The organism is Paenibacillus sp. FW101-FHT12H11 (assembly GCF_058790355.1).
In genome coordinates this window covers 1-230,686 of sequence record NZ_JBYTCO010000006.1, presented here as the reverse complement: position 1 = coordinate 230,686, position 230,686 = coordinate 1, and the positions used below count along the sequence as shown (strand labels likewise).

The 230,686-nt window shown below is 46.3% G+C and carries 211 protein-coding genes, 2 rRNA genes and 1 pseudogene (1 of these 214 cut by a window edge); 44 read left to right on the top strand and 170 right to left on the bottom strand.

Annotated features, from left to right (window positions below; translation table 11 throughout):
- The 5 genes in view from AC3WTJ_RS20805 to AC3WTJ_RS20785 are tightly spaced (at most 29 nt apart) and all read left to right on the top strand, a layout consistent with a single transcriptional unit that may run on beyond the window.
- Positions 1–625, top strand: the final stretch of a protein-coding gene (locus AC3WTJ_RS20805; protein WP_492523461.1) for a YheC/YheD family endospore coat-associated protein. 752 nt of this gene lie to the left of the window's left edge; the window shows 625 of its 1,377 coding nt (coding positions 753–1,377); the start codon falls outside the window, past its left edge; its stop codon occupies positions 623–625.
- 9 nt (positions 626–634) lie between these two features.
- Positions 635–1,762 carry a YheC/YheD family endospore coat-associated protein gene (locus tag AC3WTJ_RS20800; protein WP_492523460.1) on the top strand — a complete coding sequence of 376 codons (1,128 nt, stop codon included), beginning with the start codon at positions 635–637 and terminating at the stop codon, positions 1,760–1,762.
- 29 nt (positions 1,763–1,791) lie between these two features.
- A complete protein-coding gene (locus AC3WTJ_RS20795) occupies positions 1,792–3,156 on the top strand; it encodes a YheC/YheD family endospore coat-associated protein (RefSeq protein ID WP_492523459.1) in 1,365 nt (454 codons plus the stop codon).
- Entirely contained in the window at positions 3,156–4,283 is a 1,128-nt protein-coding gene (locus AC3WTJ_RS20790) for a YheC/YheD family endospore coat-associated protein (protein WP_157322986.1), read from the top strand. The genes AC3WTJ_RS20795 and AC3WTJ_RS20790 overlap by 1 nt, the downstream gene beginning before the upstream one ends.
- Positions 4,284–4,289: 6 nt before the next feature.
- A complete protein-coding gene (locus AC3WTJ_RS20785) occupies positions 4,290–5,423 on the top strand; it encodes a YheC/YheD family endospore coat-associated protein (RefSeq protein ID WP_492523458.1) in 1,134 nt (377 codons plus the stop codon).
- Positions 5,424–5,883: 460 nt separating this feature from the next.
- Here AC3WTJ_RS20785 and AC3WTJ_RS20780 read toward each other — a convergent pair whose 3' ends face one another.
- Both AC3WTJ_RS20780 and AC3WTJ_RS20775 read right to left on the bottom strand, forming a co-directional pair.
- Positions 5,884–6,108: a spore germination protein gene (locus AC3WTJ_RS20780; protein WP_127458104.1), complete on the bottom strand. Its 225-nt coding sequence runs from the start codon at positions 6,106–6,108 to the stop codon at positions 5,884–5,886.
- Between the two features lie 72 nt (positions 6,109–6,180).
- The gene (locus tag AC3WTJ_RS20775) at positions 6,181–6,849 is read right to left on the bottom strand and encodes an HAD family hydrolase (RefSeq protein ID WP_492523457.1); all 669 of its coding nucleotides are present in this window, start codon (positions 6,847–6,849) and stop codon (positions 6,181–6,183) included.
- 243 nt (positions 6,850–7,092) lie between these two features.
- On the opposite strand from AC3WTJ_RS20775, the gene nagB reads away from it, so the two are divergent.
- From nagB to AC3WTJ_RS20760, 3 genes are all read left to right on the top strand, one after another.
- A complete protein-coding gene (nagB, locus tag AC3WTJ_RS20770) occupies positions 7,093–7,821 on the top strand; it encodes a glucosamine-6-phosphate deaminase (RefSeq protein ID WP_492523456.1) in 729 nt (242 codons plus the stop codon).
- Positions 7,818–8,990: an N-acetylglucosamine-6-phosphate deacetylase gene (nagA, locus tag AC3WTJ_RS20765; protein WP_492523455.1), complete on the top strand. Its 1,173-nt coding sequence runs from the start codon at positions 7,818–7,820 to the stop codon at positions 8,988–8,990. Before nagB ends, nagA begins: the two co-directional genes overlap by 4 nt.
- 212 nt (positions 8,991–9,202) lie before the next feature.
- On the top strand, positions 9,203–9,958 hold the full coding sequence (locus AC3WTJ_RS20760) for a YdcF family protein (RefSeq protein ID WP_492523454.1): 756 nt from the start codon (positions 9,203–9,205) through the stop codon (positions 9,956–9,958).
- Here AC3WTJ_RS20760 and AC3WTJ_RS20755 read toward each other — a convergent pair.
- The 7 genes from AC3WTJ_RS20755 to AC3WTJ_RS20725 form a co-directional block, all read right to left on the bottom strand.
- Positions 9,941–10,921 carry an SGNH/GDSL hydrolase family protein gene (locus tag AC3WTJ_RS20755; protein ID WP_492523453.1) on the bottom strand — a complete coding sequence of 327 codons (981 nt, stop codon included), beginning with the start codon at positions 10,919–10,921 and terminating at the stop codon, positions 9,941–9,943. The two genes, AC3WTJ_RS20760 and AC3WTJ_RS20755, sit on opposite strands and share 18 nt — an antisense overlap.
- A gap of 359 nt (positions 10,922–11,280) precedes the next feature.
- A complete protein-coding gene (locus AC3WTJ_RS20750; protein ID WP_492523452.1) occupies positions 11,281–12,747 on the bottom strand; it encodes a sulfatase family protein in 1,467 nt (488 codons plus the stop codon).
- 43 nt (positions 12,748–12,790) lie between these two features.
- The gene (locus tag AC3WTJ_RS20745) at positions 12,791–14,434 is read right to left on the bottom strand and encodes an ABC transporter substrate-binding protein (RefSeq protein ID WP_492523451.1); all 1,644 of its coding nucleotides are present in this window, start codon (positions 14,432–14,434) and stop codon (positions 12,791–12,793) included.
- A gap of 13 nt (positions 14,435–14,447) precedes the next feature.
- Entirely contained in the window at positions 14,448–15,341 is an 894-nt protein-coding gene (locus AC3WTJ_RS20740) for a carbohydrate ABC transporter permease (RefSeq protein ID WP_127458112.1), read from the bottom strand.
- Positions 15,342–15,356: 15 nt separating this feature from the next.
- Complete coding sequence (locus AC3WTJ_RS20735; RefSeq protein WP_127458113.1) at positions 15,357–16,331, bottom strand: ABC transporter permease; 975 nt, start codon at positions 16,329–16,331, stop codon at positions 15,357–15,359.
- Positions 16,332–16,426: 95 nt separating this feature from the next.
- Positions 16,427–18,232, bottom strand: a complete 1,806-nt coding sequence (locus AC3WTJ_RS20730; protein ID WP_492523450.1) for a cache domain-containing sensor histidine kinase — start codon at positions 18,230–18,232, stop codon at positions 16,427–16,429.
- Entirely contained in the window at positions 18,232–19,254 is a 1,023-nt protein-coding gene (locus AC3WTJ_RS20725) for a response regulator transcription factor (protein ID WP_407871298.1), read from the bottom strand. The genes AC3WTJ_RS20730 and AC3WTJ_RS20725 overlap by 1 nt, the downstream gene beginning before the upstream one ends.
- A gap of 723 nt (positions 19,255–19,977) precedes the next feature.
- Between AC3WTJ_RS20725 and AC3WTJ_RS20720 the strand changes: the two genes are divergently transcribed.
- Entirely contained in the window at positions 19,978–20,979 is a 1,002-nt protein-coding gene (locus AC3WTJ_RS20720; RefSeq protein ID WP_492523449.1) for a hypothetical protein, read from the top strand.
- A gap of 851 nt (positions 20,980–21,830) precedes the next feature.
- Here the strand turns inward: AC3WTJ_RS20720 and AC3WTJ_RS20715 are convergent.
- The 3 genes from AC3WTJ_RS20715 to AC3WTJ_RS20705 are packed head-to-tail and all read right to left on the bottom strand — an operon-like array spanning position 21,831 to position 22,904.
- The gene (locus AC3WTJ_RS20715; RefSeq protein ID WP_161409002.1) at positions 21,831–22,400 is read right to left on the bottom strand and encodes a manganese catalase family protein; all 570 of its coding nucleotides are present in this window, start codon (positions 22,398–22,400) and stop codon (positions 21,831–21,833) included.
- 16 nt (positions 22,401–22,416) lie between these two features.
- A complete protein-coding gene (locus tag AC3WTJ_RS20710) occupies positions 22,417–22,683 on the bottom strand; it encodes a spore coat protein CotJB (RefSeq protein ID WP_157323011.1) in 267 nt (88 codons plus the stop codon).
- Positions 22,680–22,904 (bottom strand): spore coat associated protein CotJA, encoded by a 225-nt coding sequence (locus tag AC3WTJ_RS20705; protein WP_127458118.1) that lies wholly within the window; start codon positions 22,902–22,904, stop codon positions 22,680–22,682. Before AC3WTJ_RS20705 ends, AC3WTJ_RS20710 begins: the two co-directional genes overlap by 4 nt.
- Positions 22,905–23,108: 204 nt before the next feature.
- On the opposite strand from AC3WTJ_RS20705, the gene AC3WTJ_RS20700 reads away from it, so the two are divergent.
- A complete protein-coding gene (locus AC3WTJ_RS20700; RefSeq protein ID WP_492523448.1) occupies positions 23,109–23,795 on the top strand; it encodes a C40 family peptidase in 687 nt (228 codons plus the stop codon).
- A gap of 139 nt (positions 23,796–23,934) precedes the next feature.
- Here AC3WTJ_RS20700 and ytvI read toward each other — a convergent pair whose 3' ends face one another.
- The 8 genes from ytvI to AC3WTJ_RS20660 all read right to left on the bottom strand — a co-directional run bounded on the left by ytvI (position 23,935) and on the right by AC3WTJ_RS20660 (position 33,987).
- Positions 23,935–24,981, bottom strand: coding sequence for a sporulation integral membrane protein YtvI (ytvI, locus tag AC3WTJ_RS20695; protein ID WP_407871295.1), 1,047 nt, complete (start codon positions 24,979–24,981; stop codon positions 23,935–23,937).
- Positions 24,982–24,995: 14 nt separating this feature from the next.
- Positions 24,996–26,333: a hemolysin family protein gene (locus tag AC3WTJ_RS20690; RefSeq protein ID WP_492523447.1), complete on the bottom strand. Its 1,338-nt coding sequence runs from the start codon at positions 26,331–26,333 to the stop codon at positions 24,996–24,998.
- Between the two features lie 29 nt (positions 26,334–26,362).
- Positions 26,363–27,490, bottom strand: a complete 1,128-nt coding sequence (gene yfkAB, locus AC3WTJ_RS20685) for a radical SAM/CxCxxxxC motif protein YfkAB (protein ID WP_127458408.1) — start codon at positions 27,488–27,490, stop codon at positions 26,363–26,365.
- 118 nt (positions 27,491–27,608) lie between these two features.
- Complete coding sequence (locus tag AC3WTJ_RS20680) at positions 27,609–29,837, bottom strand: MMPL family transporter (protein ID WP_492523446.1); 2,229 nt, start codon at positions 29,835–29,837, stop codon at positions 27,609–27,611.
- 65 nt (positions 29,838–29,902) lie between these two features.
- On the bottom strand, positions 29,903–31,036 hold the full coding sequence (locus AC3WTJ_RS20675) for an HD-GYP domain-containing protein (RefSeq protein WP_157323030.1): 1,134 nt from the start codon (positions 31,034–31,036) through the stop codon (positions 29,903–29,905).
- A gap of 116 nt (positions 31,037–31,152) precedes the next feature.
- Entirely contained in the window at positions 31,153–31,968 is an 816-nt protein-coding gene (locus tag AC3WTJ_RS20670) for an undecaprenyl-diphosphate phosphatase (RefSeq protein ID WP_492523445.1), read from the bottom strand.
- Between the two features lie 103 nt (positions 31,969–32,071).
- Positions 32,072–33,520 carry a bifunctional metallophosphatase/5'-nucleotidase gene (locus tag AC3WTJ_RS20665; RefSeq protein WP_492523444.1) on the bottom strand — a complete coding sequence of 483 codons (1,449 nt, stop codon included), beginning with the start codon at positions 33,518–33,520 and terminating at the stop codon, positions 32,072–32,074.
- On the bottom strand, positions 33,517–33,987 hold the full coding sequence (locus AC3WTJ_RS20660) for a molybdopterin-binding protein (RefSeq protein ID WP_492523443.1): 471 nt from the start codon (positions 33,985–33,987) through the stop codon (positions 33,517–33,519). The genes AC3WTJ_RS20665 and AC3WTJ_RS20660 overlap by 4 nt, the downstream gene beginning before the upstream one ends.
- 130 nt (positions 33,988–34,117) lie before the next feature.
- Here AC3WTJ_RS20660 and AC3WTJ_RS20655 point away from each other — a divergent pair, with 130 nt between their 5' ends.
- The 3 genes from AC3WTJ_RS20655 to AC3WTJ_RS20645 are packed head-to-tail and all read left to right on the top strand — an operon-like array spanning position 34,118 to position 36,995.
- Entirely contained in the window at positions 34,118–34,819 is a 702-nt protein-coding gene (locus tag AC3WTJ_RS20655; RefSeq protein WP_492523442.1) for a molybdenum cofactor biosynthesis protein, read from the top strand.
- Positions 34,820–34,831: 12 nt separating this feature from the next.
- Positions 34,832–35,905, top strand: coding sequence for a ThiF family adenylyltransferase (locus AC3WTJ_RS20650; protein WP_492523441.1), 1,074 nt, complete (start codon positions 34,832–34,834; stop codon positions 35,903–35,905).
- 46 nt (positions 35,906–35,951) lie between these two features.
- Positions 35,952–36,995, top strand: coding sequence for an HD-GYP domain-containing protein (locus tag AC3WTJ_RS20645; RefSeq protein WP_492523440.1), 1,044 nt, complete (start codon positions 35,952–35,954; stop codon positions 36,993–36,995).
- A gap of 7 nt (positions 36,996–37,002) precedes the next feature.
- On the opposite strand, the gene AC3WTJ_RS20640 is transcribed toward AC3WTJ_RS20645, so the two are convergent.
- The 14 genes from AC3WTJ_RS20640 to AC3WTJ_RS20575 all read right to left on the bottom strand — a co-directional run bounded on the left by AC3WTJ_RS20640 (position 37,003) and on the right by AC3WTJ_RS20575 (position 48,462).
- A complete protein-coding gene (locus AC3WTJ_RS20640) occupies positions 37,003–37,392 on the bottom strand; it encodes a DUF350 domain-containing protein (protein ID WP_492523439.1) in 390 nt (129 codons plus the stop codon).
- Complete coding sequence (locus AC3WTJ_RS20635) at positions 37,389–38,042, bottom strand: signal peptide protein (RefSeq protein ID WP_492523438.1); 654 nt, start codon at positions 38,040–38,042, stop codon at positions 37,389–37,391. Before AC3WTJ_RS20635 ends, AC3WTJ_RS20640 begins: the two co-directional genes overlap by 4 nt.
- The gene (locus AC3WTJ_RS20630) at positions 38,039–39,235 is read right to left on the bottom strand and encodes a glutathionylspermidine synthase family protein (RefSeq protein WP_492523437.1); all 1,197 of its coding nucleotides are present in this window, start codon (positions 39,233–39,235) and stop codon (positions 38,039–38,041) included. Before AC3WTJ_RS20630 ends, AC3WTJ_RS20635 begins: the two co-directional genes overlap by 4 nt.
- A gap of 4 nt (positions 39,236–39,239) precedes the next feature.
- Positions 39,240–39,977, bottom strand: a complete 738-nt coding sequence (locus AC3WTJ_RS20625) for a hypothetical protein (RefSeq protein ID WP_492523436.1) — start codon at positions 39,975–39,977, stop codon at positions 39,240–39,242.
- Positions 39,974–40,195, bottom strand: a complete 222-nt coding sequence (locus tag AC3WTJ_RS20620) for a hypothetical protein (RefSeq protein WP_492523435.1) — start codon at positions 40,193–40,195, stop codon at positions 39,974–39,976. The genes AC3WTJ_RS20625 and AC3WTJ_RS20620 overlap by 4 nt, the downstream gene beginning before the upstream one ends.
- 118 nt (positions 40,196–40,313) lie before the next feature.
- Positions 40,314–41,423 carry a C40 family peptidase gene (locus AC3WTJ_RS20615; protein WP_492523434.1) on the bottom strand — a complete coding sequence of 370 codons (1,110 nt, stop codon included), beginning with the start codon at positions 41,421–41,423 and terminating at the stop codon, positions 40,314–40,316.
- 160 nt (positions 41,424–41,583) lie between these two features.
- Positions 41,584–42,981 (bottom strand): Fe-S cluster assembly protein SufB, encoded by a 1,398-nt coding sequence (sufB, locus tag AC3WTJ_RS20610; protein WP_127458395.1) that lies wholly within the window; start codon positions 42,979–42,981, stop codon positions 41,584–41,586.
- A gap of 66 nt (positions 42,982–43,047) precedes the next feature.
- Positions 43,048–43,482 carry a Fe-S cluster assembly sulfur transfer protein SufU gene (gene sufU, locus AC3WTJ_RS20605; protein WP_127458394.1) on the bottom strand — a complete coding sequence of 145 codons (435 nt, stop codon included), beginning with the start codon at positions 43,480–43,482 and terminating at the stop codon, positions 43,048–43,050.
- Entirely contained in the window at positions 43,469–44,695 is a 1,227-nt protein-coding gene (locus tag AC3WTJ_RS20600) for a cysteine desulfurase (RefSeq protein ID WP_492523433.1), read from the bottom strand. The genes sufU and AC3WTJ_RS20600 overlap by 14 nt, the downstream gene beginning before the upstream one ends.
- Entirely contained in the window at positions 44,692–45,987 is a 1,296-nt protein-coding gene (gene sufD / locus AC3WTJ_RS20595; RefSeq protein WP_492523432.1) for a Fe-S cluster assembly protein SufD, read from the bottom strand. Before sufD ends, AC3WTJ_RS20600 begins: the two co-directional genes overlap by 4 nt.
- A gap of 57 nt (positions 45,988–46,044) precedes the next feature.
- Entirely contained in the window at positions 46,045–46,875 is an 831-nt protein-coding gene (gene sufC / locus AC3WTJ_RS20590) for a Fe-S cluster assembly ATPase SufC (RefSeq protein WP_127458391.1), read from the bottom strand.
- A 166-nt stretch (positions 46,876–47,041) separates the two neighbouring features.
- Positions 47,042–47,611, bottom strand: coding sequence for a DUF1802 family protein (locus AC3WTJ_RS20585; RefSeq protein ID WP_492523431.1), 570 nt, complete (start codon positions 47,609–47,611; stop codon positions 47,042–47,044).
- Between the two features lie 115 nt (positions 47,612–47,726).
- A complete protein-coding gene (locus AC3WTJ_RS20580) occupies positions 47,727–47,903 on the bottom strand; it encodes a hypothetical protein (protein ID WP_157323045.1) in 177 nt (58 codons plus the stop codon).
- Between the two features lie 100 nt (positions 47,904–48,003).
- The gene (locus AC3WTJ_RS20575) at positions 48,004–48,462 is read right to left on the bottom strand and encodes a Dps family protein (protein WP_127458389.1); all 459 of its coding nucleotides are present in this window, start codon (positions 48,460–48,462) and stop codon (positions 48,004–48,006) included.
- Positions 48,463–48,663: 201 nt separating this feature from the next.
- On the opposite strand from AC3WTJ_RS20575, the gene mtnK reads away from it, so the two are divergent.
- Positions 48,664–49,890, top strand: coding sequence for an S-methyl-5-thioribose kinase (gene mtnK / locus AC3WTJ_RS20570; RefSeq protein WP_492523430.1), 1,227 nt, complete (start codon positions 48,664–48,666; stop codon positions 49,888–49,890).
- Positions 49,887–50,963, top strand: coding sequence for an S-methyl-5-thioribose-1-phosphate isomerase (gene mtnA / locus AC3WTJ_RS20565; protein ID WP_492523429.1), 1,077 nt, complete (start codon positions 49,887–49,889; stop codon positions 50,961–50,963). The genes mtnK and mtnA overlap by 4 nt, the downstream gene beginning before the upstream one ends.
- A 375-nt stretch (positions 50,964–51,338) precedes the next feature.
- Here the strand turns inward: mtnA and AC3WTJ_RS20560 are convergent, their stop codons facing one another.
- The 13 genes from AC3WTJ_RS20560 to ybaK form a co-directional block, all read right to left on the bottom strand.
- Complete coding sequence (locus tag AC3WTJ_RS20560) at positions 51,339–52,289, bottom strand: cupin domain-containing protein (protein ID WP_492523428.1); 951 nt, start codon at positions 52,287–52,289, stop codon at positions 51,339–51,341.
- A gap of 34 nt (positions 52,290–52,323) precedes the next feature.
- Positions 52,324–53,337 (bottom strand): Gfo/Idh/MocA family protein, encoded by a 1,014-nt coding sequence (locus AC3WTJ_RS20555; RefSeq protein ID WP_492523427.1) that lies wholly within the window; start codon positions 53,335–53,337, stop codon positions 52,324–52,326.
- A 102-nt stretch (positions 53,338–53,439) separates the two neighbouring features.
- Complete coding sequence (locus tag AC3WTJ_RS20550) at positions 53,440–54,288, bottom strand: M15 family metallopeptidase (RefSeq protein WP_492523426.1); 849 nt, start codon at positions 54,286–54,288, stop codon at positions 53,440–53,442.
- A gap of 196 nt (positions 54,289–54,484) precedes the next feature.
- Complete coding sequence (locus AC3WTJ_RS20545) at positions 54,485–55,780, bottom strand: homocysteine synthase (protein WP_492523425.1); 1,296 nt, start codon at positions 55,778–55,780, stop codon at positions 54,485–54,487.
- A 170-nt stretch (positions 55,781–55,950) separates the two neighbouring features.
- Positions 55,951–56,835, bottom strand: a complete 885-nt coding sequence (locus AC3WTJ_RS20540) for an ABC transporter ATP-binding protein (protein ID WP_492523424.1) — start codon at positions 56,833–56,835, stop codon at positions 55,951–55,953.
- A 2-nt stretch (positions 56,836–56,837) separates the two neighbouring features.
- A complete protein-coding gene (locus AC3WTJ_RS20535; RefSeq protein WP_492523423.1) occupies positions 56,838–59,744 on the bottom strand; it encodes an ABC transporter permease in 2,907 nt (968 codons plus the stop codon).
- 20 nt (positions 59,745–59,764) lie between these two features.
- Positions 59,765–60,799 (bottom strand): efflux RND transporter periplasmic adaptor subunit, encoded by a 1,035-nt coding sequence (locus tag AC3WTJ_RS20530; RefSeq protein WP_492523672.1) that lies wholly within the window; start codon positions 60,797–60,799, stop codon positions 59,765–59,767.
- Positions 60,789–61,478 carry an ABC transporter ATP-binding protein gene (locus AC3WTJ_RS20525; RefSeq protein WP_492523671.1) on the bottom strand — a complete coding sequence of 230 codons (690 nt, stop codon included), beginning with the start codon at positions 61,476–61,478 and terminating at the stop codon, positions 60,789–60,791. The genes AC3WTJ_RS20530 and AC3WTJ_RS20525 overlap by 11 nt, the downstream gene beginning before the upstream one ends.
- Before the next feature lie 230 nt (positions 61,479–61,708).
- Positions 61,709–62,431, bottom strand: coding sequence for an amino acid ABC transporter ATP-binding protein (locus tag AC3WTJ_RS20520; RefSeq protein WP_407872994.1), 723 nt, complete (start codon positions 62,429–62,431; stop codon positions 61,709–61,711).
- A gap of 13 nt (positions 62,432–62,444) precedes the next feature.
- Positions 62,445–63,092 (bottom strand): amino acid ABC transporter permease, encoded by a 648-nt coding sequence (locus AC3WTJ_RS20515; RefSeq protein ID WP_492523422.1) that lies wholly within the window; start codon positions 63,090–63,092, stop codon positions 62,445–62,447.
- 84 nt (positions 63,093–63,176) lie between these two features.
- Positions 63,177–63,971, bottom strand: a complete 795-nt coding sequence (locus AC3WTJ_RS20510; protein WP_492523421.1) for a basic amino acid ABC transporter substrate-binding protein — start codon at positions 63,969–63,971, stop codon at positions 63,177–63,179.
- Positions 63,972–64,201: 230 nt separating this feature from the next.
- Positions 64,202–64,504, bottom strand: coding sequence for a YunC family protein (locus AC3WTJ_RS20505; protein ID WP_326062112.1), 303 nt, complete (start codon positions 64,502–64,504; stop codon positions 64,202–64,204).
- 604 nt (positions 64,505–65,108) lie between these two features.
- On the bottom strand, positions 65,109–65,582 hold the full coding sequence (gene ybaK, locus AC3WTJ_RS20500; RefSeq protein WP_492523420.1) for a Cys-tRNA(Pro) deacylase: 474 nt from the start codon (positions 65,580–65,582) through the stop codon (positions 65,109–65,111).
- A gap of 116 nt (positions 65,583–65,698) precedes the next feature.
- On the opposite strand from ybaK, the gene AC3WTJ_RS20495 reads away from it, so the two are divergent.
- Complete coding sequence (locus AC3WTJ_RS20495; protein WP_492523419.1) at positions 65,699–66,196, top strand: hypothetical protein; 498 nt, start codon at positions 65,699–65,701, stop codon at positions 66,194–66,196.
- Between the two features lie 44 nt (positions 66,197–66,240).
- Here AC3WTJ_RS20495 and AC3WTJ_RS20490 read toward each other — a convergent pair whose 3' ends face one another.
- The 6 genes from AC3WTJ_RS20490 to AC3WTJ_RS20465 all read right to left on the bottom strand — a co-directional run bounded on the left by AC3WTJ_RS20490 (position 66,241) and on the right by AC3WTJ_RS20465 (position 70,917).
- A complete protein-coding gene (locus AC3WTJ_RS20490) occupies positions 66,241–68,091 on the bottom strand; it encodes a putative bifunctional diguanylate cyclase/phosphodiesterase (RefSeq protein WP_492523418.1) in 1,851 nt (616 codons plus the stop codon).
- A 286-nt stretch (positions 68,092–68,377) separates the two neighbouring features.
- A complete protein-coding gene (locus AC3WTJ_RS20485) occupies positions 68,378–68,743 on the bottom strand; it encodes a DUF423 domain-containing protein (RefSeq protein WP_492523670.1) in 366 nt (121 codons plus the stop codon).
- A gap of 36 nt (positions 68,744–68,779) precedes the next feature.
- Positions 68,780–69,082: a hypothetical protein gene (locus AC3WTJ_RS20480; RefSeq protein ID WP_492523417.1), complete on the bottom strand. Its 303-nt coding sequence runs from the start codon at positions 69,080–69,082 to the stop codon at positions 68,780–68,782.
- A gap of 92 nt (positions 69,083–69,174) precedes the next feature.
- A complete protein-coding gene (locus AC3WTJ_RS20475) occupies positions 69,175–70,095 on the bottom strand; it encodes an AEC family transporter (protein ID WP_127456752.1) in 921 nt (306 codons plus the stop codon).
- 9 nt (positions 70,096–70,104) lie between these two features.
- On the bottom strand, positions 70,105–70,434 hold the full coding sequence (locus tag AC3WTJ_RS20470) for a DUF1904 family protein (RefSeq protein WP_492523416.1): 330 nt from the start codon (positions 70,432–70,434) through the stop codon (positions 70,105–70,107).
- Positions 70,435–70,470: 36 nt separating this feature from the next.
- Entirely contained in the window at positions 70,471–70,917 is a 447-nt protein-coding gene (locus AC3WTJ_RS20465) for a MarR family winged helix-turn-helix transcriptional regulator (protein ID WP_127456750.1), read from the bottom strand.
- 202 nt (positions 70,918–71,119) lie between these two features.
- Here AC3WTJ_RS20465 and AC3WTJ_RS20460 point away from each other — a divergent pair, with 202 nt between their 5' ends.
- On the top strand, positions 71,120–73,381 hold the full coding sequence (locus AC3WTJ_RS20460; protein WP_492523415.1) for an AraC family transcriptional regulator: 2,262 nt from the start codon (positions 71,120–71,122) through the stop codon (positions 73,379–73,381).
- Between the two features lie 49 nt (positions 73,382–73,430).
- On the opposite strand, the gene AC3WTJ_RS20455 is transcribed toward AC3WTJ_RS20460, so the two are convergent.
- From AC3WTJ_RS20455 to AC3WTJ_RS20445, 3 genes are all read right to left on the bottom strand, one after another.
- Complete coding sequence (locus tag AC3WTJ_RS20455) at positions 73,431–74,996, bottom strand: extracellular solute-binding protein (protein ID WP_492523669.1); 1,566 nt, start codon at positions 74,994–74,996, stop codon at positions 73,431–73,433.
- 80 nt (positions 74,997–75,076) lie between these two features.
- Entirely contained in the window at positions 75,077–75,970 is an 894-nt protein-coding gene (locus tag AC3WTJ_RS20450) for a carbohydrate ABC transporter permease (RefSeq protein WP_492523414.1), read from the bottom strand.
- Between the two features lie 20 nt (positions 75,971–75,990).
- A complete protein-coding gene (locus AC3WTJ_RS20445; RefSeq protein WP_492523413.1) occupies positions 75,991–76,914 on the bottom strand; it encodes an ABC transporter permease in 924 nt (307 codons plus the stop codon).
- 245 nt (positions 76,915–77,159) lie between these two features.
- On the opposite strand from AC3WTJ_RS20445, the gene AC3WTJ_RS20440 reads away from it, so the two are divergent.
- Positions 77,160–78,098, top strand: coding sequence for a hypothetical protein (locus AC3WTJ_RS20440; RefSeq protein WP_492523412.1), 939 nt, complete (start codon positions 77,160–77,162; stop codon positions 78,096–78,098).
- 284 nt (positions 78,099–78,382) lie between these two features.
- Positions 78,383–78,622, top strand: coding sequence for an NHLP leader peptide family RiPP precursor (locus AC3WTJ_RS20435; RefSeq protein ID WP_492523411.1), 240 nt, complete (start codon positions 78,383–78,385; stop codon positions 78,620–78,622).
- 46 nt (positions 78,623–78,668) lie between these two features.
- On the opposite strand, the gene AC3WTJ_RS20430 is transcribed toward AC3WTJ_RS20435, so the two are convergent.
- From AC3WTJ_RS20430 to AC3WTJ_RS20380, 11 genes are all read right to left on the bottom strand, one after another.
- Positions 78,669–80,561: an ATP-binding protein gene (locus tag AC3WTJ_RS20430; protein WP_492523410.1), complete on the bottom strand. Its 1,893-nt coding sequence runs from the start codon at positions 80,559–80,561 to the stop codon at positions 78,669–78,671.
- Between the two features lie 141 nt (positions 80,562–80,702).
- A complete protein-coding gene (locus AC3WTJ_RS20425; protein ID WP_492523409.1) occupies positions 80,703–81,950 on the bottom strand; it encodes an amidohydrolase family protein in 1,248 nt (415 codons plus the stop codon).
- Between the two features lie 21 nt (positions 81,951–81,971).
- Positions 81,972–82,751: an ABC transporter permease gene (locus tag AC3WTJ_RS20420; protein WP_246239471.1), complete on the bottom strand. Its 780-nt coding sequence runs from the start codon at positions 82,749–82,751 to the stop codon at positions 81,972–81,974.
- Positions 82,752–82,887: 136 nt separating this feature from the next.
- Positions 82,888–84,225, bottom strand: coding sequence for an FAD-binding oxidoreductase (locus tag AC3WTJ_RS20415; protein ID WP_492523408.1), 1,338 nt, complete (start codon positions 84,223–84,225; stop codon positions 82,888–82,890).
- Between the two features lie 18 nt (positions 84,226–84,243).
- Positions 84,244–85,047, bottom strand: a complete 804-nt coding sequence (locus AC3WTJ_RS20410) for an ABC transporter ATP-binding protein (RefSeq protein WP_492523407.1) — start codon at positions 85,045–85,047, stop codon at positions 84,244–84,246.
- Between the two features lie 39 nt (positions 85,048–85,086).
- On the bottom strand, positions 85,087–85,899 hold the full coding sequence (locus tag AC3WTJ_RS20405) for a creatininase family protein (protein ID WP_492523406.1): 813 nt from the start codon (positions 85,897–85,899) through the stop codon (positions 85,087–85,089).
- A gap of 104 nt (positions 85,900–86,003) precedes the next feature.
- The gene (locus tag AC3WTJ_RS20400) at positions 86,004–86,714 is read right to left on the bottom strand and encodes an NAD(P)H-dependent oxidoreductase (protein ID WP_492523405.1); all 711 of its coding nucleotides are present in this window, start codon (positions 86,712–86,714) and stop codon (positions 86,004–86,006) included.
- An 8-nt stretch (positions 86,715–86,722) separates the two neighbouring features.
- Complete coding sequence (locus AC3WTJ_RS20395; protein ID WP_492523404.1) at positions 86,723–88,102, bottom strand: amidohydrolase family protein; 1,380 nt, start codon at positions 88,100–88,102, stop codon at positions 86,723–86,725.
- 23 nt (positions 88,103–88,125) lie between these two features.
- Positions 88,126–89,220 carry an ABC transporter substrate-binding protein gene (locus AC3WTJ_RS20390; RefSeq protein ID WP_492523403.1) on the bottom strand — a complete coding sequence of 365 codons (1,095 nt, stop codon included), beginning with the start codon at positions 89,218–89,220 and terminating at the stop codon, positions 88,126–88,128.
- Between the two features lie 204 nt (positions 89,221–89,424).
- Positions 89,425–90,420 carry an aromatic ring-hydroxylating dioxygenase subunit alpha gene (locus tag AC3WTJ_RS20385; RefSeq protein ID WP_492523402.1) on the bottom strand — a complete coding sequence of 332 codons (996 nt, stop codon included), beginning with the start codon at positions 90,418–90,420 and terminating at the stop codon, positions 89,425–89,427.
- 61 nt (positions 90,421–90,481) lie between these two features.
- Positions 90,482–91,867, bottom strand: coding sequence for an amidohydrolase family protein (locus AC3WTJ_RS20380; RefSeq protein WP_492523401.1), 1,386 nt, complete (start codon positions 91,865–91,867; stop codon positions 90,482–90,484).
- Positions 91,868–92,139: 272 nt separating this feature from the next.
- Here AC3WTJ_RS20380 and AC3WTJ_RS20375 point away from each other — a divergent pair, with 272 nt between their 5' ends.
- A complete protein-coding gene (locus AC3WTJ_RS20375) occupies positions 92,140–92,601 on the top strand; it encodes an Lrp/AsnC family transcriptional regulator (protein WP_492523400.1) in 462 nt (153 codons plus the stop codon).
- 744 nt (positions 92,602–93,345) lie between these two features.
- On the opposite strand, the gene AC3WTJ_RS20370 is transcribed toward AC3WTJ_RS20375, so the two are convergent.
- The 12 genes and pseudogenes from AC3WTJ_RS20370 to AC3WTJ_RS20315 all read right to left on the bottom strand — a co-directional run bounded on the left by AC3WTJ_RS20370 (position 93,346) and on the right by AC3WTJ_RS20315 (position 109,381).
- Entirely contained in the window at positions 93,346–94,302 is a 957-nt protein-coding gene (locus AC3WTJ_RS20370) for a 3'-5' exoribonuclease YhaM family protein (RefSeq protein ID WP_127456736.1), read from the bottom strand.
- 123 nt (positions 94,303–94,425) lie between these two features.
- Positions 94,426–95,631 (bottom strand): VWA domain-containing protein, encoded by a 1,206-nt coding sequence (locus AC3WTJ_RS20365; RefSeq protein ID WP_492523399.1) that lies wholly within the window; start codon positions 95,629–95,631, stop codon positions 94,426–94,428.
- Between the two features lie 3 nt (positions 95,632–95,634).
- Positions 95,635–97,995, bottom strand: a complete 2,361-nt coding sequence (locus AC3WTJ_RS20360; RefSeq protein WP_492523398.1) for a DUF5682 family protein — start codon at positions 97,993–97,995, stop codon at positions 95,635–95,637.
- Positions 97,953–99,044: an ATP-binding protein gene (locus AC3WTJ_RS20355; RefSeq protein ID WP_492523397.1), complete on the bottom strand. Its 1,092-nt coding sequence runs from the start codon at positions 99,042–99,044 to the stop codon at positions 97,953–97,955. The genes AC3WTJ_RS20360 and AC3WTJ_RS20355 overlap by 43 nt, the downstream gene beginning before the upstream one ends.
- Positions 99,020–100,831 carry a HEAT repeat domain-containing protein gene (locus AC3WTJ_RS20350; RefSeq protein WP_492523396.1) on the bottom strand — a complete coding sequence of 604 codons (1,812 nt, stop codon included), beginning with the start codon at positions 100,829–100,831 and terminating at the stop codon, positions 99,020–99,022. The genes AC3WTJ_RS20355 and AC3WTJ_RS20350 overlap by 25 nt, the downstream gene beginning before the upstream one ends.
- Positions 100,832–100,855: 24 nt before the next feature.
- On the bottom strand, positions 100,856–102,292 hold the full coding sequence (locus AC3WTJ_RS20345) for an SWIM zinc finger family protein (RefSeq protein ID WP_492523395.1): 1,437 nt from the start codon (positions 102,290–102,292) through the stop codon (positions 100,856–100,858).
- A 718-nt stretch (positions 102,293–103,010) separates the two neighbouring features.
- Entirely contained in the window at positions 103,011–103,808 is a 798-nt protein-coding gene (locus tag AC3WTJ_RS20340) for a TatD family hydrolase (RefSeq protein WP_492523394.1), read from the bottom strand.
- Complete coding sequence (locus AC3WTJ_RS20335; protein ID WP_492523393.1) at positions 103,801–104,376, bottom strand: RNA 2'-phosphotransferase; 576 nt, start codon at positions 104,374–104,376, stop codon at positions 103,801–103,803. The genes AC3WTJ_RS20340 and AC3WTJ_RS20335 overlap by 8 nt, the downstream gene beginning before the upstream one ends.
- A gap of 31 nt (positions 104,377–104,407) precedes the next feature.
- Positions 104,408–105,703, bottom strand: a complete 1,296-nt coding sequence (locus AC3WTJ_RS20330) for an AAA family ATPase (RefSeq protein ID WP_492523392.1) — start codon at positions 105,701–105,703, stop codon at positions 104,408–104,410.
- A 14-nt stretch (positions 105,704–105,717) separates the two neighbouring features.
- Positions 105,718–107,139 (bottom strand): RtcB family protein, encoded by a 1,422-nt coding sequence (locus AC3WTJ_RS20325; protein ID WP_492523391.1) that lies wholly within the window; start codon positions 107,137–107,139, stop codon positions 105,718–105,720.
- A gap of 15 nt (positions 107,140–107,154) precedes the next feature.
- Positions 107,155–107,697: pseudogene (locus AC3WTJ_RS20320) on the bottom strand (nucleotidyltransferase domain-containing protein); the annotation flags it as partial.
- Between the two features lie 271 nt (positions 107,698–107,968).
- A complete protein-coding gene (locus AC3WTJ_RS20315; RefSeq protein ID WP_492523668.1) occupies positions 107,969–109,381 on the bottom strand; it encodes an RtcB family protein in 1,413 nt (470 codons plus the stop codon).
- Positions 109,382–109,544: 163 nt separating this feature from the next.
- Between AC3WTJ_RS20315 and AC3WTJ_RS20310 the strand changes: the two genes are divergently transcribed.
- Positions 109,545–110,870 carry a helix-turn-helix transcriptional regulator gene (locus AC3WTJ_RS20310; RefSeq protein WP_492523390.1) on the top strand — a complete coding sequence of 442 codons (1,326 nt, stop codon included), beginning with the start codon at positions 109,545–109,547 and terminating at the stop codon, positions 110,868–110,870.
- Positions 110,845–111,678 (top strand): WYL domain-containing protein, encoded by an 834-nt coding sequence (locus tag AC3WTJ_RS20305; RefSeq protein WP_492523389.1) that lies wholly within the window; start codon positions 110,845–110,847, stop codon positions 111,676–111,678. Before AC3WTJ_RS20310 ends, AC3WTJ_RS20305 begins: the two co-directional genes overlap by 26 nt.
- Before the next feature lie 89 nt (positions 111,679–111,767).
- On the opposite strand, the gene AC3WTJ_RS20300 is transcribed toward AC3WTJ_RS20305, so the two are convergent.
- From AC3WTJ_RS20300 to AC3WTJ_RS20255, 10 genes are all read right to left on the bottom strand, one after another.
- A complete protein-coding gene (locus AC3WTJ_RS20300; RefSeq protein WP_492523667.1) occupies positions 111,768–112,664 on the bottom strand; it encodes an aldo/keto reductase in 897 nt (298 codons plus the stop codon).
- 34 nt (positions 112,665–112,698) lie between these two features.
- Positions 112,699–113,640, bottom strand: a complete 942-nt coding sequence (locus tag AC3WTJ_RS20295; protein WP_492523388.1) for an aldo/keto reductase family protein — start codon at positions 113,638–113,640, stop codon at positions 112,699–112,701.
- Between the two features lie 349 nt (positions 113,641–113,989).
- Positions 113,990–116,371 (bottom strand): glycosyl hydrolase family 95 catalytic domain-containing protein, encoded by a 2,382-nt coding sequence (locus tag AC3WTJ_RS20290; protein WP_492523387.1) that lies wholly within the window; start codon positions 116,369–116,371, stop codon positions 113,990–113,992.
- A gap of 77 nt (positions 116,372–116,448) precedes the next feature.
- The gene (locus AC3WTJ_RS20285) at positions 116,449–118,110 is read right to left on the bottom strand and encodes a type 2 periplasmic-binding domain-containing protein (RefSeq protein ID WP_492523386.1); all 1,662 of its coding nucleotides are present in this window, start codon (positions 118,108–118,110) and stop codon (positions 116,449–116,451) included.
- A 114-nt stretch (positions 118,111–118,224) separates the two neighbouring features.
- Positions 118,225–119,124, bottom strand: a complete 900-nt coding sequence (locus tag AC3WTJ_RS20280; protein WP_492523385.1) for a carbohydrate ABC transporter permease — start codon at positions 119,122–119,124, stop codon at positions 118,225–118,227.
- 22 nt (positions 119,125–119,146) lie between these two features.
- Positions 119,147–120,001, bottom strand: a complete 855-nt coding sequence (locus AC3WTJ_RS20275) for an ABC transporter permease (protein WP_492523666.1) — start codon at positions 119,999–120,001, stop codon at positions 119,147–119,149.
- A gap of 309 nt (positions 120,002–120,310) precedes the next feature.
- On the bottom strand, positions 120,311–122,698 hold the full coding sequence (locus tag AC3WTJ_RS20270) for a glycoside hydrolase family 95 protein (RefSeq protein ID WP_492523384.1): 2,388 nt from the start codon (positions 122,696–122,698) through the stop codon (positions 120,311–120,313).
- A gap of 113 nt (positions 122,699–122,811) precedes the next feature.
- On the bottom strand, positions 122,812–125,142 hold the full coding sequence (locus tag AC3WTJ_RS20265; protein ID WP_492523665.1) for a helix-turn-helix domain-containing protein: 2,331 nt from the start codon (positions 125,140–125,142) through the stop codon (positions 122,812–122,814).
- Positions 125,143–125,380: 238 nt separating this feature from the next.
- Complete coding sequence (locus tag AC3WTJ_RS20260; protein WP_492523664.1) at positions 125,381–126,217, bottom strand: ABC transporter permease; 837 nt, start codon at positions 126,215–126,217, stop codon at positions 125,381–125,383.
- 69 nt (positions 126,218–126,286) lie between these two features.
- Positions 126,287–127,066: an ABC transporter ATP-binding protein gene (locus AC3WTJ_RS20255; protein ID WP_157323111.1), complete on the bottom strand. Its 780-nt coding sequence runs from the start codon at positions 127,064–127,066 to the stop codon at positions 126,287–126,289.
- A gap of 356 nt (positions 127,067–127,422) precedes the next feature.
- On the opposite strand from AC3WTJ_RS20255, the gene AC3WTJ_RS20250 reads away from it, so the two are divergent.
- Genes AC3WTJ_RS20250 through AC3WTJ_RS20240 form a run of 3 tightly spaced genes read left to right on the top strand, consistent with a single transcriptional unit; the run spans position 127,423 to position 131,310 of the window.
- Positions 127,423–128,787 (top strand): LLM class flavin-dependent oxidoreductase, encoded by a 1,365-nt coding sequence (locus AC3WTJ_RS20250; protein ID WP_492523383.1) that lies wholly within the window; start codon positions 127,423–127,425, stop codon positions 128,785–128,787.
- Positions 128,788–128,834: 47 nt separating this feature from the next.
- Complete coding sequence (locus AC3WTJ_RS20245; protein WP_492523382.1) at positions 128,835–130,199, top strand: LLM class flavin-dependent oxidoreductase; 1,365 nt, start codon at positions 128,835–128,837, stop codon at positions 130,197–130,199.
- A 34-nt stretch (positions 130,200–130,233) separates the two neighbouring features.
- Positions 130,234–131,310: an aliphatic sulfonate ABC transporter substrate-binding protein gene (locus tag AC3WTJ_RS20240; RefSeq protein WP_492523381.1), complete on the top strand. Its 1,077-nt coding sequence runs from the start codon at positions 130,234–130,236 to the stop codon at positions 131,308–131,310.
- A 640-nt stretch (positions 131,311–131,950) separates the two neighbouring features.
- Here the strand turns inward: AC3WTJ_RS20240 and AC3WTJ_RS20235 are convergent.
- The 5 genes from AC3WTJ_RS20235 to AC3WTJ_RS20215 form a co-directional block, all read right to left on the bottom strand.
- Positions 131,951–132,784, bottom strand: coding sequence for a hypothetical protein (locus tag AC3WTJ_RS20235; protein WP_492523380.1), 834 nt, complete (start codon positions 132,782–132,784; stop codon positions 131,951–131,953).
- A gap of 21 nt (positions 132,785–132,805) precedes the next feature.
- Complete coding sequence (locus AC3WTJ_RS20230) at positions 132,806–133,651, bottom strand: ABC transporter ATP-binding protein (protein WP_492523379.1); 846 nt, start codon at positions 133,649–133,651, stop codon at positions 132,806–132,808.
- Between the two features lie 29 nt (positions 133,652–133,680).
- Positions 133,681–134,712: a FecCD family ABC transporter permease gene (locus AC3WTJ_RS20225; protein ID WP_492523378.1), complete on the bottom strand. Its 1,032-nt coding sequence runs from the start codon at positions 134,710–134,712 to the stop codon at positions 133,681–133,683.
- Entirely contained in the window at positions 134,712–135,755 is a 1,044-nt protein-coding gene (locus AC3WTJ_RS20220) for a FecCD family ABC transporter permease (protein ID WP_492523377.1), read from the bottom strand. Before AC3WTJ_RS20220 ends, AC3WTJ_RS20225 begins: the two co-directional genes overlap by 1 nt.
- Before the next feature lie 283 nt (positions 135,756–136,038).
- Positions 136,039–136,296: a hypothetical protein gene (locus AC3WTJ_RS20215; RefSeq protein ID WP_492523376.1), complete on the bottom strand. Its 258-nt coding sequence runs from the start codon at positions 136,294–136,296 to the stop codon at positions 136,039–136,041.
- Positions 136,297–136,574: 278 nt separating this feature from the next.
- Between AC3WTJ_RS20215 and yhbH the strand changes: the two genes are divergently transcribed.
- Together yhbH and AC3WTJ_RS20205 are read left to right on the top strand one after the other, a co-directional pair.
- Positions 136,575–137,732 carry a sporulation protein YhbH gene (gene yhbH, locus AC3WTJ_RS20210; protein ID WP_127456711.1) on the top strand — a complete coding sequence of 386 codons (1,158 nt, stop codon included), beginning with the start codon at positions 136,575–136,577 and terminating at the stop codon, positions 137,730–137,732.
- Complete coding sequence (locus AC3WTJ_RS20205; RefSeq protein ID WP_492523375.1) at positions 137,729–139,162, top strand: SpoVR family protein; 1,434 nt, start codon at positions 137,729–137,731, stop codon at positions 139,160–139,162. Before yhbH ends, AC3WTJ_RS20205 begins: the two co-directional genes overlap by 4 nt.
- 279 nt (positions 139,163–139,441) lie before the next feature.
- On the opposite strand, the gene AC3WTJ_RS20200 is transcribed toward AC3WTJ_RS20205, so the two are convergent.
- From AC3WTJ_RS20200 to AC3WTJ_RS20190, 3 genes are all read right to left on the bottom strand, one after another.
- On the bottom strand, positions 139,442–139,597 hold the full coding sequence (locus AC3WTJ_RS20200) for a hypothetical protein (RefSeq protein ID WP_492523374.1): 156 nt from the start codon (positions 139,595–139,597) through the stop codon (positions 139,442–139,444).
- Positions 139,598–139,831 (bottom strand): hypothetical protein, encoded by a 234-nt coding sequence (locus AC3WTJ_RS20195; protein WP_492523373.1) that lies wholly within the window; start codon positions 139,829–139,831, stop codon positions 139,598–139,600.
- A 119-nt stretch (positions 139,832–139,950) separates the two neighbouring features.
- On the bottom strand, positions 139,951–140,517 hold the full coding sequence (locus tag AC3WTJ_RS20190) for a Uma2 family endonuclease (protein ID WP_492523372.1): 567 nt from the start codon (positions 140,515–140,517) through the stop codon (positions 139,951–139,953).
- A gap of 225 nt (positions 140,518–140,742) precedes the next feature.
- Between AC3WTJ_RS20190 and AC3WTJ_RS20185 the strand changes: the two genes are divergently transcribed.
- Positions 140,743–140,955 carry a hypothetical protein gene (locus AC3WTJ_RS20185; RefSeq protein ID WP_157323138.1) on the top strand — a complete coding sequence of 71 codons (213 nt, stop codon included), beginning with the start codon at positions 140,743–140,745 and terminating at the stop codon, positions 140,953–140,955.
- Positions 140,956–141,104: 149 nt separating this feature from the next.
- Positions 141,105–141,896, top strand: coding sequence for a hypothetical protein (locus AC3WTJ_RS20180; protein ID WP_492523371.1), 792 nt, complete (start codon positions 141,105–141,107; stop codon positions 141,894–141,896).
- A gap of 303 nt (positions 141,897–142,199) precedes the next feature.
- Here AC3WTJ_RS20180 and AC3WTJ_RS20175 read toward each other — a convergent pair whose 3' ends face one another.
- From AC3WTJ_RS20175 to AC3WTJ_RS20130, 10 genes are all read right to left on the bottom strand, one after another.
- On the bottom strand, positions 142,200–143,030 hold the full coding sequence (locus tag AC3WTJ_RS20175; protein WP_492523370.1) for an aldo/keto reductase: 831 nt from the start codon (positions 143,028–143,030) through the stop codon (positions 142,200–142,202).
- Between the two features lie 85 nt (positions 143,031–143,115).
- Positions 143,116–144,573: a nicotinate phosphoribosyltransferase gene (locus AC3WTJ_RS20170; RefSeq protein WP_492523369.1), complete on the bottom strand. Its 1,458-nt coding sequence runs from the start codon at positions 144,571–144,573 to the stop codon at positions 143,116–143,118.
- Between the two features lie 6 nt (positions 144,574–144,579).
- Entirely contained in the window at positions 144,580–145,413 is an 834-nt protein-coding gene (gene nadE, locus AC3WTJ_RS20165) for an NAD(+) synthase (protein WP_492523368.1), read from the bottom strand.
- 63 nt (positions 145,414–145,476) lie between these two features.
- On the bottom strand, positions 145,477–146,019 hold the full coding sequence (locus AC3WTJ_RS20160; protein WP_492523367.1) for a cysteine hydrolase family protein: 543 nt from the start codon (positions 146,017–146,019) through the stop codon (positions 145,477–145,479).
- A 70-nt stretch (positions 146,020–146,089) separates the two neighbouring features.
- On the bottom strand, positions 146,090–146,857 hold the full coding sequence (locus AC3WTJ_RS20155) for an NUDIX domain-containing protein (protein WP_492523366.1): 768 nt from the start codon (positions 146,855–146,857) through the stop codon (positions 146,090–146,092).
- Between the two features lie 113 nt (positions 146,858–146,970).
- On the bottom strand, positions 146,971–149,043 hold the full coding sequence (locus tag AC3WTJ_RS20150) for a class I SAM-dependent methyltransferase (protein WP_492523365.1): 2,073 nt from the start codon (positions 149,041–149,043) through the stop codon (positions 146,971–146,973).
- 52 nt (positions 149,044–149,095) lie between these two features.
- Complete coding sequence (locus AC3WTJ_RS20145; RefSeq protein ID WP_127456706.1) at positions 149,096–149,422, bottom strand: SPW repeat domain-containing protein; 327 nt, start codon at positions 149,420–149,422, stop codon at positions 149,096–149,098.
- Between the two features lie 158 nt (positions 149,423–149,580).
- Positions 149,581–150,708, bottom strand: a complete 1,128-nt coding sequence (locus AC3WTJ_RS20140; protein ID WP_492523364.1) for a stalk domain-containing protein — start codon at positions 150,706–150,708, stop codon at positions 149,581–149,583.
- 100 nt (positions 150,709–150,808) lie between these two features.
- Positions 150,809–151,165, bottom strand: a complete 357-nt coding sequence (locus AC3WTJ_RS20135; protein ID WP_492523363.1) for a hypothetical protein — start codon at positions 151,163–151,165, stop codon at positions 150,809–150,811.
- Positions 151,166–151,178: 13 nt separating this feature from the next.
- On the bottom strand, positions 151,179–151,580 hold the full coding sequence (locus AC3WTJ_RS20130) for a hypothetical protein (RefSeq protein WP_492523362.1): 402 nt from the start codon (positions 151,578–151,580) through the stop codon (positions 151,179–151,181).
- On the opposite strand from AC3WTJ_RS20130, the gene AC3WTJ_RS20125 reads away from it, so the two are divergent.
- Positions 151,568–151,864 carry a hypothetical protein gene (locus AC3WTJ_RS20125; RefSeq protein WP_492523361.1) on the top strand — a complete coding sequence of 99 codons (297 nt, stop codon included), beginning with the start codon at positions 151,568–151,570 and terminating at the stop codon, positions 151,862–151,864. The genes AC3WTJ_RS20130 and AC3WTJ_RS20125 overlap by 13 nt on opposite strands.
- A gap of 677 nt (positions 151,865–152,541) precedes the next feature.
- On the opposite strand, the gene AC3WTJ_RS20120 is transcribed toward AC3WTJ_RS20125, so the two are convergent.
- Positions 152,542–154,245 carry a methyl-accepting chemotaxis protein gene (locus AC3WTJ_RS20120; RefSeq protein WP_492523360.1) on the bottom strand — a complete coding sequence of 568 codons (1,704 nt, stop codon included), beginning with the start codon at positions 154,243–154,245 and terminating at the stop codon, positions 152,542–152,544.
- A 173-nt stretch (positions 154,246–154,418) separates the two neighbouring features.
- On the opposite strand from AC3WTJ_RS20120, the gene AC3WTJ_RS20115 reads away from it, so the two are divergent.
- Together AC3WTJ_RS20115 and trhO are read left to right on the top strand one after the other, a co-directional pair.
- The gene (locus AC3WTJ_RS20115; RefSeq protein ID WP_492523359.1) at positions 154,419–158,177 is read left to right on the top strand and encodes a response regulator; all 3,759 of its coding nucleotides are present in this window, start codon (positions 154,419–154,421) and stop codon (positions 158,175–158,177) included.
- An 84-nt stretch (positions 158,178–158,261) separates the two neighbouring features.
- Positions 158,262–159,167, top strand: a complete 906-nt coding sequence (gene trhO, locus AC3WTJ_RS20110; protein WP_492523358.1) for an oxygen-dependent tRNA uridine(34) hydroxylase TrhO — start codon at positions 158,262–158,264, stop codon at positions 159,165–159,167.
- 182 nt (positions 159,168–159,349) lie between these two features.
- On the opposite strand, the gene AC3WTJ_RS20105 is transcribed toward trhO, so the two are convergent.
- Positions 159,350–159,880: a hemerythrin domain-containing protein gene (locus tag AC3WTJ_RS20105; protein ID WP_492523357.1), complete on the bottom strand. Its 531-nt coding sequence runs from the start codon at positions 159,878–159,880 to the stop codon at positions 159,350–159,352.
- A gap of 137 nt (positions 159,881–160,017) precedes the next feature.
- Entirely contained in the window at positions 160,018–162,225 is a 2,208-nt protein-coding gene (locus tag AC3WTJ_RS20100) for a methyl-accepting chemotaxis protein (RefSeq protein ID WP_492523356.1), read from the bottom strand.
- A gap of 346 nt (positions 162,226–162,571) precedes the next feature.
- Here AC3WTJ_RS20100 and AC3WTJ_RS20095 point away from each other — a divergent pair, with 346 nt between their 5' ends.
- From AC3WTJ_RS20095 to AC3WTJ_RS20085, 3 genes are read left to right on the top strand one after another with little or no spacing between them, the layout of a single operon-like run.
- Positions 162,572–164,029: a circularly permuted type 2 ATP-grasp protein gene (locus AC3WTJ_RS20095; protein ID WP_492523355.1), complete on the top strand. Its 1,458-nt coding sequence runs from the start codon at positions 162,572–162,574 to the stop codon at positions 164,027–164,029.
- 31 nt (positions 164,030–164,060) lie between these two features.
- Positions 164,061–165,020: an alpha-E domain-containing protein gene (locus AC3WTJ_RS20090; RefSeq protein WP_492523354.1), complete on the top strand. Its 960-nt coding sequence runs from the start codon at positions 164,061–164,063 to the stop codon at positions 165,018–165,020.
- Entirely contained in the window at positions 165,017–165,880 is an 864-nt protein-coding gene (locus AC3WTJ_RS20085) for a transglutaminase family protein (RefSeq protein WP_492523353.1), read from the top strand. Before AC3WTJ_RS20090 ends, AC3WTJ_RS20085 begins: the two co-directional genes overlap by 4 nt.
- Before the next feature lie 46 nt (positions 165,881–165,926).
- Here AC3WTJ_RS20085 and AC3WTJ_RS20080 read toward each other — a convergent pair whose 3' ends face one another.
- The 9 genes from AC3WTJ_RS20080 to AC3WTJ_RS20040 all read right to left on the bottom strand — a co-directional run bounded on the left by AC3WTJ_RS20080 (position 165,927) and on the right by AC3WTJ_RS20040 (position 178,457).
- Positions 165,927–167,015 (bottom strand): Gfo/Idh/MocA family protein, encoded by a 1,089-nt coding sequence (locus tag AC3WTJ_RS20080; RefSeq protein WP_492523352.1) that lies wholly within the window; start codon positions 167,013–167,015, stop codon positions 165,927–165,929.
- 21 nt (positions 167,016–167,036) lie between these two features.
- Positions 167,037–168,104 (bottom strand): NAD(P)-dependent alcohol dehydrogenase, encoded by a 1,068-nt coding sequence (locus tag AC3WTJ_RS20075; protein WP_492523351.1) that lies wholly within the window; start codon positions 168,102–168,104, stop codon positions 167,037–167,039.
- Between the two features lie 21 nt (positions 168,105–168,125).
- A complete protein-coding gene (locus AC3WTJ_RS20070) occupies positions 168,126–169,745 on the bottom strand; it encodes a response regulator (RefSeq protein ID WP_492523350.1) in 1,620 nt (539 codons plus the stop codon).
- A 183-nt stretch (positions 169,746–169,928) separates the two neighbouring features.
- The gene (locus tag AC3WTJ_RS20065) at positions 169,929–171,686 is read right to left on the bottom strand and encodes a cache domain-containing sensor histidine kinase (RefSeq protein ID WP_492523349.1); all 1,758 of its coding nucleotides are present in this window, start codon (positions 171,684–171,686) and stop codon (positions 169,929–169,931) included.
- A 106-nt stretch (positions 171,687–171,792) separates the two neighbouring features.
- On the bottom strand, positions 171,793–172,635 hold the full coding sequence (locus AC3WTJ_RS20060) for a carbohydrate ABC transporter permease (protein WP_407871195.1): 843 nt from the start codon (positions 172,633–172,635) through the stop codon (positions 171,793–171,795).
- A complete protein-coding gene (locus AC3WTJ_RS20055; RefSeq protein ID WP_492523348.1) occupies positions 172,632–173,594 on the bottom strand; it encodes a carbohydrate ABC transporter permease in 963 nt (320 codons plus the stop codon). Before AC3WTJ_RS20055 ends, AC3WTJ_RS20060 begins: the two co-directional genes overlap by 4 nt.
- Positions 173,595–174,152: 558 nt before the next feature.
- Positions 174,153–176,219 carry an alpha-glucuronidase family glycosyl hydrolase gene (locus AC3WTJ_RS20050; protein ID WP_492523347.1) on the bottom strand — a complete coding sequence of 689 codons (2,067 nt, stop codon included), beginning with the start codon at positions 176,217–176,219 and terminating at the stop codon, positions 174,153–174,155.
- A 47-nt stretch (positions 176,220–176,266) separates the two neighbouring features.
- On the bottom strand, positions 176,267–177,058 hold the full coding sequence (locus AC3WTJ_RS20045; protein ID WP_492523346.1) for a Nif3-like dinuclear metal center hexameric protein: 792 nt from the start codon (positions 177,056–177,058) through the stop codon (positions 176,267–176,269).
- 82 nt (positions 177,059–177,140) lie between these two features.
- Positions 177,141–178,457, bottom strand: a complete 1,317-nt coding sequence (locus AC3WTJ_RS20040; RefSeq protein ID WP_492523345.1) for an ABC transporter substrate-binding protein — start codon at positions 178,455–178,457, stop codon at positions 177,141–177,143.
- A 265-nt stretch (positions 178,458–178,722) separates the two neighbouring features.
- Here AC3WTJ_RS20040 and AC3WTJ_RS20035 point away from each other — a divergent pair, with 265 nt between their 5' ends.
- Positions 178,723–178,959 (top strand): AbrB/MazE/SpoVT family DNA-binding domain-containing protein, encoded by a 237-nt coding sequence (locus AC3WTJ_RS20035; RefSeq protein WP_127457910.1) that lies wholly within the window; start codon positions 178,723–178,725, stop codon positions 178,957–178,959.
- A gap of 61 nt (positions 178,960–179,020) precedes the next feature.
- Here AC3WTJ_RS20035 and AC3WTJ_RS20030 read toward each other — a convergent pair whose 3' ends face one another.
- On the bottom strand, positions 179,021–182,152 hold the full coding sequence (locus AC3WTJ_RS20030) for a beta-galactosidase (RefSeq protein ID WP_492523344.1): 3,132 nt from the start codon (positions 182,150–182,152) through the stop codon (positions 179,021–179,023).
- 217 nt (positions 182,153–182,369) lie between these two features.
- Here AC3WTJ_RS20030 and AC3WTJ_RS20025 point away from each other — a divergent pair, with 217 nt between their 5' ends.
- Positions 182,370–183,416, top strand: a complete 1,047-nt coding sequence (locus AC3WTJ_RS20025; RefSeq protein ID WP_492523343.1) for a LacI family DNA-binding transcriptional regulator — start codon at positions 182,370–182,372, stop codon at positions 183,414–183,416.
- 65 nt (positions 183,417–183,481) lie between these two features.
- Here AC3WTJ_RS20025 and AC3WTJ_RS20020 read toward each other — a convergent pair whose 3' ends face one another.
- The 5 genes from AC3WTJ_RS20020 to AC3WTJ_RS20000 form a co-directional block, all read right to left on the bottom strand.
- A complete protein-coding gene (locus AC3WTJ_RS20020) occupies positions 183,482–183,748 on the bottom strand; it encodes a hypothetical protein (RefSeq protein ID WP_127457913.1) in 267 nt (88 codons plus the stop codon).
- Positions 183,749–183,870: 122 nt separating this feature from the next.
- Complete coding sequence (locus AC3WTJ_RS20015) at positions 183,871–184,437, bottom strand: peroxiredoxin (protein ID WP_407871187.1); 567 nt, start codon at positions 184,435–184,437, stop codon at positions 183,871–183,873.
- 44 nt (positions 184,438–184,481) lie between these two features.
- Positions 184,482–184,721, bottom strand: a complete 240-nt coding sequence (locus tag AC3WTJ_RS20010; protein ID WP_127457915.1) for a glutaredoxin family protein — start codon at positions 184,719–184,721, stop codon at positions 184,482–184,484.
- A gap of 29 nt (positions 184,722–184,750) precedes the next feature.
- The gene (locus AC3WTJ_RS20005; RefSeq protein WP_492523342.1) at positions 184,751–185,674 is read right to left on the bottom strand and encodes an NAD(P)/FAD-dependent oxidoreductase; all 924 of its coding nucleotides are present in this window, start codon (positions 185,672–185,674) and stop codon (positions 184,751–184,753) included.
- 425 nt (positions 185,675–186,099) lie between these two features.
- Entirely contained in the window at positions 186,100–186,801 is a 702-nt protein-coding gene (locus tag AC3WTJ_RS20000) for a Crp/Fnr family transcriptional regulator (protein WP_492523341.1), read from the bottom strand.
- 319 nt (positions 186,802–187,120) lie between these two features.
- Here AC3WTJ_RS20000 and pdxR point away from each other — a divergent pair, with 319 nt between their 5' ends.
- On the top strand, positions 187,121–188,536 hold the full coding sequence (gene pdxR, locus AC3WTJ_RS19995; RefSeq protein WP_492523340.1) for a MocR-like pyridoxine biosynthesis transcription factor PdxR: 1,416 nt from the start codon (positions 187,121–187,123) through the stop codon (positions 188,534–188,536).
- A 105-nt stretch (positions 188,537–188,641) separates the two neighbouring features.
- On the opposite strand, the gene AC3WTJ_RS19990 is transcribed toward pdxR, so the two are convergent.
- The 6 genes from AC3WTJ_RS19990 to AC3WTJ_RS19965 form a co-directional block, all read right to left on the bottom strand.
- The gene (locus AC3WTJ_RS19990; protein WP_492523339.1) at positions 188,642–189,331 is read right to left on the bottom strand and encodes a Crp/Fnr family transcriptional regulator; all 690 of its coding nucleotides are present in this window, start codon (positions 189,329–189,331) and stop codon (positions 188,642–188,644) included.
- Between the two features lie 281 nt (positions 189,332–189,612).
- Entirely contained in the window at positions 189,613–190,710 is a 1,098-nt protein-coding gene (locus AC3WTJ_RS19985) for a GerAB/ArcD/ProY family transporter (protein WP_492523338.1), read from the bottom strand.
- A gap of 38 nt (positions 190,711–190,748) precedes the next feature.
- On the bottom strand, positions 190,749–191,834 hold the full coding sequence (locus AC3WTJ_RS19980) for a Ger(x)C family spore germination protein (protein WP_492523337.1): 1,086 nt from the start codon (positions 191,832–191,834) through the stop codon (positions 190,749–190,751).
- 20 nt (positions 191,835–191,854) lie between these two features.
- Positions 191,855–193,339 carry a spore germination protein gene (locus tag AC3WTJ_RS19975; protein WP_492523336.1) on the bottom strand — a complete coding sequence of 495 codons (1,485 nt, stop codon included), beginning with the start codon at positions 193,337–193,339 and terminating at the stop codon, positions 191,855–191,857.
- Positions 193,340–193,528: 189 nt separating this feature from the next.
- A complete protein-coding gene (locus AC3WTJ_RS19970) occupies positions 193,529–194,458 on the bottom strand; it encodes a DMT family transporter (protein WP_492523335.1) in 930 nt (309 codons plus the stop codon).
- Positions 194,455–195,069, bottom strand: coding sequence for a thioredoxin family protein (locus AC3WTJ_RS19965; protein WP_492523334.1), 615 nt, complete (start codon positions 195,067–195,069; stop codon positions 194,455–194,457). The genes AC3WTJ_RS19970 and AC3WTJ_RS19965 overlap by 4 nt, the downstream gene beginning before the upstream one ends.
- 257 nt (positions 195,070–195,326) lie before the next feature.
- On the opposite strand from AC3WTJ_RS19965, the gene AC3WTJ_RS19960 reads away from it, so the two are divergent.
- On the top strand, positions 195,327–195,572 hold the full coding sequence (locus tag AC3WTJ_RS19960; RefSeq protein ID WP_492523333.1) for a hypothetical protein: 246 nt from the start codon (positions 195,327–195,329) through the stop codon (positions 195,570–195,572).
- 93 nt (positions 195,573–195,665) lie between these two features.
- Here AC3WTJ_RS19960 and AC3WTJ_RS19955 read toward each other — a convergent pair whose 3' ends face one another.
- A complete protein-coding gene (locus AC3WTJ_RS19955; RefSeq protein ID WP_492523663.1) occupies positions 195,666–196,265 on the bottom strand; it encodes a nitroreductase family protein in 600 nt (199 codons plus the stop codon).
- Between the two features lie 397 nt (positions 196,266–196,662).
- Here AC3WTJ_RS19955 and AC3WTJ_RS19950 point away from each other — a divergent pair, with 397 nt between their 5' ends.
- Entirely contained in the window at positions 196,663–197,001 is a 339-nt protein-coding gene (locus AC3WTJ_RS19950) for an MmcQ/YjbR family DNA-binding protein (protein ID WP_492523332.1), read from the top strand.
- Between the two features lie 315 nt (positions 197,002–197,316).
- On the opposite strand, the gene AC3WTJ_RS19945 is transcribed toward AC3WTJ_RS19950, so the two are convergent.
- The 29 genes from AC3WTJ_RS19945 to AC3WTJ_RS19805 form a co-directional block, all read right to left on the bottom strand.
- Positions 197,317–197,955 carry an FMN-dependent NADH-azoreductase gene (locus AC3WTJ_RS19945; RefSeq protein WP_492523331.1) on the bottom strand — a complete coding sequence of 213 codons (639 nt, stop codon included), beginning with the start codon at positions 197,953–197,955 and terminating at the stop codon, positions 197,317–197,319.
- Between the two features lie 188 nt (positions 197,956–198,143).
- Positions 198,144–199,382 carry an MFS transporter gene (locus AC3WTJ_RS19940; protein ID WP_492523330.1) on the bottom strand — a complete coding sequence of 413 codons (1,239 nt, stop codon included), beginning with the start codon at positions 199,380–199,382 and terminating at the stop codon, positions 198,144–198,146.
- A gap of 191 nt (positions 199,383–199,573) precedes the next feature.
- The gene (locus AC3WTJ_RS19935) at positions 199,574–200,224 is read right to left on the bottom strand and encodes a peroxiredoxin-like family protein (protein ID WP_492523329.1); all 651 of its coding nucleotides are present in this window, start codon (positions 200,222–200,224) and stop codon (positions 199,574–199,576) included.
- A gap of 398 nt (positions 200,225–200,622) precedes the next feature.
- A complete protein-coding gene (locus tag AC3WTJ_RS19930; protein WP_492523328.1) occupies positions 200,623–201,294 on the bottom strand; it encodes an NAD(P)H-dependent oxidoreductase in 672 nt (223 codons plus the stop codon).
- 73 nt (positions 201,295–201,367) lie between these two features.
- Positions 201,368–202,018, bottom strand: coding sequence for a peroxiredoxin-like family protein (locus AC3WTJ_RS19925; RefSeq protein WP_492523327.1), 651 nt, complete (start codon positions 202,016–202,018; stop codon positions 201,368–201,370).
- A 413-nt stretch (positions 202,019–202,431) separates the two neighbouring features.
- A complete protein-coding gene (locus AC3WTJ_RS19920) occupies positions 202,432–202,848 on the bottom strand; it encodes a hypothetical protein (RefSeq protein WP_492523326.1) in 417 nt (138 codons plus the stop codon).
- 138 nt (positions 202,849–202,986) lie between these two features.
- Positions 202,987–203,376 carry a hypothetical protein gene (locus AC3WTJ_RS19915; RefSeq protein WP_492523325.1) on the bottom strand — a complete coding sequence of 130 codons (390 nt, stop codon included), beginning with the start codon at positions 203,374–203,376 and terminating at the stop codon, positions 202,987–202,989.
- Positions 203,377–203,800: 424 nt separating this feature from the next.
- Entirely contained in the window at positions 203,801–205,264 is a 1,464-nt protein-coding gene (locus tag AC3WTJ_RS19910) for a sensor histidine kinase (RefSeq protein ID WP_492523324.1), read from the bottom strand.
- A gap of 200 nt (positions 205,265–205,464) precedes the next feature.
- Entirely contained in the window at positions 205,465–205,989 is a 525-nt protein-coding gene (locus AC3WTJ_RS19905) for a hypothetical protein (protein ID WP_492523323.1), read from the bottom strand.
- A 271-nt stretch (positions 205,990–206,260) separates the two neighbouring features.
- Entirely contained in the window at positions 206,261–206,539 is a 279-nt protein-coding gene (locus AC3WTJ_RS19900; protein ID WP_492523322.1) for a hypothetical protein, read from the bottom strand.
- A 265-nt stretch (positions 206,540–206,804) separates the two neighbouring features.
- Positions 206,805–207,158 carry a hypothetical protein gene (locus AC3WTJ_RS19895; RefSeq protein WP_492523321.1) on the bottom strand — a complete coding sequence of 118 codons (354 nt, stop codon included), beginning with the start codon at positions 207,156–207,158 and terminating at the stop codon, positions 206,805–206,807.
- Between the two features lie 116 nt (positions 207,159–207,274).
- Positions 207,275–207,679: a hypothetical protein gene (locus tag AC3WTJ_RS19890; RefSeq protein ID WP_492523320.1), complete on the bottom strand. Its 405-nt coding sequence runs from the start codon at positions 207,677–207,679 to the stop codon at positions 207,275–207,277.
- Between the two features lie 533 nt (positions 207,680–208,212).
- Positions 208,213–208,647 (bottom strand): hypothetical protein, encoded by a 435-nt coding sequence (locus tag AC3WTJ_RS19885; RefSeq protein WP_492523319.1) that lies wholly within the window; start codon positions 208,645–208,647, stop codon positions 208,213–208,215.
- Positions 208,648–208,799: 152 nt separating this feature from the next.
- A complete protein-coding gene (locus AC3WTJ_RS19880; protein WP_492523318.1) occupies positions 208,800–209,441 on the bottom strand; it encodes an immunity protein Imm33 domain-containing protein in 642 nt (213 codons plus the stop codon).
- A 180-nt stretch (positions 209,442–209,621) separates the two neighbouring features.
- Complete coding sequence (locus tag AC3WTJ_RS19875; RefSeq protein ID WP_492523317.1) at positions 209,622–210,197, bottom strand: hypothetical protein; 576 nt, start codon at positions 210,195–210,197, stop codon at positions 209,622–209,624.
- A gap of 28 nt (positions 210,198–210,225) precedes the next feature.
- Positions 210,226–210,696, bottom strand: a complete 471-nt coding sequence (locus AC3WTJ_RS19870) for a hypothetical protein (RefSeq protein ID WP_492523316.1) — start codon at positions 210,694–210,696, stop codon at positions 210,226–210,228.
- 176 nt (positions 210,697–210,872) lie between these two features.
- Positions 210,873–212,567, bottom strand: a complete 1,695-nt coding sequence (locus tag AC3WTJ_RS19865) for a DUF4179 domain-containing protein (RefSeq protein ID WP_492523315.1) — start codon at positions 212,565–212,567, stop codon at positions 210,873–210,875.
- Positions 212,545–213,135 carry an RNA polymerase sigma factor gene (locus tag AC3WTJ_RS19860; protein WP_492523314.1) on the bottom strand — a complete coding sequence of 197 codons (591 nt, stop codon included), beginning with the start codon at positions 213,133–213,135 and terminating at the stop codon, positions 212,545–212,547. The genes AC3WTJ_RS19865 and AC3WTJ_RS19860 overlap by 23 nt, the downstream gene beginning before the upstream one ends.
- A gap of 222 nt (positions 213,136–213,357) precedes the next feature.
- Positions 213,358–213,870, bottom strand: a complete 513-nt coding sequence (locus AC3WTJ_RS19855; RefSeq protein WP_492523313.1) for an AAA family ATPase — start codon at positions 213,868–213,870, stop codon at positions 213,358–213,360.
- 470 nt (positions 213,871–214,340) lie between these two features.
- Positions 214,341–216,023 (bottom strand): hypothetical protein, encoded by a 1,683-nt coding sequence (locus AC3WTJ_RS19850; RefSeq protein ID WP_492523312.1) that lies wholly within the window; start codon positions 216,021–216,023, stop codon positions 214,341–214,343.
- Positions 216,024–216,492: 469 nt separating this feature from the next.
- A complete protein-coding gene (locus AC3WTJ_RS19845) occupies positions 216,493–216,780 on the bottom strand; it encodes a hypothetical protein (RefSeq protein ID WP_492523311.1) in 288 nt (95 codons plus the stop codon).
- A gap of 134 nt (positions 216,781–216,914) precedes the next feature.
- Entirely contained in the window at positions 216,915–217,397 is a 483-nt protein-coding gene (locus tag AC3WTJ_RS19840) for a GyrI-like domain-containing protein (protein WP_492523310.1), read from the bottom strand.
- Between the two features lie 180 nt (positions 217,398–217,577).
- Positions 217,578–217,991, bottom strand: coding sequence for a DUF4304 domain-containing protein (locus tag AC3WTJ_RS19835; protein ID WP_492523309.1), 414 nt, complete (start codon positions 217,989–217,991; stop codon positions 217,578–217,580).
- A 172-nt stretch (positions 217,992–218,163) separates the two neighbouring features.
- Positions 218,164–218,409, bottom strand: a complete 246-nt coding sequence (locus AC3WTJ_RS19830) for a hypothetical protein (protein WP_326063143.1) — start codon at positions 218,407–218,409, stop codon at positions 218,164–218,166.
- A gap of 108 nt (positions 218,410–218,517) precedes the next feature.
- Positions 218,518–219,006, bottom strand: a complete 489-nt coding sequence (locus tag AC3WTJ_RS19825; protein ID WP_492523308.1) for a hypothetical protein — start codon at positions 219,004–219,006, stop codon at positions 218,518–218,520.
- Between the two features lie 648 nt (positions 219,007–219,654).
- On the bottom strand, positions 219,655–219,906 hold the full coding sequence (locus AC3WTJ_RS19820; protein ID WP_492523307.1) for a hypothetical protein: 252 nt from the start codon (positions 219,904–219,906) through the stop codon (positions 219,655–219,657).
- Positions 219,907–220,040: 134 nt separating this feature from the next.
- The gene (locus AC3WTJ_RS19815) at positions 220,041–220,502 is read right to left on the bottom strand and encodes a contact-dependent growth inhibition system immunity protein (protein WP_492523306.1); all 462 of its coding nucleotides are present in this window, start codon (positions 220,500–220,502) and stop codon (positions 220,041–220,043) included.
- A 141-nt stretch (positions 220,503–220,643) separates the two neighbouring features.
- Entirely contained in the window at positions 220,644–221,135 is a 492-nt protein-coding gene (locus tag AC3WTJ_RS19810) for a hypothetical protein (protein ID WP_492523305.1), read from the bottom strand.
- 637 nt (positions 221,136–221,772) lie between these two features.
- Complete coding sequence (locus AC3WTJ_RS19805) at positions 221,773–222,315, bottom strand: P-loop NTPase family protein (RefSeq protein ID WP_492523304.1); 543 nt, start codon at positions 222,313–222,315, stop codon at positions 221,773–221,775.
- Positions 222,316–222,634: 319 nt separating this feature from the next.
- On the opposite strand from AC3WTJ_RS19805, the gene AC3WTJ_RS19800 reads away from it, so the two are divergent.
- Positions 222,635–223,900, top strand: coding sequence for an IS110 family RNA-guided transposase (locus AC3WTJ_RS19800; protein ID WP_492523303.1), 1,266 nt, complete (start codon positions 222,635–222,637; stop codon positions 223,898–223,900).
- Between the two features lie 779 nt (positions 223,901–224,679).
- Here AC3WTJ_RS19800 and AC3WTJ_RS19795 read toward each other — a convergent pair.
- The 7 genes from AC3WTJ_RS19795 to AC3WTJ_RS19765 form a co-directional block, all read right to left on the bottom strand.
- Positions 224,680–224,760 carry a hypothetical protein gene (locus tag AC3WTJ_RS19795; RefSeq protein WP_492523662.1) on the bottom strand — a complete coding sequence of 27 codons (81 nt, stop codon included), beginning with the start codon at positions 224,758–224,760 and terminating at the stop codon, positions 224,680–224,682.
- A gap of 311 nt (positions 224,761–225,071) precedes the next feature.
- Positions 225,072–225,620, bottom strand: a complete 549-nt coding sequence (locus AC3WTJ_RS19790) for a sugar O-acetyltransferase (RefSeq protein WP_492523302.1) — start codon at positions 225,618–225,620, stop codon at positions 225,072–225,074.
- A 136-nt stretch (positions 225,621–225,756) separates the two neighbouring features.
- Positions 225,757–225,969 carry a hypothetical protein gene (locus AC3WTJ_RS19785; protein ID WP_492523301.1) on the bottom strand — a complete coding sequence of 71 codons (213 nt, stop codon included), beginning with the start codon at positions 225,967–225,969 and terminating at the stop codon, positions 225,757–225,759.
- Between the two features lie 10 nt (positions 225,970–225,979).
- Entirely contained in the window at positions 225,980–226,282 is a 303-nt protein-coding gene (locus AC3WTJ_RS19780; RefSeq protein ID WP_492523300.1) for an SAM-dependent methyltransferase, read from the bottom strand.
- A 33-nt stretch (positions 226,283–226,315) separates the two neighbouring features.
- Entirely contained in the window at positions 226,316–226,459 is a 144-nt protein-coding gene (locus AC3WTJ_RS19775) for a hypothetical protein (RefSeq protein WP_492523299.1), read from the bottom strand.
- A gap of 10 nt (positions 226,460–226,469) precedes the next feature.
- Positions 226,470–227,504, bottom strand: coding sequence for a sensor histidine kinase (locus AC3WTJ_RS19770; protein WP_492523298.1), 1,035 nt, complete (start codon positions 227,502–227,504; stop codon positions 226,470–226,472).
- Positions 227,501–228,214, bottom strand: coding sequence for a response regulator transcription factor (locus tag AC3WTJ_RS19765; protein ID WP_492523297.1), 714 nt, complete (start codon positions 228,212–228,214; stop codon positions 227,501–227,503). Before AC3WTJ_RS19765 ends, AC3WTJ_RS19770 begins: the two co-directional genes overlap by 4 nt.
- Before the next feature lie 193 nt (positions 228,215–228,407).
- Between AC3WTJ_RS19765 and AC3WTJ_RS19760 the strand changes: the two genes are divergently transcribed.
- The 3 genes from AC3WTJ_RS19760 (at position 228,408) to AC3WTJ_RS19750 (ending at position 230,115) form a co-directional block, all read left to right on the top strand.
- Positions 228,408–228,662, top strand: a complete 255-nt coding sequence (locus AC3WTJ_RS19760; RefSeq protein WP_492523296.1) for a hypothetical protein — start codon at positions 228,408–228,410, stop codon at positions 228,660–228,662.
- Positions 228,663–228,687: 25 nt separating this feature from the next.
- On the top strand, positions 228,688–229,386 hold the full coding sequence (locus AC3WTJ_RS19755) for a cytochrome c biogenesis CcdA family protein (protein WP_492523295.1): 699 nt from the start codon (positions 228,688–228,690) through the stop codon (positions 229,384–229,386).
- An 84-nt stretch (positions 229,387–229,470) separates the two neighbouring features.
- The gene (locus AC3WTJ_RS19750) at positions 229,471–230,115 is read left to right on the top strand and encodes a peroxiredoxin-like family protein (protein ID WP_492523294.1); all 645 of its coding nucleotides are present in this window, start codon (positions 229,471–229,473) and stop codon (positions 230,113–230,115) included.
- Between the two features lie 229 nt (positions 230,116–230,344).
- Here AC3WTJ_RS19750 and rrf read toward each other — a convergent pair.
- Together rrf and AC3WTJ_RS19740 are read right to left on the bottom strand one after the other, a co-directional pair.
- Positions 230,345–230,461: ribosomal RNA gene (gene rrf / locus AC3WTJ_RS19745) — 5S ribosomal RNA — on the bottom strand.
- A 146-nt stretch (positions 230,462–230,607) separates the two neighbouring features.
- Positions 230,608–230,686, bottom strand: a 23S ribosomal RNA gene (locus AC3WTJ_RS19740); the annotation flags it as partial.

The following is a 230,686-nucleotide window of genomic DNA, read 5'->3' as shown; positions in this document are numbered from 1 at the left end:
AATTACCGGCAGCTTGGGAAAAGGGATTATCCGCATTCGCCGAGAGCCCGGTGACGTCTATACGTGTCATTATACGAATCTAACCGGCGTTCGCAAACAAACGTTTCCTTCCCTTTCTGCTGTCTTTCAAGCGATATCCGGCAAACTCAAAACCCAGCGCTATCAGCTGCAGCAAGGACTTGATCTCATCACAACAGACGGCAGATCGATTGATTTTCGTTCGCTTGTCCAGCGTGGGGCCAAAGGTGAGTGGGCCATCACCTCCATTGTCGGCCGCATTGCCGGATCTCAGCATTTCGTCTCCAACCTTGCACGAGGCGGCAGTCTGACCAATGTGGTGGGCGCACTCGCCAAAACGCCGTTTTCTTCAGCCACTCGTGTCTCTGTAACGGCTCGTTTGCGCAAGGCCTCTATCGACATTGCCAAAGGGATTGAAGCCCAAATCCCGAGTCATTTTGGAGAGCTGGGGATCGACCTTGCTGTAGATAAAATGGGGAAGGTCTGGTTGCTTGAGGTAAACTCCAAACCTTCTAAAGATGATAATACGCCATTAAACACGGACAAGAAAATAAGACCTTCCGTGAAACAACTCGTGCAATACGCCAAATTTTTAGCAAAGATTTGAGGTGGAACTATGCGGTTAAGCACCAAACGTCCCTTGCTCGGGATTATGGTCACAGAATTGAAACGGGAACTGCCTTTTGCCAGCTCAGGCTTTTATAAGCATCTGACTTATTATGGCGCCCGTGAAGGTCTGGACGTCGTCGTGTTCTCACCGAATCGCATCGATTGGAAAGGGCATACGGTACGGGGTTACACCTACTTGACGGAAACGAAGGAATGGGTGGCCAAACTCGTTCCGCTGCCCTCACTGATTTATGATCGATGTTTCTTTAGCAATAAACGCAGCTATGAACAGTATCAGTACCATGTGAGAAAGCTGCGCGAATCACCCCTAATTCGCTTCCTAGGCTATGGATTGGGAGGAAAATGGGAAGTTGATCAAATTTTGCAGAAAGACGGCATAATCAGCCGTTACTTGCCAGAAACGAACTTACTCACAAGCGGCACCACTCTTAGAAATTGGCTTCAAACAAGGGAAGATGTGTTTCTTAAACCACAAGGCGGCAGTCAAGGAAAGGGTGCCTTGCATCTTCACAAAGTAAACACAATGAACGGAAAAAGCACCTACCATATCCAAGGTCGCAATGCTCAAAACGGGCTCGTCGATCATGAGTTTCATGATTTCTATTCCTGCTGGCAATGGCTGCGCAGCTGTATCGGCACCAGGCCATATCTGATGCAAGAATATCTGCACCTGCATTCTTCAGAAGCAATGGCTTATGACATTCGCTCTCTCGTCCAAAAGAACGGTTCCGGCATATGGGAAAGCACCGGCATGGCGGTTCGTGTCGGCAAACCGGGCAGTGTGACTTCCAATCTGCATGGCGGAGGAAGTGCTGAAGAGGTTTCCGCCTTTCTAACCAGGGAATTCGGCGATACCAAGGCTAGTGAGCTCATAGCCACACTAACCATGCTCTCGAATCGCATCCCCCCGCTTCTGGAAAATCATCAAGGACGATTAGCTGAGCTCGGTATCGATCTTGGGATCGATACGTGGGGGCGCGTCTGGATTCTCGAAGTGAATTCCAAGCCAGGCAGAACGATTTTCGCGCGCATGCGCGACGAGAAAGCACGGTTGAAATCCATAGCTAACCCTATTTATTATGCTGGATATTTGCTGCACAAAAAGCTGAGTTAAGCTTGGAACAAGTTTAGGAGGGTAACCTAATGAGTTTGACAACGTGTATGCTCCACGCCGTACAACGAACAGATAGATCGGTCTACTTAACAAGTGAAGTCGTCAAAGCTTTACGGTTAACCGGTACCAAATCGATTACTGTAAAGGTCGGCAGCAAAACAGCCACCCTACCGATCCGCCTGATTAAAAAAAGTGGCCAGCATATGTACATTCCGCTTTCTTTGATGGCTTCTCTGCGAGTTCCTCGCTCGGGGAGCGTAATGGTCGCGAGCGCGACAAATAAAGAACTGCGTATCGGACCGCTCATCGGCGTCTTAACGAATATTGTAGGCGGTTCATCTCCGTTTGGTACAAAAACCGGGTTCATCCGCCAAGTTCTAAATACAGGTTCGAACAAATCATTTATTTTCGCTTTCAGCCCGAAAGGGGTCAATTGGGTACAGGAAACCGTTACGGGGATCATTCCCAAAGAAGGCGGAGGCTGGATTCGCAAAACGTTCCCGCTGCCGGATGTCGTCTATAACCGCCTATCCAGCCGTATAGCAGAGAAGTCGGCCGGAATGGAGGGTTTTAAGGACCGTTTTGTACGCAGAGGCATCCCGCTGTTTAACTGGAGCTTTTTTGACAAATGGGATGTGTACAAAATGTTAGCTGGCGACGATGCTTACAAATTCGTTCCAGAGTCCAAAATTAATCCATCTGCGGATCAAATTAAAGAAATGCTCGACAAGCATAAATTCATTTATTTGAAACCAACGGCGGGCAGTTTGGGCATTGGTATTTTCCGGGTGACCTATAACCCGAAACGCGGTTATTTTGTTCGCTACCGCAAAGGCGGCAAAAACGTGCTCATCCGTTATGGAAAATTCGAAGGGCTTATGCAAATGCTCGGGACTGGACGGGGGCGTCTATCCAATTACGTGGCACAGCAAGGCATCCGCCTGATAGAGATTGACAACTGCCCTATTGATTTCCGTTTCCACATGACGAAAAACGGCAGCAACAACTGGGTTGTCGCCGCCATCGGGGCCAAGAAATCCGGCAAGGGCAGCGTAACCACCCATATCCGCAACGGCGGTCAATTAATGACGCCAGAACAGGTGCTTCGTCAAATCTACGGCAGCCGTGCAGAGTCCGTGCTTAGCAATGCCAAAGAAACGGCGATCAAGCTCGCCGAAGGCATCGAGAATAATTATGACCATTTGCTCGGAGAGCTCGGATTCGATATTGGTATCGATCAAAATGAGAAAATCTGGATGTTTGAAGCCAATGCCAAACCAGGCAGATCCATTTTCAAACACCCTTCATTGAAAGAAGGAGACCTCACTACTTTACAAAATATTTATGAGCACTGCCTGTATTTAAGCCGATTCCGTGCTAGGAGGGAAAACTAATGGCTTTCTTCCTGCACAACAAAGAGCAGAATCCGAGGCTGGCCATTCTCACCGTTAAGGACAGTAATCGCGTATTTCGAGGGAATTTGCACAATTTCCTTGATCTCATTCAGACAGGTGAAAGGCTTGGGGTTGATGTTTACGTCGTGACTACCAAGGATTTCAACCTATCAGGCAATGAAATTCACGGTTATCGCTACAATAACCAAACCAAAAAATGGAGCAGGGAACTCGTTCCCGCTCCTCAAGTCGTCTACAATCGCATTCCTTATCGCAAAATGGAAATGAAGCCCGAAGTTCAACAAACGATTCAAGCTTGCAATCGCAGCTCCAGCGTTCATTTATTCAATTCTTCCTTCTTTAACAAATGGACCTTATTCAGTTGGCTTAATGGAGCCAAAGACAGCAAGCCCTATATGCCCGATACCAAACAATTAAGTTCAGCTGACGACCTGACTTCCCTTTTGCGCAAACACGCCGTATTGTATTTGAAACCGGTGAAAGGCAAAGCGGGAAAAGGCATTATGCGGATTGACCGAATAACAACGAAAGGCAGTCAAACGCAATACCGGCTAAGCCGTCAGGTAGATAAGCAAATGACTTACAGTGTGCATCATTCCACTTCCGAACTTTGGAACGAATGGAATCGGCACCGCGGCTCCAACGAATACATTGTTCAGCAAGGCATTGCTTTAGCAAGGTACAAACAGCGGGCTTATGATTTGCGCGCTCTCATCCAGAAAACGTCCAAAGGGGAATGGAGCGTGTCAGGCGTCGGCGCACGTGTAGCGGGGAAAGCGAGCATCACCACGCACGTTCCACGAGGCGGTTCGATCGATGATCCGTTCAAGCTGCTCTCACAGGGTTTTGGGCCAAAAGAAGCAAAAAGCATACTAAAACGAGTTGAAACAGCTGCCGTCACACTCGCAACGCAGATTGAAAAATCATCCGGCAATCAACTTGGCGAAATGTCGATGGATATCGGCGTGGATGTTGGAGGCCATATCTGGTTCTTCGAAGCGAACTCCAAACCAATGAAATTCGACGAACCGAAAATCCGCAAAAAATCACTTGAACGTATTATTCGTTATAGCCTTTATTTAATTAATAATGGAAGAAGAAGGTGATTATGCTTGTCTTCACAACGACTGGGCGTACTCGCTATCTATTTAAGCAAAACTCGGCTCGAAGAACTCTCTTACTTTCAAAAGCTCAGTAAAGAAGGTAAAAAGATGGGGGTTCAAGTCGAAGTTTTCTCGCCGACCGATGTCGAAGCTGACAACTCGGTGCGCTCATTAACCTACGACGCTTCCTTACGCAAATGGGTTCGCCGCCGCACATCGATGCCGCCTGTCATTTATGACCGTTGCCGCTACAAAGCAGCTGCGAACTATCAAATGCTCAAAGCATTTCGCAATCGGCATGCAAAGCTGATCTTTCTGAGCAGACCGCTGGCCAATAAATGGTCAATGCATCAAATTTTATCTGAAAATGAAGGCATACGCCCTTTCCTGCCGGTTACCGTGCGGTACAGTACCGTGCAAGAGCTGCTGAAGTTTATAAAGAAACATTCGCTTGTCTATGTCAAACCGAAAAACGGTACAGGTGGAAGAGGCATCCTGCGTATTGAGCAGCTGGGTCCCGACCTGTTTTTATTGCAAGGAAGAAATCAGCAAAGAACCATCATCGCCCCTTACCGCGCAAGCGAAAAACAGCTGGCGATCAAGCTGCATACGCTAAAGCTGAGTCCGGACTATGTGGTTCAACAAGGCATACAGCTTACGCTGAAGGATGGACGCGTGCATGATTACCGTTTGCTGATTCAAAAAAACGGCAGCGGTGAATGGGAAGTTACGGGCTGTGCCGGCCGCATCGGTCCACACCGCAGCATCACCTCGAACCTGCACGGAGGCGGAAGCGCGGTTTCGCAAGATAAGCTGTTAGCGTACCGTTTCGCTTCACCTGAAAAAACAGAAAGCATTAAGAAAGAAATGAATAACTTCGCTTATAAGCTGGCAGATTTTCTAGAAACGAAATTCGGCAAGCTGTGTGAGTTGGGCATGGATATTGCCGTAGATCCGAAAGGAAATGTTTGGCTGCTGGAAGTCAATCCCAAGCCTTCCCGGGAAGTATTCCGAAAAATCGGCGAAATCGCCACATATCAGAAGGCGGTTTCACGCCCTCTCGAGTATGCCGTCTGGATGCTACGGCAAAACACTCGAAGAATAGATTCGCCTTCTGGCGATGCATCCAATGAAAGTGATTAAGCGCGCAATCGGAAGCAGCAGCACTAAGCTGTAAGGAGCTTCCGATTTACATATTGCCCCATCAAAAGAAGTGTCGAAAGATAATGGGACGCAAAGCTCCTACGCCCACCGCCACATCCTCCGTCATAGGCAGGTAATACCCTTCCCTCGGCAGCCCCCGTACCTGTACATGCCTCATCGCATGGGAATTTCACTCAGGCTTGCTGAGAGGAACTGGAGTCCCCTATTTGGAGGAAAACGAGCTGTTTTCCACTCTTAGGGAAACTACAGGGTCTTATTCTTCCTCCATGTCAGGTATTCAAGCCAAATTGGCTGAAATAGCGGAACGTAGTTCCCACTGCAGGTGGAACTATGCCTTTTCTACGAAATAGCGTACTGTAGTTCCCAGATAGTGTGCCCACACGCAAAAAAAGGCTCCAAGCCCGTCACCCGAGCTTGAAGCCAATCTTCTGCCATGCATTTACGTCCCAGTAGCTACCTTATTAGCACCCGCATCCACAACATCCGGGTCCAGCGATATCGTCGCGCTAAATAGAACATTCGAAACGGCGAAATCTCCTGTTATGCCGCCACCGCTGCCGGAGTACGTTTTGGCTGCGCTCGTCGGAGCAATCACTAACGTATCACCGTTCACCAGGCTTCCTTCGTTCCTTATAATGTTGAAAATCCCTACAAAAGAAGGCATTCTAATCAGCACCTTTATCTGTCAATGTGCTATAGTGTATGCCCAGACGACCGCGTTTGCGACAACTTCATCTTAAACGTATTCCAGCAGCTCAGCAAAGCTACGAATTCGAATGTGCGCGCCTTCGAGCTCCCCCGCTTCCCGGAAGCCGGCGTAATCGCAAGCAGCTACAGTCAGATTATTCTTAAGTCCTGCCTCCACATCGGAGGAACGATCTCCCACCATCCACGCGGAGCTGATTTGATGCGTGTCGAGCGCTATTTTAACCAAATCCACTTTGGATCTGGTTTGATATTTCCCCGCACTGTACAGGTCCTCAAATAAAGGGGACAAGCCCATCGCCTCGGTCACATGACCGACGTAGTCCTCTAATCCATTGCTCGCCACAAATAAGCGGACACCTTTGTCCCGCAAAGCCTGTAAGGTCTCTGCCACACCATCGTACAATTTCCCCTGTCCTTGCTTCAGCGCTTCCATTTGGAAACGAAGCAACAGCTCATCAGCGGCTTGACGCGCTTCTACAGAAGCGTCCGGCATAACCCGCTGCCAAATATGCTCAAGAAGCATGCCGAGCGCCCCCAGAATTCTTTCTTCCGGCGGCGTCTCTCCCGTGAAAAGGCCCTTCTCTCTGAGCACATCAAATGTCGCATGATAAGCGGGCAATAGAATCGTTTCGGTTTGAAATAACGTGCCATCCATGTCAAAAAACATAGCCTCAGGTAGGATTCTCTGTGTACTCATCATCAAGCTCCTTCATCATCATGAATTATATAAAACGTGTAATGATCTTAGTTAAGAATGGCAAACATACCCATGTAAGTCAATGTTCATATTTGGGAAAATGCCTGTTGCCGAGACTAATGAATTCAGTTATGATTGAAATGAGTAGAATTAATATAAAAAAATGATACTTTTATGCAAAATGATTTCATAAATCATGCATCTAATGCAAATAACTTGTCCATGAGAGTGAGGAAGCCCCCTATGAATCTTCATATTTTTCAAAATCAACAAGAACTTAATGAGGCCGGAGCCGGTATTATTACATCCCTTGTCCAAATGCAGCCAAAAGCTGTTCTAGGCTTAGCCACGGGCGGTACGCCTGTAAGTATTTATGAAGAGCTGGTGAAAGCCTATGAGAAGGGCCGCGTCAGCTTTAAAAACGTCACTTCCTTTAATCTGGACGAATATGTCGGCTTACCAGTGGATCATCCTGAGAGTTATCACGCTTATATGCAGCAGCATTTATTTGCTCATATTGACTTGCCTGCCTCTTCAGCTCACCTTCCTAACGGAAATGCGCCTGACCTGGAAGCGGAATGTGCCAGATTTAATGAACTTCTTGAAGACGCTAAGCAGATTGATTTGCAAATCCTTGGCCTTGGCCATAACGGACATATCGGCTTTAACGAGCCTGACGATTCACTGATCAGCGGGACGCATCTCGTCGAATTGAAGGAAGAAACTCGTGAAGCGAATGCGCGTTTTTTCAACTCGATCGAAGAAGTTCCGACTCACGCTCTAACGATGGGCGTAGGCACAATTCTCAAAGCCAAAACGATTCTGCTGATCGTTCGCGGTGCTGACAAAGCTGAAATCGTGCATCGCGCGCTTACAGGACCTATTACAACAGAAGTCCCGGCTACTCTGCTGCAAACTCACCCACACCTTGTCGTTCTGCTGGATGCTGAGGCAGGGAGGTTGTTCGAATGAGCGAACTTGTCATTACAGGTGCCAGGATCGTTACGGAACAAGGCGTCATCGAACAAGGTGTCGTTCATCTAAAAGATGGCGTTATCGCTTCCGTCCAAAACAGCTCAGCGTGGAATTCCAGCACGGCTGATCCGGCTGCTGAAACTGTCGATGCTCGCGGCAGCTGGTTATTGCCGGGCTTCATCGATGTTCACGTGCATGGCGGGCATGGCGCTGACTTCATGGAAGCCAGCCCCGAAACGCTTGATACCATTACACGGTTTCACGCGAAGAACGGAACTACCGCCATGCTGGCTACGACAATGACGCAAACGCATGAAGCGATTGACCGCGTCCTTGGCGAAGTCAACCGCTACATGCAAGAACCAATGCCCTACGCGCAGCTGCTTGGCGTGCATATGGAAGGCCCTTTCATCTCGCCGAAGTGGGCCGGCGCGCAAGATCCGAAGCTGATGCTGCCGCCGCAGCTTTCCTGGCTGCAAGACTGGCACGAGCGCTTTCCGCAGCTCGTGAAACAGCTTACCCTCGCCCCTGAGGTCGAGGGTGCTCATGAGACAATCGCGTGGCTGCGCGATCGTGGCATCGTTGCCGCGTGCGGCCACACCGACGCTTCCTACGCCGACATTCAGTCGGCGGTTGGCGCGGGGCTCTCGCACGCGGTGCACACCTTCAACGCGATGAAGCCGCTGCATCATCGCGAACCCGGAACCGTCGGTGCGGTCCTTACCGACGATCGCATCAGCGGCGAAGTCATCGCCGATGGGCACCATGTGCACCCGGCAGCGATTCGCCTGCTGGTGAAAGCTAAGCAGCCGGATGGCCTGCTGCTGATCACGGATGCCATGTCGGCCGCGGGGCTTGGCGACGGGCAGTACGATCTTGGCGGGCAAGCCGTTACCGTCCAATCGGGCGTGGCCCGGTTGACGGAAGGCGGCGCGCTCGCCGGCAGTACGCTGACTATGATCGATGCGCTCCGTTTTATGGTGCGCGAGGTTGGAGTCAGCGTGGAAGAAGCGAGCCGATTCGCGAGCGGCAACCCGGCGCGGTTGCTGCAGCTGCAGGCGTCGCACGGCTCGATTGCGCAAGGCAAGCAGGCTGACCTGCTCTTGGTCAGCCCTGAGCTGGAGCTCGAACGCGTGTGGATTCGCGGTAAGGAACTGCAAGAATAACGCAGCTTCCCAGCTTGGTGTTTCTGTTCTCTTAGTCGATTCAATGTTTCCCCTGCCGTTCCAAACATACAAAAGAGAGGCTCTCCCTCGGTCATTCGATGACTTACGAGACAGCCTCTCTTTATTTTTTTGCAGGATATTCCCTATGTTTGTCGAAAAAGATTAATAACGCAAATAGCTGCTTTTTCCAAAGAAAGGATTTAATCATCCCTATGCTCTATTTGATCAAAATCATCTATACGTTAGTGTTTCCCCCGGGGATTGTTATTCTGCTGCTCTTCTGCATTGCCTTATGGCTGCAGCAAAAAAAAGAGTACATAGGTACTCTCCTAATCGGGCTGTCCGCCCTTCTCTTGTACGTTTGCTCCATGCCCTATTTCAGTAACGAGCTCCTAAATTCAATCGAACGAAGATACACTCCACCGGCTCAGGTGAGCGGTGATGTGATTGTCATGTTAACAGGCGGCGCGACGCTTGACACACCAGACCCTTTAACCAAGGGCGAAGGATATTTGACAGGGAACACAGCTGCCCGTGTGCTGACCGTAGCGGAGCTGTATCGCAGCACGAAGCTGCCCATCCTCCTCTCGGGTGGACAAGTTTTCACGGACTCAGGCAATGAATCGCAAATTTCCAAACGTCATCTTATCGCACTCGGCGTTCCTGAAGCTTCCATTTTTCTGGACGATACAAGCCGCAACACGGAAGAAAATGCGCTGCATACCCAAGCTATGCTAACCACAAATGGCTGGCAGCATCCCATTCTCGTGACTTCTGCCTTCCATATGGCCCGCTCCGTCAAGCAGTTTCAAAAGCTCAAGGTGGATGTAACCCCTTATCCAACCGACTTTATTTCGCAGGGGCAGCAGACACTCAGTATAAGTAAATTTATTCCCTCTTCCAGCGGATTGTCCAATACTTCAATTGCGTTGAAGGAGTACTTAGGGTTATTAGCGGCTAAGAATTAGCTTTTCCTGTATATGACTAGCCATAATTTTATTTCCTTCAGCGTTTGGATGCAGGTGGTCTGGCAGGTGATTAACATAAGCTTCACCAAGGATTTCCAGACCATCTGCATAAACAAGATTTGTATCCCCGTAAAAAGTTAAAAGATTCACCGCTTCCTGAATTTCTTTCCTCATTGTAACCAGGTTCATTCCCACTAAGTTTTCACCTGTTTCCCTGTGCGGGCAATAAATAGGAGAAACTAAAAGCAGGGGCGTGCTCCGATGCTTTTCCCGAATAATCGATACCATGCCAATAATGGCGGACCGAAACGTTCGGATATTTAAAGTGTTACCTCCCATCACATTAATGCCAAGGCACATGGAAATAATGTCAGCGGGTAGGTCGCGGATGATGCGAGCGATCATCGGTTCCAAATGACATTGTCCCGCATATCCCATACAGGTTAAGTCCCATCCTTTGTTGCGCGCTACGATTGCCGGCCAAGTCAGAGCGGGGCTTTCTGCTGATCGGCATTGTGTGATCGAGCTTCCATAAGTAATCCAACGGGGTTGATTGCTGGGCAAGGGAGCCGCCGATGCCTCCTCATCGACTTTAAGTGCTTTCACAATAACAGCAGCTTCTTGTGACAAATAAACCTCGATCCTCTTCATGCTGCCTGTTAAGTTTGCAAATAGACAAACCTCCTCTCCTGCATGAAGAGTTTTGGTATCAACGAGTTCATCTTCAATCACAATGTCAAACCGTATCTCTTTATCCGTTCTTGCGACATGGAGCTCCACTGAAGTAGAGTCGCTTATAAAAGCAACTCTAACACCCGCGGTTTCCCCTGCTGTCTCCACTAATTTCGATGCGAATAATCCGAGCTGATCATATGGCAATCGCCATGGCCGGAGTCCAATATCCGTCGTTTCTATTGAAACGGCTCCCCGAAACCATTGTTTATTTAGTTCAATCGTTTGCATGCTTCCATTCACCTCTTTATAAATAGGCAAGACAGGAATTCCTACTCTGCCAATGTGGGGGGATCTCTATATATGGGAACTGTGGGACCTTATTACGGCTAAAAGATGAAATGCTAGAGAGCTAGCGGAACTACAGGGCCTTATTCCCACAAAAAATGCTGAATTTCCCAGCAAAAAGCAAAATAACGTCCTGTAGTTCCCTCGACCTCGCCATATTGACACTTTTGACTCGGATAGCGCCCTGTAGTTCCCACTGCGCGAGACAGTTGGGTAATTCCGCGCGAAACAGCCGGGAAACTCCACTCCAAATGCATGATTAAAACAAAAAGTCGCGATTTCCGCGACTTTTCGTGCAATCATCAAGCCAAGGACGCAACGGGATTTACCGGTTTATCCTGCAAAATATCACCGCTCTCTTGCATCCACGAAGCCATTTCGGAGGCAAGCCGTTCGATAACCCCCGCATTTGCAGGATCTGCCGACACGTCTTGCGTTTCCCAAGGATCGCTTAGTAGATCGAACAATTGGATGCGTTCCGTTCCTGTGTTTGTTTCAGGAGAACGATAATAACGAATCAGCTTCCATCTGCCATCTGTTACCATCCGCTGGACATCTCGATAAACAGCGCCCACGATATTGCGAATACTGTCACTTTCCCCTGCAAAGTTAGGACATAGACTAATACCTTCCGTCTCCTCCGGCAGCTCGACGCCGCATAGTCCGGCAACGGTAGGAAAAATATCGATATTGCTTGCCAACGCAAGCTCCTGCTTGCCCTCCGGCACCCCTGGCCCCCTGAATATAAGCGGGATTCGCACACTGTGATCGTATAGGTTCTGTTTGCCCATCAGCCCGTGTTGCCCAACCGCCAAGCCATGGTCGGCGGTATACACGAACAACGTATCGTCAAAGATGCCCTTAGCTTTCAGCGCTTCAACGACTCTGCCGATTTGTGCGTCCAAATGGCTAATCATGGCATAATAATCAGCGATATGCCCACGAATCTCGTTTTCGTCCCTCGGCCATTGGGCAAGCTTTTCGTCCCTAACCGTCATATCGCCGGTATCAAATGGATGCTCCCGCACAAAGTTGGGAGGCAGCTGAATATCGGATTTGTCGTACATGCTGGCATACGGCTCCGGCGCGGTTCGTGGATCATGCGGCGCTGTATAAGCCACATACAGGAAAAACGGCTGATCCGCCTGGTAATTCTCAATAAAGTTGACAGCAGCGTCCGTAAACAGTTCCGTTGAGAACGTATGTTCCATATATTCATTTTCCTTGGGATAAACCCCGGTCACGTCGTAGTCGTACACAGGAACACTCGTATGCTCGCTCATACCGTGAAACGCCAGCTTATCCCCTCCTCCGAAACTTCGGGCGAAGCTTGCTTTGTCGTTATGCCATTTGCCGATCGCATGTGTCAAGTAACCGGCACTTTGCATCGTTTGCGGCATGAGCCGAACATCCGGACGAATCACGCTCGAATGCTCCCGGTTCTTCATGTCTTTACCGATCATCGCCCGGAAGATAGGGATGCCCGTATGCACACACGCTCTGCTTGGCGCGCAAACCGCTCCACTAAGGCCGCCGAATATACGAGTGTTGCGGCATGATGTCCCGCCGGCGGCCAGCGAATCCAATACCGGCGTCTGCACCGTTTCATTACCGAACGCGCCAATTGCTTCGCCACGATGATCATCCGCTATGATAAACACAACATTAGGTTTACCTGGTGAAGGTTTACCGGGTATAGGTTTTTCGTATGAAGGTTTACCTAGTAAAGATCCTTCAGGTAAAAGCTCCTTCGTATTCTTTTCTTCCATCTTCTACCTCACTCTCACGGAACAGGATTGTTTCCGAGTTTGGCTACTTTTTCGATTTATACTGGCTATAGGCTTGTTGATAAATTTCCAAGTAGCGTTTAATGTTCATTTTGTCCAAAGTGCTCAAGTAGTTGTTCCACTCTTTATCAATGTCCAGCGATCCTGTAACCGTCTTCGCAAAAAATTCCGTTCTGTAGTCCGTAAGCGTCTTCTCAATCGTAGAAAGCTCTTCCGCTTGCTCGTTGGTGAAGAACAGTGGCGGTACAATTTTGCTCGGATCGGTGGCATATGGCTCGTATTTTTTCGTCTCATTATACAAAATAAGTTCAAGCGAATTTTTCGGATCCGCTACTACGCTTAATCGCAAATCGTTTGTTCGCAGCGACGGCCCCGCCTGTGCCCAGTGGATGTTTTGCAGTTTGCCGAACGTGGCAATAGGTTTCCATTTTGCCGGCTTCCCGTTAATGCCAAGTTCACCTTGCGCCGGACGCACCCACTCCTGATCAGGACGGCCCTGCGTACTGCGCAGTGTCGCTTCTTCTGAAAGCAGCAAGTCGGCCATACGGAATGCGGCAGCTGGGTTTTTCGCCTTATTGGTAACGACGTATTGACCAGTAGATACCGCATATGGATTGTACGCCGTTGAGCGTATACCTGACGGTCCTTTGAGTGGCGGTACGGAGACGTAGTCTTTGAATCTCGGGTTATCGACATCGACAAATACCGTTTGGTTTTGTGAGGCAATAGCTCCTGCGATTGGAATCTCCGGGTTCATCCCCATTTGTTTCAACTGGTTTCTATCCTGTGTAAACGTTTGCGGAGAAATTAAACCTTCAGCAAACAGCTTATGAAGATACGTCAGAGCTTCCTTCCATTCCGGTTGATTATAGGCAACTTGAACTTTGCCATCCTTAACAAAGCGCAGGTTGAAATCCTTCTCGATAAACGGACTGGTCAGAAAAAGGTCCAACGTCGAGGAGGGGCCATTCGTAGCGCCGACAAGCGGGATTTCATCTGCTTTACCGTTTCCATTAGGGTCTTTTTCTTTAAAAGCTTTAAGCACTTGATAAAACTCTTCCGTCGTTTCCGGCATTTTTAATCCGAGCTTATCTAGCCATGGTTGATAAATCCACATTTTTTGGCCAAGCGAGCAGTGGTAGCAATCATTAACTTGAGGAACCGAATAAATTTTGCCGTCCGGCATCGTAATCAAATCTTTGACATAGGACACCTGCTCGAACATCTTCTTCATTTCCACACCGTATTTATCAATATACGGATTGAGCGGGATGAACACGCCATCCTTACCGTAAATGGACTGCTGAATCGGCGATACGCTCATATTAAGCAGCACGTCCGGATAATCCCCGCTTGCGAGTGAAACGTTAAGCTTCTCTGCAAATGTTTTCTCAGGAGCGACTTCCCAATCGATATGAATGTTCGTTTTCTCTTCGAGCCACTTGGTGAACTCATTCGTGGCAAAGTTTTGGACAATGCTGGAACCTTTGACCATGACCTTAAGCGTCGTCTTTTCTTTCGTGATCGGGAATTCGCCTGCCGGCGTCACTTGATCGTCCATGCTTGCTTCCGTCTTCTGTGCCGTTTCCTTTGGCCCGCTGTTCGCACATGCGCTTAGAAGCGCTAGAGACGCCGTAATCGCTACTAAAGCCGTTAAACCTTTTTTCATGTAAAAGCCCCCTTTAGCCTTTAAGTGATCCAATCATCATGCCTTTGACAAAATGCTTTTGTATGAACGGATAGATGATCAGCACGGGCAGCGTAGACACGACAATAAGGGAAAACTTCAAAAGCTCCCGCAGACCGTCCCTTGCTGCTTGATCCGCAACGTCAGTGATCATCGACGCATCCACCTCGTTTTGCACCAAAATATCCCTTAATACCAATTGAATCGGGTACAACTCCTGATGTTTTAAATAAAGTAGCGCATTAAAATATTGGTTCCAATGTCCCACGGCATAAAACAAGGAAATGACAGCAATAATCGGACCTGACAAAGGAATCACGATTTTCCGCACAAACGTAAAATCACTGCATCCATCCATTTGAGCGGCTTCAAGCAATTCTTCCGGAATGGTCGTTTGGAAATACGTGCGGGCAATAATCATATTCATAACGGCAAGCGCTCCCGGAATAAGTAAAGACCACCTTGTGTCGATCATACCGAGCTCTTTCACAACCAGATAAGACGGTATCAATCCGCCTGAAAACATCATGGTGAATACAAACAAGGCCATTATGGCATTACGTGGCATAAAATCTTTTCTTGAAAGCGGATAAGCCGCAATAAGGGTAAAAAGCACATTAATCGTCGTTCCCACTACCGTATAAAAGACCGAATTCAAAAAGCTCGACATAATTAAACGATGCTTAAATACTGCCTCATAACCCGCTAGCGTTGGCTCTACCGGATACAACCAGACTCTGCCGGAAATAACCGCTGTGGATGAGCTGAAGGAAGCACTGACAATGTACACCAGAGGATAAAGAATCGTAATCGTAAAAATAAATAGGATGATGTAATTCAGAATTGTGAAAAGCCTGTCATCCGCAGTTTCTTGTATGCGTCCTGTCATCGATGCGCCTCCTTATTACCACAGACTCGTTTGTCCCAACTTTCTGGCTAGCCGATTGACGAGAACCAGTAGAAGCAAATTAATAACTGATTTAAACAATCCAATAGCAGATGAGTAGGAATAATTAATGGCTGTTGATGCCAAACCAACTTTATACACGAAGGTATCGATGACCTCGGATGAGCTCATATTGAGCGGATTCTGCATCAGCAATACTTTCTCGAAGCCTATGTCCAACACATGGCCGGTGTTCATAATCAGCAAAATAACGGCAACCGGCATAATACCCGGCAAGTCAACGTGCCACATTCGCTGCACTTTATTGGCTCCATCCACAACCGCTGCCTCGTGCAGCGAAGGATCTACAGCTGCAAGCGCTGCCAAATAGATGATGCAGGAAAAACCAACATTTTGCCAAATCCCCGACCAAACAAATACGTGTGAAAACCATTCAGGTATGCCCATGAAATTGATTGCCGGCAAACCGAAATATTTCATAATGGTTTGAACCAGGCCAACCCGTGGGTCCATCATTTGCAGAATGATACCCACCATGACAACTACGGAAATGAAATGCGGCGCGTAGGTAATCATCTGTACGGTTTTCTTAAAAAAACGAGCGTTTACGTAATTCAAGGAAAGCGCCAGAATGATGGGGAACGGGAACCCCGCAAGTAAACTATACAGGCTGAGAACGATTGTATTTTTCATAATCCGAACAAACTCATACGAATGGAAAAAACGATCGAAATGCTTCAGACCTACCCATTCGCTGCCCCATACCCCTTTAGTGGGGATATAATTTTTGAACGCAATCAAAGCCCCGTACATCGGCACATACTTGAATATGAGCAAATAAATAATCGGCAGCAGCATAAGCAGGTAGAGCTGCCAATGGCTGGATGCGTTCTTTTTCAGTCTAGACAAGTAATTTTCCTTTTTACCGACAGTTACAGACAATGTATGGCTCTTGCTAGCGGAAACCTCCATAAATCCCTCCCTCTCTCGATGTCCATGACTCGGTATGTTTCATGTCTTTCGATATGTAGCATACAGAAAAAAGGACGGCCGAGCATTGTGCTGTTTTATACTGGCATGACTTTTTTTGTGCTGGACGCCGGCATCCGAATCGTAACCTTTGTACCCACGTCTAGCTCACTTTGTATAGTAAGGCCGTACTGTTGTCCGAACACCATTTGAATCCGGTTATGCACATTAAGCAGCCCGATGCTGCCTTCGAATGTTGGTTGGGCATCCAGCAGCCTCTCCTCCTTGCTGTGCAGCAGTCGTGTGTTTAATTGCAAGAGGGAATCCGCATCAATACCGCAGCCATTATCTTCTACCGTGACGTAAAGATCATCGGCATCTTTCCAAGCGTCAATAATAATTGTGTGAGCATCCTCGATCCCTTCGGGAAATGCATGCTTGAATACGTTTTCGACCAAGGGCTGCAATGTCAAACGGACCATACTGTCCAGCAAATAATCTGCGCTTATGCGAACATCGATTTCAAACTCGCGTTGGTTGCGGTATTTCATAATGGACATAAAATACAGAATGTGTTTAAGCTCGTTGGCAACCGTAATTTTCTCCAAATCGGTGCGTATGGAATAACGCAGCATATAGGACAGAGAGCGAACGATGTCTTTAATCTCGTTTGATTTTTGGATAACGGCGTAACAAATAATAATTTCCAATGTGTTGTACAAGAAATGAGGATTAATCTGTAATTGCAGGGATTGGAATTCGGCCAGCTGCCGTTTCATTAAATTGTCCTGGTTGCGCAGCTCAGTCTCGTAAACCCGCTCGACCAGCTCTTCCAGTCGGGTAACCATCGTATTGTAGCTGGTAATCAGCTGATCCATCTCATCACGGCTTCCCGTCAGAGGTACTCGTGTCCAGTGGCCTTTGGCCGTCTGGCGCATCCCATTTTCCAGAAGCCGAACTGGACGAACAATCGATTGTCCGAACCGATAGGCTAGAAATAAGGCCAAAATCAAAGTAAAGATACCTACAAACAGCGTTGTTTGCCGCAGGTCTGAAATCGGTTTGCTCTGTTCAGCAACCGACATGCTGGCTACGAGCGTCCAGCCCGAGTAGTCGGACTTCCGACTAAAGAAAACCCGCCCCGGTTCACCGGGCAATTCGAATATTTGGTCTTTATTGGCCTCAACCGTATTGAAATGCATACCGTCAAGCTGTTTGCCGATCCGGCTCGGGTCCGGGTGGTATAAGATTCTCCCACGGTCGTTCACGATAAAAAAATAGCCGGATTGCCCAAGTTTTATGCCCTTCCAGAGTGTGTTCAACTCCCCTATCTTCAGTTCAAAGCCCATAATGCCTTTAAATGATTTCGATGAGGTACGGTCCGCCAATTTCCGAATGAGGGTGAGATGACCGTCCAGAAATCCGGATTCCTGAATCGTCAAATCCCCGTTGATATCATCGTCTTCCTTCATCTGTTCGATATATTCTTCAAATCCTTTGTAATTAAAAGGTACAATATGGACATTGAAATCCGTTGCCTGAAACCCGTTATAACCGACAATGTACGTCATGGATATTTGAGGGTTATTAATGAGAACGGGTTGAAATACCCCCTTCATAGCAATTTCGGATGTATAAAAGCCGGAGGTCGAATTGTACGGAAGATCCAGCGCCTCTTTCACAACAGGCGAGATTAGAATAGAAAGCGTTGCCCGCTCGTAGCTTTTCAGGAATAAATCGGTTTCATGCAATACATTATCAACAATTTGAGTCAACAGCCCTTCGTACTGATTCTCCAATTCATTGGACGACCGCCAATAACCGGTAACCCCCACCGTCACCAAGGTCAGGGCGATAATAATGACAAAGTACAGATAAACCTTGCGTACCAAACTGTTTTTCATTACTTAATGCCAAGCAGCGCGCGATATTCGGTAGGGGAATAGCCCGTTGCCTTCTTGAAGACTCTGGAGAAATGGGGGTAGCTTTCGTAACCGACTTCGGCTCCGATGTCAGTAATTCTGTAGTGCGGAACGGCAAGCAGTTGTTTGGCTTTGTCAATGCGTTTACGCATTCGGTATTGAACGAAGGTCTCATTCGTATTTTTCTTAAAATAATGGCTGAAATAGGTTGGTGTTATGCCTAACTTCCCAGCAACCCTATCCAGTGAAAGCTCCTCCTCGAAAAGATGCTCATCGATGTACTGGATAGCCGCCTCCAAGACATTAATTCTCTCATACCTGCGGTACTCGCTCAGTCGCTGCATCCATATACCGATTTCGGCCTGAAACCACTCGTACGTAATTGTGATGACCGTGTTCTCTTCGAAAAGCGGCTTTGCCTCAATCCGGTAAGTCCCTCTGGCATTCAATTTTTTGAGAAGCAGGCTGACTGCATCGTATACCCGCTGGTACTGTTGAACATCCGTTTCACCGGCGAACAACTCCCTCTTTCCCTCTTCGAGCAGTTCACTAACCCGGATCTTGTCCAACATCCAAACCGCTTCCTCCAATTGATCAACCCACTGTTCAAAAAGGGAGAAGGAAACAAGTGCCGCGTCTCGCGTAGCGAGCAGTTTATCCAGCACGGGATAAAGCTCAATTTCTGTAATAGGCTTCAGCAAATATTCCTGCACGCCGTAAGACATACATTTTTGCGCATACACAAAATCCCCGTATCCCGAAAGCACAACGACTTTGGTGAGCAGCTTTAGCTGTTGGATATTTCGGCATAACTCCAAACCGTCCATACGAGGCATCCGAATATCCGTCATCACAACGTCCGGTGGATTAGCCCTGATGCTCGATAACGCGGATACGCTGTTCGTAAACGTTTCGATCTCACTAAACCGTTTATATTCCCCAATCAGCGTTTTGAGGCCAACCCCGATAATAGGTTCATCGTCAACAATAAAGATTCTAGCCATTCGCTTACCCCCTATTGATCATTTCACGAATCAGCTCATGCCTTCATTATGTTACATATGTTTTTAGCCTGAATACCCCTTAAAATCTAAACATAATCATCAAAATCGAAAATTCCCTGCACTTTTCATCAATAAAAACCCCCCGCCAGCCATGACAGCCAGTGGGGGGGTATAACGAGCACAATATTCCCTTATACGAAGAAATTTCAGACTATCCTGGAGATCGACGTCATCGGAAGCAACCGACGAAATAAAAGCTAGCTCGGAGATACATCACTCGGACTTGCTTTTATTTTAAAAAGGATGGATGGTATAATGCTACACCTGTTCATAATTAGATTATCCTATAAATTCCATCATCAGTATCAGGACTTCTGTACCGTGTTTTATTTTGTGCAAAAAAAGATTCACTTTACTTCTGTCGTAATCCAATTGAGCATTATCAGAGAATTCCTAATACCTGCAATTACAGTATCATAGCGTCTCAACCGAATAAAATTAAAACTATTTTATTAATAACCTTGTAGGGCAATAATCCAACTTTGGAGACAGCCTCACCAGAAGAAAAAGGAAAAGCTAGCATATCAAATAGTTAATTTATTATATTTTTATTATTTTCGACAATTAAATACATAAAAAGCTATATACATAATTAGTTGTGTCTAATATATTTAAAATGTAATATATGGAAAAAATATAATTTAAAAGAAGAGGAGAGTAATAATGAAAATGAAGAAAATTTTAGTAATATCTGTACTAGCATGCTTTCTCGTAGTACCTCAACTTGCTTCGGCTTCAGTTCTTGTTAAACCTTCAGCTTCTGAAATAACGTTGTCTGACTGGTATTCCAATAACACAGTTGACATTGAGCAAGATGTAAATCCAATTGGTAAAGTAGTCAAGTTCAAAGAAGGGAAAAATATCAAACCATTAATTGCAGAAAAAGCAAATCAACATAACCAAAAACAAAAAGCTGATGCTGAAGTCAATCCTGACCGAATAAAGAAAATAGATAATTATTTTACTAAAATCGCAGCTGGAAAAGAACAAAAGTTTACAAAACATTTTTTTGACTTTTTAGAAGAAAATGGCCTGGTTTACTATGAGCTTGGTAAGCAAAAAGAAAAAGAAGTGGCCATTTCATCGACAACGGGAGCTGATGTTTCTGTAAATTCGCCTTGGGTATCCTACGATTCGGTTAATAACACTTGGGAAGTTTGGGGAGGCTACAGTTTTACAAATGACTGGTCTTGGTGGGGCGAGCGAAATATGAATGTAGCTACACAAATAGGAAATTTAGATACAGTCGGCATCCACTTAACAACAGCTAATAACGCTGCATTACTCTCAGGCTTTTTTGCTCAAGGTCTCTATCATGATGCCCCTTGTAGCGGATGCTCTGCTAGTAAGTCGGGTCAGAATTCTGAGACTATTACTAGTCGATGGGGAACTATTGATTCTAACAACGGAGCAATGTTTAAATTATCCGATAAGATTGATTCATGGGGCGGCGGTTACGCAATGAGGTGGGGAGCTGGGGCTGTAAAACTAAAGTATAACTCGACTTTCTCTTCTGCACATGGTTTAGCGACGGTTTATTTTGCTCATACATGGAACTCTGGTAGTATTGATAGTGTCACAGCAACAAATAGCAGCTTTACGATTGCTTATAGTACCAAAAGTCAAACAACAGATACTTTGATTGGTGGACAATATAGTTATTAGTTGATAAAAATAGAAACAGAAGGACAGGGGCCTATTTTGAAGGCTCCCTGTTTCCTTCTAGTCCGACATATTCTTTGAAATAGCTTGAATAGCGGCATAACCAAAAGTTAGCGTAATAAAAGTTACAATAATTACAAATATAGAGATATGGTACGTAACACCGTATCTTTCGAGATAGTTGTAAAGAACAATAAGTTCAATGATTAGAACTAATGCCCAAATACCAAAATATTTTCTCAACGCTTGATAACACCTCCTGAAAAATCTTCTTTAGTCTCGCATCATCTAGTCACACGCATTCATTTATTCTACTTTTAATATTTTATCTTATATGGAATATTTTGTATACTAGAAGATAATTTTCCGAATCCCGTTCGCGTCGAATAAGATATCGCTATACCAAAGAAACTGTTACTTGGTTTTTTCAATAACCAAAGTAACAGCTTTTTTAATGTTTCATCATCACTAACTGAAGGTAATGTCTACTCAGTTTCGTCACTTGGGGCAGAAAATTCATCGTGATTTACAATTTTCTTGTCGTAGTTTCTCAATAAACTGTGTTGCAATTTCGTCATTTCCACTTAATACAGCAGATTGAAACCATTACTTTTGTTCCCCCTTAATCATAATGCCTCCCATACCTCATTAGATCGGAAAGTTGGAATCCATAACGGTTCGATAATCATGGTTAATTCATAAACGGAAATTTAGTTTTGTCAGACATTGAAATCCTTTCCATCTTTATATAATTTCCCTCCCCTCACATTTATGCTGCCATCCCTTCGGCACTTTGCTTCCTTCACTCCCCTTCAAAAATTGTTTAATCTTAGGATACCATCACCGTCAAACCCTCAAAAAACCTTCTTCTGCATCCTGTCATCTTTCAAAATTTCAACAGCTTCTCGGAAACGAAGGGAATGCACAATTTCCCGCTCACGGAGAAACTTCAGACTATCCTGCAGATCGACGTCATCGGTCAAATCAATTAGCCATTGATAGGTCGTTCTAGCCTTCTCCTCGGCAGCTATATCCTCGTAGAGGTCTGCAATCGGATCACCCTTCGCTTGTATGTAAGCAGCCGTCCACGGCACGCCTGACGCGTTCTGATAGAATGGCGCTCTATCGTGAATCACGTACTGATCGTCCATACCAGCAGCTTTGAGTTGATCCAGCGTTGCATCTTTCATAAGCTTATAAACCATTGTTGCTATCATTTCGAGATGAGCAAACTCCTCTGTTCCAATATCCGTAAGCAGCCCCACGACTTTATCCGGAATCGCATAGCGCTGATTCAAATAACGCAATGCCGCTGCCAGCTCGCCATCAGCTCCCCCGTATTGCTCCAGTAGTAACTTCGCCATCCTTGGGTCGCATTTGCTGACTCTGACCGGATACTGAAGTTTCTTCTCATATATCCACATGCTTCTTCCTCCTTCTTCAGACCTGCCATGGCCATGGCGTATCCACCCATTGCCAAGGATTTTTGCTATAGGCATGGCCAAAAGGCATAAGTGGGCCGAACTCCAGCTCAAACTCCTGAACCATCGCCTTCCTTTTTTGTGCGAATTGATTGTATTGCTGGATGGCTGCGAGATCGTTCGGATGTGTATCCAAATACAGCGTTAGCTCGACCAATACGAAATCAACAGCCTGCAGGTCGTACATCATCTTGTAGTAAGATTCCGGTACTGCTGGTGGATTCATAACCATGGGCTCCCTTCTTCTATTTTGGATTCGTAAGGTCCATAGAGAGCGGGCCATAACGTCCCTTTTTTCAAAGCTTCATAAGGACTGAATTGCGGCAAACCGGGTGGTTGGAAGGCAATAAAGAGGTGCGGCGGTACATTATACAATTTCACTTGAATCGGTGGACAAGGATCAAATGGACTAATATAGGGATAGTACTTTCTGAATTGCGATTGCATACGTCTCCTCCTCTTCTCACTTTGGTGCGTGAGAAATAGTCATAGCGGCAGAGAGGCCTATAAGCACGTATATGCAGCACAACTTGGCCAAAATCACAGATATTCCAATATTTCCTCATGGTCAGGGGGCGCTTGAGCGCTTACAATAAGAACAATCCATGTGATACCATGACTTACACAATCTAACACCTTGGAGGAATCACAATGACACGATCTAAACAAATCATCGTTTCTGCAGCCATTCTTGTAAGCGTCACAATAAATAGCCTTATTCCCGCACCACCTGCATCTGCGGCGTCGGCTTCAACAAGCAGCATGACTTTAACGCAAGGAATGACAAGTTCATCCGTGTCTACTCTGCAATCAAATTTAAAAACACTTGGTTATTTTACATATCCAACCATCACCGGTTACTTCGGCACAATCACAGCTCAAGCTGTTAAAGATTATCAAAAGGCCTATCTGTTAGCTCCCACCGGCGTAGTGGATACCGCATCCCAAACCAGCATCTCCCACTCGATAAAAAAACGGCTGCTGCTGGACGATGCGATGAACTTTGTGCATGTCCCCTACCTATGGGGCGGAGCGACGCCACAAGGCTTTGACTGCTCCGGCTTTATTTATTACATGTTTCAAAAGCATGGGATTCCAGCTGTTCGAACAACCTCCCAGGAGCTTTATAACACAGGCTCATCCGTAAGTCAGGCTAATTTGCAGCCTGGTGACCTGGTGTTCTTCGCCATAGCCACTCCCGGCGTTATTGACCATGTAGGCTTCTATCTGGGGAACGGGCAATTTCTATCCGCTACACGATCAGCAGGCATTTACCCGCAAAGTCTGACAAGCTCATATTGGGGACCTAAGTATATGGGAGCTAAGCGCGTATATTAGTTCTTCGCTCACTGCTCTTTCACGCCGCTCTCCCTACGGAGACGGCTTTTTTTGACCTCTCATGCGGCGAGGGCATATTCTTGCCAATTAAAAAAAGTCCCTGCTCTGCCACAAACGGCAGCCAACAGGGACTTTCATTTTAATCCAACTTAATATTCAATTTCAAAAGTCCGGCCTTCCGCATCGCCTGATAGATAATGACGACCAATGGTCCCAAAAATAACCCGGCTACGCCTAGCAGCTCAAAGCCAATGTACAAGCTTATTAAAGCGGCAAGGGCATTAATCCCTACTGCTTCACTCAGCACCTTAGGCTCCACAATGCGGCGGAAGATTGTCAAGGCCAGGAACAGGACCAATAGTCCAATTCCCATCCCCGTATGCCCGACTAACAGCTGATAACCCAGCCATGGGATGAACACCAGCCCCGTACCGATGACAGGGACGAATTCCATAACCATTACGAGTAAAGAGATCGCTAACGGGTATTCCGCTCTAAGCACCAGTAAGCCTATGAAAGTGACCAAATACGTCAATATCGCCATGATGAGCTGAGCACGAATGAATCCGAAAATAGCTTCCCGTAAATACACAAGGACATTTTCCATTTTGGCTCTCGTCTGCTCCTCGAACATAGATAGGAACGCGACTCTCAATTTCGGTAAGCTGAACATGCACAGATATAAAGCGATGACGTAGACGATCATGACGATAAAGAAATTCGGAATTTTCCCTGCCATATTCAGGAAAAAACCTGAAATCCCGCTCAACATGTCCGTTAACGTCGCGGTTAGCGTTTCGGTGCTTCGCTCCACCCACGTTTGCACCTGAGCCGCCATTTCGGGCGACAAGGAATCATAGAACACCTGCGTTTGGCTAACGGCATGATCCACATATTTATTGACTTCGTCCATATAATTTGGGGCTTTCCGCCCCAGCTCAATGACTTCAGTCACGACATTAAATCCTATGAAATAGAACAAAGCTACCAATAGCAGCGTAAAAATGGTACTGATGATCGACGCGGCAACCAACCGATTAACCTTAATAGCTCGCATGAGCAGCAGCGTTAGAGGATCCAAAAAGATAGCTGTAACCAAAGCAAGCAGGAAAGGTAATCCTATCGTGAAAAATCCGTATAGGACCAGCAATCCAAGCACTATGATTAGTGTCGTCTTAAGCGACATAGGAATTCCTCCGATTATTCATTTCCAGGCATTATGACGTTGATTTTTGTAATATGTATACGCACAATACGCAATCGATCTACCTCAGAAACTTCAAAAACATGATTGCCTGAAGCCACTCTTTTACCTTTAACCGGGGCTCCTTCCAGCTTCTTAAATAACCATCCGCCTATAGAGTCTACATCCTCGTCTTCAATCTCCAAATCGAGCATATCATTCAAATCTTCAATGAGCACACGCCCGTCAACGGATGTATACTTATCTTTCACCTCAACTTCAGGCCGTTCGTCGATATCGAATTCGTCGTGCAGCTCGCCAACGATTTCCTCCATAATGTCCTCTAGAGTAAGAAGACCCGCGGTACCGCCGTATTCGTCCACAACAATCGCTAATTGCGAATGTTTTTTCTGCATGAGCTTCAAAACACGGCTTACTTCCATCGATTCCGGCACATTCAAAATAGGCCGAATGAATTCACTAATCTCGTGCTCCGCATCAGGATCAGCCGTAAACAAATCGGTAATATGTACGAATCCGACTATTCGATCCTTATCCTCGTCAGCGACGGGATACCGGGTATGCTTCGTTTCATGAACCATCCGCAGGTTCTCGATAAAGCTCATTTCCAGATACAAACAATCCATATCGGTCCGCGGCAGCATGACCTCCCTTGCAATGCGCTCTGAGAATTCAAAAATGTTATCAAAAAGCACCATTTCATCCTGATCGATATGCCCGCTCTTCACGCTCTCGTCCATCAGAATGCGGATTTCTTCCTCGGTATGCGCCGCTTCATGCTCACTTGCGGGTTCCACGCCAATCCAGGACAAGAACTTATTAGCCGCGCCATTAAGCACCCAGATAATTGGACGGAACAAGCGATAGAAGTACAGTAGCGGTGCCGAGAGCCACAGCGAGGTTAATTCCGCTTTCTGAATCGCGAAGGACTTAGGCGCCAGTTCCCCCAGCACGATATGAAGGAAAGTAATGAAACCAAAGGCGAAGATGAAAGATATCGCATGCGTGTACACAGATGCTTCTAGACCTAGCGTGTGGAAGAGCGGTTCCATGATTAACTCGGAAACAGCCGGCTCCCCTACCCAACCTAAGCCTAATGAGGCTAAAGTAATTCCGAGCTGTGTAGCTGACAAATAAGTATCCAATTCCGATGTAACTTTGTCGGCATACTTTGCTTTGCTGCTGCCTTCATTGAGCAGCTGCTGAATGCGGGAATGCCGCACTTTAACAAGCGCAAATTCAGCAGCAACGAAGAAACCATTCAGCAGAACGAGGATAATTACTAATACCAGATTAAGAACAATAGGTCCAATTTCAAAGGAAGTATGTGGCAAGTGCGGATATCTCCTTCAGATAGATGATATTAGATAATAGCTTGTCGGCTTTTAAAATCAATGGAACGATAATACGAATCGGCCACCAGCAAGTTCGGGCCGCAGCAGGAAGCTGCGCTGCAGAAGCAATTCACCTTTTGATTCAGGGGATTATGCTCCCATCTTGCAAAAATCGTATCCAAATGATCATCATGGATATTGCCCAGAGGCGGTTCATTCGCAAAATCGGTGACGAACACCTCACCGGTAAATGTGCTCACATTTAAGCGGTTTCGTCCATCCGGATCGTTCCGGACCGTGACATTCGGTTCTTCGCGAAGCCTTTTTACCAGTAATCGGTCCTCTTCGAGCTCATTGCAAGCAAAAAACGGCAGTGTCCCGAATAACATCCACATATCGCGATTCCGACTGTCCAGCAGGCGATGAATGCTGCTTCTTAACTCGTCTAGTGAAACCATGGGCAGGTGGGAGGCGAAAGAGCTCGCATACATCGGATGAACCTCATGCCGTTTGCAGCCCATTTCATCAATCAGCTTGTGAATTTGCGGAAGTTTCTCATGTGTTCGCGTGTTGATCATGGATTCCGCAGATACGTACAATCCGCCTTTGCTTAGCGCTATCGTATTGTCCACCATACGTTCATACATGCGCACCGCTGTTTCACGGCCTACCGGATGCTGGGAATTAACGAAACCGACTTGGTGGAAATCATCAGCATTCAAGTAATTAAAGGAGATATGCATAACATCTAGATAGGGAGCAAGCAGCTCATACCGCTCCAAGTCGAGCGTTAAGTTCGAGTTGATTTGGGTACGAATTCCCCGCTCCCGTGCATATTTAAGGATGGGCAGCATGTAATCTTTGACAATCTTAATGTGATACGAAGGCTCTCCGCCAGTCAAACTGATTGTCTCCAAATGCTCTACCTGATCCAGCTTATTCAAAATAACGGGCAAGGGAATACGTGGCCCTTCCGTCATCGTTAACGAATCGCCTACCGCGCAATGCTCACAGCGCATATTGCACAGGTTGGTAATCGTCAACTCTACACTAGTAAGTACGTGTTTCCCGTATTGCCGATAAGACCGAATCGGGTCCCAAGGGTCATAAGCGGGAGATAGCTCCGGTAAAAAGGAGCGTGTTTCATTCATATTCATGCTGTTCACACCTGACCTATCATTTCCTATTCACTTGCATTTTGTTCTTATCATGCCTATACCTATGCCCTTTATTGTAACTTATGATGCGAAAAAAAGGAAACCACCTTGTCATTCGCTACGGTTTCTCCGCCGGAATCGGCGATTTCACCCGCAGCCACTTCGGTGCCCACCAGTTCGCGTTGCCAAGCAGCTTCATCAAAGCGGGTACGAGCATGACGCGAACAATCGTAGCATCAATGAGGACCGCGAGGCCAAGACCTAGACCTAGCGCCTTCATGATTTCTATATCTGTGAAGATAAACGAACCGACGACTACAACCAGAATGAAAGCAGCGCTTGTAATCAAGCTGCCTGTTTTTTTGAGCCCTTCCGCTGTACTCTTGTCATTATCTCCGCTCGCTTCATATTCCTCCATAATGCGGGAGATTAAGAAAACTTCATAATCCATCGAGATGCCGAACACCACGCAAAAAATAATAACCGGCAGCGTTGCGCTGACATAACCAATGGATGTGATATGCAACAAATCTGCCAGATAACCATGCTGAAACACTAATACCACACACCCTAGGCTCGCCCCTAGACTTAACATATTCATAAGGACAGCCTTCAGAGGCAGCAGAATGGACCGGAAAGCAATCAGAAGGACGAAATACGTAATCCCCATGACAAAAGTGAGCACGTAAGGTATTTCATCTTGAATGCGATCGATGATATCAAGCCGATAAGCCGGTCCGCCAGTGACCGCCACATCCAGACCCTCCCGCTCCAAGTACCGGAGTTTCCGAACAAGCCCGTCCGTAGAAGGATCATCCGGGTCATTCTCAGGCACAACAACGAGCAGCGCAGTATGTCCCTTCGCCAGCTTGGCCCCTTCAATCTGCTCTTTAACTCCTGGAGCCTTCAACATACCTGCTAATTCTTCATCCGTATGTTGTCCTAGCGAGCTGAGGTAGCTTTGAACCTCTTTCACGCCTGAAACGCCTTTTACTTTATCGCCGTACGCCCGAACTTGACGGACCGCAGTCTCTTCCCAGATGTCATCGCTTGTATGTACGACGATTTGAATCGGCCCCGTCATCCGTGGATCATAAGCCGTTTTAAGCAAGTCAGATCCGTATCGCGACTCATAGTTAGGAGGCAGCACCTCGGCGTTCGGCACACTTAGCTTCATCTGACCAATCGGAGTCATCGCATAGATCAAAGCGCCCCCAACCAGTATGACAAGCAAAACAGGGTGTTTCATCACACCATAAGCCATCTTTTCCCAGAATCGGGACGTTTCCTGCTTCCGAAAGCGCTTAGGCAGTACCTGAAGCGAATTAATTCGCTTGCCGAGCACCGCCAGTAGCGCAAGCAGCATCGTGTTGGCGACAACAACCGATATGGATACGACAATGATCCCGCCTAAACACAAGGAGCGAAAAAACGTGAGATCCACGAACAGCATGCCCAATAATCCAATCAGTACCGCAATGCCGGAGAAGAAAATGGATTTCCCGGCGGTCTGGCAAGTCATGGCCACCGCTTCAGCCACATTGGGTTGAACCTTCAGTTCCTCCCGGAAACGGCTAACCAGAAACAAGGCATAATCAATGCCAACGGCTAGTCCCAACATCGTCACCATATTGGGAAGAAAATTCGATAAGGACTGATGCTGCGCGATAAAATAGGTAATCCCGAGCGTGAGAGTAACACTCATGAGTCCCACGATCATTGGCAGAAGCGCCGCGACTAACGTCCCAAATACAATTAACAATACGATAAGCGCGATGGGGAGGCCAATGGCTTCCGATTTGGCAATATCATGTTTGCTCGCTTCCTGCATGTCATGCAAAATAGCAGGTCCCCCGGTTACATAAACCTTCATGCCGGCGGGAGGTTGTACCCGTTCCTTCAACTCGGGGTATTTCTCCAGCGCCGGGTCCGTGTCCAGATCCAGCGAAACGTTCACAGCCTGAACATTTAAATGCCCTTCATTTCTAGGTGCAGCAACGAAATTCACATTTTCTACATAGGGCAGCTTTTTTAATTCACTGAGAGAATCCATGATAGCCATTTGCTGCTCTTGCTTGGTCATATCGAGGCCATCCCCCGTATAAACCAGATTGATCGTCGTAAGAGGTACGCCAAGCTCATCCCGCAGCTGGATGAGACCGAGATCCGACTCGCTTCCTTTTGGCGTAAAACCGTTATCTTTGAGTATGCCGGGTGTTTTCTGTGCAAATAGCGCGAAACTAAGGAACAATAGCACACAAAGCGTAAGGACTAGCCAGCGATAACGATGCATGGCGTATCCCCATCTCCAAAATTTCCCTTTCACCGCTGATTCTCTCACACACATCCCCCTGATCTGCAAAAAGAACCTGGGATCCCAGGTTCTTCATGTTTGTTATCTTTTATTTTATCTCAAAGCAGGGTTGGCATACCCGATTCCGTGTCGAGTTCTTCTATTTTAATTTCACCGATTTCGGAAATGAGAATGGAATGCTTGATGGAGAGATCGATTTCATACGGCTCTTTGAGTTCTCTGCCTGTTTCATCCTGCAGGATGCGAACGACCGGCCTCTGCGGAACCGTTAAGTTTAATTTGGAAACAATCCCGAATTCGCCTGTGTTCAATTTCACGGTGATGCCAAGCGGGTAGATGGCAATTTTATCGCGGAATAAAGCAATTTGACTTTGATCATACATCGTGCCTGAACCTGCAAAAAGTTGTTCCATCGCTTCATGAGGCAATAACGGCCTGCGATATACACGCGTAGTTGTCATAGCGTCGTAAGAATCCACTAAGCCAATCCATCTCGCAAACTCATTAATATCCGGACCTTGCAAACCTCGCGGATATCCGCTTCCGTTTATCCGTTCGTGATGCTGCAGAGCACAATGCGCTGACAACAATGGGATGTTCGGCTCATCTTTCAGAATTTGAAAACCATACGTGGTATGATTTTTCATCTCCTTGAATTCATCACTAGTCAACTGAGAAGGCTTGCGCAGGATGCCTAGCGGAATTTTGGTCTTTCCAATATCATGAAGCAAAGCGCCAAGTCCAAGCGTCTCCAGCTTTTCACGGCTGTATCCATAGCTAATGCCGAGCATGATCGCATATATACTAACATTCACAGAATGCTGGAATAAATAATTATCCTTAATATTCATATTGTTTAACATGACCATTGCACCTTGATGAGCACTAAGATCATCAATAATCATGTTCATTACATCACGGAAGTTACGTCCGATATCGTAATAGCTAACAGCTCCACGTTTGTTCGAATCTTCCATAACCTTCTTAAAGGTATGCCGAATTTCATGAATAGCTTTGCTTCGCGTTTCATCTTGAATAATATCGGCTTGAATAACATCATCAGTCCGGGAATCTGCGATATAAATATAGTCGATACCATATGAAAATAGCCGATCGATTAGTCTCTGTGTCAGCTCAACGTTAACAGCGAGCAAAACCATACCATCTTCGTTGTAAATATTCTTTGCCAGCCTCATTCCAGGATGACACTTGTTGATCGGCATTAACAGCATGTAAGGACCCCCGTGTAGCTGAACGTTATTATCTATCTAAATGTAATAGATTTCACCTAAAAGTTCAACATAAAAAACCGCATCTTTCGACGCGGTTCGCTACTTTATTTCAAAGACTATTTACTTAAAAACATATAAAGAGCAAATACAATGGCTACTGCGAAACGATAGTAGGCAAAATAGGTCAATTTCATATTTTGGACAAACTTAATGAAAGAAACAACCGCTAATAGAGCTACGATGAAAGCTACTACAAACCCTACTGCGAAAAATGCGAAGTCATTGGAAGAAAGAGCTTCATAGTTTTTCAAGAAGTAGACGCCGGAAGCTCCGAACATGATTGGGATCGCCATGATAAACGTAAAGTCAGCAGACGCTGCACGGCTAACGCCGGAAAGCATCCCCCCTGCAATCGTGGAACCGGAACGAGAGAATCCTGGCCAAATTGACACAAGCTGCCATAAGCCGATAAAGAAGGCTTGGCGGTAAGTTAAGTCATCCAATACCTCGGTGCTCGGTCTCCCTTTCTTCTGCTCTGCAATAATGAGCAAAATACCGCCAAGAATAAGTCCGATCACAACCGTCGTTGAATTAAACAACTTCTCATCCACAACATCATTAAACAATACGCCGACGATTCCAGCAGGAATAATACCGATAAGAATATGCAGCAGATTCAGTTTTTTCCCGCTTCTGCTCTCGCTTTTTCTTTTCACCAAGCCAAACAGCGATAAGATTCGTTTCCAATAAATAATGACGACAGCCATAATGGCCCCAAGCTGAATCACAAAATCAAAGGTTTTCATCACTTCGTCGTTTTGCGTGTTGAGCAAACTTTGCGCCAAAATCATATGTCCTGTTGAGGATACCGGTAAGAACTCGGTCAATCCCTCTACAATCCCGATAATGATCGCTTCAAAAATAGTATGCATGGTTTCCCCCTAAAAGGTAGAGTTTATGGTCGGACTCCTGTCCAATTATTTATTTTACTTGGAACATGTACGATCTGACAACTTTATTGACGAAATGCGCGATCTATCCCCTTGCATCGAAGGACATTTTGTCAATAAATCTTGCTTTGTGGCTGCCTGCCATCGCCTCACGATCCGTCACTTCGCGGGCCAGCACGTCACGGATAAACTCCGGCAGCATGTATACCACGTCTTTCCCTCGACTTAAGGATAAGTAGCCCGATCCGAACGTAAACATATCGATCGTGCCCACGACATAGTCACGGCCAAGGTCCAAAAGCTCCCCGCCTACATGCACGGCGAGGATACGTTCATAAGGCGCGCGAGAACTGTCCCACTCGACCGTGAGACCGTCGACGCTAAGCGCGCCCAGCACTTCGCCCCGGAAGCCGAGTCCCCGAATCGGCTTCTCCATGAATTCAGGCAGCAGCGACTCCTCGAGCGCCTGCAGCAAGTCCGCGCCGCTAAGCAGCATGCGGCACGGGTTGATCGGCCCCGGGCAGATGTCCAGCAATCTGCCGCGCGTCAAGCGCCCCTCCTTCAGTCCCTGAAGGAGCTGGCCGCTGTTGACCAGCCCGATATCGGCGCTGGTCCAGCGCCGAATCCCGGCGGCAAGCAAGTTGCCCAGCGGGGATTCGCCGTACCAATCCAGGCGCAGCGGTTCCCGCAGCTGCGCCACTTCTTCATCCAACGCCGCTGCGCCGGCGATGCGAAAGCGTTCCAGCAGCGTTGCTACGCTGCTGTCATCTTCGCTGGCCGTCGTCATCGGGACGACGCGGCTCTGGAACTGGACGATCCGGCGCTGCGCCGGATCGTAGGCCAGCTCGATGTGGCCGGCATACTGCCCGAACTTGCCGGCCGCAGCCAGATAGGTGCCGCTGATCAGGAGCGGCTCCTCCAGAACATGATGCGTATGGCCGCCAAGGATCACATCGATGCCCTCGATCCCTTCCGCTAGGCGCCGATCCATCGGCAGACCGAGATGTGACATGACCACGATGAGGTCCGTGTGAGGACGCAGCTGCTCCGTGAGATTCTTCACAGCTTCGTAAGGATCTGTCACATCCCAACCGAGCAGCTCATAATAAGCCGGATAAGCCGCTGTCACGCCGATAATTCCGATCTTTAAACCGGACTTTTCAATGGTCAATGCAGGCAGCAGCCAATCCGGAGTCAAGTGGGTTGCTCTTTCGTAAATATTACTTCCAAGAACAGGAAAACGCGCTTTCTCTCTGAAAACATTTCTTAAAAAGTCCGGCGTAAACGTCAGCCCCTCGTTATTGCCAAGCACCATCGCATCATAGCCGGTTGCGTTCATAATCTCCACATTGGCAATGGCATTGGTACCTTCTGTCTCCGGGCTCATCCGGTCCATATGATCGCCAATATCCAGCGTCAACACTTGATCGGAGGGCCAGTCCCGGCGGGCTTGGTTAAAATAGGCGCTAATTTTGGGCATCATCTCAAAATGGCTGTGCAAATCATTCGTATGTAAAATCAGGAGTCGTCTCATTTTTTAATTTTCAACTCATCGAGTGTTACTTTATTTTTAAATCCAAAGGTGGCTTCTTGGCCTAGTGTAGCATCATGTAGAAACCAGATATGTACAACGCTTTTGACATTAAGGCATTCACTGCTTCCATCCGGCACATACAGGCGAATCGGGTACCCCTTTTTCAAAGGTTCATCGTCTTGGGCGTAGAGAATAAGAGCTGAGTCTACTTCCGACCACGACATTAAAGCCTGAAATTCATCAACGGCTTCGACCTTTACATGCGTAGGCTCGCTTTCAGCTTGTCCGCCACGACTGGTTTTCCAGCTGCGGTACCAGGCTTTTAAATCAAAGGCATCCCCTGAAACATTCGGAACACGGTCCTCAAGCGCCAATTTCATCTCCGCCAGATCAACGAGTTCTTGTACAGTAAATGTTTCATTAGTTAGATGGGGGTCTGACACTTGTATGCGTAAATCTGCTTGCATCCTGACCATTCTCCTTTCATCCGATAAGCTCATTTTTGCTTTTCCCAAGGCCCTATCCATTATACCATTCCTTGGTCAAAATATGATATGCTGTAAGGGAATCTCACACTAAGCATTTAGGAGCAAAATTGTGAATATAAACATCCAACTTTTCGCAGGACTTGTTGAACTTTTCGGGACTTCCGTCCTACATATTACGATTGACCAAGATGCCATTTCCATCGAGGATCTCAGAAAACTGATCACGGATAAGCATCCGGCCGCAGCTTCACAGCTGCAAACCTGTTTTTTCGCTAAAAATCAAGCTTACGCAGGCGAGACCGATTGGGTCACTTCTGCTGATGAGCTTGCTCTCATACCGCCTGTGTCCGGAGGGCAGCCCGCCTTATATGAAATAACCTACGACTCGATAGATGCCGGACAAGTTGCCGCCAAAGTCAACCATCCCAATCATGGGGCTTCGCTCCTCTTCATTGGGACTACGAGAGAGATGACGCACGGGCAGCGCACAGTCCTCTTGGAGTATGAAGCCTATGTGCCTATGGCGATCAAAACAATGGAAGCAATCGGTCAAGAAATAGTCGACCGTTGGCCGGGAACGCTTAGTGCGATTACCCACCGACTGGGCAAGGTGGCGATTGCAGAAGCCAGCGTCGTGATTGCCGTTTCTTCCCCTCACCGGGAAAGCTGCTACGAAGCAAGCCGCTACGCCATAGAACGATTGAAACAAATTGTACCCATATGGAAAAAAGAAATTTGGGAAGATGGATCGGAATGGAAGGGCAGTCAAACAGGCCCCTGGAACCCGCTTCAAACGACAAGTAAGGAATAGATAGAACTGGAGATGACTTACGTGGATACCTTTTTATATACGGAGCAGGAAAATGGTGTAGATGCGCGTTATTCAAGACAAGTGTTGTTCTCCCCTATCGGTCTGGAAGGGCAGCGCAAACTAATGGGCAGCCGTGTCGCCATCGTTGGTATGGGCGCTCTTGGCACAGTGCTTGCCAACCATATGGTGCGCGCCGGGGTTGGATATGTTCGTTTGATTGATCGCGATTTTGTAGAAGCAAGCAATTTGCAACGGCAAATGTTGTACGACGAAGAAGATGCGGCGACAATGACGCCCAAGGCTATTGCCGCAGCCAAACGATTGCAGTTGGTAAATTCATTGGTTACAATCGAACCTCATGTCATGGATCTCAACGCCACGAATGCTGAAGACTTGCTAGGGGATGTAGATTTAATTTTAGATGGTACGGATAACTTCTCCGTTCGCTTCCTTATCAACGATGTGAGTATCAAATTGGGGATTCCGTGGATTTATGGCGGTGCCGTTGCCTCAAGAGGCGTCTCTTTGACGATTCTACCGGGACAGACGCCATGTCTGCGTTGTTTGTTCACCCAAGCTCCCGCTGCGGGCACAACAGAAACCTGCGATACAGCAGGTGTCATAGGCGGAATTATTCATGTCGTCGCTTCATTCCAAGCAACTGAAGCTCTTAAACTACTAATTGGCGCTACTGAGCAGCTGAATCTCCGGATGCAGCAGTGGGACCTTTGGTTCAATCAGCACTCCGCGATTAACGTGACCAGCGCCCTAAAAGCGGATTGCCCTGCCTGTGCGAGCAAACAGTACGACTACTTGGAGACTGACGTGGACAGTGACACCATTCAATCCTTATGCGGTCGTAATTCCGTTCAGATCCATCCTGTTCTTCCGGCTGCCAAGCCGCTTGAATACTGGGAAGAGCGCTTAAGACCACTAGGCGCGGTTGAGCGAAACCGGTTCCTCTTGAAGTTCCAGGCTGGCCCAGATTTGTATATGGTTATTTTCCCGGATGGTCGCGTCCTTGTTCAAGGAACGGATGATTTAATTCAAGCCAAAAGTCTTTACAGCCGTTATATAGGGATGTAGTATTACAATATACCTACACGAATATAGGACTGGGAGAGGAATTTCAATGCATATACACGTACTTCAACTAATTGTTGGTGATAAACTGATTTCCGATTCCTACAATACAAAAGGACTTCATCTTCTATCAGCAGGTACCGTGGTTGATGCGGGCGACATCATGATGCTTAATCGCCATAATGTGGAATATGTGGATATTGCGCCGAGGGTTAACGAAACAGAAAGTGAGCCGGCGGGATCACCGAAAGTAAAGCCGGCTCAAATTAATTCTTTTCATGATTGCATCACTGGCATCAAAGACATATTCCACTCTGCTAAAAGCGGGGATGTTCTTTCCAACGAGATGATAGAATCCGCTTTCAATCCCTTAATTGCGAGCTTTGAGGAAGAAAATGACGTCGTTTCCTTGCTGCTTTCATTAAACAGCCAAGATGATTACACTTTTCAACATAGTGTACAAGTCGGTATGCTCTCCTACTATATTGCCAAATGGATGAACAAAAGTGAAAAAGAAGCTCTTACCATTGGCAAAGCCGGCTATTTGCACGATGTAGGAAAGTGTAAAATTCCGCAGGAAATCTTATCTAAACCTGGCAAGCTGACGAATGACGAGTTCAATGAGATTCAAAAACATACCATCTACGGGTACGAAATCATCAAAAACTCTTTGAAAGACAACACACTGGCGCTGGTAGCTTTACAACATCATGAGCGCTTGGACGGCAATGGCTATCCGTTACGCAAAAAAAGCACGGAAATACATACTTATTCACTCATTGTTGCCGTTGCAGACGTTTATAGCGCAATGATCAGCAAGCGCGTATACCAAGATAAGCGTGACCTCTTGTTCGTTCTTAAGGAACTTCACCGGATGAGCTTCGGACAGCTTGATCCGAAAATCACGCAGGTATTTATTCGTAACATGATTCCTAACTTTATTGGGAAAAAAGTGTCCCTTAGCGACGGACGAGTCGGTACAATCGTATTGACCAATCCTACCGACTTTTTCCGCCCGCTAATCAAAATCAATAATCAATTCCTGGATCTTTCGCAGCTTCGCGACGTCGAAATTGCAACCATTGCGATTTAACCGCTCTTTAGATGATTAGAGAGCTTATTGCTAGTGCAATACCGATATAGACGGCAGCCAGCAATGTACCGACGGCTACATTGCCGTCTTTTAACTGATCGGATAGCTTAACGCCAGGCGTTAACCAATCAAACACCCAATAAGTCGCTAACAAACAGACGTAACCTACCGCAAACCACAAGCTCATGTGCCAGATCGATGAATTGCTATATGCGGCAATCGCCAGCACGATGGCAGTTGCTATAAACTTACCGCCCATCGTGATTCCGACGGCTACATTTCCTTTGTTTATTTCTTCCATATCGCGGTAGGGCGTCATTAAACTAAAGACATACATCCCTGCAAATTGCAGCAGGACTATGACAAATAAACTGATCACAATATTTAATACTATCATTCTGCCCACCCCCGGAACTTCGCCATAGCTTGATCATAATTGCTGTAATCGTGTACTTCCTCTAAAATAACCTGAACTTCCTTCTTGTTTTTAAAGCTTGCATAACGATCTTCAGGGATTGGCTGTTTCACTTTTTGCCCTGTCGGCAGATCTGCCACTGCGAAATAGCGGAATTTGCCATCCAGCTCCGTTTTATAAACACCGATCAGCTTCACATCCGTCTTAATTTCAACTTTCAGTTCTGCCAAATCTTTATCGGCTTCTTCCTTGGTTTTGAACGTCTTAATCGGTTTCCATTGCGAAAGTGTCACGTCGTTTTTCCCTTGGCTGTCCGTTGTCATCGTTGCCTGCATATAACTAAGCACATAGATTTGATCGCCGGTTGCAAAGTTCTGATCATTCGATATGCGCTCGTTGTTCGGCAGCAAAACCATATCTCCGTCGAGCAAATCCCCGACTTTTGCTTGCTGCACCTGATAATCCCAAGGCACATCGCCATTCATGCCGCTAACATTTGCCGCTGCCGAGCTTCCAACAGCTGGTTTGCTTAAGACAGAAGGCTTCTTATTGAACAGGCTGCTAATGCCCCAGATCATCAGAATGACGACCAGGACAATGGACGCCATAAGCCAGAATCGTCTTTGTTTCAAGGTATTTTCACTCCAATCGGTACAAATTGACTTGCATTGCCTGTAATTTTCCCGCCAGCTCGCCCTAAAAGTCCACAAGGTGTTCCGTTCAATACAAACAGCCCCGTTAATAAATGTCTATTTCCGTGAGTAAAAGTTAACTCGGGCAAGTCAGCTCTTTGCTGATAAATCCGTTTAAAAAAGACACTGGTATCAAAGCCGACTTCGTCTTTGATCTCAAGCTCCCCCTCAGCGTCGTATAGTTCAACGGAGCCTCCTTCTCTTCCAAACATCGATTTGGACACATAATCCCCTGATAACTCGGGAGAAAAAAAGGTAGGCAGCATATAAGCAGCTATCGCCTTATGCTCATCCGCGGTGAACAACGCTGCGTTATCCGTGTGTAATCCCCAGACAATGGCTTGCAGCCCTTTGGATTGCAAGATAACCGCATGCAAAGAATTAAACAATTCGATGAATTGTTCTTCAATCGCATAAGAGAGCGCCTCTCCCCCGTCATCAACACCCATCCATTCTTTTGGATACAGCGCGAACATCCGGGAAATGTTTTGTTGTTCTCCGACCTTAACGATTCCCTCGTCAATCCACAAATCCAGACAATCGACACACGTCATATTTCTCCCGCTATGAGCAACGAGCGCATCAATTGTTCCTGTATCTTCGGCATGCTGGCCATAGGCTATACATGCTGCGAAATCGGGCGCCTCAATGGCCCATGCAGCACGGACCAGGTCCTTCATCTCCGTGTTTGGGGAGGCGTAACCTTTTTGTTCACACAACCAAGGTGTCGCAATTGCTGCTTCCACATAGCCGGTAGGAGTGTCTGCATTTAGCTCTAAGAGCTTGATTCCGCCCTGTTGATCCACGGTGAAATCAAATCTTGCATAACGGCTTATAGCCCCTATGTCATTCAGTTCCAGCCGATCAAGTCCATCCCAAAGCACATCGGGAATCGACAACTGTTGGTATAACAGCCTGTTCCCTTTCACGTAACGAACAGCTTTATCAAAGACGCGCCACAAAAAATTTGCCGCGAGAATTAGCTCGTTATAAGTTGATTGTTCCAGAAGGACTAACTGATCAATCCAGTACGCTTCATCTTCCAGATTAGCCCATGTGAAGCCAAGCTCATATAGTTGTTGAACGCGATGCTCTCTATCCAGAGCTGGCGTGCCTACGACTTCGAAAACCACAGTGTTAACCTCCTGAGCTGGAAGGGGAGCTGAAACCGCTAGATTTGCCGCCAATGCTGCCAGTTGAAGTTGATGTAGATTTCGAGCTTGAAGTTGTACCGCTGCTCGTGCCTGAGCTGCTAACGGAGCCTGTATTCCCTGTGCTTCCTACATTACCTGTACTACCTGTACTTTTTGTACTTCCTGTACTTCCTGTTGTTCCCGATTTCGTGTTAGATGAAGATGACTTATTGGTGGTAAAGGTTCCCGTTCCGCTTGATGTCGTTGGCGCTTTGGTCGTTGATCGATTGGAGAACGAGCTTGGTTGATATGTTTTTGTCACATAAGGGGTATTAGAACGATAGTAATAAGAACGATGGCTGCTCCCCCAGTTACTTGAGGAATAAGGACTTGGGCTGTTGAAAATAAGATGATATAGCAGCAAATCATCCCATCCAAACCCACTGCCTCCACCATAGTTATTAACAATGATAGGGGCTGTGCTGCCTCCCGTTGAACCGCTGCCTGCAGTCGGCGTTGGAGAAGGCGTTGGCGATGCGTTGCCTGCTGCCGGAGGAACAGGTAAATTCCAGTCAACGGCTGGGTCAAAATAAGATTTCACTTCATCGGTCGACCATTCGACCAGCTTGGAAGAGGCTGTGTTCGGTGCCGGCGTCTCCGCGGCATTAACTGGCAACAGCAGCAGTTGTCCGACTAATACCAGACTTATCGAAGCTGAAAATACCTTGAGCGGTCTTTTCACTGCTTGTTCCCTCCCCCTTCAGAACCCATTGCAACCAATAGAAGCTCAAACACATTCAAATCTAAATTCAATCTTCCTTCAATCATTTCATATTCCTTGCCGCCAATGAGCACATAATTCGCTGCATCTAGAGCCTGCATCAGCTTTTCATCCCATGGACGTTCACTAATTTTCAAAAGCTGTCCATCGGCCAATTTTTCGAAAAGTGTAATTGTCATTCGGTTTCCTCCTCCTTCATCGATGACTTCCTACTAGATAAAACGCATGAACCGGCCTTTTGTTTCATAATGGCCAAAAATAAAAAAAGCCTACCCCTAAAGGATAGACTTGAATGCTTTAAGTTACAACACGTTTTGCTCGCAGAAATGTTTTTTTCCAGTACGCTTTATCGATATTACTGATCTGAACGCCATTCTTCGGCTGTGGGGAGGCATGGAGCATTCTCTTATTGCCAATATAAATCCCCACATGTCCGACCTTTTTATTTGTTTTGAAGCGGCCCGGGACATAGAAAAACATCAAATCCCCTTTCCTCAAAGATTTGCGGCTAACTAGATTCCCAAGCCCTGCTTGTTCTCGCGCCAACCTTGGAAGCTTAACGCTGTATTTACCATACACGTATTGGGTAAACGTTGAGCAATCAAATTTTCCAGTTTGAGGATAAGGCCCTGTGCCAAATTTATATTTAACCCCTTCGTACTGCTCACCTTTGCTGATCAACGCATTAATGTTGATATTTTTCAGAACCGGAATTGCTTTCTCTTCAGAAGATGCCCATACTTGTAGATCGTCGTTGAGCTGTATTCCAAATGAGGCTGGGTTCGCTCCATGCGCTGTGTTGTCTTTGAAAGGATCATTCGGATCGTCTGCAAATGCAAGCTCAGGGATATCCGCGCTAGGGTCAGGAGAATCTTCATTCTCAAGCTGAGCACCGGGCGAGGGATGTATATTTAATTGATTGCCACTAACATCATACGACATCTCGTCTTGGAATAAGTCCGCTATGGCCGAGACAGGCAAGTAGAGGGCATCGCCTTCTTTGACGAATGGCTCTCCTACATGGATTTCTGCTCCGTCTTTCATCGCCTTTTTGGAATTTGCCGATAATTCAAAACTCGCGTCATTATCGCCAATTAGCAGCTTCTGTGCTCCTGCTTCCCACTCGGATTGAAACTTCAAGGTTTGAATGAGTTGATTGGCTGCTACATACTTGACATTGTTGATCATTTTAATAGGTAAAACAGCATCGTCATTGCCTAATTTCGTTATCCCGTTACCTGCTTGCGACAAGCTGTGCGGCATCGCTGTGCCTGCACCTGATTGTGTCACTCCGTTCGGTGTTGGTGCTGAGTGATTAGGGGCCGCATTATCCTTCCCACAAGCTGTTGTTGTCGCAAGGACGACAGCCATACTCCCGATTGCTGCAAGTTTCAGCCTTTTCCACATACCTTCACTTCTCTCCTTTAGGGACACATTATGATCCTCTATAGGGTGAGAATTGTGCGAAATAAATATACGTTAGCCATGTCTAGAAATGCATGGAGCTTGTTGGAAAGCAGACGCACAAAAAAGCGTACCCGATACATCGGGCACGCTTCGTCAAATCTTAACCGATCGAACCTTCCATCTCGAACTTGATGAGACGGTTCATTTCCACGGCATATTCCATTGGAAGTTCTTTGGTGAATGGCTCAATGAAGCCCATAACGATCATTTGCGTTGCTTCTGCTTCCGTCAAACCACGGCTCATGAGGTAGAACAATTGGTCCTCAGAAACCTTGGATACCGTAGCTTCATGCTCAAGCGTAATGTTATCGTTCATGATTTCATTGTAAGGAATTGTATCGGATGTTGACTCGTTATCGAGAATCAACGTATCACATTTGATATTCGCTTTGGATCCTTGGGAGTTGCGTCCGAAGGAAGCCAGACCGCGGTATGTTACTTTACCGCCGTGTTTGGAGATCGATTTGGATACGATTGTTGATGTTGTATCCGGAGCCAGATGCGTCATTTTCGCGCCTGCATCTTGGTGTTGCCCTTTGCCGGCTACAGCGATGGAAAGAACCATCCCTTTCGCGCCGCGACCTTTCAATACAACTGCCGGGTACTTCATAGTCAGCTTGGAACCGATGTTACCATCGACCCACTCCATTGTAGCCCCTTCTTCTGCAACTGCACGTTTGGTAACGAGGTTGTAGATGTTCGGTGCCCAGTTTTGGATCGTTGTATAACGAGCACGGGAGTTTTTGAGACATACGATCTCAACAACCGCACTGTGAAGCGAGTTTGTGCTGTAGATAGGAGCTGTACAGCCTTCTACGTAGTGCACAAAGCTTTCTTCATCCGTAATGATCAATGTACGCTCGAATTGACCCATGTTCTCGGAGTTAATACGGAAGTAAGCCTGTAACGGAACTTCACATTTAACGCCTTTTGGTACATAGATAAAGGAACCACCGGACCATACCGCACTGTTGAGAGCAGCGAATTTGTTGTCGCTTGGCGGGATGATGGTACCGAAGTATTTTTTGAACAGCTCAGGGTGTTCACGAAGAGCAGTATCCGTATCTGTGAAGATAACGCCTTGATCTTCGAGTTCCTTTTGCATGCTGTGGTAAACAACTTCGGATTCGTATTGCGCGGATACGCCGGCAAGGAACTTTTGCTCGGCTTCCGGAATACCCAACTTATCGAATGTTTCTTTAATTTCGGTAGGAACTTCTTCCCATGTTTTCCCTTGTTTCTCGGACGGTTTCACATAGTATTGGATGTCATCAAAATCAAGATCATCCATGTTGCCGCCCCAACGAGGCATCGGCATTTTGAAGAACTGCTCCAAGGATTTCAGACGGAATTCCAGCATCCAATCCGGCTCGCCCTTCATTCTGGAGATTTCTTCAACGATTTCACGAGTCAAACCTTTTCCTGATTGGAAAATCGATTTGTGCTCATCTCGGAAACCATACTTATAATCTTCGAGATCTGGCATTTGTTTTGCCATGGTTATTTCCTCCTTAGCGTTATGGTTTACAGATCAATAACAAGTTCTATGCGATCGCGAAATGCGTTAGTTATCGGTCTTTTGGGTATGTTCAATACCTTTGCGGAGTGCATTCCATGCCAGGGTTGCGCATTTGATCCGCGCAGGGAATTTATTCACCCCGGATAGAGCCTCTATATCTTCATATTCAAATTCAACAGATTCGCCCTTCATCAGGCCAGAAAAATCTTCGGCCATCTTCAGCGCCTCTTCGATCGTTTTACCTTTGACGGCATCCGTCATCATGGATGCGGAAGACAGCGAGATCGAACAGCCTTCACCTGTGAATTTCGCCTGTTTCACGACACCGTCTTCCACCAGCATTTGCAGCGAAATTTTGTCACCGCAAGTTGGATTGTTCAGATCGATGGTGACCGCTTCACCAGACTCAAATTTCCCCCGGTTACGAGGAGTTTTATAGTGATCCATAATGACTCTACGGTATAAATCATCCAATTGCATGGCCGAAGTACTCCTTTGTTTTTTGTAAGGCCATCACAAGACGGTCAATATCTTCTTCTGTATTGTATAGATAAAAGCTGGCACGAGCCGTACTGCTTACTTCAAGCCATCTCATCAAAGGCTGAGCGCAGTGATGGCCTGCACGAATAGCTACTCCCTCTGCATCCAGAACCGTTGCCACGTCATGTGGATGAACATCACCCAAGTTAAACGTAACAAGTCCCGCACGGTTGCTAGCTGGTCCATAGACAGTCAGATCCTCGATCTGCGTCATACGTTCCATCGCATAATTCGTGAGCTGAATATCATGTTTGAAAATATTGTCCATGCCGACTTCTTGCAGGAAATCAATCGCCGCGCCAAGGGCAACGGCCCCTCCGATGATTGGCGTTCCGCCTTCGAACTTCCAAGGCAGTTCCTTCCATGTCGATTCATATAGATCCACATGGTCGATCATCTCGCCGCCAAACTCGACGGGCTCCATGTTTTCGAGCAAAGCCTTCTTGCCATACAATGCCCCAATTCCGGTTGGTCCACACATTTTATGACCGGAAAGCGCATAAAAGTCGCAATCCAAATCCTGCACATCCACTTTCATATGCGGAGTGCTTTGTGCGCCGTCAACCACCATTTTTGCGCCATGTTTGTGGGCAATTTGGGCGATCTCTTTGACAGGGTTGATAACACCCAGCACGTTGGACACATAAACAACCGAAACGATCTTGGTACGGTCCGTAATTGTGTTCTCTACATCTGCCAGGGATATCGATCCGTCGGGCTGTAAAGGAATATATTTTAAAGTGGCGCCTGTTGCCTTAGCGGCTTGCTGCCATGGAATCAAATTGCTGTGATGTTCCATTGGCGTGAGGACGATTTCGTCGCCTTCGCGCAAAACCGCTTTGGCATAGCTGCTTGCCACAATATTGATGGCTGTTGTCGTGCCTCTGGTGAAAATAATTTCTTGCTCGCTGGATGCGCCGATGAACTTAGCGACTTTCGCTCGTGCTCCTTCGTACGCATCTGTTGCCCGGGAACCTAGGGTATGAACACCGCGATGTACGTTCGCATTGTCCCATTCATAATAATGCTTGAGTGCCTCAATCACCTGAATGGGCTTCTGGGATGTAGCAGCGCTGTCCAAATACACCAGTGGATGACCGTTCACTTCTTGTTTTAGAATGGGAAAAAGTTCACGTATCTCGGCTGTTTTCATTGTCCCAGCTTCCTCTCCACTAAGCTTTGCAGCTGTTCTTCAACGCTTTTAATCGGAATTTCGGAAACGACTGGCGCCAAGAATCCGTAAATGATTAAGCGCTGAGCTTCTTCTTTGGTAATACCACGGGACATCAGATAATGCACTTGCTCGGCATTTACTTGACCAACACTCGCAGCATGGCCTGCTTTAACATCATCCTCATCGATGAGAAGGATCGGGTTCGCGTCTCCACGAGCTTTCGGGCTAAGCATCAACACTTTCTCCGTTTGTTGGCCGTTACAGCCTTGAGCTCCTTTTTCGATCTTCGTAATCCCGTTGATGATTGCCGTTGCGCCATCTCGCATAACAGCACGCGTAATCATATCACTCGTGGAAGCTTTGCCCCAGTGAACAGCGCGTGTCGTTAAGTTAAGCTTCTGCTCTTGGGTACCTACACAGATCACTTTGGCATCGGAGTCAGAACCTTTGCCTTTCAGAATAGACGTCGTATCCGACATGGTATTCCCGTAGTTCATTTCTCCGACTACCCACGCGATGCTAGCATCATTATCCAGGATAGCGCGGCGGTATGTTAAGTCCGTAACGGACTCTTCAAAGTTGTGAACGGATGCGTAATTTACGCGTGCACCCGGCTTCGCGAACACTTCAACGATACCGTTTTGTACGAGCTCAGCTCCCGATAGGGAGGATACGAAGTTATCTACGTATGAAACAGAGCTGAATTGCTCAGCAACGATCAGCACGTGCGGAGCGAATGTAGCTTCAGCATCATCCGTAACAAACAACGCTTGAAGCGGAACATCCACACGAACGTCTTTTGGCACGTAGATGAAAATACCGCCGTTCCAAAGCGCAGCGTGAAGAGCTGTCACTTGATTTTCGTTCGCTTCGACAGCTTTCATGAAGTAAGGCTTCACCAAATCGGCATGGTCACGAATCGCTGTCTCCAAATCAGTGAAAATAACACCTTGCTTTTTGAGTTCTTCGGAAACCTGGCTGAACACAACACCGGAGTTGCGTTGAACGATCAGGTTATCTGAATTGGTCAGGCCTTGGGCAACTTCCGGTAAAGACTCAAGGGAAGTCAAAGGGGCTTGCGTTTTATAGGAACCGTAGGAGGAAATGCTCCAACGATCAATTCTTGTCTTTTCAAGCGTAGGTAATTCCAAAGAATTCGCTAACGCCAACCCTTCTGTACGAAGGGCAGTCATCCACTCCGGCTCCTGCTTGCTGCGGGAGAGCTCGATGACAGCATTAGAATCAATGGAAAGTTGTGTTTGAGTACTCATGGTATTCCTCCTAATATATAAGGACCTTTGACCCTAAGATCAAAGTCTCTCCTCTCTTTAGTACTTCGGCGCAGTCGTGTTCATTGGGATTTTGAATTCTTCCTCGTCTTGGCCAACTGTTTCGTCCACGATGCCGAGTTCTTCTTTGATCCAATCGTAACCTTCCGCTTCCAGACGCTCAGCTAGCTCTGGACCGCCGGACTTCACGATGCGACCTTGCATCATAACATGTACAAAATCAGGTTTAACGTAGTTCAGCAAACGTTGGTAATGCGTAATGATCAAGAAGCCGCGTTCTTCACTGCGCATAGCGTTAACGCCTTCAGCAACGATACGCAAAGCATCGATATCCAAACCGGAGTCAATTTCATCAAGAATAACGAATTTAGGCTCAAGCAAAAGCATTTGCAGGATTTCGTTACGTTTTTTCTCACCACCGGAGAAACCTTCGTTCAAATAACGGTGCATGAACTCAGGGTTCATTTCAAGCTGTTTCATTTTCGCTTCCATTTGGCGGATAAACTTGATCAGGGAGATCTCGTTGCCTTCGCCACGGCGCACGTTGATCGCACTGCGCAAGAAGTCAGCGTTCGTTACGCCCGTGATTTCACTTGGGTATTGCATAGCCAGGAACAAGCCAGCGCGTGCTCTCTCGTCAACCGCCATTTCCAAAACATCTTCACCGTCTAAAGTAACGGAACCCTCTGTCACTTCATATTTCGGGTGACCCATCAACGCGGATGCAAGCGTACTTTTACCAGTACCGTTCGGTCCCATGATGGCATGAACTTCTCCGCCTTTGATTTCAAGGCTCAGCCCTTTCAAAATTTCCTTTCCTTCGACGTTCGCTCTAAGACCGTCTATTGTAAATGTTGGTGAGTTTGCCATTTTCATTAAGCCTCCATAATGTTTAAATGTTCTAGATAAACAATAATCATAAATATGATTATCATTGATTCTCATTAGAATAATTCTATTATAACTTACTATGTCAAATCAAGAAAGGGCAATTGCTTGAAAAAGATGGGCATTCTGTGAAAATGCAACCATTTATTTACGACAAAGTTTGCTTGATTTCAGCAACCTGTGCAGCAAAATCCTCATCGCTCAAAACCGGTACTAACGAGGATTCGGGCGGTGTTTCGGCCCCAAGCGCAATCCATGATTTACAGCCGATATAGGCTTCCTCAATTGGAATATGTAAAGGTTCTGCCAGTTTATACACTCTTAAAAGCATGAGATGCAGCGGATTTTTACGTTTCCACTTCAATCTTTCTTCCGTAAAATTTTCCGTCCAAATGTGATAAGGATACAGCTTATTCAGCAGATCTCCATCACTAATCTCAATATCCTCGATCATCCGGGCATACGAACGGATTGTGACCTGATCATCCTGCGCACTCCAGAGGGCCAAGGTTTCGTCAATCACATTTCGATAATTTTCCTTGAGTAACTCTTTTCTCTGATGCTCGTAAGTAGGATAAAGAAAAAAATCATCCGATTCGACTTGAAAATCCCTCGTTTCTTCAACTATACCCCCTTTGCGCATAATAAAAATTTGTGTGCCGTCTTCCAGTGCTTTGATAGCCGAAGCCCATTCTTTCAGGGCTTTTGGTTTTTCCACCGACGCCAACTCCTTGTTCTCCCAATAATTCATTAATTATAAGGAATTTAGAGAAGCAAAACAACACATCTTGATAGGCGAAAAGAAAGGGATGGCTCTCAGGCCATCCCTAAGTCTACTTATTTACATCTTCGGCGTAATACGATTGTTGTATACGGGCAAACTGTGTTTGATTCTGTTTCATCGGATTTGGGTCTTGATTCTTCCCGGGAGACTCCGCCTCGAAAGCCATGAATAACAAGAAAAAGCACGCGGCCATTACCAGCAGCACATTCAGGATTTTCATCATCATAAGATCCTCCGAAAGCGAATTTGGTCCCAGTATAACGAAGTATCGTTAGGCGCATGTTTTTTCAGCTTAAAGAAATTGTAAAGAGGTTGGTAATTTAAACCTATCCAAGGAAAGATTGCAGCATCCAGCGATGTTTTTCCAATGAAGTCTGAATGGCTAACAGCATGTCCGAAGTCGTTTCGTCCTGCACTTCTTCACATGCCTGCATACCGGCTTTTAACTCTTGGGTAAGAATCGTGAAATCTTCGATGACAGCTTCAACCATTTTGGTTGCTGTTTCGGTTCCTTGCGCTTCTTTCAAGGAAGACAGTTCAATATAGGCTTTCATGGTCGCCGCAGGTTGGCCGCCAATCGAAAGAAGACGTTCAGCAAGTTCATCAATGTGCAGAGCCGCTTCATTGTACAGTTCCTCAAATTTGACGTGCAGCGTAAAAAATTGATTGCCTTTTACATACCAGTGGAAGTTATGGAGCTTCACAAAAAGCAAGCCCCAATTGGCAATTTGCTTATTGAGAATGGTTTGGATGGATTGAGCCGATGTTAAGGTCGTAGTTGCCATAAGAAATGCCTCCTAGTTGTTGTTGTCGGTAGAGCATGTACACGTTACTGTGCGTTCTTTGCACTTATTTTATGTAATTTGTGCAACATTTCCGAAGAGAGTATTTCAAGCGGCCCCTTTTTGCCTTATACTAGGGAAAGACGATTAATACACAGTAAACTAGTTGGAATTAATTTCAATGACTTATCTAGGAGGCAAACCATGTCTACATATCATCCTTTAAGTGAAGCTCAAGCGATTGAATACGCTCGTCAAATCCCGGATTTGTTCCAGCCGGAATCGGAATTGACCAGCCAGGAAATCGGCGACGGCAACTTAAATCTTGTTTTTCGCATCTCAGAAAAGACTTCAGGAAAAAGTATCATTTTGAAACAAGCCCTTCCTTATGCAAAGGTTGTCGGAGAATCCTGGCCGTTGACGCTTGATCGGGCACGTATTGAAAGCGAAGCGCTGATTATTGAAGAAGGATTAGTTCCGGATCTTGTTCCACATGTTTATGCGTATGATGCGGATCTCGCGCTGACGGTCATGGAGGATCTAAGCGATCATATCATTATGCGCAGAGGGTTAATTGAACGGAACGAATATCCGCTGTTTGCCGAGCATATCGGCCGCTTTATGGCAAATACCCTTTTCTTCACATCGGATCTAGGTAAAAATCAACAGGAAAAGAAAATCCAGCAAGGCCGCTTCATCAATCCGGAGCTTTGCAAAATTACAGAGGATTTGATTTTCGACGATCCGTACCGTGATGCTGATACGAACAGTTTTGAAGACCCTATCCGCGATGCGGCAGAGCAGCTTTGGTCGGACAGCGAGCTTCACTTGGAAATCGCGATTCTTCGCCAGAAATTTTTGACGAACGCGCAAGCGCTGCTTCATGGCGATTTGCACACCGGAAGTATCTTCATCAAACCGGATTCCACGAAAATCATCGACCCGGAATTCGCATATTACGGGCCAATGGGTTTCGATATCGGGGCTGTGCTCGCGAATCTGATTCTCAACTTTGCCGGACAAGAAGGGTGGAGTCAAGATCACGAAAGCCGCGAAGCTTTCCGCGCTTATTTGTTGAAAACGGTGAAAGAGGTATGGACGCATTTTGAGGCGAATTTCCGCGCCTTGTGGAACGAACATGGTGTAGATCGTGTTTTCCAAACGCCAGGCTACCAGGATCATTTCCTTAAAAACCTGCTTCAGGATACAGTAGGCTTCACCGGAGCAAAAATGGTTCGCCGTATCGTAGGGCTTGCGCATGTTGCAGATATTGATAAAATTGAGGATAACGCCGCTAGAGAACGCGCTCAGCGTTTGGCGTTAGCGATCGGCACAAGCTGCATTCGCGCTAACCGTCAAGTAACTTCAATCGATGAGCTCATTGCCATCGTCACCAAAGAATCAGCAGTAGAAAGAGGATTTGTTCTATGACTAACACGAACTTAGAAAATGTAGAGGCGCAAGGTGCCTTGCAATCCTTGCGTTGGAATGGACAGCAGCTTGATCTGTTAGATCAACGATTGCTGCCAGAAGAGATTGTGTATTTGCCGCTTGAAACGCCGATCGAGGTGTGGGAAGCGATTCGTCACTTGAAAGTTCGCGGCGCACCGGCTATCGGAATCGCCGCCGCGTATGGTGTATATCTGGGCATCCGTAACGTGGATGCTGCCGTTGATGGGCTTCTGGCGGAAGTCCAGAAGCAAGCCGACTACCTGGCGACGTCCCGTCCGACAGCGGTGAACTTGTTCTGGGCGCTCGATCGGATGAGAGCGCAGGCAGGCGTTTTGGCAGCAGCTGGCGTTAGCGCAGATGCTTTCAAGGCAGCGCTCTTGGGCGAAGCGCAGAAGATTCAAGCGGAGGACGAGGAGACGAACCGCCAAATCGGCGAACACGCGCTGACGCTGTTCGAGGATGGCTTCGGCGTGCTGACGCACTGCAACGCCGGCGGTTTGGCGACAGCCAAGTACGGCACGGCGCTAGCGCCGTTCTACTTGGCTAAGGAAAAAGGCGTGAACCTGAAAGTGTTCGCGGATGAGACTCGGCCCGTGCTGCAAGGCGCGCGGCTTACAGCCTTTGAACTGCAGCAGGCCGGCGTCGACGTGACGCTGATCTGTGACAACATGGCCGGTGCGGTCATGTCCAAGGGTTGGATCCAGGCGGTCATCGTCGGAACCGACCGCGTAGCGGCTAACGGCGATGTAGCCAACAAGATCGGCACGTACAGCGTGGCGGTCCTGGCGAAAGCGCATGGGATTCCGTTCTACGTGGCAAGCCCGATCTCCACGATCGATTTGAACACACCTACGGGTGGGGACATTCCGATTGAAGAACGCCATGAGGATGAAATCACGCAAGGCTTCGGCAAACGTACGGCACCGCAAGGCGTTAAAGTGTTTAACCCTGCCTTTGATGTCACACCGAACGAATATGTAACGGCGATTATTACGGAGAAAGGCATCGTTCGTGCTCCTTATGCGGAGAACTTGCGTAAGCTTTTTGAATAAACTAGCACCGTTTTTGCACAATTAGCGGAACCTGAGGGCACTATTTCTGCAGAATCGGTCCGTTTTCAAGTTCTTGGGGAACTACAGGTCCTTATTTCAACGTTTTGAGCGTGATTTCAGCCCAATCCGTTGAATTAAGGGACTATAGTTCCCCTTCCGTGCATAAAGGGCTGCTTTCGCAGAAATAAGGCCCTGTAGTTCCTTACCGAGCCGCAAGACCCCGGACCCCGGACCCCGGACCCCGGTCCCGGTCCCGGTCCGGCCTGCCCGGCCCTGGCATCGTCCGTTCCCTTTAATGACTCACCAACTAAAAAAAGCTGTTCCTGCCGCATCCTAGTTGAACTCAACTAAGATGCGGCAGAAACAGCCTTTTTCTTATCCATGCAGGCGCTCACGATACCGGTTTGGCGTGACGCCATGCGCTTTTTTGAAAACATAATGCAAATAATTGCTGGAAGCAAAGCCGCTCTTCTCGGCGATTTTCTCCAAGGTCATCGTCGTTTGCAACAGCTCTGTGCACACGTGCTTTAAACGAACCTGCTCCAAATATTCACTGAATGAAATGTTCGCTTGTTCTTTAAAGATGCGCTGAAGCTGCCGCGAGGAGATTTGCAGCCGCTCGGCAACGCCTTCCAGTGTCAAAGGGCGCCGGAAGTTGTCTTCGATGAACTGTACGGCCAGCTGGTAGCGGTAGCTTTTCATATCGCGTGCAGGCAAATCGAGCCCTTGATGATCCGCTTTGTAGGCGCCTATGGTTCTGAGCAGCATCTGGATAATCGATTGCTTGATGATCGTATACTGGCCGAGCTGGTTGTCCCGCCAAGCTTCAAAGGCGACCAGAAAGCATTTCATCGCTTCCTGACGGTCAAAGGCGGGAAGATGCGGAAGCTCGCTTAACTGCTTGATGCAAGCATCTGCTTCTGCAATCTCCCACGCTTCGCCCCAAGCCTGCGATTCGCTTCCAGCGTCTCCGTCCGGCGGTGACTCTTCCAGCCGCACAAAATCAACATGCAAACACAGCTCATCCATCTTCTCGTGTTCATCCGCCTCTTGGCGGTGCAAAACACCTGGAGCTGTGACATACAGCATCCCTTCTTGCAAAGGATGGGTTACCCCATCCAGGATAACTTTGCCTTTTCCGCTAGGGATGTAATGAAACTCGAATTCGGAATGATGATGGAAATCGATTACCGTTCCAGCCGGAAAGGAGGTCAGATGACAGCGAAGCACACGGATTCCGTAAGAACCCCACCGAAATCGCAAGTCCAAGCGATCAAGAGCCGTTGGATTTTCAAGCATCGGTTCGAAGTAAAAGGGCTGACTCATGCTGAACCTCCATCCATTCTATGCAGATGATTTATTACTGAGCTAGAGAATCAATACGTACTTGTTGTTTGGACCCGGCGGAGCGGTTGGAAGCCTCCATCAGCTTCGTTAAGTCCACAGCCAATTGAATATTTTCAGTGGCTTTTGTTCCGTTTTGAATGTGAGCTACCCATTGATCAAAAGCAGAAGGTCTCTCTTTCGGCCCATTCTCATAGGCTGTCCAGCCAGCGTCTGCATTTTTTCTTGTGCGCACTAGAACTCTTCCGTCATGATCGGAGTACAGCACGCTGCCTTCAGTACCATGAACTTCAATCACGAATGGTGAATGAGCATTTACAAAACCAGCTTCTACGATGCCTAGAGCGCCATTCGCATATTGAAGCGTAGCTACAGCATTATCTTCAACTTCTCTGCCTGTCACGTAGCCATAAGAAGCGCTTACAGATTCAGGAAGACCCAAGAATAGGCGAGTTAAATACATCGGATGACAGCCAAGATCGATTAGCGCGCCGCCCCCGCATTGTTCAGCATTATAGAAATGCTCAGGCAGCCAGCCTTTCGGATTCGCATCTGTCGAAATGCCGCCATTGTGGGATAGACGCGTGCGCACCAGTGTAATCTGGCCCAGCAGTTCCTTCGCGATAATCTCTTGAACCGCTAATGTATACGTTGGATTCAAACGCGGCAATGAAACAGTCAAAGTTACACCAGCTTCATTCACCGCGTCCAAAATCTCATTCACTTCATGTAACGTTGGAGCAATAACTTTCTCCGTAAAAATATGTTTACCCGCCTTGGCAGCGGCAACCATCACATCACGGTGCATGTTTGTCGGTGTGTCTACAACGACGCCGTCAATATCCTTATTTGCCAGTAACTCAGCAAGATCCGTATAAAAGGCAACACCACGCTGCGACGCTTCTGCTTGTCCGCGCTCAGGAATTTCATCCCACACCGCTACAATCTCGGTATCTTTGTGCTCAGTAACCTGTTTTGCATAGTCTCTTGCATGCACGTGCCAAAAACTTAACATTGCTACTTTAATCATGTTAACCTCCAAATAAGTGACTTGGCTTCATTTTAACATGCCTAAGCAGCTTGATAAATTTCGAATTAGCGACAGATGAGGGTGCAAAATAACGACATCACTTTACTTGCTTACAGGCACCGCATTATAGTACTCTTCCATCGTCATCTTTTTGGCAACCATATCCTTAGCCGTATCAACACCTACATATCGAATGTGCCATGGCTCGTATTGGTATCCGGTAATTTTCTCTTTCCCCTTGGGATAACGGATCACAAATCCGTAGTCCTGGACATGCTTCTCCAGCCAATTTGCTTCTTTGGTCCCGCCAAAGCAGTCTTCCGCGGCACATTTCCCATCACTGCCGGAGACATCGATAGCAAGTCCCGTTTCATGCTCACTGGTTCCCGGCACGGCGCTGTACATCTTCGCTTTCTCCTCGCCATCCTTCTGAACGTAACGTTGGAATAGCGACTTCTGCGTGGCATATGAGCGATAAGCCGAGACACCCGCTATGTTGACGCCATCCTTTTTCGCGCCCGCAACCAGCTTTTCGATCGCTTCCGCTGCGACGCTGCGCATTTTGCGTTTTTCAATCTTCTCCGCGAATGTAAAGGGGATATCCGGATAGACCAAATCCGTCGGCTCATAACTCGAAGGTAGTGAGAATTGTTTATTCACAAGGACCGTTACACTTTCCGGCTTGGCAATGACTTGAAGTCCATCGCCTTTGGAAGGCGTGCTGGATGCCTTGGGAGAAGCCGAAGGACTCTGGACCGGCTTAACGCTTGTTTGCGGCGAAGTTGCCGCCGTTGCCGCAGGTGTTGGTGTGGAAGTTGCCGTATTGGGCGTAGCTGTTGTCGTCGCGCTGTCAGTTGGACTCGTGCTTGGGACAGGTTTCTCTTTGCCGCAACCCGTTAGTATGGCTAATATCACTAGCAGGGCGAGCGAGTATGTTGTCATTTTGTTCATGCTTTAATTGAATGCCTCCTCGAAGTTGAAAAACTTACACTTGAAATAGACTTCTCATCACCAGTAAAAGTTGCATGAAGTCGAATTTCAACGTAAAAAAGACTGCCATCTAGGTTTTGCGCCTAAATCGCAGCCTTCTCATATTTTATGCCTAACAGTTGTTGGTTACAAGTTTATTCTGGTTCACAGCGTTTGCCTAAGCCTGACTTGCGGCAATTGCCTGCTCCAGATCATAGATGATATCTTCAATAGCTTCAGTTCCAATGGATAAACGTATAAGTCCAGGAGTCACGCCTGCCGAAATTTGTTCCTGTTCATTCAATTGGGCGTGCGTCGTGCTGGCCGGATGAATAATGAGTGACTTGGAATCCCCTACGTTGGCCAAATGTGAGAAGAGTTCGACGGAATGAATCAACTTCTTACCCGCATCAATGCCGCCTTTGATCTCAAAGCTCAAGATAGCCCCTTGACCTTTAGGCAAATACTTCTCGGCAAGCGCATGGGAAGGATGGCTTTCCAGTCCGGAATAGCTTACCCATTCTACCCCATCATGAGACTCCAAATATTGAGCCACTTTCAAGGCATTCGAGCTATGGCGTTCCATACGCAAATGCAGGGTCTCCAGTCCTTGCAGAAGCAAGAACGCGCTGTTTGGCGACAGTGAGGCACCTAAGTCGCGAAGCAGCTGAACTCTTGCTTTGATAATATAAGCAATGGGTCCTACCGCGTCTGTGTAGACAACACCGTTATAGCTTGGATCAGGCTTCGTCAGGCCCGGGAATTTCCCGCTTGCTACCCAATCGAACTTGCCGCTGTCAACAATGACGCCGCCGATCGTCGTTCCGTGGCCGCCAATAAATTTCGTTGCCGAGTGAACGACAATGTCAGCACCGTGCTCGATGGGTCTTAGGAGGTAAGGACTTGGGAATGTATTATCGACAATCAATGGAATGCCATTCTCATGCGCGATAGCCGCCACAGCTTCGATATCAAGGATATCACCTTTGGGATTGCCGATTGACTCAGCGTAAACCGCTTTTGTTTTATCCGTAATAGCGCTGCGGAAATTTTCCGGATTGCTTGGGTCAACGAATTTAACGTTAATTCCCAGCTTAGCTAGTGTATTTGAAAATAAATTATAAGTTCCGCCATACAAGGAAGATGCTGATACGATTTCATCGCCGGCTTCCGCGATGTTCAAAATGGCAAACGTAATAGCAGCCTGCCCGGACGCTACGGCAAGAGCCGCTGGGGCACCTTCCAGTGCAGCAATCCGCTTTTCAAAAACATCGGTCGTTGGATTCATAATTCGCGTATAAATATTACCAAACTCTTTGAGCGCAAATAAATTGGCAGCGTGGTCCGTATCGTTAAAAGTGTAAGACGTTGTTTGATAAATCGGAACAGCTCTTGAATTGGTTGCAGGATCGATCTCTTGACCTGCATGAATGGCTAGTGTTTCCGGTAAGTACTGGCGTTTTGAATCTGACATTGCACATGCCTCCTTGGATGGTGGATGGATTCGCGGATATTAACTCGATAATTCCTACTGGAATACTATGTATTTATTCTAATGGAAATATCTAGTCCTAGTCAATATACCATACTGGCATTATTTTCTATACTTGTTTCATTGAACAAAAGGTTTCTGCAAGTTTCCTTTCATGTCTTGTCTGGCGGTAACAGGACGATCCGTCCATCCTCCATAGCAACGCGCACCTTATTCGTCCGTGAAGCTCCAATCGAGTCGAGGAAATTGGCCGGAATTTGCAGTCTGCCCGCTTTATCGACAACGGCATATTCCACATGGGAATCCTCTTCGGCAGCCAGGATGCCCTGTTCAAGCTCCAGCAATTCCTCTTGATAGGACTTGCGCCTTAGAATCTCCGAGGACGTTTTGCCGTCCCGAATGGCAACCACCCGGTCCACCTTCTTGGCCAAAAGCGGATCATGCGTAACAATCACAACGGTTAATCCTAAGCTGCGGTTCAGCTCACGAAATAGATCAAGAATCTGATTCGCCATTTTTGTATCGACAGATCCCGTGGGTTCATCCGCCAGTAGAAGCCTGGGCTGATTCGCAAGCGCAATCGCAATAGCGACACGCTGCTGCTCCCCGCCAGAGAGCTCATTAAGCTTATTGCTTCTACGTTGGCTTAAGCCTACAGCTTCCAGCAAATCCAAAGCACGGTGGCGCTTGCGTCGCCCTTGGAGAAGGATGGGCAGCTCCACATTTTCCAAAGCCGTCAAATAAGGAATCAGGTTCCTCGCATTATTTTGCCAGACGAAACCTACGGTTTCCCTTTTATACTTGACCAGATCAGCTTCCTTAAACTTCAACAAATCCTTCCCATCCACATGGAGATTACCTGCTGAGGGCCGATCCAGCCCTCCCAGCATATTCAACAACGTCGATTTTCCGCTGCCGCTGTTTCCGATAATCGCCATCAGTTCCCCTTCCTCAACGTGAAGGTCAAGCCCTTGCAAAGCCACAACTTCAAGATCGGCGGCCTTATAAATTTTAACCAAATTTTCACAGTGAATCATGCTTAATCCTCCCCAAGCTTAATGGCTTGATGAATCTTAATTCTGGAGAGCATCCCGCCAAGCAGCAGCAGTCCAATCCCTATCATCACTAAAACAATGACGTATAAATGCAGCTGATCGTTGGGATCGAAACTCACTTGAAAAGGCGGTACTTGCGTCGATGAGTCAAACGTTAATTGGAACAAGGGAACGAATAAACGGCTGGCCGTATTCCCTGTGATCATCCCAATCAGGACGGCTGCGCCGGAGGTTAACAGCTGCTCGGCAACCAGCATTCCGATCAATTGCGCATAAGAAATTCCCATCGCGCGCAGCACGCCAAATTGTAGAATTCGACCGGATAAGGAGAGCACCCAGTATAAAAGGAATCCCATGAAGCTGATGCCGATCGCGATCAAAAAGCCAAGCGTCATAACGCCGTTCACGGCGAGTTGAAAGGGATCATTTTTGGAACGGACTAACATCTGTTTCGTATCAACCAAGCTGGTAATCTTGATATTCTTAAGCTCTAGCGCTTCATACAAAGATTGACTGGTCATGCCAGGTTTCAGCTTAAGCCATACCTCATACGGCTCCACAGCCAAATTATTTTGGAAGTAGGAGAGATGTCCCACGACGAGCTTAGGCGCATCCACTTTCGTCTTCTTCGTCGTGCCTGACGTGCTCCCGCTACTCGACGGAGCCGTCAGTATCGGATTAGGGTTCCAGCTTGGCCAGTAGTCGATAATCCCGTAGACGATAGAGGAGGTTCCTCTCACATCCCCCCAGCCAATATTCACCGTGTCGCCAACTTTAGCTCCTGTTTCTTCAGCAATGGACCTGGAAATAAGCACTGCTTTGGAATCCCCAGCAAGCAAATTCAGATAATCGTAGAAGTGATGATCCAGCAATTGATCGCGAAGCCAGGCCGTTTGGCCGAATTCATCCGTATCGATACCCATCAGCGTTGTCCGCTTCGTTTCTTTGCCGATTGAGAGGTAAGCATCTTTCTTCTGAAAAACACGTGCAGCAGATTCTACACCCGTCAGTTCGGTAAATGGAAGAAAAGGCGGCTCCGTATATTGCACTCTTTTTTTCACGATAACTTCATTACCAGGAGAACTTGCATCACCCGAGGGCCCTGAAGGGCCAGACTGTGGCGGTGGGGCGTCGTTATCCCATGGCGTTTGCAAAACAATATCGCTCCCATTCGTATAGCGGATCTTCTCTTCAATGTTTTTGTTCATCGTCCGGGCTGCGCTTGCACTAAACAAACCGGTAGCCAATGTCATCACAATAAACAGCATGATAAATTGGTACTGGGTAGTAGACCTACCTACCTGAAGGAGGGTCGAATACAGATAAGGCGGCCACCATTTGCGCCCCACCGTATAGATCAGTTGAATCACCACCGGATAGATTCGTAGGAGGAACAAGCCCATTGCAAATATGAATAAGGCCGGTACAACAAAAAGGAGGGGATCAACCTTCATGTCCATGGAATCCAGCCCAAGAGCTACCAAATCAGACATCCGTCGATTAAAGCTCTGCAATAAATAAATGGATACCGCTAATAAGACAATATCAAGAAAGATTTTATGTACAAAAGAAAGCTTGTTTTTCCTCGCAAGCGATTGCTTATGCCCGACAATGGTCGTGCGCGTCGCGATAACAGCCGGAATGAGCGTCATGCAAACCGATGCCACCACAGCGACCAATGCGTATTGGTAAGCTTCTCGATTCAGCTTCACTTCCATAGCAGAGCGCTGTACGAACTCCAGAAACCCATTGGAGGCACCTAAAATTTTGGTCAACTGCATGCCGATGGCAGGTCCTATCAGAAGAGCTACTCCCCCCAGCAAAGCTCCCTCCAGCACATAACCTAATAAAATCTGTGTACGGCTTGCTCCTCTACTGCGCAGAACGGCAATTTCTGTTTTTTGCCTCTCCGTAATCAAATTGGCCACCATGAATAAATAAAAAGCTAACAAAATGCTGACGGGCACGTTCAGCGACCATAACATCATTCTTAATTTCTTCTCTTTCTCACCGTACACTTTCAAGGTAGGCAACGCAGGATTCTCAGCTTTATAAGAATTGAAGCGACTGCTTAAATAGCCTTCCATTTGTTCATGTGCAGCGGTATAAGCTCCCAACCCCTCCAACTTTAATTGATGATAATCGAGTACGTAATTCCAAAAGCAATAGAGGCTAGTAAACGCTTTGTTATTCGTAACTTCTTTCTCAAATAGTCCAAAAGGAATGAAAAATCTTGAACGCAAGTCATACGTATTATTCGTCCAATAAGGATCGGCATAATCGCTGCGATCAATGACCGCTACGGGTTTAATTCGAATCGTTTGTTTCAAATCCTCGTCTTGAATGGTTAATTCATTGCCAAGTACAATTTTCATCTCCGTTAGCAGCTCAGGGAACACCCATGCCTCATATACGCCGTTCACAGGCTCTGCTGAAGGCATGACACCGTCCACAAGACGAATATGCTGATCTAACGACGACATCGCTGTCAGCTCGCCTAGACGCTTTACACTTGGGTCGACTTTACTCGGATCACTCGGTTTAAAATTGAAATTCATCGTACTGCGCGTAGTCGTTGAAAGCAGGATAGGAACGCCAAATGCCTGACTTTTTTCCGTCAAAAAAGCATCCGTTTCCGCGAGAAGACGATCTTCGTCCGGCTCCTTCTCGGATCTCACAAAGTACGCGTAGTCATACACTTGCCCCGGATATTGCGTGGTGTCTGTTTGCAGAACTTCCAAGTCTTTAATCAGCATACGCTGTAAAATGGCGTGCGTATAAATAGGCATCGAGCTTGCAAGAGCTACGGAAATAATGAGCCCAACTAATAAACTAAGCTCGAGCCAGCGATTTTTAACCATTTTACGGAGAATCATCAGAATTAAAGCCATTGCAATCCTCCTAAGTTGATCTAGTTCTCCAAAATGACATTTTGGCCTTCCTTAAGTCCTGTCCGGACTTCAACTTCCGTTGGGGTGACAAGGCCTTTTTCGACATCAACTTCTTTTCGGCTCTCTCCATTCAGCACTTGCACATAATCTCTGCCCAAATAAGTCCGAAGACCTTTCCGCGGGATTACGATGACATTCTCCCGCTGCTCAACAACAATCGTCATGTCGCCGGATGCGCCAATCTCTGCACCCTCTGTTCCGACAGGAACCCCAATAATGATCGTTTTGGCGTTTCTTTCAGCTTGTGCCTTGTTATCGGTTGGCGGCGAGCTTGAAGGTGTTCGCAGCACTTTGCCTTGTACCGTATTCCCCGACTTCGCGAGTTTGACTTCTACGTTCATGCCCACTTCTATTCCCGTAAGTGTTCCAACGTCTGTAGCTTCATAAGAGAGCTCCAAATGCTCAGGATCGGACAGAACGACAAGCGTATTGAAAGCATCTATTACACTTCCTTGCTGAGCATCCGTTACAAAAGTGACAACGCCACCGGTCTCTGCCACTAACCTTGTCTTATTCAGCTGATCTTGCAAGGAAGTCAATTGCAGCTGCGCAGCTTCAATATCAATATCTTTTAAACGCAGCGCAAGCGTTTGGTCAGGATCAGCTTGCCTGGACTGCACACTAGCAATCTGGGCTTTCTCCAAATTCAGTTTCTGCAGGGCAATCCTTGTTACCAGATCCCCCTGCTCCAGCTCAGCAAGCACATCGCCAGGTTTGACCACATCGCCTAATTTAACGCGCAAACCAGATAAGTGATGGTCAGACTCTTTAAAATAGTAATTGCTCGTTTGGCTGGACTTGAACGTCCCCATAAAAACCGCTTTTTTCGTGATGTTGCCTTTCTTCACTTCATAAAGATCAAAGTTTTCTTTCACCGGTTTGACTAATGGCGGCTTCAGCGCCTCCTCTTCTTTGGGCAATAGGGAACACCCTGCCAGGACTAGTACAACTCCCGTGATCAGAACGAGCTTAGACGCAAATGGATTAACCTTCATCGACAATGGTACCATCCTCCAATGCATACACTTTATCTACAATTTCCATAATCGCGAGATCATGCGTGGTCAAAATAATGGTCATTCCTTCTTGTACCAAATCTTTGAACAATTTCAGCACTTGAAGCCCCATTCTGCTGTCTAACTCCGCTGTAGGCTCATCGGCCAAAATCAGCTTGGGTTTGTGAGCGATCGCCCTGGCAATTGCTACCCGCTGCTGCTCACCGCCAGAAAGTTCATAAGGACGATGCTTCATTCTCATTTTTAAACCGACGAAATCCAGTGCTTCTTCAGCTAGTTGTTTATAATGCTTGGGAGAAATCCCCGAAATGCGCAAACCAAATTCAACATTCTCGTACGCGGACATATAAGGAACTAAGGCAAAAGATTGAAAAATAAGACCGATCTGCTTCCGTCTGACTTCATTGCGCTTGGCCTCGGATAGGCTGCTGATCTCCAGGCCTTCCAAATAAACGGCACCTTCCGAGGGATGGTCAAGTGCCCCAAGAATATTGAGCAGCGTAGTCTTGCCGGACCCTGATCTTCCGCGCAAGGCTACAAGCCTGCCCTTGGGAATACTGAGGTGAGCTCCCCGCAATGCGTGAACCGCTCCAGATCCTTTTCCAAACACTCGCGTAACACCGATAGCTTGCACCATTGGCACCTGATCTACCTGCATCGTCAAAGTTAGCACCTCATTTTTATTCTAAATCTTGGATCTTGTTCTAAATGTAAACCTTTACATAACTGAAGAGATGACATCCTTTTCATGTTGCAGTTGATAGTTATTTCATTATAAATCTATTTTTTGCCAAAAAGATAGACAGAAAAAAAGAGCCACCCATCAGGTCATTCCTGCCCCAATGTGATAGCTCCTTTTTTCTGCTTCTACTATTCTTATTCACCGTACTAAAGCACTTTGGACAAAAACGACTTCGTCCGCTCTTGTTGCGGGTTTTCAAAAATTTGCTTCGGCTTGCCTTCTTCTACAATAACGCCTTGCTCCATAAACATAACGCGGTCGCCGACCTCGCGGGCGAAGCCCATTTCATGGGTCACGACAACCATCGTCATCCCTTCCTTCGCCAGCTGTTTCATAACGGCCAGTACCTCTCCGACCATTTCGGGATCCAGCGCGGATGTCGGCTCATCGAACAGCATAATCTTCGGCTCCATCGCAAGTGCGCGAGCAATCGCGACACGCTGCGCTTGACCTCCGGAAAGCGAATCCGGATAAGCATCAGCTTTATCAGCGAGCCCAACTTTCGTTAGAAGCTCCAACGCTTTTTTACGCGCTTTATCCTCCGGCCATTTACGCACTTGAATCGGCGCCAGCATAATATTATCAATAACTTTCATATGCGGGAAAAGATGAAAACGCTGGAACACCATGCCGAGCTCCATGCGGATCTCATTGATTTTATTCGTCGGGTCCATGATGTTCTTGCCCTCAACCTTGATGGAACCGCCATTAGGCTGCTCCAAAAGGTTCAGACAACGCAGAAACGTCGACTTCCCCGATCCCGAAGGACCAATCACAACCAAAACCTCTTGGTGCTGAATATCTGCGGAAATATCCCGCAAAACAACGTTATTGCCGAAAGCTTTTTGAAGATTTCTAACCTCAATCATCGCGGTCATATCTCTACACTCTCCTTTCCACATAGCTAAGCAGCTTGCTTAGAGAATAAGTGAGGATGAAATAAATCAACGCTGCCGTCAAATACGGCTCCCAAACAGCGAAATATTGGCTGCGCATCGCATTAGACCAATACATCAATTCCGGTGCAGCAATAATTGCGAACAGGGAGGAATCCTTGATCAATACGATAAACTCATTCCCAAATGGAGGAATCATCCGCTTGATCGCTTGCGGCAAAATGACCGTTTTCATCGTTTGATAATGTGTCATACCTAGCGAATGCGCGGCCTCCGTTTGGCCTTTATCGATGGACTGAATACCTGCTCTGAAAATTTCGGCCATGTATCCTGCAGAGTTCAAAGATAAGGCAACAATAGAAGCAATGATAGCATTGGTTGTACCTAGAAATAAGGGAACGACCCCGAAATGTACTAGCAAAATTTGCACCAACAGCGGTGTGCCGCGGAAAAAGTTCACGTAAATGCTAGTTGGCCATCTTAAGTAGCCGCGGTGAGACATTTTGCCTAATCCAACTGCCAATCCCAGCACGGAGCCGAAACAAATGGATAGAATGGATATCCCAATGGTCCATAGCGTACCTTTTAATAAAAGCGGTAAATATTCAATAATAATATCAAAACGAAACTCCATTCCACACTTCCTTTCTTACCTTATTATGCCGATAACAGAACAACAGCATGCGTAAGGTTGAAGTCACGCATGCTGCTTCTCTTCTTATTTTTGTTCAAGCAATTTTTTCGTGTCAGGCTCTTGACCGAACCATTTTTTGTACACTTTTGCATAAGCCCCGTTTTCAATCACTTTTTTGATTGCCGGGTCAAGTTTCGCTTTCAGCTCGCTGCCTTTTGGAAGCAGGATACCGTAGTATTCGGACTCAAAGTTTTTAGGATCGGGAATCGCGACTAATTTTTTGTTCGGGTTATTTTTCACATATTCACGAACGATTGCGATATCCGCAACAACTGCGTCTACCCCGTTATTTTCAAGTTCCATCAGCGCAAGCGTGTTGTTATCAAGACGTTTCAAGGATGGATTTTTATCACCCATGATTTTGCTCATAAGCGTATCAGCTGTTGTGGAGATTTGAACAGCAACCTTCTTGTCTTTCAGGTCAGTCGCGCTTTTAATTGGGCTGCCTTCTTTGACCAGAATCATGTTGGTGGATTCGAAATATGGGATGGAGTAATCATAAGACTGTTTACGCTCATCCGTAATCGAAACGCTGGAAATACCACCTTGATACTCTTTACCTTGTTTAACACTTGTAAGCATGGTGTCCCAACCTGTATTCGTTAGCTCATAGGAAAGTCCTGCTTCTTTCATAACCTCTGCAAGAAAATCGACGTCAAAACCGGTCATCTTGTCTTTGTCCATATATTCCATTGGCGCATAAGCAGCATCTGTCGCAAACTTGATCTTCGTGCCTCCGGCGCCGCCATCTTTAGCTCCACAGCCCGTTAATCCGATGACTAGAGCTGCCGTTAAAACAAGAAATGATATTTTTTTCATTAAAATTCCCCCCGTGCTATGTATGGAACGAATCATATTTTAACATCTGGTCAATAAAATGACAACGCCTGTGTTTAGAAAAATACTCAGGAAATTGCAGGTAATTGCCTTTCCCTTTCATTTTTGTTAGTTCGCACAATGGAAACGGGCAGCCTTTGTTCTTTTTACCGATAAAAAAACAGAAAAATAAATAGAAAAACGCCCGGATCTGCTGATCCGAAGCGTTCGATTTACATCATTCTCAAAATGGCTTCCCTTCCCGTCATTCCAGCATAAATGCCCAGGTCTTCCGCCGTGTACGTCACCGATTCAAGCGGAGCTTCCAAAAGCTCCTCAATCGTGCGAACGCCAGTAGCTCTTGCCGCAACAATGTTGCGTTCGCTCAAACGCTCGTTGAGCAGTGCAACGTCTAACGCGCCGCACATAATGTATCCTTTATCTGTCGTTACTACCAGCAGCGTCGTCTTGGGCAATTTAACCTCTATCGCAATTGCAGTATGTCCCTCAAGGAGAATAGGTTCAACGCGCATCATGCTCTGCACAGCTCCTCTTTGCAGTCTTACGGTAGTATATGCGCGTGCGGCTAGTACGGTGTGATGTTTGGTGGAAAAAGAATTTTCGGGTCGTTCGAGGTGCTTATGGATCGAGTGGAACTTCGAGGTGCTTAAGGACCGAGAGAAATTCCGAGGAGCTTACAGACCGAGAAGCCAGGAAGAGATCGGGATTTGCGCCGTACGAAAACCTTACGGACCGAGCAGCCCTTATTCGGAGAAAATAGGCCTTTTTCAAATTTTAACGGACTCCACAGCTGCTATTCTCATGAAAAGCATGAAATTTAGCTGCTTATCGATCAATTAGCGGCTCTGGAGTCCGTTAGGTTTGCGAAAAGGGCAATTTATCGAGAATAACGGCTCTGCGGTCCGTTAGCTCTCCATGAACTGCAGCGGTGAGTTCTGTTAAGACGTTTACTAGCTCCGACACTGCAGTCCGTTAGCTCCACGAGCCGCGGCGGTGAGGTCCGTTAGCTCTCCACGACCCGCGCACTATCGCCCGTTACGCTCCCCGCAAGCCAACGCCCGCGAAACTGGCTGTACGGTTCCTCGCCGGCGCATGGCTGCGGCCCCTTGGTCCCTCTGGCTAATAAGCGATATCCACCAGCCGCCCCTCAGAAGCGGTCACCAAATCTTCCCCCCGCAAAAATATCTGCAACCCCCGGCGGCCGCCGCTGATGCTGACCAACTCCATCGACTCCACAGTCGCATGCAGGTAAAAGGGGTACTTCTTCTTCATGCCCAGCGGAGATACGCCGCCTCGTATGTAGCCTGTAAGTGATTGGATGTCTTTGACAGGCATCATTTCAATTTTTTTATTCCCGCTTACGGAAGCGAGACTCTTCAAGTTCAGTTCCTGGTCACCGGGAATGCAAGCTGCGAGAACACCTGTCTTGTCCCCTTTTAAGATGAGCGTTTTGTACAGCTGACTAGGTTGAAGCTCCACTTTAGCGGCAACGGTTGCGGCATCTAGCTGATCCTCATCCCACTCGTATTCGTGCAGCGAATAAGCAATATGGAGAGAATCGAGGATTCGGCAGACATTCGTTTTGTTTGACATAGGTTCCTCCTCATTTTGTATACAAAAGTTGTACGAATGAAAAACCAATCTATATTTGGATATCATAACATGATATAGTTAGGACATGAGCAATTTCTAGGCTGCAAGGAGGCCATATGAGTCAAGGTAAACAGAACCACACAGGTCACTTATTCACTGTAGAAATTTTAATTGAAGAGGCTACAAATGGTCTTGCGATGGAAAAGCTCCTACATCTTCTTAACGCACAGACGGTCAAAGATTACCAAATCCTCAAGGGCATCGAGCTCGGTAAGCTAATTGATTTGAATACAACGAAAAAAGAGAGCACGCCTCCTTCATATACCGGCAAAAAGGCAGTAACTTCTCCCCCGCCTGCAACTCCCGCGCCAACGATGACGTCGACAGCGCCAAGCGGAGCGGCCGATCACATTATCACGCAGCTGGAAGGCTTCAAAGCTAACAACACATTGATTCGGCTAACCGTTATCAAAGGTCAGGGCATTAAGCTCAATCTTCCCTGCCGGATTTTGAATTATGACAGCAGCAATCAAAACGTTGCCGTGTATCATGTGGATGAGAAGAAGGTTTACTCATTTAGACTGAATGAAATCGACGATTACGTCGCTTTCTAAACAAAGAGGATGTTCCCTGACCGACCAGGGACATCCTCTTTTATTTAACCCGAAGCCGCGGCATGCACGCCGTGGCTTAGCATATTTTCCAGCTGGACGGCGTTCACAGGCGGGCTGAACCAATAGCCCTGTACTTCGTTGCAGCGGTTCTGATGCAGGAAGTGCAGCTGCTCTTCCGTTTCTACACCTTCCGCAATGACTTTCAAATTCAGATGACGCGTCATGGCGATAATCGTTGTAACGATTGCGGCGTCATTGGGATCCACCATAATGTCGCGTACAAAGGAACGATCTATTTTCAACTTATCAATCGGAAACTTTTTCAAATAGTATAAGGAGCTGTAGCCGGTCCCGAAATCATCAATGCTCACGTGAACACCCAGCTCCTTGAGCTCGAGCAGAGATTGAATCGCGTGATCGACATCCATGGTCATGCTTTCCGTAATTTCAAGCTCCAAATACTGCGGATCAAGCCCCGTTTGCTCCAGCACATGAGAGATCTTGCCTTTCAGATTATGCTGGAAAAACTGCCGCATGGATAAATTCACGGAAATCGGCATCGGGGAAAAGCCTTGATTTTGCCAGGCTTTATTTTGCTTGCATGCCGCGCGCAGCACCCATTCTCCGATCGGTACGATCAAACCGGACTCTTCTGCAAAGGAAATAAAATAGTTCGGCGAGATCAGCCCTTTCTCCGGGTGATTCCAGCGAATCAACGCCTCTACACCGACAATGCGTCCCGTCTCAATATCAACCTGTGGTTGATAGAATAAAACAAACTCCTCCAAGGCGATCGCTCTGCGGAGTTCATTCTCCAACTTGAGGCGATTGATGGATACGGATTTCATATCCGCGTTGAAAATCTGGAAATCGTTGCGCCCTTTCTCTTTCGCTCTGGCGAGTGCGATATCGGCATACTTCATCAATGTATCCGCATCTTCCTCATCTGCCGTGGAGATGGCGACACCAATACTTGCTGTAACATGCAGTTCGTATTGTTCAAGAACGAATGGTTTCTCCAGAACGCGATTAATCTCTGCGATTACAGCAATGACATCATTGGAATCAGCGACATTCGTATAGAAAAAAGCAAACTCATCGCCTTCGGTTCGTGCCAAATAATCATTTTCGGTTATGCATCTTGTGAAGCGTTCAGCAAGCTGCAGAAGCATCATGTTGCCGTAATCGTAGCCGAAGCTATCGTTGACTAATTTGAACCTATCAATGTCCAGATAAAAGACGGCGACTTGTTGCCCCGCTGATCTGGCAAGACTCAACCGTTCATTCAGGTGGTCTCTAAACATACGCCTATTCGGCAGCCCCGTCATGTCATCGTAATAGGCCATATACCGGACTTGTTCATCGCTGCGCTTACGTTCCGTTATATCCTGACAAATGAGGATAAAGCCCCTGGCATCCGTGCTCAGTTGAACGGGAACGGCTGTTGCATGCAAGTCAACCCGATAGCCGCTTTTGTGAGACACGGAAGTTTCAAAGGTAAGCGGCTCTCCATCCGTCGCCAGTTGAAGTTGATTGATCGTCAACTCATACTGCTCTTGCGTCACAAAATGGCTGAAACGTTTCTCCAGCAATTCCGATGCCGAATATCCGAGTATCGTTTCTGCCGCTGCATTAATCCGGATGAATGTCCCTTCTTGGTCAAAAATGCCAATCGCATTCGGATTATGCTCAAATAAGGAATCCAGCACATGCTGATAGGAGTGATGCTGCAGAGCTGATTTTGATAAGTGCTGTACGTCTCTTTCTTTTCTCAACAGCTGAATAAACAGCGGCAGGGCAGCTAAAACGCATATCCATACAGCATACGGCTTTACGTAAAGGCTTACGAATATGGCGACAATCAAATATCCGCCAATATAGAGCCGGTTTTTCACAAATTTGCCTCCTCTTACAATCTCACTCTAGGTAATAGGAAGCGTCGCACGGACTACCGTTCCTTCTCCTGCTTAATCTTCATAACGAATTTGCCGCGATGAAAGAAACAAGCCCGCACTTCACTTGTCTCCTTGTGTGATTCATCCGACACCTATGGGAAAATCAATATGTATTTTAAAACCATTTGCGTTAACTACTACTTTCTACATAAGTCGAGCTTTTCCTGCAAATAGGGCACAAAATAAAGAAAAAAGAGTCGGAATTTCCTGACTCTTTCCAATTTTATTATTTTAGAGCGGCAATCGCTAGCAGAATCCATCCCACTAAGAAACTCAAGCCGCCAAGCGGTGTAATCGGTCCAAAAAATTTGATTCCTGTCAAGCTAAGAGCATATAAGCTGCCCGAGAAAAGAATAATTCCGATAAAAATCGCCCATCCGGAAGCATTCACCATCGAAGTGTTCGCAAGCTTATCTGACAAAATAGCAATCGCGATTAACGCAACCGCATGAATCATGTGATAATGTACACCCGTTTGAAAAACTTCTAGTTTGTCAGGCGTTAATTTTTGTTTCAAGATATGTGCCCCGAAAGCGCCCAATGCAACAGAAAGAAACGCGTTCAAGCTGCCGATCAGCACAAAAAGTTTCATCATCGTTTCCAAACTTCCCTTCATTAAAGCTTAAATTTATTCTACTTCACCGATATCATGCTGTCCAACGATCAGTCGTACTGGCTCCAGGTAAACCTTGGTGACTGTCGGATGTGTAATTAAATCGATCTCAATATCTACAATTTTATTGCGGGCTATTTTGCCTTCTCTTTTGTCATAAACGACCTCGAATTGCTTGAGTCCCAACTGATAAATCAGAACGGAAGAACCGATGGAAAGCGCGTTAGACTCGAACTCCCCGTGCTCAAACAATACCTCGGATAAAATTTCTTCATTCATGTCCACAATCGTAACATACTGGCAAAATTGGTAGTTCATTAAAAACTGCCCCCTTTAAATTAGTAAAATGTACTTACCAATTCGCCGGAAAATGTCGAAATTCCTGCATCATTCAGTATGACCAAGAATGTTCACAGAAAACCCGTAAAATAGATGACAACAGGAATAGTAAACATACTAAACAAGGTGGAGGTAAACACGGCCTGTGAAGAAAACTCCGGTTCATTCTCATACTCAATCGCCAGCAGCACACTGCTAAGGGAGGTCGGCACAGCACAGGAAAGAACTAGCGCCTGTGCGGTCAGACCATTGATCCCAAGCATCCACACGACCAAAAATCCGAGCAATGGCCCCGCAATCAGCCGTAAAATATTCGAAACAGCCACGTTCGAGAAGTGAAATTCCCACTTCATCCCGCCAAGCTGTACGCCAAGTGTTAAGAGCGCAGTTGCCATGAAGGCATTGGATATGTACGTCAGCGGCAGATGAATGGAAGACGGGACGGGCAAATGAAAGTATCTCAGCAATAGAGCAACCGGAATGGCATAAATAACAGGTAAAGACAAGATCGTCTTCATCGTTGCCTTCCAGGTGGATTTGTGGGCATTTAACGTGTAAATGCCGTACGTGTTAGGGATCAAATTTTGCATAATCATGATAATAATTTGGATAGAAAGCGTATAGGCATTCCCGCCGAAGACGGTTTGATTAAGCGGCAGCGCGTAGTTTGCGCTGTTATAGAAAATAACGCTGTTTCGCATGGCGATCCGCATGCCCCGCTTCATTTTCTTAATGCGTATATAGATCTCAATCACTGCAAACAAAAGGCTGAAAAATAAAGCGAAAAACAAAAGGACTTGCAGAATGACATTCAGGTTCATTTCAGACTCATACAGTTTGACGAAAACGATTGCAGGAGAAAACACATAGAAATTGAGCTTGGATAACGTTTTAATATCAAGATGAAAGGCACGATACATGACTGCGCCAATCGCGATCATGATCGAAATCGGCACAATATTATTAATTAGAATATAAATAAAATAACTCATTTCTATTCCTCACTTAAATGAAGTTCCGTTGCTGTAGTACGCATCCTTGCTGTAGGTCGTAAAAGCAACTTCAACCTCAGGCAAGCCAAGCCCAAGGACATGGGTCGTAACTGCCGCAGCGACGGCATCCCTGATCTCGTCCCCTCTTTCAAACCAGGCTACTTCAACAAACGGATAGGCTGGCACGATTTTACCGCCGAATATAGCCGGATGCTGGACACACTCTAACGTAAAATTATCGCTGTCACACTCGCAAATCGCCGCAAGCTGTTCAACTAAGCTCTCACTTATTCCACACACTTGCTCGATTGTTACTCCTCTGAACGCTAATCTAGGCATGCTCCAAACTCCAATCCCTTATCGCCGTATGGCTTCTCATTTCGTTGATGCGTTTACACTGTTAATGATACGTTTCAACTGTACATTGAAATTATGAATTTCTTCCAGGGACAACCCGCTGGATTCAAGCAGCGTCTGCGGGATGCAAAATGCTTTTTCATACAGCGCAAGTCCCGTTTCCGTAATGACAATGTTCACAACACGCTCATCTTCGATTGACCTTTTCCGCTCTACCAACTTCTGAGTTTCCATCCGTTTGAGCATCGGCGTCAACGTGCCTGAATCCAGATCCAGCTTCTCGCTGAGCTCCTTGACGGTGCTCTCTTTTTGATCCCACAGAACGAGCAGCACCAAATATTGCGGATAGGTAATTCCCAAGTCTTCCAGAAAAGGACGATACATCCGTGTGATAGCTCTCGAACTGGCGTATAAACTGAAGCAGAGCTGATTATCAAGTTTTAATAATTCTTCATTGGTGCTCATACCATCGGCTTCCTTTCTCATTCATATTGCGAACAATCGATTTGCTTCAAATGTATATAAAAATAACCCTACTGTCAATGCGAATAGTCAGATAAGTTCATAAATGTTGCATGATTCCATCTTGTGCCGCTCTCCATTAGGGTGATATGGTATTAATACTTAAAATCACTGTACTCGTTAGTCTGTGTGGGGAGGCGCGCCTGTGAATGTGAATTTTTCCGGGGACAATCGCAAGCTGTACATTAAACTTTTACTGACTACAATTCTCTGTACGGTTCTTACGCTGCTTGTATCCTCCGCTATTTATTTTGTGAATTACAGAAACATCAACTTAAACCAGGTCTATCAAACCGATTTAGAAAACTTAACCCAAACAAGCCGCGAAGTCATCTCGATGACGGAGAGTGCGCAATCGCTTACATTCCAACTATACCGGAACGGCAATATCAGCAAACTGATGTTTTATGAAAACCCTGATATCTATGATACCACGGCTGCTATGCGAGAATTGAACAATTATCTGAACTCCATGCCTTACATTGCTTCCATCTACGTCTACAACCCGAAAGCCGACTATGTGTACATTGCCTCCGACGCCGGGCAGAACGGGTTAATGACCAAAGAAGAGTTGGTCGACAAAGATATTTTGAACGTGCTGGATCATTTCCAGGAGTTCAAACCTTTCGTCCCCATCCCCCGTACCTACTTGAAAAGTGCATCTAGCACACAAAAAAGCAATGTCTACACGTACCTTTGCTACGATGCGATCGGCAATAACAATGCGCTTAATTCAGCTATTATCGTCAATATCACTACGGACTGGATTAATAAAGATATCGGCAAGCAGATCAGCAACGGAACAAGCAGCTCATTTATTATCGATAGTAAAGGCAGGACACTTAGCGGCGATCTTCCCAACCACACGCAAGCACTAACAGCCGAATCCACCATTACCAAACACATTATGAGCAGTAAAGAATCCGGTTACTTCATTGATACAGTGGGCGCCGAGAAATCCTTAATCTCCTACACAGCGCCGGATTCTTTAGAGTGGCGGTACATTCGAATCACACCTTATCAAACAATTACGGAGAAAATCAACAAGATTCGAACAACAACGATTTACATTGGCATCTCCATTCTAGTTGCCGGATTGTTGGTTTCATGGCTATTATCCCGTAAGCTATATGTCCCGATTGATCGTATTGTTACGAAAATGAAATCCTTGGAATCGGATAAACGAAACTCTTTATTTACATTAAAGCAGGAAGTCTTGCGAAAACTGATTCAAGGTCATGAGCCTATTACGCCGAAAATGATGCGGGAAAAACGCAGCGATCTGGGCATTTCGTTTGATTTTCAAAGCGAATATCGTCTGATCCTGCTTCGTATCGATGGTTTCCAACCCTTTTTGCAAAAACATCAAGACGACCTTCACGTGTACAAATATGCGATTATGAATATTTCCTCGGAAATAGCCTCGCAAGCGTACCAAGTGGAAACGGTCGATATTGGAAATGACAGCACGGTGCTGTTGATTAATGCCCGAAGCGCATCGCTCGATACTGACCAGAGCATGTTTCTAGGACTTTTGAAGCAAATTCAAAAAGCCGTAGGGGAGCTGCTCAAAATAAGCCTTTCCGCCACCTACAGTCCACCCAGCTCCCAGCCCCAGGATTTGGTTTCCATGTATCGAAAAGTCGTTGATGCCTCTGAGCATCGCGTGTTTCTTGGACCCAGCTGTTTGATCGCTTCTCTGGATCACCAATATCCGGAAACAGACGACTATCTATTTACCGTTGAAAAAGAGAAAAAACTAATTGACGCCTTAATGGCTGGTAAAGTGGCTGAAGCGAAGAAATTGTACAGCGTCATTATTGAGGAAACGAGGTCGTATCCGATCAGCGTTTTTCAAGCCACCCTGTCCCGATTGACGATTACTCTAAATGGCGTCGTGCACACGATTCTCAAAAATAATTCCCTTGATGTCCCCATGAGCATACAATTATCCAGAAATGAATTAGCCAAACTCGAAACAATTGAGGACATAGAAGCTGTCGTATTCGAACTGTTCGATGAAATGAAGAAACGTCTGGATAACAAGCGAAGCATGAAGCAGGATGATCTTATTCGTAAAATCAACGATATGATTGAGCAGCACTGCGGAAATCCGAATTTATGTTTAAATTGGATCGCAGATAGAGTGGATATGTCACCGATTTATCTAAGCCGTGTCTACAAACAGAACACGATGAACGCTGTCGTGGATGTCATTAACACGATGCGCATGGATCGCGCCAAAGATTTGCTCAAGCACTCGGATTTACCCATCGCTGATATCGCCGAACGAATCGGCTATTCCAACAGCTCTTACTTCTACCGGATGTTCAAGAAAAATTTTGGCGTAACCCCCACCGATTACCGCAAATCCGGGCTCGAACCCGGCAATCAAGCTTTTACCTAAATAAACGGCCGCCCTGCAACCAATTTCGCTGCAGGGCGCCCGTTTCATTTTATTTAATGCCTTTTTCGCTCACATATTGCAGCCATTGCTTCTTGTACTCTGCTTGCACCTTTTCAAGTCCGGCTTGTTTCGCTTTGTCCATGAATGTTTTCATACCTGCATCCAGATCAGCAACAAGACCCAATTGCAACGGCCATAAATACTGCTTCTCTACTTGCTCCAACGCTGCCTTTTCTGCTTGGTATGAGCTGTAATCCTCAGCAAACCCAGTGAAGATATCAGGTTTTTGAATCTTATCCAGATCCTTATAAATGGCTTTAACCCCATCAAAGCTTTTCTCGAACAGCATGAAGTCAGGGTTGCGCCATGCCCAGCTGTTCATGGACTCCCGAGGGAAACCGTTGGAATTATTATCGCCAATCATTTTGTAGTAACCATTTTCAACTTGAAAGTTTTTCCCCTCAATACCATAGGAAGTAAGCCAATTGTACGCTTTATCGGTAACCATTTTCTCATAGAATTCCAGCGCACGCTCAGCATTTTTACTGCTTTTAGGAATAGCAAAACCATTATGAATCGGATGAACAGGCTGCGCATATCCTTTGATGGTCGGAAACGCGTAATAGTCAAGATTCCAGTCTGGGTGCGTTGACTTCATTTTGTTCAATGAATCGTTAAAGCGTGCCGGATTATCGCCGAATTCTGCAGCTGCTTTGCCGCTGACAAGCTGATCCCACGTGGAGTCTTTCACATTCAGAACGTTTTTCGGGATAAAACCTTTATCCATCCAGCGCTTGGCGATTTTAATGTCGCCCATATGCTCTTCAGAGCCCCAGTAGGAGTAAACTTCACCTGGTTTATTGTAGTTGATCCCTATGCCGTAAAGAGGTGACCCCACGCTGTTGTGCACGACATCACGAAGTCCGTTGACAATCAAATTCCCGTCTCCACCGCTGGCAAAAGGCAGGATATTCGGCTCATTTTTCTTGATCCCGTCCATGTACGCTTCAAATGTTTCAATCGAAGTTGGCTTTGGCAAATTATATTTGACCCTCAAGTCTTCACGCCAAACGAAGCCATTCGTGACATACTCCTTGAACGTTGCCGGTACGGTATAAATTTTTCCGTCGATTTTCACGGCTTCCCACATATCCTTCGGTACATATTTATTCAGTATGGGCGCAGCCTTTGGCAAAATATCGTCAAGCGGCAGGAAGGCGCCTTTTTTCGCGTAGGATTGATATTGTGTCCAGTCTGCGGTAAAAATCAAGTCCACTTGCTGACCGGAGGAAAGCAGCAGCTTATATTTCTGATCCCAGTCCGTCCAAGTTGTATAGTTGAATTTCACGGTTGTATTTAAATCTTTTAATGCCAGCTTGTTAACCTCGTCCTGAATAATTTGCAGATCCTTGGGAGCATTCCCTAGCATGTAGAATTGAAGCTCGACCTTCTCCCTTTTCGGCGCTTCTGCCTTAACTATCGCTGCCGGCGCAGCCGCACTAGCTGCCGGTGTTGTATTCCCTTGCTTAGTCTCTGGCGAACTACTGCAGCCTGCTAGAGCTGTGATTAGGAACGCCCCGGAAAAAATGGCGGAGAATCGGTGGGTTGCCAACATTTTCATTTGAATCCTCCCTTTAGATGTATGGTTATATGTCAGCCGAGAAAGTTGCCAACCTGCATGCTCCTTCTTCGGTTCTAACCTTTGACAGCACCGATTGTCAATCCCTTGACGAAATAACGCTGAACAAACGGATACAGAAACAAGATTGGTCCTGTAACGATAATTGCCATTGCCATTTTCGTTGATTCCGTCGGCATTTCACCGGTCATAACGACCCCAGTTCCTGCGCCCATTTGAGAGACGAAGCGCATCGTGTTGATCACGTTGTACAAGTAGTACTGCAGTTCATACTTATTAGGATCATTGATGAACAGCGACGACAGCAGCCAACCGTTCCAATAATGCAGCGCCAGGAACAGCCCAACGGTCGCGATACCGGGCATTGATAATTGAAGCACGACACTGTAGTAGATTTTGAAATCATTGGCGCCGTCAATTTTGGCGGATTCAATGAGCTCTTCAGGAATAGCTGACTTCATGAAGCTTCGCATCAGGATAATCAGAAATGGACTCATAAGCCCTGGCAGTACAAGCACCGCATAGGTGTCCGTCAGCTTCAAATAGCTGGCCAGCAAGATATACCAAGGGACCAGGCCCCCGCCAAATAACGTTGTGAAGTAAATATAGAACGAGAATTGATTGCGGTATCGGAAGTCCTTACGCTGTAGAACATAGCCCGCCATCGTCATGAAAAACAATCCGAGAGCTGTCCCGATAAGGGTGACGAAAATGGTTACAGCGTAAGCTTTGAGCACCTGCTCTGGAAATCGAAATACCGTTTTATACCCCTCTAATGAGAAAACCTTCGGTATGAAGTGATAACCACTGCGAAGAATGGATTCATTCTGAGTGAACGAGGCCGAAATAATCATCAGGAAAGGAAACAAACATACTAGAAAAGAGATAATAATCACGGCGTAAGCCATGGTTTGAAACACATACATATATTTCTCGTCCTTAATTCTCAAGATAGCTGCACCTCTTCCACTTAAAATAAAGCGTAATCGTCGTTCATTTTTCGAATCATATAATTTACGGTAATGATCAGGATGAATCCGAAAAGAGATTGATACAGCCCTGCCGCAGTCGCCATGCCGACATCGAAAGTAACCTTGAGTGAGCGATACACATAAGTGTCTATGATATCGGTCGCATTAAACAAAATCCCATTATTTCCAATCAACTGGTAAAAGAGGTCGAATTGACCTTTCATAATACTGCCTAGAGAGAATAAAAGGAGCACCACAAAAGTCGGCTTCAGCATGGGAATCGTAATAAACCAGACACGCTGGAAAATATTCGCGCCGTCAATTTTGGCAGCTTCGTAGTATTCTTCGCTGATGCCCGTGATGGCCGCCAGGTAAATAACCATGCTGTACCCGAGATTTTTCCACAAGTAAAAGATAATAATGAGGAAAATCCATGCCCAAGGCGTATTGTACACATCGACAGGTTCAGAGCTGAATTCCTTTAACATCGTGTTAAGAAATCCGCTCTCATAGTTAAATAAGTTGTAAACAATGACGCTCAGAATAACAAAAGAGATGAAGTAGGGAAGAAACATCACTGACTGGGCAATTTTTTTGAACCAAGCGCTGCGAATTTCACTAAGCAATACGGCACATACAATAGCGAAAACATTCCCAAATACAATGAAAGCCAAATTATAGCCAAGTGTGTTCAGCGTTAATTTCATTAAAATGCCGGATTTCCATAGAAAAGAGAAATTGTCCAGGCCTACTAAAGGGCTGCCGAACAAGCCGGCATTGAAATCAAATCGTGTAAATGCATAGTAGATGCCCACCATCGGGATATACGAATTAATAAAGAAGAAGATCAAGGTTGGCAGCAGCATAAGAAACATGATTTTGTTCGTTACGATTTCATAGAGAAAACCTCTGCGTTTGAGCATGTTTGGGTGCGATCCTCCTTGGGGCAATGTGTCTTGAGACGATCATATGTCAGTGCATGGAAACTGGATAGTGAAGCCTCTCTAGGTATGTGAACAATATGGTAAATTGGCGTATGAACAATCTTAACTTCAGTGAACTGCCTATGCTAAACGTTGATACGACAGGGTTTAAAAAGAAATTGTATCCGCGCCGCATTCATGCTACGCTTGTTTCAAAAATATACCAATAAAGGGGAATATGACCTATGGATTGGTTTTCTGATCATAAGGAGAGTATGGATGAGGTATTCGCAGAAGCGGAAAATCTTATTCGCGCATTTCCGGAACCGCTGAATCATCACGGACTAGCCTACTTCACTAAATTTGACTTGCGGGAGCAAGAGAGCACGAAAAATTACATCTGCTATCTACTTCCCTATTGGATGCAGGAAGTAACTCAGCTGCCGACTGACGTGGTCAAAAGGTTGAGCTTAGCTAACGTTTTCGTCATGCTCTATTACTTTGTGGTAGATGACATTATGGATTCTACTAAAGGGGCACATACGGACAAGCTTCCACTCGCGAACTTATTTCAATTGCAATTTCAAATGATGTATCGCGCATTGTTCCCGCCACATACTCCTTTCTGGCATTATTACGAGACTTACGTGCTGGAATGGGCCGACGCAGTTGCCGGCGAGCCGGGTGGCGATTACTTTCACACGGATAAAAGGAAGGTTGCCTGGAAAGCTAGCCCTGTCAAAAACGCCAGCACTGGAGCTTTGCTCCTCGCTGGTCAAGCTAAGCAGATCCCCGTTGTGACAGGAGCTGTTGAACAGGTGCTCGTTACGCTGCAAATGCTGGATGACTGGGCGGATTGGGAAGAAGATTTGGACGAGGGTTCCTATAATTGTTTGCTTGCTTTTTTGCGTGGGAGTGTTGAAGGATCGGAAGTTGGTTCACCAACTCCTGATTGGGTCAAACAGATGATATATGTTCGTGATGGGTTGGAGGGATATAGCGAGGTGGCAGTTAAGCATCATGAGGAGCTGCTAGCTTTAGAGTTATCGATGAAAGAGCTTAGTCAATTTCACTCTAGTCTTGTTGATAGTTTGCGTGTAACGGCAAAAGAGATCAAAGCGAAGCGGAACCAACTTCTTTCTGGCGGGTTATCCTATTATTTGTCGGAAACTAGCAAATTCTGATAGAATATTTTGAATATTCGTGCTATACTTCTTGTATTGGTAAAATTAGCCAATGGCTCATGCAAAAATGCTGAGCCTAACGGACTGAAATGCCCTTATTCATGGTTTTTGAGCTTGAAATAGGATTTAATGGACCTGAGCGACGCTATTCCACTCAAATTAGCCTATAACGAGGGTAGTAACAGTGAATAACGCCTCCTCAGTCCGACAACTTCCCATTTCATCGCCAAACATCAGAAATAGCGGCTTCCATGTCCGTTACAATTAAAGGGGAGTGACTGATCATGTCATCACATGAACAATTAAAAGCAAAAATCATTCAAAAAGCGTGGGAAGATGAAGCATTCAAAAACCAACTTCTTGCCAATCCGAAAGCAGCGCTAAAAGAATCCTTTGGTATTACGCTCCCCGGTGATTTTACAGTGAAAGCAGTAGAAGAAACTTCGACGGACTTTGTGCTTGTTATTCCGGCTAATCCGGCAAAGGTGTTGGTACCGGCGGGTGCTGTTGCGCTTACTTGGTAAATAATACAAAAGAGGTGCTACGTTCATACGTAGCACCTCTTTATGTTTATCTATTAGCTGGAAAGCGAAGAATTACTTCTGTGCCCACGTTTTTTTGACTTTTAAACTGGATATACCCTTTCATATTTTCGATGATCTGAAAAGAAACCATTAGTCCAAGTCCTGTTCCCTTTGTTTTGGTGGAATAATAAGGTACCCCCAGCTGGGCCAACTGCGCCGCTTCAATTCCTTCTCCATTATCTTTAATATGTATAAAAACCTCTTCACTTTTTTCGTAAGCCCATATGTCCACAACACCATCGTCCTGAAAAGCTTCAATGCTATTTTTTATTAGATTAATCAGAACTTGTTTCAATTTTGATGAGTTACCTTGGATAACCAAATGCTCGGGAACATCGACGGATATCCTTCCACTGTGCAGCGCAACCAAGGGAAAGATGATACCCTCAATTTGCCTGAACTCCTCGAAAAGATTTAATTTCTTCGTTTCTTCTCCCTGAGGCTTGGAGAAGGTTAGAAAATCCGAAATAATAACGGAGGCTCGATCTAACTCCTCGATCGCAATCATCATATATTCCTGATTCTTCTTATCCGATCGAGAAGCAACGAGCTGCAAAAAACCTCTTGTCACTTGAAGTGGATTTCTCACCTCATGAGCAATCGATGCCGCCAATTGACTTATAATTTCCATTTTTTCGGATTGTTGAAGCTGACGATTATAAAATTCCAGTTCTTTAGAATAATTAATAATCCTTTCCTGATTGATCGCAAAGCGCCTGCCAAGTATAACAATAAGAGAAACAATAAATCCTAAAATACCCCATTTCCATAAGAAAATCTGCTTATTCTGTGAATTCATATAGTATAGGATAAGGTCCAACGTACTCATAAAAGCAAGTGAGGCAAAACCAACTGAAAATATGACAGCTTCTTTATTCCCTTTGAACATGAGCAAAATGGATGATCCAATAAGCAGACTAAACTGAAGGATCATAATAAACCCCAATATGGTAACAGCTACAAAGAAGTAAAACTTATTAAACCCGTAATTACTCAATATGTTAATGAACAAACATATGATTACAAAGACGGAATAGACCGTTTGACTTTTTCTAAGCCAATAAATGACCTTATACTTACCCTTTCCAAAAATGCGTTCAAAATAAAACGTAAGTGCCGGCAAAAAAACAACAAGTGAAATATCAAACAGAGCACTATACAACGCTCCATATTTCGTGAGGCTTTCATACATGAATGGGGTGTAGGTAATAAAAATAATGCCAAGCGAAATAAATAATGTACTAACTAAAATCCAGTCTGTACGTTGAACTCTTTTTATGAATATTGAACCTATCAACACGATTACAGCAATAAACAGAAGAGCACTGCCTAAAATAATGTTCTGTAAATCACCAAGCACAAAGGTTCTTAATAAGACATCATAATGGTCTAGTTTTATAATGGAAGTTATGCCCAAACGCCCCATTGAAGTCTCCGACTTCATTAAAACCATGTGTCCTTCGTCCTCACTGCTAATTGGGAATAGACTGCTTTGTTGATCATAATTGAAATCAAACTTAGTTTCCTTGACTAATCGTTGGTCAATGTACACCGAAAGGTGCTGCGCGTATATCCCTTGTATGTACAGGCCGTAGCCTTTAGGAATTTGCGAGGGCAGTTGAAGCCTGATCCACGCCGTAGTAACATCCTTCGGTTTCTCTGGAATGACGTCACCAATCTTCACCACCTTCCAACGCTCAGGCGAGGCAGCCATGACACTTTCCAGACTCTCTGATGGATCCCCCCACAGGATCGAGTATTCTGAAATCGTTTTCATTTCTTCTGGAACATCAGCGGCAAATACTCGCGGCATTAAAAACGAACTGCTCAACACAGCAACAAGTACCACTAACCAAAGCGTTGGAGAAAACCGCTTCATGTGTTCACCATCCCCGTCCAAACTTAACTTACAATGTTTAACAATAAATCAAATTCGACAGGATGCACACTTTCCCTTCTTTTACCAAGTAAACAATAGTCAAACAAATATAGCCACCCCCTGCCAATTAGGGGGTGGCTATTACATCCAATATAAGCGGCTTCGAGCAGGCTCCGTTTCAGCTACAACATGGCCATGGCTAATCACATACCGGCAATCCGGCTGAACGCGTACAAGATCCATAGCATCCCGGCCAGGCAGCAGGATAAAAGATGCCGGCTGGCCAACTTCCAGCCCATAGTCGTGCAGCTGCAGCACTTTCGCAGCGCGCACCGTCACCATGCGCACAAGCTCAGCAATTTCTTCACGCCCAGTCATATGCGCGAGATGGGCTGCCATGTGAGCTGCAGCCAGCATGTTTCCAGTGCCGAGCGGATAAAAAGGCGTCTGAATGTCATCGTGCGCGATGCTAACATTCACACCGGCCGCCCGCAGCTCCTTGATCCTGGCGATTCCACGCCCTTTGGGAAAGCGGTCGAAGCGGCCTTGCATAGCACTGTTGATGAGTGGGCAGCAGACGACGTTCACGCCGGATCGAGCCGTGATGCCTACCACTTTCTGAAAGTAGGCGTCACTATAGTACGCGGAAGCATTCGCATGCGCTGCGGTAACACGCTCCCTTAGGCCATAACGAATGGCCAAGTGAGCCGTGCTCTCAAGGAAAGTGGAATGCTCATCGTCCATTTCATCGCAGAACACATGGACGAAGCAGCCATACTTCTCGGCTAAGCGGAAAACAATGTCGAGCGACGCGAGGCCTTCCTCACGCGTAGGTTCAAGATGCGGAATGGCGCCGATCCCATCAGCGCCAAGCTCGAGCGCCTCCTCCAGCCGGCGCTCATTCTCCGGGCAGGCGCGAATCCCGTCCTGCGGGAAAGCGATGACCTGCAGCTGCATGTGCGGCTTCACGCGTTCGCGCAGGTCAAGAAGCGCCCGCAGCGCCGTCAGGTTCGGGTCCGATATGTCCGCCTGCGTGCGAACATGGAGAATGCCTGCCGCCATTTGCAGCTGCAGCACCTTCTCTGCCCGCTTCCAGACATCGTCATAGGTGAGCGACTGCTTGCGCTTTTGCCATAACCCGATGCCTTCAAACAGCGTGCCGCTTTCGTTCCAAGCAGGTTCCCCCGCCGTTAAGACCGTGTCCAAATGGATATGCGACTCCACGAATGGAGGGAGCAGCAGATGCCCGCTGCCCTCAATTTCTTGTTCGGCTCCGCTATCGATAACGCCAATTCCGACGATCCTGCCGTCTTTTACGCCAACATCGACAACACCCGGGTCATCCAGCAGACGTACCTGTCGAATGATTAAATCAAGCAGAGCGATCACCCTCTTCCTATGGCGTGTTCATTAGCTGTCTTTTTTCATTTCGGATTCATGCCAGGAGCTCAGTACCCATTTGGAGAAAGCATTGACCAAGAGGAAAAAGGAAATGCCCAGCGCTGAAGCCGACAGCCCGCACGCGAATAAATACGCTGTTTTTAACCGGGCAGCCGCATACGTTATCGCATAACCAAGCCCGCCTGCTCCTCCGCCGATGCCAGCGATATACTCACCGACGATGGCGCCGACAACGGATAAGGTACAGGAAATTTTCAGCCCCGCAATAATATAAGGCAGAGCAGCCGGGATGCGAAGTCTCCACATCGTTTGAAAGGCATTGGCATTATACAGGTAAAACAAGTTGCTCATATTTTGATCCGTAGAATTTAAACCGATTAAGGTATTTGAGAGCATGGGGAAAAACCCGATCAAGAAAGTAATGATGACAATGGCATTCATGCCCGCATCGAACCAGATGACGATTAATGGCGCAATAGCAACAATCGGAATGGTTTGCAAAATGATGGCGTACGGATACACGCTTTTCTCGATCCACTTGGAGCTGGCAAGCAGAATTGCCCCTGCTACCCCCATGATGATGCTGAGGAAAAATCCGAGCACAGCTTCAAGCGTCGTCGTTGTGACTGACACCCATAACGCATGTTTGTTTTCCACGGCGGCAGCCACGATGTCAGAAGGCTTAGGTACCAGATAAACAGGCGCCTTAGCTAAATAAGCAATGAGTTCCCAGCCACCGATGAAAACGACAAAGGCAACCAAGGGAGGCAGCATGTGCTTCAACAACATGAGGAAGCGATAGCCCGGTGAGGCGCCTTCATCGAGTCGGTTAGCCCAAGCGGAACGTTCACGGGCAGGAAATATTTCGTCAGGCAGCATTTTAAGATAGTTAGAATCAACAGCCATTTGTCGTGTCTCCCTTCATTTAAGGCTCAACCTTCATTTTGCCTGGATTCAGAAGTCCTCTGGGGTCATTCTCGCGTTTCTTGCGCGCCATGCTGCCAACCTCGCCACGTCCGCCTTGTTCGAGCACCCAAGTGTGCGGATCGAAGATCTTGACCCCGATGGATTCGCAAAAGGCAACGATTTCGTACAATCGTTCTTCGCTTTGAAAGCGAACAAGCGGAAGCGCATTAAGCGCAAGTTCTCCACCGCTACGCACCCATTCGAAATGCAAGTAAACTTCTTCGCCCCATTTTGCTTTCAGAAGCTCGATTTGTTCCTCATAACGGCCCAATTCAAAACCTGCCTGCAAATACGTCATAGAGGAGTCCGTCTTCATTGCCCATAATGTCGTATGATTCCATGTAAAATCCGACACGCCAATCGTTTTCCGATATTGCTTGGCTTCTATGAAATGGTCGATGCATCCGCCATAGCCATCAACCAGCGCTTCAACGGAGTCCATACTGTCCTCCGCAATCTCAAGCATAACAGCCGCCTTGCCAGCTTTGATCACTTTGGCAAATGGAACAAAATAGGACGGAATCGGCCATTCCATCGGAGCAATAAGCCTCTTCGGAATCGCTTCCTCTCTCGCCAACGTCTCCCCGAACTTCATGGACTGCTGCAGCGTATCAAAGCTTACAATAACCTGAGCCCACTCCGTGCGCGGAGAAAGCGGAATCGTCACCTCGGTTAAAATACCGGTCGTTCCATAATTATGAATATAATTAAATAAGTCACGTCCTTGAACCACGAGGCGCTGCGGCGTCTCTTCCATGGTATAAATCACAGCTTCAAGCACATTGCCGTCCCACAGGTTACCATGCGTGATAGAACCGATTCCCCCGGAACCCCCGCTGACAAATCCGCCCACCGTTGCTTTGACATAAGTGCTCGGATAGATGCGAATCTCCTGCCCGGCCTCGCGAGCCTTTTTATCTATGACACCCAGACGCACTCCACACTGAAGCCTTGCATAGCCAGGTCCGATTTCGAGAATTTCATCCATACGGCTTAGATCAAGAACAATACCGGCCTGCAGGGGAACTGCTTGGCCGTAATTCCCTGTTCCGGCTCCACGCACCGTCACTGGAATGTTATGGCGGTAACCGAAAGCGATAACTTCAGCCACCTCAGCCTCAGAACGCGGTATGGCAATGACATCCGCTGCTTTTATATGCTGCAATTGCCGATTAAGGACAGGAGAATACCAGTAATAGTCCTTGGAAAGCTTTTCTCTCGTTGCACGATCCACATGCACGATCTCGTCTCCGAGCCGCTCCTGCATGATTTGCTCCCAGTTCATTTGCATCGCCATCTGTGTCATCCTCTCGTCTTAATGCTCTAACGCTGCGGATACTTCCCGCACCAAATCGCTGAACTGCGCCGTAGTTCGGAAGCTTTCATCCCGTGGAAAAGGCACCGGAATATCTAATCGCGCCGATATTTTGCCAGGACGTGGTGTCATGACAACAACACTTGTGGATAAAAATACGGATTCAAACACATTGTGCGTCACGAACAGTACTGTCATCGATTTATCCTGCTGCCAAATATGAAGCAGCTCCATCTGCAGCGTTTGACGGGTAATTTCGTCCAAAGCACCAAACGGCTCATCCATAAGCAGCAGCTTAGGCCTAGAGATCAGCGCGCGGGCAATCGAGACACGCATTTTCATACCACCGGAAAGCTGCCTTGGCAGCACCTTCATATAATCCTTCAAGCCGACAAGCTCGAGTACGCGCTGCGCCTCATCTTTTTGCGTCTTCTTGTCTACGCCTCGCAATTCCAGTGGCAATCTAACATTCGCTTCGACCGTCGACCACGGCAGCAGGGTATGATCCTGAAAGACGAAAGCGATATCGCTTTGCTTACGCGCTTCCTTCGGCGTCGTCCCAAATACGTCCAGCTTGCCGCTGCTCGGTTTGGCCAGCCCTGTAATCATTTTGAAAATCGTAGATTTCCCGCAGCCAGAGGGACCCACGAAGCATAAGAACTCCCCTTCTTGAATAGATAGATTCACATCCTGCAAGGCAATCGTTCCGTTCGGGTACGTTTTAGACAGATTTTCCATACTTACAAATGTAGGACTTGCTCCGAGTTTGCTTGGATCATGGATGAGGGGGGAATTCAGGGCCATATCGATCATCTCCTATACTTGTTTTTGGATTCAGCTGATCTATCGGTACTGTTTCAGTGATTTCATGTCAAAAGCTTGAAATTCGAGCAGTGCCTCGGCGATCATCGCACCATAAGAAGCCGTCATCGCTTCGCCTTTTTGAACGGTAGCTTGCGTAGCGTCCCCGGAGATGCCGGAGTGGGATAAATCGTCCATGACCCATGCAAAAGCACGGTTACGCAGCCCTAGATAGCGGGAGTTCGGGTAATTTGGAAACTCCGTAGGCGCTGCTTCCATATGCACCCAATGTGGAACTGCCGACATCACGAGCGATGTTTCCATATCTCCCGCATGGATTCCCGCCTGCTTCTCCAGCGGAGTAATCCATTCATCGGCACCGCCAAGTCCGCCAGGGTCTAACCGGAAGACGGCCAATCCAGTCTCAATGCGGATTTCACGAGCCATCATATGGAGCAGATCTGTGTTGCCGCCATGCGTATTCACCAAGGCCAACTTCTGAAAGCCGCTTCTAGTAAGGCTTTTGGCGATATCCATAACGACGGCCATCAACGTTGTTGCAGATAAGGTGATTGTTCCAGGATGACCGAGATGCTCGGTGCTTTTGCCATAGGGGATGGCCGGCAGCAGCCAAATATTCGCATCATCCGGAAGCTGACGGAACGCTTCTGTGAGCAGCACCTCGGAGATCAACGTGTCCGTAAACACCGGCATATGCGGACCATGCTGCTCAACCGCGCCCACCGGCAGAACGATCAACGCGTCATCTTTTGGTAGCTGATCCACCTCCAGCTTACTTAATCTAGGGAAAAAGTGGCGATCCCATGCTTTACCTGTATAGCGACTGAATGTCACAATGAGCGCCTCCTTATGCGTCGTAAGATTTATTTTTCACCTGTATGAAAAAAGACCCAATCTCATGGACAAGAACGGATCCTAGCTTTCAATGTAGCAACGTTTTAACCGGAAGCTTCTCTTGACCGGAAAAGCTGTAAAGCTGCGGCAACATCCGCAACCCGCTCCCCTAACCGGGCAGCCATCAGCAGCTCCCTCGGATCAGGAGACAACGAGCTGTCTGGACCCGCTAACGTGGAAGCGCCATAAGGCGAGCAGCCAATCGCGTCCGCAGTTAAATATTCTGGATTCTCGGAGTACGGAAGGCCTACGAAAATCATGCCGAAATGAAAGAATGACACCATAGCCGTCAAAATGGCTGCCTCATGACCAGTGTGAATAGAAGCTGTCGAGTTAAAAATGCCCGTTGGCTTCCCTTCTAAAGCCCCTTCCACACATAACTCTCCAGCCATTTCTAGAAACAACTTAACTTGAGCGGGCATCGTGCCATAATAAGTGGGAAACCCCCACAATATACCGTCAGCCCACCGCAAATCATTATTAGTTGCATAGGGAATATTCTCCTGTAACACACCTGCTGCTTCATATTTACTATAGCGATCTGTCAGCCGAAATTGATTGGATAAGCTTCTGCTGCTGTTTGTCGGCTTCTCCGTATCTGGCTGGATGACGCGATTCTGAGAAGCGGCCATTTCCGGAATACGTACGATCTTTACCTGATGAGCCCCTGACTGGCTGGCCCCATCGGCCACAGCTTGTGCCATCTGAAAGACATGACCGAATGCACTGTAATAAACGACCAGTAGGTTAGCCACCTGCAACTTCACCCTTTCGCGAATTCATGTTTATGGAAGGATATTTCCCGTGAAGCCTCATCCCAATAGCGGGCTAACGTGTTGTCCTGCCATTTGGTTTTGGCTGCGGCCATGCGTACCCACCTTCCCCCGCTATACACCCAACGCCGTTCCGGCAGCATGGTGAAGACCTCTTCTGGCGTACTGCCGTCTATGATGACAAAGTTTGCTTCATTCCCAGTCTTAATGGCATCATCGGTAAGTCCCAACACTTTAGCGGGAACGCCCGTCATCATGCGCAGTAACGTACGAAGATCGTCCGGCCTTCCCATATGAGCGGCGTAGGAGCTGATTAAAGCAATTTGCAGCAAATCACCTCGCCCGAATGGATGAAAAGGATCGTGAATATTATCGGAAGCTACCGCAATAGGAATGCCTGCCTCCCATATTTCCTTCAGTCTGGTAACTCCACGCCGAATCGGAAAACTGTCATGTCTTCCTTGCAAATACAGATTCACCGCAGGTAAGGAAACGGCTTTGAGCCCAGCATCCGCCATTTGAGCGATGATGTTATGCGCATCTTGATCGGTCATGGATGCAAGCGCGCATAAATGATCAACAGTCACGCGTCCTTCGTAACCTTCCGCCTTCGTTCGATAAGCGATATGCTCAATCGTGCGAATAGCTGGATTATCGGTTTCGTCACAATGCAGATCAATCGGCACGTCGTATTTCTCCGCTAATTTGAATACATAATCAATATCTTCTTTCGGGGTCATGGATAAATGCGGCGCTCCTCCAATTCCGTCAACACCCATCCTTAATGCTTCCTCGATGGCGTCTACGTCCATGGACATAAAATTGTAAGGACACATTGGAAACAGCTGCAACGTTAGGTAAGGGGCCAGTGCTTCTTTTGCTTCCAGCGCAGCTTCAATCGTACGTAAGGCAACTTCCCTCGAAACTCGCAGGTTAAAATCCAGATGCGTCCGAATCCGTGTCGTACCAAACGATAAAGCTTGCATAGCCGCACGAATCATTCTAGATTTAATTTCCTGTTTGCTAAAAGAAGGCGATGCTTGCGAGTAATTCTGCACAGCTTCTTCTAACGTCCCGCTTCGATTCTCAACCGAAGTTAAGGAGAAAGCTTTGTCCAAATGCATGTGTGCATCCACAAAGCCCGGCAGCATGATTTTACCTTCCAAATCAATAATCGGTCTGTTGGGATCCAGATAAGCCTGCGTCGGATTCCACGTTTCCAAAGAAACAGCGCCAGGCGGGGCGGCATCTCCTTCTTGCTTGAGAATCTGTGTCCAAACCCCATCCCGCATCGATAGGCGAAACAAATGCCCCTCATCTTCCATGGGTAATCGAACATTGATGAAATCCAAATTCGTAACAGAAGCCAATGCCGCCACCTCCTGAACCGGTATTATTTTTTAGGTAAAAATTGCGTTGTGAACACCTTATCAATACTTTCAGCCGTTTTTAACACACCAACATCCACTAATTGCTTCTGAACTTCCTCCCAGCGCTCCTTGGTCATGACACCGGTCCCTTTGGTTGCAGCATCGCCGCCAAACACGAAATCCATTTCTTTTGCAGCGCTAAATTTCATCATATCTAAGCCCATATCGGGGTTCTTTTGTTGAATGCTCGGGTTAATCTCCTCAGAATGATCTTTGTAGTAGTCCCATCCTTTGACCGTAGCTTCCACGAAAGCTTTCACTTGATCCGGATGTTCGGCAATCATCTTCTCCGTTGTGAAGTAAACTCCGCCATAAATGTTGTATCCGGAATCGGCATTCAGCAGTGTGCCATACTCCACTTTTTGCTGATCCAGGGTGAAAGGCTCGCTAGTCACGTAACCTTGTGTGAGCGATGTTTTATCGTTGACAAAATTGACTAATTGACCAGTGTATTTCATTTCTTGGGCCGAGTCTAATTTGTATTTCTTCTTAATGAACTGCCAGAAGCTCGCCGTGGAAGCCACATACACCTTGTGTCCATTAAGATCAGCAAAATCTTTCACGCCTGAATCTTTATGGTAAAACAAAGCTTGCGGGCTCTTTTGCAACGAGGTTGCGATCGCTACAATTGGAATCCCCTCTTGTCTGGCCACCAAAATATCGTCGCCGTTAGCCATCCCGAATTGCGCTTTGCCTGAAGCGACAATCTGTGTAGACGACACCTGCGGCCCGCCTGGCATCAGCGTCATATCCAAGCCTGCATCTTTGTAGTAACCTTTGGCTACCGCCGCAAAATTCCCGCCATGCTCCGGCTCAGCGAACCAGTTCAAAACAACCGTCGCTGGAACGATAGCTTTTGGCGCCGTCGTAGCCGCTGTTGATGCTGCGGGAGCCGTGGAAGCCGCCGGCGCTGTGGAAGGTGGTGCGCTTGGCGATGATGAAACTGAGGTGCTTCCACTACCGCAGGCGGCAAGCATACTTGAGATCGCAATAAAACTGACTGACAAGAGTACCGGGCGTTTGGCGACTAGCGGATTCGTATCATTGAATCGTTTCATTTGAACATCCCCTCCATATTTGGTTATCTCTACAAAGTACTTATCGACCTTTAGTCAAATATAGAATTGATCGTCTATGCGCGTCAACGAAGATGCTAACGTTTTGTGTTTAATTACAATAAAAGTACGTCTTTTTATTATATTTTCAAGAAATAAGCAAATGACAAGCTGTAATATCCACTTAAAAGCGAACATTAAACAATTTTACACAACACCAACCTTGACTCCAAGTTCACGCAACCAACGGCGATAGGCGATAGAAAAGCGGTCTACCTTATGATTGAGCTCCACTTGTAAATCTAGCGGAAGCAGCTCCGGTTTCTGCGTCTCAATCACCTTGGCATCTTGATCAAAGACGATATCCTGAAACCGGATGAAATTCGCATCATCCACATCAAAGGCATAATTACGTGACACCATCATGTGGACAATACATTCTTCTGCGGCTACAGGGAGGACCGTCAGCATGATCCACAAGGTTTGGCCGTTGCTCGGATCCGCTTTGCTTAGCCGGGCCGATAAAGGCCGGTACACTTCCTTCCTATACACGTAAGTCGTTCCTTCACTTTTATCTGAACCGGAATGGGCTACAGGCTGAAAAATCGGAATATGTTCAATATAAATCCGCTCTTTTTCTTTGATGACCTCGAAGTCAGGTAGCTCCGCATAGTCCGGGTGTCCCAGCAAATTCTGGTGGACGAACATCAGATGGGCGAAATCCGTAAAGTTTTCGATCACTCTGGTACCCGCTGCCGCCACCTTATAAGGGCCGCATGGCAGTGGACGAAACTCCGGATTGGCAAACTCGTCGAAATGAGGCAGCGGTGCTGTCGGCTCACCGATACACACCCAAATAAAGCCGTATTTTTCTTCGCAGTGGAAAAGCTGGGCTTTGGCTCTTGGGGGGATTTTCTCCCCCTTGGGCTGTGCCGGAATACAGACACATTGGCCGGAAGAATCATATTGCCAACCGTGGTAAGGGCAGACTAAAGCATCGTTTTGCACCCAGCCTCTGGAAAGCATCGCTCCACGATGAACGCATAGGTCCTGCATGGCATGAACCCCTTTGCTGGAACGGTAAAGCGCCACTCTTTCGCCTAAAATAATAACACCGACAGGCTGCTCCTTCAGTTCTGACGCGAGGTATACCGCATGCCAATCATTTTCCAGAACGGGATCGTGTAGACGTTGTAAGGCCATAACTATCATCCTCCTACGGAATTTATGAACATCATTTGAGCCTGTGAAAAAATGTGAAAAACTATTCGTTGTCTGCGAAAACAGGATATTTTCCAGCTAATTTGGCACGCAGGACGTTGACCCTTGCCTGTGCTCTCTGTAAAATCTCCTGCTCATCCACCCAGGTGCATACGCCTTTGTCGACAACGACGTTGCCGCCCACGATGACAAGATCCACGTCATTGCCGTTCGCGTTGTATACCAAGGCAGAAGAGGCGCGATGGACGGGGCTAATATGCGCCTTCATCATATCTATCGCAACCAGATCTGCCTTTTTGCCAGGCTCCAGACTGCCCAACTCATCGCTCTTTCCAACCGCCTTCGCGCCATTCACCGTCGCCATGCGCAGCACATCCATCGGCGGCAGTAACGTAGCATCCAGCTCATTTACCTTGTGCAAGCAAGCTGTAAACTTTAGAACTTCTAGATTGTCTTGGCAGTTATTGCTGCCGGGACCGTCCGTCCCCAATGCGACATTTATGCCCATGCGCAGCATTTCGGGCACTCGGGCCACGCCGGATGCCAAATACATGTTGGAGACAGGGCAGTGGATAACCGATGCACCTTGGTCTCGAATCATGGCCAGTTCGCCGTCATCCAGCCAAACCCCGTGCACAACCTGCGTTTGCTCGCCCAGAAGTCCAACTTCATTCAGTAGCTCCAAGTTGCGCAGTCCATAACGTGCCATCGTCGTATCGATTTGCTCGCTCGTTTCCGCCACATGCACGTGTGAAATGAGATGGCGATCCCGGCTGAAAACCGCCGCCCGCTCCAGATAACCACGCGAACAGCCATATAAATTGAGCGGCCCAAGCGCGATGCGGATTCGTCCTGAAGCCGCTCCTTCCCATTCATCAAGCAAGCGGTCCGTAGCGCCAAAGATCTGTTCCTCGGTCTCCCGCAATCGGACTTCTCCGGCCAAATCCGATCCTCCTCGGGCCAAATGCCCGCGAATGCCGGAATCGACCATGGCTCGCAGCACACTCGCGTCATTCTCAGGGTAAGTATGAATATAATGATGATCCATGATATAAGTGGCGCCCGATTTCAGATTTTCAATACATCCAATCAATGCAGCTAAATAGAAATCTTCGGGCTCCATCGCCAAGCTCATCGGCCAAATGATCTCCTTCAACCATTGCGCAAGCGGGGAGTGATCGGAAACGCCTCGCATGAACGTCTGAAACAAATGCGTATGCCCGTTGATGATGCCAGGTATCACAACTTTCCCTTTTGCATTGTAGACATATTTTGCTTCCGCCTTAAGGTCATCCATTCTTCCATCTTCGCTCCATGCTCCGACTTCCACGATGACATCGTGCTCCAGATAGACGTAACCTGGTTTGAAAATCTGATTGGTGGCATTCATGGTCATAATCGTACCGTTGTAGATCAGTTTCTTGGACATTTGATTGCCGCCACCTCTTCTTTGTTAACTTTTATTACACGGTTTAAAAATTCATGTATATGTGTTATGTTTATTAACACGATTATAGGAGCGGCAATCTTTTCCGTCAACGTCACTTGTAAATGAAAACCAAACAGTTTGTAACTTTTTTTAGCAGATTATCTTCAAACTGATTAACATTTTTCGATTTCTAAAGGGATACGCGCTGTTTTTTCGTGAAAACAAGTTTTTTATAATCAACTGTATATATTTTCTGTGTTAGGAGTTGTGTCATGATGGATCTTCCACATCTCGATCAAGTGGATCAAGAAATTATTAGGCTGCTGCATGAGAATGGCCGCCTTTCCTACGCCAAAATCGGCGAAATCCTTAATCTGTCACGTGTAGCTATTCAAAAACGGGTCGAAAGTCTGATCGACAATGAGGTCATCGAGAACTTCACTATTCGATTGAATGCAACAAAGCTAGGAAAGGTCGTCAGCGCTTTTTTCGAAGTGGAGGTTGAACCGCGTTTTGCTGAAGAGGTGGGCAATCAACTATCGGCGGATCCCAATGTCATCTCGATTTATCAAATGACAGGAAGCAGTTCGCTGCATATGCATGCTCTGCTGAAGGACGAAGCCGCTTTAGAGGCATTTTTGTATCAGAACATCTACAAACTGGGTGGCGTTGTTCGCGTGAATACGCAAGTGGTGATCAAACGTTTTAAGCAGGGGACTGGGCTGGAGCTTTAATTAGTAACCAAGAATGAAATACTGCCCAGTAGTTCCTCGTTGAGGAGAAAAGAATCGTTGGAGAGTTAATTTCCCTCCTTAGTTTAGCTTGTTAAAAGCCCAGTGGGAGCGAATTTTGGCGGTGGAGAACACCCAACGCCGCTAACAATCCAGCGTTACTGAGACATTTGGCGGAGGGGGCATCCTCATAGGAGAGATAATTTGGCTGGCAGGCCACTTTGAGGAACTACAGGGCGCTATTCTAACAAATTAAGCCCGTTTCCGCGTTCAAGCGGAACTGCAGGGCCTTATTTGACCGCCTAACCCTGATTTCTTCAAGAAAACGGACAAATAGAGGACCTCAGTTCCCCTCCACTTGAAGATGAGCCTATTTCGATGAAATAGAGCCCTGTAGTTCCCCTCCAGGAGGAACCGCTGGAGCAATAGCAGCGACAGTACGGCTATGTTGTATTTTGCGCAACCATTTGGCCGTAAAGGGGCCTCACTTCGCCTCTATATTGCACTTCATACAACAATTGTTGCATTTAAACCGCTTACAATTAACCTTTTGCAACAAATGGTTGTATGATGTGCAACGAAAGACCGCAATCGCGGTCTGACCACACCATTACGTTGTATGTAATGCAGCGTAGCCCTTCAGCTTTGCTGCACAGCCGTCTTTACAACGAAAGACCCAAAACATATAAATTTCTTAACTTTACAAAAAAAACCGTCAGAGCATGATAAATGCCCTAACGGTTTTTTTTATAAATTCAATCGATACATCGCCTTATTCTCTAGTCCGCGAATCATAGGCGTCCAAGCGTCCGTCTCCGGAGTGACTTGCAGCGTATCCTCGACCATCTGCAGCTTCGCATCCATCGAATCGATATAGTGCAAAGCAACAGCCTCAGGAATTTGCGGCAGCACCGGGCTTCCCCATTCCGGCAAATTATGATGCGACAACACGATATGCTGCAGACCGATCACGACATCGGATTGCAGATCAAGCGCATGGTGCAAAGCCGCCTCTGTAATCCAATTCGACGCCATCGAAATATGACCGAGCAGCTTACCTTGCACGCTGTACTCCGTCACGATGCCCAGCTGCGCAATCATCTCCTCCGGTTTCGCGATATCATGCAAAATGATGCCCGCTTTGATCAAATCCGGATTAAGAAACGGGCGCTGTTTGCAGATGAATTCGCCAATTTCCAGCATCCGCACGATGTGATAAGCTAACCCGGCGAAATAGGCATGATGGTGTGTTTTGGCAGCAGGATAGTGATTAAGCTTCTCTCCAACCTTCGCCACACAGAAAGAAACGATTGATTTGATGTTGGGATTCTCAATGCTTTCCAGAACACCATTTATAGTATGAATAAGATCGACTGGACTGATAGGAGCCGACCGAATGAAATCAGTCATTTGTACGCCATCTTCCGGCAATACCTTGCGTATTCTACCAATTTTCACTTGCAATCTATCGCGATAGGTTTGAACCAGCCCTTGAACCTTCACCAATGTCATCGGGAAAAAGGTTTCCTTATCGGCAGCGCTGACGTCCCACATTTTCGCCGAAATCTGCCCGCTGGCATCACACAGCACAATGTCCATGAAATCCTTCGCAGGCGTCGTGTTCGTTTGCTTAATTTCCAATTCTTTAATGAGATAAAATCCAACAAATTCTTCCGGTGCTTGAAGCTGTTTAATTAATGTCATTTTAGTTCCTCCACATGTCATTAGGAACTATTATACTATGAAAATGACAAAAATGGCTGAATTCATTCATAGATTCGGCGGCGGAGGTCGGGAGCGACTAGCCGCCGCACTTCGTCCAGCTCCCTATTTCCCCTGTCCCTGCTTCACTTTCTCCGCAAGCATTGAAAGATCGTGCCCTTTCAGAGCCCCTTCAATCAACTCGGGCAGCTTATCCGGTGAACAACCGAAACAAGGAATGCCGTATTGGGACAGCTTTTTGGCAACCGCTTCGTCATAGGAAGGCACTCCCTCATCGGATAAAGCGAGTAAGCATATAGTTTTCACGCCGGCTTGGTGCATGTCGATAAGCCTTTGCAGCATTTCTGTACGATTGCCGCCTTCATAGAGGTCCGAGACCAAGATAAACAACGTTTTCTTCGGTTCCGTGATAAAAGAGGAGCAATACGAGATCGACTTGTTAATGTCGGTCCCTCCGCCGAGCTGAATCCCAAATAGCATATCGACGGGATCCTCTGCACACTGCTCGCTCAAATCAACGACCTCGGTGTCAAAAGCAACCACACGTGTATCCAGTGCTGGCATACTGGCGAAAATCGAGCCAATAATCGAGGCGTAGATGACAGACCCCGCCATCGAACCGCTTTGGTCAATGTCCAGAATGACCGTCCATTCCTTGCTTCTGCGAGCACGATCGAAGAAATAAACCTTTTCCGGCAGCAGAAGTCCGCGTTCCTTGTCGTAATGCTTGAGATTTTTGCGGATGGTTGTGTTCCAGTCCAGCCCTGTAGCAGATGGCAGGGGCGAATGCTGCCTGCGGTTTAGCGCGCCTGTAACCGCACGGCGCAAATCCTGGGAAAGCCGTTTTACAATTTCATCGACAACGGCTTTGACCAGCTGCCTTGCCGTTTCTTTGGTCCTCTCCGGAATTTTGCCTTTTAGCGCCATTAACGTGGCAACCATCTGAATATCCGGCTTGACTTGGGACAGAAGCTCCGGCTCATAAAGCAGTTGATGCAATCCTTTGCGCTCGATGGCGTCTGCTTGAATGACAGATACGACATCCGGTGGAAAAAAAGTGCGAATATCGCCTAGCCATTTGGCAAGCTTAGGAGCAGATGCTCCCAGCCCGGCTTTGCGAGATCCTCCTGCATCTGCATCTGCACTGCTGACCGAAGTGTCGTCATAGATGGCAGCCAGAGCCTCATCCATCAGCCTCGACTCCTCGTCAAGATGAACGCCGCCTGTACCGAAAGACTGCAGCTTTTCTTCGGAAGCTGCGCCTAGAATCAACCGCCAACGGTTCAATTGTTCTTGATCAATCATTGTCATAGGCTACAAATCTCCAAAGTCAAAATCATTGAGCTCATCCAGCTTCCCCTTCTCTTCTTCACTAAGAGGCTGCTGCAAAGCAGCTCCTGTTCGATCTGCGCCAACGCCCCAGATGTCGCCCATCATTTCAGCAACTGCCGCTTTCTCCCGAGGCTCGAACGAGCCAAAAGCCCGACGCAGGAAAACAAGCGAACGATGGAACGCCTCTTTTTCTAGTGATCCGATATACGTATCGAGCTGCTGCCATAACGTTACTCGCGACAATAGCGCATACCGATTCCGCATGGACATCCCTTCGAACCAGCCTGCCCCAAGATCCACGGGAATCCCCGGTGAGAGCCGTCGCGAAACCTCTTGTGCAACATGTTCATCGGTTATATCATTCCGTTCAAGCAAGATGGCGAAAGCGAAGCCCGAAAGCTTCGCATTGCGATCATCCCGCGAAGCCAGCTCCTGCAGTTTACTGAACCATAAAAGATCGTCCACCACTTCAAACTCATCTTGAGCTATCGTGTTCAAAGATTGCATCGCGCGGACCATGCCGTGAGCGGCATCATCGTTACAGCTCGAAGCGTCCATCAGCAGCAGCGTTCCTCGTAGGAACAATTGCCGGAGCAGCGGAAGCAGGCTGTTGGTTTCAATTCGGCGGATTGATCCATATCGGATCAAGACTGAAAGTTCATAAGCCGCAGCAGCGACTTGTTCAAAGCTGCCGGCATCCACAGCAAGCCCTTGCAGCGCGGAGGTGGCTTGCTCCATCAGGTCTGTCAAATCACAATCACAAGCGATTCGAATGATGCGTGAAGCTTCAGCAATGTCTACACAGTTATCAAGTCTTTCTTTCAGCGCATATGCCGCCGCCAATTCGATAGTCTCCCCCTTGAGGGTTGATTCCACCGCCTGGATTTCAGCTTCCGGCGTCCATTGCAGCACCCATACCTCTGCCCACGAAGCTGATGCTTGATTAACTCTTTGTTGCTTGGCGAAGCTAATGCCCAGAAGCTCCAACCGCTGTAACAAAATTGAACGTTTTAAATCCAGAAAAGCGGCTTCCTCCGACTTCACCCTGCGGTTTTCACGTAAATCCAGTTCTAAAGTTGTAGCAACCGCTGACTTAAACTTGCCAAGCTTAAGCCTATTAAGCTCTCTGTTCAGATCGTCTTGAATAGGCGTTTGACTGACGCCTTCGGGCAATCTGCCGATCGCTGTCCCAATATCTGTTCTTGCCAGGGCTTCGGAAATGGTCGAAAGTTCCCCGTAACCAAGACATACCATCGCCGCATCGCGCAAATCCCTCCACGTTGGCTGGCTGCCTTCATGCATGGCAGCAAGAGCTTCGGAGAGCCTTACCGCCTCGATAAGCGAAGCTGTAGATCGATACGTCCCCTGCTCCCTGAGATGAACGGCTACCTGTGAGAAATACAAAGCGGGTAGTCGCTTAAGATCCCCTTGTTGCAAACACTGCCAGAGGAGTTCGAAATAAGCAGGTGCCTGATTCCCAGCTCCGTAGCCGGAATGCGAAGAAAGCTTATAGTAGGAATAGGGCATTAGTGTTAACTTCGTTGCTGTCTTTGGCAGCCCATTCAACTCTTGATCCGTCATAGAAGGGAACCGGAAATCCAAAGCCGAAGCATGGTGCGCACCCGTGACGACAACGATTTTCTCAGGAACATGGCCGGAAGCGATAGTTTCTTGAATTTTGCGCCGCATGTATGCTTCGCGAATCTCGTTATAAGCCGTTTCCTGAGGCGCGAATTTCATTTCTTGTCGAGCGGTCAGCTCCCGCATTTGTAATGAAAATTGATGTATGCTCATCCGGTAGGCGTTTTTTTGAAGATTATGCTCAAAATGCCGCTCCCAATAAGCCTCATAATCCGGCTCCTCCGAGAGTTCAGCAAGCTGCTGATACAGCGTTCTCTGCTGATGAACATACATCTGAAATTCTTCTGCCTTTGCGGCTTCAGAAATAAATGACGATCGCTGTCTTTGCTCATACAACGCCAAAGCGTGCTCAGAAGGCAAATCAATGAACGCTGCAAATGCCGAATTTCGGCTCGCCCATTGAAAAGCCTGATATTCCGGTGAGTAAGCCGCATATGGATACAGCAAAGTTCTTACAGGCAGTTCATTGGTATAGGCTAAAATGGCAATTGGCGGAACAACGCCGGACGATGATAACTCTTCGATATATGGACTTGCATCGCTCGGTCCTTCTACGAGTACAGCCGTGGGCTTAATCTCATCCAAAAAAGCAAGCAGATGATACGCACCTGCAGGAGATAGATGCCGAATACCGAAAACGTGAAATCCCGAATCTTGAGCTAGTTGTTCATCTCCGAGCATGCGAAGTACAGATTTCTCCATGTCGATCCTCGCTTTTTCATCACATTATCAAGATATTCCTTCCATACAACGCGATCCTTCTCTTCGTCCTTTACAATTGCCCCTTGCAGCCCGGCCGCAATATCCTCTTCACTGATCTTGCCGCTTCCAAAGCTGCCCGCAAGCGCCATGCTTCCCGTCAGCAGCGATATCGCCTCGGCCGTGGAAATAACTCCGCTCGGCCCTTTCACCTTCTCTTTGCCATCAAGCGTCATTCCGCTGCGCAGCTCACGGAAAATCGTCACAACCTTCCGCACCGATTCCTCATCCGGCAGCGAAGCTTTCAGTTCATAGCTGGCCGATATTTCGCCGACCCGCTTACGGACAATTTCGACTTCTGTTTCAATATCCGACGGCGAAGGAAGCACGATGATGTTAAAGCGCCGTTTCAAAGCCGCAGACATCTCGTTCACGCCGCGATCGCGTGTGTTGGCCGTTGCGATGATTGAGAATCCTCTGGACGCGAATACTTCTCTACCCAACTCCGGAATGGAAATCGTCTTTTCCGATAAAATCGAAATCAATGCGTCCTGCACTTCCGATGCGCAGCGAGATATTTCCTCGAAACGCGCAATACCGCCGGTTTCCATCGCTCGGAATATCGGACTTTTAATAATGGCCGTATCCGAAGGTCCTTGTGCAAGCAGCATCGCATAATTCCAGGAATAGCGGATATGCTCTTCGCTCGTCCCGGCCGTGCCTTGGATCACTTTGCCGGAGTCGCCGGTAATCGCAGCCGTCAAATTCTCCGAAAGCCATGACTTCGCTGTCCCCGGTTCCCCGATCAACATAAGTGCACGGTCGGTTAACAGCGTCGCTATCGCCATTTCCACAAGCCTTTTGTTCCCAATGTACTTAGGCGTAATAGGGACTCCTTTCACCTTCCCGCCCGTCAGAAACATCCGTACAGCCTTTGGAGAAAGCTGCCATCCAACCGGCTTGGCATCTTCATCCCATTTCTTTAATGCCTCCAGCTCCTCCAGGTAAAGTCTTTCGGAAGGCAATCTTACGACATCTTGCTTTTGATCCATCCCCATAATCCCTGTCCTTTCTCATCTGTTTCTAAGTGATTGGCTTGTTCTGGCTTAGCGGCTACTGTTTCCGCTATGTCCAGCAATTGACTTTTCATCCCCTGATAAGAGAGCCCCTCTGCGAATTTGCTCAGCCTCTCGGCATAGGATTTCGGAAGCAATGACAACAACATAAGTTGGAGGCGGTCCAAGTAATAAAACTGCTTGTTGCCGGGTTTCTCCAAAATATCCATAAGGAGAGCTGGTGCTTTTGCGTAATTTTGCTTAAACAAAACGGCTAATATCAACGTTGTCTTATTCGCATTAAAATGAGGCCGTTCCTCACACTTTTTAACGAGATAATCTGTCACTTTAGGATCTGGCTCGCCGGCGAACCGGCATACCAATTCTTCCTCATCCAGTTTAACAAACAGATGCACCCATCTCGGGTCCCATTGCGTGCGAATCGGGGCATTCATCTGATCAAACACCTGCGCATGCAGCGAGGGAGTTACGTCATACATAACACGCAGCAATTCCTTGGCTGCAGGCTGCTTTTTATCCTTAAGGTCATGATAAAAACGTTCATAAACATCCTCTGGCGGCAGGATTTTGATAGCCGCTCTCAAGCTGTATCCAATAAATTTGCGATTGTATGCCTCATGCAGCTTAACCGCAAAACGGTCTGCTTCGGGCAAATCCAATTGAAGCAGAAGATCCGCAGCAGCCTCTTGAACGGCTTCTGTTTCCGGCACGACAAAACCGGCTGTCGACAGCAATGTTTCCAGCAAATTGACGACCTCAGGTACCCGCTTACCTTGTAAGCTGCGGATGTCTGCCAACAACATTTGGGCGGAATCCGCTATATTCACGCGCTGAACGATTTGCTCCAGCATGGCATTGGCATGATGGATGACGCGAAGTGTCAAATCATTGGCTCTGCACAATTGAACAGGTTCAATTGCGATATCCTGATCCTTCGAAGCAAGAGCTTTGTATAATCGAGCAATCGCTTGCTCGGTTCCAAGACGCGATAAAGCGAATAGTGCCGCTTTGCGGATCTCTTTTTTCTTATCATCTGCCTGATCCAAAATAAATGCTTCTTGCTCGGGATAGTCGCCTAAGCGTTCAATAGCTGTTGAACGAACATCTGTTGAACCTTTCGTCGCTGCTTGGAGAAGCCAATCCAAAGCTTCCGGTTCGGGAAGTAACGGATGAATTAGCTCTAGTCGACGGGCATCCCCCTTCCCGCCATCCTGCCTAAACTGCTGCTTCAACGCCGGCAGTGCCGCTTGACCCAGGGAAGGCAGCACCTTGCGGTGCAGAAAATCAGGAATTTCCGCATAGCTGTCATCCAACGCTGTTACAGCTGCCGAAATGACACGGAAATCTTGAAACAAATTCTCTTCGTGCCCAAGCCGAAGCTGTTCCATTCTGCCCTGTCCCTTTTGAGTTAGCGCCTCAATTAGAGGTTGCAGCTTGCGGTAAGGAATGGGAGATACAAGGGTGGCTTCTGCCCCCTCAATGGGGAAGAGCTCATCTTTCGTTTCTGTTTTCCCTTGTGTGTACAACACCGAGTTCAGCAGCGTACCCAGTTCCAACAGTTTCCCGGCCGAACTGCTCACTTCCGCCTCCAAGACTTGGCTGACTGCCTGTGCCATTCGATTAAAAATCGGCACCGATTCGCCCAGCTTTTGCAGTTGAGGCAGCATTTTTTGCAATCGCAAATCGCCTGCGGCCATCCCGCTCCCCGCAATAAACAAGCGGCGTATCTCGTGCTGCAGCTCAAACAAAACATCTATACTCATAGAATCGTCTCCTAATTCTTTTCATCAATACAGTAAGCGAACTACTTCATTGGCGGTTACAATGCTTAAAGGCTGTGCTTCGAGCCTGTTCAATTTCCAATTTTGCTCAAACATAACCAATACAACTTGATTCATCAGTAACGCCTTATTCAGCATTGGCAGCAGATTGGTCGTAGTTTCATTGAGATACTGGATGTCCGCAAGAGGGAGCTGCTTGCCCTGTTCATCCAACAGCACATAAGAATCAGCATCCGTCCTTCTAATTTCAGCAAAACGAAGCAGCATGACGGGATGTTTATCAGATAGCGGATTTTTGATCACATTTTTCACCTGCTTGATCACTTCCGGGAATGGGCTCTGAGCACTGGCACAGATTTTGTTAAAATCTTGCGAATCAACCGTGCGAAACGTTGCCTCCTCCCACCGCACTCTCCTGTTTAACTCACCCGGGTATTGCGCGAGCTCCTTTGTTTGCACAATTTGAAAAATAGAATCTTCTTCGCGTATATGTTTGGCAGCACGAAAAGGACGATACGTCCTTGTAAGGTGAATTTGCCCGTTGTTGAGATCGGACCAGTATCCTTCATCGATGAACTCTCCTCTTGCTTGATCCGTATAGGACCGGAAAGCAAGCTGCAGCAGTTCTGCCTCCGCGCGGACCCGGCCTAGTTCTCTAAGTTCTGCTATTTGCCAAGCATGCCCGATCCATTCCTCCAATGTCGATTCCGCATCCATCGGAAGATCAGGGTTTTCCAATCTGCCGTTTAGATATTCCCTACTTTTCTTGATCAGGGACTGCAGGATAGTTAACTGCTCAATGACGACGTCATAGGCGGCTTCCCGATTTTCCTCAACGCGAAATTGAAGCGTCAGATCCTTCAATGCGGATTGAATTCCCGGGATGTAATAGTTGCCTAACTGCTTCGCTTGTTCGTCTGCGGTTTGCAATGCCTTTTTATCCAAACTGCCAAGCCCCGAAGAAACAAGCTGAAGGATAAGCTTTTCCGCGATGCTGATCCCTTCCAGCTGTGCCGCTATTTTTTTCAACAAAGCCGACTTATTCGTCTTACGCTTCGCGGTTGGTGCCTCAGGATCGACGGCTTTCTTCTTCTCTTCCCGTTTCTCCGCCTTTTCCCTTTTGTCCAAGATATCTGGAGGAATGGGGGAATGGATGAATGTTTTCCCGGAGGTAAATGCATACATCAACCCGAGATTGTGTTTGCACGGGAACTGACGGCTCGGACAGGTGCAGCGAAATACGGGATTCCCTTCTTGCTGCCAATCAATCGAACAGCGATAAGGTTCCTTCCCGCTTCCTTTGCACTCCCCGAAAATGATTGTCCCATCATCAGACTGACAGAGGAGGGGAAAGCTATTTTTCTTCGCCAAATCTTTGCCATTCTTAATTGCACTGCTGTTTTGCGCCAAACTATCGACATAAGCTTCCGTTAAATGATTCATCTCGTACTCCTCATAACATGGTTATATAAACTGTTTCCACATAACGCCTAAATTTCCTGTTTCAAGGGTATGGCTTTTCCCCAATGATTAGAACGAAAATAACTGAAATCAGGCCACCTTCGGGGAACTACAGACCGCTATTTCGGCAGAATCAGCCCGTATCCGCGTCCAAGCGGAACTACAGGGCGTTATTCGCCCGCGCAGCCCCGTTTCCCCTGCCAAAACGGACGAATAGCGGACCACAGTTCCCTCTCTGCGCGAAAAAGGCGCGATTTCACAGAAATAGCGCCCCTCAGTTCCCCTTCGATGGAGGAAGGGGTAGTTGGAGGAAGAAAACATCCGAGACGTGAACCCCTTCTCCGTTATTTAACTTGTTAAGAGCGCGATAACAGTGAATTTTCATGGGGTGGGAATACGTAACACAGCTAAGAGTGAGGCGTTTGGCGGAGAGGTGCAACCTCATACTTAAGTTAAGTTTGCCGGCAGGGCCACCTTAGGGGAACTACAGTCCGTTATTCCAGCAAATCCAGCCCGCTGCCGCATCCAAGCGGAACTACAGGGCATTATTCGCCCGCACAGCCCCGTTTCCCCTGCCAAAACGGACGAATAGCGCCCCACAGTTCCCTCTCTGCGCGAAAAAGGCGCTTTTCGAAGAAATAGCGCCTTGTAGTTCCTCTCGGCGGGGAGGAAGGAACCGTTGGCGGCAGGTGCAACCTACCTACCGCAGCCCAAAAAACGACCTCGCCGTACTCGTCGTCGCCTCCGCAACCTCCTCCACCGTTGCACCTAAACAACTAGCAACGGCAGCCGTCACATGAGGAAGAAACATCGGTTCATTCCGGCCATCCTGCGGCTTAACGGGCAAATCGCGAGGCGTCAGGAAAGGCGCATCGGTTTCCAGCATCAGGCGATCCAGAGGGATTCGCTTTACCAGCTCGCGCAGATGCCGCCCTCTACGTTCATCGCAAATCCAACCGGTAATCCCAATATGCAGGCCGAGCCGCAAATAAACTTCAAGCTCCTGAGCTGAGCCTGTGAAGCAATGGACAACAGCCTTAACATTCCCTTTGCCCAAGTAAGGCTTCAGAATTCGCACGAAATCGAGATGCGCTTCACGCTCGTGCAGAAAAAGCGGCTTTTCCAGTTCGCAGGCAAGCTGAATCTGTACCTCAAACCATTTGCGCTGGATATCACGAGACGAAAAGTCACGGTTGTAATCCAATCCGCATTCTCCAATCGCAACTACCTGCGGTTTCGTGGCTAATCGCCGCAGCGTATCTATCGTTTGCCCTGTACAATTCCGCGCATCATGCGGATGAATACCCGCTGTCGTGAACAACTGCCCGGGGAATTTCGCCGCATACCGCGCAGCTGAATCGCTATTTCTCTCGCTTGTGCCCGTCAGGATCATAGGCGATACACCAACCTCAAGCGCTCTTGCGACGACCTCATCACGATCCCCCTCAAAAGATCGATGCATCAAGTTAACACCTATGTCAATAAGCCGCTTATTCATTCCGTCCCTCCGCTCCGTGCTCATAAATGCTGCAAAACTCCGCAGGAACAGCATCAGCAAGCCAAACTTCATTGCCTGCATAATAGAATTTGATCCCTGCACGGCTAGCTTTTACCGTATCAATGTTGAGAATGACAAGTTCCCCTCTACGCTTACCAGCCAATGTCGCAAAATGAAGCCCTTCAGACATATGAACATACTGACGCTGCATGGGGCGCAATCCTTGCTCCAGTATGCTTGGCGCAGCTTGCGCATTCGTACCATGATACAGCACCATCGGCGGCACTCCGGTTGGATAGCTGACTTTATCATGGCTATGCCCGTACCTTGCCCTGATGCGATCGCCAATGATCTCAAAACGCTGCTTTTCACAATTCTCGACCACTTCCTCCAAATCAGGCAAGCTAAGTTCCGACCACCCTGACTGGCCGCGCAGTACTTGCAATAAATCATCAACCGCACAGGAACCATCAGCCGAGTCGAGCATCAGCCCGAATTGTTCCGGAGAATGCCGCAGTATTTTACTCATCAATTTGCTTAATCTTGTTTGTACTTGTTTAGTCAACATTCCGAATCATACTCCTCTCTTATCCATCGTCTCAACCCACCAAAAATCCAACCCGAACCTCCGATTCTTCCTTCAGCCACGACATCGACTGTCCCTTTTGCAAATCCGATTTCATGGACTTCACCAGCTTTTCTATATCCACACTCATCTCGTAATGCCACTGAAGCGCCGCCGCTGCGTACAATTCATTTAACTGGGCAAAAGTAAATCCTTCCGTTTGCTTCGCGGTTACCCTCAATACATCATCGGTCAGCAGCTTGCCCATCCCTTTTTGCTCCAAATAGATTTCCCTAAGCGCCACATCTGGAAGTTTAATTTCATAAGCGCGATCAAAACGCCCTGCGCGGTTCATTAACGCCGGATCAATTTGCTCCGGATAATTCGTCGTGCCAATGAGGAAAATCCCCTCTTTCGATGTGGCACCGTCCAAAATATTCAAAAAATAAGACCGCGCCCGCTGAGGCATCGCATCGATATCTTCGATCACAAGGATCATAGGCGCCAGGTTCGCCGCCGCATGAAATACCTCCTGAATGGAGTCGCTGCACGTATTTTCTGTGATTTGCCAATATGCAACAGGGGCTTTCACACTGCCGGCGATGGACTTCACGAGCGTTGTTTTCCCATTCCCCGGTTTGCCATAGAGCAGAATGCCTCTTTTATAAGGAAGCTCATATTCCTTGAAAAAGGTACGATCCTCATCAAAAAACTGATCGATGGCTCTGTAAATGTCCCGCTTCACTTCCTCCTTCATAATGACTTCGGAGCGTTCGACCATGCGGGTAATCGGCGCCAGCTCTTTTTCCATCCCATGCGGTCCATCTGTAAAAATCGTCACTTGCCGCCGATCCAAATCTCTTCGCCGCTGCCGCGCGTGCTCCAGAAACCGTTTAAGGCTGGCATCATCTACGGCAAAAACAAAATCCTCAGCGCCAATCCCATGCATCCGAAAAATCGGGACCCTCGCTAGCGCGATCCCCCAGTCGGGATAGGCAAAGACGTTATTGCGCAAGGTTGGAAATACCCCATACGCCGAAGATTCCTCTTCCCCTTGGATGCCAAATGCGCGAGATTCCATAAGATCAAAAATTTTCGTAACGTGCTGGACTTGAGGACTACCCGCTTTGACGTCCTGCTCCAGCATTTCCCAATATTCTTCTTTCCCGTCGTCGCTTACATAGGGTTCAAAATATTCGCCAAACAAGTCGCTCAACACGCTTTGAATGCTCCCCAGTACATAAGCATAATCCCCATATGCGGCCAGCGGGCTGCCTCCAGACCCGATCTTAGCGGATACAGCCACCGCAGTTACTTCTCTTATTTTCAAATTGGAATCCCTCTTCATTTGGCACCTTTTACTGCCGCCATTGGCTTGCACTTTGCTACAACCTGTGCCAGATCCGCCCCGACGACACTCTCTATGATTTGATCGACATCTTTATAGGCTTGTGGAGATTCATCAAGAATCGCCTCTAATGACTTTTGATTAACAACGATTTCCTCGTCAGTTCCGATACGCATGGAGGCGGCGAATTCGCTCAGCGTAATCAGCTTTTTCGTTGCACTGCGCGAACGGATGCGCCCTGCGCCATGGCAGATCGAGTGGAAGTTGGCTTTGCCGCCCGGCGATCCAACCATGATATAGGATGCCGTTCCCATCGAGCCCGGAATCAGCGCAGGGTGGCCCGTGTGCATATAGGGCTGCGGATTATCCGGGTGCCCCGCAGGAAGCGAGCGCGTCGCCCCTTTGCGATGGACAAAATAGGACTCGCCCTCCTGTTTCTCCTCCCAGGCATAGTTATGCATGAGATCGTACAGGGTCGTCATTTCAAACTTTGAGCCAAATACATCTTTGCCGGCCTCACGAATGGCGTAAGCAATGAGGTGGCGATTCACAACGGCATAATTCAGCGCTGAGTACATCAAATGAACATAAGTCTGCGCTGCCTGGTGCTCGAGTGGAGCAAAAAGCAGCTTAGGATCTGCGGTTCCCAAGCCCAGATTGCGCATGACTTTCATCATGTCGCTGCTGCTGACTTGGCTGACGGAGCCTCCCCAAGCACGTGATCCGGAATGGATCATTACCACGACTTGGCCGTCAAACAGCCCCCAGGCTTCCGCCACTTCGCGGTTCTCTTCAGCGATCTCAATCGCTTGAATTTCGGCAAAATGATTCCCATTACCCAGCGTACCAAGCTGACGGTGCGAACGATGCCAGACGGCATTCGGGAACCGATTCAACACATTTTCATCCAGTGTAAATTTGCTGCACTCGACATGTGTAAGGGAGGTCGCTTTCCTTGGCGTATAGCCATCCGGGATATATTTTTTCGGCAAGCCGTGCAGTCCTTTCGTCACAACGTGTTCCAAACGAACATCGGAGAAGTGACCGCGCGCGTGATCTTCCACAGGCAAATATTTCTCGATGGTCTTCACGAGCTTGCGGCGCAGCTTCACATCCTTGAGCTCATCTTTATGCACATTGGTCATATGCACCCTCATGCCGCAGCCGATATCGCTGCCGACAATCGACGGCGACACATAACCATCATGAGTTTGCCACGCAGCCGTTGTACCGATACAAGTGCCTACACCGACATGTACGTCAGGGGTATAGCTCATAAATTTTTGATTCGGAATCTGCAAATTGTTGTTCGCCATCTGAAAAATTTGATAATCTAACGTTTTAAACAGCTCAGGCGCTGCGTAAACATGGACAACCCCCGAAGGGAGCTGAACGTGTTGAACATAATTTTCTTTCATTCCATTGTATCCTCTCTATGAACCCCAAACCTCCTTCAGCGCATCCCGGAACAAATCATCTAAAGCTTGATCCTGCTGTTCTCCAGAGACTGAAATGTGTTTGGCGGTTTCTTCAAAATAAGCGATTTGCCGCTCTAAAAAGTCGTTGATCACCGAGATTTTCGGCTCTAAGTCGAGTTCGACGCCAGCCTTTTTCCGAGCTAACAAGGTGTATATTTCTTTTTTCAATATCGAGTCTGGAAGCATCTGCTCCACCAGCTCTTCGAATTCCATCGGCGGCATCGAGCCGTATTTCTCAATCCATCCGCATGCAAGTATAGGCCGCAGCACATAGAAATATTTTTTGATTTTAACGAGATCGCCTTGCAAATATGCCCGTAAGTTCCCTTTAGCCATGTGCAGGTAGTGATACATAGTGGATCGCGGAGAAAAAGTCAGCGGAGAGAGCTGGCGAATTTTCTCTGTTACGCTGAATTGCTCCAAATAGGGTATCGGCGATTGTAGCCACTCTAGCAAAGGCGGGTTCGATTTGCGAAACAAATTCAAAGCCTTCATCAAAATAAGCATACAAAAAAGCCATAGACCAACAAGGTCTACGGCTTTTCATGTCAAATTTTAACGAAGCCACTCCATAGAGGACTTACGTATTCGTCACAAACCCGGCTGAGACCGAAGGTAATCTGTTTAATTCAATTGTCAAATTACGGATAGAAAATTGATTGCGAATCATATCGTCGGCCTCCTTTCCATTCATTTACAAACATCATACGAGCGAAACCTGCATCACGTCAATTACCCTGCGGCGGAAAAAATCATTATACTAAATTGTCTAAACCCCTTTAATCGCCACCATAGGCTTACAAACCGCCACCACATCCGCAAGGGAAGCGCCCACTACGCTGTCAATAATTTGATCCACATCCTTATAGGCTTGCGGGCACTCATCCAGGATTGTTTGCAGAGAACGATGGTTCACCAGGATCTCTTCCTCCGTACCTACTTTGAGCGATTGCGCAAATTCATCGACCGTGACCAGCTCTTTCGTTGCTTTCCGTGATCTTGCTCTACCGGCTCCATGACAGATGGAGTAAAAGTTCATGAGCCCTTCCTCTCTCCCCACCATGATAAAAGACGAGGTTCCCATCGAACCCGGAATCAAGGCTGGATGGCCGGTAGCTTTGTAAGCAGCTGTATTGAGAAAATGTCCGGCAGGCAGCGCCCTTGTCGCCCCTTTACGGTGAACAAGCATCGGCTGATTGCGGTGAAATTCTTTTAGCGCATAGTTATGCATAAGATCGTAGAGCACAGGCAGCTCTTCCTTTTCGCCAAAAACTTCCCGGAACGCTTCACGTACACCGAAGGCAATCATATGCCGGTTACTTACCGCAAAATTTAAGGCTGAATACATCAGATTCAAGTAAGTCTGTCCTTCAACGCTTGAAACCGGAGCGTACATGAGATTGCGGTCTGGGTTTTCAATCCCCCAACTGTGCATCGCTTCTCTGAAAACTTTGGTAAATTCTTGGCCTAATTTAGCCCCCCAAGCGCGTGAACCGGAGTGGATCATGACGACCACCTGACCGTCGAACAGCCCCCATTGTGCTGCCAACTGCTGATGCTTTTCAGCTATTTCCAAATATTGAATCTCGATAAAATGATTCCCTCCGCCCAGCGTCCCCAGCTGGCCATGCGCGTATTTGCCGATTTTTGCAGGCAATTTTTCAAGATACTTATGGTCGAACTGGAACGTAGCTTCCTCGACATGCGTCAACCACCGCTCGCTCGGGATATATGATTCTGGAAGTTCTTTCAACCCATGTTTCACAACTTCCATAACGTCAATGTCAGCGTAATTCGTGTTCGTGCGCTCATTGGTCGGCACATATTTTTCAATCGCTTTGATTAATTCCCTGCGCACGCCTTTATCCTGAATGTCTTTTTTGTGCAGCGTCGTCGTATGAACGCGCATACCGCAGCCGATATCCACACCCACAATCGAAGGGGACACGAAGCCGTCTTTTAGACTCCAAACAGCCGTTGTTCCGATGCAAGTCCCGATCCCCACGTGGGCATCCGGCGTGTAGCTCATATGCAAATTGCGGGGAATCCGCAGATTGTTGTCCGCCATTTCATAAACACGTTGTTCAAAAGATTGGAACACCTCGTCGTTAGCAAAAACGTGAAGGCGGCCATGGTCCAGCTCCATTTCGTAATGATTGTTGCCGTGGTTTTTCATTTTCATTTCCATAACGTTTCTCCTCCATTTGTCTTCTACACCTATCTTCGCTTATTTAGGATGAGGCGAACATGGCGAAAGTATGACGACATCTGAAAAGTTTTCCATTTTCTCCAAAACGCACCCCTGCTACAATAAGATCAGGATAGAGGAAGAGTGAGGGGATTGTGTGGCTAGGGAAAGCTTTGATAAAGAAGTCCAGTTTCTGCGGATGTTCGTGCTGACAAGCGGGGCCTACAGCCGACAGCAATTTGCGGAGAGGCTAGGAATTTCGGTACATACCTTTGATAAAACGCTGCGCCGGTTAAAAGAAATCATCGCCACGATGTACCAGCAAGCACCGGACGCACAACAGAAAGAATTTGCCGATATGCTGCGCTACAGCTATTTCGATTCAACAGAGCCCATGCTGCTGTTCTTATTTCGGGCCAAATCGCTGAAAGAATCGGAAAGCCATCGAATCGCTGCACTGCTGGCCGCTCTGAATGAGCAGCCTTTAACCGCAATTGAGCTGCTAGACGCTTGCAGTAAAGGCATCCCCAGCGAGATGGCTCTTCCCGATGAGAAAACCATTCGTAACGATCTGAAATATCTGGAAGAAGTCGGCGTCATCATGAAAACTTCCGGGTCACGCCCCTATCGGTACCGTATACATAATGCGTTCATCGATGAGCTTTCTCAAGATGAGTTGATTGATCTTTATGATTTTATAGATGTTATGGCCAATACACAGGTGCCTTCGGTACAAGGTTATTTACTGCGTGACGGGCTTAAAAAGCATATGAATCGGAACTCGGCCGAACTAACGGCTGTAGAGCCATTTCTGTATAAATATCAGTATTACTCCCGGATTTTGGACGAAGCCCATCTGTCCGGCTTGCTGTCTGCGATCACCCAGCGCCGTAAGGTTCAATTCCTTTATTTTTCACCCAAAGCCGGCCAATCTTATTCTTCAAAAAATACGAATCCCTTATTCGAACGGGAAATGGAAGGGAAGCTACAGAAGGCTCTGCCACTGCAAATCGTGTATGATCACCAGTACGGACGGTGGTATTTGCTGGCCCATGATTCGCGGCATGGCATCCGTAAATTCCGGGTCGAAGGGATGACGCAGATTGAGCATGACGAGCCGGTTGATCCTTCTTTTTTCAACGAGCAAAAGTTGGATTTAGAAAAGCGAATCAAGCTAAGCTGGGTCATAGACACTGGGAATGCCGTGATGGTCAAAGTGCGCTTCTTCAATCCAGGCCGAACGGGTCCGAATTTCATTAAAGAGCGCGTACTTCTTCAAGGCCAATGGGGAGAAATCACGGAGGAGCTGGAAGATTCGTTCGTTTACGAGATTACCGTCAATGGGACTACGGAAATAAAACCTTGGATACGAAGTTTTGGATCGAGCTGTGAGGTGCTGGAACCAAGCGAATTCCGGCAGGAGATGATTGCGGAGTGGAAGGAGCTGTCGGGCTATTATGAACCTGTTCGAGAAAATATTTAACTATGATATGGTTACGAAATTGGAAAATGCAGGGACGTTCATGGTGACTTCCGTTGAGCGCTCATGGTTAAAAACCATGCTGAATCACCCTGCTGCTTTGCATGCTTTCACACCAGCTGCTATGGAGAAACTTCAGAGGGTACTTGATGCGGAACCTACCCTGGATTTGTCCGAGGCCTTCATGGAGAAGGCGCGCAGCAAAGAGAAGCAGGTGTTTCATCCGCAGATGCGCACGCTCCGCCGAGTGATTACACGGCAAGGTGCCATCAGGCTGACTTACCGAGTGAAGGATGAGCGCATTTTTGTTAATGAAATGGCTTTTCCATACAAGCTCGAATATTCTCAGGTTAAAAAAGACTGGTATTTGCTCTGGTATCATCTCAGGCATCGGGCCATCATGAGCACAAAGCTCGACAACATTGAAGCTGTTCATGATCTGCCTTTCTCCACCGAGCGGGCTGCTCAAGTGCAAATTCAAATCGAAAAGCTGCTGCACAAACGTCATATTCAGGCAACCATCGCCGTCGTCAAAATATACAATCGAGAATTGTCCCGGATTCTTTATGCATTCTCTTGCTTCGAGAAACAGGTCGACTACGACGAAAAAGAGGGTACATACACCATCCAGCTCACCTATCTCAACAATGAAGCTGAATATGTGTTAAGCAAGCTTCGTTTCCTTGGCAAGCGGGTGCGCGTCGTGCGAGGCGAGTATTTGCAAAAGAGGATGCTGGAGTCCGCGCAAAAGGCTTTAGCGAGGTACGAAGCGCCGGCTGGCGTGGAGTCTGCTGAGGGGGGCAGCGGGTAGTAGCTTGTGAGGGTTGAATGGGAGGAAGACCGTGCTGAAAAGGCTGTCCCAAGTTCTTCGGGACAGCCTCCTCTTCGCGGGCAAACCTATTAACCTTTGCCGATCCAATCGGCTTCGGCGATTTTTTGCCATCTTTTGCGAATCGTAGCATATGCTTCTTCAGGTAAATTGCCTCGTTCCAGCAGCTTCGCGTTTTCCAACCAACGAGCTGGATTCGCCGTGCCGACAATGGCTGTATGGACGCCTGGCACAGTCAGCGTGAAGCGCAGAGCAACTTCAATAGATTCCTGAAGTTCCGTTTCCAGGAAATCGTATTTCAACTGCTGCAAACGGTCCCAATAAGCATGATGATAGGCGCTTTCCGGCTTCCGGCCCGTTTTCCACGCTGCATTCGCAATCGGGCGCTTCACAACCACACCCATGCCTCTCTCAATTGCAACCGGAATCGTAAGCTCGATAGCTTCCTGATCGGCAATATTGATCGATGTCTCCAACGAGTCGAATAAGCCGGATTGAACCGCATACTGAGCCGCTATATGATCACCGCTGTAGCCGATGAAACGCGTTTTCCCTTGCTCCTTCGCACGCTGTAAAACCTCAATAACTTCTCCTCGCCGAAGCAATTCTTCCGAGCAGCTGTGCAAATGAATCACGTCGATGTAGTCTGTATTCAGACGTTTTAAGCTGCGATCGATGCTCAGTTCCAGCAGCTTCGGATCCCAATCAGGGAGATCAAACCCGGAGGCATGGCCGCATTTGGTGAATAAATAGTAGTCATCTCGGCGGTGCGATACCGTTTTGCCGATTAACTCTTCGCTGACGTTATAGCATTCAGCCGTATCAATCACATTTAAACCGGCATCCAGCGCACTGCCTAGAAGCTTATCCACATCTTCCGGTGAAGCCGAAGAAAAACCGATTTCAGCGCCACCAAAACCTAGAACGCTAACCTGCATGCCTGTTTTGCCATAAAGACGCTTTTCCATCATCGCTTGTCTCCTTTGAAGAGATTTCGTCTTATTACTTCGTCATGATCGCTTCTACGCGCTCTAGAACGTCAGAGGATAATGTAATATCCGAAGCTTTCGCATTGTCCTCAACCTGTGCAGGACGGCTCGCACCTACTAAGGCGCTGGAAACATTGGGCTGACGCAAGATCCAAGCAAGCGCCAAGTTCCCGATCGAAATGTTCAGATCCGCCGCAACCGTTTCAAGCTGCTGAACTTTCGCGATATTTTCCTCCGTTAGACCTTTGCGGAAATTATCCAGCTTCGCTGCTCGGCTATCTTGAGGAATATCAGAAACAGACTTGTATTTGCCCGTCAGCAAGCCCTGTGCCAATGGCGAGAAGACCACCTGACCAATCCCCTGCTGTTCGCCTAAAGGAATCACTTCTTTTTCGATATACCGATTAAAAAGATTATAGATAGGCTGATTGACGATAATTCTATCCAGCAAGTACTTATCAGCTACCGCTAAAGCTTGCGCCATTTGGGTCGCTGTCCATTCACTTACGCCGACATACAGCACTTTGCCTTGTGTAACAAGATCATCCAGTGCGCGCAGCGTTTCCTCAATCGGCGTTTCCTTATCATAGCGGTGGCAGTAATACACATCCACATAATCCGTGCCAAGGCGCTGCAAACTCGCATGCAGCTGTTCAAAAATATGTTTGCGAGAGAGCCCTCTATCATTAGGGCCATCGCCCATGCTGCCGAATACTTTGGTAGCAAGCACATAGGAATGACGCGGGTAATTTTTTAAAACCTCGCCTACGACCTTCTCGGCTTCTCCACGCTCATACACATTCGCTGTATCAAAAAAATTAATCCCCAATTCATAAGCTTTATGAATGGAGTTGACTGCATTCTCACGCTCAACGTAACCACCATATGTCAACCAACTGCCTAAACTAATTTCACTTACCTTTAATCCTGAAAGCCCTAATTTACGATATTTCATTACATGCTAACCTCCTAATATTTTCAATTACAGGCTTTACTATTATATCAATAGTTGATTAAGGATTATAAGTAGTGAAAAGTTTCTTACATAATATCATTTTGGTAAGTTAGTTACTTGAAGGTAACTAGTTGTTACTCGCTGCCAAGTGGAGACATGTGGTTGCGCTGGAGCGGGGGTGGGATGGCTAAGCGTTCAAGGGAAGCGTCGTGGGGGCGCTCGGCCTCATGAATGGAGTATGGTGGTGGTATCCGCCACACCCACGCTCATTCCCAATAAACGCGCCGGCTTCATTCAAAAGAAAACCTGATCCCCAGCCCCTCGGCTTAGAGATCAGGCCATAATTCGTTCAACTCGCCGCTACTTGAGCATTCGCTTTCACCAACCGGATTCTCTCGCCCGGGCTTGTCGATAAGTGAACGATGTCATCATAGACGGTTACATCTCCACTAGCTTGCTTGCATACAGCCCCGTGCTCCCATGGATTGTAGAACCGCAGCTCAGCACCGGCTTCGCTTTCAATCTCCACCCACTGCACATCGCCGCCCGCAAACGATGCGCTCACCAGAAAAGCTCCGACCGCCCTCAGCGTGGCAAATTCAGCATCCTGCTCGCTAGGCCAGTTCGGGAACAGGCGAAGAATGCCGTTATAGCTTTGGAGCAGACACTCATTAATGACGACCGGCAGCGCGAAGTTTTCGAACCAAATGCCGACTCTACGCATAAAATCAAAGCTTAGCGTGTCGCTGTACCTGCCCCCGGACAGCAAAACACGGTCTGTGCATGTGCCATTAGGCAGCAGGCAGTAGATTATTTGCCGTTTGAATTTTTCCAGGTCCAGATGGCCCATTCGCGCTCCGGCAAGATGGTAGAAAACAAGCTCGTTGCCGCCCTCGTTCCGATGATTCAGATAGGAATTGAGCGCGGTTTGGTACGCTTCACCCGTTGAGTGAAGACCATGCTCCTCTCCCGGAAAAATCGTCATAATGCCGTTCGGCGTATTATAGACTACCTCGGCATCCTCCCCTGGCACGGATACGAATACGGTACCACGCTGTGATTCGGCTGTTGCATATTCAGGAAATTTGCTTAAAATTTCTTGCACGCTGCCCAGAAGCTCATCTTCTTGCTGCTCAAATCCAAGTGTTTCACAAGCCTCCTTAAAAGCGTGAAACACAAATTTGGTCAACGTCAAATCCACAAGACAGTCGTAATTTTTCTTAAAACCTGGCGTCAACTCGTACAATTCAGGAACGACAGTAGGGAAAATGTGATAACGGTCATCCCCCCACGCCTCCCCGTGCGTATCCGGCCTGCGCATATAATCCGTCAAAAACAACACGGCCTCCTTGATAGGTACAAACGCACGTTTCTCCAGGAAGTCCCGGTCCATTGTGTAAAGGTAATGCCACCACAGACTCTGTACCGTCCACGGTGTTTCACAGACCTCCCAGCCCCAATGCGGCACTGGATAAGGCATGATGTTCATTTCGACAGGGTAGGCGGAATGCGGATAATAGGCTCCTCGCATACCGTAGTATTCACTCGCCCATTTCCGGCTTACAGGAAGAATATGATCGACCATATTGACGTAAGCCAGATGTTTGTCGACATGGTTGCTGGAAAAAGCAAGCCAGAACGGCTGCTGCGTATTGTAGTTCATGTGGTAGTCGCCATGCCACTCCGAGCCTATGGAACGGTAGCTCCAATTCGCGAACAACCCCGGACAGGTCGCTTCGGGTTTGACAGAGCAGTGATAGAAATATAAATTCCAATACCAGATCTGCTCTAGAAATTCATCACCGAGGCTCACACCCGAACAATTCCAGTACGATGTCCAATTGTTCTCGCAAGCAGCGAAAGCGGCGGCAACCCCTTGCTCCGCAGGCACCTCCAGCTCCTGAAGCTCTGCCGCAACGGCAGCATCCAAGCCTTCTGTCAATTCCACATAAGCAAGGAACGGCGCCGTTTGGAGCAGCTTGGCTTGTACGCCGCCTTTGGTTTCCATAGCCTCGATATCCTCGGCAACGCGAACATCCAAGCGGAATGCTTTGTCCTTGACATCGCGCTCATTCCCTTCTGGCGCCCAAGGGAGCCTCTGCCTGAAGCTGAGCTGACTCCGCTCATCCTCAACAGCCAGCTGCGCAAGCGGCAGCTCCTTCGGCGTCTCAGGATCGGGGATGAGCTTGACCCGATCGAATAGTCCTCCGACGGCGCCTTCCGGTGATACAAGCTGCATCCACATCCGATCCGCCTCAGGTTCAATAAACAATTGCAGGGTAGCCTCCTCCCCTGCTTCCAGCTTGAAATATACTTCACAGAGACCATTGTGAATATGTATTTTGTGGCCCAGCACTTCCGCCTTGCGCCGGTCATAGCCGAGGAGAAGAGAGCCGCACGGCATAGGGCGAGGATACGGCTTGCTGTAATTCTCCGCCGTCATGTCACAGTATTCGCGATACCATTCGTTCTCTCGGAACGTGTCCAGATCTTGCGGTATCTGCTTCAATTGCTCGAATACGTCTTGAAATGTGCCGATCTTCTCTTGATTATTCTCAGCAACTCGAATGTCCCACACATTGTTATGTCCAAAATGGATGACAACCGCATCCGGACGGGTTGTAACCACGGCGCCAAGGCCGCCGTTTCCCATCAATGCGCCTTCAAAAAAATCCGGCGCCGGCTTCTCATAGCTAATGGGGTGTCGCTTCGCTTGCTCATTCCTGTTCATGAAGATCCTCTCCCTTACCTATCGTTTGGCAGCGTAAAAGTCCTGTACGCCCCTCCGGGCCGTACAGGACCCCTGCGTTATTTTTTGAATGACTTGTCGTAGGATTGCTGCATGATTTCTGTGTAACGTTTGAGGTTCAATTTATTCAAACCGGCTACATAGGCATCCCAATCCTTGTTCAAATCTTTGGCGCCGGTGACGAACTGCAGTGAGTTTTGATCAATGTAGTTTTTAATATTCGTTTTCAGCATAGCAGCCTCGTCGGCTGTTGACGGATCAATCCAGATCGCCCAGTGCGGGAATACATCTTTTGGCTGCTTGCCATCATACAGATGCGTAGCTTCTTGCAATCTGCGCTCATAGCCCGTTGTGTCATAGATATCCGTAGCGGCTACCCAGCTGTCCCGGAACTCTTTCGGTTGGAAATATTGCGCCATCGCGCCCCAAGACGAATTGTGCGGAGCTTCCCCTGTCGGCGTTGGAATCGTAGCCAGAAGCGGAGTCGCTGATTTCTCTACAGGAGAATCCCCATCCTTCGGTTTCCGCCAGTCTTTCCCTTCTTCGCCGAAGTGACCGCGGATCTGGCCTTCCTGCGTAAACATGTAGTCGACTAATTTAATAGCGGCGATTTGCGCTTCCTTGCTTGCTTTATTCGTAAGTACGAAAGTCGCGCCCGGATCGCTCGGGTAATTATAAGTCGCAAAAGCCCCATTCGGACCTGTCAGCGGTGGTACAGGATCATACGTTTTGGAATTATCCGATCCGCCCGTAACAAAAATGTACGGGTGCATAGCGGCACCGGCGCCTAGAATTTGCGCATCCGCATTGTCGCCAATCTTCTTGTAGGCGGTTGCATTTTGCGTAAATGCTCCTTTATCAATTAAGCCGGCGTCATACATAGACTTCACGAACTGCAAACCTTGCTTCCATTCATCTTTGTTCGCTGCTACATCCACTTTGCCATTGTTCAGCAAGAGGTAGGTGCGATCGTCGTCATAGATGAAACCGTTCATGAAGTAAGGGATGATGTGAACCCCGTAATCCTCAATAGATCCGCTTAGCGGCACTTCGTCGGCTTTGCCGTTGCCATTCGGGTCCTTTGTTTTGAAAGCTTCCAAAACTTGCTTATATTCATCCAGTGTTTTGGGCATCGTCAGATTCAGCTTTTTCAGCCAGGACGAATTGATCCACATTTTATTCGGATACGAACAGTGATAACATTCGACCAGTTGCGTTAACCCGTATATTTTGCCATCGGGAGCTGTGTTCATCGCCTTGAAGTAAGGGTATTTATCCAAAGCCTTTTGTACATTTGGCGCATATTGTTTAATGAGATCGTCCAGCGGAAGAATCACGCCCTGCTGCGAGTAACGAAGAATATCGGTCTGTGAAAATTTATCGACCCACGGAATCAGCATGTACAGATCCGGGTAATCGCCGCTGGCCAGAGAGATTTGTCTTTTCTCAGCCGCACCATCGAATGGAACTGTCTGCCATGAAAATTTAATATTGAATTTCTGCTCCGCCAATTTGGAAAAGCTGTTTGTCGCCAGATCGACATTCGCGTCTTGTTGCGCAAAGATCTTAATTGGAACCGGAGCGCCCGTGCCCTCCGCTGGTTTTGCCGCGCCCGTTGCGCCTGGTGTACTCGTATCAGAAGCAGTTGGGGATGTACAAGCTGTGAGAACTAAGCTGATTGTAAGCAGCATTATCCATAAGGTTGAAACTGTTTTTTTCAAATGCGCCCTCTCCCTTTCGTTGTCAAATGGTAACCCCTGCATGTGTTTTATCCAAGCTTTCAAACTCCTTCACCTGTAATCCCGAGCCGCACCACCACCTTTCCTAGGTGTCTCTTATCCTTTCACAGAACCAATCAGCATTCCTTTGACGAAGTAGCGCTGTACAAAAGGATAGATGACCAAAACAGGTAAGCTTGCTATGACAATGAGCGAGTATTTGGTCAAATCGGCAAACTGTTGCCTTCTCAGCTGCTCTGCCGCATCAATATTGCCTGACGCCGCCGAATTGAGAATTAGAATACCGCGAAGGATTAACTGCAACGGGTATAAACTTTGTGTTTTCAAATAAATTAAAGCATCAAAGTAAGCGTTCCACTGCCCGATGGCATACATCAAAATCAGCACAGCGATGATCGGTTTGGACAACGGCAGCACAACGCTCCACAGAAAACGGAAATCGCTGCAGCCATCCATTTCACTTGCTTCCGCCAATTCCTCCGGAATGGAAGACTGGAAAAACGTCCTGGCAATAATGATTTGCCATACCCATATGGCTTGCGGGATAAGCAGCGCCCACCTGGTATCGAGCAGACCCAGCTGTTTGACGACCAAATACGTTGGAATCAGACCGCCGGAGAATAGCATCGTAAAGGTAATGAACATCATCAGCGCGCTGCGCCCAAAAAAGGTCCTTCGCGATAGCGGATAAGCCAAAACAATCGTTAACGTAACGCTGATTAACGTGCCGAAGAAGGCATAGAATAACGAGTTTCCATAACCCTGAAGCACCTGGGGATTGCTTAATACAACCTTGTATCCCACGAATGTCAGGTCCACCGGCCATAACCATACACGTCCGGATGAAACGGCGAGCGGACTGCTTAAGGAAGAGCTGACAATAAAGACTAGCGGATATAGAACGACGATCAGTGCAATCCCCAGCAATAGATACACGCCCGCTAGGAACAGCCGGTCTCCCGTCGATTCACGAATGCGACGCCCCATCTTGATCATTTGGCGGGTCCTCTCCTTTCTTTTACCAGAGACTTGTACTAGAAATTCTTTTGGCTATCGCATTCACCAGCAAAAGCAGAATCAAATTAACGACCGAATTGAACAAACCAACTGCCGTTGCGAAGCTGAAATTCGCATTCAACAGCCCGATTTTATAGACATAAGTAGCGATAATTTCAGCGGTTTCGAGATTCAGCGGATTTTGCAGCAAATAGATTTTTTCAAATCCGACAGACATGATGTTCCCTACGCTTAATATCAAAATGATGACAGCCGTGGGCATAATGCCAGGTATATCAATATGGATGATTTTCTGAAATCGAGAAGCTCCATCTACTTTAGCCGCTTCGTACAGCGACGGATCCACCCCGGCCAGTGCGGCCAAATAAATCACGGCTGAGTACCCTGCGCCTTGCCAAACGTCCGTCCATACATAGACACTACGGAACATGCTTGGGATGCCAAGAAAGTTAATCGATTCTATGCCAAAGCTTTGCAAAATGATATTGATTACGCCTAATCTCGGGGAGAGAAGCAGCATAATCATGGAAACCATGACAACGGTTGAAATGAAGTAAGGCGCGTAGGTGACGAGCTGCACGGCTCTTTTGAAAAAGCCGTTCCTGATTTCGTTTAGCGCCAAAGCGAGTAAGATCGGAACGGGAAATCCGATTGCGATCTGATATAAACTAAGGAACAGCGTGTTTTTGATCAACACCCAAAATTGCGGGTTATTGAAGAAGAGATGGAAATGCTTGAGCCCGGCCCAGGGGCTGTGCCAAATCCCTTTGACAACGCTGTAATCCTTGAAGGCGATGACGGCGTTCACCATCGGAATGTACTTAAAGATGAGGAAGTACAGAACAGCCGGAATAATGAGTAAGTAGAACTGCCAGTGCTTCCGAAAGCTCTTGCTCGCCTCCATCCACAGCCTGGACTTCTTCTTGATCACACTCGGAGCGCGTGTTTCTCTGACAGATACGGTATCCAGATCAATCCCTCCTGTTTGGTAGCGCTTTCTATCTATACAAGACCACATTTTCCCCATCAGCGTAAAGGTACATCTCAAAATGATGCGTACATCCGCCAAAAATCGAAAAGGTACACTTGCATTTATCAGGTACAATTCTCAGAAGAGACACCAAACGGCGGTTCCTGATGGATCCCGCCGTTTGGTTATTGGCCTTTATACACTGCGTAGCTTGTACGTTCGACCTGTCTCCGTATCGAAACGGATGACTCCCTCTGTCACACGTTCAAAAGGTACTGGCTTGCCATCCGATTCAACCGTGAGCACAGTCTCTTTGGTGCGAATGCGGCAGCTTCCATCTACTTGCGCTTCGATCTCTGCTTCCTTCAGAGCGCCGCCCTCCCATGAGAGACCAACGCCTATCGCTCCTCTTGCTCGAAGGCCCTTCACATAGCCATTCGGCCATGCGTCCGGCAAAGCAGGCAGCAAGGCAATCTCGCCGGCATGCGATTGAACGAGCATTTCCGCCACACCGGCGGTAAATCCGAAGTTGCCGTCAATTTGGAAAGGCGGATGCGCATCGAACAAGTTGGCATAGACGCCACCACGATGATAGTTCGTAGCATCTTCCTCCACCAGCTGAAGCAGATTGGAAATCAGCTGCAGCGTGCGGTTTCCGTCCTGGAAACGCGCCCATAAGCAGATTTTCCAAGCCAAGCTCCACCCTGTGCCGCCATCCCCGCGCCGCTCCAAGGAATTTCGCGCTGCCTGATACAGCTCCGGCGTTCCCTGCTCCGTCAATTGACGTCCAGGGTAAATACCGAACAAGTGCGACACATGACGATGGTTGACATCTTCATCCTCCCAATCCACCGACCATTCCTGCAGCTGGCCGTGCTTGCCGATCTGCATCGGCTTTAACTTCTCTAAGGCTGCCGCTATCTCGTCTCTAAGGGACTCATCCTCCGCCCGCTTCAGCACGTCGACAGCCTCGATGCTATTCGTAAACAAATCCCAAATTAACGACATATCCATCGTCGTTGCCTGGCTCACACCAGCCTTCTGCCCATCTGCCGTCACAAACTTGTGCTCCGGCGAGGTGGAAGGCGAAGTGATCAAATGGCCGTTTTCGTCCGTATGAAGCCAATCCAGACAGAAAAGCGCTGCTTCTCTCATGATCGGATAAGCGTGCTCACGCAAATAGGTCTCATCCTTGGTGAACGCGTAATGCTCCCAAAGATGCTGACTGAGCCACGCCCCCGACATCGGCCACAGCGCCCATACCGGATCACCTTGTCCATAATCCCCGATAGGCGCTGACTGGCACCAGATGTCTCCGTTATGATGCGCAACCCAGCCACGGCAACCATAATTCGTTTCAGCCGTTTTCCGCCCATTGGTGGACAAGTTCTGTATGTAGCCGAGCAGCGGTTCATGGCATTCGGATAAATGGCATGTTTCTGCAAGCCAATAATTCATCTCCGCATTAATGTTCAACGTCAAATTACTGCTCCATGGCGGTCTCAATTCTTTGTTCCATATGCCCTGGAGATTGGCTGGCTGCGATCCGGCGCGTGAGCTTGCAATCAGCAAATACCTGCCATATTGAAACAGCAGCTCGACGAGTCCGGCATCCTTCGCCCCATACTGCTTAATTCGCCGGTCCGTTGGCATCCCTTCAGGCGCCTCAGAAGCGCCCAGGTTCAGCTCTACACGATTGAATAACGTCGTGTAATCCTGAATGTGAGCTTGCCGCAATTGCTCATAGGATTTGCTCAGCGCCTGCTCCAGGCGTACCTCATTCGTGGCGGAAATATCGCCGATCGCCCTCGCAGGAGGTTTATCGTATCCTTGAAAGCTGGTTTCCGCGCTGAAGATTAGCGTTACAGCACTGGCTTTTCTAATATGTAAGCCATCATGATCAAGGGTAGCAGCGCCATCTTCCAGACGAACGCCAAGTCGCCCTTCAAAGCGCATGGCCTCCGTTGTCTCAGGATCTCCATATAGGACGGGTTCATCGCGGTTGTAATAATTAGGATCAACGTGCTCCGGGCAGATGCCTTGCAAGAAGAGATGCTCGGCCGTTAGGGTCGTTCGATACGGATGAGGACTATCCAAACGAGCTGTGAAATTCAAAGCGCCTGGAGCGCTTGCTTCAAGACGAATTACAATGACTCCATCCGGATATGAAGCGAACATTTCGCGTTTATACACGATTTCCCCAATGCGATACTCCACCTTGGTGATGGCATTCGTCAAATCCAAATTGCGCTCATAGGCGCGAACCACGCCCCCGTGGAGAAATTTCAAATAAAGATCGCCAAGCGGCATATAGGATTGGTTGTATGGCCCCATCATCCCCTTGCTCTTCTTGTCGGCTTCCTCGTAGCGACCTTCTGCAAGGAGTTCGCGAACTTCCGCCAGAACGTGCTTCGCACTCGGATTGTTTCCGTCAACAGGCCCACGGCCTGACCAAAGCGTATCTTCATTCAGCTGCAAATGCTCGACTTCCGGTTCGCCGAAAACCATGGCTCCGAGTCGGCCGTTCCCGATAGGAAGCGCTTCCGTCCATGCTTTGGCGTATCTTTGATAACGTAATTTCAAAGTTAACAGCTCCTTTTTACGAATGAAATCATGAACTCCCCCACTAAATCACAAAACGGACCTCCTGTATAGGTACACTTCTATCACAAGGGTACGCCTATGCAAAAACTGCCTTAATTGACCGTTTTTCGGTAAAAGCTGGGGGAAACGCCTGATACGCGCTTGAAAGCTCGCCGGAACGCATGCGCGCTATTATAGCCGACATATTGCGAAATTTCATCAATCGTATGTTGGCTGTTAAACAGAAGATCCGTCGCTTTCTTAATCCGAATCTTCTCTAAATAGTCCGATAAATTTTCACCGGTGTGATCCTTAAATAACTGGGAAATGTACTTCTCCGGCAGCTCGACGTCAACCGAAATCTTATACAGATTCAAATCGGAATCTGAGTAATGCTGATCGAGGAAATCCACAATTTTGTTGATCATTTCCCCCGTGCTATCCTCTTTTTTCTTAAGCACTCTACTGCAGAACGCTTCGAGCAGCTCAAGAATGTCATTGCGGAATCGATCGAGGCTAGCGGAGAGCTGCAAATGCTCAATCCGCGTTTTCAGCCCTTGCGACACAGCTTGATCCGTGAAGGGACTGTGCTGCAGCAGCTTAAAGAACGTCCCTTTCAACTCGCCGAATAATTGCTGAACCATCTCCGCCGATAGCTGCCGTTCTGTGAAGTTCTGTGCCAGGAGCTGTTCAAAAATGCGATGGACCTCTTGCAGCTCGCCGATCTTGACCGCATTCAGCATCCGCAGTTCCATATCAATCGGGTAGTAATAGCTCGTTGATTCCTTGATCACATCCCGGTACCAGATCATTTCCGCCTCTTCCATAAAGACCGAATAATCAAGTGCACCCCTCGCTTCCTCAAAGGAACGGCTGCTGTCGGAAAGGGACTGGAAGCTGCCGCCAATGGCCACCGTCATTTGAATCCGGTACTCCTCTTTCACATATTCTCTCAGTTGTTCAAACAATCCAGACAAATTAGCCGTCATGTCCTCCCCTTCCAATTCGGCGTCCACTTCCTTCAGCGTCATCAGCATGGCGATTTTATCCGAGTCGATATCCGTTACATTGAGTTGAAAAACACGGCTCAAATCAACGAGACATTTTTTGATCAAAAGCCTTGCTGCATTCAGCTCGTGAATAATTTCCTGACTGACCAAACCGCTATAACCGTTAATTCGAATAATGGCGACATGGCCGGTTTCATTTTTCAAATTCATGCTTGGCAGGGAGTGCATTAATGTCTGGACTTCCTGCAGAGAATCAAATTCCCCTTTCAATAGCCGCTTTACAAAAGCATCTTCTAACAAAGGCAGCTGGCGCTTCAGCTCCTCTTCCAAAGAACGCTGACTTGCTAATAAGTCGGAAATATTTCCTTGCAGAAAATCGAACGCATTTTTCCCTTTGTACCCGCCCTGGCCAATTTGCTCCCGGAAAACCGAAACAATCCGATTGATGGGCGCACTGTTCCTGTAAGCAAATAATAAGGCCGCAATAATCCCTAACAATAACGTTGAAATCGTGATCGTCCAAGTTACCTTGGCAATGAACACCGACTGCTTCAAAACGACGCTTTTGGGCAAGCCGACAACATACACCCAGCCGTTATAGGTCGATTTCGAGGAGATAAGCAGCGTTTCGCCTTCGACGATGTTCCCGGGTTGTTGACCGATCATCTGCGGGATATTCATCGCTTGAATTTGGGCATCATCAATGCCGACTCTGGCAATCGGATGACCATCCTTATCGCTGATATAAGCCCAGCCCCCATACTGCTGCGGAATGCGTTCCAGCATTTTGGCGATTTCATTTTCATCAATTAAAATCACGGCCGTACCGAGCGAATGCTGAAAGCTATCGAAAGGAATCGACTGCAAATAGGTGATGACGTTGCTTTTCTTTCCATTGCCGATAAAAGGCTTTGAAGGCAGCGTTTCCCTACGGTGAATATTGCCGAGCAGCCCCTGCTTCCACTGGGCCGGATCCACATCCTCGTAATGGTACAGGTCGAAGTAATCATCAGGGCGTACATACACACCGGATGGCGTAAAAATAGCATGATAATTGTTCAGATAAATGTAGAAATCCTCCAGAAAAGTGTTCGTCAAGCTGTAAGCCGCCGTATTACGCCATGACTTCCATAGTGCATAAACGTCGTAGTGATCGACATCTACTTGCTGATTCAGCACATAGTTCAGTTCCTGGTCCAACGACAGTTGTCTTGTAATGTTTTCAACCTCTTCCATTCTGCGATCCAAGACGTCTTTACTTTGGTTCAACATCATGGCGCTTGCTTCAAGCGAACTGGATTTAATAATGTCCGAAGAAACATAATAGGAGATGAACCCCGTCACCATCGGAATAAACAGAATGAGCACATAGGAAACAAGAAAACTTCTGAAAATGGGGGAATGCTCCAGCTTCAGGTTGAAAGTCAGCTTCATCACAACTTGTTCACCTCATCTATTTGTAGGAGCTCATTCGAGTAAGCGTTTTCATTTCATCTTCTATCATAAAATAAAAGCTGGATTTTGTCTGTCGAAATTAGGCAGCCGGCTAAAATCCAAGACGGGCCCGTTCCGACGCCAAAAAGAGCCTCCGGTGACTTTTATCTGACGAAAATGGTACTTTTCGACTGAGATAGGTGTCTCTGGGGCTCTTTTTTTCCCGATTTTTAAATGATTACCCGTTAAAGCTGTCGCGCCACTTCAATAGTTTCTTTTCCAAAATCCGTACCAAGGAATCGGAACCTTTGCCTACGAAAGCAAAGATCAAAATCCCAACAAACACAATCGCCGTCTGCGAGAACTGTCTGGCATCCAGAATCAAATAGCCGACTCCCTCGCTTGAGCCCATGAGCTCAGCTACGACCAAGCCTAACCACGCAACGCCGATCGACAGCCGTAAGCCAAGCAAAATATTCGGCAGCGCCGCTGGCAAAACCAACTTCGTAATTTGTTTAAACTTACTGAATTCCAGCACCCGAGCGACATCGAACAGCTTGGAATCTACGTTCCGAATCCCCAGGAAAGTCTGCACATACAGCGGGAAAAACGCCCCTTTCGCAATAAGCAGCACCTTGGAGAACTCACCAAATCCAAACCAGAGAATAAAGAGCGGCGTGATGGCCAAATGCGGGATCGTCCGCAGCATCTGCACAGAAGGATCAACCGTCTGCTCGAACTTGCGGAACAAACCCACCAGCAGGCCAAAGGCCAGCCCTAAACTGCCGCCAATCAGAAAGCCGACAGCCGCACGCCAAATACTGATTCTCACGTGCCTGAAAAGTTCACCGCTAATGAGCAAGTCATAAAAAGCCTGACCTATCGCATACGGAGTGGGCAGCAGGGTTTTGGAAACGATGCCTAATGACCCGAAAATCTGCCATAGAATCAGAACGGTCAGCGGCAAAATGCTCCCTCGCACAACAAGCTCCCATTTGGCTTCTTTCCTTTGCGGCTTTGAAAGGTTCGGCTGTTCCGTCGAAACGGGTGGTTCCGCTGCCTTCGGCCGGGATATGGGCTGATTTTTTGCAACAATAACTTCGGCTTGACTCATCGCTGCTCCCTCACTTTCATTCTCATTTCGTTAAATACCCGAGCTGTCGATCAGCTCTAATTCGTCAATAGGTTCAAATTCACTAAGCACCAGCTTGCGCAGCTCTTGGAACGAGACGGTTGTCTTTTTTCGCGGATAAGGTAAATCAACAGAAATGATATTACGGATCGTGCCCGGACGCGCATCCATCACGACGACTCGGGTAGCCAGAAACACGGCTTCATCGATATCATGCGTGACAAGGATCATTGTTGTCCGGTTCTTCTCCCAAATGTCGAGCGCAACCTCTTGCAAGTGCGAACGTGTGAAGGCGTCCAAGGCCCCAAACGGCTCATCCAACAAGAGCACCTTCGGATTCCTGAGCAAAGCTCTTGCAATGGCAACGCGCTGCGACATCCCTCCCGATAACTCCCTCGGGTACGATTTCTCGAAGCCTTTCAGCCTCACTAACTCAATCAGGCGATCTACGCGAGCCCGGACGTCAGGGTCTTTTAAGCTAAGATCGGCGGCGATGTTCTTTTCGACGGTCAACCAAGGAAATAAGCGATGCTCCTGAAAAATAAATCCTTTATCGATACCGGGCTTTTCAACTTGTTTCTGTTCGAGAAGCACCTTGCCGTTATGTTCGGTATCCAGCCCGGCGATGATCTTAAGCAGTGTGCTTTTACCGCAGCCGCTTGGACCTATGATGGTTATAAATTCACCTTCTTTAATTTGTAATTGAATGTTATGAAGTGCTTCAACCCGGTGCCCTTGGGGCGTCTGAAACCATTTGCTCGGTAAATCAATATCTAATGATAGTACGCTCATCAAGCATTCCCCCTTTAGTCATTATTCGAATATAAAAAAAGAGACTCCCATAGGAACCCCATGACGGGGAAGGTGGGAAGTCTCCAGATATCTGGTCGACATGATTTAATTCATAGTGATTAACTTGGATATAAGGGGATCATATCACTACAAAAAATGGAAGTCAATCCTATAATTCTTATATAACCCACTTGTTTTATCGGAATTAATATGCTAGCATAACTAATCAATAACCCATACAGCCCATTGGTCCACCAAAGGCTCTCCAAGCACCGCTCATCAGCGGCTAGCTTGTGAGAGCCTTTTTGCATACTCGGGGGCTTATATGTAAGGACATTATTCGGGAGGGATGAAAGATGAGCACACCAGAGCAGAGACAACTGCGTTTAGGAGCATTTCTATTTCAAGTGGGCCACCACGTGGCGTCTTGGCGTTATCCGGATACGGATGCCCAAGGCATTTTGCAGCATACGTTTTACGAGCATTTTGCCCAGACAGCGGAGCGCGGCAAATTCGATATGATTTTTCTCGCAGACACACTTGCGGTCGTCGATCGATTTAAAACGAACATCAAGCATACCGTAACCGTTCGGCCTGAACCCATCACGCTGCTTTCCTATTTGGCAGGTGTTACGGAACATATCGGATTAGCGGCAACTGTATCTACTTCGTATCATGAACCGTACAATTTGGCACGTGAGTTCTCTTGCTTGGATCACTTGAGCGGGGGGCGAGCAGCGTGGAATGTCGTGACCTCAGGCCGCGATGAAGAAGCTCATAATTTTAGTCAAGACCGTCACCTAGCCCATGATAAAAGATATGAACGAGCACGTGAGTTCGTTGATGTCGTCACCTCCCTCTGGGATAGCTGGGAAGATGACGCTATTGTGGCAGACAAAGAAAATGGCATTTTCGCTGATCCCAACAAAGTGCATGAGTTGAATCATCGCGGCGAGTTTTTCGCTGTACGCGGTCCTTTGAATTTGCCGCGCTCACCGCAAGGCAGACCCGTTGTGATTCAAGCGGGAGCATCGGAGACAGGGAAACACCTTGCTGCCGAGACGGCGGAGGTCGTCTTCACCGCTTGGCAAACGCTGGAAGAGGCGCAGCTCTTTTACCGCAGCGTCAAGGAGTTGGCAGTCACTTACGGCCGTTCGCCGGACGACATCCTCATCATGCCGGGCATTTTCCCGGTTATCGGAGCAACCGAAGAAGAGGCGCGTGAGAAAGAAGCGCTGCTCCAATCTCAAGTGCTGCCTGCCGTCGGACTATCCATGCTCTCTGCATCGCTGAATGTCGATTTGACCGGCTATCCGCTGGATGGCCCGCTCCCTGATCTTCCGGAGCTGCAGCAGGTGAATGGCGGCAAAAGCCGCTTCCAGCTCGTCTCCGATATGGCGCGCCGGGAAGGCTTGACGATCCGCCAATTGATGTACCGGGTGACGGGCGCTCGCGGGCACCGCACCATTTATGGCACACCGGTCCAAATCGCCGATCAGCTGGAAGAATGGTTCAAGGGTGGCGCTTGCGACGGTTTTAATATCATGCCGCCTTATTTGCCGGGAGGTTTGGAAGAGTTCGTGGACCTCGTCATTCCTGAGCTTCAGCGAAGAGGGCTGTTCCGCACCGAATATGAAGGAACAACTTTGCGCGATCATCTAGGGTTGTCTAAGCCGCAAAGCCGTTTTCAGAAGGCTGAATCTGCAGTGGATACTAAGTAATAACTGATATGTGATACGTAAGCATTGAGAATTGGGGGAATGTATCAATGGGAACTAATCATGGGCAAAGACAGCTTCATCTGGGGGCTTTTATATTTGGCGTTGGGCATCATATCGCGGCTTGGCGTTATCCTTTGACAGATACAGGCGGGCTATTGAAGCTTGATTTCTACAAGCGATTTGCCCAGACAGCGGAACGGGGGAAATTCGATCTCGTTTTTATCGAAGACATCCCCGTGTTGCCGGAGCCGCTGAACCGAGCTGTCCAGTATACGCTGCCGGTCCGGGCGGAACCTTTGACCCTGCTATCTGCACTGGCTTCGGTCACCAAGAAGATCGGACTGGTCGGAACCGTATCGACAACCTACAGCGAGCCCTTTCACGTGGCGCGTAAATTCGCTTCCCTCGATCATTTAAGCAGAGGGCGGGCAGGCTGGAATGCCGTGACAACCAGCATGGAAAATACCGCCAAGAACTTCGGGCGCGACCATCATTTGGATCACTCCCTTCGTTACGAGCGGGCCAAGGAATTCGTAGATGTGGTAACCGCTCTCTGGGATAGCTGGGAAGAAGGCGCGCTCGTTATCGATAAAGCAACCGGCCAATTCGCTGATCCGGATAAAGTTCATGAAATCAATCATGTTGGTGAACATTTTTCCGTGCGCGGTCCCTTGAACGTTCACCGTTCAGTGCAGGGACGTCCCGTTGTCGTGCAAGCCGGTTCTTCCACGACGGGTCAAGCCTTTGCTGCCCGGACGGCAGAGGTCGTGTTCACAGCTTGGCAGACACTGGAAGAAGCACAAAGCTTCTATGCCTCCCTTAAAGGGCAGCTTCCCGCTTATGGACGTTCGCCGGACGAACTGAAAATATTGCCTGGCGTCCTGCCCTTCATCGGCGCGACAGAAGAAGAAGCGAAAGCGAAGGAAGCCGAATTTCAGAATCTTGTCCTCCCTGCCGTTGGGCTGGGGATGGTGCAGAACATCCTGAGAGTCGATCTTTCCGGCTATCCGCTGGACGGACCGCTGCCTGAATTGCCGGATGCGACCGAGATTAATGGCGGCAAAAGCCGCTACCAGCTGCTGCTGGACATGGCGCGTAGAGAGCAGCTTACGATTCGCCAGCTCATCCACCGGGTGACCGGGGCTCGCGGACATCGAACCATCGCTGGAACGCCAATCCAAATAGCGGACCAATTGGAAGAATGGTTCGTGAATAAAGCCTGCGACGGCTTCAACATTATGCCGCCTTATTTGCCCGGCGGACTGGATGAATTCGTCGATCTGGTCATTCCCGAATTGCAGCGGCGGGGCTTATTCCGCTCCGAATATACGGGAACTACGCTGCGCGATCATCTCGGTTTGGCTGAGCCTGCGAATCGCTTTGCTCAGCGCTCAGCCACATCTGTTCACTAAATTATAGAGTTACCACGAGAGGGGTCATGTCCGTATGAAACAGAAATCATTTTATAATAAAAGCTTATCCTTCCTGACCATTGTTACGTTAATACTTTTGTCCGCATGCGGTGCCAAAACGGCGGGCGCTCCAACAAACGGCGGAACTGCAGCTCCGAGCGGAGCCTCCGCTGCGCAAAGCAGCAGTGCGGCAGCTACTCCCGCGGCTGCTTCGAAAGAGAAGGTCGTTGTAAACATCGGCATCCAAGGTAAAACAGGCGTCCTGAACTTCGCCCGTGAGAAGGGATACTTCGAAAAAGCCTTCCAGGCTGCCGGCGCTGAGGTCAAATGGAACGAATTCGCCAGCGGCCCTCCGCACTTCGAGGCGATCGCGGCAGGCAGGCTCGATTTTGGCGCCACCGGCGGAACTCCCCTCATTTCCGGGCAAGTCGGCGGGGTTGATTTCAAAGGCATCGCTGTGACAAGCGACGGCAAAAAAGGCAACATGATTATCGTGCCGAAAAATAGCCCCATCAAGGAACTAAAAGATCTGAAAGGCAAAAAAGTCGCCGTAGCCAAAGGCAGCAGCGCCTATAACTTCCTGTATATGGCCATTGATAAGGCCGGGTTAAAGGGCGATGACGTCAAAGTTATTCAGCTTCAACCGGATGAAGCGCGACCCGCTCTTGACAGCGGCGCCATCGACGCGTGGTCCATTTGGGAACCTTATGCGACTACAGCTGTGTACCAAACGGGAGCAACGATTTTGGTCACCGGCGAAAACCTCAATATCAACGCTCCCTCTTTCTTAATTGCCCGCACCAAATTTACACTGGAGCATCCGGATCTGACTGTGCTTTTCCTCAAAACTTACGAGGAAGCACGTAAATATTACGTCGACCATCAGGATGAAATCGCGGATGAACTATCCAAATCCCAGAAGCTGGACAAAGCCATCATTGTCGATGTTTTGAAAAACACATTCCCGATCCTTTCTTCGATCACACCGGAATTCGCCAAAGCGCATCAGGAGCAGGCTGACTTCCTGCAATCCGTCGGCGCTATTAATAAGAAGCTCGACACGTCACAAGTCCTTGAGAGCAAATTCATAGATCAAGCGTTGAAGAAGTAAACTTAAGGCTCCCTCAAGCAGATACTCTACTTGCGGGTGGCCTTTTGTTTTGTAGCTATCCCAGCTGTGAAGCCCTCATTGGATCGTCCTCTCCGCAGCGAGTAAGTGGATTACTTGCAATTAACACCGATTACTCCAGCTACTTCCCGCAAAACCATCCACTTTTATCCAATTAACTGTATTTTCTCCCGCTACTCTCTGCAAATTCAGCAGATTTCGGCTAGTCACAGGCGGTTTAGATGGAGTTCCTACCACTATTGGGTTCCTAGCCACCGAGCAGCGTAGAATAACGGTAGATTTTCCAGCACCGGCTACTCCAGCCGGGCACCTTCATCGGATCGTCCCGTCGGGCCTACTGCCTACAAATAGCGCCACTACAGGCTGCTATTTCGCGGCAAAGTGGTCATTTCCGGAGCTGAAGGGAACTAGCGTCCGTTATTTCCACGTTTTCGCAGAGAAAACGGAGATTGGTGGGCAAATAAAGCCCTGTAGTTCCGCAAACACGCGGAAACGGCTGATTTTGCCAGGAATAATGGCCGCAGGTTCCCCTATTTTCCGCGAATACCTGCGAACAAACAAAAGAGGCCATCTGATTCAGTCATTTCTTCTGACTAAATCAGATAACCTCCTATTCACAATGCTATGTCGCAGCCGCTTTAGACGCAGCTTCCAGTGCCAGCTTCTCCCTGATCTGCACTTTGCGCTCTTCGCGTTCACTCGGTTTCAGCCGAGGACATGTGTAGCAATAGTAGCCGCCTTCCGTGCAGTAAAACATGCAACAGCCCGACTTCATCCGCACTTGAGTATCCGGTTCACCGGGAGCGCTCGGGTAATCCAGGTAAATGAACTTTACGTTCAGCGGATTTCCCGCACGTCCGAAAACCTGGCCGTTTAGCTCTCGCGAAACAAACGTCCACTCCTCCTCGATGCGCAGCTGCTCCTGCTCCGAACCGGCCTGCTCTTTCAAACGGTCGAACATATAACGCATCCGTGTCGGAAACAACTTCCACAAATGGGTGATATCCGTATCGGCAGCCAAGGAAGCCGCTTCTACAATGGGCCGAATGTGAGTGCCGTACCAATGGCTTAAGTGCTCTTTGCGCCATGCGCTGCGCTCTCCCTCTCGCGGTCCTTCCAGCTGCCGAATCTCATCAAGCACATAGCGGAACTCTGCATATCCTTGTTTGTGCATGTAGATTTGCAGCGTCCAAAGCTCCGGAGCCAAATCGATCAACTCATCCTTCAACATCATGCCATGCACAGCCATGTTCAAAACACCTAGCCTGCTCATAAAATACACGCATGCCGCCGCAGGCTCAAGCGCCTTCATAAGCGGCGAGTAAGCGTTAATTAACTCCCTCATGCCATCCACGGTAGCTAGGCGGCTGCCTGCTATTGTAAATAACGGCTGTGGATGCGACTCCGTAGTAACACCGAACTGCTCTGCGAGAACATGTTGTAAAGATGAATTCATGATCTTGCCTCCTTCTGCTTTTTAGCGAGATTCGCCAGCCGCCACCGCGGCTAATTCCGGCTCCGATTTTTCCTTTTTCTCTGTACCTACCAGATCATAAGGAATACAAAGCGGCACACCCGTGCGCGGATCCTTCACGATATCCGCCTCAATGCCGAAAACTTCGCGAAGCACCGGCTGCGTCACTACCTCCTCCGGCGTCCCTTCGCTTACGACCTTGCCCTGCATAATCGCGACCATGTGATGCGCATAATGAGTCGCATGGTTCAGGTCATGAACGACCATGATAATGGTCCTTCCTTCTTCCTTGTTCAGCTTTTGAAGCAGCTTCAGCACCTCAAGCTGATGCGCCATATCCAGGAACGTCGTCGGCTCATCCAAGAAAAGGATGTCGGTCTGCTGCGCCAATGCCATGGCAATCCACGCCCGCTGGCGTTGACCGCCGGACAGCTGATCTACCGGCCGATCGGCAAATGGCATCATACCGGTAACTTCGATTGCCCAGCTAATCGTTTCCTTATCTTCCTTCGTCATAGAGCCGAAGCCTTTCTGATGCGGGAATCTTCCGTAGGAAACCAATTCGCTCACCGTCAAGCCCTCAGGCGCAGTCGGATTCTGCGGCAGAATCGCCAGTTCCCGTGCGACTTCCTTCGTCGTCCGTTGGTGGATCGATTTCCCGTCGAGGTACACCTGGCCTCCTTTTATTTTCATAATACGCGCAAGTGATTTCAAAATCGTGGACTTGCCTGAGCCATTGGCGCCAACAAGTGCTGTGATTTTGGCATCAGGTATGGATAAATTCAAGTTGCTGACAATCAAACGATCGTCGTAGGCAATGTCTACTTGCTGTGTATACAAACGAGTCATGGGGATGTCTCCTCTCAAAATAAGCTTTTTTAAGCTTTGGATTTCGCAAGCAAAAATAAAAAATAAGGAGCGCCGATGACAGCTACGACAATGCCCGTTGGAATCTCACTTGGCTGTAGAATCCAGCGGGCCAGCGTATCGGCCACAATCAGCAGGAGACCTCCCGTTAACATGGAAGCCGGAAGCAAATACTGATGCTTGGGGCCAACCAATTGTTTGGCAAGATGAGGACCAATTAAGCCTACAAAACCAATGCCGCCGCCAACAGCAACGCAAGCTCCGGCAAGAGCAACGGCGGATGCAAGCAGACCAAGCCGTTCCTTTTCGACAGAGGTCCCAAGCCCACTTGCCAACTGATCTCCCAAATGCAGTACGTTCAAGGTCTGCGCTTTATATAGGACATAGGGGATAAAAATAATAAGCCATGGCAGCAGAGCCAACACAAACTTCCAATTCGTTCCCCAGATGCTGCCTGCCAACCAAATGGCAACAAACTGGTAGTTTTGAGGATCCATTTTGATCGTAAGCACAAGCATCGCTGCATTGATTCCAGCTGCGACCGCAATACCTACCAGAACGAGCCTCGTCGGTGAAATGCCGAACCCTTTTTTATAGGCCAAAACATAAATCAATGCTGCTGCAGCTCCAGCCCCAAGCATGGCGAGAAGCGGCATCATGTAGACGGGAGCCGCCTGTTTAACAGGGAAGAACGAAATAAACAGCACAACCGCAAGCCCCGCGCCGGCGTTAATGCCGAGAATCCCTGGATCTGCCAGCGGATTGCGCGAGAGCCCCTGCAGAATAGCACCCGATAAGGCAAGTCCTGCACCAACCAGCACCGAAATAATAATGCGAGGGAGGCGAAATTCGAAAAGAATCAATTCCTGTTTATCCGTTCCTTGGCCGAACAACGTGCGAAGCACGTCCATCGGAGACAAACGAATGAATCCTGTATTCATACTGATGATAAAAACAAGAACGATCGCCACAAGCAAAATAGTTAACATCGTATAGGCTTTGACTGATCGCTTGCGTGTTGTAATTTCTACCAGAGAGGCCATTACAGTTCTCTCCTTTCCTTACGAGCCAAATAGAGGAAAAACGGCACGCCAATCAGCGCGATCAAAGCGCCGATCGGTGTCTCAAATGGCGGGTTAATCATCCTTGCGCCAATATCGGCGATCACCATAAGCAGCGCGCCCAGTATACCCGAGCAGGGAATAATCCAGCGATAATCGACGCCGACTAATGCCCTTGCCATATGCGGGATAACCAGCCCCACGAAGCCAATAGAACCAACGGCCGATACCGATGTTCCTGCGAGCACAAGAGACAGCAGCATGCCTGCCGCTTTCACCCAGCCCGTGCGCTGCCCTAGTCCTGCAGCAATTTCATCACCCAGACTCAGCACCGTAATCGATCTGGATATCACAAGCGCACCGATGATGCCGCCTAGAATCCATGGCCAGACGATTTTGATTTGCAGCCATTTCGTTCCGGCTACACCACCGGCATACCAGAACGCCAAGTCCTGCGAAAGGCGAAAATAAAGCGCAATCCCCTCGCCGAGCGCTAAAAGCAAGGCGCTCACCGCAGCGCCGGCCAAAGCAAGCCGTACGGGGGATAAACCTCCTTTTGACATGGAGCTTATGCCATAAACAAGCCCAGCACCGATAGCAGCTCCGACAAAGGAGAACAAAATCAAATAATGAAAGGGCAGCCCCGGGAAAAAAGCAAAACAAAGCGCAAGCACAAAGCCTGCTCCAGCATTAATCCCGAGCAAACCCGGATCAGCAAGCGGATTCCGTGTCATTCCTTGCATAATTGCGCCGGAAACAGCAAATCCAATGCCAACCAGCGCTCCGGCCAACGCCCTAGGCAGTCTCAACTCCTTAATGATTTGATGCTGGGTTAAATCCGGGTTGAAACGAAAAACGGCTTCCCAAACGGTAGACAGCTTGATATCAGCCGCTCCTACCGATACGGACACAGCAAGACCGAGCAGTAAAGCAGCCAACCCTCCGAAAATAATAAATGAAGCTACAAGCGGTCGGCTTCGCAGCTTAGGACGTGGAGCATCGGTTGATGCTGCAGTTGAACGCATGAACATAATCCCCTTCCGATATGTACCCCAATCAAGATGAAATCAGCTTCATCTTATTCATGAAAAACATTATAGCACAGATGATAATGATTATCATTGTTAAATTGACTTCATTCTTTATTTGATATGGATACGTCAGGTTCCGTGGCATTTCGGAATTAACTAAAAAGCCTGCTTGATCTCCGGCGCGAATTCGCTGCAGGTGATTAAACAGGCTTTTTTATTAATGCAAGGGGTCATTTACTTTTCACCAGGAAATAAAACAGCAACAATGGTAAATATGTCATCTAGGGGACAATGATTTCAAAAACTCACTAGTTGTCATTCCCTTACCTTGTTTATATTCTTCACGACTTTCATCAATCATGCGCTTAAGATCTGAATTAGACTTAACCTCAGAACTAATGGAGAGGTGATCTTCCTCTTGAAGAACAACCGTAAATTTTCCTTTTCCAGGTATATGAAATTGACGAACGGAATGCTCGCTATCCATATTGATAATGGTTTCCATAAGCTCTTCAGAGTTATTTACTTTCTCCATTATTTATCACCGCCAATTTATTTAACTCTTAGCTTAATAATAACATAAATCTATAGTAGTACGTAATTTATGAATTCGTGCTCCTGTTAGTACGGCTATTACAAAGCTCACTTTCTTTTTTAGATAAATTCCAACTACAATCACCACATATCCCCCACGCTCTTGAATATATTTAGTAACAAGCTTTTTTTCACATCTAAATCATTGCTTTGTGCATGCCATACGATAAGGGTAAGGAGCTACTTGCCTAGGAAGATCACCCCCAAGGAGGTGTCAACATGACAGAACCCCTATTTACCGTTTCCCGTGAGGATTGGTCATTGCACCGTAAAGGGTACCAAGATCAAACCCGACACCAAGAGAAGGTCAAAGATGCCATTAAACAGAACCTCCCTGATTTGGTTACAGATGAAAGCATTGTAATGTCCAACGGGAAGCAGGTTGTGAAGGTACCTATTAAGAGTCTGGATGAGTACCGTTTTCGGTATAACTTTAACAAAGGGAAACATGTCGGACAGGGAGATGGCGACTCGCAAGTGGGTGATGTGCTTGGAACCGACCCTCAGCCAGCTCAAGGACCTGGGAAAGGCGAAGGCGCGGGCGATCAGGCCGGTGAAGATTATTATGAGGCCGAAGTCAGCATGGAGGAGCTGCAAGCGATGCTGTTCTCTGAGCTGGAGCTGCCGAATTTGCAGAAAAAAGAGAAGCGCAACATGACGACCACAGAAGTGATTTTCAATGATATCCGCAAAAAAGGCATCATGTCCAACATCGATAAAAAGCGTACCATCATTGAGAATTTACGCCGGAATTCACGCTCGAATTCGCCGGGTATTCACCATATAAGCCCCGATGACCTTCGTTTCAAAACGTGGGATGAGGTCGAGAAGCCGCACTCGAATGCCCTCATCATCGCCATGATGGATACGTCAGGCTCCATGGGGTCCTTTGAGAAATATATTGCACGCAGCTTCTTCTTCTGGATGACGCGGTTTCTGCGTACCAAATACGAAAACGTGGAAATTGTGTTCATTGCTCATCATACGGAAGCCAAAGAGGTTACGGAAGAAGAATTTTTCACAAAAGGCGAAAGCGGCGGTACGATCTGCTCCTCCGCATACCAAACCGCCATCGATATTATTGATAAAAGGTACCCGCCTTCTCAGTTTAATATCTATCCGTTCCATTTCTCCGATGGAGACAACTTAACGTCGGATAACGAACGCTGTGTGAAGCTCATCTCCCAATTAATGGAGCGCTGCAACATGTTTGGTTACGGAGAGGTCAACCAATATAACCGCAGCTCTACGCTGATGTCCGCTTTTCGCCACATTCATGATCCTAAATTTCTACATTATGTCATCCGCGAAAAAGGCGAAGTTTACAAAGCGTTGAAAACCTTTTTTACCAAGCAGGAGGGAGTGGCTGTTCCGTGAGTAAATCCGAAATTCAGCAGCTTGAATATGCCATTGATGAGATAACGGAGATTGCCAAAGGGTTTGGGCTCGACTTCTATCCCATGAGGTACGAAATATGTCCCGCCGAAATTATCTATACGTTTGGGGCTTATGGAATGCCAACCCGTTATAGCCATTGGAGCTTCGGGAAAAATTTTCACCGCATGAAGACGCAATACGACCTGGGGTTAAGTAAAATTTACGAGCTGGTCATCAACTCCGACCCTTGCTATGCTTTTCTACTGGATGGCAACTCGCTCATTCAAAACAAGCTCATCGTCGCTCACGTGCTGGCGCACTGTGATTTTTTCAAAAATAACGTCCGTTTCTCCAAAACGAACCGCAACATGGTCGAAAGCATGTCCGCCACGGCCGAACGTATCCGACAATATGAAATCGAGTACGGTATTGACGAAGTCGAGCAATTCATTGACGCGGTACTCGCCATTCAAGAACATATTGATCCTGTGCTCACCCTTTCTTACAGGCAGACGCGCGATCGCCAAGAAACCAACAAAGCCTCAACCCCCGCTGCGAAATCGGAAGCGACTTACGGTTATGAGGATTTATGGAGTTTGGATGCTAAAAGTAAACCCGCTCCTTCAACGGATAAAGAGGAAGCCAAGCGCTTCCCGCCAAAGCCCGAGAAGGATATCCTGCTCTTCATTGAAGAGAATGCGCCCTATATGGAGAATTGGCAACGGGATATTTTGACCATGCTGCGCGATGAAATGCTGTACTTCTGGCCGCAGTTAGAGACCAAAATCATGAACGAAGGCTGGGCTTCTTACTGGCATCAACGCATTTTGCGCGAGCTTGATTTGACCGAAGAAGAGACGATTGAATACTCCAAACTCAATTCGTCTGTCGTTGTGCCCTCCCGTCATACGCTGAACCCGTATTATTTGGGCGTGAAAATTTTCGAAGACATCGAAAAGCACTGGGATAATCCGACCGAAGAGGAAATACGGACGCAAGGCCGTAAAAAAGGCGAAGGCCGGAGCAAAATGTTCGAGGTACGCGAGTACGAATCCGATACCTCCTTTATCCGGAACTATTTGAACAAACCGTTAGTGGAGGAACTGGATTTATACGTATTTGAGAAGAAAGGCCCTGAGTGGAAAATCACGGATAAAACATGGGAGAATACCCGGGATCAGCTATTCGCATCGCGAGTCAACGGAGGGTTCCCGTATATTGTCGTGGAAGATGGCGACTATCAGCGCAATGGGGAACTGTATTTAAAGCATTGTTATGAAGGCGTCGAGCTGGATCTCAAATACGTGGAACGGACGCTTCCCTATATTTACAAGCTCTGGGGCAAGTCCATCCATATGCATACGGTCGTGGAAGAGAAGCCGGTTTTGTTCTCTTTTGACGGTAAGAAGCATCACCGCAGATTTCTGTAGAGTTGAGCGGAAAAATAAAAACCTCCAAGCCTTGTGGCTTTGGAGGTTTTTGAATTTGAACAGCCACAAATAAACTCTCTATGAACGATCACGGATCTTCGTGGGAGCTTGGTTGTTACCTGTTTTGTGATAAAATGGGGTTATAAGAACCTTGTGGAGGTGTGCCAGCTATGGAATGGGAAGAAGTTCGTAAGATTTATCCTGATCAATACGTTAAGCTACAAATCCTTGCATCCCATATCGAGGGCAATACCAAATATGTAGACGAAGTTGCTTTGATTACATGCTTCCCACACTCGTGTCCATACTTACAACCTTCTGCTCCACTAAACGCAGCAAATCAATCTTATAGTCAATGGTCTCCTGTTCGCTATAATGATCACTCATAATTTGTCTGAACCGATTTCGCGCCGTTTCGGTCCATTGTACGATCAACTATATTTCACCACGCTTTATAGCTTCAACCATCTCTTCTGTAGAATAAACTTTCCCTTGCTTTAAGTCTTTCTCGGAAGCCTCAATCATTTGTCTAACTTCCGGATCGGAATCAAACTCATCCACGGGACAGTAGACCTCATATTCCATGCCTGCAATTTGGATAAACTCTTTGTGGTCTTTCAGATACGAATCAATAACTGTACCGTCTGGAGCTTTGAGACTAAAACTCATGAGCTTCGCCTCCTTTTTTTTGAATTGTACCATATTCAGTGCTGCAATTGCAGTTTGAACCATCGCGCAGAGCGGAAAACCTCCAAGCCTTGCGGCTTTGGAGGTTTTTGAATTTAAACTTATTCTATATTGAACAGCCTGTTCATAGGTATCTGTAAATCTTTAAATGTAATCGACTGGATTGCTTCCTGCTCCGTATACAGATGCCGTACCTGGTAACTACCATCCTGCAGATAATAGACGTGAGCTGTTCGGTTGCCAGGATCGACAATCCAATACTCCTGTACCCCGTACTTTTGATAGAAATTGAACTTCTCATTAAAGTCTTTCAATGCCGTTGAAGGGGAAAGCACTTCAATGATTAGCGCTGGAGCACCATTGCAGCCTTTTTTTGAAATTTGATCTTTTGAACAAACAACGGTAAGATCGGGCTGTGTAACATGGTCGGGCGAGTCATACGCTTCACTTTCGCTAAAAAACACATCAAATGGAGCGACGAACACAAAGCAACTCCGATTCTGAAAGAATGTCCGCAAAGCGAAATGCAGTTCCCCTACAATGAATTGATGCAAAGAAGTTGGAGCTGGTGACATATTATAAGCTTTCCCATCAATTAACTCCCATGTTCCGTCCCATGTTAGCCAATCTTGATAGGTGTGAATTTTCTTCTCATCCGGATTTGACACGATGAAGTTCAACCTCCTTCAGATTTTGCTCTGGCATATATTAATTGTATCATGTTCAAGCGAACCATTGCTAATACGCAAAAACAAACGATCAAGAGCTATTTTCCAACCGACAAAAGTAGTGATATTCCGACAACGTTAATCGACGGACATCCTATTCAAGGGATGTTACGCTTAAAACTCAGTTAATTGATAATAATTTTCATGTCAGGAGATGAGTTGAAAGTGAGAATGAATATTTTATTTAACAAGAGACCAATTTCTGTGAACTTTATCGGCACGGACCACAAACTAATTCCCTCTCTGATCAACGCTCTTCGTTATAACAAATTCACAACGACGAATCTTGGTCATACTTTAGAGCATGTAGACTTATTCAGCTCCGAAGCCATTTTATACGCAAAGGATGGAAATAAAGCGAGAATTCCAATTTTTTAATCAGGATACGTACATACAAGAAAAGCCTATTCGCTAGAGTGACTCCTTCACTTTACGGATGGGCTTTTTTCGTGCGGCTTAGCATAAATTAGTTCTGAGTTTCATAGACTGATAGAAATGAAATGATTGAATTGATAGGAGTTGCTTTTATGTATACGATACGTCTCGCCAAAAATAAAGCAGCCTCCCTACTTATCTATCTCCTGATTATGATAACTAGTTTCATATGGACCATCGTCTGGGGGACTCATGGACATGTAGGGCCGCCGAACCTCCCCATTTCCGAGTATCGCGTCGATCAGGCAAGCAATGGCGTTACCCTCCACACGATCCGAACTCCGCCGCAAAATATAGGACTCAAAGCGATCACTGCGAATATAACGGACCTGAGCGACAATGGGATCAACGGAGGGTTCTTCTGGCAGGGTTATCTGCTAAGCATTGCCGTCATTAACGATCTCCCGGTCAAAGGGCAGCCCGGCGATTACGGCTCCGGCTGGTTTAATATCGACCGCAAACGAGGGACGTTGGTCTGGGATGAAAAGGCGCAAACTTTCACGATTCAAGTGGTCGAAAACGCCAATGAACTGAAAGTCATGGATCGCAACCAGTACTGGGCGCAGGGCGGTGTGAGCATGGGACTGACGAACCCGGACGGTTGGGCGGCCCAAGCGGTTTCGGAAGAGATGCCGGTCATTGACGAGAAGCGCATGCGCTCAGGTATCGTGTATGACCGGAACAACAACGTGTATCTGGTCGTAGCTCCTACACCATGCACGGGTGAACAATTCCGCACAGCCATTTTGGAGCAAGTGGGGAGCGGTCAGCTCGTGGACGGGCTTTTCCTGGACGGCGACGGTTCTTCGCAGCTCAAGGTTGCGGACTACGTGCTGCCCGGCGATCATCGCGAGGTGTATCAGATGATTACGCTGCGGAAGTAACCGGAGTCGAAGGGACAAGTCCCTGAACATGGATGTAAAAATGAACAGCAATTGTAGGGAGGGAACTAAGGTCCGCTATTTCGGCAAAATGAACCCATGAAGCTGCTGAATCGGAACTACAGGGACTTATTTCTGGCCAATACCCGTATCTCGCCATAAAATAGGACAAATAAAGGACCACAGTTCCCATCCAGCCGCCAAAGAGCTGTTTCGCGGGCAAATAACGCCCTGTAGTTCCCCTCGAGCCGAGAGGGAGGCCAACAAAAAAAGAACTCCCGCCAACAAACCGCGGGAATTCCATTTTTAAAACGGCACGTTGTCTGGATCCGCTCCAATTCGTTTGTTCTGGTTCAACGAATCCACGAGAGCCATATCCTCAGCGCTCAGCTCAAAATCAAAGATATTCGCATTCTCGCGAATCCGATGCGCTGTCACCGATTTCGGAATCGTGATGACACCGTTCTGTATGTCCCAACGCAGCACAATTTGTGCCGCCGATTTCCCATGCTTGGCCGCGAGCTGCGACAGCACCGGATGATCGAGATTCCCCTGCATCAGCGGACTCCAAGCTTCCAGCTGAATGTTATTCTCGCGAGTGAAGGCGAGCAGTTCTTTTTGCGCCAGCTGCGGATGGTATTCGACTTGGTTCACCGCAGGCACGACACCTGTATCCTCAATCACATGCTGCAAATGATGAATTTGAAAATTGCTAACGCCAATCGCGCGCACATGGCCTTCTTTGTACAAATGAACAAGGGCTTTCCAAGTTTCCCGATACGTCGCCGGTTTAGCCCAGTGAACTAAATACAGATCGATCGTCTCGAGGCCGAGCCGTTTACGGCTTGCTTCAAAGGCCCGCAGGGTGGACTCGTAGCCCTGATCCGAGTTCCACACTTTGGTGGTGACGAAAATCTCTTCGCGCGGCACACCGCTTTCACGCAGCCCCTGACCGACACCTTCTTCATTCTGATAGATTGCGGCCGTATCAATACTTCGGTAGCCCAGTTGAAGGGCCGTTTTTACAGCGCTAATGACTTCCTGGCCTTCTTTGCTTTTCCAAACACCTAGTCCCAACCATGGCATATGCACGCCATTACCAAGTTGAACTCCTTGAGTAAATGCTTGCGTCGACATTGGATAATCCCTCCATCAGTTCATAGGATATGACGGCTCTTGAAAGAGTACGCACAATCCCTATCATATCACTCGGAGTATCCAATCACATAATGGTATGCGCATGGATCAAATTCATTTTCAACTCCCATAGCTCTGTGCTTAAGTTAACACGATAGCCTTCCGGGTTGAGTTTGCGTAAATATTGCGGCCAAAACGTGCGGATTTGCTCCTTGTGATACGCCCGAATCTCATCCAACGTAGGCAGCTCATAGACAAGCTCGCCTCCCGTAAAAATCGGTTTAAGCAGCGGAACCGCTTCGTAGTCCTCGATATACTTGTAGATATACGTATGCGTGGGATCGAACAACTTCACTCGCTCGCCGCGCTGAATATCGGCCTCGTGCTCCATAGCCAGGTAATCGGCTTCCGCCTTACCGGTTTTTTTGTTGATAATCCGGTAGGCTTCCTTGAAGCCAGGATTGGACACTTTCTCGGGGTTGCCAGAAATTTTGATAACCGGCTCGAACTCGCCGTTTTTCTCCAGGGCAACAAGCTTGTAAACCCCGCCGAGCGCAGGCTGATCGGCAGCGGTAATGAGCTGGGTGCCTACGCCCCAGACATCGATTTTGGCCCCTTGGGCTTTCAGCCCCTCGATGATATTCTCATCGAGATCGTTCGAGGCGACGATCGCCACCTCGGGAAAGCCCGCCTCATCCAGCATCAGCCTCGCCTGCTGGGATAAATACGCCAAATCGCCGCTGTCGAGGCGAATGGCGTTCATGCGCTTGCCTTGCTGCTGCAGCATGCGCGCGATCTTAATGGCGTTCGGCACGCCGCTGCGCAGCGTGTCGTACGTATCCACGAGCAGCGTCACTTGCTCCGGAAGCGCCTCAGCATAGACACGGAAAGCTTCCTCTTCCGTGTCGAAGGCCTGCACCCATGCGTGCGCGTGGGTGCCCTTGGTCGGGATGCCGAACAGCATCCCGGCCCGCAAGTTCGACGTCGCGTGGAAGCCCGCGATGTAGGCGGCTCTTGCGCCCCAGATCGCGGCATCAGCCTCTTGGGCGCGCCTCGTCCCGAACTCGAGCAGCACCTCGTTCGGGACGACCTGTTTGATCCGCGAAGCTTTCGTCGCGATAAGCGTCTGGTAGTTCACGAAGTTGAGAATCGCCGTCTCGACGAACTGCGCCTCAAAGATGCTGGCGACTACGCGCACAAGCGGCACGTTCGGGAAAACGAGCGTACCTTCCGGTACGCATTGCAGATCGCCGCTGAACTTGAACGCGCGCAGAGCTTCAAGAAAGTCTTCGCGGTAATGCTCTTCCTGTTCGCGCAGATAAGCAATTTCGTCATCCCCGAAACGCAGGTGCTTGATATAATGAACGAGCCGCTCCAAGCCGGCAAAAACAGCGTATCCGCCGTCAAACGGCAGCTTGCGGAAATACACCTCGAAAACGGCTTTCTCTTGATACGTGCCTTTCAACCAATGCGCGTACATCATATTGATTTGATATTTATCTGTGTGAAGCGTCAAATTTTCATAATTCTTTTCGTAGTTCATATAAAATCATCCTTTCCACCAAGTGTCGTAGCAAGTTACCGGTCCTCTGCGTTTATGTTCCGTAATCGTATAACGTTCCTCAATTTTCTGAGCGATATCAGCAGGAACGGGGCGGCCCTCCAAATAGGTATCCAATTGCACGTAGCTAACACCAAGGGCTTCTTCATCCGGAAGACCCGGCTTCAAATCCTCCAAGTCAGCCGTAGGCTTTTTCATATACAAATGCTCCGGACATCCAAGCCGCTTGAGTAGTTCCTTGCCTTGCCCCTTATCGAGCCCATAGAGGGGAGCCACATCACAGGCGCCATCCCCATGTTTCGTATAAAAGCCCGTAATAGCCTCAGCGGCGTGGTCTGTCCCCAGCACCAAAAGCCCATAATGCGCAGCTAAATCATACTGCACCTTCATACGCTCGCGAGCCTTGACGTTCCCTTTATGAAAATCACTCAGCGTTTCGCCTGTCGCTTCCGCAAATTGCTTCACCGATGCATCAACGGCCGGTTGAATATTGACCGTGACGACTTGGCTTGCCGCAATGAACTGAATGGCTGCTTGCGCATCTTCTTCATCTTTTTGGATGCCATAGGGCAATCTAACCGCCATAAACTGATAAGCATCCTTGCCGCTTTCCGCATTCATTTCATCGATCGCCATTTGAGCCAGCTTGCCTGCTAATGTGGAGTCTTGGCCTCCGGACATGCCCAGTACGTAACCTTTGGCTCCTGTATAGCGAAGATATTCTTTAAGGAACTGGATGCGGCGTTGAATTTCGTTCTCCGGCTTAATTTCGCTTTCTACATGCAATATAGTTTGAATTTCAGCTTGTGTCGTATGTGGCATTGAGAACATCTCCTTCATGATATTGGATGATCCTAGCATTCCTGTTAATGCTGCTGTTTCATACTACCAACAGCGAACAACTTTAGCCCCAAGTGTGCTTTCAAAATGCTGCAAAGCCCATGCATGGCCTTGGCCGTTAAAGCTGGCAACCGCGTCCTCATGGACCACGATGTCAAAGCCTTTATTATAAGCATCCACCGCTGTGTGCAGCACGCAAATATCTGTGCAGACGCCAATCAGATGAAGTTCCTGAATGCCTCCGGCTCTGAGCTTCAGCTCCAAATCCGTACCACAGAAGGCGCTGTATCTCGTTTTATCCATCCAATAAATATCGTTTTTATGCTGCTCATACACGGTTTTCAACCGGCCGTATAAATCGCGGCCCGCTGTGCCTCGGATATTGTGCGGCGGGAACAGCTTTGTCTCCGGATGATACGGATCCTTTTCATCATGCAGATCTACCGCCATAACAACGAAATCCTGCTGCATTACGAACGCCTCCGTGATCTCCGAAATCCGAGTTTCTATGGCAATGCCAGGTTCCCCGCATGGAAGCTTCCCGTCAACAAAATCGACCGTATAGTCAATAATAATCAATGCTTTCATCTTAACCAACTCCTTGATTCAGTATATTTGATAGTATTAATAAGACAATATCAAAGGGTAAAAGAGAGGCCTAGCTGTAAATGGACAGCTGAGGCATATAATCAGTGAAACGGTAGAGCTGAGCCGCACGTTGGGAATAGCGATTTGACATTTTGCCTTGACCGTTGTGGTCCAGAACCTCTTCAATAATCCCTTTGCGGCTCTGTGTAGATGTAATTTTACGGATAAAATTCCGCTCGTTGAAGGTCGGGACGACCGTCTGAATCACTTGATACAATTCACTGATTGTGAATTCCTCGGACAAGAACTCTTTCGCAATCGTTGTCGTGAGCATCTTCGTCTGAATTTGGGCAAGCGCATCACGAACGATGATTTCGTGGTCAAACGCAAGATCCATCGCGAGCGCTTCCTCCACAGGAAACAGCCGGACATCTGCGGCATCATCCGCGGCTTGGCGCTTCTCCAGGAAGCGCTCATGCACTAACGCGAAAAACGCGTGGGAGATGATCCACCCCCTAGGATCCCGTTTCGGCGTGCTGTACACGTTGAAGTAGGCAAGGTGGACATCGGAAACTCCCGTTTCCTCCGTCAGCTCGCGCCGCGCGCTCTCCTGAATCGTTTCGTTTTCGGACGAGAATCCGCCTGGCAGCGCCCATTGTCCTTCGAAAGGCCACTGCTTTCTTTGAATGAGCAGCACTTGCAGCTCTCTATGCGGGAGCGACTTCTTCGTGGAATCCTTGCCTTCGGAAGTGATGGTGAAGATCACGATGTCGGCAGGCGCACCGTCTGGCGTACGATATTTGCTGGCTTGATAATTGCTTTCATTTTCTGCGTTCAAGGCGATCACCTGCTTGGATGCGATTAATCATATTGTCGTTTTGATATTTTCATTATGACATATTAAAATGGCGCGTGCAATAGTTTTTTTCCAGAATGGCAAATCGCAACTGCCTATTTTTCGATGACTATTAAACAGGTGCTGTCCGGCAGCGCAACCGCGGTTCCACTTTCATCCAGCAGTTTTACTTTGCCCTTCAGCGCTTCCGTGTATCCTTCCTGCAGGAAATGTCTATTCTCAATAATTTTGGCCCCAGGTCCCAGCGTACGATGGATAAAGGCTATGTATTCACTCGGTGTAAAGTAACCGAATTGTTCCTGCACTTCATGCACATACGCTTCCTCGCCCCAAGTATAGGTATAGAGAAACTCCATCGCATCATTGACTGGCATAACCACTTTATCCGCCTCAACAACCTCATACTTGATCTCTCGTCCAGCAAAATCCTTCGCATACCGTTCGAGATACGCCATATCCCCATTCTGCAAAAAGTGAATTGTTCGCTTTTGCTCGACAGGCTCCGTCATAATCCCATCGCGAATCACGATTCTTCCGCCAGGCGAAAGAACATCGTAAGCGCTGCGCAGTGCCGCCGCAATGGTCGCATGGTTGAATTTTCTCCCATCATAAGGGATGTAGGAGTAAAGTTCATGTAGGATGGAGGAAAAGATGACCGTATCTATGGTTCCTTGTTCCACGTACTGCTTCAGATCAAGCGCGTCCCCTTTTAGAACCGTCCATTGATGACCTTCCAGCTGCTTCTTGCGCTCCAGCGCCTCGATCACGTTTGAGGAAATGTCAATCCCAATGGGATGCTTGTCCGGCAAATACTGTTCAATCAGATCGAGCATGACACCACCGCCCGGACCGATATCGACAACACGCTTCCCAACAACGTAGTCCAGCATCAACTTCTTATAATCTGCCGTTTGATTCATTGTGTTCAAATAATCTTCTTCATTGTGAAAACGGTCATAGGCATCTCGCCGCAATTCAAACAGATCGAATAGCAGCAGTACAGCCTTTTCATATAACGGGGACTTCTCGGCTTCTACGCAAAATTCAATCAGCTTCTCAGCAGCAGGGGAAAATTGGCATGTAAAAAACACGGTATCCGCAAGCTGAGATTTCCGCTCAATGAGGTGCTTCAAGTGGCCGTTGCTCCACGCCAGTTTTCCTTCAGCTATTTCTTCCCACGTCATCTCATCCACATATTTTTCGATCATCCGTTTCTTGTAGACGTTGACTTTCTTGCTGCCTTTGTAATCGTAATACAAAATATTCATGAAGGGCTCAAAGCTGATATGGCGGACCGAATCCCCTTCACGGCAGGCCTCCTGGATAATCAGAAATAAACGAACCATCTGCCTTAATGTAAAATCCTGAAAAGCCGCTTCTACATACCACAAGGTTGTCGCTTCCAAAAAAGCCCCTAAACCATCCAGCAGATCAGGTGCTTCATCCAAAATCCTTTGATAGTCCCGCTCGAAATTTTCACCTTTTCGGATAGAGTTGCCGCGTAATTTAGCCAACCTGTCTTTCAAAGAAATTTCTGGTTTCAATGCTCCTAATAAAATCTTCTCAATCAACGACCTTACTTGACTGCTGACCGAAAGCCAAAGCTCTTCCGAAACCGCCGCAATGATGCACTCGTTCAGCGCCAGAAGCAAATCCCTTAACTCATCTGCCGATAACAAGCGATCTTCCACTAATTGGGTTAACGGAGCGTGTTCCCGCAGGGGGACTTCCCCTCGAATCGTCTGTCCAATGAGCCCGTGCGTATAGATTAACGTATGTATCACAGCCGATTTATCACTTGAATTCCCAGCATGAAGCTTGTACAGTTGGGCGGAGCCTTGATTATGTACATAGAGATGAATGCCTTGATTTTGCCACGTGAAGCGATCCCTCAGAGTACCTCCTTTAGAGACCTCAGACCAGATCAGTACTTCTTCCAACACTTCCTTCTTCCAAAAAGACAACCCAAGCTCGTCCAACCTGAGCAAGGTCCGCTGGACATAATCAAGAACAGGGTTCGCCTGAGCCAGCTCCTGGATCGACTGAATTCGCTCGAAGTTCACGATGCGCTCTTCCGCCGAAACCATGTAGGATAGCCATTTATGCTCAGAAGCTGCTGCGGTGTCCCCTGTTCGATAGTTGTGTATCAGTTCTAATGAACGGAGCATATCTATGTGTTTCCTCCTATAGGAAGTTGGTACTTAACAACAGTATAATCGATCATTGCTCGTCGGCATATAAATTCGCGTAATTGATGAGAATGGTTAAGAAACCAAGCACGACAAACAAGAAATAGGCCATCAACTCTACGTAGAACACATTCGGAAAGAGAATAAAAATGGCACCAATCAACAGGCACAGCCAGTTCTGCCAGACCCGCTTCCCAGACTTCCCTAGTGCGAGCAGCGATCCCACGAATTGCACACTTCCAAGCAGCACACAGACAAAGAACGCATTCGTTTGAGCCTCAAATCCAAACACCCAGGGGCTGACCAAAAACCAGAGTCCCATGCACGCCGACAATCCATTTTTCAAATACATGGTCATCTTCCACCTCCTACAAGTTTTGGCAACGTAAAAGGAGTCCTTTTACGAGATAATATAGTATACGCAAACGCTTTCAAAAATGTGATATAGAAAAGCCTCCAGCTTACCCATTTATTTGGGCGAACTAGAGGCTTCGTGGTTATGAGCTTATGGATGAATTACTGTTCAATGTGTAAAACGCCGGCATCTCCCGTTTTCACTTCTGCTTTCAGAATATCTGACACGAACTTGAGCGGCACATACAAGGTATCGTTCTGAATGACCGGGGCTGCGCCCAAGGACACAGGTGCCATTTTCGCATAAAAATAGCTGTCTTTGCCCACGGTCACACTCGTCCATTGCGCTCCTTTGTGTAGCTCAGCCGCATACGTAGCTTGGTTCCAAGTTACTTCATATCCAAGACCTTCTGCCACCTTACGGAATGGCACCAAGCTTACGCCTTCTGCACTCGTTATTTGGTCACCAGCAGCCAAATCCAAAGCCATTTTGGGAGCCGGCTCCGGTTTAACAGGAATGGTCAAATCCGCAGCTAGTGGAAACCGGAATTCCGGTGAACCCATCACGCCCGGTGCGATCGCATATTTCGGGAATACGACGACTGCTTCTCCCTTTTCCACATAAAAGCCTTGTGACTCTTCAATGCCCTTGAAATCGTCCTTAAAATAGTTTTCCGGATGCTCATCCATGGCTGCTCGAACTCCAGCATTTACGGTTTCTTTGTAACTGTCACCAAGCACATCCTGCAAGGTAACCCGCTGAGCTTCTTCACGGTTTAACACATTGTAGGTGTCAACGCGCGGCATGCCAGTTCCTCCAGTGGCTCCGTACGTCGTAATTTGCAGGGAGACAAGCCCCGCCGGAGAACCCGTGCCATCCGACTTCAACTCATAAATAATGGTGAGTTCATAAGGACGATACGTAAACCCTTTGGTTTTGGCATCCGCTGCAGCTTCATCCGCCTCTTTCTCCCAGTTCGCCAAATCTTCATTGGCATGGGACAAAAGAATATCATTCAACTGCTCCTGATATTTCGTATCCAGCATCCCGGTAAGCTGAGGAACTTTGACATTCGTCTTCAAATTTTCCGTCTTGGAGGTAAGCACTACCTCTTTCATTTGAACCGCTGAGGCTTGGATGGCAATCGGTGTCACCTTCGCGCTGATAGGAACAGCCGTCACTGTTTCTGCTGATGCTGATCCAGCGGTTAGTACAGCACCGCTTACGCCAACCAGCACCGCACATCCGAGCACACTCATTTTCAACATGTTAAAAGGATTTTTTCTCATTTCACGTCACTCCTCATTCGTTATGGTCTAGTCATTTGTGTTTGTTCTAACCTTCACGGTAACAAGACGCACGAGCGAATGAAAAAGTCTGAACGTTTTATCATTTTAAAAGCAATTCAATAAAATCTACAACCTTGCCGTTCATTGAACTGTTTTTTTGTCTAATCGACATTCCGCCTCCTGAAGAGTTGCGTGTGAACTCAACGACTACCTGACGTTTTGCGTGAGAAACATCAATGAGCAAAACTCGCAGAGTTTCCGGGGGAATTTGTACCTCATCTGCTAGATACTCTCCATTTATTGTCGCGGGCAGCCTGTTTCCTGTGTCGGCATCTCTTACAGCCAAAGAGAGAGTACGCACTTCTTTCGAAGAGTTGTTAATCGTAATGGCCAAGTCATCTTGATTTTCTTTCTTGATAAAAGAGAATTGTGATTTTGAACTGTTAACTAGACTCACAGAAGTGCACCTCCTAGTTGATGGAATTGTTTTGTTTTAATAGCTCAAACATCATTTGTTTTTTCTCGCGTTCCTCTTCCAAAAACTTCGTAACAAGCCCTTCCAAACCGGATAGTCCTTTCAAGCCACCCCCGCAACTGCACCCGCCTTTAGCATTTGAGCCGACCGGGTGACAGCAGCAATTTTTCGCCAGGAGGAGCAACACACTGATCAGCAACGTATTGTCGCTAAAGTTAATAAGCGTGCTATTGCCCACTGTGAAGCTGTTTCCGTTGGAGACGGTATTCGCAGAATTATTGGCTGAACTCGCCAATCCGTTGGCTGCTTGTTGCGTTCGTATCGGATGTATTGTTCGAGCCGCTTGTGCTTGTGAGCGTTTCGTTGACTGTAGCTGAGCTGTCTGTGTCCGAAGCATTATTAGCCCCACTGCTGCTCGTTGAAGATTCTGTTGCCGTTGAGTTGCTATCTGTGTCTGATGTACTGTGCGCACCGCTCAAGCTCGTAGTGGTTTCATTAACCGATGTAGTCCCCTCGGTACTTGAAGAATTAGTCGCTCCGCCCGTCGTAACTGAATTTGCGTTCTGGGGAGAGAGCAGGGCTGATGCATTAGCAAGTTTCTTTGGTGCGCGCGAGGCCTATTTCAATGAAATGGCGCCCAGTCGTTCCTCGTTGAGGAGAAAGGAATCGTTGGACAGTTAATTTCCTTTTGTAGTTTAGCTTGTTAAGAGCCCAGTGGGAGCGAATTTTGGCGGTGGAGAACACCCAACGACGCTAAAAATCCAGCGTTACTGAGACATTTGGCGGAGGGGGCATCCTCATAGGAGAGCTAAGCTGGCTGGCCACCTAAAGGAACTGAAGGGCGCTATTCTAACAAATTAAGCCCGTTTCCGCGTTCATGTGGAACTGCAGGGCCCTATTTGACCGCCTAACCCGATTTCTTCAAGAAAACGGACAAATAGAAGACGTCAGTTCCCCTCCAGGTGAAGAAGAGACTATTTCGATGAAATAGAGCCCTGTAGTTCCCCTCCAGGGAGGAACCGTTGGAGCGATAGCAGCGACAGTGACAGCTATGTTGTATTTTGCGCAACCATTTAGCCGTAAAAGAGCCTCACTTCGCCTCTATAGTGCACTTACTACAACGATTCTTGCATTTAAAACGCTTACAATTCACCTTTCGCAACAAATAGTTGTATTTTGCGCAACGAAAGACCGCGATCGCGGTCTGACCACACCATTACGTTGTATGTAATACAACGTAGCCCTTTTAACTTTGCTGCACAGCCATCTTTACAACGAAAAATAGTTGTTTGAATAGAAAAAAACTTCCCTGAGACAGCCTCAGAGAAGTTCTATTAAACTAGCTTATGAAGCCAGGTCTAAACACGGAAAGCCGTCACCACTTGATGCAAATCCTGGGCAATCGTCGACAGGTTTCTCGCCGAAGAGGTTATCTCCTCGGTGGAAGCCAGCTGCTCTTCCGTTGCAGCAGCTACAGACTGCGCTGTTCCTGATGTTTGCTGTGCGACAGAACCGACATTGGCCACTGTTGCGGCAATCTCCTCGGTGGAAGCAGCCATCTGCTGTGCAGCCGCAGCGGTTTCCTGAATTTTGCTCGCTACTTCCTGAGAAGCTGCTACGATCTGACCGAAGGCCATCTCGGCGCTGCCCACTTCTTTCAAGCCTTCCTGTACTTCCAGGAGTCCAGTGTTCATAACCCCCGCAGCGCGAACAGAATCCCTTTGAATGTTGGAGATGAGTTCAGAGATGTCACGCACGGATTCATCCGTTTGGGAGGCCAGCTTGCGAACCTCTCCCGCAACAACCGCAAATCCTTTGCCGCTCTCCCCGGCACGCGCAGCCTCAATCGCTGCATTCAAAGCGAGCAAATTCGTTTGGGAAGCGATATTTCCAATCAGCGTCGAGATTTGCCCAATGCTCTGGGAGTGTCTCTCCAGATCTTGAATGACCTGATTCGCCGAATCAACCGACTGGCTGACCGCTTGCATTTTATAAACAACCCGCTCCATAGCGTGTGTGCCTTCCTCCGCCATTTGCGTAGCGGAAATGGACAGCTCCGATACATCCGAGGTCGTCTCTGCGATTCGCTGAATGCCAACCGACATTTCCTCCATCGCTCTGCCGCACTCCATCGAGCTTTGCGCTTGGATATCCGCACCGGTTGCGAATTCCTGCACAGCTGCCGCCACGTGCTGGGAAGCGGACGTATTTTGCTCCGAACTGGCAAATAGCTGCTGGGAGGATGCTGCCACACTACCCGCAGCTTGCAGCATATGATGCACCGAATGGCGCAGGTGGTCGACCATTTGATTCACGGAGCCGGCCAAGTCGCCGATTTCATCTTTATTTTTCACGATAATTGGCTCCACGGTAAGATCGCCGTTCGCAATGCGGTTTAAAGCCTGTGACGTTTTGCGAACAGGTGTGGAAATATTGCTAACAAGTGCGTAACAAGCAGCCAGCATGAAGACGATCAATGCACCTAATACGATGAGTGAGATCATGACACTTTTTTGGTACAGATTTTTATTTTCTTGATCCGCCAGCTTTCCGCCATCCTGGTTAAAAGTTACCATTTCCGCCATCGTTTTTTGCGCTTTGCCAAATGCGGTAGACAGAGCCTGAAGGCTTTCTGCAGCCTCCTTCGTTTTCGTCGAATCAGCGGAAAGTTGTTTGTTTACCAAGAAGGCTGCTTTAAACTCTTCCCAGCTTTTGTTAAGCTCATTGAACTTGGTTGTATCTTCGTCCCCGGAGAGACTTCCCTTATAGTTTTCTAACAATTTGTCGATTCCTGTCATTGCTTGAGCAATGCCTGCATCGAGAGGCTCATGTTTTTTGGGATCCGGTTCTAATTTTTTCTGATAATAGAGGGTTAAAATATGCTCCGAGTTAAAATGAATCTCATCAATGATTTGCACCCCTACCATCCAATTCGTAGCCATCTCCGCACTGTTGTCTTTGAGCACGCCCATCCGCGTCATATCGGTTAAACTTAACCCTGCGACCATGAGAAAAATAATTGCAAATACCATCATCATTTTCGATCTTACAGTAGAACGCATGATTGAAATCCCTCCAAGTAATGAATGAATGACCCAACAATGATGTATACTCAAATCATCCTGTTACCTATCATCATAAAACGAAATCGTTAAATGAATTACGTAATACGGTTATCAAAATTGTAAGTTTTCCTAACATTTTGATGAATCTTGACGATTTATGGAGGCTTCCGATGTCACTCTCTTTACGTTTCAAGCTTGTTGCACTTCTTGTTCTAATCACTACTTTTTCATTAACGGTTGTAGGTTTTACGAATTACAAGCTTTCAAAAGAAAAATTAATTGGGCAAATCAAAGCCCAATCCATCACTTCTGTCGCCAATTCCGCGCAAAATTTATATGACTTCCTGTCCATTCGCCTAGCCGAAGTTGAGATGATAAGCCGTGTTAGCGTCATGAAAAATGGAACTGTTCAGGAACGGTTGGCCTACTTAACCCAAGAACTGCAAACCGGGAACAATCGCTTTTTGGCAATGGGGGTCGTGGATCCGGACGGGAATCTTCTTCTTACCACGGGTCAAAAGCTGAATATCAAAGGTCAGCGGAGATTCGAAGAGGCTTTGCTCGGCAAAACATACATATCAGATCCTTATATCGGTGAAATTTCAGGCCAATATATCATTACCATTACCGCTCCTGTTTGGGACGAAAACAAAGAAGTTACTAGCATCGTCGATATTTCACTAGACGCGGAAGCTACCTTTCGCGATCACCTGCATACGCCCCTTGAAGGGGTTCAGACCGTCATTGTGAACCACGAAGGAACCATTCTGTACCATACGGATGCCAGCAAAATTTTAAAACAGAATGTTATCAACAACAACCCTTCATTGGCTTATGTCTTGGATGAAGCCTTCCAGCAGGATGCTGGCTATTTGGACCAATATTTGGATAACGGTAAAAGAGCGCAATGGTTCTATGCCCGTGTGCCCAATTTAAATTGGCATCTCGGTTATTCCATGCCGATGACGGTTTACCAACAACCAGCCAGTTCATTGCTTTGGTGGACCGTTGGCTTAATCGCTGGAACCGCCGCGATCTTGTTCTTGCTGATTTGCTTAACGGCGGACTCGCTCATCATTTCACGGATTCAACAAATTCTGCGCGTCACAGAATCTGTGGCTGCCGGCGACTTTTATATCAAGCCGCTCCAGTTTAAAAGCAAAGATGAGCTAGGCGCTCTTGCGCATTCCGTAAACGGTATGATTGAAAATCTGCGTGAACTTTTCGAACCGTTTGAAGCTTTCATTCAGCACAATCAATATGCAATGATCGTCACGGACCCTCATTTTACAATCAATCACCTGAACCGCCGGGCGACCGAACTTCTTGGCTATACGTTCACGGATGTACATAAAAAAGCTACACCTCTGATATGGTTGAATCACGATCAGCTAGTTGAAAGAGCTGCCAAATACACGATTGAGCTCGGAGAATTTGTGCCTGCCGATTGTACAGCACTCGTGATCCGCTCGCTTCGCCATCTGAAAGAAGATAGCGAATGGATATGGCATCATAAAGATGGAACCCGCCTTTTTGTCCAATTGAGTGTCAGCGCTATTTCGCATCCGGGGGGCGCTCTCAAAGGTTACGTCATCATTGCCCGCGATATCAGCGACATTAAAGAAAGCAATGAAACGAAGATGCGGCTGCTTACCATTGTAGAAAGCGCGCGGGACGCCATCCTTTCTTTCGATCAGCAAGGCTACATTTTCTATATGAATCAAGCAGGTAAAAATTTAATCGGCTTAGAGAATGAACAAACAGGAAAATATCATTTCAGCGAGTACGTGGATATCCGAAGTGATGTCGATCTCGATGAGGGGCTTCTTACCGCAATAAGCGAAGGGTTCTGGGAATTCGAAGCGGAGGCGTTAACGAAAGGGCAGCGCCGGATTTTCATCTCCGTGACGGTCGTTCCCCATACGCCTGCCGAAAAGGGAGAACGCTACTTCTCCGCCATCTCGCGGGATATTACCGACCAAATGTTGGCCAAAGACGAGTTGATTCTGGCGAAACAGGAAGCTGACGACGCCAACTTGACCAAAGGCATTTTCCTTGCGCGGATGAGCCATGAAATTCGAACGCCGCTTAATGGCATCGTGGGGTTATCCTACTTGATGGAACGAACCGCGATGACTCCGCTGCAGAAGGATTATATGGCCAAGATCACCAAATCTTCGCTTTCTTTATCACAAATCATCAGCGACATCTTGGACTTCTCCAAGCTGGAGGTGGACAAGCTGGCCATTGAACATCATGCCTTCCTGCTGGATGATACGATTGACCGTGTGTGCGAAACGCTTAGTGTGCTGCTTGGTCATAAGTCGGTCGATTTTATTTGTGATATTGATGAGCGAGTGCCGCTTGGCCTCATCGGCGATTCCTTGCGCCTGTATCAGGTTCTCTTGAACTTAACCAGCAACGCGATTAAATTCACAGAACAAGGAACCGTCACACTGCGAGTCCATGTCCAGGAGCTTCAGGAAGATCGAGTTTCTATCGGTTTTACGATCAGCGATACAGGGATTGGCATGAATGATGAACAGCTCGCCAAACTGTTCCAGCCATTCGTTCAGGCTGATGAAGTCACGAGCCGCAAATTCGGGGGAACAGGGCTTGGACTCGTCATATCCAAAAGTATCATTGACAATATGGGCGGCTCCATTGAAGCCTCCAGCGAGCCTGGCTTGGGCAGTGTGTTCCGCGTCAGCATTCCTTTTGCTTTAACCTTGCAAACGACGAAGTCACAGACCCGCTTCCCGCTTCGCGCCTTTCTTGTGGAAGATCATCCCGAACTGCACCGCGTGCTGCTGCAAACGCTGGCATCTATGTGTTCGGAAGCGGCAGGTGTTTACTCCTGGAAGGAAGCAAGGAAAGCTATCGAGCTTATTCCACTGGATTTGGTTCTGCTCGATATGGAGGCTTTTGACATGTATGGGGAAGAAGTATGGTTGGACATGCTGGAGACCTGTAATCGGAACAACTTGAAAACGATTATTTATACAACCTTGCCGGGCCGGGATGCCTTGGAGCAGCTGCCTGCGGAGGCCGCACCGCACGCGATTTTGGTCAAGCCGGTTTCCCGGAGCGTTCTGTACCAAACCCTGCAAACAATCACAGGCAGTTATGCATCCGATGTTGCCGACCAGACTTCTGAAGCCGGAAAACTTGAAAGTGAAGTAGCTTGGCCATCCTTTCCGCGAATTCTGCTTGTCGAGGATAATGACATCAATCAGACCGTCGCTCGCTCCCTTTTGGAAAGTATGAATGGTGTTGTTCAAGTAGCTTCTAATGGTTTCGAAGCTTTACAGCATCTGGAAACCTCAGATTACCAATTAATCCTGATGGATATCCATATGCCTGATCTTGATGGCATTGAAACTGCGAAACGCATTCGGCTTCAGCCCAAATGGCGGCACATTCCCATTATTGCCGTCACCGCCGACTCTACCCTGGAGAAGCGTCTAGCTTGCATTCGCGCTGGCATGAATGAGGTCATCTCCAAGCCGATCATTCCTGATCGCTTATTTGCCGCTGTGAGCACTTGTTTAAGCTTGAGCGGAAAAATGGCGGCACCCGGACTTGATAGGGAGGAAGCGCTGGAACGTCTGCTTGGCAAAACCGACATTTATCATCAAATGCTGAGGAAATTTCATGTACAGTCCCAAGATTTGATTGAGCAGCTAACAACAGCTATTCAACAAATCAAATATGACGATGCCTTGCATCTCCTGCATACATTGCGCGGTTCATCAAGCAACCTGTCCGCCAATCGCGTGTACGCCGCGGCTACCGCGCTCGAAGAAACGTTGAAACAGTCTACTCCTCTGGATGAATCCAAAACCATCCTGATTCAAAATCAGGTGCAATCCCTGGCGATCGCTTTGGAAGAGGTCTTTCACACCATCCAAAAATTGCTGCTTGATTGAAAAATGTGCGATTTTATGTCACTATATGCATAGGGCTCCCGCTGACAGGAGCATGTATTTTATATGTATAGGTGGTTTAAGATCATGACAGAACAAAGCGCTCCATACCGCATTTTGTTGTATTATAAATTCGTTAATGTGATAGATCATGAAGCATTAGCTCGAGAGCATCTGGCTTATTGCAAAAAGCTCGGCGTCAAAGGCCGTATTCTGATCGCCCCGGAAGGCATCAACGGCACCCTCTCCGGAACCGTGGAACAAACCGACGCTTACATCGCCATGATGAACCAAATGCCTCTTTTTAAAGATATGGTCTACAAAATTGATGAGAGCGAAGGACATGCTTTCAAAAAGCTTTTCGTTCGTCCTAAAAAAGAGCTCGTTACCTTCCGTCTCGAAGAAGATGTGAATCCGAATGAGCTGACGGGCACGCATTTGAAGCCCAAAGATTTCTATGAAAAGCTTCAACAAGAGGATGTTATCGTCCTTGACGGGCGCAACCATTACGAGTACGAAATCGGGCACTTCCGCGGCGCCATTCGTCCGGAAGTGGAAACAACACGCGAATTCCCGGAATGGATTCGCAACAATCTTCAGGAATTTAAGAACAAGCCGATTCTCACTTATTGCACTGGCGGTATTCGTTGTGAGAAGTTGTCGGGCTTTCTGATTCAAGAGGGCTTCACAGATGTTTACCAACTCGATGGCGGCATTGTCACCTACGGGAAAGATGAAGACGTGAAGGGCCGCCTTTTTGACGGTAAATGTTACGTGTTTGATGAGCGAATCTCGGTTCCTATTAACCGTACGGACGAGGATATCATTGTAGGCAAATGCTACCACTGTGGCAAACCTGAGGATCGCTACATCAACTGTGCGAATGATTTGTGCCATCTGAAGCATGTATGCTGTGAAGCTTGCGAAGAAGAGCATAACAGCTTTTGCTCCAAGGAATGTGAAGAGAAGACGCTCAGCTCGTTAGAAGCATAAATTCATTGATATAAATTTAGAATTATGGCCGTGAAGCACAAGGACCGCTCTCTCCGGATTGGAGATGGGCGGTTTTTTATTTTGATATTATGAAAAACAGGGGGATAATGAAGTTCTTACTAGCTAAAAAAAGGGCCCATTCACAAGTTCGGCAACTTGAGAAAGGCCCTTTTTCTATGTACTCAAGATAATTGCTCTACGATGCGGTCGGCAAGCGGATACACAAGTTCCTCCTCCAAGGTGAAATGCCTGAGCAGGATTAAGCAGGCCGTCATTAATTCCGACGCCATCACATGCAGGAACTCTTCATCTATCGGCACTTTCATCGCATTCACACCGTCAACGAAAGTTTGCACAACCCTTTTAGCCAAGTCATGATCCTGTTCCAGAACCGTCACAGAACGGGAAACCGACAGCGCAGTCGTCGGAGGCAAGTAGGATTGCAGGAGTGGAAACAGCTCACTTTCCTCCCATTCCGAATGCTGCTCCAGCTCTTCCACCAGAGATAGAATCAGATCTTGGAGTTCAATCAGCTTACACATGCCTATTGAGCAATCCTCGAGGGAGTACAAGGAAGCAGCCATCGTGCGGATTTCGGCAAGCTGTCCGCGCATCTGTAAATGTTCCTCCTTCAGACGTTCTACGAGTACGGGAAAATAACTCGGATCCACGATATACTCCGTATTCGTTTGAATGCTCAAACGGTCTTTCATTCTACATCCTCCTTTGGGGGTCTCCTCCGAAATCTTCGTGCGTGAGCAAACGCAAAAAAAGCTGACCTAATCTGCATTATCATTCTATGCAGGTAGGGTCAGCTCTCATGCGAAGGAATAAAGAACGATTAGAACATTTATCGAATACGGCTTTCGGTTAATTGGAACTGATTCATGAGCTGGAGCAGCGATTGGGTAATCGCCCCGACATCTCCCGTCGTTTGGCGCACATGCAGCATGTCCTGCAGCAGCTCATGCACCGTTTGCTCCACCTCCGCGGAGATTTGGCGGTTCTCCTTGCTCACGCCCGCCACCTTCTCCATCAGCGCCACCACTTCCTCCACCACTTGCGTTTTCATGGTGTCATGGGCGCTCGCGCTGCTGAGAATTTCGGAGGCCGCCGCCACGATTTGCGTCCCCTCCAATACGACCTTCGTGCCCTCCTCCATCGAGAGGAAGGCCTCATTCGCATGGCGCTCGATCTGTTCAATCGTCTCGTTAATTTCCGTCGTCGACTTCTTCGTCAGATCGGCCAGTTTACGAATCTCGCCGGCGACGACGGCGAAACCTTTGCCGTGCTCGCCAACCCGGGCCGCCTCGATCGAAGCATTCAGGGAGAGAAGATTCGTCTGCGCCGAAATTTCCTCAATGACTTTCAACAACTGTGGAATTTCTTGCGTAGTAAGCAGGAACGTCTGAATGGTCTGATTCGTTTCGGCTACCTTGGCTGAAATCTGATCCATCTTATCCCCGATGCGGCCAACTTCATCCTGGGCTACTGCAATTTGATCCGAGGCTTTCTCTTCAAGCTCTCGCAGCGTGCCGCTCATATTTTGCGTCACATCCTTGGCGACGTCAATGTCCCTAAGCTGTCCGCGCAAGGAACGGATCATATTATGGATCTGGGTGCTCATACGGCCAGTCGATTGCTCTGTTGATCCGGTCGATTCATTGAGCCGATCTTGACTGATCTGAACCTCAGCCGCCGCTTGTTTCACCTGCAGCATGATACCCTCAAGAGAATCGATCATATTGTTAATCCATTTCGCCAATTCCCGGGTTTCATCCCCTGCAAACTCCTGCACGCGCAAGCGTTGTGTCAAATCCCCGCTGCCTTCCGCGTTTAGGCGGATGAACTTATTGATTTGGGCAAGCTGTTTAACAACCGGCTTACTGCCTTTGCGCCTGATGATACTAGAGCCGATCCAACCGTATATCGCACAAGCGGCAGCTGTAATCGCCGCGCCTAACCCGCTTGAGACATGACCGTTTAACAGCCAAAAGCCACCGCCCGAGAGTAATATAAAACCTACAATAAATTTGAGTTGTAAGCTGAACATTTTCCAATCAATGCTGCGAATCCGGTACACCTCTTCGAGATCCCCTTCACACATCATCCCCCAAATATCCGGGCAATGCGGCAGTTGGAACGTAACTCCCTTTCCAATAACCGAGATGTGCCGGTAATCCGAATAACCCGGAAATTCCACGAACAGGTTGCTTCCTTTGGCAATCGTTCCCGCAACGCCCGGATGCAGCTGCCCTGTGGCCGGATCTGTAAAGATCAGCTCCAACTCCGTATGTTCCTTAACGCCAACGATACCGAAATCCGTACGCACGCCGTCTTTCAAATTATCGCCATGCGTGAAAGTCAAATCCTCAAACCGGCTGCGGGACAACGCCGTTCCTGGCGCAATTTGTTTATTCAACACCGGCTTCGCCATGAATAAATAGTTATCCCCTGAATCTGGGTAGACATGTCCGGATTCCCGTTGAATCAAATCCCCTAGCACATCGTTAGGCACGCGGCCGCAGATAGCCCCTTGCCACTCTCCGTTCTTCACCAAAGGCAAAATAAAAGCCATCGTCATCGCATCATGAAACGGCGAGGTGCTTGGACCGATCTGCAAGGTTAGCGGGTCGGAAAAAGGACCAAACAAACATTTCTCCCCTTTTCGCGTCTCCTCCAACCCTTTCATAAGACCGCTTCCAACAACATACGTCTTGCCAACATGAGCAGGGTATGTCGAGTAACTCACACCTGCTTTTTCATTCAATATAAAAATTTCCGAAAAGTCCGCTCCGCTCTTCAGGGCAGCAGTGAGCATTTTCTGTATAACTGCCGAGTCCTGAGAAATCGGTGAAGAAGTTGAAGCCGACTCGGATAACATCGCATGCAGCCTATCCAGATGTGACCAATACGTTTTCACCCAGCTGCGCAATATTTCTGTCCGTGTATGAGCGATCCCTTCAAAGATATGTTCCACATCTTCTTTAAGGTGACGATTCAACCGATATGACCACCAAAGCGGCAATCCTTTCCGAAACCCTAACCAATCAAACATACCCCGTCCCCCTATATTCACATAGTGTGTGAATTTTTTTAACATTTACCTTATTCGACATTCTATAGGTGTTTCTGTCGTAACGCAATACAAAATTAGGAATTTTCGAAAATTTTTAATACTTTTGAACTATACGGTACTTTCATCCTTTAATTTTACGTCAGTTATATTGACATAATTTTCTGAAAAATCTACAATATAAGAAAATGTAGGCATCGTCATCAATTTACGTTATATTTTCTAACACATTTTAAGAATGAAGATCAGAAAGGAGGCCTGGTTTCTGCTTCGGGCCCATATCTCCATGTAGCTTCCGAATGCATAGTTAAGAAACCAGGAAGCTGCGATGTCAAAACCTGAGAATCTGGTCACCACGCCTTATAATCCCCACCCCTTTTACGATGAAATGTTTATGAACGCCTATTCGGTTCGTTCGCATTATCAAACGGTATTTCGCCAGTTCATGACGATGAAGTCCGGCAATCTGAACAAGCGCCAAACAGCCACCATGAAACGGATGATGGAAGAAGGCATCACCTTCACACTGTACAGTCCTGATCAGACCGAAGCGCTCGAACGCACGATTCCTTTCGATCCCATTCCTCGCATCATTCCAAGGGATGAATGGCTGAAGCTTGAGAAAGGGCTTAGGCAGCGCGTGAAGGCGCTGAATTTATTCCTCAAGGATATCTACCATGACCAAAACATTCTCAAGGATGGCCTTATTCCAAGAAAAATGGTTCTCTCGAACTGCTACTTCCGGCCGGAAATGATGCGTTTATCCATTCCTAATGATGTGTACGTAACCGTTTCAGGCATTGACTTAATCCGCGATGAGCACGGCGAATACTTTGTTCTTGAAGACAATCTCCGATCGCCGTCAGGATTTTCCTACTTATATAAGAGCCGTTCCATCATGACGCATTTATTCCCCGAGCTCGTGTTTAGTCACTCCATCCAAGATATCGAAAAAAGTTTGAATGTGTTTCTATCCGCTTTGCGCAGACTTAGTCCCTCCGGAAAAAAAGATCCCGTTATTGGCCTGCTGACTCCAGGTTGCTATAACTCAGCTTACTTCGAGCACACCTTCCTTGCTCAGCAAATGGGAATCGAGCTTGTAGAAGGGAACGATCTCGTCGTCATCGATCACAAGGTGTACATCCGCAGTATCAAAGGGCTTCGCCAAATTGATGTGCTTTATCGCAGAATTGATGACGATTTCCTTGATCCGCTTGCTTTTGACCCTAATTCACTGCTAGGCGTTGCAGGCATCATGAATGCCTACCGCGCCGGCAACATCAACATCGTGAACGCGCCAGGCACAGGGGTAGCGGACGATAAAGCCATCTACGCCTACGTTCCAGATATGATTCGCTACTATTTGAAGGAAGAACCTATTCTCAATAACGTGCCTACGTACATTCTTTCGAGACCTGATGAACGCGAGCATGTCCTCGAACATTTGAGCACGATGGTCGTCAAAGAAACGTCCCTTTCCGGTGGATACGGTATGCTCATAGGACCAACGGCTTCTGAGAGCGAGCTGGCGGATTTCAGGCAGAAAATTATCGCGAACCCTGATCGATATATCGCCCAGCCCACCATTCAGCTGTCGAGAGCGCCTGTCATGATGGATGGCCAAATGGCTGCACGCCATATTGATCTTCGAGCCTTCGTTATCGCAGGCGAAACGATCGACGTGATTCCCGGCGGACTTACGCGAGTAGCGCTCAAAGAAGGTTCACTTGTCGTGAATTCCTCCCAGGGCGGGGGTTGCAAAGACACATGGGTGACGAATTCGTAGAAATCCACATTTTGACGGGAGGCAGCGGAACATGGTGATGATGGGACGAACAGCAGAAGCTTTATTCTGGATCGGACGGTACACGGAAAGAACAGAGAATCACGCGAGGTTAATTGATGTTTATTATCATATCCGCGAGGAACGGGAGAGCGGCAGCGGTCAAATGTGGAGCCGGTTAATCGACACGATCGGCGACAGAGCTGCTTTTAACGAACAATACAGCAGTTGCACGGAGCAGCACGTCCTTCAATACATTACACTGGATAAAAATAATGTAAACTCTCTGCTCGCCTGCACCAATCATGCGCGAACCAATCTGCGCAATATACGCGAGAAGATGCCGGCTGAGCTATGGGATATTATGAATGGCTTATATTTGTGGCTAAAAGAAAAAGATGTCCGTGATATCACTAGCGATTCACCGCATTTATTTTACCGATACGTCCGTGACCATTTATCGATGTTTCACGGAGCTGCCACCTCTGTCATGCCGCGCCAAAATGAATGGCATTTCATAGAAGCAGGACGATATTTGGAGCGTGCGGAGAATTTGCTTCGCTTGCTGCAATCCTTATGCCAGGACTACGCCAAAGAGGAAATGTCCTCCTACCCGCTTATGCTCTCTGTTCTCAAGTCAGTCAGCGGTTATGAATCGTTCCGCAGAGAATATGCGGATACGGTGAACCTGACCAATATCATCAAATTCCTGATGCTGCATGAGGCTTTCCCGAGATCGATCAGCTACTCTTTTCAAGCGATGGAACGTTCCTTAAAGAGCATCCAGCTAGAAGATCCCGATTTGAACATGACGGTACACAAACTAGCCAAGCTGGCAGGGAAAGTGAAAGCTAACCTGGCCTGCATGGACGAGGAAGATATTTTATCCGGTAAATTGGAAATGGCCCTGCATGCTCTCCGTGAATCGTGCAACCTGATGGGCATGCGGATGTCCAAAGTCTTTTTTCCCTCCAGGGAGGAGGTCATTGCATGAAGAAGCTGGAGATTACGCATATCACACGTTATTCTTACGCAGATACGGTGCAAGACAGTGTCAATGAAGTCCGGTTAACACCGCTGACCGACAATCGTCAATCCTGCTATCATCACAGTTTGATCACCGAACCTGTATCTGCTTTCTTTACGTATTCGGATTACTTTCATAATCGGGTGCATGCCTTCACCGTGAATAAAATCCACCGAGAGCTCACCATCAAAATGAAGTCTACCGTTGTGACTCACGATAACGATAACATCCCGAGTGCAGCACTCTCCCCTTTTGAGGAGAAGGCGCTGCGGCTCAGCGATGATTTTCAAAATGAATACGCGGAATACTTGCTCCCTACAAGCTACACAGGGCTCACAAGCGAAATTAAGGCCTATTCAGATGCCATTAACGACCAACATATTTCCTTGTATGACTTGCTGAGCACTATCAATACAACAATCCATCGCGATTTCACCTATGATCCTTCTGCTACGTCCGTACAGACCACAGTGGGTGAAATGTTGAAGCTAAGACGAGGCGTATGCCAAGACTATTCGCATCTAATGATCGCCGTTTGCCGGGATAAGGGGATACCTGCCAGATACGTCAGCGGCTATCATTTTGTCGGCGATTTGCAAGGAGGCAGCGCTGAATTCACGCAAGCTTCCCATGCTTGGGTAGAGTGCCTGATCCCAGGCAGCGGCTGGTTCGGGTATGACCCCACCAACAACTGCGAGGTCAACTGGCGTTATATCAAGTTAGGCCATGGTCGCGACTATAACGATATCGTCCCTGTCAAAGGGGTCTATCGCGGAGCCGGCGGGCAAGATCTTGAAGTCATTGTCGATGTCAAACTGGTTGAGTAAGCCTCTCTTGAATGAGTGAGGAATAGGCATTCCGCTTGCTCCTCACTTATGATTTGGGCACCCAACACTGCGGCTCTGTCGTGATCGTTTCCCCGGTTGAAATAGCTTTCTCGATCATCATCCCGAGATAATGGTCCTGCGAAGCCTCTTCCAAGCTATAAAAGCTTGGCCCACCAAAGGCATATTCAGCCATTTTCTGCAGGCATGCGGCAATGGCAATTTCATCATCGTATAATCTAGCAGGAGCGAATGGATTCTCGTACACCCATTTATCGCCGCAAAGAATTCCTTTCAGGTAATACCCTTCCGCGTTTTCCAGCTCGCCTCTGTTCATGCGCTTCAGCTCCATTCGAAGCTCTGTGCATGATTCCTGCTGAATCAGAACCCGGTTATCGAAAATTTCCCCACGCTGCCCTCTAACGGATAAATGATTGGAGCGTGTCCAGGAGCGGTGCTGGTCTTTCGTAAAATCATAAATGCCCAGCCGATCGCCAAAATCCAGCCAAGCCAGATCTCTCTGCAAAGGAATAAGCTTATCTTCTGTTGGCGGACCGCTGCGGTTTGGCCCCTGAACCCACGAGGACTCGAAACGCATCGCCCTAATGCGAACATCTTCGAAATTGACCCCTAACATTTTCCGAATTAAGCTAACGGCATGATAGGTTTGTGAGATGGAAACCGTTGTTTCTGTAATTTTACCCAACTGGCCTGAACGAATAAGTTCCAATCGCGCTTGTTGAACGGGATGAAGATGGTACTGCTCCGCTACCTGAATACGCGCACCCGTAAGAGTTAATCGCTCATACAATAGCTGAAGTCCGCTCAAATCAGGAGCCGGCGGCGTTTCCAACAAAACGGGAATTCCCCGCTCCGCCAACGCCAGAAGGTAATCCAGACTTTGTGAAGGTGAAACAGAAACGACGACAAAATCAGGATGCTCGTTTTCCAACAGCTGTTCAAGCGACCGGTATGTAGCTGTTCCCCACTTCGCTTCCATTTCCTTGCCTTTGTCTTCACTTCTGACAACCATCCCGCTAATTTCAAACCGCTCAGGCAGCGCCTGTGCAATGCGTAGGAAATATTGCGCGCGAAAACCGGCACCGCCGATCAAGCTGAATTTTACTGGTTTCATCATAACTACCTCCCCATTCTGCGTTTACAGGATTTCGTTCGGATATACCATGACTTTCAAACTGCCGCTTTTATTATGAATCGCCCGTTCCAACGCGTCTTGCGTCTGTTCAAGCGGATAGCGGTCTGTAATGAGCGCTTGTGTGTCTATGCCGCCGCCGGCAAGAAATTTAATGCCTGTCGGGTACGTATTGGCATACCGGAAAACACCATAAATATCAATCTCATTGTCAGCGATGAACGGGACATTGAGAGGGATTTCATCCTGGGCAGGCAAGCCCACGATGACAAGCTTGCCGCCGCGGCGCAAGGAGTAAAGCGCTGATTGCAAAGCTCTCGGATTGCCGGCCGTTTCCCAAGCGGCATCAGCGCCAAGCCCATCCGTCAGCTCCTTGATGCGCTGAACCGCATCCTCTTCTTTGACGTTGATGACGTCCGTTGCGCCCAACCGTTTGGCAGCCTCCAAGCGGACCTGTTCCAAGTCCGTGACGATAATCCGGCTGGCACCGAATGATTTTGCTGCCGCAACGGCCATTAAGCCGACCGGGCCCATGCCCATGATGGCAACCGTCGAACCCGGCTGCAAGTTGCAGCGCTTAGCCGCGTGAATGCCGACGGAGAAGGGCTCGTTGAGCGCCGCAGCCTCGAAGGTTAAATGTTCCGGAATCGCAAATACCATGTCCGCGCGGATTTTCATATATTGAACGAAAGCACCGTCCACTGGCGGCGTAGCCAGGAACTGCACATCCGGGCACAAATTATAACGACCTTCTTTACACGCCTGGCAGTGTCCGCAAGTGACGCCTGGCTCGATGGCAACACGGTCGCCAAGATTCACGTTAGTCACCGAAGCGCCTGCAGCGACAATGATGCCCGCGCATTCGTGCCCGAGAATAATCGGCTTCTCGACCACGTAGCGGCCAATTCGGCCATTTTCAAAATAATGAACGTCCGAACCGCATACCCCGACAGCCATCACCTTGACCAATACTTCATTCGCGTCAACTTGCGGGACTGGGCGCTCCTCCATCACAATCGTTCCCGGCTTCGTCATGACAGCCGCTTTCATTTTTGCAGGTAGTTGTCCATTCATTTCTTCTTTCTCCCTCTGGCATCATTTAATGAGTTCTGTCGGGTTCATGCCGGTAAATTTTTTGAAAAGCGTGCTGAAATAGGGCACGTTTTTGTAGCCCACGCGCTCCGCCACTTCATAAACGAGCATGTTTCTTTCCAGCAACAGTTCTCTGGCTTTTTCAATACGCACGCGTGTTAAGTAAGTATTGAACGTTTCTCCGGTCATGTTTTTGAAAATAATCGACAGATGATTTCGCGAGATATACACCTTATCCGACAAGTCGGCAAGCGTCATGTCATCCGCGTAATGCTCATGAATATATTGTGTCATAAAATCGACGGCTTGTCTGTGTTTGCTGTTCCCTTTCCATTGTCTGCTGTTGAAAATAACCGATATTTTGGCCGTAAGCCATTCCCTTAATTGCCCGGGCAATGTCAATCCAACCATTTCTTTCACAATCTGATCATTCGGGAAAATATCATCGAGCACCATGCCGACCTCATAGAGGCAATAGGCAAAAATACCCCATAGCTCCCCCGCCAACATTTGCACATAGTCCGGTGTTATCCCTTTTTGTTCCTTTAACTGATCGATATACTGCGCCACAAGCTGCTGTGCTTGCGATTCCTGTGAAGCCTTCATCGCACCGGCTAATTCAAAATAAAACTTGGCCGGCCGCATCACCAGCGTCCCCTGATCTTTTCTCATTTCTTCGCTATACACGAACAAATCATAAGCCGAATCAACACGGCGATCCCGCAAATCGATCGCTCGAAACGCTTCCTCCGTTGAATCCGGCATTTCCGTCCAAGCTTCTTTGGTGCCCCCGATGCCCACACGAATGACCAGCTTCAAATAACTTTTGATGCAATCGATGAGCCTGATCCCCAGCTTGCCGAGCTTCTGATCCAGCTCTTGCTGCGAGCTGTCCGCTTGAGGATGAAGGATAAGCACAGCCCGCGATCCATGAAGCTCTACATATTCAATGGCCGGGAAAGTTTCGCGCGCCACCTCGCAGACGATATTGCTAATCGCAAAACGGAACAAGCTCCAATCCGGCAGCGACAGGTCCGATGTTCGAACATCTCGAATCAGGTCAATGCCTATGACCACATGTTTGCTCTCACACCAGAAGCGGTACGGCTTCGGCAGCCGATCCTCAATCCGATAGGAGCTGTCCAGGGTTCCGGCAACCGCCGATTTCACCCATTCTTTTTCTATAAAAGGCTCGTACAGCATTAATTTCTGTTGAAGCTCGTCCTGCTTGATCCGCTTCTCTTCTTCTTCCATTAGCTCTCCAATAGCTTTGCCAAGAATCGTTTTTAACGTAGGAACGCTGATCGGTTTAGATAAATAATCACTCACATTGCACCGAAGCGCCTGCCTCGCATGCTCAAAATCCGAGTATCCGCTCAAAATAATAAATTTCCCGCCGAAGCCTTCTTTTCTTAGCTGCTCAATCATATCAAGGCCATTCATGACCGGCATATAGATATCCGTAATGACAATATCCGGGGCAGCCGTTCGAATGAGCTCCAGTCCGTCCTGCCCGTTGAGCGCTTCGCCAACCCAATCTGCGTCAAGCTCGTCCCAAGGTATGGCTCGTTTCATTCCTTGAAGAACTTGGCGTTCATCGTCAATGATCGCGATTTTCCACACAACGCTCGCCTCCTTAACTTCAACCTTTGTTTGATGATAACTGCTATGTCATATAACATCGGCCCGGAACAAACTTTTGTTCCAGGCTTCATTATTCCTATTTGATCACTTACCTTTATACTATCAATACAAGCCCATCTTTGAAATGAGAGGATTGAACGATTTATTTTAAAATACAACGAACTACTCCGCTTTCTCTATCTGATCCTTCACGGGCGGCTGAACCAGACGGGGCAGCACAATGACGACACGCGTTCCTCCTTCTGGCCGTTCCTGCAGCGTAATGCCATACTCGCCACCGAAATATCCCGCAATTCGCTCTCTAACATTGCGAATACCATAACCGCCTGTATGGCGTTTATGTTTCTTTTCCACCACTTGCTGAAGCCCAACGCCATCGTCATCAATCACAATTGAAATAGTATTCAGTGAATCCAGCAGTCGAATTTGAATGTGACCCTGACGGCGTGAGTTAAAGCCATGAACAATCGCATTTTCCACAAATGGCTGCAGTGTCAGCTTCGGGATGAACAGGTTGCGGAGGTCCGGGGACGCCTCGATGCCATACTCGAGCCCTGTTCGCCACCTCAGCTGTTGAATTTCCAAATAACACTCGATGTGCATAAGTTCCTCGCCGATCGTAATAAAGCTGTCCCCGTTCGAGAGGCCGATCCGAAACATACGTCCCATGAGCTCCAAAATACGGCTAATCTCATCCTGCCCCGCCTCAATCGCCATCCAATTCAGCTGATCCAGCGTATTGTAGAGGAAATGCGGGTTAATATTCGCCTGCAGCGCCTCAATTTCCGCCTTGCGCTGTTGTTCGTACCTGCGCTGCAAAGAGAGATATAACTCCTCGATTCGCTCATTTTGTTTGCGGTAACCAGCGAACAAGTAGCCGAACTCATTTTGATAATCGACTGGAAGCTCCACATTATTACCGCCTACGGAATAGACGCCCATTGCGCTCACAAGTTTCTTAATGGGCTTCGTGAATTGGCGGCTCAAGAAGTGCGTCAAAATCAGCGTCAGCAGAACAGCCGCAATACCAATGATGCCGATGACTTCGGCCAGCCTGATACTGCCTGCGGTAATTTGCTGCCAAGGCGTGATTTCAACCAGCGTCCAGGTAGAATCGAGTAACTTTGAGTAAACCAAGAGGGAGTCGCCCGCTTCGCTGCTGCCTTTGGTGCGCACATAACCCGACTGCTTCTGTTTCACACCGCTTTCCATCCATTTGGACAATTCGTTATGATCCGGGATCTGACCAATCTTGAGAAACTGCTCTCCCCGCGAGTCAATCATGATCCGGTTCGCTTCCGAAGAATGACCCGCCAGCAAACTTCTAATCTGATCCGCTTTCACGTGGATGACCAGCACACCTAAGTATTTGTCGTCATACATAATTTTTCTGGCAAAGCTCAGGACCGGCACATCGCCTTGAAAACTGGGAATCAAATGCTCAATCGACCATGTAAAATCATTGCCCGTCAACAGCCCTGACCAGGACTGCTTATCCAAATCCGCCATGTCCCGGAACTGAATGTAGCTCTTGGCATCGCCCTCTAGCGGTCGGTTCATATACAAATCAATGCCTTGGATGAGTGGAATGGAATACGTCAAGTTCGCAAGCGCTTTCTCAACGCCAATGGATCTCCGATAACGATCGAACTCATCTTGCTTATTAGCCAGGAAGGTAATGAGCTCGTTGTCGCGCGATGTAGATAAAGAGATTTGTTCAATGGTAACAAGCCTTGTCGTGATTTCGTTATTCAGCTCATCGAGCAGCTTCTGTTGGTATTGAAATGTCGTTTGGGCAAGCTCTTTGGACGATATGCTATAACTGGCCCATACGCTGCAAGCCAATACAACGATAATAAATCCGGCAAAACTGCGGAAAAACAGGTGATCGATTCTAAACTTTTTGAATGGATTCGTCATGCGGTATTCGCTCCCATTAAGTATCCGATTAGGCGAAAGAAACGGTAAAACAACGAAACTGCTTCGCCGCTTTACCGTTCTATGGATTCCTTAGTTGTTTTTCATCTTATCCTTTAATGCCCGACGTTGCAATCCCTTCGACAAAGTACTTCTGCAGGAACATGAATACAAGTGTCGCAGGCACAATCGAAACAAGCGACATCGCCAGCAGCTGGCCCCACTCTTGGCCGGACTGGGAATCATTGATCATCCGAAGAGCCAGACCGACCGTGTACTTATCGACCGAGTTAATATAGAGCAGATGCCCTAGGAAATCGTCCCAGTTCCAAAGGAAGCAGAAAATCATGACCGTAACAATTGCCGGTTTCGTAAGCGGCATAACAATTCTCCAGTAAATACCGAACCAGGAGCAGCCGTCTATTTTCGCCGATTCATCCAGTTCTTTCGGAATACCGCGTACGAATTGGATGAGCAGGAAGACGAAGAATGTTCCACCAGCGCCACTGGCGAGCAAATGAGGCACAATAAACGGCAGGTATGTGTTCACCCATCCCAACTGATGGAACATCGCATACTGCGGAATAATGAGCACTTGTCCCGGAAGCATCAACGTGACCATAAGCAGCGAGAACCAGAAGGTTTTGAGCGGGAAATTCAGTCTGCCGAAACCGAATGCGACAAGCGTGCTGGAAATCAAAGTTACGGCAAGAACGGCAATTTCTAGTCCGAACGTGTTGAGATAAAAGTCAGTGAACGAATGTCCCGGAACCGAATTCCAGCCTTTCACAAAATTGCTCCATTGCGGCGAGGCCGGAAATAAGTTCGGCGAACTTAATTCGCTATTGGATTTAAGCGAAGCGCCGATCCACCAAAGGACCGGATAAGCCATCAATAAGCTGAAGGCAATCATGAATAAGTGACGGACAGCTTGATTCCATTTGATCGTCATTTGCTCTTTTTACCTCCTGCATCGGTTTCGTAGAATACCCAGTATTTGGAGGTGCCCGCAATAATAGCCGCCACGATAACAATCATAATGAGCATGATCCAGGCCAATGCAGAGGAGTACCCCAATTGGTAACGGCTGAAGGCCCTCTCGTATAAGTACATGGCATAGACGTAAGTCGAGTTCATCGGACCGCCGTTTGTGATGACGTAAGCCGAGGTGAACATTTGAAACGCGTTAATAACGCCCATAATCAAGTTGAAATATAAAGTTGGTGAAAGCATCGGCAATGTAATTTTGAAAAACTGTACAAATCGGTTCGCTCCGTCCACGCCGGAAGCTTCATACAGATCACTTGGGATTTGTTTCAGTCCCGCTAAGAAAATAACCATCGAGGATCCGAATTGCCATACGGTTAATAAAATAAGCGTCCACAAGGCCGTGCTCGGATTAGTAATCCAGCCAATGCCTTGAATGCCGAACTTCGCAAGGATTTCATTGAAAATACCATCGACGCCGAAAATGTTCCGCCATAGCAAGGATACTGCGATGCTGCCCCCAATCAGGGATGGGAAATAGATCGCCGTACGGTAAGCCGAAATTCCTCTCATGGCTTTGTTCAGCAGTACAGCGACTAGTAGAGCCGCTACCAGCTTCAAAGGTACGGAGGCCAGCACGTAGAAGAACGTGATTTTGACGGATTGCAGAAACTTCGCGTCTGCCGTGAAGATTCTCTCATAGTTATGAAATCCGACCCAACTAATAGGTTCCATCAGCGTGTAGTCAGTGAAGGAGTAGTACAACGATAAAAACATGGGATACGCGGTAAGCCCGAAAAATCCGAGCAGCCATGGCAAAATAAATAAATATCCCGCAATTGGCGCGTCCCAGCGACTTAGGAAAGAACGGCGTTTCTTCGTGCTCGCAGCGGCTTTCACGGCAACGGCTGTGGAACGATTCATGTAAGTTCACCTCTGCAGTTAGTCTGTTTACTTGTATACCTCAAGTATAAAGGCTTATCTTCAGGTACTAAATGAGAGGAATCATCGAATTCTTTTAAAATATCCCGAAAAGAGGGGGGGACGGCGTATCTCCCTGTAAATAACGCCGATAACTCCTGCTAATTCCCACCTCTGGTCCACTTGTCGCCCCAGTAACCACGTTCTGAGTTAAGTTGGTCAACGATACATCCTTGAGGAACTACAGGGCGCTATTCTAGTCAATTCAAACCTTTTCCGCGTTCAAGCGGAACTACAGGGCTTTATTTGAGCGCCTAATCCGGATTTCTTTAAGAAAACGGATAAATAACGGCCCACAGTTCCGCTCCGTGCGAAAAAAGGCCTATTTCGATGAAGTAGTGCCCTGTAGTTCCCCTACCTCTACCAAAGAGCCACCGCTCAAGAGATTGAAGTAAAGTTCATGGAGTGGAGTGCTCAGCACAAATATAGGGTAAGCTTCGCTTGCTCCAGAACCCGGCGCATAAAAAAAGAAGCAGCGAAACAAGCTGCTCCTTGCTATTCTCAATAAATCTTTCTTCCCAAAGCATCCGCAATGCCGCTTTTCCGGAAGAAATACGTGTTGATCATATCGCGCCATTCTTGTGCATGGGCGGCCTGCTCCGCGAGACGATCCGCTACATGCTTATGCACCAGCTCGCCCACGCTTCCTTCCAGGCTAGCCCACTTAGCTACCAGCTGCTCAGCCCGCTCCACGCCTTCGAAATGCGTGTTATATATATGCTGAATCACGGTTTCGCCAGAATGCAGCACATGCGTATACGGCACGTGATGGAAAAACAGCAGCAGCTCGTCCGGGCAGTTTTCAACCGACTCATAGATGTCGTAGTTCATGCCTTTGTACTGCGCAGCATAGCCGGTCCCTGTCGCCTTCGTCCGATCGACGCCAATGCTATGACAATCCGCAAAGTGGTACGTCCCCCACTTCGAATACTCGTAGCCGTCTACGTTCGGGCCGTAATGATGGTCTGGATTCACCATCCAACCCACGCCAAGCGGCGACGTATACCCTTCATAGATGCTCCATGAGTCCATGAGCATCCCCATAACAACGCTCACCAGCTTCTCGTCCGCGCCAAGCGCCATGCGAATCCACTCCTCCGCGATCTCTTCCGCGGACAGCTCTGGATTCCATGCCAGACGGCCGTAACCATACAGGTTCGCTTGCGCCAACAAATGGCCTGTCCAATTAGTGTCGTTCCCGATATTCGAGACGGCGGCAAAACCGCTAAATCGATTGCCATACAGAGAACCATCGACAATACGTTTAATACTGGAGCCGTCCCCTTTCGCGTAAGTCTCGAAATCAAGGACTTCTTTCCATTGTGGCACGAGGTAGCACAAATGGCGCTGCTGCCCGGTATATTCCTGCGTAATCTGGAATTCGATCATTTGATTCGTCGTTTCCATGGCGCCAATCAGCGGAGAAACAGGCTCCCGCACTTGGAAATCCATCGGGCCATTTTTCACCTGCAGAATGACATTATCCATGAATCTTCCATCCAGCGGTTTAAAATGATCATACGCCGCCCGCGCCCGATCCGTCGCCCGGTCACGCCAATCCTGCTTGCAGTTATAGACGAAGCAGCGCCAAATCACGATGCCGCCGTAAGGCTTAAGCGCCTCCGCCAGCATATTCGAGCCGTCCGCATGATCGCGGTCATACGTAAACGGCCCTGGGCGGTTCTCCGAGTCCGCCTTCACCAGGAAGCCGCCGAAATCCGGAATCGCGGCGTACACTTCAGCTGCTTTAACACGCCACCATTCGCGTACAGCAGGATCAAGAGGATCCGCCGTCGACAGGCCGCCAATTTCAAGCGGGCTGGCATAGTTGACGCTCAAGAACAGCTTGATGCCGTACGAACGGAATACACCAGCTACCCTAGCAACATCCGGCAGGTACTCTCCAGTCAAGAACTTCGTTTCCCAGTGATGAACGTTCACATTGTTGATGGAAATCGCATTAAGCCCCGAAGAAGCCAGCAATCTTGCATAATCGCGAACGCGCGTCAAATCCGTTGTGATGCGGTTATTTTCAAAGAATATCGACTTTCCTGCGTAGCCCCGTTCAATACTACCATCAATATTATCCCATTGATTTATCATGCGCAGCATGTTCGCTGGATTTTCAATAACATCTAAGTTGTTCACGAATTGATGAGTGCTAATAAGTCGAAGCAAATGAAAGACGCCATACAAAACACCGGACGCCGACGAACCACCGATAACAAGGCTGCCGCTCGCTTGATCCGTTTTGATCGCAAACCCTTCAGGTTTAACAGCTGATCGAGTCCCTACGTCAAAAACGCGATCTACCAGCGCATTACCGCCGCCAAATGTGCCCAGCGCAATCACAACTCTGTCTTCGCCATTTTCAGAGACAGCAAGCTCCTTGCCTAGCATCTTGCCGATGCCGCGGGAGAGTTCTTGGACAGCCGTTTGAATTGTTTCTTCCTTTTCCGTACAAACAATTCCGCTGTATCCGGCATATTGTTCAACCTGATTCAGCGCAATTGGGTGGTATTCAAGCCACCCCTGATAGCCGGTTTGTTGTGTTGTTGTATCGCTCATGAGAAAATCGTCCTCTCCCTGTCAAGATTATTCTAATATTTTAGTAATTACATCACTTGAAAAACCTGCTTTTCCGAAATGAAATGTACGGGCAGACTCGGATATAACGCCGCCATCATCTCCGCCAAATATTTCATGCCCGGCTCTTCGCTTTCCGCATGTCCGAGTGCAATGAAAGCCTTCTTCCTGCCTTGGTGCACAGCGTCACGCACATATTCCGGTGTTTCCCATTCGGGGCCTTCCCCGGCGATAATCACATCCACCTCTTCCTGAAAGAGAGGAATCGCCATGCCGCCCCCGCCTCTATATCCCGCAAGCAGGCCGATGCGCGTGCAAATCATTGCCCCGTCGCCGGCAACTCGGACGAAAGAGATACCCAGCTTATTTTTCACATATAGAGCAAGCTCTCTCACCGTTATTGGCGGAACCGTCAGCATCGAAGCCGCAGGTCTATTTTCCGTTACAAACGGCGCCCATTCTAAGCTCTGAATTAAGCCCGTTATGATGCCATCCGGCCGATATCGATGCCAATAATCGTGGAACCGGAAAATCGCAATCCCGGAATCCTCGATCAGCTTGCGCTTCGCTTGATAAACCGGATCATTCACAAGATGTCCAATCTGGTCATGATGATGATAAAAGGTGCCTTCATGCGTTATGAGCAAATTCACACCTTTTTCAATGGATTTTTGAATGACATCGTGGGTTGCCATGAACGTCGTAGCAATACCCTTTACTTCCATCGAGGGGTCACCCGACTTCAGCGTATCCACCGTGACATCTAACCGTCCAACCGGCTCGATTAGCTGATTCAGGACATCTTGCACACGAATCGCCATAACCATCAGTCCCTTTCTTTCCCGAGTTTATACAGTAAAAAAACAAGAGCCGGAACAGGCATGTCCCGGACTCGTTTTCGCCTTATTTTTCGTAGGCTTGTGCAGCCACTTTCAGTTGTTCAAAAGCTTGCTCCGGCGTTGATTTCCCGAAGCTCAGTTGATCGCGAACAAGCGGCCAATCCTTATCGATATAGTTCGTCCACCCCTTCACGCCTGGATTCCAGGTTTGACCGTCTTTCTCGGTTGCGTGCAGAAGTGCAGATCCGATTTTATCAACATCGCTCATACTGGACTCCAAGGATGCGGCAATGTCTTTATTGACTGGCAAACCGCGTACGGTTGTCAAAATTTTGGCAGCTTCCGGATCATTGACGAACCAATCCACGAATTTTTTCGCCTCTTCCGCTTTCTTCGATGTTGCGGAAACACCCAAGTACAAGGATGGTTTCAACCAACCGCCTGCTTGGACCGTACGAGGCATGGTAACAAGGGCATAAGCGCCTTTTTTCAAGCTATCCCAAGAGCCATAGTTGCTGGAAAAGCCCATGCGGAACAAGATTTTACCGTTAACCATCAAATCCATTTTCGGATCAAACTCTTTATCCGAGGAGTTCACATCCGCAGGAGGTACGATGCCATTCTTACGCATCTCGTCAAAATTACGTGTCCATTCTAAGAAAGTAGCCTGGTCCACATTGAATTTCCCTGTATCCGATACGACCATGCCCTTGCCTTTCGCATATTGGAAGGCGGAGTAAGCGAAATAGTCGCCGGCGTAATCCTTCGTGAAGTATTGACCTTCCGGAAGCTTCGTTTTTGCTTCTTTTGCAAGCGCGAAGAAATCATCCCATGACCAGCCGTTTTCCGGAGCTTTCAAACCAAGTTTATCCATAGCAGCTTTATCGTAGATCATCCCGTAGGCCACTGAACCTAAAGGCATCGCATACTGTTTGCCCCCAGCTTGTCCACCGGACAATACTTTCGTATCGATTTTGCTCACATCAACACCTGTCAGCGGAGCCAATTGATTGCGTCCCGCCCAATCCGAAATCCAACCTGGATCAAGCTGCATAATATCCGGCGCATTATTAGCAGCTGCTTGCGTAGACAGCTTGTCCAAATAGCCGTCAATGCCGGAATACTCAGGCTCAAAAGTAACGTTCGGATGCTTTTCCGTGTACAATTTCAATGCAGCGAGTGTTGCTTCATGGCGAACCGTAGCCCCCCACCACATAATGCGTAATTTCACCGGCTCATTCGAAGCCGCTGCGGTAGTTGCTGTCGCTGTGCCTTGTGAATCTGCCTTGCTATTTGTATTGCCGCCGTTAGCACAGGCTACTAGAGACCCGGCCAACGCGGTCGCTAACACAACGCCTAGAGAACGCTTCCATTTAATCATCGTTTATAATCCCCCTACTTCGTCAGTGATGTTTTGCTTATATTTATAGTACCAATAGTGGATTAGGCTTTATATAAGAGAGATGCACGAATTATTTTAAATTTGCCCGATATTGATCACCATTATAGGCATCCTCCAATACTTATGCAAAGTTTAACATAATACCTTCGAGTAAATAAAAGGAATTCAAGTTCAAATGTGGAATAAGAGTAGTTATCCATGTAATGAAACGATTAAACTCAAATTGTCCAGGAGGCTGTTTAACATGAGATCAACGGGGATTGTAAGGAAAGTTGACGAATTAGGGCGTATCGTTTTGCCGATTGAGCTTCGGAGAACGCTGCACATTGATATTGGTGACGCAATTGAAGTCTATGTCGATCCGGAACGTATCACCTTGAAAAAGTATATGCCCGCTTGTGTATTCTGCGGTAATTTCGAGGATATGACCTATTTCAAAGGGAAAATGGTTTGTAGCTCCTGCGTTGAGGAAATCAATTAAAAAAAGCCTCTGTCCGCTAGGTTGACTGTCGTCAGCTGCTGCGGCGCAGAGGCTTTTTTATTTATTTCACGTTGACGACCACTTGATTCGGACGGTAAACAGCTAACAATGCGCCTTCCCGATCTGTCGCGAACATGACGGTACGCTCCGACTCAAGCTCAAAGGCATAGCTTCGGCCGGTACCCGGATCTTTCACTTCGATCGCTGTATCTACGCTGTATTCCGACACGAAAATATACAATGAACCTTCGGCGAAGTTCAGCTTGCGTCCGTAAACGCCGGGCAGTTGCCCGCCTTTCACCCACGTCATTTCCTCTGATACGCCAGCTTCCGCCAAAGCATAGTTGTACAACGCTTCTATACTTTCACCGCGTTCATTTAATTCAACCGGCAGCGGACACCAGATGAGCTGCCCTTTGCCAAGCGCATAACGGCGGGTGGTTCCATGTCCAGAGCTCCATCCGCTGTTCTCATCATCGTCTTCAGAGAGCGTGACCTCTTTGTTCACTTGTGAAATCCGGGCACCGCCGAATGAGACGGGATACTGGCTGCCGTTCAAGACCATCATTTCTTCCCGCAAAATGTTGCTCAGCACCGTCTCGCCCACCACGTCCGTCAGACGCGATACCGGTGTCCAGTATTCATTCAGCCCAAGCGGCCCTGTGAATAAAAGCGTTCCGCCATGCGTGCGCACATGCTGGGTCAATTTTTCCAACGCTTCATCGCTGAAATTGTGAGCACTAGGTACAATAATCAGCTTGGGAGGATTGTGCTCCAAAGCGTCCAACTGGTACTCGCCCATCCCGCGGAAAGGTACATTCATCGAATACGCCAGCGTGCGAGTCAGCTTGGAAGTGGCTTCGCCAGCTAATCTTCTCGTTGAAAAATCATTGGAGTAAGGGAAAATAGCCACGACTTCCTCCAACTGACGATCTACAAACAAATCTCGAATACCGCCCATAAAAGCGCCGAAATCATACGAAACATCCGCTTCCGGTTTCTCTGTGCCATCTGCTCGCAGCGCACCAATGTGCGATTCATTAATATTGTTCATATAGAAGTTAATATTCCAAATCCACTGCACAGCGCCCGCCCCGCCCGTCGAAAAGGCATAGGCATACTTGCGCTCCAGAATGTTCCGCAGCTCATGTTCCGAACGTTTTGCGCGTCCATCAGCTGTTTCTATATACATGATGCCGGTTTCCTGAATCAGGCTCGGCTTATCCGGCGCTTTGGAGAAAATACCGTCCCACACTAACTGATCCATTAACCACCAGGTATGAACCGTCGTATAATCCACTACTTCCGCATAGAAAAATGGTGATGGACGCAGTGCGCCAAGTCCCTCATCCTGACCAACCGTTGCCAAATGAGCAGGATTGATGCTGCGGATAGTCGCAATTAATTCACTAGCCCAGCGATTATGCATATCCATCGTAAAATACGTATAATCCAGCCATGGTCCGCCTTTTTTCTCCAGCATTTCGGTCGTCTTCATATTCATTTCCGAAACATCGGGAAGTTTTGCGCTCTGAAAATCAGGCAGTTCCATTGGCGTCATATTCCAACGCTCCTGCAGCTTGCGAATATCGCCGTGACGATTTTCCAGCCATGCGGTGAACGCTCCTTTCTCGAATTTGTCCTGCGCGGATTGCGGCCCGGAAAATGGCTTATTCGGGTTAAACATGGACGGCTCATTGATCAGATCCCAATGGACATTCGTTGTTTCTTTATGGCGCGACACGATTGCCGAAATAAATCGCTTCTGAGCTTCCACGCTGCGCGGATCCAGATACGGATTGACACCTTCCCACAGCTCCGGTGTAAAGGCGAAGAAATTAAACGTGACTTCAATGTTGTGCTTTTTACAAGTCAAAATAAAGGCGTCAATGGCACGCAGCACTTCTTCATAAGGATGGCCATCGACGAACATCACTTGGCGCCATGCGGACCAAATCCCTGTGCGCAGCAGGTTAATTCCTGCTTTGACCATTTGTGAGATATCCTTGTCCCAAACCGATACGTTAGGCAGAAAAAGAAATTTCCGCGCCACATCACTCGTCATATAGGTCATGCCAACGATCGGCAGCGGACGTCCATCTTTGATGAAATAGTCGCGATCGCAGGAAAGCGGTGTTCCTTCGCGCAGCAACTCCGTATCATATCCCCAAAAACCCTGCTGGTAGATACGCGTTTCGCCTGTATTTGCAACGGCTGTACATACCGCCGAATAATAACCCGGCTCTAGATCGACCGGCACATTCATTTTTTTATAAGTCAGCTCGCGGGATGCCTCCATTTGAACAGAAGTTGACCATAACGGTTCCGAAACGCCGTCTTTTTTCACCTGAACATCGAATGTCCACGACGTATTAGCGGAGACAGCTGCTTCGCGATTGGCAAGCGTTTGCAGTTGGATGGTCAATGCCGCTCGGTCACCGGGATCATAACAGGCGTAATTCGGCTTGAACCAAATTTCGGTTACCCCCCGCGCCGTAAAGGCAGCCAAATCCCTCAGCACTTCCGCTCCCCCTTGTGTCCAGAAGGCATCATTCGTCACCAAGTTGGCGAAAATCCAGCGTCCGCCTGCAAAATCACCCTTCGTGTTCTCCAGCAGCACGATTGGCGCCGCAACTTCGCGGTCTTCCGAAGAAATTCCTTTCAGCAGCGGCAAAAGGTGGGCGTCCATCGGCCCGCTTGAGCCGATCTGACCCGGATGATCATCCGCGCGAGTTACGTGAAGCGCGAGACCAACTGTTGGCTGCACTTGAAACAGCGCCTCTTTGCCGGCTAGCAAAGGCAGATCCGCATGAGCCGCATAACGGGCGATGGGTGCAGGATCGACAGGAAGCACCTCGTGAATCTGCAAAAGCTGGTGGTAGCCGGTTTGCTCTGCTTCCGCCGTCCATCCCTCGTTGCTTGGATAAACCGGTACTCGAAATGGCGCGCTCCCGAGATGAAGCAGGCCTTTCCCTCTGCGAACATGCGACATCACCGCTTCCCAAGCTGCTTTTGGAAAATACCGCCCATGAAGATGAAGGAAATTGTCAGCCGTCCCTTGCAGCAAAGCTTCCGGTAGCTCCTCAGCGCCAACAATACGGCCCAATTGTGCCAATGTTTCCAGACTGCGGCTGTCCGGCCGAGTGCCTTCATAAGGAAACGCTGCATCATAAAAAATTACACAGTTACCCATTTTAAAACCTCCCGTTGTGGTGAGTATGATTATTATGTTATTTTTGTTAGGCTAACATTCATTCCGACACCCCTACTGTAATCATTTTCACTCTTAACGTCAATTCATTTTTATACGTAGACCTCCTAATAGATTGACAATACTTCTTTTATATTCGACAATGAGATTTGTTAGTTTTGTTATGTAAATGATGATTTTAATGAAGTAGGTGCATTCATTGAGCAAAAAAGTTTCCATGCAGCAAATAGCAGATCGACTAGGACTGTCTAAATATACCGTGTCCCAAGCGCTGTCCGGAAAATCAGGTGTAAGCGAGGAGAACCGGCTGCGAATTCAAGAAATGGCGAAAGCCATGGGATATCTCATGCAATCAGCAGCGCAGACCTCCGGAAGCCCGAATAATGATTCTTTGAGCGTTAACGGGGAAACGCCTTATATTCTGGTTTGGATTCAGGCCATTTATCAGCAGGACAATCCCTTCTGGGGGAAAGTTCTCGCGGGGATCGGGGCGGCCAGCAAGGAGTTGGGCTTCGAGCATCTGATCATCCCTGTTCCGGCTCATCATAACGAGAAGCTGCAGATTCCTTCGTATGTGAATCCTGACCACTGCGCGGGCCATCTTCTGGCAGGAACTTTTCCTACCCTTTCTGTCATCTCCCTCCAGCAAACCGGGATTCCGCTCGTATTAATTGACCATTCCGAACCTTTAGTGGATGTGGATTGCGTTCTCAATAATAATTTGGACTCGGGTAAAATGGCCTGTCAACGCCTTCTTGCCGCAGGCTTGAAACGACTTGTTTTCGTCGGCGATGATCAATTTGCCGTCAGCTTCAAGGAGCGCTTCTGGGGCTGCCGAATGGCCATGGAAGATTTGAGTAAACCGGACGAGGACTACTCGTTGAAGAAATGGAACATTCCCTACCAGAGTCGTCAGGTCCTGCAGTACCTGGAGCGCAAAGTATCGGCACTTTCATCTGAAAGCCTGCCCGAAGGCATGATCTGCGCGAACGATCAAATCGCGCTGGAGCTGATTCCCATTCTTAAGCGCCATGGCATCGATGTTCCGGGCCAGGTTAAGGTCATCGGGATCGATAACATTGATGCCTCCGCCTATGCGCACCCGCCTCTTAGCACCATTGAGCTGGCGAAAGAATCGCTTGGCATTCGGGCCGTGGAAACTCTCCTGTATCGGCTCAAACACCCGGGAAGACAAGCCGAGAAAATCATTCTCTCGTCCCGTTTCATCGCGCGAGATTCCGGTTAAACGAAAAAAGGCATATAGCACGGGCTCCAAGAGCCGCTATACGCCTTTTTCTGTATTAAAAGAGCCTACAATCGAGAGAGTAGGACGGATACGAGCATGCCTGCAATCGCAATCCAAAATAAATAGGAACGAATCACACGTTTTAAGCTCTTATCTTGACGCTCCATGACCGCCTTCTTGCGGGCGGAACTGGAATTCGTCTCCTCATCCAACTCATCTGTCACTTGCGTGCGCCAGTTCACGAATTGAAACCCGATTCCGCTGACCACAACGGAAATCATCAGTAAAATCAAAGAACCCATAAATAGTTTGTCCGAAATGGACTGCATCACCGATCTAACCTTTCTGTCGTTGCCTCATTTGCCTTCCTATTATACTGCAAATGCAGCCCCGAATGCACACGAAAGCCCCAATCCGTGGATTAATACGAATTGGGGCATGCTACATTTATAAATTATAGCGTTTTGTCACCGGGTTTCCAGTTCGCCGGGCAAAGCCCTCCGGCTTGAAGCGCTTGAAGCACACGCAGCGTCTCGTCTACCGAACGTCCAACATTCATGTCTGTCACGACTTGGTACCGCAGAACGCCTTCAGGATCGATAATGAACAAACCGCGGTGAGCCGCGCCTGTTTCATCATCCAGAACGCCATAAGCACGCGCTGTTTCTTTGGAGAAATCGCTGACGAGCGGGAATTTCACGGGACCGATACCGCTTTGATCGCGCGGCGTTTGTGTCCAGGCTCTATGCGTGTACACACTATCCACGGATGCCCCTACGATTTCGCAATCCAAATCAAGAAACTCTTCATAGTTGTCGCTGAAAGCCGTAATTTCCGTTGGACATACATACGTGAAATCGAAAGGCCAGAAGAAGAATACTAACCACTTGCCTCTGTAGTCCTCAAGAGAAATTTTTTCTTCTAAAGTTTCCATGTTTTTCGTGGACAAGAGTGAAAAGCTTGGTGCTGGCAGTCCTATTTTAGCAAAAGATTGGGATGGTTGTGCGGTTAATTGTGTCATGATTCTCTCTCCTCTTTATCTATCTATTTTATGTGGATTGTGGATTATACAGTTACTTCAGCCAAAGCCTTTTTGAGCTTGGTCACATTGAGACCCAGAATTTTGTGCTCGCCAATCACCGTTACCGGCAGCGACATCATGCCCATATCGTGAAGCTCTTGGCCATATTGGTCATTTAGATCAATATTTCTTTCTTCATAGGCCACTTGCTGATCGGTTAAGTACTTTTTTAACTGCTGGCAATAAGGGCAATTCGTGCTTGAATAAACAATGACATTAGACATATGATTTCATCTCCTAATAAGTTGTAAGATTATTTATATTGCGGGATCAATTGAGCCCGTTTATTAATAAATTTATCAACGGCCATGGCCGCAATGGCCCCATCCGCAGCTGCAACGACGGCTTGCTTAACAGGTGTGCGTCTAACTTCGCCGGCGCCGAACACGCCTGGAACCGATGATTGCATCGAGCTGTCGAGAATCATAAAACCCTCTTCATCCAGCGGAACTTGGCCTTGCAGGAAGTCTGTCCCGGGTTTGCTGCCGGATAGGAAGACGAAGACGCCGTCCACTTCAAGCACTTCCTCCGTACCAACGCCTGTGCGAATGCGAAGCCCTTCTACCTTATTCGTGCCAAGCACTTCAAGCGGTTTGGCTTTATAGAGGATGTCCGTTCCCGGTATCTCCGGGGTATGATGAACGCCTTGCAATTCAGGCCGTGGTACTACGAAGTGGATTTTTTCCGCAAATTTGCTTAGTGCCTGGGCTTCTTCCAGCGCTTCTTCCGAATCACCGATGACTGCGACCGTTTTCCCATCAAAAAAAGCTCCGTCACACGTTGCACAAGTACTCACGCCACGCCCGAGCAGATTCTCTTCACCAGGAAGCATACGGTTGCGTCCTTTCGACCCCGTCGCAATGATAATCGATTTGCCTTCATACATACCGTCCGCCGTAAACACGACTTTCGTCTCATCTTCCACATCTACAGCCGTAATTGTCGTTTGAATAAATTCAGCGCCGAAACCTTTTGCTTGCTCCCGCATCGTATCCAACAGTTCCTTGCCGGATAACGCCCCAATGACCCCAGGGTAATTCGCAATTTTGTGCGTGATGGCCAAAGCTCCCGTGTTCGGTGCCTTATCAATCACCAACGTCTTCAAGTTTCCTCTAGCTGTATAGATGGCAGCTGAAGCTCCTGCCGGTCCTGCTCCAATAATAATGACATCGTACATCGCCGCTGCACCCTTTCTATCCGTTCCACTGCTTGTCCACTGATAATCGATATCAGATAATAATTATTATAAATAAATATAAATGAAAGTCAATACTTTTTGAGAATTATTATAAATAAGAAAAATAAATAGAGGAGGAGGATTTGCATCTACGAATTGAGGATGAATCCATAAATTCCAAATTCTTTTTTTAAAATTCTAATTCTGTCGTCAGTCTCTTAGATATGTTGTGTTGATTAGTAAGGGCGAATATTTTAATTCCATGTTCTTTAAGAATTGCCATGTTTCTAATGAAAAAGGAGCTGCTGCCGGCCGCGGCGAACTGCTCCCTGAATGTTCAACTATAGTGTCCCGTTGAATCCCGTAATACTAATTACTTCCATTTGTTGTCTTATATCCGCGATATTATTGGGATCTTTTGCTTGTCAATGTATAGAGTTTCGAGGACTATTTTCTTCAAGTATTGTAAGGGCAAGTTGAACAGACAGGCGCGATGTCTTAATGACGCCCTCTTTGCTAAGTTCGCTCATTGCGGCACTGACCGCTTCGCGGCTAGCACCGAGCATATTGGCAATCTCTTGATGGGAAAGAGGCAGATCGATCAGCGCATATCCGTCTTGAATGACGCCGAATTTTGCGCTCAGTGTGGAAAGAAGATGGAGCACTCGTTTCTTAAGACTGTGAAGCGCAAACTGTTCCAATTGATCCTCTCGCTCTTTCAACCGGTCACTAAGTGTTTTAAGAAATTTGAGCGCAAGCTGAGGCCGATTGATCATCAGCCGTTCGAACTGAAGCTCGAACATGGTGCAAAGAAGCGACGGTTCTATCGTTTCAATATAAACTCGTCTGGTTCCGAACGAGAATGAATTTAACTCTCCGAATATATTTCCTTTTGTCAGAATGCCCAGCGTAAACTGTTTTCCGCTGTCATTCAGTTGATAGAGTCTAAGCTTGCCTTCCTTGACGAAATAGAGCCCCTGGCGGATAGACTCTGGACCTTGGACTAATGTGTTTTTTTCAATCCAATTGAAATGATGAATGGTATCTAACTGATCGATCTCTCTTAACTCTTCGCTCGACATCTCTTCAAAAATGCTGATTTGCGATAAATACCAGAGCTTGTTCATTGAATATCGAGCCTCCAAATAGTCATAGTCAACTTACGGAAAAAGTGTCTTTTGATAATACGGATAATATAGGCCCGATTACATACAACTAACAACACCAGTCAAAAAACAGTAAAAAGCACCATGGAACGGAAGGCGCAACCATGTGTTTCGAACGTTCCGTTCACGTGTCTGAATAAAGAAGGTTCGAAGGTTCTTCTACTTCCTGAAACTTTGTATTGGCAACATTCATCATAGCATGTAGAATTGGATTCCATCAGATCCACTTTCACTTAAAAAATAGCATACCACTTTTCTGAAACGAAGGAGGACTAGCTCTATGCCCCGACGCACGCTGTCTGCTACAAATGAATCGAAAACGAAAGAAATCTATTCTTTACTGCGCGAACAGATATTTCAAGGTATCTATGCAGTCGGTGTTAAGCTCCCATCAACGAGGGATATGGCAAATGAATTCGGAGTATCGCGGTCACTCATCGTGGACGTGTATGAACAGTTAATCGCGGAAGGGTACTTGGAGGGCCGTCAAGGTTCTGGCAGTTATGTCATTGATTTGGGCGGAAGTAGACGACAATTCCCTTCTCAGCTCCAAGACATCGATTCCGGTGAAGCAACTGTCGCGGAACCCCCGGCTCGCTTCCAAGGCATTGATTTTCGTCCAAGTTTTCCGGCTCTGGAGCACTTCCCTTTCAAGATTTGGAAAGAAACCGCCGTTGCCTCATACACAAATACGCATTCAGGAGAATTTGGCTATGACGAAGATCCTGCAGGACATTGGCAACTTCGCACAATTATTTGCCGGCTTTTGCTGCATACGAAGGGGATTCAGTGTCTGCCTTCACAGGTGATCATAACTGCCGGAGCAACTCAGGCCATAGCCTTGCTGTCTCGGCTTTTATTAAAACCAGGTGACGCAGTAGCCATAGAAGATCCTAGCGCCACCTTCATTCAACATATTTTTGCATCGACAGGTGCTGATCTTATACCGGTTCCCGTAGATGAACATGGCATGCGTATTGACGACATGCCGACTCATCGACACCCCAAATGCGTGTTCGTTACTCCTTCACATCAATTTCCTTTAGGGAGCATTCTTTCCATTGGGCGGCGCATCCAGCTTATTGATTACGCGCGACAAACCGGAAGTTATATTATCGAAGATGATTACGACAGTGAATTCCGTTATACAGGAATGCCGATACATGCTCTCCGAGAACTCGACTCGGAACGTATCGTCTATGTTGGAACTTTCAGTAAAAACTTGTTTCCTGCGTTGCGTATCGGTTATATGGTCGTTCCGAATGAGCTGCTAACTTCACTTCTGCGTTTAAAGAAGCTGACAGACATGCATTGTCCGATCTTGCCGCAAATCACATTGGCGAGATTTATCTCCGAACGCCACCTGGAACACCACACCGCTCGTATGAAGCGCATTTACAGCACGAGACGAAAAAGTCTCATTGCCGCTCTGTCCAACGTTTTCGGAAATAGAGTGAAAATATCCGGGGATGCCGCAGGCCTGCATTTGGTTGCGAAAATAGCCGGAAGCCTATGGGACGCCCAAGTAGCCGCTCAACTTGAGGAGCTTCATATTAAAGTATATCCAGCAGAAAGATACACCATCGTTAAAGGAAGGTACGAAGATCATCTTATTATGGGATTTGGCAATGTGGAAGAAACCAACATTTTGGAGGGAGCCAAGGCGATTGCGAGTGTCCTAAGACATATGTCGTAAATTTCCATTACTATAGCCTCTTAAATGGCATATTTTATTTATTATGGAAACAAACCATGCGGACACTATACCTTATACCAAAGCCCAGCCTACTTTCTTTTCCAATCATTCATGAAACTCGTCTTTGAGCATAGTTTTTGGAAATTGTACAGACATTCGTGATGTTTTGATGCACCCTTCTTTGACAAGCTCGTTCATCACACACCTGACAGCCTCCAAGGAAGCACCGAGTATATTGGCAATCTCTTGTTTGGAAAGCGCAAGATCAATCAGTACATAACCTTCTCGAATGACGCCAAATTTAATACCCAGCGTAGTAAATAAATGAAGAACGCGATTTCGAAGGCCATGGTTCTCGAGTTGCTCCAACTGATCATTTCGTTCCTTCAATCGTTCACTTAGAACCTTTATTAATTTTAGCCCAAGCTGCGGCCGACGGAGAATCAGCTTGTTGAACTGATTCTCCGATAAGGAGCAGATAAGCGATGATTCCATCGTTTCGATATAAACACGCTTTGTCCCGAGCGAGATTGATTTTAGCTCTCCGAACAAATTTCCTCTTGCCAAGATATCAAGCGTAATTTGCTTCCCGTTTTCCTTCAGTATATAGAGTCTAAGTTTACCTTCTTTGACAAAAAAAAGTCCCTCGCAAACTTTCTCCGGGGTTTGAATCAATGTGTTTTTCGGAAACCAATTGAAATGATTGATGGTGTCCAGTAGATTAATCTCAATCATATCTTCATTTGTCATTTCTTCAAAGATGCTAATGTGCGATAAACACCATATCTTGCTCATAAGAATATCACTCCTCTTTAATGACCTTTATGACTTATACGCAAAAGATTGCTTATGCACGAACATGGATTAATCGTCTTTCCCTTGTTCCGCTCGGGCTAGTCCGTATTTAATTTTTGGTTACTCATCGTTCTGAAACCTTCAATATCAAGTGATTGCTTAATTATAAATCCTATTGAAAGTGGAGTTCTGTGAGGTACATTACTTTACTCCATTTATCGAGGGTCAATCACGATAGCGCAGCCTTTGAATTCATATACAAGCTGGTAATAACTGTGCCTCTACCCCTTACTCATCTTCTTCCTTACCTGCGTGACTACGAACATAATCGGGATATATCCATAGATAAAATAAATTCCGACGTTTGAATACAACTCGGAACTCCATCGAAATATGCTATGGTCCTTCAAAAAATAATTTAATATCAGAATTCCGATTAGAAACGCAAGCAAGCTCACACGCGGTTTAATCTTAGAAACAGTTTTCATTCCACGGCACGCAGCCCATAAGCTCAAACATATGCCTGCTAAATTTTTTACATACCACAACGAAATCGCAAGATATTCTACTCTCTGGAACACAGGTCCTTCAACTATCTTGAGCATATTAAGCGTTGGCCATGAGATTTCGCGCAGCTGACCTTCACTGAAATACATAAACGTTACGATTAATACCATCAAATACAATAATGTAACAAAAAGCACCATCAGTTGCGCCCATTTTTGAGATTTTTCCGGTGATTTAATAAATGGGTAAAAGAATAAGAGAGCTTCAAATCCCAGGAATTGATATAGCATGCTTTTGGAGGAGAGCAATATGTCAGTGATTGAATGGTTAAATAGAGGCAACAAGTTCAACGGATGTATATACGGCAAAACAGATAAATTTTCTGGAATAATAAAGATAAGTGTCATTAGAAATCCCAAAAAGCTTAGTCCGGTAACGATACGAAACCCGCCTGATACCGTATAATAAATAAACAACAGTAAAATGCTGCTTATGGGTAAAATTTTTATAGATGGAAATACCCAGATTTGAACAACTTCAATGTAGGCTTTGAATTCAATATAAGCTCCAAAAAAAAAATAAAGAACGATTGCGAAATTGATTATGTTCCCTGCGAATTTCCCGAAACATAAATTATTGATTTGAGTGACATCTAGGCATTCTTGATTCGAATGTAAAATTTTATAAATCATCCATATGATTAAATGTATGCTCACCCCTACTAAAAAAACAGAGATATAAGCATTATATCCCGCATGTTCGATCAATTCTCTTTGGAAATTCAGAACTCCGACCCCAACCATACTGACATACATAAGAGGAACAATTAAGAACGGAGATATTAAATATTTTTCGTTAACTGGATTTTTCATATACAAAATACCTCCTCAACTGTACTTCCAGATCTCATTCAAGCACTAGTATTGACAATTTTTACTTGAATGTTTACTGTCGTTTTGATTGCTTGATAAATTTTTTCAAAATCTTGGTCACTCCATTCCTTTGACTGACTTCTTACTAGGTCGCCCAAGCCGATTGGATCAACCTTTTTTTCCTTCAATAATAGAAGGAAGTCTTCAATTTTATTTTTCAAATACGAACTTATTGTTTCTTCGTACTGAGACAACTGTTCTTCAGATCTTAAATCCATCCATTCTGGGATTTCCTTAAGTTCCGCCACCAATTTCAACTGAATTGAAATAGAAGGAATTGGTTTTACTTTGTTCACAATATAATTTGCTTTTGAGTCTTTGCTTCTCAATATAATAAAATCTTCATCCTGTTTATTTGATGCCTTTCCTGCAAATGGAACCTTGTAAGTTCCATTCTTCGAGTTCTGAATAAGTAGTTTTAATAAGAAAGCGTCCTTCATGTTAATGTCGGTAATCTTCTGATCACGCCTAAATAAAGCGAGTCCGTTGATTATTACTTCTCCGCCATTTATTTTAAAATACGGTAAAAACATGTCTCTTCCTTCGCCATAATAATTAAATAAGGCTAAATGAAGGTTCATCATCGGTAAATTTCCGTTTCTGATGTTTTGCTCGATCATTTCGGATAAAAAATATGGTTCTTGGTATTTTTTAATGATTTCCAAAAGCTCGGAAGCGTCTCGATCCACCACTCCAAGCTGAAGCATAGATGAAATTCTAGAATCGCGAATTAAATTACGCATTTCAGCCCCAGTCCCTTTTTCTGCACACATTTTACCGAATAACACCATCCGTAGCTGTCCACTTACAAGGAGATCTTTTGCCTGCATATTTAGTCGTGGTATAGTCCCAGTATTAGTGTTTGATTCCGTATGTATGACTTGTAGTTCTGTTTTCCCCTGTTCTTTATAGTGAGCAATTAGAGCAGTGCTTTCTTTGCCTTTTGCATCGGTATCAAAGCTAATTGCATGGACAAGACAAACCTTATTCACAATTCTCTGATCGGCACAAGCCGATAAAACTGCGCACATAATCATAATGTGAAAGATTTTCCATCTATACATATTGGTCCTTCTTTCATCATTTATTCTTCATCAAGGTCATTTTTTTGCTTAACTGGTTTTTTAGGCAAATACTTAACTGAAGATTCAGGTCTTAAATGTTGAGGTCTTTTATTCAGAATTTGAAAAGGTGAACGAATAAAACCGTCTTTAAAAGACATAATCCTGAATGGAAATATCGGAACAGAATAAGGCGAGCCTAGAGATTTTAGACGAATAATATGGACGAACAAAAAACCCACCCCGATAAATATGCCAATTGCTCCCCATATCGCTGCCAGAATGATAATAGGAAAGCGTAAAAACCGTATCGTATTTGACATCTTATAAATGGGTGTCGTAAATGAGGCTAAAGCCGATAACGCGACAAGAATAAGTAAAATATTGCTTGTTAAAGCTGCTTGTACCGCAGCTTGTCCGATAACAATTCCTCCGACAATACCTAAGGTTTGCCCAATTTTTGTAGGTAATCTTGCCCCTGCTTCCCTAAGAAATTCAATGCTTATTTCTAAAAAAAACACTTCAAATATCGGAGGAAATGGAACGTTTTGTCTTGAAAAAATAAGAGGGCTTAACAAATCTTTTGGAATGACTTCATAATGGTAAGTGGCTATCGCAACATACATTGCTGTGGTAAATAGTGAAAAAATGACACCAAAGATTCGAATCAATCGAAAAAAAGAACCTAATATCCATGGTAAATAGTAATCTTCCGCGGAAATAAAAAAATCAAACAACGTAGAGGGCCCCGTAACAAAATAAGGTGATCCGTCGCTAATAACCGCAACTTGCCCGTTACTAAGTGAATACCCCACCCGGTCCCTGCGTTCCGAGGATACAAACAATGGAAATGGCGTCATAGCATTGTCTGACATCATTTGATCCAATAATGATGAATCAAACACGACATCATAATCAATTTCAGAAAGCCTTTGCTCAACCGTTCGGATAAAATCCTCATTTGTCAACCCAGCGATATAAATGATAGCGACTCTTGTTTTTGAAGATGATCCAACAGTAATTTCTTTTATTATCAAGTTTGGAATATTGAGTAGTGTTCTGAGCAAACCGATATTTGTATCCAGGTCCTCTACGAAACCGATTTTAGGGCCCACGACGCTAAACTCGTTTTCCGTATCATTATTTTCTCGCAACCCTTGATGGGCCGATAAATTAACCAATGCACACTTCTGCTCATTCTCATGAAGTTGAACAATAGCATAACCTTTCAGAAGTTTGGATTGAATAGTTGTTAACTCGTTGGTAATCTCAATATCATTAATGGGAATCCATGTCTTTATATCTTCGATCTCATTGATTTCGGAGTCCAGTGAACGATTTTGCATGACAAGAATCAAATGTTGCTGCATCCACTTCGCATCAATCAAGGAACTATAATAGAAAATAATCACTTCTTGTTTACCAAGTAAAACCACTGTTCTCTTAAAGTCATTTGATTGTCCACATAATTTCAATAATTGATCGAGGTTTTCAAATTCAGTTTCCATTGCAAATAAATCCTTCCCAGCGAAAGTCTCCAAATGCCTGAATGATACTATGTTATTATTTAGTTAAGAACCCTTTTATATACACAGACCATTTCTAGGATGTCACCTTTGACATCATGGTCCATATTAAGCATGATGAATGGCAAAAAAACCAGAAGCGCGTTTGCTTCCGGTTTTTTTTGCCACAATTTAAATTGTGTCCTTTAGGCCTACATGTTGAGCTACGGGAACGCTATTCTGCGATACCTGGTTCCGTTTCATTGCAATCAATAACATACCGGAAATTGTCATTAGTCCTCCGAGCATCTGCGATATCTCCAACTCATGCCCCAAGATAACTGAAATAATGGCTGTAAAGACAGGAATCAGATTCATCGTTATGCCAGCCTTGCTCGCACCAAGAATTTTAACACCTTGGTTCCAGAGAATAAATGAACCGACTGACGGGAATATCCCCATGTATAGAACCCCTATGATCCCTAAAGATGTGATGTTGTGGGAGTGAATCGGATGAAAAAATAACAAAGGAATCATCAGAATAGCACCGGCCAGCGCAATCATCGCAACCAATGTTACAGGTGGAATGCCTTTTGCTTTTTTTAGAAGCAAAGAATAACCAGCCCAACATAAGACAGCGAATAACATGATCGCATCGCCCTTGTTATACTGAATATGAAACAACTGAAACAAGTTACCTTTCGTTAACACAATCATAACACCAATAAATGAGGTGATTAATCCCATGAACTGAAAGACATTGACTTGTTCTCTTAGGAATATCAACGAGAAGAGCACTATCAAGCCAGGTGTAAGGGTAGTAAATAGAGCGTTGTTCGTTGCAGAAGTGAACTGTAATGAAGCATAGGAGAGGTAGGTGTATAGCACAATAGCTAAAATAGCTAGCAAAATGATCAATACCCAGTTATTCCTCCATATTTGTCCCCATGAAGGTTTCTCCCTAAATTCAGCAATGGGAATTAGAAGAATCAGTCCGACGACCCATCTGAGAAAGACTGTCCACTCCGCCGGAAATTCAGTCACAATCAATTTTCCAAAAATGATATTACCTGCCCAAAACAAATTAGCTCCGATCAAAAATGTCCAAGCCTTAAATATCACCTAACTTCACCAAAAGTCGTAAACAAGTCCCTCAATTCATTAAAAATAACATTCTGATAATCATTACTAACTTGATAGAGTTCTCCGATCTCCCCATAGGTTTGGTTCAATTTCTCCTTATAATCCGCTTCCTGTTTGTCTGGATTGTTCTTTTTAAACCGATCCATCACGGCTTGAATATAGGCTGGACGGGCTCCCCATCTGCCTAGAACATCTCCGGACGCATTTAAGAAGACCGCGATCGGCTGATTTCGCCCGCCATTTGTGAGAAAGTGATCCATAGTTTCCAGATGCTCCTCCATCGGCAACACTTCAGTCGGAATGCCGCTCTGCTCCATCACTCGAAACAGTAAAGGAACGTTCCAGATGACGTCTGGACACCAATCTGTGCATAGAATTAAACAGTGCAGGTCGGAGCGATTGTTTAAAGATGTAAAAAATGATTTCTGATCTTCATGCGCCCATTTGAAATTATCGTAGATGGTAATGAACTTTTCTTTGGTATTCAAGATTTTGCTGTTTTCCATGTTCCGATTCTTCATTCCATCCGTGAATTGTTGCGGTGAAATCCCTTGACCAATTTTGTGTTTTAAATTCAATTGTGCTTCCATTTCTTCACGCCCTCTTCTTTATTTTTGGGATATGCAGACAGCGACTCTCGACGCCATCAACCTTATCGCAGCTTCAGCTTGATAGCATGATTATAATTCCAAAAAAATCGATGTTCTGTCATTTAGATGACAGATGCCAATTCTTGTGGCCTGTTAACTTTAAAACTAAGTGCATCAATTTTAATTTGTCCTGGATGGTAGGCATAGATTCACTTAACTAAATAAAAATAAAATGCAGCCGAGAGAGGAGAATACGAATGAAAAAAGGGGAAAGAAACTTGAAAGATGAACTGGATGAACTCCAAGGTCGTAATATGTCACCAGATGCCGCAGCAACTTTTGCCAGATTGATTCTAGAACTTCGAGATCAGGGTGCAGGTAAAGGACTGAACATCGGAGATAAGGCTCCCGATTTCACTCTTGATGATTCTACAGGTAAACCCGTCACATTATATGAAGAACTAGTCAAGGGCCCCATATTGATGATGGTATATATGACATAGGACAGGAATGGCGAATGCCATCCAGTCCTATGTTATTCCTTCACCAACCCAAATAACAAAGAGACTGTCTTAATGACAGCCCCAAGGTTCATTTTATTTAAACACTCTTATGCGTTCTTGTATCGGATTAAATTTCTTTTCACCTGCTGAAGCAGAAGGTTTACCGAACGGCATTTGGGCAGTCAGTTTCCAACTTTCCGGCAACTTCCATTCTGCCTTTACCCGTTCATCAATCAATGGATTGTAATGCTGTAGGTTTACCCCCAGCCCTTCAGCCTCCAGCGCCATCCAGATCACCAATTGGTGCATTCCATTCGTTTGCTGTGACCAAATCGGGAAGTGTTCTTGGTAAGATGGAAATTGATTCATGAAATTTTCAACAGTTGACTGGTCTTCAAAGAAAAGCACTGTACCGTATCCGTTCCAGAACCCGTTCATTTTTTCCTGTGTGGATGAAAACTGTTCGGCAGGAACGAGTACTTTGAGAACTTCGGTCGTTATTTCCCATAGCTTGTTATGTTGTTCACCTAAGAGCAGAACAACACGGGTAGTTTGATTGTTAAACGCCGATGGTGTATGTTTAATGGTTTCTTCGATTATTTCTTGAATACTTTGATCCGATATTGGTGATTCTTTGGTTATTCCATAAATTGAGCGCCGTTCGCGTAGTGCAGTAAATAAATCTCTCTCCAAGGTTTTCATGATATCTCTCCTAACCTTATTTTTCAATGTCCGTAGACTGAATCCAGTGACAGTTCCGAATTGGAAAAGTAAAACGAAGATTCAGGCTTGTTTGGATACCTCCCAGTTATCCATGATGCATCTTCTCACTATGTCCTTCGAATTTGCACATAATATAATTATAAACATTACAAAAAAAAGATATGTAGTGTACATTACATACTAAAGCTGATCTAACTTGATAGGAGAATCATTCTGTTTTCGTATTTCTTCTCCCATCAGAAATACGAAATACAGAAGAACACTGTAAAGTAGATTACTGACACTGATTCAGCCCGCATGTTAATCTGCATAAAACAGAAGACAGCACAGGCAATGAGTTAGCCATTTATAAAGGAGCTGAGTCGGTATGAAAGATCATTTAATTGAATATTGTCTAAACAAAAAATCAGCATTTAAGGATTATCCCTCGGGACCTGATCCACTCGCTATAAAAATTGCTGGTAAAGTATTCGCGCTTTTTTTTGAGAAGAAAGGATACCTGGTTCTAAAATGTGACCCGATGATTGCGGAAAACATGAGAGAGCAGCATGAGGACGTTCGACCAGGTTATCATATGAACAAACAGCACTGGAATACGATTATTCTTGAAGGTTCTTTACCAGAGACGGCTATTTTTGATATGATTGACCATTCTTACGAATTGGTTGTCAAGAATCTTCCTAAGAGCGTCAGGGAATCTATTTAGGATTATTTAAGACCGGCCAGGCGTTGATTTATGTCAAAACCCTCCTCAATTAATATCGAGGAGGGTCTTGATAGGGGCTGAAACTTTGATTAAGCCGCATTCGTGAAAAAACCACATTTTACCGATTAAGCATTCCTGTAGCTGGATTAATGTCGTCCTCGCTTAACAACTGTTGCGGCATAAGTTTTCCCCTTGGAGAATTATGATTCACGCGGTTTTTAATTACATAATCAAGAACTATGGCCAGGTTTTAAAACTTGGCGAATCACTGCTCAGCAAATTTTCATCAGTTAGCCAGTAAATAGATCTTTCGCGTTACCAGGCTGAGGCAAGCTTGGCCGCCTGTTTTATTGCTGCCCAAACGATCTCCTTCGCCCGATCTGGTTGAAAATCATGGCCTTCCACGTACAGAGCTTGTACGTCACTGATCCCGACAATGCCGAGCACCTGGCGAAGATAGGGATGACTGTGATCCATAGCTACTGAAGGCCCAGTAGAGTAAATTCCGCCGCTAGACTGGATGTGCAGCGCTTTTTTGTCATGCAGCAGGCCGACCGGTCCGCGTTCCGTGTAATGGAACGTCTTTCCGACGATGACAAAAGCGTCGATGAACGCCTTGAGACGAGGAGGAATGCCCCAATTCCACATAGGTGAGACGAACACGTATTTATCGGCGTGCATCGCCATTTCGGTAATGTCGTAAAGAGCATTAATTTTCTGCTGTTCCACGGGATTCAGCTTGGAGAATTCTACGCGCTCTTTTCTCATTTTCTCCCATGCTCGAACGACATCGCCATCAACCGTCTGGAATGTTTCTTGATAGACATCGAATACCCGTACCTCGTCGTCCGGATGGGCTTCCCGATAGGCTTTAAGAAACGCATCGCCGACCTGCAGACCGACCGAATGTTCCGGCGACTTGGGAGTAGCGGTAATATACAATAATTGCGTCATGTTGCTGCCTCCTAGGTTAATTCGTAACTTAGCTATCCACCAAAACCTCAATATGGGGGGGGTGGATAGCTTGATTTTATAATCCAGCCGGGCCAGTACCCATTACAATTGTCTTGAACATGTTAAGCAAATCCTTATTTAGATTTACAGCGGGCTGAGAGTAGTGATAAGGAAATACATAGCGGCTTTTAGAATTGCAATGCCTGCGCACTTGCCTTGGATGGGAGACCTTCCGACACTTGTATTCGGTTTCTGGAGGCGTAGTACCGCGCAAATCTTACAGAATACCCCAACATGTAGAGAATCAACAGGGAAGCCAGAATATTCAGGACGATTAAAGATACGTTTAAGTCAAATAAGTAGCTTAGGAGACCGACTCCCACGATAGGAACGATAAATCCGATATAGCCAGCAAAGTAATAAGTCGATATCACCTTCGGCCGCTCCGATGCATTCGGAAGTTCGCCGGCCAGTCGCAAGCTAATCTGGAACGTCCAACCGCTGCCTAGTGCCTGAACGAGCACCCCGATCCACATTAGGTCTATACTTTCCGACATCCCTGAGAGAACGACAAGCCATGCTCCACATGCCAATAAAGCGATACCGATCCGAAGGCGTACGACCGGTTGCTTGAACCAAGGCAGCATTTGCATCATCGTGCCGCCCCCCATAAGCAATAGTATCAGGAGACCCGACACAGCAAGGTTTGAAGTGTGAATTACGTTTTTCACGAACGAAGGAATCAAGGAGAGAACAGTTCCGTTCAAGGTAAACAACGTGAACACGGGCAGTGCACTGAACGACCAGAAATGAGGCTTGATCTCGTTAGGTACCCTAAGCGAGATCGGTACCGACGTCAGTTGACGGCGTCCCTTTTGGGCTTGAAAATCTTCATCCTGCAACTTTTCCAGACAGATCCCAGCGCTTAGTAACATAACAGTTAAAAGCCAAAACGGTGCGCGTAACGGCATTAGATGCAGATACTCGATGATCAAACCGGCCAAGGCAGGTCCTAGACCGAATCCAAAGGAAACGGCCATGCCTGATAGAAGAATCGCCTTGCCTGATTTCTCTTTGGACGTTTGCTTCAGCAAGAATGCGACTGCCGTACCTGTAAAGCTTCCATAAGCGATTCCTTCCAGCAGTCTCGCCCCGTAAACGAGCCAAGCCTGCTGGCTTGTCATAAAGAGAATGGTGGCTAGGATTGATAACAGGATGCTGATGCGAAGAACTCGCTTCAGCCCCCAACTGCTCCCTCTTGAGCTGACTACGAGCAAAGAGGGCAGCAGGAAGATTGCATACATAGCGAATAAAATGGTGATTTGCAGACTGCTTAATCGGTATTGTTCCTGATAGAGCGGAAATATAGGCGATGTAAAGGAAGTTCCAGTGGACATCATGAAGATGACCCATAACATTTTTTTCATAGAGAGCGGCCTCGCTTTAATTGAATGATTATTTTATTACGAGTTAACGCTGAAATCCATTCCATCAATCTTAGCCATCCACCTTTTTAATCATTACTTGCGAATAATTGATGTACGAAACCGGAGCTCCTGATAATCTGCGAAGCATCGCCAATTGACCGATATGGCTGTTAATGAATGAAGTAACATCGTCACAGCTTTCTTAGCTCGCGTAAAATTTCCTCTGGGCTTTGACGTTGCATGAAATTCGGATTGACATAGGAGGAGCGAATAATGGCGCTCTCATCAATCATGAAAGTAGCCGGCACCGGCAAAATCCATTGCGATGTATTGTTGTACTCCGCAAGATCAAGTGGGATACCTTCCATAAGTTCCCTTACTCCCGGAGGAACATCGAAGAGCAGATTGTACTTAGCCGTTACCAAGCCATTCTGATCGCTAACGACTTGAAATTCCAAACTTTCTTTTTCCTGAAGCGATAACGAATGATCTGGTTTTTGTGGGCTAATCGCTATAAGTTGCGCTCCTATCGCCTGGATTTCCGGCAAAATCCGCTGGTAAGCCCTTAATTGCATATTGCAAAAAGGACACCATCCGCCTCGATAGAAGACCAGCACAACCGGCCCTTTCGCAAGCTCTTCATATAAAATCACATCCTGGCCTATTGCGTTCGTTAATTGAAAGTCCATTGCCTTCTCGCCTGTTTGCTTCCCGGATGCGAACCCCGATTTCTGAAGTTCCTCTATCATTTGACCGAGCTTAACCTGCGCATCAATCGATGCATTGGCCTTAAATTGCTGTGTCGCAGCTTCCAGTTGTTCAGTTAAACTTTGGTTGCTCATGCTTCTTATACCTCCAATATCCAATGTGTAGCTTGATTATAATTTCAAATCATAGTGGACTTCTGTAAAGTAAATTACAGTTCTCTACTTCAAACCCTTCTTGAGTCAAATAGAGACGGAGGAGATTCCGCATATTGGTTTCATCGTCAACAATTAGGTTATAACCTTTTATCATGCCCCATTTTAAGTACAGAACAATTTTCCTTTCCTAATGCGTGTTTGCAGAAGCCCGATATGGTTCTGAAAGGTATCGTCCATCTAGACACCGGATTACGGCTATTCGTAAGTCAAAAAGAGAAGGAGAGATGTGTTATCCCCCCTCCTTGTTTAATGCTGTACAAGATTTTTACTTTGACTGACGTCTTTCTTTGGCCTGCTTGTCTTTTATGATTTAAAGTTTACCGCCATTCAACAATATCATCGAGATGTTGTCTTGTTTGTGGACGTTTGGGATTCTTTTGACGATATCCGAAAGCAACCATACAAGCTACACCGAAATCGTCACCGTTAATGATACCCTCATTTTGTAAAATAGCAGTCACCTGCTTTTTATCAAAACCTTCAATCGGACAGGAATCAATCCCGATTTGAGCTGCGGCTGTCATCATGTTTCCCAATGCTATATAGGTTTGTCTGATTGACCATTCGAAAATGAGACGATCATTATCTTCGAGTTCTGATTTGACAAAGGAGCTGTAGAAATCGGACCAATCTTGCACAATTTCTTCAGGCATATGATGAATGTCTTTAAACATTCTGTTCACGTGATCTGAGCCAATTCGTAAACATCCTTCTCTTCTGGCCAGTATAACTACAAAATGGCTGGCAGTTGGCAGTTGTTCCTTGGCACCGCCAGATACAGGTTTTAATTTTTCGCGAAGAGTTTCATTCTGGATCACCACAAACTTCCACGGTTCGAAGCCAAATGAACTTGGAGATAATCTTCCTGTCTCCAAAATAAAATGAAAATCTTCATCCGAAATCTTTTTGTTAGTATCAAATGCCTTGCAAGCATGTCTGAGCTGGTAAGCTTTTAGAATTTCTTGTTTTTTACTTTCCGTTCCTATCATTGAATCATTCATCCTTTCGAATTTAATCTTTTGATAATCGATCGTCTGCTCACAATTGAATTGATGCGAATTTTTACAGTTTTTTTAGCTCTTGTAAAATTTTCTCAGGGCTTTGACGCTGCATGAAATTCGAATTGACATAGGAGGAACGAATGGTGGCGCTCTTATCAATTATGAAAGTAGCTGGAACCGGTAGAATCCATTTCGAGGTATTGTTGTACTCTGAAAGATTAACTCCGATACCTTCCATTAGTTCCCTTACATCCAGCGGAACATCGAAGAGCAAATTATATTGAGACGCTACAAATCCGTCCGGATCGCTAAGAACTTGAAATTCCAACCCTTCCTTTTCCTTAAGCGATAACGAATGATCCGGCTTTTGTGGGCTGATAGCTATAAGCTGCGCTCCAATCGCTCGAATTTCCGGTAATATCTTCTGATAAGCATTTAATTGCATATTGCAAAAAGGACACCAACCACCGCGATAAAAAATCAGCACGACTGGCCCTTTCTTAAGCTCTTCAGATAAAATCACATCCACGCCTAGTGCATTTGTTAATTTAAAATCTACTGCTTTTTCGCCTGTTTGTTTCCCGAAAGCGGCCCTTGATTTCTGAAGGTCCTCAACCATTTGCCCGATCTTCATCTGTGCTTCAATCGGTGCGTTGGCCTTAAATTGTTGCGTGGCCGCTTCCAGTTGTTCAGTTAAGTTTTGGTTACTCATCGTTCTGATACCTCCAATATCGAATTTATAGCTTGATTTTAAATCGAATTAAAGAAGAGTTCTGTGAAGTAGATTACAGTCCCCCATCCTCATTGGATGGTTGATTGGCTTGTTGCAATAAAAAATCCACCCGAACGGTAAACGTTTAGGTGGGTTCATTCATCGTGTAACATTATATGTGTCAATTTATTTATAGGATACGTGCTTCTCATCAAGAATATCAATTGTGCACGTCGCTTCTGAATGCAAATCAAAAATAATGATGTGAGCATTCTTCTGAATTTCTTTATTCTTGTTTTCATTGTGGTGTATTCCAACTGCATTCTGTAATATTTTTGCCACCGAACAGGATTTACCTGAACTAGCTAGTCTGAAAAATGCATTGTGCGGATCGTGGATAAACCTTCAGGGTTTTAATCATGTAATGATCTAAAGTACTTTGCGTGTTCATCAATCTTTTTGTCTTTGCTACATCTTTCAATGATGTCATTAAGAACTTTCAAATATTGTTGTTTTTGTTCGTTTTCAGATCCATTTATTATTCTGTTTAACATCCAAAGAGTATGATTCGTGGGGTTTCTGTATAGTGAAACAATAAGTTTTTCTTCATATCCCTTCTTGTAATACTTTTCTACGAAATGAACAATCGGTCCAGGTGAACCGAAATCTACATCTGGATTATCTTCAAGCAGTTTGAGTAATGGTTCTATTGCATCAAATCCATCTTCTCTTATTTCAAGTTGCTCTGTCACATCATAAGAGGTTACAATGATGCCTTCGTGAAGTGCATTTTTTAATTTATTGATAAGAGAAATAATTTCACTGTTCATCAACATTAGCTCCTTCTTAAACTTTAAAAAATCGCCAGTCTTTGGTTATTAAGCTATCGTCTCCCGTTAGTTCAACGGAGACTGCTCCGCACGATTCTTTCTCCATGTTTGCAAATCCTTCATTACTACCGGTTCGGTTTATATCATCTCCTTAATACATCTAATAAATGGAGTTATGGCAAAACAATCCTCTAACTCCTCACTTTCTACTGACCAATATATTATTGTATTTTTATGGATAGCTATTTCTTTTAATAATAGTTCTTTTGTTTTACTAAATACTGAATCATCAACATCACCATTTTCAATAGCGTCATTAAGTGACCCAATAATAACGATCATCAAAGCAAATTTTTCTTCTTCGTTTAAACTTAAATTTTCATATAAAGAAAGAAATTCATTAACTCTTGTTTCATCTGCCACTTCATATTCCCAATCTTGGGTAAATGGTCCTGGTTTAGGTAAACTTAATTTTTTAACAAGACTATCTATGGCTTCCCTCGTTACATACTTTGGATAGTTCCTCAATTATTTTCCTCCTACTGATAAAAATTCGTTTGGATATGAAAATACTCGAGCAATATGGTACCCAATTGCTGGTTATTAATAGCATTATTATACTCTACTTTTTGAGCTAATCACCACGCTAAACTCCCATTAGTTCAACGAAAAAGGGAGCAGTTGCCGGTCGCTGCGATCTGCTCCCTGAATGTTGAACTAACGTTCCTACGTTAGCGTAATGGTTTTATAATTGTATTTAGAGAGAATAATTGAAACAATGAAATTCCAACAGCAGGAATCCAAAAATAAATATGATTTTAAAAATTTGGTCAACATAGTAACTTGATTCTCCATTATTAATTTGTAATCATGATCCATTTGCAGATCTGTAGTAGATCCAGTGGCACTAGAAGAATTGGTCATACCCCTACCTCCAGTTGCAACAAATGTTTTAAAGCATATAGATGGGCAACCAAATCTTAAAAACAGATCCTCTACCTTTACTACTAGTGACCTCAACGTATCCTTCGTGCTCTTCTAAAATCCATTTTGCAATAGATAGCCCTAACCCAGTACCTGGAGTTTTTCCTCTAGAAGAGTCTGCACGATAAAATCTATCGAAAATATGGAGTAAATCATCATTGTCCATTCCTATGCCGGTATCTTTGATTATCAGTCCGATTTTATTACCTGACCTTTCAATATCCATTTTTACATATCCTTCGAGGGTGAACTTAAAGGCATTATCAATAAAAATGAATAATAACTGTTGCAAGTAATCTCTGTCTCCTAAAATATAAATCCCCTGCAAAAGCTCTAAGTTCTCTGCTGTCCAATCAACTGACTTAGGAATTAACTCAGACTTTCTTACTATAGTTTCAACGATCGGTTTCAATTCATAAACTTCTTTATTGATTTGAAGCCCTACATCGGCTCTAGCCAGAGACAGAAGGTCATTTACTAGTCTTCCCATTCTCTTTGATTCATCTATAATATCATTCATTGCTTCTAAAGAAATTTCAATCTCTCTTCTTTCAGGTAAATGATAAAGTTTTTGACGCAAGGATCCCCACATTTTATTGAGAAGTTCAGCATTGCCTTTAATGGTTGTAAGCGGAGTTCTTAGCTCATGTGATGCATCAGCAACAAATCTCCTCTGAGTCGCTGAAGATTGATCTAATTCACCGTAAATTGATTGTATACGTTCAAGCATACTATTCATAGTTTCACTAAGAAGACCAATTTCATCTAGAGGTCCCTTATGAATTATCCTGGTAGCGAAATCTTCACTATTTTTGATGTTCTTTGTTGCGTTTATTAAAGAATATATAGGTTTTAGTGCTTTACGTGAGAACAGCCATCCCATACACAAAGCAAGTAATACCACAATTACTGATAAGATACAAAGTATCCATTGCAAACTCGAAAGGAAACTCCCTATATCGCCAACATTATAGGCAGCTTGTAGAACCCCAACTAACTTTCCGTTTAATATCAGCGGATCACTATACATTAAAAAAGGCGAGTTATGAATACTAACCGTGGAATAAAACCCCTCACTTTTGTTTTGTAAAACCTCAGTTGAAAAAGGGAGGTCTACATTCATAAGATTAGATGATTTTGTCTTATAGCCACTGGTAAAGTTGGTAATTTGCATAAATATACCCGAGCTAACGGTATCAAAATCATCAAGTCGAATAAACAAATTCCACCCATTAGGGGAAATCTCTAATTGATATTCAACATTTTTTTGAATCAAATCTGTTTGATCTCTAAGTGATTTTTTTAAATCATTAAAAATATAAAATTGTAAGAAAAAGTATAAGGTTAAGCCGAATAACAATAATACGAATCCCAAAATCCCTGAATAAAGTAAGGTTAATCTTAAGCGGATAGTCACTAAACCCACATCCATCTCTGAAATTATCACCTTAATTATCCATTTATAAATTAATTCAAAATGAAAATAACATAAATATTGGATAAGATTCAAAGAAAAATGTCTCGAATATCCATTATCGTAAACTGCCCGTTACTTCAACAAAAAAAGAAGCAGCTGCCAGCCCGCGGCATTCTGCTCCATATTTGAACTATCGTTCGCCGTTAGTTCAATCCTTACTGTAAATTATACTGAACTCCGCCCAAAAAAGTGGATTTCTTCTCCTCTCCAAAATACTCTAATGTATGCTGATTACAGTGAATTACATTACTTTTAAAGCTAAGGGTATTTGATACCTTATCGAAGCTTCTGACTTCGGACCCATCAAATAAAAACTTATTATGTTTCAAAATTTTGATTGTTTCCATATGACTGATTCCAAATCTAATACCACTACCAATCGGAAAGGTTATTGGATTAGTTTCAAATCTAAAATCCATTCCCTGTAAGTTTAGTGAAGTAGTAATTTCCAGCATTGAGCGGTACACATACACATTTAAAGCGTATTCACCAATTTCTCCATACTCAATCCTATCAAGATTTTCTATATTGAACTGTCTTTCCGTAAAGCCAATAAATATCCCTTCACCCATGTAGTAGAGGGGACGGTCTTTTATCTTTAATTCAGGGGCTTTCCAATCTTTAAATACTTGTTCCATTGGGCAAAAACGAACAATACTGCATAGCGAACTCCACTCCATCTGATATCTACACCCACATTCATATAAACTATTTAAAACACGAAGCTACCATAAATTATATCGGAAATCGTTGAGGTATGGGATCAAGTTCTTGTCATTGGGCCGTGACAAGAACTTGATCCCATAAATAATAAAAGCCGCGATTTACGCGGCAGGTAATGAGATAATGTTCTTGTCACCCGACAATTATAGATCTATGTAAGCAGCTGCCGTGGCAGAACTGCTCCTTATTTCGTTCAACTATAGTTTCCGTTAGTTGAATCACCCTGAATTAATTATTCGTATATATACCCCAAACATTATTTGAAAATTCCCCTGCTGCAAATGTGACTTCGTAGTCTTCAATCTTCCAAACAATAAAGTTTTTTTTAACCCCATATATTGGGTCAATAACATTAGCAAATATGCCAGTAGCGACCCACTTTTCTTTGAAAATATCCACTCCATTTAATATAAATGAATCGTTGGTAGTGCTCCCAATAAACTTCCAACTTTGATGTTCTTCACTCCCCCAGCCTAGAGATGGAACCATATCATGCTTTCTAAGCATTTGGTATAGGATCTACCATCAATAATTAAATCAGCAAATTTAGTAATTTTTATTCCCATCTTGATCCGGGTTAAACTCATCATATCGACTTGCAGGTCTAGTTTCTAAGTAATTTATGTTTTTCATTTTACTCCTTTACAATATTAACAGGGATTTCACCTAACGTCTTTTTTGTGAACTTCATAATTTAATGAAGCTGCCAATCATGCCGACAGCTTCGTCTTGTATGTTTATTCAAGTATCGTATCCCGATAGCTTAATCTCTTCATTTCAAATCATTCTTGGCTAAGTCCAAAGCAACGGCTATTTTAATCTGATTTGTTTTACTGAGTCCCTTAATCAAATTCTCTAATGGACATACTTCTACTATTGGAGTTATTTGATCATCGTAACGATCAAGTTCAATCGTAATGACTGTGTCAATATCCACTAGAAAAGTAATAATATCTTCCCCTTGCTCCGGTATCCAATATAAGATATATGCTGTTTTCATTTCGGGGAAGCTCTCTCTAATAATCTTTAAAAACCTTCGCATGGATATATCGTTGAAGATACGAATTCTTGAAGATTGTAATTCCTTTCTATATGCCTGCTCTTTCATTGTACCTCTGAGCTTCATGTCTTGCCCTCCTCTCCTAATGGAAAGGGCAGCCGATTATCTGCAGGCAGCCGCGGTATTCTGAATTAACGTTATTCGTTAGCGTAATAAGTCCCTTCATTGCTGGCTTAACCAATTTAATCATTAATAAATGCCCTATAACGGACAAGTACACCATTTATTTCCTTATCAAATCTGTAAATAACCCAAAATCTCTCGTAATCAGTCTGAAGCTCATTAATCCGCCCTTTATAACATTTATAAATGTCCTCTACGAGTTGATCTGTCTCTAGATTATATTTTGTTAGTACGACCTTTAATATTTCCAGAAGGTCCTTATCCTCAGCGTTTCTAATATTTATGCTGAAGAGTGCATGATCGGGTGTCATCGCGCATTTAACACTGCTATTATTTTTCTCATTATATAATTCAAACCGAAGATTAGGGTCTAGATTGTTATTCAAAATATATCCGCTTCTACTGCTAAGAATTTCTTCTAAATTGTGTAAACCTGGAATAATTACAGAGTCTTTATTTAACAAGAAGAACCCTCCATTTAAATATATTTAATTCCTGTACGGGTGTAATCGGAGCTCTATTCATATCATCAAATTATACGACAAATCATATCAAACCGCTCAACTATCCTCCCTTTAACGTAATGGAGGCCGCCGATTATGCCGGCAGCCTCCTTCAGTGAATCCTGAAGCATTGTTTCCTAACTTTTCTCTAATATAACAAGTGAATAAACTGTTGCACCCATCTCACCGCCTGACATAGCACTCTGAGATACAACCCTTCCATCCCTCTTGTAAAAGCTGATTTAAATCATTTAAGTTATTCTTTTTATCGCTGCAATAATGAACTACAATCGCCTTTTGCATGAATGCACCTCCAGATCACCATTGTACCATACATATTATTCCATTAAACTGCCCTTTAGTTCAATGAAAAAGCAGCAGATCTTAGTGACCGGCTGCCGCGCTGTTGGTATTGCACTAAAGTTATCCGTAAGTTTAACGACGGTTGCCGACTTGCAGCATCCGCATAGGGGTTGAACTATATTAGAAAATCATCAGGCTCGGTTGCTAAAGTCATCCCAATATTGATTACCAATTGTTTTTAAGTCTTCAAGTGAAATTAAATTACGCTCGGGGTCATAAATGTAGATTTCACTTGCTTTAACGTTAAGATATCCAAAGGACTGCCCTTCGTTGATACTGCAAAAAACCTTTACCTTATCCTCAATTACTTGTGCCTTCAAGATTTCAATATGAAGTTTGTTTAGTTCCTTAAAGTCCCGAATCGTCTCACTCGTGTCAACGTCTTCTAAGTACAACTCAGCAGGATGAATAAGTTTTATAATAAAGCCTCGAAATTGTGACTTAATTAGTTCAGCAAGATACATAATATCGATGGTACATTCAATGCCGTCAAAGGTATTCCTGATGTCTTCTACACCACCATCGTGGAAAATACTGAAAAGCAATTCCTGATTTTTTAGGTTCAAATGCATTCCTCCACATAAGTGATAATATACCTTTTTCACATATACTTTCATTAACTTTCAAGTGCAGCAAGGCTTCCGGTTAATCAAGTATCTTTGCTTGGTGTATGAGCTATCGTTCGCCGTTAGCTCAATCGACCAGCTCTAAAAAATTGTTATTTTATTGCATTTTCATCGAACCAAATATCTTGTTCTTTCCCTGTGGTATTAAATCTATATCCAAAAGGTAAAGCGAGATATTTGATTAGTTCTTGTCTTATAAATGCTAAATGGTGATAATGAACCGTCATCAAAGATTCCACGTTATTGTCATACAGTTCAGTTGTAAGCCACCATCCCGACATATGCTCGGGTGATGGATATCTCACCGCATCGACTGCTAGTCCTTCGTACACACCTTTAGAAATAACTATCATTTGATTGAAAATTGGAAATATCGCAGTTGCCCCGTATTCCTGACATTCTTGTTTTTGTTCTTGAACTACTTTAATTGCATAATCCGCACCTTCTCCAAAACCTTCACCATTGCTTTGGACTTCCCATATTTCATAATAAAGTTCAGAAAATACACAACATTTTACCAACCAAGAATGGTATGCAATGGTTTGATCAGGCTTAATTAATGGCTTAGCATCAATTACATAATTAATTAAGTAACTGATCAGCTCTACATACTCATTATGCAGCCTTTTTTTAATGGATATAAGAAATTCTTTTTCAATCATTTTATTCAATCCATTTGTCCGAATATATCCATTTTCAAACAATATCTCAATTCCGCGGTAATTAATCATCATTTTCTCCTCATATAAAAATCAATGCACTTCATCCCATTTTTACAGTTGATTAGTATTTCTAGTTGCCAATCACTTTTCCTTGTCATTTAGACTATACTCTCTGAACGAAATTAGGGAGCAGCTGCCTCGAGGCGATCTGCTCCCTGATCATTACGCTATAGTATCCGTTAGCGCAATATTTCAAGGCTTCTTTTTGGCAGCTAACATTTCATTTATACTGTGCAGTTCGATCCGATCGGCTTCATCTCTCTGGTCCAAGTATTCATTCTCACCTATAATTGGAAGTTTGTCATCTTCAAAAAATGCTAACAACCTTTTCGCCTCTACTTCTATAGGGGCCATATATTGATGAAGCCTTTTATGATCGTTTTTTAACGCTTCTATATATTCCTCGCTGGTTGTAATAAAATACAACGCAATGTACCTAAGAAAATTAAAACCACCGCAGTAATCGTCGTACAATTGTTCCATTATTCCTAAGGAGTCCTTATCATTTAGATCCAATCTATTTAGTAAATCACGTATTCGTTCTTGTTCAAACACGCCGAGAGAGATCAGATTTCTTATTTGCTTTTCTGTATCTTGAAACGAATACTTATTTTTATAATCTCTAGAAACAAATTCGAAATATTCTTTGTTACCAAGAATGGCTTCCAATTCATCATGGTTATACAACCACTGTTCAAATTCAGATATTGGAATTTGACTTTTAATAAATCGATACATGAATCGGTATGCTTCAATTTTATTTATCATTTATGAGGCCCCCGTAATGCAAGATAATCTAGATTCCAAAATGAAACAAATAAAATGAACCTTTAGACAATGCATTTGAAAACGATATAATTTTATCAAATTGCTTCAAGACTTCATTTCTATTGAAAAATAACTTTTCATAGTGACCAGAATCGACTTGGTCTACCACTGTCACGTACTCTCCCGTTAATTTTAAAACCTCAGGAGAATTCTTAAATAAGTGCTTCCAAGAATTAAACACATTGCCTAAGATAATTGCAGATTCCTCGTCAAAAAGAGTCACGCCGTGGTAGTTAATTCCTGCCCCAATCGGGATTCCTTTTAAAGCAGGGTTTTTACTCGGAATCCACTTTAAAGTGTCTTTAATGTATAAAATAATATCGTCTTGAATTTCTGCACTGTCAACGATCTCTGTTCGATTTTGTATCCCCATCCAAAATTGACTCACGTCAATTGTTTTCGGTACAAGATAAAATTCATGTGTTAATCCGATATTCAATCACCTTCCCTCTTAAAAGTGTTCTTTATTTTACTTCCATAGCCAGACCTATTTTCCCTCCAGATTTTATTATGTTTTCCACGTTAACCTGCCAGTTAGTGTGGAAAAGGCAGCCGATCGGCTGCCGCGGGTATCTTTATTCAGCTATCGTTCTTTCTTTAGCTTAACAATGCATTTTACTGCGTCTTGACTTCCTCCTTCATCGTTATAGACCAATCTGCGTTGGTATAAAGTCGATCCACTACCTTTCGAATCAATTGGATTCTATCCGGTATTGTGGTTAGTCCTTTGGCACGGAAATCGAATGCCCCTCCTAAATTTGCTCCACCCAGTATAATATAACCATCTTTCCAATCTGATGCTTCCGTGGTCGAGGCACCGCGTCTAGTAATCATATAATCTTTGTTGCTACTAGGAACTCTTAGTATCCATTGACTGTAGCTATCTTCATTCCGTAATCTTCCGGTCAGATGTAAGGCACCTTCGGCTTCTTTTCCATTTGTATTCGGTGGGGATTCTACTGTGAAATCTTGTAACATGAGTTCATCACCGTCAAATCGGAAAGGAACTGGTTGATCTTTCAATTTGGTAGGTTCAAACTCGACCGATACACCATCACGTTCTGAGACAAAATAACCATCCAACACGAAAGTGTAGGGGGTTTCTTGAGGTAAATATTTGAACGTATAGCTCCAATGCATCAATCCATCTTTGTCGCCGGGGATATGAGACTCCGCCATTAAACTCTCTTTATGCTGCCCCTTTCTAGCGTTAACACTATGAATCTCATCCCCCTGCATATCCTCGAAATGAAACTTCAAGCCTTGTTGCTTCCACAATTCACCTGGAGAGCGGGCTAACGCTTTCTCACTGAGCTCTGTATCGATTTCTAATCGAATACCCTGCACCATTCGGGTCAACCTCTTCAAGTGAATCGTCATTCCGTCCGGAGCTGAATAACTTCCCTTTAATGGGGTAACAGTCGTTTTTTTCTTAGCTTCTTTCATATCGATAGAAAAGTCGAAGTTCCATTTCCCTTCAATAGAGGGGACATTTGCGCTTGTGTTGCCCAACTGAGTAATTCGACCTTCTATCGTAATTCGGTCCGTTTGAAGAGGCTCTCTAAAGTTCGCAACCAGATAGTAAAAATCATTCGTCTTTCCCATATCATACATATCTCCGACGATTTGCCCCTTATCGTCCCTAATCTTAATACTATTTTCTAAAGCAAAAGCAATCATTTCTCTTTCATGCTTTCCATCTGGTCCGAACAACTGTAGTGCCAAGATAACTCTGGTAGGGTCTGCTACCGCTTCATCAATTTTGACAGTATAGCCTTTATCTTTTACCTTTATGTTCGGATGCTCCACCAGCCCAAACTCTTGCGCCCGGAGCAGTCCGATATCGACGTTATCGCGCGTGAAAAGGGAACGGAGAGTCTCAGCCAGCGTTGGCCCGGAATACATAATCACGGTACTTAAAAGAATCAGTAACGAAGCCGCTCCGATTATTAGCTTCCAATAGTATGCGCCTCTTAGCTTGAAAATGCTTTTTCCAGCATCTGTTGGTAGAGTTTCTTTGATGGTCACGGACTCAACGGAGCCTACGATCGTCGTCATTGTAGCAGGGAATGATTCTTTCATCGTATCTAGATCTACTTTCTCCAGCGCTGCCATTACTTTGGAGGTAAACGAATCAGATAAAGCTTCCGAGAACAACTGTTGAGACCATCTTGCTTGCTGTTCAAGTTCCTCAAGGTAAAGGGAGCGGCACCTCGGGCAGTTGTCGATATGCTCGGCCATTTGTTGATTATGGGAAGAAGGAGCTACCAGGAGGTATACCTCCATCTCAACGGGGCTTAAGCATGCCATCGATCCTCACCTCCTCGACAGTCATCATTTTTTTTAATCTCTTTTTAGCCCGATAAAGATCATTTTGAATTTTGTTAAGAGGTACATCCAATACTTCACTCATTTCCTCGTAACTCAAGTCGTTTGTGTAGCGCAGCAGTAACACGATTCGATAATTAAGTGGCAACTGCTGAATTAAAAGTTGAACCTCCGTGCGCTGTTCCTCCTGAAGCAGAACCATTTCCGGATTTTTACCGGGCAAATGGTCGGGAGGGGGATCCGCTAGCCACTCTGTGGGACGTGATCTTCTCAGAGTGTCCTTCAGCAGGTTAGCCGCTATGGTATATAACCATGCAGCAAGGCTTTTATTTGTGTCATGCGAAGCCAGTTTACGGTATGCCTTAATAAAGGTCTCCTGAGTCAAGTCTTGGGCATCCTGGTGATCCGCCCCCATTCCCCGCAGTAGGCCGTATATTTTATTTTTGTATCGGTTCACCACAAAGGCGTAATCCTCTTTACGGCCATCAATTACATTACTAATCCATTGCAATTCACGATCTTTCTCATTTCCATCTACACATTCCTCCACTGCTAAGCCTCCTTGGAGTTCTATACAATATAGACGAATAATATTAGCGGAAACTCTCACTCCGAAGACGAAACAATTTTTTTATAGTAAAAGCCGGCTCTCCAATGGCCGGCTTTTGATCATGTTATTTAACTAACGTTCCCAGTTAACGCAGTGGATTGTCCTGTTCGTATCCAGATGCACTGATGTATTGGGCTGTTCTTGAGCGCCCGTAAGTTACTGTCATTGGCGTTCATTTGCTTCTATTTGATGGAGGATTTCGTCAGCGACGTGCGCGATCGGTGCGGTCGCGTCGATTATAATCCTGTTTTTAGGAATGCCTTCTTTCGTTTGATGCAAGTGCGCACTGATTTCCCGTTCCTCTGGTCTGCCACCCCAGTCAGTTGGGTCCAGTGCCACTCGCTCATCAATCCGCCGAAGAGAGGTTTCCAGGTCGACCTCAAGGACAAACACGCCGTCGAAGAGATCGATGAATTTGGGGAAATTCCGCGAACCACCGCAGAAAAATGTTACCGCCTCATCCTGATTGTCGACCAAAGCTTTTACTTTATCTACATTCCAAATGTGGTGTTCAGGTTTAAAGCCATCCGTCGGGGTACCAGTTTCCGGATCGCCTTGATAAGCCAATTCACGGTCACCATGAATGGCATGGTAGCCTCGCCGCTGCAATTCGTTGCAGACCGTAGTTTTGCCTGCGCCGGAAACGCCTCCAATCATATAATTCCTAATGCCCATGGTAGACCCTCCATTCAACTGGATAAGCACAATATATTAGAACTTTCTGGGATATAAACCGTGAGGACCCCCATAATCTTCCCATTGTATAAAATTATGCTCTTCTTTGATAATGATCCTGCTCAGCGAATACTTCAAATACACGCCCTAATTTCGTGAGCCAAATAAACAGTACCAGATAAAATATAATTATAATAAATGATTTTTAATCGTATTGAGCAAATCTGCCCGTTATTAATGTAGTGTGGTGCTTATAAAATATGAGTGAGCCCATCACCGTAATTTGGAAGAGTTCTTAATTTCCAATTTGCAGGGCAATGGGCTATTTATGTTCTATTTAAGACCGTGTAAGATACTGTCGTTTATAAACTTCATTATCATCTTCCATCAGCAAGAATCCAAAAACATAGTGTAAAAGCTCTTCAGTTGATCTAATTTTGCAGTGAGCAGCCTCAACTTATGGATCCGCATTAGGATCCACTCCCCTCATGCCCGGCAATAATACCGAAAACCGCCGGATCGCCGATCATCTTTTGCATTTCTTCCTTATCTATGATCTTTGTCTCTTTCGCTCCCCCCATTTCCAAGTGGATGGAAGTCGGTACTATCCGCAAGGCATACTCCCCAGGGACAGCAGGTATCCCGCCAGTGTCCTGTTGATCCCATTCGAATAATATCGATTGCGAGCTCATTCTTTCTGGAAACGCCGCTGAAAGTGGAGGAAGCTTTCTTGTCCATATGAGTTCATTCTTCTCCAGATTTTTCAATGCTTCTTCCGGTTCTCCGCCAAGTTTAAAGATTTGCATTTCAAACTCAGTCGGTGAAACGGTTAACGTTTGATCCGAAATGTTTCGTACTTGAAGTGTAAATGGAATGCCCTCATCTTGGTAGAAGCTATGCCTCTGGGAATATTTCATCAGAGTGATTTCAAGAGGAGCTTTTTGTGGTTCTCGAACCTCCTCGGATTGCTGCGACTGGTACTGTCTCCAACTTCCAACCAATGACCTGTCGGTATCCTTTCGAGGCTTCGGAACCCACAGGTCTCCGTCAGAGCCACGGAATAAGTACCAGTTCAGTATGCCGTCACCAGACCATTTAGCGATGCTTTGCACCTCCTGCGGAGCATAGTAACCTTTTGGATGGGCGATAGCTTCAGGGCTTGGATAGGTATAGGCAGCCGTTTCCTCGGTAAAATGCAGCATTTCGCTAGAAGCTGTCGTTCCGAGAGGGCGCTTATGAAGTGACAAACTCGGACTGACCCAAACCGTTTCCGCAGTGCCGGCCTTAATTTGAAACCAATCCCCCCAGCGCGCCGATGCCTCCAACTTACTCCCCGCATCGAACCATATCAATAGATCGTTCGATTCTGGTGCGGATGCACCATAGCCTCCTGTAGGTAGCGCGATGAACTCGTGTACAGGCTTGACGCCGGTTTTTTCGTCGTTCGGCAGAACCCATAGAGGTCCTTGATCCGTTTGAATCTTATACCAAATGATTCCCCTGAAGCGGTAACCCTCTTTTCCCGTGTCCCACCGGGCAAGAACATGAACAGTTTGCGGAGCGAGAGTCATCGGCGATTTTGTAAGGTAAGGAATTTCGTACAGTTGTTCCTTGCGTGTGAGAAGCATATCGAAGTCAGCGGATTCCTCGCGGATTTCCTCCTGCAGCAAAGGCGAATAAAGCCAATACAACTTCCCGTCGTCCTTCTTGAAACGATACCATCTGTCATAGCGCCCGGTAATGTGCACCTCTTGTGGGGGAAGCGTCACGAGTTCCTGTTCCACGGAATATGGCGAATCATAAATCCTCTCAACGTTCACAGTGTGCGCATTGTAGTCCACGGGATCGATTTTTCCGAGTACGACCACACCATCTCTTCTAGGCATCCATTGCTCGCCCAGCCAAGTATCTACCTTGTACCAAACGTCCTTGCCGTCACCTACCGTTTCCTTGACTTTAAGTGTTTGAAAACTGCTTACAGAACCCGTGGGCGCTTCTTCTGACATATGGGCATAAAATGGAGCATCCTTCACAGTGGTAATGACTTGCGATTCTGGCTGAACAGTCGAAGCCGCCGCCGAGGTAGTTGCAAAGATGAAACTCACTGCGACGCATGCATATCCTGCTATGTTAACTATCCATTTCCTATTCATCCGAACACTCCTTCCACCTACTTCATTAGACGGAGGCCACCGTAAAAAGTTTCTTGAATCACCCATTGAACCCAATTTCTAACATTGGCAAACGACTTCGTCGCCCCTGAAGGCCGAACGAGTTTGTAAAGGTTGGTGCGAAGAAAAGTATAGAAATTTCTCTCTCTAATCAACTAAAGAGGAACGCTCCCGCGCCTTCGCTAGGGCTACGTCCTCTTCAATATATTCCATTTCCAATTATAAATTAAAGAACGTAGCATGTAGTGCTTTAGAAAGAGTCTTATCTTAGTCTAAGTCTAAGCACTAAGAAAACACTATATTATCTTCAACAAAGACCTGTAAGTAAATTAAAAGTGCAACCACCCTAGCCTCCCGTTTGCGGGGAAAAGGCAGCCGGTTGATGTTGGCTGCCTGGTTCTATTCGGTATTAAGCTGTAGTTCTCCGTTAGTTCAATACACAATTAGTTTATCAGATTACGATTTCCTTCTTTATTGGCTCCTCATCTCGATTTCTTCTCAGCAATGCTTGGTATAATGCAATAACAAAAAGCAACGTACCAATAATCATAAACAGGATACTAATTACATAAGGTGCCCTTAACATGGTTGAATCCAAAGCTAAGGAAAATTTACCAGGCGGCTCACTCCATCCCGTCATATGGGGAACATAATTTGCAATTGCCAGATACACCATTCCAAAGAGTAATGTTCCACTTAATAAGAAGCTAAAGGCTGATACTAACAATAATCTCATCAACAGTTGGACTCCACCTAACCCGATAATAAAGAGGTTTAATGGTTTTCGTAATCTTGAACCCGAAAAACCGTCGTTCCAAAGAACCGCCTTTATAATACCATATTTCGGAAAGATCCTGCCCGTTAACGTAATGTTCATTTCTTCTTTACAGGACAGAATATTTTTATTTCATTCCGTTCATCATCTAAATCTCTTATTGTTTTCTCGTCGTATCTTTCAAAATAATAAGCTGTATCATCATATGTATATCCGTTTTCATTCAGCCATTTAGTAGTGAAATCATAAGCTGTTACCGTCTGGCTTGCCAATCCCTTATAAAGTGTTAATGAGTAAGTACGAGGCAATAAATGTATATGAACCATTCCATGTGGTAAGTTTTCAAGAGATTCCACTTCAACACAACAATAGAAATCAACTGTTCCGTTGTTACTTTTGTAATTTGGAGGAGATATTCCATATGTCACATTTGGATAATTAATGTTTTTTATTTCATTTTTTCTTCTTACCAATTCATCGTATGCATTTTTAATGTTGTTTCCTAAATTAGACATATTAGCACTCGCTCTTACCCCAACAAATGTTGAGATATTGTCAGTTTGAATGATTTCAATCTCCATGTAATTCATTCTCCTTTTTTGTTATCTCTCTGTATTCAATTTTTATACAAAATATTCCTTTTTATTGCAGACAGGAAGAGGCACAACTTTCATGTTAGCCTGCCCGTTAGTTAAAAAAACGGCAGCGTTCCGTGGCTGCCGTTTTTGTGATTATTCAGCTATAGTGTCCCGTTAGCGTAATTACGGTTGGTAATCAGTTACGGCCCAATATTCATCCGCTTCACTTAGATTTTTTAATGCCTTGTATGCAACTTTATCGTAGATATTACCGAACAAGTTAAATTTGTCATACCTAAACCAATTGTCTTTATCTCCAATCCTTTTTCTATTTTTAAGATTCAAATCATATGGGGTTACTTTGTTCGGCGGGACTTTTTCTCCCCAATGATGAGTATGACCCGCTGGAGGACAAACGGCTACTTCGATGATGAAACCACCACCATACTTATCGAATTGAAATGTTAGGAGGTCTATTTTCTTGTCGGTTACTCTTCGAAAATGCGGAAATGTACCCTTGAAGCCACGCTCGCGCAAGCTGCTGGGAATATAGATGTTTTTCAGTGAGTTTAGCATTTTATCTCTTTCTACTGACAACTACAATCACCCCACCTTATTTCTTTGTTCGGTAGACGTTAGAATTCGATAATTCGTTGAATTATCCTGCCCGTGGAAAAGGCAGCCGTCTTTTCAAGGGCCGGCTGCCGCGGTATCTTTATTAAACTATAGTATCCATTAGTACAAAAAAGTTCAATGTTACCGTACCGTATTATTCCTCTATTTCAACTAATTCCTCATCGTCACCAATGATTTCAAGCACTGGCTTTGTAAAAGCTTTCTGAACTGAATTTAACGTCAATTCTAAGCCTACTTTGCTCTCACCACTAAGTACATTTTTACCCCAAATCCATGATGTGGGTTTGTCATTCTCATAATAAACTTCGCAAACATCATAAGAAACAAGCCCATTTTTCCAATCCTTTTTAACAACTCTATAATTCCAATAATTATCCAAACTTCATTCTCCTTTACCAGCAAGTTTTTTCAACTCCCGATAGCATAAAAAGGCCACCCTCGGCAGCCTCACGATATTGATCCTTCGTCCCCGATAATCATTTGCAAATTAGCCCTTACATCGAAGTTGGTTATAGTGATTTACGGTATCGGCAACACTTGAGACATTATTTAAATCAATAATCTTTCGAAGCTTCATATTCCAACATTTTAAATTCAAAGAATCACATAAATCCTGGCAAATTCTTAGTGCATTAACTACACTTCCCTCTTCTCGAAAAATATTTGTTCTTATTGAAATTTCTTCGGCTTCTTCTGTAGCCTGCCCTGTATTCAACTCAATTTCAATCTTGTTTTTCCCATCAAAATACAGAAAATAACATTCATCATCAAAGGAGTTCCATGACTTCAAAGTTGAGTCGTTCTGAATATAGGCTGACTTTTTGAGTACATCTACAGCTTGATGAAAACTAAATTTATTTTGACCAACAAACTCTATACCATCTTCGGAGAAATTCGGAACGTTTCCCACGGGAAACAGAATAAATTGATAATCGCCGATTGCTATAATGGTCACCCCTAAGCAATATGATTGCATATTACTAATTCAAGATATTTCCATGTTATCCTGCCCGTTAGCGTGGAAACGACAGCCGATCATCATGACCGGCTGCCGCGATGCCTTTATTAAGCTATAGTTCTCTTTAGTTCAATAATACAAATTATTATTTGTTCTTTTGTTTTTTCAATATATATCCACGTGTAATAAATTAACCAAAAAACAATAGGAACAAATAACACAAGAGGTCTCTGGTTTGCTGCAAGAAAGTAAAGCAAAAATACGCCAATTATTAGCGCAGGTGGCATTAGAATAAAATACTTTTTATTATACACTTTCATCCTTTCATCCTTTCATCCCCTCCCTTTTCCGATCGTCATGACCGGCTGCCGTGATATCTTTATTAGCTATAGTTCCCGCGTAGTAAAGATTGACAGAGACAGCATTACTTTAATGAATCTTACATTACAAAGTGATACAAACCTGATAATAATAGAGCAACCATCGGCCCTATTACGAAGAATGCAATAATCTTCATTGGGGTTGACAACCCATTGGGTTCATTTAATATATCAAGTTTTTCATTTATCTTCTTTAGTTCTTTTAGTATTTCTTCACTTAACTCATCTTACAAAATTATCCACCCTACTATTACTCCGTAGTTGCTTCATCAAACTGCTCCATATATTAGAAAGGGAATTTAATTATTACAAATATTAAAATTATAATTCCGACTCCTACAGGGAGCAGTCCTTTTTTATCTTTTTTTGTTAAGTAAGAAGTACCACCATTAAATATCAATGAACCACACATTGTAACCATCATCCATGAAAATCTTGATTGGTCTTTATAGCCTTCATCATCTACAAAAAAAGATATTGCAATAACAACAGTTACTATACTGAATAAGATACCAAGTATTTTTATTGGTTTTTTCAATAACAAACCTCCGTCCAATTGCTCAACTAACGTCTCCCGAGGGAGCTTAATGATTTCCTAGAATTCTTCTAGAATTCTTATGTAAAAGATATTCCGCAATTTCTTGAACGAATCCTGAACTTGATTCTCTAAGTCTATATTTTAGAAATTGTGCTTTTCAGATCAATAATAAGTTTCTTGAAATCATTATTCTCTCGCTCAACATCTATTTCCTCTTCTTCCTCCTCCAAGAAAACTAGCTTGTATGAATCAAGTTCATTTAATAGTAACAAAACCTCATCTCTAATTTCTGAGTATTCCAACAAGAATGAAGCATCTACTCGGCTTAGGGAATATATCATTTCCCCATCATACAGCCCTCCAACAATTGGATTTATTCTTAATCTTTTAATAGCTTCAGGAATAATATAAAAAGGATGATAATTCTGTCTTAACAGCTTGGCTAGGTCCTCATCGGACAATTCTTTAACCTTAGTATTGAGTATTTTTCCAAACCACCTTGACATCGAAGAGCTCTCATCTACAACATACTCCTCTGTAAATCCTTCGTTCTCTGCAATCTCATTAATCGTTAGTTCACTATGATCACTTCTCATAAATCCTCCTTATCTATGGTCATTCGCATAGTTTTTAATATCCTGCCGTGTTTCCACGTTATTCTGCCCGATAGTTGAGTAGATCTCACAGAAACGAAAACAAGCGATGGAATGTTTCCCTCGCTGCACTATCGTTTTCCTTTAGTTCAACGAGTCTTCATTCAAAATGACACAAAACTCCTCAAATCTTTTTAATTCATCAAGCGCATCATGCACTATGTCTTCTACCTCTCCGTAAATACCTGCAGTTGCTAAATAATATCCGTCACTTAACCGATCTAAAAATGAAAACTCATTTAACTCTTTATCAGAGGTGCATCCAAGTACATACAATGCGTAAATATAAGAAAAGAAATTTACTGTCGATATTTTCTCATTAATAAATTCCGATCGTATTCTACCCAATATTAAATACATTGGATGTTGAAAATCACGCTCTCCGTACAAAGATTTTAAAATTGAAAGCATGTCGGTAATCCTCTTGGAACTGGAGAGAGATAGTTCAATAAAATTATATGGAACATCATATCTTTCAATACAATTATCCGCCCATTTTATGATATCGTTTTTATTTTTATATCCCGTTGCTAATGCGAGATAATAGAAACCTGCAAGTAATCCCAAGTTATTCATATGTACTTTATCCTTCGCAGTTTATTATGAAACGTTCTGCTTTTAGTTAAATCAATTAATAAGTATCGTCACCATTCGGTTCCCCAGCAAATTGATATGTAAGGTTTCGTCCGAAGAGTTAAGGTCTTAAGATTTTTATCACGGAATAATAGCTGTGCGAATTCAGAAGCTCCCTGTTTTTTTATTTCTATTCCATAAACTTTCTCCAAAGTAAGTTCAACTAGAACATTATTTTTTGATGCCATCTTATATGAATAAAACAGTTGTTCGGTTCAATTTCTATCTCTAAAACATCAGTTCGCCTTTTTAGAATGAATCTCCATTAATTGTAGTATTCGGGAATGTCCATTTCATCTGAAAATTGTGGCTCACATTCAAAAAGCCCAATAAGTTCGTGTTTATCAGGAAATATCTCCATTCTTTAACCCGCCTCCAATAACCCGCATTTCCCATATTATACTACATTTGGATTACGCTAAACTTCCCGTTACTTCAATAAACAAAAGACAGCTGCCTGTCGCGGCGATCTGTCTCTTGTTTTTGAACTATCGTTCCTCGTCGTCATGAAGGGCGAATGCCCGAAGAGTGAATATGGTGATATCTGAAGTAGCCAACTTCCTCGAATTATCAATCAGATTTATGCTTTAATTATCTCTTCTATATACATCGTTTTGTCCTCAACATTTATATCTCCTTCTAATCTCACAACCTGACACGGCAATGCTGCCAACCATTCTTCATGTAATATCCTGCTTCTCATCTCTATTCCAGCTTCATCATATTTGGATGCCCATTCCATGAAATTCTGATAAGACTCATAACGCTTTCCACCAAAAGCAATATCTTCTCCATATCTTAATGTCTCTCGTTCCTTTAGTCTTCTCATACGTATGTCTTTAGTAATCCATACATAGATCACCAAATCGAAATACGGAATGAATACGTCTCCCCATCCACATAATGATCCTGATAAAACCCACTTGGGATGACTATAAAGATCCTTCATGAGTAAATTGATTCTCTCTTCAATTGGTCGGACTTTCGTAAATGGTTCTTTATCTGGTATCCAATAATAATCATCAGTATCAAAATGCTTATATCCAAATTCATTGGACATTGCTTTAGCCAATGTGCTAGTACCCGAACCAGATGCCCCTAAGATATGAATTTGATTTTTCATGTCATCTCACCACTCGAACGTAATTAAGGTTTTTTTTATTGTTTAGTCTCGGCTATTTAATATAACATCTTTTTCGCGTACTTCGTAAATTCGCCGTGCCTAAGGTATTCGACGAAATAGTTGAACTGCCCGTTACTTTAACGAAAGTAGGGAGCACCTATCGTATAGGTCGCTGCTCCCAGCTTACTATGTTATCGTCTCCCGTTAGATTCCTGTAGATGGATAAATTTCAGCTTTGTAAAAAAACGAGCGCCTCGGTACGATGGGGTTACGCACGAGGTCATTGCCTCAAAAATCCCATCCAGGAGGACGCTCTACTATGAAGTTTAAATCACAAGAAAAGCAAAATCAACTCATTGAAAACATTACCGTTAATCATATTGTTGTTGGCGTAGATATTGCTCAAGAGACTCATGTTGCCAGAGCGGTTAACTTCCGTGGTGTCGCGCTCGGGAATCCTTTAGAATTCAGTAATGACGAAGAAGGTTTCATATCCCTCGACCGTTGGATTAGCGACTTGTTAGCTTCATATAAATTATCTCAAGTTATCGTTGGTATGGAACCGACTGGCCACTACTGGCTAAGCCTTGCCGGGTGGCTCAAAAACAAAGCCATTGAAGCCGTACTTGTTAATCCTCACTTGGTTAAAAAGAATAAAGAAAACCGCGACAATACACGCTCTAAGAGCGACAAAAAAGATGCTTTAGTTATTGCCGACATGGTCAAAAACGGTTACTACTCCCCCGTCCGCTTCCACTCTTCCGAATACGAGGAGCTGCGAGTGCTCATGGCTAACCGCGAAACGGTCGTTAAACGACTCGTAAGTGCCGTTAACCAGATCCACCGCTGGGTCGACATTGTCTTCCCTGAACTGAGACAAGTCTTTAAAATCTTAACTTGCAAGGGTGCTTTGTTAACCCTTCGGCTTTTTCCGCTCCCGGCTGAGCTATGTAAACTAAGTCCTGACGATGTCATTAAAGGATGGCAGAAATCCATGAAGCGGCATTCTGGTGTGCGTAGAGCTCATCTACTCATCGATCTTGCCAAGAAAACAGTTGGATCTAAGCAGGCAACACATCCTTACAAACTCCATCTAGAGCAGCTCCTTGAAGAGCACGACTTAGCCACGAAACAACTGCAGCGGATCGAAAAAGAAGCCAAAGATGTTCTTGAACGTATCCCCTATTCAGGCAAAATCCTTGCCATTAGTGGAATAAGCGCCATTGCTCTAGCTGGTATTTTAGGAGAGGCTGGAGATCTTCGAGGTTATGCGCACGGGAATGCTCTACTTCGTCACGCAGGACTTAATATAACCGAAGCAAGCTCGGGTAAATGGAAAGGACAACTGAAGCTCAGTAAGCGAGGTCGTCCACGCCTGCGTCACTTTCTCTATTTAATCACGATGTGCATGGTCATGAGTAACCAAGAATTTAAAGCCTTACATCACCATAATGTTCAGGTGAAAAAGCTTAAAAAGATGAAGTCCATCATGAAGTTATGTGGAAAACTAGCTCGACTCTTAGTAGGAATGGCCCGTAGTGATGAAGCCTACAACCCCGAAAAAATCTTTGCATTAGCAGCTTAACATAAACCTTTTCTCACGCAAGTTGGCGTATTCGCAGGAGACAAAGAAAGCACGGAGTATCGGGATACATTGCGCAAAAGGGCTCCGACCCGTTCCGTTAGAAAGACCGACCTCCACCTCTGTTCCCGCATGCCTTTTTAACGACACATCCTTAAGTATCTCGCTATCTTTCATTTATCATCGATATCTAAGGGATGAAATCCTGCGAGTAGACGAGCTTGCGTGAGGAAATCAGATTATACCGAGGGAGCGCAATGGACTCACTTTCTTGTCAAGATATTTCAAGCTTATTGCGCAATTTTGCAATACCTTTTGACAGGTCTTCACGATTCTTCCTGCTCTGAATCCAATTAGGAAGTCTACTTGCCAAACTCTGATTTTTATTTGGTTTTCTTTCACGTAAGGAAGAGTTAATATAGCTATCCAAAAAATCTAAGTGTTCTTTGTTATAAGCCCAAAGTAAGTTCCCACAACAATTAGTTCTTAACCAAAGGTTTAAACCCATAAATGTCCCATTCCCCCACGTACCAACTACTGGATCACTTAATACGCCACAACATTTGCATTGCAGAATATATCCGAACTTACTATCACTTTTCCTTAACCCTTTAGCACACTTCTTACAATGGGGACACTCAATGAGAATGGTATAATTGAACAAAAAATCGTATATTCTTTCAGCATCATCTTGAATCTTAAAATGGTCTCTAGAATCATCAGAGCAGTTTCATTCACCTCTTCCAGTAATTCACCTTTGGTTGGCGTATTAGCAATTCTAATTAACTCTGGTTTTGAAATTCCTTGATTAAATGTATTGGCGGCCAATTTATATCTTGAAGCCATTCAACAAGAATAGGAATAAGGGCAACTACAGCTTTCTAAAGTGTGCAATTGACTAATTCCTTCAAAGTCATGTTTATCTCTTGGTAGATAGATATCTTGATTATCCATGAAAATCCTCCAATTTAACGCCATTAGCTTACTCTAGAGTTCAACCGAAATAATGCCTGTAGTTCAGTTCCGCGGGAGCTTAATAACAGATACCCTGGAGGGATTATAGAGGGGTTCTTTTGGAATTACATATAGAATTCCCGGCTTCTCCTTGAGACAAATTTGTTAACTGGAGAAGATCATTATTAATTACTCACTACCCATCTTATTTCCTCTCATTTTATTCCTCTGTAATCTGCTTGAGCACCTTGGCTGGATTACCTGCGACTATTGTGTTTGCTGGCACATCTTTTGTTACTATTGAACCGGCTGCCACAATGGAATTATCACCAATTGAAACCCCGGGCAGAATTGCGCAATGCCCACCAATCCAAACATTATTTCCAATCGTAATGGGGATGCTGTAACCAGATTTATTTCGGTCTTTGGGTCCGATATTATGACCAGCCGTGTAGATCCCGACATTCGGTGCTATCATGCAATCATCACCGATACGCACCTCTGACATATCCAATATGGTGCAGTTATAACCGGCATAGAAATTACGGCCAACATGAATGTTGTAACCCAAATCACAATGGAAATTATGTTCGATATTAATGCCTTCACTTACGCTGCCAAATAGCTCTCGAATCAACCGTTCTTTCTCTTGTCCATTTTCAGGATCACAGTCATTGAAGGCCTTCACAAGCTTTTGGGCTCGCATGCTTTTCTCCCCCAGTTCATTCGTTCCCCGTTCGTAATAAACCTTCTCTTTTTTTTCTGACATGATTTCCTCCAGGCAAAATAGTTTTTCTAAGTATATACTATCCGGTATTAGCATTGAAAATGCTGCTCGTTACAACAATGAAACAGGGAGCAGCACCGCGACGGTCTGCTCCCTGTATTAATTGAACTTTTTTTCGTTAGCTTAGTGGACTGCCATTTTGTACAGCCCAAGTTACAACGTCACTTTTCAGTAACACTTGTTTACCATCTCTTAAGATCTCAATTTCGTAACCTTTTACAGTATGTTTCAATACATGCCAATCCTTATACAACTTTTTGAGTTTGTTAAGTAACTCATCTGTATCAAACAATAATTCGAACATAGGATCCATTTTTACACCTGTTTCCATTTCAGTTTCACTAATGTTCGAATTCAATTCTATCAATTACACCGTATTGCTTACCGTAATTATCAAGATTCCGAATAGCAGATTGTAGTAAATCAACACAAACAACTTTCCCGCCTGTTTTTATTAGTATTTGGGCTAAAGGAATACTGTTTCTTCCAACGCCGCACCCTAAATCCAGTAACCGCAAGTCATTATTCTCATCCAATAGATCAAATAAATCTAGTATCGTTTTTACTGGTTTATGCAGCCAGGAACCATCCTGAAAAAGTATTAGATTTTCGTAACAATCATCATGATATAGTTTTTCTTTCATTCTGATTTCCTCGAGTCGGTTAACAGACAAACATTATCCCCCCATGATTCCTACATTAAAGTGTTCCGTTACTTCAATGGGAACAGCGAGCAGCTGCCGCGGAGATCTGATATCTACCGTTGTGGCAAACTGCTCCTGGATGACTGAACAAACGTCTCCAGTTAGTTCAATCAGCACTTCCAGCTTCTTAGCCCTTCATCAACATGACCTTAAACACGCTCCCCGATTCGGAGCTCGACTCCAGTTCAACGGTCCCCTGGAAGATGGCAAGCAAATGGCGGACAATCGACAGACCTAAGCCAGCCCCGCCATGACTACGTGCCCTGGATGAGTCGAGCCGGTAAAACCTCTCGAAAACCAACTCCTTTGATTGAGGGGATATTCCCTTCCCCGTATCCGAAACCCGAACCACAACCCGTTCATCTTCCTGCGATACCTCCAGCGTTACATTCCCGTTTGGCCGATTGTACCGTATGGCGTTGTCCAACAGATTTCGAAAGACCAGGAATAAGAAGCTTTCTTCCCCCTTAACCAAAACATCGCAAGGCTCTATCAGATGGAGTGTTACCCCATATTTGACTGCCATCGGTTCCATAAATGATTTGGCATCTGCGAGAATGTTGGCCAGTTCTGCAACCTTGTGCTCACTTTGCGACTGATCGTATGTGCCGTCAGCCAGCAGCAGCAAATCCTCCGTCAATGACTCTAGCCGTGCAAGCGTCCGCTCCGTTGTCGCCCTGTAATCTCTCCATTCATTTGGATCAATGCCATCGTTGTCTCCGGATACTTCAAGATTCGTGCGTAGGATGGAAAGCGGCGTTCTTAATTCATGCGCGGCCGCGGAAACGAAACGGGCTTGTTGTTTAAAAGAATATTCCAGGCCATCCAGCATCGTATTAAATACAATCCCTAGCTTTTTCAATTCATCATGAAGTTGATCAATCTCTAGTCGTTGGTGCAGGGTGGTTGCCGTTATTCCAGCGGCTGTTTCGCTCATCCGTTTCACAGGCTTCAGGATAATCACGGCGAGCCAGTGCGAACTGAAAATCATGCCTGTTAGAACGACAACCAAGCTTATGATTCGCCCCTGCAGCTCGGATACAATTCTGAAAACGGAGAAAAAAGACTCTATAGCCACATATAAAGTAATCAATATCGCCAAAAAAAGAATAGAAAACAGCGTCACTCTGGCACGCAGCGAAAGCCGGTTCCATGATTTCATGTCGTTTCCTCTTTCTTTGCAAGAGTGCTTAGAGCCCATTTATACCCATAACCTTGAATGGTCTGAATATAACGTTCTCCTGCTTCTGGCTCATGATGCGAGAGCTTTCTGCGCAAAGAATTGATGTGAACCCGGACTGTTGAGGAAAGGGGATCCGCATGGATATCCCAAACATGCTCAAGAAGCCTTTCCGACGAAATAACCTCGTCTGGATGCAGCATCAGATATTCGAGCAATCCGAATTCTTTTTTCGTCAATGAAATTAGAGCATTATCGAACCTGACTTCCTTTTTCTTCGAATCAAGGGTAAGCTGATCGAACTGCAGGACGGGGCTTTTCAACGACGAGCTCCGGCGAAGGAGCGCTCGAATGCGAGCAAGCAATTCATTGAACATAAAGGGTTTACGCAGGTAGTCATCCGCGCCCGAATCGAGCCCCTCTTCCACTTCGTCTGGATGGCTGCGCGCTGTCAGCATGAGAATAAATACATCGTTATGGTGCGAGGACTGGCGAATGCGTTGACAAAGTGAAATGCCGTCCAACTCCGGAAGATTGATGTCGAGAAGAATCACATCATATTCATTGGTATCCGCGAGTTCCCACCCTGTTACACCGTCAATAGCGCTGTCCACGGCATAACCTTCTCTCCTTAACCCCTTGGCTAATGCGCGTGAAAGGTCCTCCTCATCTTCGACAATGAGGATTCGCATATAACCACTCCTTCCTTTCATGACAATGACATTAGAATATCACACATCTTTTTATGAAACGAGGAAAAATCATTCAATCTTTCGGAGTTTTACTGACTTAACAAGGATTTAACAGTCCGACCTTTATAATAAAAACAAATCTTCCTTTTGCACGGAGGATGATTATCAGAATGGAAAAGAAGGAGGAGTTCTTTTGTTAATCGAGGTTGTAACAGCTGGACCGGATTGTTCCATCTGTCAAAAAGCGATAAAGATAGTGAAGCAAGTATCAACGGAATTTCCGCAAATCGAGTTTCAGGAGTTACATGTGGTCGATCAGTTTGTGCGTCTTCAGGAACTGAACATTTTTAGTAGCGGAGCGATTATCATCAATGGGAATGTGGAATTTGCCATTTTGCCCTCACTACCTAAGCTTCGTGAACGAGTGTATGAATTATTTAATCAATAAATCCGCTAGTTAGAAGGAGAAACAAATGGAAAATTTATATCATTTTACGATTGCAGGCGGAATTTCCGCCTCTACCTACATTCTTGTGTTCATCGCCGGAATCGTGAGCGCGGTATTAGCATGTTATTTGCCCGTGCTTGCCATGTTTGCGAATTATGTACAGAAAGGAGCTAATGGCGATAAAAGAAAAGCCATTGGGATGGCTATCAACTTTATCTTGGGTATGGTTGTCACATCGGTGTTGACGGGTTTAATCGTCGCGCTGCTCGGCCAACAGTTCCTGCCCTATGTTGAGAAATACAATTTACTAACTTTGGTTCCTCCCGTCTTTGACATATTGGCTGGATTGCAGTTGCTTGGTGTCATTTCATTCGCAATGCCTACTTTCCAAAAGTCGTTGAACCAGCCACAACCGCAAAGCAACTTTGCCGCTTTCAAGCTAGGGATTCCTTATGGACTTGTTATTTCGCCTTGCGCGATTCCCATCTTTTTTGCATTGATTAGTTATATCGCACTTCAGGGAAGTCCGCTACACGGAGCGTTGCTCATGACGACCTATTCGTTAGGGAAAGGTGTAATACTCTTGGCCGTCGCAGTCTTCTCCATTTCCATTCTAAGCAAATTAGCAAGGTGGGGTGGCCCTGTTAGAAGAGTTGCAGGCTACCTCTCCATCGCGTTTGGTATTATTTTCCTGGTTATTGGATTTATAAAATCAGATAATTAGTTAGTTAAAACGAAGGCAGTATCCGTATTTGCAGGAAATCTCAACATTATGACGAAAAAATCAAATATTTAAAGGAGAATGACAATGACCTTAAATCAGGAATTAGCGCAGATGAAGAAGACGTTTGATCCTCATACGCCGCTGGAAGCGCAGGCCGCTCTATCTCGGCTCATCCGGGAGCAACAAGAATCTGCTAACCCTTTTGGTCTGCAGATTGGACAGAGAGCCAAGGATTTTACCCTACAGGATGCACTTGGTCGGGTGGTCAATCTATATGATGAGTTAGCTAGAGGCCCGGTCGTTTTAACCTTTTACCGTGGAGGTTGGTGCCCTTACTGCAGCAGACAGCTTAAGTCCTATCAGCAAGTGCTGCCTGAGATAGAAAAACTAGGTGCTCAACTGATTGCAATCAGTCCGCAAAGCCCAGATGCTACACTCTCCCAAACGGAGAAGGATGAGCTGCGCTTCCATGTGCTAAGCGACCGGAACGGTTTGGTTGCGGCGATGTATCGTATTCTTTACGATGTTCCAGACTACATACAGGACGTATTTCAGCAAGGCTTAGGTCTCGATCTAGCAGAATACAACGCCACAAGCCGATGGATTCTGCCGGTGCCCTCAACATTCCTGATTGACGAGAGTGGTTCCGTCCGTTCGGTATACGTTAATCCAGACTTCATGAAACGGTTTGAGCCTGAAGATATATTATTTGAATTACGCAAGTTGTAACCCCCAGCGTGCCGGAGTTACGGTTGATAACCTCTTTATACAATATTAAGATATAAGTAAGGATGAGGAAGATTGACGCCACGCTCTACTACCCGCTAGAGCAACGACAGAAGGAGCAGTTGTTAAGATGGCAAACTGCTCCCTGACCGCTAAACTAAGTTCACCGCTAGCATAAACGCTAACGTTCAAAAAAATAAAAAAGACCTCACTTTTAAAGTGAAGTCTGTGTGCTTGGCAACGTTCTACTCTCCCAGAACCCTGCGGTTCAAGTACCATCGACGCTGGAGGGCTTAACGGTCGTGTTCGAGATGGGAACGCGTGGGTCCCCTCCGCCATCATCACCAAACAGTCAAAGCGTGGTTTGCGCCTTGAAAACTAGATACGAAACTTGTGTAAAGTTGAATTTCTTAGGTTTGCCCTAGGTTTTAAATCCTTTGGGCCCCGTTAAAGTACTTGAGTCCACTTCGGAGCTCTTCATCACTTTAATGGGAATAGGTTAAGCCCTCGACCGATTAGTATTCGTCAGCTGCATGCATTGCTGCACTTCCACCTCGAACCTATCAACCTCGTC

Coding starts and splice junctions, on each gene's coding strand:
- AC3WTJ_RS20360 (WP_492523398.1), bottom strand. CDS start 97,995: ATGGAGAAATCTGTACTTCGCATGCTCGGAGATGAACAACTAGCTCAA.
- AC3WTJ_RS19785 (WP_492523301.1), bottom strand. CDS start 225,969: ATGGAAACAGGTGTAAAAATGGATCCTATGTTCGAATTATTGTTTGAT.
- AC3WTJ_RS19935 (WP_492523329.1), bottom strand. CDS start 200,224: ATGAGCAACCAAAGTTTAACTGAACAACTGGAAGCTGCGACACAGCAA.
- AC3WTJ_RS19905 (WP_492523323.1), bottom strand. CDS start 205,989: ATGGAGTGGAGTTCGCTATGCAGTATTGTTCGTTTTTGCCCAATGGAA.
- AC3WTJ_RS20325 (WP_492523391.1), bottom strand. CDS start 107,139: ATGAAAGAAAATTATGTTCAACACGTTCAGCTCCCTTCGGGGGTTGTC.
- AC3WTJ_RS20355 (WP_492523397.1), bottom strand. CDS start 99,044: ATGGATCAAAAGCAAGATGTCGTAAGATTGCCTTCCGAAAGACTTTAC.
- AC3WTJ_RS20265 (WP_492523665.1), bottom strand. CDS start 125,142: ATGAAGCTGACTTTCAACCTGAAGCTGGAGCATTCCCCCATTTTCAGA.
- AC3WTJ_RS20160 (WP_492523367.1), bottom strand. CDS start 146,019: ATGAAAGCATTGATTATTATTGACTATACGGTCGATTTTGTTGACGGG.
- AC3WTJ_RS20225 (WP_492523378.1), bottom strand. CDS start 134,712: ATGGCCTCTCTGGTAGAAATTACAACACGCAAGCGATCAGTCAAAGCC.
- AC3WTJ_RS20705 (WP_127458118.1), bottom strand. CDS start 22,904: ATGCAATCGCAATTCAGAAAGTACTATCCCTATATTAGTCCATTTGAT.
- AC3WTJ_RS20010 (WP_127457915.1), bottom strand. CDS start 184,721: ATGTCTAATGTCATTGTTTATTCAAGCACGAATTGCCCTTATTGCCAG.
- mtnA (WP_492523429.1), top strand. CDS start 49,887: ATGACTAACACGAACTTAGAAAATGTAGAGGCGCAAGGTGCCTTGCAA.
- AC3WTJ_RS20300 (WP_492523667.1), bottom strand. CDS start 112,664: ATGGAAAAGCGTCTTTATGGCAAAACAGGCATGCAGGTTAGCGTTCTA.
- AC3WTJ_RS20465 (WP_127456750.1), bottom strand. CDS start 70,917: ATGAGCACCAATGAAGAATTATTAAAACTTGATAATCAGCTCTGCTTC.
- sufD (WP_492523432.1), bottom strand. CDS start 45,987: ATGAGTACTCAAACACAACTTTCCATTGATTCTAATGCTGTCATCGAG.
- nagB (WP_492523456.1), top strand. CDS start 7,093: ATGAATCTTCATATTTTTCAAAATCAACAAGAACTTAATGAGGCCGGA.
- AC3WTJ_RS20015 (WP_407871187.1), bottom strand. CDS start 184,437: ATGACACAATTAACCGCACAACCATCCCAATCTTTTGCTAAAATAGGA.
- AC3WTJ_RS20720 (WP_492523449.1), top strand. CDS start 19,978: ATGAAAATGAAGAAAATTTTAGTAATATCTGTACTAGCATGCTTTCTC.
- AC3WTJ_RS20065 (WP_492523349.1), bottom strand. CDS start 171,686: ATGACGAATCCATTCAAAAAGTTTAGAATCGATCACCTGTTTTTCCGC.
- AC3WTJ_RS20295 (WP_492523388.1), bottom strand. CDS start 113,640: ATGAAATATCGTAAATTAGGGCTTTCAGGATTAAAGGTAAGTGAAATT.
- AC3WTJ_RS20340 (WP_492523394.1), bottom strand. CDS start 103,808: ATGAATAAGCGGCTTATTGACATAGGTGTTAACTTGATGCATCGATCT.
- trhO (WP_492523358.1), top strand. CDS start 158,262: ATGACAGAACAAAGCGCTCCATACCGCATTTTGTTGTATTATAAATTC.
- AC3WTJ_RS19750 (WP_492523294.1), top strand. CDS start 229,471: ATGACCTTAAATCAGGAATTAGCGCAGATGAAGAAGACGTTTGATCCT.
- AC3WTJ_RS20545 (WP_492523425.1), bottom strand. CDS start 55,780: ATGTCAGATTCAAAACGCCAGTACTTACCGGAAACACTAGCCATTCAT.
- AC3WTJ_RS19770 (WP_492523298.1), bottom strand. CDS start 227,504: ATGAAATCATGGAACCGGCTTTCGCTGCGTGCCAGAGTGACGCTGTTT.
- AC3WTJ_RS20780 (WP_127458104.1), bottom strand. CDS start 6,108: ATGCCTTCTTTTGTAGGGATTTTCAACATTATAAGGAACGAAGGAAGC.
- AC3WTJ_RS20510 (WP_492523421.1), bottom strand. CDS start 63,971: ATGAAAAAAATATCATTTCTTGTTTTAACGGCAGCTCTAGTCATCGGA.
- AC3WTJ_RS20575 (WP_127458389.1), bottom strand. CDS start 48,462: ATGGCAACTACGACCTTAACATCGGCTCAATCCATCCAAACCATTCTC.
- AC3WTJ_RS20085 (WP_492523353.1), top strand. CDS start 165,017: ATGAAGAAGCTGGAGATTACGCATATCACACGTTATTCTTACGCAGAT.
- AC3WTJ_RS20670 (WP_492523445.1), bottom strand. CDS start 31,968: ATGCATACTATTTTTGAAGCGATCATTATCGGGATTGTAGAGGGATTG.
- AC3WTJ_RS20700 (WP_492523448.1), top strand. CDS start 23,109: ATGACACGATCTAAACAAATCATCGTTTCTGCAGCCATTCTTGTAAGC.
- yfkAB (WP_127458408.1), bottom strand. CDS start 27,490: ATGAATATGAATGAAACACGCTCCTTTTTACCGGAGCTATCTCCCGCT.
- AC3WTJ_RS20380 (WP_492523401.1), bottom strand. CDS start 91,867: ATGTCCAAGAAACTGATCTACAACGGTACGATTATGACCATGAATGCC.
- AC3WTJ_RS19855 (WP_492523313.1), bottom strand. CDS start 213,870: ATGGGCATTAGGAATTATATGATTGGAGGCGTTTCCGGCGCAGGCAAA.
- AC3WTJ_RS19920 (WP_492523326.1), bottom strand. CDS start 202,848: ATGAACAGTGAAATTATTTCTCTTATCAATAAATTAAAAAATGCACTT.
- AC3WTJ_RS20030 (WP_492523344.1), bottom strand. CDS start 182,152: ATGGGTAACTGTGTAATTTTTTATGATGCAGCGTTTCCTTATGAAGGC.
- ybaK (WP_492523420.1), bottom strand. CDS start 65,582: ATGTCAAACAAAACGAATGTCTGCCGAATCCTCGATTCTCTCCATATT.
- AC3WTJ_RS20095 (WP_492523355.1), top strand. CDS start 162,572: ATGTCAAAACCTGAGAATCTGGTCACCACGCCTTATAATCCCCACCCC.
- AC3WTJ_RS20645 (WP_492523440.1), top strand. CDS start 35,952: ATGCATATACACGTACTTCAACTAATTGTTGGTGATAAACTGATTTCC.
- AC3WTJ_RS20480 (WP_492523417.1), bottom strand. CDS start 69,082: ATGAACTACCAATTTTGCCAGTATGTTACGATTGTGGACATGAATGAA.
- AC3WTJ_RS20440 (WP_492523412.1), top strand. CDS start 77,160: ATGGATTGGTTTTCTGATCATAAGGAGAGTATGGATGAGGTATTCGCA.
- AC3WTJ_RS20090 (WP_492523354.1), top strand. CDS start 164,061: ATGGTGATGATGGGACGAACAGCAGAAGCTTTATTCTGGATCGGACGG.
- AC3WTJ_RS20660 (WP_492523443.1), bottom strand. CDS start 33,987: ATGCAAGCAGATTTACGCATACAAGTGTCAGACCCCCATCTAACTAAT.
- AC3WTJ_RS20410 (WP_492523407.1), bottom strand. CDS start 85,047: ATGGCCCTGAATTCCCCCCTCATCCATGATCCAAGCAAACTCGGAGCA.
- AC3WTJ_RS19930 (WP_492523328.1), bottom strand. CDS start 201,294: ATGATAGGAACGGAAAGTAAAAAACAAGAAATTCTAAAAGCTTACCAG.
- AC3WTJ_RS19840 (WP_492523310.1), bottom strand. CDS start 217,397: ATGGAGATTGAAATCATTCAAACTGACAATATCTCAACATTTGTTGGG.
- AC3WTJ_RS20370 (WP_127456736.1), bottom strand. CDS start 94,302: ATGACATTAATTAAACAGCTTCAAGCACCGGAAGAATTTGTTGGATTT.
- AC3WTJ_RS19825 (WP_492523308.1), bottom strand. CDS start 219,006: ATGCAATCATATTGCTTAGGGGTGACCATTATAGCAATCGGCGATTAT.
- AC3WTJ_RS19880 (WP_492523318.1), bottom strand. CDS start 209,441: ATGATGATTAATTACCGCGGAATTGAGATATTGTTTGAAAATGGATAT.
- AC3WTJ_RS20385 (WP_492523402.1), bottom strand. CDS start 90,420: ATGGCCTTACAACGTCTACACGATCCCGTTCTGGAAAATGATTGGCAT.
- AC3WTJ_RS20290 (WP_492523387.1), bottom strand. CDS start 116,371: ATGAACAGGAATGAGCAAGCGAAGCGACACCCCATTAGCTATGAGAAG.
- AC3WTJ_RS20175 (WP_492523370.1), bottom strand. CDS start 143,030: ATGTCGACGCAAGCATTTACTCAAGGAGTTCAACTTGGTAATGGCGTG.
- AC3WTJ_RS19850 (WP_492523312.1), bottom strand. CDS start 216,023: ATGAATAGGAAATGGATAGTTAACATAGCAGGATATGCATGCGTCGCA.
- AC3WTJ_RS20255 (WP_157323111.1), bottom strand. CDS start 127,066: ATGAGCGTACTATCATTAGATATTGATTTACCGAGCAAATGGTTTCAG.
- AC3WTJ_RS19910 (WP_492523324.1), bottom strand. CDS start 205,264: ATGGATGTGGGTTTAGTGACTATCCGCTTAAGATTAACCTTACTTTAT.
- AC3WTJ_RS20760 (WP_492523454.1), top strand. CDS start 9,203: ATGCTCTATTTGATCAAAATCATCTATACGTTAGTGTTTCCCCCGGGG.
- AC3WTJ_RS19895 (WP_492523321.1), bottom strand. CDS start 207,158: ATGAAGCTCAGAGGTACAATGAAAGAGCAGGCATATAGAAAGGAATTA.
- AC3WTJ_RS20335 (WP_492523393.1), bottom strand. CDS start 104,376: ATGTTGACTAAACAAGTACAAACAAGATTAAGCAAATTGATGAGTAAA.
- AC3WTJ_RS19945 (WP_492523331.1), bottom strand. CDS start 197,955: ATGACGCAATTATTGTATATTACCGCTACTCCCAAGTCGCCGGAACAT.
- AC3WTJ_RS20470 (WP_492523416.1), bottom strand. CDS start 70,434: ATGCCTAGATTAGCGTTCAGAGGAGTAACAATCGAGCAAGTGTGTGGA.
- AC3WTJ_RS20280 (WP_492523385.1), bottom strand. CDS start 119,124: ATGATCAAGATGGGGCGTCGCATTCGTGAATCGACGGGAGACCGGCTG.
- AC3WTJ_RS19900 (WP_492523322.1), bottom strand. CDS start 206,539: ATGCTTAGAAAGCATGATATGGTTCCATCTCTAGGCTGGGGGAGTGAA.
- AC3WTJ_RS20050 (WP_492523347.1), bottom strand. CDS start 176,219: ATGAGCGATACAACAACACAACAAACCGGCTATCAGGGGTGGCTTGAA.
- AC3WTJ_RS20100 (WP_492523356.1), bottom strand. CDS start 162,225: ATGTTTGATTGGTTAGGGTTTCGGAAAGGATTGCCGCTTTGGTGGTCA.
- AC3WTJ_RS20745 (WP_492523451.1), bottom strand. CDS start 14,434: ATGAAAAAAGGTTTAACGGCTTTAGTAGCGATTACGGCGTCTCTAGCG.
- sufC (WP_127458391.1), bottom strand. CDS start 46,875: ATGGCAAACTCACCAACATTTACAATAGACGGTCTTAGAGCGAACGTC.
- AC3WTJ_RS20375 (WP_492523400.1), top strand. CDS start 92,140: ATGATGGATCTTCCACATCTCGATCAAGTGGATCAAGAAATTATTAGG.
- AC3WTJ_RS20120 (WP_492523360.1), bottom strand. CDS start 154,245: ATGCGTTCTACTGTAAGATCGAAAATGATGATGGTATTTGCAATTATT.
- AC3WTJ_RS20250 (WP_492523383.1), top strand. CDS start 127,423: ATGAGCACACCAGAGCAGAGACAACTGCGTTTAGGAGCATTTCTATTT.
- AC3WTJ_RS20560 (WP_492523428.1), bottom strand. CDS start 52,289: ATGAGTCAGCCCTTTTACTTCGAACCGATGCTTGAAAATCCAACGGCT.
- AC3WTJ_RS19755 (WP_492523295.1), top strand. CDS start 228,688: ATGGAAAATTTATATCATTTTACGATTGCAGGCGGAATTTCCGCCTCT.
- AC3WTJ_RS19865 (WP_492523315.1), bottom strand. CDS start 212,567: ATGGCATGCTTAAGCCCCGTTGAGATGGAGGTATACCTCCTGGTAGCT.
- AC3WTJ_RS20665 (WP_492523444.1), bottom strand. CDS start 33,520: ATGAGACGACTCCTGATTTTACATACGAATGATTTGCACAGCCATTTT.
- AC3WTJ_RS20045 (WP_492523346.1), bottom strand. CDS start 177,058: ATGGCGATTCGTGTGCAAGATGTCCTGAATCAGCTAATCGAGCCGGTT.
- AC3WTJ_RS19980 (WP_492523337.1), bottom strand. CDS start 191,834: ATGTATAGATGGAAAATCTTTCACATTATGATTATGTGCGCAGTTTTA.
- AC3WTJ_RS20520 (WP_407872994.1), bottom strand. CDS start 62,431: ATGATTGAGGTTAGAAATCTTCAAAAAGCTTTCGGCAATAACGTTGTT.
- AC3WTJ_RS20415 (WP_492523408.1), bottom strand. CDS start 84,225: ATGGCGATGCAAATGAACTGGGAGCAAATCATGCAGGAGCGGCTCGGA.
- AC3WTJ_RS20515 (WP_492523422.1), bottom strand. CDS start 63,092: ATGGAGTTTCGTTTTGATATTATTATTGAATATTTACCGCTTTTATTA.
- AC3WTJ_RS20115 (WP_492523359.1), top strand. CDS start 154,419: ATGTCACTCTCTTTACGTTTCAAGCTTGTTGCACTTCTTGTTCTAATC.
- AC3WTJ_RS20555 (WP_492523427.1), bottom strand. CDS start 53,337: ATGATTAAAGTAGCAATGTTAAGTTTTTGGCACGTGCATGCAAGAGAC.
- sufB (WP_127458395.1), bottom strand. CDS start 42,981: ATGGCAAAACAAATGCCAGATCTCGAAGATTATAAGTATGGTTTCCGA.
- AC3WTJ_RS20620 (WP_492523435.1), bottom strand. CDS start 40,195: ATGACAATTACACTTTTCGAAAAATTGGCCGATGGACAGCTTTTGAAA.
- AC3WTJ_RS20315 (WP_492523668.1), bottom strand. CDS start 109,381: ATGAAAATGAAAAACCACGGCAACAATCATTACGAAATGGAGCTGGAC.
- AC3WTJ_RS19975 (WP_492523336.1), bottom strand. CDS start 193,339: ATGGAAACTGAATTTGAAAACCTCGATCAATTATTGAAATTATGTGGA.
- AC3WTJ_RS20650 (WP_492523441.1), top strand. CDS start 34,832: ATGACTTACGTGGATACCTTTTTATATACGGAGCAGGAAAATGGTGTA.
- AC3WTJ_RS20180 (WP_492523371.1), top strand. CDS start 141,105: ATGTATACGATACGTCTCGCCAAAAATAAAGCAGCCTCCCTACTTATC.
- AC3WTJ_RS20505 (WP_326062112.1), bottom strand. CDS start 64,504: ATGATGCGCGTTGAACCTATTCTCCTTGAGGGACATACTGCAATTGCG.
- AC3WTJ_RS20735 (WP_127458113.1), bottom strand. CDS start 16,331: ATGGAGGTTTCCGCTAGCAAGAGCCATACATTGTCTGTAACTGTCGGT.
- mtnK (WP_492523430.1), top strand. CDS start 48,664: ATGTCTACATATCATCCTTTAAGTGAAGCTCAAGCGATTGAATACGCT.
- AC3WTJ_RS20525 (WP_492523671.1), bottom strand. CDS start 61,478: ATGCAGGTAGATCAGGTGCCAATGGTGCAAGCTATCGGTGTTACGCGA.
- nagA (WP_492523455.1), top strand. CDS start 7,818: ATGAGCGAACTTGTCATTACAGGTGCCAGGATCGTTACGGAACAAGGC.
- AC3WTJ_RS20710 (WP_157323011.1), bottom strand. CDS start 22,683: ATGAATCCACCAGCAGTACCGGAATCTTACTACAAGATGATGTACGAC.
- AC3WTJ_RS20040 (WP_492523345.1), bottom strand. CDS start 178,457: ATGATTAAATGGAAGCGTTCTCTAGGCGTTGTGTTAGCGACCGCGTTG.
- AC3WTJ_RS19985 (WP_492523338.1), bottom strand. CDS start 190,710: ATGAAAAATCCAGTTAACGAAAAATATTTAATATCTCCGTTCTTAATT.
- AC3WTJ_RS20345 (WP_492523395.1), bottom strand. CDS start 102,292: ATGAATCATTTAACGGAAGCTTATGTCGATAGTTTGGCGCAAAACAGC.
- AC3WTJ_RS20580 (WP_157323045.1), bottom strand. CDS start 47,903: ATGATGATGAAAATCCTGAATGTGCTGCTGGTAATGGCCGCGTGCTTT.
- AC3WTJ_RS20600 (WP_492523433.1), bottom strand. CDS start 44,695: ATGAAAACAGCCGAGATACGTGAACTTTTTCCCATTCTAAAACAAGAA.
- AC3WTJ_RS19815 (WP_492523306.1), bottom strand. CDS start 220,502: ATGAGAAGTGATCATAGTGAACTAACGATTAATGAGATTGCAGAGAAC.
- AC3WTJ_RS20235 (WP_492523380.1), bottom strand. CDS start 132,784: ATGAATTCATCTTTACAACATGTTCTCGCAGAGCAGTTCGGTGTTACT.
- AC3WTJ_RS20530 (WP_492523672.1), bottom strand. CDS start 60,799: ATGAAGGTTAATCCATTTGCGTCTAAGCTCGTTCTGATCACGGGAGTT.
- AC3WTJ_RS19765 (WP_492523297.1), bottom strand. CDS start 228,214: ATGCGAATCCTCATTGTCGAAGATGAGGAGGACCTTTCACGCGCATTA.
- AC3WTJ_RS20725 (WP_407871298.1), bottom strand. CDS start 19,254: ATGGCTAGAATCTTTATTGTTGACGATGAACCTATTATCGGGGTTGGC.
- AC3WTJ_RS19800 (WP_492523303.1), top strand. CDS start 222,635: ATGAAGTTTAAATCACAAGAAAAGCAAAATCAACTCATTGAAAACATT.
- AC3WTJ_RS20430 (WP_492523410.1), bottom strand. CDS start 80,561: ATGAAGCGGTTTTCTCCAACGCTTTGGTTAGTGGTACTTGTTGCTGTG.
- AC3WTJ_RS20455 (WP_492523669.1), bottom strand. CDS start 74,996: ATGTTGGCAACCCACCGATTCTCCGCCATTTTTTCCGGGGCGTTCCTA.
- AC3WTJ_RS20640 (WP_492523439.1), bottom strand. CDS start 37,392: ATGATAGTATTAAATATTGTGATCAGTTTATTTGTCATAGTCCTGCTG.
- AC3WTJ_RS19780 (WP_492523300.1), bottom strand. CDS start 226,282: ATGAAAGAAAAACTATATCATGATGATTGTTACGAAAATCTAATACTT.
- AC3WTJ_RS20055 (WP_492523348.1), bottom strand. CDS start 173,594: ATGAATCGTTCCACAGCCGTTGCCGTGAAAGCCGCTGCGAGCACGAAG.
- AC3WTJ_RS20750 (WP_492523452.1), bottom strand. CDS start 12,747: ATGGAAGAAAAGAATACGAAGGAGCTTTTACCTGAAGGATCTTTACTA.
- AC3WTJ_RS19805 (WP_492523304.1), bottom strand. CDS start 222,315: ATGAAAAATCAAATTCATATCTTAGGGGCATCTGGTTCGGGTACTAGC.
- AC3WTJ_RS20075 (WP_492523351.1), bottom strand. CDS start 168,104: ATGAATGGACAACTACCTGCAAAAATGAAAGCGGCTGTCATGACGAAG.
- AC3WTJ_RS20365 (WP_492523399.1), bottom strand. CDS start 95,631: ATGACAATGATTGATCAAGAACAATTGAACCGTTGGCGGTTGATTCTA.
- AC3WTJ_RS20675 (WP_157323030.1), bottom strand. CDS start 31,036: ATGCTGTTAATGCCGATCAACAAGTGTCATCCTGGAATGAGGCTGGCA.
- AC3WTJ_RS20550 (WP_492523426.1), bottom strand. CDS start 54,288: ATGAACAAAATGACAACATACTCGCTCGCCCTGCTAGTGATATTAGCC.
- AC3WTJ_RS19965 (WP_492523334.1), bottom strand. CDS start 195,069: ATGGAAGCACAATTGAATTTAAAACACAAAATTGGTCAAGGGATTTCA.
- AC3WTJ_RS20240 (WP_492523381.1), top strand. CDS start 130,234: ATGAAACAGAAATCATTTTATAATAAAAGCTTATCCTTCCTGACCATT.
- AC3WTJ_RS20005 (WP_492523342.1), bottom strand. CDS start 185,674: ATGTACGATGTCATTATTATTGGAGCAGGACCGGCAGGAGCTTCAGCT.
- AC3WTJ_RS20435 (WP_492523411.1), top strand. CDS start 78,383: ATGTCATCACATGAACAATTAAAAGCAAAAATCATTCAAAAAGCGTGG.
- AC3WTJ_RS20035 (WP_127457910.1), top strand. CDS start 178,723: ATGAGATCAACGGGGATTGTAAGGAAAGTTGACGAATTAGGGCGTATC.
- AC3WTJ_RS20220 (WP_492523377.1), bottom strand. CDS start 135,755: ATGCGTTCAACTGCAGCATCAACCGATGCTCCACGTCCTAAGCTGCGA.
- AC3WTJ_RS20485 (WP_492523670.1), bottom strand. CDS start 68,743: ATGAAACTTTTTGTGCTGATCGGCAGCTTGAACGCGTTTCTTTCTGTT.
- AC3WTJ_RS19925 (WP_492523327.1), bottom strand. CDS start 202,018: ATGAGTAACCAAAACTTAACTGAACAACTGGAAGCGGCCACGCAACAA.
- AC3WTJ_RS20105 (WP_492523357.1), bottom strand. CDS start 159,880: ATGAAAGACCGTTTGAGCATTCAAACGAATACGGAGTATATCGTGGAT.
- AC3WTJ_RS20195 (WP_492523373.1), bottom strand. CDS start 139,831: ATGAGTTTTAGTCTCAAAGCTCCAGACGGTACAGTTATTGATTCGTAT.
- AC3WTJ_RS19990 (WP_492523339.1), bottom strand. CDS start 189,331: ATGAGCAAGATATGGTGTTTATCGCACATTAGCATCTTTGAAGAAATG.
- AC3WTJ_RS20080 (WP_492523352.1), bottom strand. CDS start 167,015: ATGATGAAACCAGTAAAATTCAGCTTGATCGGCGGTGCCGGTTTTCGC.
- AC3WTJ_RS20790 (WP_157322986.1), top strand. CDS start 3,156: ATGGCTTTCTTCCTGCACAACAAAGAGCAGAATCCGAGGCTGGCCATT.
- AC3WTJ_RS20150 (WP_492523365.1), bottom strand. CDS start 149,043: ATGCTCCGTTCATTAGAACTGATACACAACTATCGAACAGGGGACACC.
- AC3WTJ_RS20475 (WP_127456752.1), bottom strand. CDS start 70,095: ATGAGTTATTTTATTTATATTCTAATTAATAATATTGTGCCGATTTCG.
- AC3WTJ_RS20245 (WP_492523382.1), top strand. CDS start 128,835: ATGGGAACTAATCATGGGCAAAGACAGCTTCATCTGGGGGCTTTTATA.
- nadE (WP_492523368.1), bottom strand. CDS start 145,413: ATGCCACATACGACACAAGCTGAAATTCAAACTATATTGCATGTAGAA.
- AC3WTJ_RS20145 (WP_127456706.1), bottom strand. CDS start 149,422: ATGACCATGTATTTGAAAAATGGATTGTCGGCGTGCATGGGACTCTGG.
- AC3WTJ_RS20775 (WP_492523457.1), bottom strand. CDS start 6,849: ATGAGTACACAGAGAATCCTACCTGAGGCTATGTTTTTTGACATGGAT.
- AC3WTJ_RS19810 (WP_492523305.1), bottom strand. CDS start 221,135: ATGAATAACTTGGGATTACTTGCAGGTTTCTATTATCTCGCATTAGCA.
- AC3WTJ_RS20140 (WP_492523364.1), bottom strand. CDS start 150,708: ATGAGAAAAAATCCTTTTAACATGTTGAAAATGAGTGTGCTCGGATGT.
- AC3WTJ_RS20740 (WP_127458112.1), bottom strand. CDS start 15,341: ATGACAGGACGCATACAAGAAACTGCGGATGACAGGCTTTTCACAATT.
- AC3WTJ_RS20715 (WP_161409002.1), bottom strand. CDS start 22,400: ATGTGGATATATGAGAAGAAACTTCAGTATCCGGTCAGAGTCAGCAAA.
- AC3WTJ_RS20350 (WP_492523396.1), bottom strand. CDS start 100,831: ATGAGTATAGATGTTTTGTTTGAGCTGCAGCACGAGATACGCCGCTTG.
- AC3WTJ_RS19875 (WP_492523317.1), bottom strand. CDS start 210,197: ATGATAAATAAAATTGAAGCATACCGATTCATGTATCGATTTATTAAA.
- AC3WTJ_RS20680 (WP_492523446.1), bottom strand. CDS start 29,837: ATGTGTGTGAGAGAATCAGCGGTGAAAGGGAAATTTTGGAGATGGGGA.
- AC3WTJ_RS20000 (WP_492523341.1), bottom strand. CDS start 186,801: ATGAACAAGCTCTGGTATTTATCGCAAATCAGCATTTTTGAAGAGATG.
- ytvI (WP_407871295.1), bottom strand. CDS start 24,981: ATGTCGCTTAAGACGACACTAATCATAGTGCTTGGATTGCTGGTCCTA.
- AC3WTJ_RS20420 (WP_246239471.1), bottom strand. CDS start 82,751: ATGTTGTTGAAGCACATGCTGCCTCCCTTGGTTGCCTTTGTCGTTTTC.
- sufU (WP_127458394.1), bottom strand. CDS start 43,482: ATGCAATTGGATGATTTATACCGTAGAGTCATTATGGATCACTATAAA.
- AC3WTJ_RS20130 (WP_492523362.1), bottom strand. CDS start 151,580: ATGCTTCGGACACAGACAGCTCAGCTACAGTCAACGAAACGCTCACAA.
- AC3WTJ_RS20305 (WP_492523389.1), top strand. CDS start 110,845: ATGAACCTGTTCGAGAAAATATTTAACTATGATATGGTTACGAAATTG.
- yhbH (WP_127456711.1), top strand. CDS start 136,575: ATGACAGAACCCCTATTTACCGTTTCCCGTGAGGATTGGTCATTGCAC.
- AC3WTJ_RS19960 (WP_492523333.1), top strand. CDS start 195,327: ATGAAAAAAGGGGAAAGAAACTTGAAAGATGAACTGGATGAACTCCAA.
- AC3WTJ_RS19940 (WP_492523330.1), bottom strand. CDS start 199,382: ATGAAAAAAATGTTATGGGTCATCTTCATGATGTCCACTGGAACTTCC.
- AC3WTJ_RS20390 (WP_492523403.1), bottom strand. CDS start 89,220: ATGAAACGATTCAATGATACGAATCCGCTAGTCGCCAAACGCCCGGTA.
- pdxR (WP_492523340.1), top strand. CDS start 187,121: ATGCCCCGACGCACGCTGTCTGCTACAAATGAATCGAAAACGAAAGAA.
- AC3WTJ_RS20755 (WP_492523453.1), bottom strand. CDS start 10,921: ATGCAAACGATTGAACTAAATAAACAATGGTTTCGGGGAGCCGTTTCA.
- AC3WTJ_RS19950 (WP_492523332.1), top strand. CDS start 196,663: ATGAAAGATCATTTAATTGAATATTGTCTAAACAAAAAATCAGCATTT.
- AC3WTJ_RS20730 (WP_492523450.1), bottom strand. CDS start 18,232: ATGAAAAACAGTTTGGTACGCAAGGTTTATCTGTACTTTGTCATTATT.
- AC3WTJ_RS20795 (WP_492523459.1), top strand. CDS start 1,792: ATGAGTTTGACAACGTGTATGCTCCACGCCGTACAACGAACAGATAGA.
- AC3WTJ_RS20170 (WP_492523369.1), bottom strand. CDS start 144,573: ATGAACTACGAAAAGAATTATGAAAATTTGACGCTTCACACAGATAAA.
- AC3WTJ_RS20215 (WP_492523376.1), bottom strand. CDS start 136,296: ATGGAGAAAGTAAATAACTCTGAAGAGCTTATGGAAACCATTATCAAT.
- AC3WTJ_RS20060 (WP_407871195.1), bottom strand. CDS start 172,635: ATGACGATCAAATGGAATCAAGCTGTCCGTCACTTATTCATGATTGCC.
- AC3WTJ_RS20615 (WP_492523434.1), bottom strand. CDS start 41,423: ATGTGGAAAAGGCTGAAACTTGCAGCAATCGGGAGTATGGCTGTCGTC.
- AC3WTJ_RS20540 (WP_492523424.1), bottom strand. CDS start 56,835: ATGATTCACTGTGAAAATTTGGTTAAAATTTATAAGGCCGCCGATCTT.
- AC3WTJ_RS20800 (WP_492523460.1), top strand. CDS start 635: ATGCGGTTAAGCACCAAACGTCCCTTGCTCGGGATTATGGTCACAGAA.
- AC3WTJ_RS19790 (WP_492523302.1), bottom strand. CDS start 225,620: ATGTCAGAAAAAAAAGAGAAGGTTTATTACGAACGGGGAACGAATGAA.
- AC3WTJ_RS20495 (WP_492523419.1), top strand. CDS start 65,699: ATGAGTCAAGGTAAACAGAACCACACAGGTCACTTATTCACTGTAGAA.
- AC3WTJ_RS20230 (WP_492523379.1), bottom strand. CDS start 133,651: ATGACTCGTTTGTATACACAGCAAGTAGACATTGCCTACGACGATCGT.
- AC3WTJ_RS20535 (WP_492523423.1), bottom strand. CDS start 59,744: ATGGCTTTAATTCTGATGATTCTCCGTAAAATGGTTAAAAATCGCTGG.
- AC3WTJ_RS20445 (WP_492523413.1), bottom strand. CDS start 76,914: ATGCTCAAACGCAGAGGTTTTCTCTATGAAATCGTAACGAACAAAATC.